This is a genomic window from Rheinheimera sp. F8, from assembly GCF_001518915.1.
Genome location: NZ_CP013656.1, coordinates 3,676,149 through 3,885,232, shown reverse-complemented (window position 1 = coordinate 3,885,232; position 209,084 = coordinate 3,676,149). Strand labels below are relative to the sequence as shown.

Here is a 209,084-nt window from a genome sequence, read left to right as displayed (position 1 = left end):
GGACCAGTTGGGCGCATTCCAGACGAAATTCAGGGCTGAATGTAGGTCTTGTCTTTTTGTTCATCATGTCACCTAATTGCTTACGAGGCGTAGCATAACACCTCTAATCAGGTGGCCAAATTCAGTGTGCCACTACAAGTGATGCATGCTGGCTGCGATGAAGGAGATCATCAATCCTGATGTTGTTATCGAGAGTGACATTGTCAGGAAAGAGCTATTACTAAAAGAAGACGGTGCTGACAGCAAAATTAAGAAGCTATATATAACCAATGTGCCTGAAAATGCATTTGCCTTTACTTTAGATTATCAGCCAGGTGGTCAAGCAAACCGATGGTTTAAACAGCTATCACCTTATGTCGACGTTGCTAATGCCCAGGGGGTGAATAAAGGTTGCGACCTGATTATCCTGTGGCAAGTGGGCGAAAGGCCATATGCATTAGTCTTTGATCTTAAATCGGATAAACCGAAACAGGAAGCGACACAAAAACAGCTTAATAATTCAGAGGTATTTCTGAAATATCTGTTGGCAATGGTAAATTTACATTATGGTATTGCAACTGATACATTACAGATAAAAAAAGCGATAGGCACAACAGATAATCGTGCAGTACGTAAAGGAGCTACTTATCGGCCCAACGCAACTGCGACGCATTTGGACGGTTATCACATTGAAGTGATTACCCCACGAGCTTACCAAACGGGGTATATTCCATTGCCTCAGTTGGCAAGATGATTGTATCGGAGGCTATCGACTCTGTTGGAATAATTTACGCAGAAAGCCTCGGGTAAGAGTGGGTTTAAATTTTAGCTAAATCAACTCAGCAGAACGGTAACAAAAAGCAGCTACGTCAGGTAGCCACTTTACATTCAAATACTTCAACGTCATGCCAGTAACTTATGAAATTCTGCTCCCACACTGGATAGATGTCTGATGCCTCCTCTATCCGGTAATACCCGTACTGGGTCTGAAACACGCCCGCCCCAAAATCAAAATCCAAGTCTTTGACCAGCTCGGCATAGGGTCCGATACCGGCAAAACAAAAGTCGGTGATGTAGAGGATGTGCCATTCATCGCCTTTGCGCTTTAGCATGATCTCCACCGGATGGTAACCGCCTTTCTCGGCGCTGTAGTCTTGGTCTCTGAAGTTCAGGGTGACGCTGGTCTTACCGGTGAGGTCTTTGCCCTTTAGCGCCTCTTTAAGCAGGTCGGTCAGTTTCTGGCTTACAGGTAATGGCAGATTGTCGGTTGTGATGTGCATGGTGGTACTCCTAAAAAGCAAAAGGCCTGCCGCATGGTGTTGATGCATGGACAGGCCTTGTTTGTTGATACAGGGTTGGTGTGGTGTTAGTCGGGTTTCTTGTTACGGTTTCTAAGCTTCGGCGCTTTGGCTGGCGATAGCGCCAGAATATGTGTATCCAGTTCACCTTTCTCCACCGCTTTAATGATGGTGCTGATAACTTCCAGCAAGTTCTCTTTAGGCCCGACATCAATGGCCGTTTTGCCTTTATCCAGCTCCATGGATTTCAGGCCGACCTTGATTTCAAAGTAGTAGTGGTTGTTGCTGTCGTAGTACCAAGGCCGGACGGCTTTGCGTTTACGAATGGTCTGGCGTTCACCGGTTTCAGGGTGCTTCACCACCTTTTCTTTAAAGGCTTCGAACACTTCACCCGCCAGCATGCACTGGGCCATGGCGAGTTGTTCGTCCAGCCGTTCAATCAGCTTCATGCGTTTGCCTAAAATCGGTGGTTTGGGCTCGATTTTTGGACGGTCGATTACCTTGAGCGTGCTCAATAATGTGGTCATAACATTCACCTTATAATGGAGTGTCAGGGCTTAGCGGATAAAGCCAATGCCTGACGAGGGTTGCTTGCGTTGGTTTTCGTCGCACAGCAGCGAAAGTGCCGATTGACGCGGGTTGGAATGAGTCGTAAAGGTCAGGCGTCTTGCGAGAATGGCAAAATCCCCTGGGGTTAAGTACTTGAGTGCAGTTAGTCTCTCGCGCTCGTCACTCGATAGCGTTTTAACGCTCAGCACGCGCTTGTACAGCGTCATCGCTTGCTCAGCGCTCAAGTAGTCACACTCAAGCTTGAAGTCAAAGCGGCGAAGCACAGCTCTGTCTAGCGACTGGTCAAAGTTTGTTGCTGCAAAGAGCGGCTGCGTGAAGCTCTCAAGCTGCGTCAGTAGCTCACTGACAAGCTGTAGCTCATGCTGATTGCGCAGCCGGTCCCGACTGGTTAGCAGGCTGTCCACTTCATCGAGGAGCAGTATTTGCCGCTCGTCATGCGCTTGCTGAAAAAGCTCAGCCACCTGTTTTTCACTTTCACCGACGTATTTACTCAGCACATCCGAGCATTTCACCCGTTTGATGGGGTAATCAAACTGCTCAGCCATGTGGTAGGCCAATGCTGTTTTGCCGGTGCCAGGCGGACCGCAGAGTAACACCCGTACCGAATGGCCTTTTTTCACGGCATGGCGGATTTGGGTTAAAGGCTCGGTGCCTTGTTTAATATTTAAAAGTGCTGGGTCAAAGTTCAGTTGCTGGCGGTACTCAAGGTTGTCTTCCCATAAGCGGCAGGCTTGCAGGGTGCTTTCTATCACCTCATCGACAATCCCCTTCGCCACCTCACCCTTCGCGGCCACAACTTTAGCCACATGACCGGCATTACCAATGATGGCAGGGGTGATGTTCGGGATAGCCGCCATTTCTTTAAAGGTCTTCTCGGATAGCTTTAAACCAGCAAAGCTTTGTTTTGCGATGCCCTTGAGGACTGAACTGTCAGGGGACGCAATCTCCTGCACCAGCTTAAACCGGCGAATGTAGCTATTCTCCAGTGAGTCCACATGGTTGGTTATCCAAATGGCCGGCACAGGGCAGGACTCAATCAGCCGATGCAGCGCTTCCTTGCTGTAATGGGTGTCTGCGTCGATAAACAAGCGCTCACATTCATCGACCAACAATACCGCATCCGGATTTCCGGCTAATATCGCCTGAAGTGCCGCAAAGTGCTGAATACGCTGTTTGGTGGCATACCGAGCATCCAGCTCTTGCGACAACCGGCCATCCTCTAACCTGACACTGCGTACTTCATACAGCACCTTGCCACACTCGGCTACCAGTGAACGGGCAAGCTCCGTTTTGCCAGAGCCCGGCTCGCCATACAGCAAGACACTGACCCCCAAGACCCGCTTGCGGCTGGCATTGTCTAAATACAGCGCCAGCAAATCCGTATTGGCCTGCGGGAATGCGTCCAAGCCAAATAAAGGCTCTGGGCTTTTGTTCAGAAGGCTACCGAGCAAATCATCCTTACTCTCGACAGGGCGGGACATCAGATGCGACAAGATAGGCCCAGGAATGGTCACGCTATGAAGCTCATCATCAAAAGACGCGACCATCACACCTTGTCCTGCCAGCTTTAACACTGCATCGAGCATGTCATAGCGGTTGAGGTCAAAGTGCTCGGCCACCATCTCGGCGTAATCCAGCTCCAGCTGATTCAGCTCCATCTGGTACAGCAGGTCTTTAAGCCCAGAGTTCAGGTTCAGCACCACAATAAACTCAAGGGCTGGCAGAAAGTCCTTTGGATAGCCGAACAGCTCGGCCACTCGTTTGATGTTTGCTTGCAGCAGTGCTGTGACTTTGGGGTAATCATCTGCCCCCAGAAACCCCTTAGCCAAAGAGTCTTTACTGACATTCCCTGAAGTTTTGAGGGCTTTGCCGGTGATTTTGAAGGCTAAGGACGGGGTGAGCAGCGCCTGCATATCTTCCAGACACACCTTGTCCAACAACACCCACGCATACTGAGAGGCTAACGCATAGTACTTGTACGCCAGCCCCCGAACTGGCGCGCTCATGGCTTGCTCCGGTAGTTAAGCGCAGCCGCCGCTTGTTTCATAAACTCATGGTCGCGCTTATCGTAAATGATGGTGGTACTGATACTGCTGTGACCGGCCATCTGACGCACAGTGTTGATATCTACACTCTGCGACAATAAACGGGTAATGAAGGTGCGGCGCATATCGTGAGGTGAGCCATTCTCCACCCCAATATCCTGCAATTTTTGCTTAATCAGCCGGTAGACGGTGGACGCATGCATCGGCTCCTGCACTTTGACCTTGCCATCGGCATAGACCGAGCACAGCAAATAGCCATCGACCATTGAACGGATTTTTAGCCACGCTTGCATGTACTCCAGACACCATTCCGGTAAATACAGCACCCGACTTTTATTGCCCTTGCCATGACGAACTAACAAGGTCTTATGGCTCTTGTCATAGTCCTTGAGATTCAATGCCACCAGTTCGCTGCGCCGAAGGCCGGTGCCTAACAGCAAGGCAAACACCAACAGGTTGCGATAGCCAATCGGCGTTAACTCAGCACGCAACTGGTAAAACAACTGCTCAACCTGCTTGGTGGTCAGGGCATTACCCTGATGTTCACCATGTTTAAGCTGAGCAATAGATTCGAGCTGAGCCAACTGCTGCTGATTGGCTAAGTTTTGCAGAACCGCCACTTTCACAATGCCGCGCACGGCAATCATGGCGCGATTAATAGAACGAGCCGACCAGCCAGCGGCAGTCAGCGTCTGACGAATGACCATGGCCTGTGCATAGTCCACCTGATAAAGCCGCTGCTCGCGCTCAGCGTCATCCCACTGCATCAGTTTGCACAGACTCAAGAGCTGCGATGCAATAGAACGACGACTGTTAGGCGAAAAGCGGCCGATATACAGCGCATAAGGGCTAGCTGTACTCATAGCTTACCTCAGTAGTATGTGATTGATAGTGATGTGTCGAGCGAAGGGATAAAGCTAGAAACGCAGTGCTACACCATGGTAGCACTGGCTTTGGTTGGATTTGAATGGCCTATTTTTGCTACGGATAGGCGGGGTGCGGGGCTTAGTCTTCTTTACTCAGAAGGTATTGAATGAAGTCGCTCTGGCTGACAAAGCCATGAGGTTTCTTCAGTTCTTTGTACTTCTCAAGGAACATTTTTTTCACAAAATCTTTAACTTCAATCTTCTTAACTTTCCGTTGCTGCTCCAGATATTCGGGCAGGAGGTCAGCAAGTTTGGCGATTTTGGGTTTGTCACTGCACTTGCTGAAAAACTCCTCCAAAGCTTTGTGTGCCTTTTTCTTCGCCTTATCGTCTTTGACATCAAGAGCTGATTGCAGAGCGCTCAGACGTTCTTCTAAGCGTTGCCATGTTTTAGGCATTTCATGTTTAGTGCAGTAAGCTTCAATTGGAGATTTCAGTTCTAACCAATCTTTTGCTTTAAAATTGTCATAAGGTAGGCCTACCCCAATATTGTATTTGGCCACGGTCTTGGTAACCGTAACAAGTTCAGTAATATCCTTTTGGCGGGATTTCTTTGGAACTTTTGACAACGACTTTTTGGCAGGTTTTTTCTTTGTAATTCGCATATTTACTACTCAGTTGTTTAACACCACAGCTGGTTATAGCCAAGTTAATGCGTCCGATCCTGGGAAATTTTCCGAGATCCGGACGCATTTGTATGGCTGTGTTCTCCGTCGCTAGAAGCCTGCTGTCAGCTTGGCCCATTCTTTATCAAAGCTGCGTTCCAGTTGTTTCTCGTCTGGCAGCTCCAACTTGGAAAAGTCATTGGTCAGTGCCGCCACCAGCCATGCTAAACGGCGGCGGGCCTTGGCTTGCACCCTCTTCGCTGAATAAACCTCCAGCTCGGCAGGCGACAGCATCTTTGCCAACTTCTTGCGTTCTTTAACGGGAAGTGTGCTCATTGCTGCTTTCAAGCCACTGGCGGTAATGAATGCTAACAGCCATGGTGCAAACTCACCTTTCTGCTCAGCCTTCACTTTGTCCATGTCATAGACTTTCAGCGCAGCAAAACTTGCTTGCCACCGGCTGTCTTCCAACAGCAGATGCAACTTCACCTTGTGCCGGAAGCGGAATTCAATCCGGGTTCGGTAGTCGTCATCGCGTTCATAGCAACAGATTTGCAGCGGGGATTTTTCAGTACCAATGTAAAATGTCGATTTAGCACCTACAGGGTCAAAAAATTTGCCCGAACTTAGGCTGGCAGGGTTGTCTATCGCCAGCTGGGATAAGGGTTGCAAAACATCCACAGCAATATCAAAGCGGGTCACCTTAAAGGCCGGATGGTCTAACCTGAATTCGCCTAAAAGTTGCTCCAGCCAGAACGGATGTTTGTGCATTTTCGAAACGAATCAAACATGTATAGTATTGTTTTTCGTACTGGCCAGCTCGATTGTCAAACAAGCTGATTTAAAAACGAACACTGACTCTCTCACCCTGATATATCCGGAGCCTTGTTTTAACCAAGAGCCATAGACACCGTTATACTATCAATCGGCGTCTATGGCTCACACAATTAAAAGCTGTATTTGACAGTAAGCAGTAACAAGTTCGTTTTTGCTTTTCTGGTATTGTAGCTATGAGCGGAAATACTTAAATCAAAGGCTTCATTCAGTTGATAATCCAAACCTACCCCCAGCGAAAAGTTCTGGTCATTGCCACTCTCTTTGTCTGATCTGCTTATCCAGTCAAGCGTGTTGCGCTCACGATTAAACAGTACACCAGCTCGCAGATAGGGTTTAAACGTGCTCTGTTCCATCAGATAGAAACGGGTGGCAACTTCTATACCTTTGCCTCTCTGAGGTTGTACCGCCAGTAATTGGCTGTTCTGTGTATTTTCCGGCAAATTGTCATAGGCAATAATTAAGTCTCCTAAATCTGCCCAACCGGCCTCTATGTACCATTTGGGCTGTAGCCTGTAGCCCAACACCAGACGATATCCAGGATCACTGTTTTGCCGCAGTGTTGCCACACTACCTGATAGCTGCGGATCAGCATTGATAAGAGCAAGCTGTTTATTCATTCCTTTTGATTCAGCCACACCATAAGAGGCTTCTATAAACCAGTCATTGCTAGCATGTGCCACTGCTGGCAATAACGCCAGCAGTACCATCGAAGTCACCCGCTTTATTCTGCGAACACAGGCTAACATAGCTAAACCTAACAACAATGAGACGTGCATACTTCCTCCGGTAGACGTTACTGCGACATTACTTTCATACCATTGTGCAGTGGCCTGGATATTTCTGGCAGGCATAGTCGCCGGTAATACCGGGTTCCATCCTTTAAAGGTATAGCCCTGGCGCACCGGTGTTGGTGGCGATATCGCACTGCCAAAAGCCAGGGTTAGAGGTGCCAATGCCTGGCCACCTGCAGTCTCAAATTGGATCTGATACTGATTCACCTGCCATTGTGCCGTTAATGTCATGTTTTCAGCAGGCATTGTTGCGGGTAGGGCCGGGGACCAGCCTAAGAAGGTATAACCTTCACGCACCGGATCCGGCACTATCAGTTCACTGCCAAATAACTGTGTGATCGGTGCAATAGTGCTACCGCCAGCACTGTCAAAAGTCAGCGAATAGCTATTGTATATCGCTAATACGCCAGGATCACGAATAATACCATTCGCTTGTGCATCATCATCGTTCGGACCGCCGTCTTCAATAATAAGGCGGATACAGCCATAGCCTTCAACCAAACCTGCTTCCCATACGTCAGAGGAGACAACCGGACACTGATTCAAAGCATCACGCTTTGCCGATTGCACGATATTGTTGTCATCCTCAACAAAGTTATGCCAGTGCATACTGGTAAATTTACGCCACACAGCATTAGCAGGGATAGTAGTACCAACCGGTAGCGGGATCATCACGGGGACAGACTCGCCTGGTACAGACAGCCCCAGAATATCCAGGTTGACGGTATAACCTACCTGCGTAAAACCGGCATCCTGTAAAGCTCCATCATTCAACGCCAGACCAAACTGATCGCTGTTCCAAGACATATCGCCTGAAAATAACCCCAGCGATAAGGTGTATAAGTTGGGGACTTCAGCAAAAACTACCCCCTGGTCCTGACAATTATCAACCCGGTTATCTCCCTCTTCGATAATAGGACACAAAGGCAGGCGATTTTTGAACTCCCTTAATGGATTGCGCTCATTCGGTATACCGTTACTTGTCGAGCAACTGGCATACGGGCAGTCATCAATGATCCGTAGTAATAACTGATACTGTCCGTTACGACGGCCATCTGTTGCTGTAATCAATACTGTGTAATTGCCAAGCTGTACATTCGTCGGATCAAAGGTGGCAACATCGCCTGACACTTGCAGCGGCAAATCATCTGCCGACCAGGCAAAGGTTACCTGCACTTGATTCAGCTCAACAGCATTGAGGTGTACCAAGCCATCACGCTTGCTAATCACATTAGTCTGTACACCAGATTGCAACGCCTTACCCTGCAATGAGAGAGGGGCTGGCTCATCTAACACCACCAGTTTATGCGTGTCCGGTGTGCCGGCCAGCGCATTCGTTATATCTACAGGGTTAATTCTGACCGTTGCATTATTCTGCAAAGCAGACACTGTATAAGCCTGACGTAAATCATCTTTTTCAGCTAGGCTAACCCGCTCAGCAGATAACTGTGCATCGGCCAGAATAAAGTCAGCAGTCACCGGATAATTGATTGCCTCATCACTCAGCCATACTGCTACAGATGATACCTGACCGGGTTCAATTTGTTGCTGGCTTGATGTGAAGGCTAAGTAAGGAAGAATATCAAAACTGATGTCGACAACTTCACCACTATTTTCATCAACAAAGCGGAAGGTATAGCGTCCGGTTCTGCTCGCCGTAAAGCGATAACTACCATCATCCAGACGCACCAGTACCGTTTGAACTTCTTCATCAGTCATTGACACCGTATGATCAGCACGAGTGCGATCCGCTTCTAACAAATGCTGGCTGCCACTGCCACCAAATACCCGGAAGTGGCGCAGTTGGTTAACAGGCCCGGCCGAGGTGTTGTCGGCTTCAATTTGTACGGGGTCATACACCGTCACCGAAATGGTACAGTTTGCCAGTATTCCGGCGGTTACCAACTGCCCCGTCGTATAGACTGCACCACAATTGCTGTGAACGACGACCACATCGTTTTCATTGACGAGCTGCAATGTAAACTCTGCAACCCGGCCATATAACACGGTTTGACTGGCAGGCATGACCTGGCCAGCACCTGTTACATTCACTGATACAAGGTAAGACAGCTCCTCATACATTGCTCTTACGTCTAAGTCCCCGGTAATTTCAGATAAATCCGCATTCCATCCGACAAAGCTGAAACCAACGCGCTCTGGTACCAGTGAGATCACTGCAGGCTGTCCATGCTCAACCTGTAGCGTTTGAAGCACTGAATCATCCCAATCCAGGAAGCGTACCGTATAGATATTTATTTCCCACTGTGCTGTCAGCGTCAGATTGCTGCTTGGCATGGTGGTCGGGAAGGCAGGGGTCCAGCCGGTAAAGGTATAGCCTTCACGGCTTGGAGCGGCCGGAGCGGTGAGCGCCGCTCCAAAGTTTGCGGTGATTGGCGTAATCGCCGAGCCGCCGTTGCTGTCAAAACTCACTGTGTATTGGTTAATGCTCCACTGTGCTGTCAGCGTCAGATTGCTGCTTGGCATGGTGGTCGGGAAGGCAGGGGTCCAGCCGGTAAAGGTATAGCCTTCACGGCTTGGAGCGGCCGGAGCGGTGAGCGCCGCTCCAAAGTTTGCGGTGATTGGCGTAATCGCCGAGCCGCCGTTGCTGTCAAAACTCACTGTGTATTGGTTAATGCTCCACTGTGCTGTCAGCGTCAGATTGCTGCTTGGCATGGTGGTCGGGAAGGCAGGGGTCCAGCCGGTAAAGGTATAGCCTTCACGGCTTGGAGCGGCCGGAGCGGTGAGCGCCGCTCCAAAGTTTGCGGTGATTGGCGTAATCGCCGAGCCGCCGTTGCTGTCAAAACTCACTGTGTATTGGTTAATACTCCACTGTGCTGTGACTGTTATATCATTATTTGGCATCTCGGTCGGTAAAGCAGGCTCCCAACCATTAAAGGTAAATCCTTCTCTTATTGGCGATTCAGGCACAGGAATAGCACTACCTACGCTGGCTGTAATCGGGTTTACCGGACTTCCTCCCGCACTATCAAAAGTTATAGTTCGTTGGCTTGTGATGGTCATTGACTGAACATTGCCACACGACAAACCAACAACAGTTTGTGCACAGACCTTGTAGTAGTATGTACCTGGAACCTGAGCTCCCCCTACCGTACCGCTAACGTTTTGCACATGATTGCCTGCAAGCAAGGTTTGATTTTCAGAGTTTCTTAATTGAATTGTTGAACTGCTGCTTTCAATGACCTGCTGCTGGTTGGTACCCAGATACAAAATCGGGTTAGTGGCAAAATGTTTAGGATTAACCGTGCCGGCAAAAAGAAAATTGTCATCCTGTACTGACACTGCGCCAGTAATGGCAACTGGCATTGCAGCAAGCACTGCAAAGCCATCTCCCTGATTCGTGCCTCTGGTATGTTGGATCATCGCTCCGGGCTGGCCCAGAATGTTGCCCACACCTTGCCTGGTGTAGTCCGGCCCGGAAATGGTCGCAAAAGATGAACCGCCACCTCCACCGTGGTTTGCTGCCCCGCCGTAGTAACCACCGCCGCCGCCTGCCCGGTTTTCATTGTCGCCACTACCGCCGGTCAACCACTGTCCGCTGGTTGCAGGCGAAGCCTCCGGATCTGGCTCACAGGTAATATGGCAGTTCAGAAGCAATTGGCCCCCCGAAGTCAGCAAGCCGCCCCGGCCATGAGGCTCCCAGCTATTCCGATGACTGGTTCCTCCTTCACCATTGGTTTCTGCACCGCCGGCAGCACCAAACCAGCCAAATTGAACAAAGAATCCATAGACGCCGCCACCGCCGCCCGCGACCACAATCCGATCATCCAGACTGTAAGGGGCAACACGTAAATCGCTGGCACCGCCACCGCCATAACCAGAGGAGTTTAATAACAGCGAATCACCGCCTCCGTTATAGCCTCCCTCGCCACCTGTAAGTACACCAGTTCCCATAGCCGGTGCGCGCTCAGTGCCACGGCCGCCCAATACCAATTCCAGCTGGATACCGGGTGTAACAGGTAAACGGCCAAACACTACATCACCCGCTGCCTGACCACGGGCACCAGCAATCATTACCGAGAGAGCTGTTACATCACTTTCAACAGTGTAAGTTTGTGGTGCACCAGTAAAAGCAAAGGATGCATTTGGGATCGCACTGGGGATATCGACAATAATTTTACCTTCGCCGGCATTTACGCTATCGGTAAATACCACATTACTCACCCCCGCACTAGCATCAGCGGCCCAAGATGAACCACCGCCACCACCTGAGGCGCCGGTATCGGTGGCGCCACCGCCACCACCGCCACCATAATAACCTCCGCCGCCACTGCCACCGGCATGATTGGGCTTCCAACCTAAAATCCCACCAGCACCCAAGGTTCCAGCAGTGGCAAACCCCTCCGCGCCACCACCACCGTTGGTACCAGGAGCCCCACCTGCACTGGCAGTACCGGGCTCACCTGGGGTAGAACCTGTACCAGCGCTTGTACCTGCTGTGGCTACAAGGCCGCCATCACCTCCATGACTACCATTAAAAGAACCAGCTGCCCCGCCAGCACCGGCAACAACAATACGGTGATTAAGCGCACAAGTGAGCGTATAGGCACAAGATGTCACTGTGCTGAATGCCGGACGACGGATATCTGTCGCGCCGCCACCTTTCACATTGCCGCCACCGCCACCATTAAAACCAAAGGTATCACCGACCATCAACTGTAATACTTCACCGGGTGTTACGGCGATAGTGGCCGTGACAACCCCACCTTTACCGGCATTAGCAATTACACCTTGCGGCACGGTGCCCTGCGAGCCATGCAGCTCAACATGAATGGATGTCACACCTTCGGGCACGACATAGATTTGAGGTCCGCCCGTATTTGTAAATACTTGTGAAGCGAAAACTAAGCTGATCGGAAACACGGATGTCACTAGCACTATTAACCATTTCATTAACGTGCGAAGGCGATGTGTGTACATAAGATAACCTCGTGTTTGTGTAAGGGAGACGTTCTCTGCAAAACAATCTTGTGAACATCCGTTTGGGGTTGCAACACAGGTGAAGAATTTACTTCGGGCCTTATAGACGTTGCCTAAAAGCTTACTTTTGGTTAAACATAACTAATAAATAATAGAAACTAGTGCAATGAGCAAGGAGAGTGTAAAAAGATCTGTGTAAGTGGCATTCTACCTATGTATTTGAAAGGACATAAGAATGCCAGTATCAGACCAGCTTATCGACCAGTTGTTAGCTGACTACAAATCCCCTGAAGACCTGCTGGGTGAACAAGGTCTACTCAAACAGCTCACCAAAAAGCTTGCCGAGCGAGCCCTTGAAGCCGAGATGGAGCAGCATCTTGGTTATGCCAAACATGATGCAGCCGGTAAAAACACCGGTAACTCCCGTAACGGTAAAAGCCGTAAAACGGTTCGTAGTATCCATGGCGACATCGATATTGAAACTCCGCGTGACCGCAACGGCAGCTTTGAGCCGCAGCTGATTAAAAAAGGTGAAAAACAGCTGGGAGGCTTTGATGAGCGCATTGTCTCGTTGTACGCCCGAGGCATGTCAACCCGCGACATTCAGGCCCATTTCGAAGACGTGTATGGTGTGGAGGTCTCACCGACGTTTATCTCTCAGGTCACCAATGCCGTACTGGACGAAGTCAAAGCCTGGCAGCAACGGCCGTTAGCGCCGGTTTATCCCATCGTGTATCTGGACTGTTTAGTGGTCCGCAGCCGTGAAACCGGCAGCGTACAGAACAAATCGGTTTACCTGGCTCTGGGGGTCAATTGCGACGGTGAAAAAGAGCTATTGGGCCTGTGGTTAGCGCAAACCGAAGGGGCCAAATTCTGGCTGTCGGTGATGAACGAGCTGAAAAACCGTGGGCTGGACGATATCTTTATCGCCTGTGTTGATGGCCTCAAAGGTTTCCCGGACGCCATTGAAGCGGTATATCCGAACACGCAGGTCCAACTGTGCATCGTGCATCAAATCCGCAACAGCCTGCGCTTTGTCAGTTGGAAAGAGCGCAAAGCGGTCGCGGCCGACCTGAAAACTATCTACGGCGCAGCCACCTTAAAGCAGGCAGAGCAAGCCCTGGAGCAGTTTGCTGAGGCTTGGGATAAGCAGCATCCAAGTATCAGTAAATCCTGGCGCGACAACTGGACGCAGCTGAGTGTGTTCTTCGATTATCCACCGTAAATCCGCAAAGTGATTTACACCACCAACGCGATTGAATCGCTCAATGCCAGCCTGCGTCAGGTCACCAAGACCAGGCGGTCATTCCCGAATGATGATTCAGTGCTGAAGTTGCTGTATCTGGCTTTACATCAAATCGCCAAAAAGTGGACAATGCCGCTGCGCGATTGGAAGCCTGCGATGACGCAGTTTATGATCATGTACGGTGACCGTATATCGTTATGATAAACAGCCACTTACATAGAAAAATTTATACTCTCACTTATATCAACGGCAACGCAACGGGCCTGTTGATTGAAGCTTGTGCCGGGCTGCTGGAACGTGACAATGCGGCTGACTGCATTGTCAGAGAAGCCCATGAAGAGACCGGCTATCGCATTGATAAACCGCAAAAAATATTCGAAGCCTATATGTCGCCGGGGTCGGTGACCGAACTGCTGCATTTTTTTATTGCTGAATACGCCGATGCTGACAAAACAGGCGAGGGTGGCGGCTTAGCCAGCGAGCAGGAGAATATTGAAGTGCTGGAACTGGATTTTGCGACGGCCTACGCGATGATTGCTGCGGGTGACATTGTGGATGGGAAAACCATTATGTTGTTGCAGTACGCCAAGATAAATGACCTCTTCCAGTAACTATCGCCATGGCTATTACCATGAATGTGGCCGCGTAAATCATTGGGTTTTGCGCAAGCACGCTGCCGGTGGCGCCGGCGATGTATGTGCTGCAAACAGAAACCGGGAACAACATAATCACTTTAACTGAAGGATATCAGTCAATGACACCGATGCGCATGAACTCTTCCGGCCCGCGAGCCTTGCAGCTGAGCGGGCCCTTGCTGCTGCCCCTGATGATCACAATGCTGCTAAGTGCCTGTAGTGCCGTGGCGCCCGATGCGGGTTCTGCCCACACTGCATCTGCCACAGCGCTGACGCCGGCGACAAAAGCGCTGACAGCGCAGCCCAATGCGAAGTGGTTCAAACTGAACACCGAAGCCTATCGTGGCAAGCAGGATGACATCGTGTTTGTTGACGCCAAGAGCGGATTTTACGTCAATGGCGCGGGCAAAATTTTCAAAACTGTTGATGGTGGCCAGAACTGGCAGCTCGTGCTGCACCAGCCTGGCACTTACTTCCGCACTATTGGTTTTGTTGATGCGAATACCGGTTTTGCCGGCAATATTGGCACCGATTATTTTCCCGGCGTGACAGATACCACGCCGTTGTATCAGACCAAAGATGGCGGCGTCAGCTGGGCGCCGGTGAAAAATCTGACTGGCGTTGCCGTGAAGGGGCTCTGTGCGATTGACGTCGTGCACAGCGCTTTTGTCAACGCAGGTGTGCTGGATCAGCGGACCATCGTCCATGCGGCCGGGCGGGTCGGCGGTCCGGCTTTTCTGCTGCGTTCGCTTGATGGCGGACACAGCTGGTTGTCCATCGATATGAATGCGCATATTGCCGCCATCACCGACGTTAAATTCTTTGATGAAATGAATGGCATTGTCGTCGGTGCGGATGATGCCAATATCGGTCGTTCTCATGCGGTGATCATTGCTACCCGCGACGGTGGACAGACCTGGCGGCGTGTCTATTCCTCGGCGCGCCCGCATGAAATAGCCTGGAAACAACCCTTCCCCAGCCGGCAGGTGGGCTATGTGACAGTACAAAATTATGATACCGATAAAACAGTGAGCCAGCGGGTTGTCGCCAAAACCCTGGATGGCGGCAACACCTGGCAGGAAGTGCCGCTGGTCGATGATTATGCGGTGCGGCAGTTTGGTATCGGCTTTGCCGACGAACAAACTGGCTGGGTTGGCACCAGTACCAGTGGTTTTGCCACACAGAACGGTGGCAAAAGCTGGACACGGGTCGAGATGGGTAAAGCCGTGAATAAAATCCGCATTGTGTCCGACGGTCAGCACTTTGTCGGTTTTGGCATTGGCGTGTCGGTCTATAAGTTCGGCACTCCACCGTCCGGCCTGGCGGTCACTACGCCATTGCCGGCGGGCAAAGCCGCTGCCGTTCAATGAAGTAGACACAATGTGGTACCTGTTCTTAACCAATCTGTGCAGTGCACTGGCTATCGGTGATGGCAAGGCCACTCAATCAATGATGGGCGCGGTGGCCACTTTTTGATGGAGTGTCCGACCTATTGTTGTTTGCATTGCGCTAGCGGTGGGGCATTTTCGGCAACAGCCATCCCATACCCATTCAACTGGTTACCAGCCGATTGCGACCTTGTTTTTTAGCCAGGTACAGCAGTTGGTCGGCCTGTTGAACGGCTTGGGTCAGATCGTGTTGGCCGACCGGGCACAGGCCAAAACTCGCGGTGATTTGCAGTGCAGTCCCATTAAAATTCAGCGCGGTGGCGGCGACCTGCCGGCACAGCCGTTCTGTGATCTGTTGTGCGGCACTGATGTCAGTCTGACGCAGCAGGATCAGAAACTCTTCGCCACCCATTCGGATCACGGCATCAGCAGGGCGTATTGCATGCTGCAGCAATACTGCAAATTGTTGGATCACATAATCACCGGCGTCGTGGCCATAGGTGTCGTTGATGCGTTTAAAGTGGTCGAGATCTGCCATCAGCACGCAGTCGGCAGCCTGTGGCTGCAGTTGCGGCAGAATTTTCCGGTTATACACACCGGTTAATGCATCCGTCTGGCCTTCGTGGCGGATCTTTTCGGTCAGGTCGTAGTGAAAAATTGAATTTATCGCGCTGGTCAACAGAATGCCGTTGAGTAAGATAAACATCAGCAGACGGGTCGAAGTTGGGATCCCAGGCGCTGTCAGAGGCACCATCAGCAGATTGGTCAGCAACAGATTTAGTAACAGCAGCAACAAACTAAGCCGCAGATATTGGTCGCCGCGGTGCCGGGGTTGGACTGTCGCTTTGGCGGGCAGATAACTCAGCCGTAGCGCCAACCCGAGCAACAGCGTACAAAGGGTAGGGATCAGCAGATTACGCAATAAAAAGTTATCAAGCAGTGCGAGAACCAGCATGCTGCACAAAGCCAGCAACGCGGCGTAATGCCAGGTACGGATGCCAATAGCACTGTACTGATAGCGGGTCGCGACAGCCACCAAAATGCAAAAGTAACTGCTGCAGTAGGTCAGGTTCGCGAACAAAATTGACACGGGTCGTAGTGCCGGCCAATTGGCACTGAACAACTGCAGCGAACCAATCGCAAATGCCAGCGCCCAGCCCACCAGTGCCAGACGAAAATAACGCAATGCCCGTTTTTGCTGCATAGTAGCCGGTGCAGGAAGTTGGAAGGCGCTATGGGCCAACAGCACAGTACAAGCGGTACCGATAGCGTTTAACATCAATAACAGATTGCTGTCCTGCATGCGTATTCCTTTACGTCTCGTCCGCTCCATGCGGTGAAGTAACCAGTGTTGCAAAGTAGTGGTGTTGTTGCAAGCCTGCATACCCGGCACCAGCGATGCTGGCGAAGTGGCAATAGCGAACATCAGAAAAGCGAGTGGTGGCATTATGTACGGCGTGTGACGCCCAGCGGGCTGACGCTTGCACGAACCTTGTATGTTGAACCTAGGTTCTAACCAGAACAGGTAGTGACCGGCATGCATGGCCTTGCCGCAAATAGTCAGAAGCAGCATCAGCGCCACAGTGGGGGCTGATGCTGCCGGAGTAGCAGTGGCTGTTACGGATTTAAATCCAGTTTTTCCATGATATACAAAGTATTACCGTCGATTTTACTGTTCGCCGGGTCCAGGTACTTTTGCTCCAGTTTGTTGTTATTGACCCAGGTGGTAAAGTCGTCGTCGTTAATCACGCCAAGGCGTTGCCCGTCAATACGCCACAGGCCTTCCATTTTGTCGTGTGGGTAGTTCACCGCAGCGACCATATCGACCAGCAGTTTTTTGCTGGCCGGCACAATACCGGCGGCAGTCAGGCCGTCCCAGCCTTTGCTGATCACCAGCTGCTCGAGGCTTTGGCCAGCGACAGTCAGACCCAGAGTGGCGTGCTGAACCAAATCGACAGTCGGCACGACTTGTTCAAGATCAGTCGCTTTGCTCAAATCTACTTTGTAGACATGTTTCATCGCGCCGGGTTTTTTCTCCTGAAATTCGCCGTCACGCTCGAGGATCAGCAGGCTGGTGGCGCTGAGCGCTATCACCGCTGAGTTCGAGTTTTGTTTAATTTCTTGCTTGTACAGATACTGTTTGATTTTGCCGCTGGCCAGTTCAATAAATACAATCCGCGTCAGGTCGCTGTTGTGCGTCGCGCTGCTTGGATTGCCCAGCGCCGATTGCATAATGCCAACCAGAAACTTCTCATCCGGCGTAATGCTTAAGCCTTCCATGCCGCGGTTGGCGCGACGTTTGGCAAATTCTGCCGGTAAGGTGTATTGGTTGCGGCTGTCGCTGGCAAACGGATTGATCCGGCCCAGCTCAATGCCTTGTGCCGAATAATGCACAATGTGCGGACCATATTCGTCGCTGACCCAAAAGCTGCCGTCTTTCATCGCCACCAGGCCTTCCGGATCGAGGCCATAAGTGTCGAGTAAAAACGGGTTGGTCTGCGCATCATAAGGTTTGCTGAGATCCTGCCGTGCGACAGAACCATCAGCCAGATATGGAATTTCATTGGTGGCGCCAAGGCCAGCCGGGTTTGGCAGACCAGTGATTAATTTGGCATCCGGCCGTTTTAATAAAATGCTTTGCAGCTGGCGGATGGCGCCGGATGGCAGAATTTCAAATAAGCCAATGCGGGGTGTGTAATCGGGAACCGGGAACATTTTGCCGGCGCCGAGGCTGCCGGTGTAGTCGGCATTGGGGCCACGGTCGGTCAGCGCATAAAACTGCAGCGGTTTGCTGGGGTGGCCGGTTAAGTCAGAGCCAAAACCGCCGTTGCGGATCTCAAAATTGCTGCCGGGTAAAGCGCCGTTGGCTAAATCGTTGCGCAGCACTGTATACGGTAAACGCTCGCCGGCGGTGGCGTAGTTGCTGGCCTGACACAAATAGCTGGTCTGCGTGATTTCACTGTCTTCCAGTACATTGTTATTGTTTTTATCAAGGCCGCTATCCAGCCGCTTCCCGCCCAGTAAACACTCGGCATGGGCCATTGGCACCGCACTTTGTTTCAGCAGACTGTTCAGGCCATTATTGCCATTGGCACCGTTACCGCCGTTTTGACCGTCTTTACCATTTTGGCCGTCATCACCATCCAGACTGCAACCACCAAGCAACAAAGCAACCGCCATGCCGCCGACCAGCGTACTGATTTTCATATCATTCCTTATTAAGCTGCCACTGAGAAAAGCAACAGGCTATTGAGCCAACATGACAGTTAACTGACGAAGGGATGACCACTGTGTGAAAGCCTGAATGGTGTTGAGGATTGTCAGTTCGGCAACGCCACTGGCTTAGAGTTGAAAAGTGGCGCTATTCACTCCAAATGACATGCTTTGATCACCTCAATCGTCGCCTGTGCCAGCGGCGATGCGCTGTTGCTTTTTGACGTGATCAGCATCACCGGGATTTGGTAGTGGTAGCGCTCGGGCAGGATGGCTTTAAACAGGCCTTTGTCGACCCAGTAGCTGGCGTAATGCTCGGGTAAATAGCCGATAAACTGGCCGGATAAAATCAGATGGGCAATCCCTTCGTCATGATAGGCGCTGGCGCTGTTCTGGTAGTTCAGGCCGTCGTTGCGGCTTTCTTTGTCACGCAGGTAGTTGCTGGTGACCACTTCGGCCTGCGCTAATAACTTGCTGATTTCTTTCGTGTCGCAGTCAAATAACGGATGGCCTTTGCCGCAATACAGGAAGTTGGTTTCATTGTGTAGCGGCACATAATCGAGGCCGCGAATATGGTGGCGGGAGACGCCGATACCAACCGGCGAGCGGCCGTTTGCCACTGAGGTTTCCACTTCACGCGCTTCACAGACATAAATATCAAACTGCAGATTATCGCTTTTGGCTTTGAGCTGGGCGATCGCCTGCGCTACACCGCAGCGCGGGTCGCTGACCAAGGTATCAATAATGGCGATAGTGACGCGGCCGGCCAGCTGATGTCTGGAGCCGGCGACGGTGCTGGCAAAAGTCTCGCATTGCTGCAGTAGTTCCAGTGACGCCTGATAGGTGATACGGCCGGCATCGGTCAGCTCAAAACCACTGCGGCCGCGTTTACACAGCTTCAAGCCCAGCCGGATCTCTAAGTCCGACAAATGCGTACTGATAGTCGAGCGACCGATATTTAACCGCGACTCGGCGGCAGACAATCCGCCGCATTCAACGATAGTGACAAATATACGCAACAAGCGTAAATCGACGTCTTGAACCTGCATCAGACAGTGGCCTTTTGGGGTTGGTTTTAGTTCGACAAAACCGGAATGAGTTACGATTATTATGTATTTATAAAACATCAGTGGCAAGCTAGCATGCGTTCATCAATCCTTTGTCAGGCCTTTAGATTTAGGTGCGCCTGACACAGCAGACAGACATGAATAAGGAGTCACAGATGGCGTTTAAATACGGGATAGACCGGTTGGATTTAGCGACGGTTAATGGCATTGCCGATGGCACTATCAAAGCTGAGCTGTGTGCTGAAGCGATCGCCCGCGTCCAGCAAAGCCGCAGCAATGTTGAAGTGATGGCGGCCTCCAACAAAGCCATCTATGGCATTAATACCGGTTTTGGCCCTTTGTGTGACACACAAATTTCCCCAGCCGAAACTGCACTGTTACAGAAGAATCTGCTGATCACCCATGCGGTCGGCGTCGGTGAAGCCATCGCCAAGCCAATTTCAAAATTAATGCTGATCACCAAAGTGCATGCGCTGTGTCAGGGTTACTCCGGCATTCGGCTCGAAGTGATCGAACGGATGCTGAAGTTTGTTGAGCTGGATTTGATCCCCGTCGTGCCGGAGCAAGGCTCGGTCGGTGCGTCTGGTGACTTAGCGCCGCTGTCGCATCTGTTTCTGCCACTGATTGGCGAAGGTGAATTCTGGCCGTCTGGTGTTACATCAGGCAAAGAGGCGATCCCGGCGATTGAAGCGTTGCGTCAGCATGGCTTAGAGCCGCTGGAACTGCAGGCAAAAGAAGGCCTGGCGCTGATTAACGGGACCCAGTTTATTCTGTCGCACGGCATCACTGCGCTGACCAAAATGCAGTATTTGCTCGACCTGGCCGATGTGGCCGGTGCAATGAGCATCGAAGGTATGCAGGGTAGTGGTTCACCGTTTCGACCGGAACTGCATGAGATCCGGCCTTTTGCCGGCAATATCGAAGTGGCCGCGCGGATGCGCCGTTTATTCAAAGACTCTCAGAATATGGCATCACACACGGGTTGCGCCCGCGTGCAGGACCCGTATTCGCTGCGTTGTATCCCGCAGGTGCACGGCGCGTCGCGCAACGCTTTTTACCATTTAAAAGAGCTGGTTGAGATTGAGATGAACTCAGTCACCGACAACCCGATCATCATCAGCGCGGAAGAAGCACTGTCCGGTGGTGGTTTCCACGGTCAGCCACTGGCGATGGTGCTGGACTACACCTCAATTGCCGCGGCTGAACTTGGCAATATCTCCGATCGCCGCTGTTATCTGCTGCTCGAAGGCCTGCATGGTTTACCACGCCTGCTGACCAAAGCCGGTGGCCTCAATTCCGGCCTGATGATCCCGCAATACACCACGGCGGCACTGGTCACCGAAAACAAATCGTTGTGTTTTCCGCCATCGGCCGACAGCGTGCCGACCTCGATGGGGCAGGAAGATCACGTGTCGATGGGCAGTATTTCCGGTCGCAAACTGAATCAAATCCTTGGCAATCTGGAGAAGATCCTGGCGATTGAACTGATGTATGCCGCTCAGGCCATTGAGTTCCGCCGGCCGAACACCTGTTCAGATTTAATTGAACAAAATCATGCGATTATCCGCGATAAAGTGACCAAGCTGGAAGAAGATCGCCTGTTAAAACCGGATATCGACGCGATGATCAAGCTGGTAAAAACCCAAGCGTTGACCGTCAACTTTTCGCTGAATTAAGCTGATTTTCTTAAAGGACAGCAGAATGAATTTTCAGGATCAGATTAAACAAGGTATTCCGGCCACGCTGCCGGCAGTGAAGCCGTACCCGTCGGATGCCAACCGGGCGCCGAAGCGCAAAGACATCTTAACCAAAGCGGAAAAACAGCTGGCGGTGCGTAATGCGCTGCGCTATTTCCCAAAGGCCTGGCACGCCGAGCTGGCGCTGGAATTTGCCCGCGAACTGAATGACTTCGGCCGGATTTATATGTACCGCTTTAAGCCGGACTATGCCATCAAAGCGCGGCCGATCAGCGATTACCCGGCGCAATGCCAACAAGCTGCCGCCATTATGCTGATGATCGATAACAACTTAGATCCAGCAGTAGCGCAGCATCCGGAAGAGCTGATCACCTACGGCGGCAATGGCGCTGTGTTTCAGAACTGGGCGCAATATCGCTTAACAATGAAATACTTAAGTGAAATGGCTGAAGACCAGACGCTGCATATGTACTCCGGCCACCCGATGGGGCTGTTCCCATCGTCGGTCGAAGCACCGCGCGTAGTCGTGACCAACGGCATGATGATCCCGAATTATTCCAAACCGGATGACTGGGAACGTTTTAATGCGTTAGGCGTGACGCAATACGGCCAGATGACCGCCGGCTCTTTTATGTACATTGGCCCACAGGGCATTGTGCATGGCACCACCATCACGGTGATGAACGCATTTCGTAAAGTGCTGCAAAAAGGCGATACACCACACGGCAAGATTTTCCTCACCGCTGGTTTAGGCGGCATGAGCGGCGCGCAGCCCAAAGCCGGCAATATCGCCAATTGCATCACAGTGTGCGCGGAAGTGAATCCAAAAGCGGCGACCAAACGGCATCAGCAGGGTTGGGTCGATGAACTGATCGACAACATGCCTGCACTGATCGCCCGCGTGAAACAAGCACAAGCGCAACAAGAAGTGGTGTCGATTGCCTATATTGGTAATGTGGTTGATGTGTGGGAAGCCTTTGATGCCGAAGATATTTTCGTGCACTTAGGTTCAGATCAGACGTCCTTGCATAACCCATGGTCGGGTGGTTATTACCCGGTTGGTATTTCGTATGACGAATCGAATCGTTTAATTCGCGAAGAGCCGGAATTATTCCACGCCAAGGTGCAGGACACGCTGAAACGCCACGCTGCCATCGTCAATAAACACACCGCCAAAGGCACTTATTTCTTTGACTATGGCAATGCGTTTTTGCTGGAAGCCTCGCGCGCCGGTGGTGACGTGATGGCGCAAAACGGCATCGATTTTAAATATCCGTCTTATGTGCAGGATATTTTGGGGCCGATGTGTTTTGACTATGGTTTTGGCCCGTTCCGCTGGGTCTGTGCCTCTGGCAAAGCGGAAGACTTGGATAAAACCGATGCGATTGCCGCAGAAGTGCTCAAGCGTTTGATGTTAGAAGCGCCGGAAGACATTCAGCAGCAGATGCAGGACAACATCACCTGGATTTTAGACGCCAAGCAAAACAAGCTGGTGGTTGGCTCGCAGGCGCGGATTTTATATGCCGACGCTGAAGGCCGCGCTGAAATCGCCGCCGCCTTTAACGCCGCCATTGCGCGTGGTGAGATTGGCCCTGTGGTATTAGGCCGTGACCATCACGACGTCAGCGGCACCGATTCGCCGTTCCGCGAAACCTCCAACATCTATGACGGCAGCCGTTTTACCGCCGACATGGCCATTCACAACGTGATTGGCGACAGCTTCCGTGGCGCGACCTGGGTGTCGATCCACAACGGTGGCGGCGTCGGTTGGGGCGAAGTGATGAACGGCGGTTTTGGCATGTTGCTGGACGGCTCGGCCGAAGCAGATCGCCGCCTGAAATCGATGTTGTTTTTTGACGTCAACAACGGCATCGCACGACGCAGCTGGGCGCGTAACAGCGAGGCCGATTTTGCCATCAAACGCGAAATGGCCCGCACGCCAAAGCTGCAGGTCACGCTGGCGAATCGCGTCGACGACGAGATTTTGGACCAGTTGCCGTTTTGAGGTGATAGTGTTGCCGATACTTGGTTGACGATGTACGGCGGCGCTTTGCTTGCCGGTACCTACGATCTTCTGTAACTGGTGGGTACGGCGGCGCTTTGCTTGCCGCTACCTACGATCTTCTGTAACTGGTGGGTACGGCGGCGCTTTGCTTGCCGCTACCCTCCGACCGTCGCGCCTTCCTGACAACCACTGCCTGCAACACGGCAGTGGTTTGTTTTCATCGTTCATAAAAGCTGAAGCCATTATCAACATTCACCCCTTTGTTTGATTTTTCCTGATCTCATATCTTGTGTTCACGGCAAGCGCCGGAAGAAATCAACCGGCTGTCAGTGCGCCATATCGCCGCTGTCAGCCAAGCCAAATCACAAGAGGAATGTTTTTATGAATCGTTTCACCAACAAAACAGTATTAGTCACCGGCGGTAACAGTGGTATTGGTCTGGCTACCGCAATTCAATATGCCAAAGAAGGGGCTCGGGTGGTGATCACCGGGCGCGATCAGGCCACATTAGATCAGGCGAAAGCGCTGATTGGCGCTGATACGATTGCGCTGCAAAATGACCAGGGTGACATCCGTGCTGCTGCGGAACTGGCGCGGATTTTAGCTGCGCAGGAGATCCGGCTGGACGCGATCTTTATCAATGCCGGTGTGGCGAAGTTTGCTGCCTTTGCTGATATCGACGAAGCTTTGTGGGACCAGACCTTTAACGTCAATGTTAAAGGTGCGTATTTTACTATCCAGGCGCTGACGCCATTGCTGAATCGTGGTGCGGCCATTGTGCTGAACGGTTCTATCAATGCGCATATCGGCATGCCGTCATCTTCGGTCTATGCCGCCAGCAAAGCGGCGCTGATCTCGCTGGCTAAAACCTTGTCGGCAGAATTATTGCCAGTGGGCGTGCGGGTCAATGTGGTGAGCCCAGGCCCGGTGACCACACCATTGTATGGTCGCCTTGGCATGGAAAGCGCGCAGCTGGAACAAATGGCGGCAGCCATTCAGGCGCAGATCCCGCTGCAACGTTTTGGTACGCCGGAAGAACTGGCCAGTGCGGTGTTGTTCCTGTCGTCGGCGGATTCTGCCTTTGTGGTCGGCACTGAGTTGATTGTTGATGGTGGCATGAGCCAGCTGTAACGCAGGCGTTTAACTGGTACAAAGCCTAAAACAGCACCGTTTAAAGTGCTGTTTTAGGCTTTTCCCATGGCGGCGTGCCGGCAAAGACTTCGACTAAATAATCAATCAGTACCCGCACTTTGACGCTCAGATGGCGGCGGCTCGGATACATCGCCAGCACATCAATATCCGGCAGTTCATAACCCGGTAACAGCGGCACTAAGGCGCCGGACGCGATATCAGGCCCAATCAAAAAACTGGGTTGCCAGATAATTCCGGCGCCGGCTAGCGCCATCGCTCTGGCGGTATCACCGTTATTCGTGTGAATTTTTCCCCTGACTTTGACCTGATGCGCTTTACCGGCGCTGTCGGTGAAATGCCATTCATCGCCGGAGTAGAGATAAGTAATACATTGATGCTCGCGCAAATCGGCCGGTGTTTGTGGCGTGCCGAATTGTTTCAGGTATGCCGCAGAGGCACAGAGGATATTGTGCGAGCTGGCTAGTTTGCGTGCGGCATGATTAACCGAGCCACTTCGTGAAATGCGGATCACCAAATCATAACCTTCTTCGACAATATCCACGACGCGGTCAATCAAGGTGATATCCAGCTCCAGTTCCGGATAACGCCGGCTGAACTCCGGCCACAATGGCGCCAGATGCAAAATGCCAAAGCTCAGCGGTGCATTGATGCGCAGACGCCCTCTGGGCTGCACTGCAGCAGACGACACCAGCGCTTCGGTTTCGGCCACTTCGGACAGAATGGTTTTACAGCGTTCGAATAACGCCTCGCCACTTTCAGTTAACGATAACTTACGTGAGCTGCGATTCAGCAGCCGACAGCCTAAATAGCTTTCCAAATCATTGATATAACGGGTGACATTGGCCGGTGAGGTGTCGAGCAAATCCGAAGCTTTGCTGAAGCTACCTTTGTTGACCACCGTCATAAATATCTCGTACGCCCTGAGCCTGTCCATCACCACTCCTGAGATTCATAAAAGCTGAATAATAGCTACATATTTGCCGTCTGTTTCACTGAATTGCAAATCAATATGATGTCCAGCAACGAAGCATCGGGCTTCGTCCAGCAAATTACGAGGATGCAATGATGAAAAAATTAACCGGTAAAGTCGCCATTGTCACAGGCGCCAGTTCTGGCATTGGCCGGGCCACGGCGTTGTTGTTCGCACAAGAAGGCGCACGCGTGGTGGTTGGTGCCCGGCGCCAGGTGGAGTTAGACAGTCTGGTCGCACAGATTAAAGCTGCTGGTGGTGACGCCATCGCGCTGGCGGGGGACGTTGTGTCAGAAGTCTATGCCAAAGCGCTGGTGGAGTTAGCGCTGCAGCAATATGGCCGGCTCGACATTGCTTTTAATAATGCCGGCATTTTAGGCGAAATGGGACCAAGCCCTGAAGTTTCGGCGCAGGGGTTCAACGATGCCTTACAAACCAATCTGACCAGCGCTTTTTTAGGTGCCAAATACCAGCTGCCAGTGATGGCACACCAAGGCGGCGGCTCGATTATTTTTACCTCGACTTTTGTCGGTTACAGTTTTGCTTTCCCCGGCGTGGCGGCCTATGCAGCCAGCAAAGCCGGACTGATTGGTTTAACTCAGGCATTGGCCACTGAATTTGGCCCGCAACAGGTCCGGGTCAATGCGATATTGCCAGGCGCTGTGGATACGCCGATGTATCGTCAGATGAATGACAGTGCCGAAGCCCAGGCTTATATCGCCAACCTGCACGCGTTAAAACGGGTCGCCACACCGGAAGAACTGGCGCGGTCGGTGTTGTATCTGGCATCTGACGATTCGTCGTTTGTCACCGGCACTGCCTCGCTGGTTGATGGTGGCGCGTCGATCAGCAGAAGTTGAGTGGTGTGGCAGGTCAGGGCACTTGCATTGGCGGTCGGGTTTCAACATCAACCTTGCTGATGAATTGGTTAAAAAAAAACGGCCGGGATATCCCGGCCGCTTGGCTTCCAGATCACTTTGCCATCACATTATCTGCTGCGGCGTAATAATCCTAATAACAGCAAGCTCCACCAGCCAAAGCTGCCGCCTGACGAGGATTTGGCAGGTTCCGGTGTCGTCGTCACCGGCGCCGCAGCGACCGTGACTGTGACTGTTGCTGTGCTTTGTGCTTTGCCATCAGACACTGTCACAGTGAACACATGACTGCCCGCACTCAGACCTGTCACTGTTGCTTTCGCAGCGTTGGCATTGGCAATAGTGCCCGGGCCACTCCAGCTGTACGTCAGTGTGTCGCCGTCTGCATCTTTCGAGCTGCTGGCATCCAGGGTTACAGCGTCCCCGGCCGTCGCTGACAAGGTGTTTTGCGCGACTGCTGCGACTGGTGCATCGTCAGCGGCCGTGACCGTCAGTTTAAAGCTGGTACTGACTTTGTCAGACGGATGCTCGTTATCAGTGACCGTGACTGTCACTGTTGTCGTTCCGCTGAAATCTTTCGCCGGTTTGACGTTGATCAGTGAACCTGAGGTATGACCTTGCACTGTGGCACTGATGTTGTCACCAGTGACACTGATGGTATTTGCCACATTGTTGTCATCAGAATAAACCACCTGCAGACCTTTCAGCTCGGTGTCTTCAGCGATGCTGAGATCACTCAGTTCACCCAGTTTCAGATTGCCACGGATATCGAGCGGCTGAACTAACGTGTCTGACGCCTGGCCATCACGGGTCACTTCCACTTGGACCGGTTGTACTGTGCCTGTGGCAGCATTATTCACCCGAACCTGGAAACTCAGCTGGAATGCCGAAGTCTCAGGACCCTGATAGTCGTAACAGGTGACCAGACCATCCGTTACTTTATCGCGCAGATCATCCAGCGCAAACTGAGTACCGAGGTAGCCGGCGGCCGGACCAAACGACGCGCGGAAACCCTCATAACCCTTCACACCAATGGAGCCGGCGCCCGCTTCGTTGCCAAACTCAATGTTGTCATAGGCCATGACTATTTCATATTGGCCTTCACCGTGGCGGTAATTCAGGTTGTAGATAATTTCAAAGTCATACATGTCGCCACGATCTTGCCAGCTCGACGTGCCGGTTTGTTCATCGTAGACACTATCTGAACTTCTGGCGTTATCCCATTCCATGACCATCTGGCCATCGGCCGTAAAGCCCATGCTCATCCCTGAGGTGTTTTGCGGGTTCCAGATATCGACATTCAGCGGCGTGCGTAACGTTCCCCAATCAATATTGCCATCGATCACTGTGACTCCGCGCCACAATGGTGCGACTAATTGATCAGGAAAACCATCAAACGGCAGGCTGGCATGTTGTGGGAAAAATAATGGCATCTGGTCCAGTTGCAGGTAACCCATCGGACTCAATGTCAGATTGCTGCTGCCGGCATGGTCCAGATTGTTATAAAGCGCAGTTTTGACATCGCCGCCGTAATACCAGCCTAAATCCAGCACTACGTTATCATTCCAGTCGCCGCCAGTTTGCGGATAAAAGCCAAATTGTGCCAGGTCGACATAACCACCTTTGTTGGCCTGACCTAAATCCGGCACCTTACACATGGCATCCGTTTTATTGGTCGTCAGCTTGTAGCTGCGTGGCCAATCCAGTGAGTTTGGTTGTGTGGTGTTCAGACTAAAACCATTCCCTTCCACTTTTAAGTCTTTCTGCAAGGCAGCCGGGACTTTCACTGAACCTGGGATCAACGTCAGATGGGCCGGTAATTTTGATTTCAAAGCCAGGCTGCGATCGTAACCATCCAGGTTTGCCATCACGTCCAGTTGCATGTCGATGATTTGACCTGCCCGGGCAGCCTGTTGCGAAGCGCTCAGCGCGATATCATCGTCACCACGCATCAGCTTTAATGGCACTTTGGCAATATTGGCTGGTTGCGTGCTGCTGGAGCCGATATTCAACATGCTGTAATACACTTCGCCGGTCGCAGATTGCGGCAGTTTCCAGTTCAGCAGTAAATCTGATTTTGTCAGGCCATCGGTCTGCGCCGGACCTGTCAGCGTCAGCGTATTGCCTGATGTGGCTGGTACTATGGCGGTCGCGACCTGATAGCTGTCGATTATGCGCTGGCTCGAATCGTGGATAAAGTTGTGCACCACGACCCAGTACTTGCCTGCAGCCGGATTATTGATATTGCAATAGTCGGTGACTTCTTCAGAAATTGACATACAAATAGCTTCAGTATCCCATTGCGGGATGCCGTCGCCGTTCAGGTCCATCCCGATAAAGACATCGGCGTCACCAGCGTTCCACAGCTGTTTTTTATCGGCAGTGGTGTCAGTCCGTTTCAGCACTTCAACAATTAAACGGGCAGTATTGGCCGGTACGTCCAGCAGGGTTACATCTTCGGCATCACTGATCACATGATCACAGGCAAAACCACAGAAATCAGTATCCTGCGGTAAGGTCACCTGACGTACTTCACCTTTGACCGGCGCCGCTGCGCTGTAAGTCGCGGATTTCAGCTCCGGCAGTGCCCAGTCGTTGACCTGATGGCGGCCTTCGCCCCGGTTCATCGTGACCTGCAGTTTTTCCGGCAGTACGCCATGGTTGTATTTCACGGCCACCGGCAAATACACGGCTGGCGTATTCGGTTGTTGCGGTACCAGGCGGACTGACCCATGGATTTCCTGCTCGGAATTGTGTGAATTTGACTGGCTGTCGAGGATCTTCGCTTCGAACATTACCGATATTTTCTGGCCTTTTTTCAGTGAAAAACGGGCCGGTGTGGCTTTCAGTTCAAAGGACACTTCACCGGTGGCGCTTTCAACCGACCAGTCACCATCCTGGGTCGCTTCAAAAGTACGGATCCAGCTGCAGGTTTCGCTGCAATTCATATTGACCAGTTCCGGCATATTCAGCTGGCGCACGGCACCACCATTTGCCGGATCTGCCGCGGCAAAGTTCTGCACGGTTTCGTGCATCAGCAAACCACTGTTGATGGCGCGTTGAACATCAATGCGGCCGGAACCTGCACGGTAAATACCCGCAGGCTCAGCGTCAGACCATTCAAATGGTTTATAACGTAAAGTCTGGACTGAAGTCATCTGCAGCGCATTTTGTACTTCAGAAGGCGACCAGTCCGGGTGGGCCTGACGGACCAGAGCCATGGCACCCGCCACATGCGGCGATGCCATTGATGTGCCGCTCATTGTGGTGAAATCGCTGGCGTTTGGTGCCGCTGTAAATGGTTGATCATCGGCGTTGGCGGCGAAAATATTGACACCAGGTGCAGCGATCATTGGGATCAAATGTTCAGTCACATAGGTGCTTGGACCGCGTGATGAAAAATTCGCCAGCATATCGGCATGCTGTGGATCTTGTTGTCTGGCAATGGTTGCGGCTGTAATTGTCGCCTTGTGGTCCGTGCCTGTGGCCAGCCAGGTCAGCAATTGCGAGCCGGCATTGGTATCAATATGGATACCTGGTAACGGGTAGACATCGTTAAAGGTCATGCCATCGGCAGAACTGCTGTCCCAGGATGTGTTGTACAGCACAAAACCAGCTGCACCACCAGCCAGCACATTGCCTGCTTTTGCCACGCGGGCATTTTCACCGCGCTCACAAACCACGATTTCGCCCTGGCTGAATGTTCCGGCCGGGAACGGTTCCAGACACTTCGCATCACCAAAATTAGCTGCCAGCACGACAGGTCCGCTGACTTCGCCGGAAATACTGGCGCCTGTGATGGTTTCTGGCAGTTGTTCACCACCGCTGAATCCAGTCAGGGTTTTACCGCTAATGGCGATGATCCGATCATGTGAGGACGCGGCAACGTTCATCAGCCACGGTGAGCTATGGTCAATCTGCCCCATGATTTCGCCATTGCCGTCTGTGCCGGAGTTACCTGCTGCGGCTGCCACAGTGACGCCTGCGTCATGAGCGGCCAGAAAAGCTTGTTCCAGCGCTGATTCCCAAGGTGAATCTTCAGAGCCGCCAATCGAGAAGTTAATGACATCGACGCCGGCTTTGACTGCATCTTCCACTGCGGCAATTAACACATCGCCCGGGCAACCGGCATAGGGGTCGCCTGAACTGCCTGGCCAGCAGACCTGAAATGCCACCACGTTGGCGTGCGGGGCTACGCCGGAGATCTGACTAAAACGGAAGCCGGTATCGACGCCGTCACCCACTGCGCCGGAGTTGCCCTGCAACGGTACATCGGTTAATACGTTGCCTGCAGCGGTACTGGCGACATGAGAGCCATGGCCGTTGTAGTCTTCACCAAAGGCGGGACGAATAGCGATATTCGGTTCGTAATGTGGCTTCGCCGGGTCCTGGAATTCAGTTGCTTTGTAGGCATCGGTAATTTGTTTATAGCTGAACACGCCGATTAATTTGTCATTACAGCGGTCGGCAAACTGATTGTTGGCACAATCCCCCAGATATTGACCTGCACCTAATGGGTTTATCACCTGATAACCATCGGCACCAACGGGCTGGAAGCTGGCATGATCGGTGTTAATACCGGTATCGAGGATGCCAACGACGACCCCTTCACCTTGCAACGCTTTGTTTGCAACCGTCTGGCCTGTCCAGACTTTATCCGCTTTAATCAGGGCCGGACCGGCGTCTGTCGCCAGCTGATACACTTTCACCCGGCTGATGCGTTTCACCGCGCCGAGCTCCGCCAGTTTCAGCGCTTCCTGCTGTGTCATGCGGGTACTGAAGCCGTTGATCACTGTTGTGTACTGCTGAGCAATATCTAAAGGACGCCCCAGCAATGCTGCACTTTGCTGGAACACATCGGCTTGCAGTTGTTCCACCTGGTAAGCCGCCGCAACAACTGCCGGCGCCTGCAGCTGACTGCCTTTCAGTGACTGTGTCTGTTCGCCCTGCGCGACTGCCTGGCGTTGGCTGCTGGCCAGGACAGTGTCACCAAACAGTTCGACTATATATTGCTGTTCGCCGGTTAATCCGGCCTCTGGCTGAAATTTATCGGCCGGCGTACGACGGGCGATGGTCAGGTTCTGACCGTTGTTCTGACGGACATCCAGTTGGCGGGCTTTCGCACCGCGTTGTAGTTGTGATCGCGCCTCGGCACTTGGAACGGCCATAGGTTGCAGCAGTGGACCCGCCGACGCAGCCTGTGCTGCGCTGAGGCCAATACTGGCGGACGATAATGCTGCGAGTACAGCGACTGAGACAGAATGTAGTTTCACAATTCCTCCGGGAACTTGGTGCTGGTTTTTTAGTTATGGTGACGCCCGGAAAGACTTGTTTATACAGCGCAGTACTGAGGTAAAACTGTACGAAAGTGTACAAATCTGTGGCTAATTGAGCTGAAAATCGGCAATAAGCAGTGAGTTGCAGCAACAGAAAAACCGGCAGGTCAGCCGGTCTGGAAAAAATAAACAGCAGAAATCTGATTGTAACCCGGGTCAGATCCAACTGCGCTGATCGTTGATTTTCCGGGCAATGATCAGCGCCGCCGAACGACAACATGGTCTTAACAGCTGCAGTGCGTACTGCAGGAACTGTTGTGTCCTAATCTAACTGGCGCCGAAGTGCAGGTTTTGGCAATTCACGCTGTTTTTTTGACAATTTGCGCAAATCATTGGCCTGTCCTGAGGGGAACGCTGCGGCAAGATGGCGGCTGAACTGCCCATGCAACATGTCCTGCGTCTGCTTCTGCGACTTGTGCCTGCGTCATGTGCCTGCGACCTTTGCCCCTGAGCTTTGCCTCTGACTTGGGCGGTGGCAGAAAGGCCGCTGTCAATTTGTATCATTCTGTACAATTTGACCGGGTTTGGTTGGGGATTGCGGGCTGTTCTGATATATAACCCGGCAAAAGTTACGCTGAAGTCTGACCTTATGAAAAGTATGTTGCCGGCTGTCTGTTTTTGCCTGGTTTTGCCTGGATCTTATGCTGCCCAGGCCAGTGATGCGGTCACAGCGACGCAATTCCGGTTATTGTTTGGCCTTGGCTATGGTCGCTATGAAAGTCTGTTGGCGCAGGATCCTGACCGCGGGTTTTATCTGTTGCCACGCTGGCAGCTGTACTATAAAAAATTCTATATCGAAAACCTCGATCTGGGGCTGAATCTTGTTTCGCACCAGGGTTGGTCCTTTGATCTGACAACAAAACAAAGTTTTGACGCCATGCTTTTACGTCGCCACGGCGACCAGTCGTCATTGCCTGCCGGCTTACAGGTCGGGGAGGGGAAAACGCCTGGATTGTTTGACGGCCTCGATCCGGCCGCCGCAGACGCTGGCGGACGGCATTATAGTTATCTCGGGGGATTTACTGTGCTTTATCAGCACGCGGGCTGGCAATTGCAGTCGGCGTTGCATCAGGATCTCAGTGGGGTGCATCAGGGACGGGAGTGGGCCAGTGAAATCAGTTACGCTGCTATTGCTCAGTCGCTTGCAGTACAAACCAGTCTGGGGATCCGCCAACTCGACTCTGCCTACAGCAACTATTATTTTTCGCACCCGCTGAATGGTGCGGCGCCGGACGCATTGCCGGTTATGCCGGGTGCGCAGACCCTCAGTTCATTTAAACTGGCAGCCAGCTGGGCGGTCAGTGCAAAGACCAGTCTGGTACTGAACTGGAAAAGGGAATATTTACCGCGGGAACTGCGGCGCAGTGGATTGTTGGATAAAAGGGAACACGATATCTGGTTTACCGGTGTACTGTTTCAGTATTGAGCTGTGAACTGGCCGGGCGACGGAACTGACTGGGGGTGATCCCAATGTACTTTTTAAAACTACGGGAAAATACGGCGACATCGGCAAAACCCACCTGCTCTGCAATCACTGACACCGGTTGCTCACTGTTATGTAATAAATCACAGGCCAACTCGTATCTTACTTGCGCCAGCAGTTGCTGAAATTTCAGTTGGTTTTGTTGCAGATAATACTGCACAGCTCTGACACTCATGTGCAGTTCCTGCGCCAGATCAGTTAACTGGCAGCGCTGATGCAGCATCAGTCCTGCGCGTATTGCCGCTTTGATTTTGCTGAGTTTGGAATCCGGTCGTTGCTGACCGGACAATTTCAGATAATCCTGGATAAACGTGAATACCTGCCGGTCTTTGTTGGTGATGGCCAGACCGAGTTGCGACCGGTCAAAGATAAAGCCATCAAAATCGGCATTAAACTGGATGGTCATATCAAACAGCTGCTTCAGGGCTGTTACCTGCGGCGGGGCTGACTGTTTCAGACAGAGCCGCTGCGGCCGCCATTGATTGGCGGTCAGGCGGCGCAACAGGGTGTAGCATTGGGTCAGGGTAAACAGCACGGCCTGCCGACAGCTGCCCTGATGCTGCAGATGCAGCAACAAATAACTGTACAGTGCTTCGCTGACGAGCTGATAGCTGACGCCACTGGCATTCAGATGGATATTGTCAATGATACTGTGTAGTGCCTGCTGCAAATTATCGGCACTGGCGCCATACAGCAGCATCAGACCAAGCGATTCATGGTTCTGCAACTGGGCGAGCACAGCACCAAAATGATCGCAGCGGGTGCGGACGGCACAATGCTCCAGCAGGTTTACCATCAGCTCCAGCGGACATAACAAATCAGGTTGTTGAAACAGCGCAAAATTGAAGCTGATTTCATTGCCAAACTGCTGCAGATCCACCGCATAACGCTGTTGCAGCAGCATTGGCAGTTTATCCATCACGCCGACACGGACATACTTCATAGCGGGCCTCGCCAACAGGATTATCAACAATACAGAACTGGAACTGTTCAGTTGGCATGTTAAGCGCCTGCTGGCTGCGATCTGTATCAAAGTGTACAAAATCCAGCATCGCCGGCGGATATGGCCGCTTTTGTCGTATGGTGCTGCAGTGCAGAAAGTTCAGCGCCTGGTGTATATCAGCAAAATGTTTCAACCAGGTTACCAGATTGACTATTGTCCGGAGGAAATTGCGGATGGCTTGCGGCGCTTTGTTCAAGTGTGTACATTTTTTACTTTCTGAGTTGCCGGTGGTCACGGCAACCTGCTGCGGAACGCATTATTTTCAGATGAACAAGCTTATCCGGTTACTTCGACGTCCTTTTCTGGTGCTGATGGCGCTGCTGGCGTTTGCTGTGCGGGCCGACAATGCCGGACCGACCAGCGATTTCCGTCTGTTGCTGGGGTTGGGATACGGCCAGTACAGCTCTGTGTTGCAGCAAGGAACAGACAGTCAGTTTTACCTGTTGCCGCGCTGGCAACTGTACTACCGTAAATTCTATGTCGAAAATCTGGATATCGGACTGAATCTGCTGGAAAACCAGCATTGGTCTGTCGATTTAACCGGCAAACAGAGTTTTGACGCACTGCTGACCCGACACAGCCAGATGCAGGATTCTTTCCTCAAAGGCCTGCTCACCAGCTCGGTGCCGGTGTTGATCCCGATTCAATTTGGCACCGAGCTCAGAGACTACATCACACCAACGCGGCGGCACCTGAGTTATCTGGCTGGTACCACCCTCTATTACCGCCAGCCAGACTGGCAGTTCAGCACCGCCTGGCATCGTGACATCAGCAATGTTCATCATGGCAGTGAGTGGTTGTCCGAACTGAATTATCAATGGCAACAACCGGATTATGGCCTGCAGCTCACCGCGACGGTGCGCCGGCTTGACGACAATTACAGCAATTATTATTTCGGCGTAAATCCGGCGGATCTGGTACAGAATGCCTATGTACACAGACCCGGTCAGCAGTGGCTGCCATCTGTCAGGCTAGCGGTTCGATACCGCCTGACCGATCAGATGGACTGGGTAGCGAACTGGCGGCGTGAGTATCTGCCATCCGTCTACCGGAAGAGCCTGTATTTCGACCGGCTGACGCATGATCTGTGGTTTACCGGAGTGCTGCTGCAATGGTAAAGGCGCTGCTGTGGCTCTTACTGCTGGTTTTAAGTGGTCACGCCCTGGCAAAACCCTATTTTTTTAGCGTCAGCCCGACCGTCTGTGTGACCGGAGCAGACGAACCCTGTGCGCTGGACTTGAATATCCGCTGGTCTCAGGCTGAAGAAGTGTGTTTATACCGGCTGGATACCGAAGAATTGTTAGTGTGTGGTCACGACGTGCGGCAACAGCTGACCCTGCATATTCATGGCAATCTGCCGTTGCAATTACGTTCGGCTGCAACGGCAGCAGTGTTACAGCAAAAAGTCATCCGGTATCTGCAGCAAGTGGAAGACAGCGATACGCTGTCCCCGAGACGACTCAGCTGGAGCTTGTTCTGATGGCGCACCATATCCTGCTATTGGAAGACGATCATGGGCTGGCCCGTCTGACCTCAGCCTTACTGACGCAGGAAGGTTACCATATTACCTGGTGCACCCATGCTCACCGCGCAGAACAGCTGCTGTGTGAACAGAAGTTTGACCTGCTGTTGTGTGATGTGTTGCTGCCCGGGTCCAGTGGTTTTGATTTTGTCAAAAGTATCCGCAGTCAGTACCAGGGACCTGTGCTGTTTATGACGGCGCAGACCCAGCTGAAGCATCAACTGTATGGTTTTGAACTCGGGGCGCAGGATTACCTGTTAAAGCCGCTGGAACCGCAATTATTACTGGCAAAACTTCGGGTGTTCCTGCCAGCACCGCAAGTGGAAGACCAAAGCGCCAGTTTTATTGATTTGTATAATCTGCAGTTGGATCTGCACAGCCGCACTGCGATCCTTGCCGGTGAACCGCTGGAGCTGACGTCTGCCGAATTTAAGCTGCTGGCCGCACTGGCGGGGCAGTTTGGAAAAGTAGTCAGTCGTAACTTATTGTTCCAACAACATTTAGGCCGTGCCTATGACGGGATTGACCGGACCATGGATGGCAGGGCATCCCGTCTGCGGAAAAAATTACAAAGCCGGGATCTGGCCTGGAATGTGGTGACGGCCTGGGGCGAAGGATATTACCTGTCGTACGACCAGGTCGAGAAGACATGAGCTTCAACTGGCGCGAGCAAATGCCGTTGTGGCGGTTTTATTTGCTGATTGTGCTGACAGTCCTGTTATTGGCACTGAGTCTGAATCAGTTATACCGCTTACTGAGCGCGACAGCACAACCGTCGGTGGATGCCCGGCTGGTGCTGGATGCGGTGCAGCAACTGCGCCAGCATGATAAGGCCCTGAGTTGTTTTGCTGATGATCAGACGGATTGCCGGGAAGCCTTATTCATTATTTATCCGCGTGAACACTGGCAGGGCCAGATGCAGCTGCAGACGGGGCAGGTGATCCCATTGCAGGACAGTGAAGGCCAAATCCAGTTGTGCAGTGTGGAGACGAGTCAGGAATTATTGTGTCTGAATCAGCTGAACTGGCCTCAGCAACAAGGGATCCGCCTGGAACTGGCTTACCTGTTTTATTTTTTGTTGCTGCTGAGTTTGTTTATGATCAGCCGGCATCTGTTCCGCGATGTGCAGATCCTGCGTACCAGTGCACTCACTGAAATACGCCATGGCCGTTTTCCGGCATTTATCCTCAGCCCGCGTTCCTACCTTGCGCCACTGGCACAGTCATTACGCAATATGACCCGCCGGATTGAAGAGCTGAATTCTTTTCAGGCAGAAATGGCGGAAACAGTCTGTCACGATATTAAAACGCCGCTGGCCAGACTGAAATTGATCAGCCATATGCTGACACCGGCGACGCTGCCTGCTGCGCGTCAGGAAATAGATGCGAATCTGCGCGAAATTGAACTGAATATTTATGACTATTTGCGACTGGCGCAGAATGATTATCTGCAGCAAGAACTGGAACTGGTGGAGATTAACCTGCCAAAGTTCTGCCAGGACATCATCGATCGTTTCCGTGGCCATACGGCTATGCAAATTCGTTTCGACATGCAGACCGGTACCAGTGAGACATACCAGGCCGATTTGTTATTACTGCAGCGGGCGCTCAGTAACCTGCTCAGCAATGCCCTGCGTTTTTGCCGCAGCGAGGTATGGGTGGAATTGAGCGGTAACGCCGGACAGCTCAGGCTCAGTGTCAGTGACGATGGGCCGGGCTGGCAGGCGGCTGGATCTGGCCATGATGACATGACCTGCCATCATGGCCTCGGCTTATCTATTGTCAGACGCGTGGCTGAACAACATGGTGGCAGTCTGCTACGTGATGCCTCAGTAACCGGAGGCGCACGTTGTACGTTACTGCTGCCGAACCCGCCTGAGATTGTGTTACTGGGCAAAGAGGAATGCCAATGATGAAAGTACGGCAAGGCCGGTTTTTACTCGGTCTGACGCACCAGGTGCGGGTAGAACATTTGCAGATCTTCGCCGGCCAGCACTGTGCGATTTTTGGCGCCAATGGCAGCGGGAAGTCCGCACTTGCTGCCGTGATTGCCGGTCAGGCGCAATTGCTGGAAGGCCGTGCTGAACTGCCGGCTCGGATCAGCTGGGTCAGTACGGCCCAGCAGCAAGCTTTGATTGAAGCCGAGAGGCGCAAAGGCGACGCCGATATTCTCGATGTGGAGGTTGACCCCAGCACTGCCCGCGACATCATCTGCCGCGACCACGACGATTGGTCCGCCGCGCAGGAACAGCAGTTACAGCAGCTGGCCGGTACACTACGATTGCAGCAGCGGCTCGATACGGCGTTTCTGGCGCTGTCGACTGGCGAGACCCGCAAGTTATTGTTAATCAAAGCTATCTTACAAAACCCCGAACTGCTGGTGCTGGACGAGCCCTTTAATGGCCTCGATGTGGACGCCTGCACTGCGCTGCACCTGCTGCTGGCGGAATTGCAGCAGCGCATGACGTTGGTGCTGGTGCTGAACCGGCTCGCCGAATTGCCGGTGTTTATGCAGAAAATTCTGTATCTGGCGCACGGCGAGATCCAGTGGCAATCGGCCGACAGCGGCATCAGTGCGCTGGAGCTGGCGGAACTGGCGCAATTGAATCAACTGCAACAGGAACCCGGCCCATTGCCGGCAAAAGATCGGGATCGCTTCACGCCGGCGCTGGCAGAGCAAGTGCTGGTCCGCCTGCGTCAGGGCAAAGTGCAGTATGGCGACCGGGTGATTTTTCAGCGGCTCGACTGGCAAATCAACCGCGGCGAACACTGGCAAATTACCGGGCCAAACGGCTCGGGCAAAACCTGTTTGCTGCAGATGTTAAGCGGCGACAACCCGCATTGTTATACCAACGATTTACAGGTGTTTGGTTATCAGCGTGGCAGCGGCGAAAGTATCTGGGATATCAAGCAACATCTGGGCTTGGTGTCGAACAGTCTGCAGCTGCAATATCGAGTGGGCTGCCCGGTGCTGCATGTGGTGTTGTCGGGTTTTTATGACAGCATTGGCCTGTATGACCAGCCGTCGGCGTTACAAATCAAACTGGCGCAGCAGTGGCTGGCGCTGATTGGGCTGGAGGCAAAAGCGAAAGACTCGTTTCAGTCGTTGTCTTTTGGCGACCAGCGGCTGGTACTGATTGTCCGCGCCATGGTGAAACATCCGACGCTGCTGATCTTAGACGAACCCTGCAACGGCCTGGACCAGCTGAACCGGCTTAAAGTGCTGGCGCTGTTAAGTGTATTGGCACGCAGTGGCGAATCGACGCTGTTGTACGTCAATCATCATCAGGAAGACAAAATAACCGGCATTAACCGGCTTTTGCAGATGACTGATTATCAGCCGGTCAATTCAGCCTGAAGCTGTTGTGTGCGCGTCAAGCCAATGGCTGGCCCGTTCCGGCCGGCCAAACAAATAGCCCTGAAATAACCGGCAGCCGAGTAGTTGCAAAGCCCGGCGATGTTGCTCAGTCTCAACGCCTTCGGCGATCACCTGTAAATTCAGGCCACTGGCCATCAACAGGATAGCGCTGACAATACTGCGGTCAGATTCGCTGCCGGGCAGGTCGCGTACAAAGGATTTGTCGATTTTCAGTTCGTGTAGCGGCAGTTGTTTCAGGTAGGCCATTGATGAATAACCGGTACCAAAATCATCCAGCGAAAAGGTGATGCCGGCCTGATTTAACTGCTGCATTTTCGCTACAACATCGTTCGGATTTTCCAATAACAGACGTTCAGTCAGCTCCAGATGCAGCCGCTGCGCCGGTATTTCCGCCGTATAAACGGCGGCCAGTACGTCGCCGGCAAAGTTCCTGCTGGCGAACTGTCTGGCGCTGATATTCACCGAGACTCTGCAATGCGCCAGTTGCGGTAACGCGGCAGTGGCACGGATAAAGTCGCAGGCCTGTGCCAATAGCCACTGACCCAGCTGATAAATGGACCCGTTACGTTCTGCCAACGGAATAAACAAATCGGGCGGAACCAGCTGCCCCTGATTCAGCCAGCGCATCAGCGCTTCGAAACCGACCAGTCGACCGGTCACATCATATTGCGGCTGATAAACCAGATAAAACCCGGCCAGGAGATCATGACTTTTCAGTGATTGGTCCAGCAATGCGGTCTGACGCAGGTGGTTATCAAGTTGATGGTCGTGAAACGCCAGTCCGCCTTTACCAGTCGATTTGGCATGGTTCAGTGCCAGCTCGGTGTTGCGTATCACATCGGAATAAGTCAGATCCGCCGTGGCGAAAATAAAAGCACCGGCGGTAAAACTACAGGCGATCGCAGCACCAAACACTTGCTGTGGTTTGCCAATACACTGCTGGATCTGAATCACTTTTTGTTCCAACACTGCCGGCTCCAGCGCCAGATCGAACAAAATGGCAAATTCGTCTTCGCCGGTCCGGGCCAGATACGCATCCGGCAGCTCACTTAGCACCAGCGCGATTTTGCGCAGAAACTCGTCGCCGTGCTCAAAGCCAAAGCCTTCATTGATCAGTTTAAAATCATCGGCATCGACGCATATCAGGCAAAACTGGCGTTGCTGCAGCACCAGTTCATCAATGCATTGGTTAATCCGCCGGTTCAACGCAGTACGGTTCGGCAAGCCGGTCAGCGGATCCTGTAAGGTCAGTTGATCAATGGCTTGTTGTTGCATCAGCTTGTGGCGTAAATCGCGCATCACGCCGAGGTAAGTGCGGCCTGAGTCGGAGTCCAGTTCACAGATCCGTAACTCGACCGGGATCGGGCTCTGGTCGCGGTGTTTAGCCTCAACCACCCGGTTTGCACCGATAATGCGTGTTTCCCGTGTGGTGGCAAAATGTTGCAAATAACCATCGTGTGCGCGGGCATGGTGAGCGCCCATCAGGCAACTGACATTGCGGCCCAGCAGTTCGTTTTGCTGGTAGCCAAATAAGGTTAAAGCCGTTTGATTGGCGTAAATAATGTGGCCTTTGTCATCGATATTGACGACTGAATCGAGCATATTGTCGAGAATAGTCCGCGCCAAATCAGAAGATTTAGCCAGTTGGCGCAGCGCTTGTTCGCGCGCCGATACATCGTAAACAAAGCCAGTCCAGATAATATCGCCGTTTGGCTGCGACTCTGGTGCCGAACGTGCTTCCAGCCAGACTGCACGGCCGTCCGGCATCTGCAGTTCCAGACAAAAACAAAATTCACTGAGTTGCCGGCCGGAATGCAGCAGCTGGTTGGTCAGGATCTCGCGTGAAGACTCCGGTACATACTGAAACAACGCATTGGCGTCGTGCAACAAGTCCTGGATCGGCACGCCGCACATTTGGGTGAAACGCTCACTGATTTGTAAAAAGCGGAACCGGCGATTTTTGGTCATCAACATCTGGTAAAACACACCGGGCGTATACTGAGCTAAGGTATCGAGCATCGCGCTAGTCCCTGTAGAAATGACCCGTTTGGGTGACTGGATGTGCCGGATCGGGAGGGTGTTGCCAACAAAAACAACAGGCAGAACAGTGGTCGTGTGTAACCCTGTGGGTCTCTACGGATTGCGCTGGTTTTCTGATCATCTAAAGATTAAATAAGTGCTGACGCTCTGCATGATTGGGACAACTGGCACGGCACCGCAGCAAAACAAATCACTTAGTTTTCGCCTGGTTCTTTTGCCTGAGCGACGGCAGGCGGACCAAGATCTGCAGAGCGCCGACAGGACGCTGCATTACTCCGCCCAGCGCGCTTTAATCTCCAGGATTTTCGGTAGTTGTTGTTCCAGTATGTCCACCAGCGCCGGGTCAAAATGCAGACCTTTTTGGCTGCGGATATGGCTCAGCGTGTCTTCCACCGACCAGGCTTGTTTATAGGGCCGTGTGCTGGTCAGTGCATCAAACACATCACAGAGCGCGACTATACGCGCTTCGATTGGGATCGCCTCAGCTTGCAGGCCGTGCGGATAACCGCTGCCGTCCCATTTTTCATGGTGATACAACGCAACCGTTCTGGCCATTTGCAACAGGCTGGAATCGCAGACGCCAAGGATCTCGGCGCCAATCAGCGGGTGGCGCTGCATCTCGCGGAATTCTTCCGGCGTCAGTTTGCCAGGCTTGAGCAGGATATGGTCGGCGATGCCGATTTTGCCGATATCGTGCATCGGCGCGGCATGCAGCAGCTCTTCGGCGTGGGCCTCACTAAAGCCAATGGCCAGCGCCAGAATTTGCGCATAATGACTCATCCGCAGAATGTGCAGGCCGGTTTCATTGTCTTTGTATTCAGCAGCGCGGCCAAGGCGCTGGATCACTTGCAGCCGGGTTTGTTTCAGCATGTCGGCCTGCACCAGCGACAGATGGGTTTTGACCCGTGCTTTGACTACAGCCGGGCTGATAGGTTTGGTGATGTAATCGACTGCACCGACCTCAAAACCGCGGGTTTCATCGATTTCATCGCGTAGTGCCGTGACAAAAATCACCGGAATATGGCAGCTGCCGGCGTCGGCTTTTAACGCCGTGCAGACGTCAAACCCGGTCATGCCGGGCATCATCACGTCGAGCAGAATCAAATCTGGCCGATGTTGCGCCACCAGCAACAAGGCTTCTTCACCACTTTTGGCAAATAACAGCCGGTACTGTTCGTGCAACACAGTGCGCAGCACCCTTAAGTTGGTCGGCTCATCGTCTACCAGTAAAATCACCGGAAGTTCAGTGCTCATTCGGTCTCTCCGTGTTGAAGGTCCTGCAGCAGAGCGCTTAACTGTTGTTGCGCCCGGGCGAATTCAAAATCATTGATAGTGTCGAGCAGTGCCAGGACCTGCGGCTGATAAGGCCCCTGATACTGACTCAGCTGCGCCAGCCGGTCATCATCAAATGCATGCTGACTGAGCGACTGCGCCAATACGGCTAATAATTGCTGCAGTGCAGCGCTGTTGTATTGGCCTTGTTGCTGCGGTTGCTCCTGCCGCCAACGTTCTGCCAGTCCGGCATATTCCTGCTCAAAGCGTGGCCAGCAATGCAGAATTTTTTGCAGCAAATCGCTGCAACGCGTTTGCTGTTGCTGGCGGGCGGCCTGTTCCAGTTCCGCGCAGACTTTACTCAGCGGGTCCAGTCCGAGGTTGCCACTGACGCCTTTGATGGCATGCGCCAGCTGCTGGATTTGTTCAAAGTCGTTGCTGTGCTCAAGGGCATGCAGCGCGTCACCCTGTTGGCTCAGAAACTGGCGTAAAGCCGGCAGGTAAATGGCCATGTTGCCCCACAGCTGCATGACTTTGGTTACGTTGACCAATGTCGCGGCGGCATGGCTGTTGTGCTCACTCAGTGGTGCTTCGACCGGGATTTGCAGTACCCGGGCGATCTCATAACAAAGTACCCGGAAGTCGATGGGTTTGCTGGCAAACCCCTGCATGCCGGCCTGACGCGCGGCATGTTTGTCATCATCGAGCACGCTGGCGGTTAGCGCGATCACCGGCACCGGTGTTTGGCCTTGTTGTTGCTCCCACTGGCGAATTTGCCGACAGGCACTTAAACCGTCCAGCCGGGGCATCTGAATATCCATCAGCACCAAATCAAAACGTTGTTGTTGCACCGCTTCAAATGCGGCAACACCGTCGCTGGCCGTGGTCACTGTATGGCCGGCACGTTGCAGCAGCAGGCTCAGCAGTTCCAGATTTTGCGGAATATCATCAGCAATTAACAGCTGTAACGGCGGCAGCTGAATATTGGCGCCGGCAGCCGGTTGGTCAGGCGCCTGACCGGCCGGCAGCGGCACGATAAAATGAAAACTGCTGCCAACGCCTGCGGCACTCTCAGCCCAGATCCGGCCACCCATCAGTTCGACCAGCTGTTTACTGATGGTGGTGCCAAGGCCGGTGCCACCAAAACGCCGGCTCATCGACGCGTCGGCCTGAGTAAAGGCTTCAAAGATTTGCTCAAGCCGCTCTGGCGCGATACCGATGCCGGTATCGCTGATACTGAATTGCACCTGCTGCTGCGGCAATGGGAAAACCCGGATGCTGACGCCGCCCTGTTCAGTAAACTTAATCGCGTTGCCAATCAGATTGGTCAGCACCTGCCGCAGCCGGTCCGGTGCGCCCTGAAAATATTCACCGAGCTGACTATCCAGTTGCAGTTCCAGCGTCAGTTGCTTTTTCCGCGCCTGGATCCACAAGGTCGATACCACCGCATCCAGCGTGGCCGGCAGCGAGAAATGCTGGATCTCCAGTTCCAGTTTGCCTTTTTCCAGCTTGGCACTGTCGAGAATATCGTTCAGTAAATGCAGCAGGGAATGGGCAGAACTGTGAATAGTGCCGAGATGCTTTTTCTGCTCGGTGTTCAAGTCTGAGGTCATCAGCAAATCGCTGAACCCAATGATCGCATTCATCGGCGTGCGGATCTCATGGCTCATATTGGCCATAAAAGCCGCGCGGGTTTCAGCGGCCAGCTCGGCTTTGTCTTTGGCCAGCCGCAGTTCAGTTTCCATCTGTTTGCGGGCGGTGATATCCATGATAAAACCGTCCAGCCAAAGGATCTGGCCCTGTGCATCGACATTCGGCTCGCCTTGTTCCAGCGCCCAGCGGATACTGCCATCGCGATGCACGATGCGGTATTCGACATGAAAGCCCTGACTGAAAGTCGCCGTATCCTGTAACAGCACCACATCATCCGGATGTACCACATCGACCCAGCTGCGCCTGGCCGTTGGCAGCATAAAATCTGTGGCCGGATAGCCGGAGATCCCTTCGATCGCATCGCTGATGAATAACATGTCCCATTTTTCGTTAAACAAACAGCGGTAAGCCGCGCCTGGAATATTGCCAATCAGCGAACGGAATTTTGCTTCATTGTCTTTCAGCGCTTGTTCCATCTTCAGGCGTTGGCGTAAATCGGTGATAAAGGCCACAAACAAATCTTCATCCGGCAAGCGTACATGGCCAATCGCCAGCCGCACCGGCAGCAATTCACCATTTTTATGTACGGCAGTGACGTCACGGCCGACGCCGATAATTTTGGCTGCGCCGGTTTGCAGGTAGTTGTGCAGATAAGAATCGTGTTCAGCGCGGATCGCGCCTGGCGTCAGAATATTCACATTCTGGCCAAGCAGTTCCTGTTGCCGCCAGCCGAGGATTTGCTCTGCGGCCTTATTCATACTGAGGATCAGACCCTGCGCGTTGATCGTGACAATCCCGTCGACCGCGGTATCCATCATCGCCATCAGCCGGCTTTCGTTGGTGCTGGCTTTGCTGCTGGCGTCGCGGTATTTCAGCAACAGATTAACCGCCACCACCAGCGCACAAATCATTACCGTGGTAAAGGTGATCGCCATCGCCAGCACCAGCGGCGTTTCGCCGGGCTGCTGGAGTGGCACAAAACCCGCTGGTGGCACAAAACGCGCGGCAGCCATGCCGGTGTAATGCATCCCTGTGATGGCGCCGCCCATCACCAGACTGCTCAGCAGGGTTAATAACCAGGGTTGGAGCCGGAGCCGGCGCAGGCCAAACCGCACCCACAACGCAACAATCGCGAGCACCACCGCGACCAGAATGGATAACAGAAACATCGGCAGATCGTAACGCAGCGCCACCGCCATCTGCATCGCCGCCATGCCGCTGTAATGCATAGTGCCGATGCCGGCGCCGACCAACAGGCCACCGAGCAGCAATTGCGGCAGGTTCAGCCGTTTTTTACTGATGAGATCCAAGGCGACCCAGGATGCCGCGATACTGGGTAACATCGACAAAAAGGTCAGGCCGGGTTGATAACTGACCTCGGTACAGAGCGCAAATGCCAGCATGCCGATAAAATGCATCGACCAGACACCACCGCCGAGCGCGACACTGCCGCTGCCAAGCATCATCAGCCGGTAAGCGCGGCGCTGCACGGTGACGGCCTGCACTGTGACCTGAATGGCCATCGCCGAAGCAAAAGCTGCAATCAAAAAAGACAACAGCACCAGGGCAGGGCTGTAGCTGCCGCTTAACAACAGCGGATCGGCCGGATAGACAAACCATTGGGATAACCAATCGAACAAAACAAACCTCCACTCCGGCGCAGCGACGATGCTGTCGTGGTGAGACACATCATCTGACAAATCCGGAACAGAAGCAAAGCCGGCTGCGCAGTTTTTGCGAAGCCGGCCGTTTTAACCGAACGCGTGGAAACCCCATTGATTAGTGGGCGATGGGCAACAGGTAGATATCCGGATAACCAGACAGCGCGCCGTGCACCTGCCGCGTCGCGTCATCGGCCAGCACCTGATGGGCGCCTTGTTCCAGACCGGCAAATGTGGCCTGTACCACGGTCTCAGGTGCGACTTTTGGCACATCCAGATCTTTGGTTAAATCGGTGTCGATAAAACCAACGTGCAGCCCGAGTACCTGGGTTTGCTGCGCCTGTAATTCGTGTCGCAGCGCATTGGTCACAGACCAGGCCGCTGATTTGGTCACTGAATAGGTTGCCAGTAATGGCCCGGTGATCCAGCTGGCAATCGACAACACATTAATAATACCGCCGCCGCCATTCGCGGCCAGCACCGGCGCCAAGGCCTGGCTCAGGCGCAGCGGGCCAAACACATTCACTTCCAGCTGGCGTTGCAGCATCTGGTCCGCTTCCGGCAGCAAAATACCACCGGTTTCAGCGACGCCGGCATTGTTAATCAGCAGCGTGATATCCGGAAAGTCCTGACCAATCCGGGCGATATCGGCCGGGTTGGTGACATCCAGTTGCACCGGGGTCACACCCGGGACAGTGATGCTGGCTGGGTTACGGGCGGCGGCGTACACTTTACGCGCTCCAGCGGCCAGCGCCTGTTTAGCAAATTCCTGACCTAAGCCCCGGTTTGCGCCTGTCACTAATACCACTGCATTTTCAAGTTTCATCGATTCTTCCTCAAATTTATATGATGTTTATCATATTTTAAAAGTTGGCAGCGGGCAGACAGTGTCCGCATGCGGTTTATCAGGTACTGCTGGTTACACAGCCTGCACCGGGTGTGCCGGTGAGACTTCGGTCAAAAACATTTCAAACAGCTGGCGACGGGTTCTGGCCAGTAAAGCCGGCGCTGCGGCGGCCGGTAAGGCTCTGGCGAGCTGTAAGGCGCCGACCATGGCACTGGCCAGTAAAAATGCCTGATCATCGTTGAGTCGCCCTGCGCCTAACCGGACCAGCCGGCGGATCAGGTCGGCGACAGTGTCTGCCGCTACGGCCTGACCACTGGCATCCAGCCGGTGGAATTCTGAACTTAGTGCCGCGACCGGGCAGCCCATGCCCTGTGGGCTGGCCGCCAGATGCTGCTCTGACAAATACAGGTCGATGAAGCGCTCTAATGCCTGGCCCTGATGGTTTGCTGCCGTCAGGTCACTGGCCGCCAGTGCATCGCGGCTTTCCTGCCGGGCATAATCCAGCGCTTCGGCCAACAAGGCGTCGCGGTTGGCAAAATGGGCATAAAAACCACCATGGGTCAGACCGGCTTGTTTCATCAGGTCTGCGACTGCCAGCGCTTCAAACCCATCTTTGCGGATCATCCGGGCGGCTGTGCTCAGGATGCGCTGATGCGTTTGTTCCTTTTTGCTTTTACCGCTGTCTTGCTGGCTGCTGGTCATGGTTTTTGCTGCTTGCTACTTAATATGATAAGCATCATATTTTAAGGTTGTGCAAAAAGCAAACAATTTTTTATTCGGCCGGATCAGTGGCCAGCACCACCTGATCGCGGCCCTGACGCTTGCCCTGATATAACGCCAGATCGGCCGCTTTTAACGCTTGCTCCAGCGCCACGGCGCCAGTGACAATTTTGTCGACCTGAGCAACCGGGCAGACACCAAAAGTGGCACTCAGTGGCAGCGTCAGTCCCGCGATGGTCAGCGTATGAATGCCGATGCGCAGCTCATCACTGAGGCTTTGCGCCTGTGCAATGGCCGTATTGGGCATCAACAGCAGAAATTCCTCACCGCCCCAGCGTGCGACCAGATCCTGACTGCGCAAGCGCTGACGCAGGTAAGCCGCGACTTGCCGCAGCACTTCGTCACCAACGTCGTGACCGTGTTCGTCATTGATCCGTTTAAAATGATCGATATCCAATAACACCAGCGTCAATGCTGCCGGTTGCCGGCTACGTTGCGCCTGGATCATTCCGGCAGCAAATTGCAGGGCGCGGCGATTCATCAGTCCGGTCAGGCTGTCGGTATGGGACAGATGTTGCAATTGCTGATTCGCAGTTTCCAGTTCCTGCGTGCGCTGAGCCACCAGAGCATCGAGCTGCTCCGCCCGTTGCTGCAGCCGGGCGACCCGGTAGCGGTAAGTCAGATACAACAGCAGCAAGCCGGTCAGGCTCAGTGCCAGTATCCCCAGCGGCTGGCGCCACCAGGGTACAGGGACTTCAAACAGGATCGGCGCCGCGTGGACATATTGGCCACCGGCCTGAGCCATCACTTGCAACTGATGTGGTCCTGGCGCCAGCTGGCTTAGTGTCAGCACCGCATCCGGACCCAATGCCGTCCAGTCAGACTGGCCTTGCCAGCGGAAAAAATAATTCACCCGCAAATGGTGCTGAAAACTCAGCAGTTTAAATTTCAGCTGCAGATTGTGGCTGCCGGCACTGAGCCGGATGATTTGGTTTGGCGCGCTGGAGGCAAACAATTGCTGGTCGAGCTGAAATTCCACCAGATGCAGTTGCATGCCAGCCGGCACTTTGCTCATCTGGGAGATATCCAGTTGCTGCAGGCCTTCGTTGGTCGCGATCACCACGCTGTCGTTCCCGGCGCTGCTGATGCCGCGACGCTGCACCGCATGCAGGTCGAGACCGGGTCTGGGGCTCAGCAGGTGGATATCACTGCCGTCCGGGCGCATCGCCAATACGCCGTTGCGGGTCAGCACCCAGATAAAGGTCGCAGTACGGGTGATACCAATGACGCGGACATCGGGTAAACCATGCTGCAGACCAAATAGTTCGCTCTGTTGCAGGTCTTTATTCAGTCTCAGCAGGCCTTGATCCGTACACAGCCAAAAAGCATCAGCCTGTGGCAGCAGGCAATGAAAATAACCGGGTGTTGTGGCGGGCTGCCAGACCGGCGCTACAGCACCTGCAGTGGCCTGATACAGTTTGCCGCTGCGGCTTAACAGCCAGAATTGTTGCGCCTCGCTCGCCATATCGACGATGTAATCCTGCGCTGGTAAGGGCGGTAGTTGTTCGGTAGCCACAGCTTGCTGATCTGACAGCGCTGAGCCGGGGGCGATCCGCAACAGGCCTTGCTGCCATAATGCCAGCCATAACGCGCCATCAGGGCTCACCGCCATTCGCTCTACATTCAGCTGCGGTAGCTGGCTTTGCACCGGAAAAGGCGCTGGTGCAGCTTGTTCTTCAACCCGGAACAGGCCCTGATCAGTGCCCACCAGCGTCCGCCCGGCAAATTCTACCACGTCACGGACATACGACACTTGTTGCTGCGGTGCAAAGTGGATCTGCCGCCACTCGCCTTGTGTCAGCTGCAGCAGTGATTGTTCCAGCGGTTGCCAGCGGGTATCCCGGGTTTGACTGGGCGGCCCTAACCGGTGTTTTTTCTGCGGGCTCAGATAGGCATCCACCGGCGGTTGTAACGGGGTTAATGCCGCAGCAGGCTGGCTGAACAAGCCGTTGTTGCGGCTGGCCAGCCAAACATTCTGGCGTTTATCGCGAAATAGCTGGCGGATATCAATCGCCGGTAACACCAGTTCGGTCTGCAACACACTGGCCTGTAATTCCAGCTGATACAAACCGTCGACGGTACCGGCCAGCCAGCGCCCGGCGCCATTTTCCAGCAGCATATTGCTGTTGCTGAGCGCTGCACTGTTTAACAAGTTGCCCCGGCTCAGATCAAACAAGTCGATCGCATTGCGCCGGCCGACCAGCAAATAGTGGTCTGTAACTGTGACGGCGCGGATCTCTGCATCGGTAATGTGGGGCGCCTGAAACCACTGGCCGGCCGCGGCCTGGTCCTGCGGTAACTGATACAGGCCTTTTGAAGTCGCCACCCAGATGGTGCCGGATGCCTGCTCAGCCAACTGCCAGATCCTGGTACCAGCCAGCGCCGGGCAGGGCTCGGGTGTCGCAGCGCCGGCACGCAGCACATATAAACCCTCGGTGCTGCCGATCCACAGCTGATGCCGGCTGTCGTAGAACAGGGTCTGGATCCGGGCCGATGCCGGTAATGCACTGGTGAATTGCTGCCAGGCTGAGCGTTCAGCATTCAGTTGCCACAGGCCATGTCCCCAGGTGCCTAGCCACAGCTGATTATGCTGGTCGGTAACGACCTGACTGAGGCTAAAAGCCGGTAAACCCGCAGGCGGACTAAACCGCAGATATTTCTCGCCATCAAACCGTTGCAGCCCTTCATATTCAGTGGCGAGCCAGAGGAAATCCTGTTGATCCTGCGCGATGCCGTACACAGTACCCGGGTCGTTTTGCGGCTGTTCAATCCGGGTGGTCAGCCGTTCGACAGCGGCGGACGGTAGCGGTATTGAGGCGGCCAGCAGAACCAGCCAGCACAGCAGTTGCCAAATCCGTTGCAATTCGGGTCTCCAGAGGCAGGACAACTGCCTCAATTTAACTGATGCATGCCGGATTGGCCAGTCGGGCAGCCGGTAATTAGCGCTTGCCAATACCGGTCTGACTTCCGACAATAAGTTTGTTTTCAGGCGCATACAGAACAAGGCGGACAAGATGGAGTGGGATGACAGTGCTGATTTTACCTGGTGTGAACAGCAGTTTACGGCGATCCAAAGTTATGTTCAGGCACAACAAATTCCGCATGGCCTGATCTGTGACTGGCCGGAGTGGTATACCGCTCCTTATGTCGGTTTATGGGTGGTCGAAGATCCACAAGATCCGGGTTATGCCGGCCATTGGATCCTGGCCGGCGACAGCACGGGTACGCAGCCACAACCGGTGCCTTTTGACCATTTGCCGGCTGAAGACCTGACAGAACCCCGCGAAGCCATGGCTGCATTTGCCAAACGCTGGGCGGCATTAGCGGCAAAAGCCAGCAAAGGCGAGGCCTGGCAAGGCAGCCCAGCCCTGACCGGCGATGTGGCGGCTCAGGCGAAACAACTGGCACGGCAGGCGCAATTACTGGCGATGTGGGCCAACGATGAAGAGTTATGGGCAGAGGACTGACACTCAGTCAAAACATGTCGCAAATCTACAAGGCAAGGTCCACTGCAGCTGCCACAATTGGGCAAACCAAATTGGAGACTGTCTGATGCTGAAATATATTGCCTTGTTGTTGCTCTGTTTATCCACGCTGTGCCGGCCGGCACTGGCGCAACAGCCAGTTGGGAAAGTGCTGGATCAGCTGCAATTGCAGCGTTTTCCGGCATTGCAGCCATTTACCGTCAAAGATCTGGACCCGGCCAAACCAACTTATCTGAAACTGTGGGCCAGCTGGTGCAAACCTTGCCTGGAACAAATGCCGCATTTTCAGCAGCTACAGCAAACCTATGGCGACAAAATCAATTTTGTTGCCGTTAATATCAACATCAATGAAAACCGCCAGGATATCCGCCAGGTCATTCAGCGGTTTGGCCTGACGATGCCGGTGGTGCTGGATCAACAAGGTCAGCTCGGTGTTGCTCTGGGCCTGGTGGGCACCCCGTACTCGGTGTTGCTGGACCCGCAGCAGCAAATGGTCTTCAGCAGTCATGAGTCGGATGCGGCGCTGGACGGATTTCTGCAACGACTGGCGCAAGGTCAGACATTGGCGCCGGCAGCGGCCACAGTGCTCAGCAGCGCACAGCAGCAACAACTGCTGGCACCTTTTGCTCAGGGCGAACATCTGCTGTTTTTCACTGCAACCTGGTGCGACTGGTATCTGGCCGACTCCCGGCCGGCGATGGCGGCACAATGTAAATCAGTACAAAGTGGCCTGAATGCGCTGACAGCGTTATTGCCGGATCAGCACTGGGTCGGTGTGGTCAATCATTTGTGGACCGACGAAAAAGCACTGGCCGATTTCCGCACTTTGTATCAGCTGAAGATCCCGTTGCAAATCGATAGCTACGGCGTGATGTTCCAGCATTTTAACGTACGGAATATTCCACTGTTGCTGAAAATCAAAGATGGCAAAATCGTCGCAGAGATCAGGGATTTCTCCGATCCGGCCGCTGTGATCCGTCAACTGAAATGACAGCTTAAATTGGACAACCCGGCGCAGCATTGGGCCTGATCTCACGGGGAGCAGCGCCCGGCGTTAACACCTGGATCCGTACAATCTGTAACAACGCCACATCCACCAGTTGCTGTGTTTGTTCGAGTTGCAGATATTCCTGCCCCTGGCGGGACACTGTGGTGTTGGCCCTGCCTGTCAGCGTGCTGCCGTCTTGCATATCCAACTGGATCTGGTAATTCCGCATACAGATAATTTCAATTAAATCGTGGATGTCACAGTTGATGATATGGGGTTGCATCTGTTGGTCCCGGTCAGATTGTCAGCTCCAATCAGCATAGTTGATGACGTGCCGTCATGGTTCCTGCAGTGGTCTTTGCGGTCCGCATGACGTCAGACAACAACGGCCTGACACCGGGCCGGCCGCAACTCCCTTCGCTTGTGCTTTGGTTTCTCAGCAACTAAAGTTTTTCAGCACAACCACGATGATGTTTTCTTTGGGCATAGCTCTATGCCGGCGTTGACGACCGCTGCTCTGGCCGTTGCGAGTGCCCCCCCACATTAGTTTATGTACCCGGAGAGCCTTATGTTTGGCAATCGAGCCTTAAAGCTGGAAAATCAGCAACTTCGCGAACGTCTGAATATGTTTTTACAAGTGCGTGACAGTCTGGGTCAGAAAATGATGCATCTGATGCTGGATGCACAGGGCCGGATTGTCACGGCGAATCACAATTTCCTCGCTGAACTACAGGCCGAAACCAGCGCCGTGACCGCTAAATCTTTGTTAGATCTGGTGCCGGTCCACCTGCGCCAGACCGACCATTGCCAGAAACTTCAGACTGCACTGCAGCAAGGGCAGGTTTATGTCGGCGCCTGGCAAATCGAAAACCAGCAAAGGCAGCAATTTTGGTTAAGAGCTGGTTTGTGCCCGGTGCGCAGCCACGATGGCAAGATCGATCATTTTGAACTCTATGCCAATAACCTGACCCGCACCATTGAGAACTCACAACAACATGATGCGCTGATCCGCGCGATGCAACGTTCTATGGCAGTGATTGAGTTTGATATGCAGGGCCATGTGCTGGCAGCCAATGAATTGTTCCTGCGGGCAATGGGTTATCAGTTGGCCGATATTCAGGGCAAACACCACCGGATGTTCTGTCCGCCCGAGATCACTCACAGCGCTGAGTATCAGCAGTTCTGGCAACAGTTACAGCAGGGCCAGTTTGTTGCAGCACGGTTTCGCCGGGTGGACCGCGCGGGTCGTGAGGTCTGGCTGGAGGCATCTTATAATCCAATCCAGAATGCGATGGGGCACTATGTCAAAGTGGTGAAGTTTGCCACTGTGATCACAGAACAAATCCGGCAAGAACAAGAGGTTGCAACGGCAGCGTCGGTGGCTTTTGACACGTCAAACCTGACTGACCAGAGCGCACGGCAAGGAATGCAAGTGATGAATGATACGGTCGCCGTGATGAATGCGCTGGAAACACAGATGGCGAAAGCAGTCGATAACATCAACGATTTAGCGAATCAGTCACAGTTGATTGGAGCCATTATTCAAAGCATCAGCAGCATTGCCGATCAAACCAACTTGCTGGCATTAAATGCTGCGATTGAAGCTGCCCGGGCCGGTGACCAAGGACGTGGCTTTGCAGTGGTGGCTGATGAAGTCCGGCAACTGGCGTCACGGACCAGTGCGGCCACTGTTGAAATTGCCGCTGTGGTGAATCGCAATCAGCAGCTCTCACAAAGTGCTGTGGCGATTATCGAGGGCAGTCAGCAGCAGGCAATGCAAGTGAACGGTCTGGTCAGTCAGGTCCGTACTGTGATCGATGATATTCAGCTGGCGGCAAAGAAAGTGGTAGATGCGGTGTCGCAATTTGCCAACCGGATCAATACGACACGGTAACGGGGCATGAAACAGGTTAAAACTTTGTAACAGCCTGTTGCCTGAATTCTGACGCCAACATCATCAGCCAGACCCGTTGTATAAACCGGATCTGGCTGTTGCCGTGACATCAGATCAATCGGATTAGATCGGCGCGCCCGGCGGCAGTTGTTTTGGTACAAAGACTGGTTGCCAGCTGCCGTGTTGCAGATACTGTTGCCATTGGCTATGCAGCAATTGTGCGGTGCCGTCGTCGCGTTTCTGCAGTTGTTTGCCAAGATCAGTCATGCGCTCACGCAGCGTGGCGCGGGCTTCTGGCGCTAACTCGGCATTCAGCAGATTTTGCATCAGCTGGTAGAAGACCACATGACTGACGCGTTGCTGGAGCAAACCTGCGGCATCGTCATTGCTGTCGGCCAAAATCGTCTGGTCTAGCACATTGCGTAGCAGTGGGTCCAGTTGCTGCTGACTGCTTAAGCGGTTCAGCCGCTGCGGATGTAATAACAGGCTCAGCGTATGGTTGGCCGACGCTTCGGCGGCCGACAGCGGGTCAAAGGCTAAGCCAACGCGGCCCTGAAAACTCTCGCGGCCGTCTGCATCGCCGTAGGCTTTGGGCGGGATCAGTGCCAGCAAAGGCGCCGGCAGTGCCAGAAATTCCGGCGTTAAGGTCGATAACAATGCGCTGACCGCCGCTTGTTGTTGGTCGCTACTGACCCATTGGAAGCCTTTGGGTTTGTCGTAATCGCCTTTTAATTCATATTCATAATGGGCGCCGCCAACCAGTTTACTGACCGCTTCGACCTGATAACGATGCAGCGCATAAATCGGCACTAAGGCTTCATGCAGCGCTGATAAAGGCCGGTTCGATGCGAGGTTATCGAGGCCAAACTGTTTGAGCGCCGCGGCCCGCACTTGGCTCAGCCGGTTCAGTTCCGCCACCGGATCGGCGCCGCTGTCCCACAAATGGCCAATGGCGCTGACGCCACCTTCCGGCCGCGCATCTTCATCGGCCATATATTGCAGGCCTTGTTGTTTGGCTTGTTGCACCAGAGCTGCGCGCGCGCTGTCGCTGTGGTCGCCGTAACCATAAGCGATGGCATACAGATCCCATTCGCCGAGACCTTCGCGATAAGCCTGGTCCAGCGCTAACTTGCCGTCCCTAAGGTCTACTTGCGGATGCGGATAATCCATCACTGTCGAGCGGCCATTGGCGCTGCCGGCAAAGTTATGAATTAGCCCGAGCGTATGACCGACCTCATGGGCTGCCAGCTGACGAATACGCGCCAGCGCCATAGTTTTCGCCGCTTCAGTGCTGCCATTTGGCTGATAAGGCGCGGTCAGGCCGGTGGCGATCAGGAAATCCTGCCGCACCCGCAGCGAGCCCAAGGTGACATGACCTTTGATAATTTCGCCAGTGCGCGGGTCGGTCACGCCATAGCCATAAGACCAGCCGCGTGTTGCCCGGTGCACCCACTGGATCACGTTGTAGCGTACATCCATCGGATCGGCATCTGAGGGTAAGTCTTTGACCTGAAATGCATCTTTATACCCAAGTTTTTGGTAGGCCTGATCCCACCAGCCCGCACCTTGTTTCAGTGCCGTGCGCACCGGCTCCGGCACACCGGGGTCGAGGTAATAGACAATAGGTTCAACCGCCTCGCTGATTACGGCGGCCGGGTCTTTTTTCTGTAAGCGATGGCGGGGCAATAAACGCTGCACGATCGGCGCATCAAAGGCGGTGGCGTAATCCATGTATTCCACTTTCCAGAAACCGGAATAGGGATGAAAGGCCCGCACTTGATAACCATCTTCCGGCAGCGCCACCAGTGAATGGTGCAGATATACTGTGATCGCCTCCGGTGCCGGCGTGACCTGTTTAACAAACTCACCAGCTTTAGTGCCGGTGTAAGTCACCAGAGCTTCCAGTTCGGTATTGCGCGGGAACGCCTTACTGCGTTTGAGATAGACCCCGCTACGGCTGGCATCCGGGCTGAAATTACCTTGCTGCTGCGCCTCTAACTTCACGCTGATTTGATGCATATCGCTGTGCAAAAACGCCGTGTAATCGACCAGCAGCTTGTTGCCGTCGCTGGCCACCACCGGCAAGCCGGCCAGCACCGAACTGGCAAAGGCTTCGTTGATGCTCTGGCGTTCGGCCGGATTAGCGGAATTGGCGCGGTAATAAGTATTGAGCTGTTTCAGCATCACTTTATTGCCGAATTGTTCAAACTGTACCAGCCGGGTTTCACCGAGCTGGCCGCGGTCCAGGCCAATATCGTTAGAACCGACGCCACGCGGCAACGAACTCTGGAAAATAAACGGTTGCTCTAATTTATCGACCTGCAGATAGACTTTGTCGGTTTTGGCATCGTAGTAGAAATCAAAATAACCCTGCTGCCGCACCATGCCTTTGGTAAAAGCGGCAATCGCAGATTTTTTGCTGGCGGCCTGTGTCACTGCTGCGGGCTCGGCAGCAGCGGTATTGGCCAGCGCGACAACAGGGCAAAGAGCAGGCAGCAGCCACAGCAAGTGGGTAAGTTTCAACGGCGTCATCGGGCGTCCTTGTAGTTGTATGGCAGGGCGGCGCCGCAAATCACGTCGCCTGAGATTGCAGTTAACATACAAGCTCAGTTGCAGAAAAAACAACCGCTAAATGAATGGCTTCGGTGAATGGTGGTTCAGTGGCGGTCAGTGTGGGGGGAAGGCCCCGATTACGGGGCCGCAAGTTGATTTGAATTATCCGCCCGATAGCTGCGACGGGCTATCCGCGTCATACCAGACGCCATATCTATCGCCGAGCCATAAATGCAGGCGAAACGTATAAGCGTTTGCCAGCAATAGCAGTCCACCGGCCAATGCCGGTTCACTCCAAATCCCGAGTAAACAAAACACAAAACCAAAACTGTGCGAGATGATTTCGACCCGGCAGGCCGCGCTGCGACTGGGTCTGAAGCTGAAGAAATTCAGCGCAAACAGCCATTTCAGGCCGGTCGGTAATTGCTGCCAATCGGTGGATTTTTTATCCATGGTAAAGTGCTCCTCAGTGAGTGTTAACACATCAACTTCCAGCACTGCTGCCAGGCACTTTAACGTCTCAGTGCTGGGTTTATGACCACTTTCTATGCGCTGAATAGTCCGGACATTTAACCCGGACATCTGCGCCAATTGTTCTTGCGACAACAAACGGCTCAAACGTAATTGTTTCAGAATCATGGACTCACCTTGCAAACAGTGCAGCAGCAACTTAGCGTTTTAGCATACCTGACGGTGACGACACATACCCGGCATTCACCTGACATCCGCCGGACAACGATCCGACAGTTACCCGACATGGGCTGTGGTGTTTATGAATTAGCGCTTAGACACCATGTTTACGCGACGGCTATCCAGTAAAATATCAACATCATGCTGGTCCAGTTTTGCTTCGAGCGCTTCAAGACTAGTGTTTAACTTTAAATCCATTTCGGCCTGATATAGCGGGACTAAGCCATAGAAACGGATGGTGTTGCCATCTTTGGTGCGAAGTTTATAAAACTCGTCGGGCAATAAAACCGAAGGCATCAGAATGACACCGGTAAACTGAGTATTCGCGATTGTTTGGACCGGATTACCGTTGGGGATGGTATGGCCCCAACCAATCCAGGTTTTGTTTTGATGCGGTAACCGGCCGATTTTTTTCAACCAACGCACCGGCCAGTAATGGTTTTCGTTTTCAAAAGCTTCCGCTGAAATAGGCCAATCTTTCGGCAGGGCAATCATCAACTCAACTCGGTTGTGATCCTCAAATCCTGCTTCCGGCATATTCATCGTTAAGTCACTGACGCCGCTGGTGACCAACAATTGGTAGGGGCGCTTTGCTGTCGCAGGGATCAGCAGCACATCAATATGTACCAAATCAGACACTTCTTCGTGCAGGACGGTTTTAATTTTTCCGGCATGTTTCTCGACATGCGCCTCAATTTCTTCGAGGTACTTTGCAGAGTGCTCAGGTTCAGTAAATGGCTTTTGTCGCGGTTTATGTTGAAAGATAGGTTGTTCCGAGCCTGAGAGTTTTTTGGGGCTGTCGCTCACTGTGATTCCTGGTTCATTTCCGGCAGCTTGCACAATATTGTGCGCAAAGACGTATCCAGCCAAAACTATGGTGAACACCACAGCTATTGCGGCAGTATTTACGCGGCGCATCATACAAAACCTGTTTTTGTTTACTGAAATTCAATATGTTTGCAGCAAAATAAGCCGAATGCTGTTGAAGCACAAGACCACCAGCCTACAGATTGACATGGAATCGCAGCACTTCACGGCTCATGACAGGGCAATCTATAGCGTGCTATCGCTCTATTGCGGATCAGATATGTACTGCGCGCTGACGCTTGCGCGTACCTTATATGGACTCCCTCGGGACTATCAACAGATCTTTGCATACGGGTATAGATGCGAGCTTATATTCGGGCTTTGTTGAGGAGCTACCTCTGCCACATCGATGTTGTCGCACCATCATGCCTATTCTACGAAGCGGTTTTTTCAACGCTGAGGTACGCGCAGGCTCTTGATGGTCGGTCTTACCTGTATGTGTCGCATCTGCTGACAGAACGCTTACGCCAACAATCCCGGCGCTTGGTACTCTTGTTGCCGGCTCAGCATTGCCCATGCTGTCCGCACTGTTTTATTGGCCAGCGCCACTGCCGCAATCCGTGTTCCTCTGCGTTGCACCAGCGCTTTTAACCATTGTTCTTTGGTATTTCTGGCCTCACGTTGTGCCAGATGCCGCAAAACGGCCATCGCGCCCTGGATGAGCACAGAGCGTAGTTTCTTATGGCCGCTGAGCTTACTGATGGAGCCGATGTTTTCTTTACCACCACTGCTGTGCTGCACCGGCGTAACCCCGATACAGGCTGCGGCCTGGCGGCCGTTTTTAAAATGCGCACCATTTCCAATCGCCAGCTTCAAACCCAAAGCGCCCACCGGGCCAACGCCTTCCAGCGCGCTCAACGCACGGCCCTGCTCATCCTGCAGGGTGAGCTGGTGCTGAAACTGGCTGAGCTTTTCAAGTTCCGAAATTATCGTTAAATACAAGGCCCATATCTGCGCCAGCGCGGTTCTGAATCCGCCCGGTAAACCATTTTCTGCATCTTCCAGAATTTCCGGCAGTGCTTTTTTAAGTGCTGCATCGGATTTGCTCATCACGATGCCAAACTCAAACAACAAGCCCCGCAACTGATTACTCAGCGCCGTTTTATGCGCCACCTGCAGCTCGCGCATCTTCTCAATACACTGTAAACCCTGCTCTTCCTCACTCAGGACCCGTGCTGGTTTTAAATGAGGCTGGCGCGCCGCGGTGGCAATCGCAACTGCATCATTGGCATCGGTTTTTTGTCCCTGCCGAAAAGGCTTCACCTGCCGGGCCGGCAACGCTTTGACCTGATGACCAAACGACTCTGCCAGGCGACACCAATAATGGCTGCCGCCGCAGGCTTCCATCACCACCGTCGCTTTGGGTTCGTTACATAACAGCTTTTTGAGCTCTGTACGGTTCATTTTTTTATTAAAAACCGCCTTGCCATACCCGGTGGTTTTGACCACCTGAAACACATGTTTTGCTAAATCAATCGCCAGAACTGTATAGTTTTGCATGTATGGACTCTCTTTTGGTTTGTTTGACGACTTCACCATATCCCTCTGGGGAAGAGGGAGTCCATACATCTACCAACCACCTTTGGAAAGTAGGTACGTGCCAGCGAAGCGCCGCCGTACGTGGTTAAAAGTCAGTGCGAGTCGGCTGCTGCAACAACGCAAATTCCTGCCACTCAACACTGTCTTCACTGGCATTCAGTTCGCCGTGAAAATAATCTGGTTGGAGTAAAAGGTCGTCTTGTTGAAAGCTGGTGTGAGATTCGACATAAAACGGCGAGGTGACTTGATCCGGCTGCGGCATAACAAAATCTCCGATGAATATGCAAAAGGACTTATTAAGCTATAGCGGATTTTGCCGAAAATGGAGATAAAAAAACGCCGGCTCAGCCGGCGTGGGGAAAAGCTGGCGGCCAACATTGCAGGGCGGGCGGCCAGCGAGGCTTAACAGGTGTTACAGCAACTTATTCAAACAAATAACGTGCGTGAAAACGCAGATGTTCTTCGATAAAGCTGCTGATGAAATAGTAGGAATGATCGTAGCCGCGCTGAAAACGGATATCGACTTTGGCGCCACTGCTGGCCGCCGCGTCGATCAGTGCTTCAGTGCGCAGCTGAGCCGGATAGAACTGGTCTTTATCGCCCTGATCCACCAGCATTGGCGGCACCATCGTTGCTTTACTGAGTAACGCGCTGGCGTCGTATTCCAGCCAATCTGTGACGGTATCGCCAAGGTAAGCACTGAAGGCTTTGCGGCCCCAGTCACATTGGCTGGGCTGACAAATCGGCGAAAAAGCGGAGACTGAGCGATATGCCGCCGGTTGGCGCAGTGCCAGTACTAAGGCGCCATGACCGCCCATCGAATGCCCGCTGATCGACTTCACCTGTGTCAGTGGCAGGGCCACCGGCAAAATGGCCGGCAATTCGCGGCTGATGTAATCGTACATCCGGTAGTGCGCAGTCCAGGGGGCTTCAGTGGCATTGACGTAAAAACCGGCGCCCTGACCCAAATCATAGGCCGGATCATTGGCCACCAATTCGCCACGCGGGCTGGTATCCGGAATAATCAGTGCAATGCCAAGCTCGGCGGCAACGCGCTGCGCACCGGCTTTGACCGAGAAGTTTTCGTCGGTGCAGGTGAGGCCGGATAGCCAATACAGCGCCGGCACTTTTTGCGTTTCAGCCTGCGGCGGCAAATACACCGAAAACTGCATTTTACAGCTCAGTGTATTGGCAAAGTGTTCAAACTTCAGCTGGCGGCCGTCAAACAGACGGGATTCGGCCAGTTGCGTCAGTGACATACTTTAATCCTTGTCAAACACCCGGCACCTGAAGGTGCCGGGTCAAAAAATCAGAAGTGAATTACAGTGCGGATTGATTTGCCTTCATGCATCAAATCAAAGGCTTCATTGATCCGCTCCAACGGCATGGTGTGCGTGATAAAAGTATCCAGCTCAAACTCACCATTAAGATAACGTTCAACGTAATCCGGCAGTTCACTGCGACCTTTGACACCACCAAAAGCGGTGCCGCGCCAGACCCGGCCTGTCACCAGCTGGAAGGGCCGGGTAGAAATTTCCGCGCCTGCCGGTGCCACGCCGATAATCACCGACTCGCCCCAGCCTTTGTGGCAGCACTCTAACGCTGAGCGCATCACATTGACGTTGCCGATACATTCAAAAGAGAAATCCACCCCGCCGTCAGTCATCTCGACTATGACTTCCTGAATCGGCTTGCTGAAGTTCTTCGGATTGACCACATCGGTCGCACCTAATTTCAGCGCGATATCAAACTTGGATTCGTTGATATCAATAGCGATGATGCGGCTGGCTTTGGCCATTACCGCACCGATCACCGCCGACAAACCAATGCCGCCGAGGCCAAAAATCGCCACTGTGTCACCTTCCTTCACTTTGGCGGTATTCATCACAGCGCCCATGCCGGTCGTCACGCCACAACCAAGCAAACAAACTTTTTCCAGTGGCGCGGCTTTATTGATTTTGGCCAAGGAAATTTCCGGCAGCACTGTGTATTCAGAGAAGGTTGACGTGCCCATGTAGTGGAAAATTGGCTGGCCGTCTTTGGAGAAACGCGTGGTGCCATCCGGCATCAGGCCCTGGCCTTGCGTGGCACGAATGGCCTGACACAAATTGGTTTTGCCGGATAAACAGAATTTGCATTGACCACATTCCGGCGTGTACAGCGGGATCACATGGTCGCCGACAGCGACGCTGGTGACGCCAGGGCCTACCGCTTCAACAATACCGCCACCTTCGTGGCCAAGGATACAAGGAAACTTGCCTTCTGAATCCTGGCCCGACAGCGTATAAGCGTCGGTATGACAGACGCCGGTAGCGATAATACGAACCAGTACTTCACATTGTTGTGGTGGCATTAAATCGACTTCTTCAATTGACAGTGGCTGGCCTGGGCCCCAGGCCACTGCGGCGCGGGTTTTAATCATTTGCATGGTTCGGTTCCTGTAAAGAGGGCGGGGTCATCACGATAGCCAATAATAGGCAACCCAGTAAAAGATGTCCCACTAAACGACGACAGAGTATGGTGCATTGTAATTATTTCTTAATCGAAGATAATCAGGCAAAAATGAAAATGAGTTTTGCATAAATGAAAGAATGGCAGGGTGTGTCCGAGTTTGTTGCAGTGGCGGAACTGGGCAGTTTTTCCGCGGCGGCGCGTCAGCTTGGGATGTCGGTCGCACAGGTCAGCCGCAATGTGCGCGAACTGGAGCAACGCCTGCAGGTGTTATTGCTGCAACGCACTACGCGGCAGGTGCATCTGACCGAACCCGGCACTTTGTATTTGCAGCAATGCCGGCCTTTGTTACATGGACTGGTGCAGGCGAATCAGCAACTGCTGGATTTACAGGGCCAGCCATCGGGCCTGATTAAACTGACCGCGCCGGTATTTTATGGCGAAACAGTGATTGCGCCGCTGCTGCATGACTTTTTGAAAAAGTACCCGCGCTTGCAGCTGGAGCTGGATTTAACCAATGCCCAGCTCGATTTGGTCAAAGGTGGATTTGACTGCGCCATCCGGCTTGGCCAGCTCAGCGACTCCGGCTTGCAGGCGCGAAAACTCGGCAGCCGGCGCGCTTATCTGGCGGCAAGTCCGGCCTATCTGGCGGAGCAGGGCATCCCGGCACAGCTCAGTGACCTCAGCCAGCATCGTTGTCTGGTCGGTTCGGTTGAGTACTGGCGCTTTGAGCAGCAGGGCCAGAAACTGCAGATCAGGCCCACGCCTTATATCAAATGTAACAGCGGTGTCGCGCTGACCGATGCAGTGCTGAAAGGCCTTGGCATCGCACAACTGCCGGATTATTACCTGGTTCCGCATCTGCAACAGGGCACTTTGGTTGAATTATTGCCGGAGCTGCAGCCCAAAGACGATGGTATCTGGGCTTTATACCCGCTCAATCAGCATTTGCCGCAAAAAGTGCGGTTATTGTTGGATTATTTGCAGCAGCAACTTAATTTCCTTTAATTGTAAATTTATCGTCTATTTTGTATTTTTAATTCCTTATTTGGAATTTAGTCATCAATTATCTCGTATAAGGTAAATGTATCTATTAAATTCTATATTTATTCCATTTATGGTATTTTTCTGTTTTTAATGCTTAAATACGAGTATTCTCCAGTCAAAATCGAGTTTTAATTTCTTATACGGGAATTGTTATGACTCAATTGTCACAGTTATTGATGCAACAACAACAGCTCAGCGCACAGTTAGCCGCTTTGAACCAACAAATCGCCCATGCGGCGGTGTCAGTGAACATGACGTCCGTACAACCCCTGGATCAGGATAGTCTGAACCGACTGCTCGACCAGCAGGTACAGCAGATGCCAGTCAGTGAACTGTGGTTATTAGCCGGGATAGCGCCCAGTACTTATTACCGGCTGAGAAACGAGCTGCACAGCAGCCGGCTGGGCACTGTGCAAGCGGTGTTGGATACATTGGGGTACCAGCTTTATGTCGGAGCCAAAGGCCTGGTAGCAAAATGAAGTTGAATCGGACTGGTTATGTCTATGTTAATCAACGCCTTGCTGGTCTGCTGCAGGAATGGCAGGCCAATGTCAGGCAATCATATGTGTTCAGTTATCATCAGGACTATCTAGATTTCAACGGTCCGCCTATCGGGGTCAATTTCCCGCTGACGCCGGTGCCATACAACTTTGACGTGTTTCCGCCCTTTTTTGCCAATCTGGTCAGTGAAGGCTGGGTTCGGCGTTATCAGGCGCAAAAAGCCGGCTTGGACCGGGACGATGCATTTGGTCTGTTGCTGGCTAATGGCGCCGAGCTGATCGGTGCTGTCAGTGTGCTAAATGATGAGTTAGTGGCGCAACTGCCGCTGAGCGGCCGGTCGTTTTTGCCCGTGAGCCTTTCAGGTGTCGGGTTGCCAGCCGATTTAAGTCGTTTTCGTATCGCTTTTCGCCGCGACGAATTTAATGACGTGGCAATGGCTTCATTTGGCCGGGCCTCTATTTCAGGTGTACAGCCGAAAATGTTCTTAACACCAGACCTGCAGAAGCCTTTAACCCTGCAAAGTTGCAGCGGTGCCGGTCCGTATATTGTTAAACCCTCACCACGGGATCTACCGGAGCTAGCTGAAAACGAATATATGATGATGCAGCTATGCAAAGCCGCTGGCTTTACCGTGGCGGAACATTATCTGCTGCCGTTTGCCTGTGGTGAGTTGGCCTATGTGACACGGCGCTTTGATTTGCCAAATGTGCCGGGGGGACAGCTGCCGCTGGTTGAAGATTTGGCATCTTGTCTGAATGTGGCGCCAGGGCGCAAAGATGACGAGCGCTTAAGTTATGCCATGGCGCTGCGACAGGCGTATCAGCTCTGTGGGCAAAAGGCCACAATATTGCAACAGGGCTTTCGTCAGGTGTTGATGGCTTATCTGATCGGCAATAACGATTTACACCTGAAAAACTTCGCTTTGCAACGTGATGCTGTGGGCACCGGCGTTATTATGCAGGGGTTTAGCAATATCTACGATATGGTGTCGGTGGCACCTTACCGTGCTTATGACGGCTTTGCGCTGAGTCTGTGGCTGACTGATTTGGAGCAACAGGATGTGTTCTCCAGCAGTTACCGGCAATACGGTTATTACACCCAACATGATTTTCTGTTATTCGGCGAAGCATTGGGGCTGAATGCAAAAGCAGTACAGGTGACTATCGATAAGTTGTTGGCTGCAGTGGAAAAACACTATCAGTCTGTGATTGGCCGCTGTATTGGATCTGCTTATTTAAAACAAGCATTGATCGACAGGATAGGGGAACGGCTGGCAGCTGTGCGCCGGCCTATCCTGCATTAGAGCACCATATCGTTTAATAAGCGAACAGCAGATCAGCCTGAAATTACCTCAGGCAAGGCGAAGGAATAGTTGTGCTCTTTCGAGCTCTGGCAACGCCGCATTAGGCAATTGCAGGCGCTTCCGGACGGGCGATAGCAGAATGGCCATATGCGGCGTTAAATTTTCTCGCTTTAGAACCACTAAAGCTTCAAAAATCTGCCTTGCCTGCGGCCATTCTGCTTATCGCTGCTGCCGCTTTTTTAAACTATATGGTGCTATAGGTTTTTGGCGCTGCGGTTTTGCCATCACAACGCCTGTGTCGAAGACCTTTAAGCCCGGCCGCGGGTTGCGGTGGCGGGGGAAATGCGGGCTGCTATCAAAGCCGGGTAACTGACGGCGAGCTGGCCGACCAGTAACAGCGCGGCGCAGCCGACGAGCAGCAGGCCCGGGGTCAGCGGTGTCATGGCAAAAGTGCTGACCAGCCAGATATTCAGGCCTACGGCGCCGCCAATGCCAAGCACCACACCGAGACTGCTAATCAGCAGGTTCTCCAGCATAAAAAACCGCATAATTTGCCACTGACTGGCGCCGAGTGCACGGCGGGTGCCGATTTGCCGGGTGCGGCGATTGATGCTGAACATGGCAAGGCCAACGATACCAAAACCGGTGATCAGCGTTAACACGATAATGACGGTCAACAGGATATTGTTGGTGGCCTGATGCTCACGGTAACTTTCATCACGGGTTTCACTCATCGTTTTGACATTACGGATAATCCGCTGTTTGTCGCTGTCCGCCAGCATCTTTTCAATGACCGGCATCAGCGCATCACGCCGGCCCGGCTCAGTGCGGATAAAAATTCGCGAGCCTTTATTTTCCAGCTGGCTTGGTACCAGAGACGCATGTTCAGTATTGTCCCAGCCATTCCAAGGTGATTGCAGGCTTTTGACGATACCAGTCACCTGCATCGGGTCATGGTTATTGATGTAGACCGTCTGGCCCAGCGCCTTTTTCCAGTCACCATCAAACAGCTTTTCGGCCAGTGTTTGCGTGATGATGATTTTCGGCGGCCATTTATTGCTCGAACGTTCGCGCCAGCCAATGTCGCTTTCGCTGAAGTTTTCACCAGCCAGCAGTTCAACGCCAAGGGCGGCAATACCCTGGGTATCGACAAAATAAATCGCCGTGCCGGTGCCGTCGACATCATCCCCCGGTTTGGTTTGCAGGCCCATTGACCAGCCGCCGCCACTCAGTGGAATCGCATTAATTTGCGTCGCAGCGACCACGCCCGGCGTTTTACGGATTTGGTCTAAATCCCGCGCCAAAGCACTTTGCAACGGATAGTTTTCACCAAACACAGTGTTACTCAGGTAAAACGTATTCTGTTCGTCCACCCCACTGGCTCTGGCCATCTGCCGGTTGCGTTCCTGCATCATAAAGATGGCGTTGACCATAATGGTCAGCGTCAGCGCGATTTGCAGCGCAATCAGCAAAGCACCAATTTTGTTGCGCATTAAGGCGCGGATCATCGGACCGAGTTCAAGCATGATAAGCTCCTTATTGCGCTTTTAATTGTTGGGATGGCTGCACCTGACAGGCGCGCCAGGTTGGATACAGGCCAGCCAGAATGCTGGACACAATGGCCAATAAAATCGCCAGCAACACCATGTTCAGGTCCAGTACCGCCAGTTCGGCCATCCAGTCCCCGTACATCGATTTGACGGCAGCAAGCCCCAGCCATGCCAGCACCAGGCCCAATAAACCACCGGCGAGGCCAATACAACCAGATTCCACCAGATGCTGCAGGAACAGGTCACGCCGGCTGGCGCCTAAGGCCTGACGCACACCGATCTCACTGGCTTTGCCAAGGAATTTTGCCAACAGCAGCCCCACTGTATTCAGCAGGCAGACCGCCAGAAACATCAGTGCCATCGCCATCATCATGCTGGCATCTTCCGACACCACTTCGCGTTGTTCCAGCCAGGTCATCACGTCGCTTAACTTGTTGTTGCGGGTGCGGGCAAAACGGCCAAACTTGTGCTGTTCGTCGGCATAAGCGTCGATATAACTCTGATATTGCTCAACATCGGCTTTGGTTGGCAGCTCTACCCATAACTGAGTCCAGATACATTCAGAATCGAGATAAGCTTTAAAACCGGATTCGGTCGGTTTCCAGCAATTGTTATTGCCGGACTGACTGAGGATCTGGTCTGCCATCAGACTGAAGGGTACAAAAAACTCTTCACTATCCTGAAAAGCGCCGGTGCTGATGTCATAAAAACGTGGTTGTGGCTGCCAGCGTTTGATGACGCCTGTGATGCGGAAATCTTTGCCGGCCAGGCGCAGCGTTTGCCCGGTGGAATCTTTGCCGCCAAATAAGCGGTCATTGATTTCCGAAGTGATCACCACAACAAATTGTTTATTTAAATCTGCCTGTTCATCCCAGCCGCTGCCGTATAAAAACGGCACATCAAACATCGGGAAAAAATCAGCGCTGTTGGCGCGGCCTTGTGCCATAAACGGCAGCGCTTCTTTGTCAGCCGGTTCAATCACGCCGGCCGCGCCGGTGGCGATACTCTGACGCGGTGCTTTTTTTGCCTGCCATAACGTGGTTGCGTCCCGGTAAGTTAACTGGTCCGGCGGGTCGCCGTTATCAAAATACGGGTCATTCGGGTCCCAACTGTCGAGCTGAACATAAAACAGCTGGTCGCTTTTTTGCGGAATCGGGTTGGCCGACATCAGGTAATTCACCGTGATGGTGGTCATGGCCGCGCCGATACCAAGCGCAATGGCGAGCACCATCAGCAGGCTCATGCCCCAGGTGCGTTTTGAGCTGAGCCAGGCCAGCTTCAGATAATAACTGAACATGTTGCCTCCTCAGACTGCAGCCAGATTATGAATGTTATGGTGCTGCTGGCCTTGCACCAGTTCCTGCGCATGGCCGTCTTTGATAAAGATCTGCCGCTTGGCACGTGCCGCCAGTCCGTTATCGTGCGTGACCATCAGAATGGTGGTGCCATTGGCATTGATGTCTTCGAGCAAGCTCATCACCGACTGCGCCATGCTGGAATCCAGGTTACCGGTTGGTTCGTCGGCCAGTAAAAAACGTGGCGAAGTAGCCAGCGCACGGGCAATCGCTACCCGTTGCTGCTGACCACCGGATAGCTGTGACGGCAGATGTTTCATTCTTGAAGCCAGGCCAACCTGATCCAGATGATACTCAATGCGTTTTTTCCGTTCGCTCGCATTAAAACCGCGATAACGCAGTGGCACGTCGACATTGTCGAACAGGTTTAAATCTGGAATTAAGTTAAAGCTCTGAAAGATAAAACCAATTTTCTGGTTACGCATCCGCGAACGGCCTTTGTCGTCCAGCTTGCTGATGTCCTCACCGTCCAGCCAGTATTCGCCCGAAGTGGAGCTTTCCAGCAAACCCGCGATATTTAAAAAGGTGGTTTTGCCGGAGCCGGACGGGCCTGTCACGCTGACAAAATCGCCTTCGCCAAGGTCCAGATTAATGTCGCGCAGTGCGTGCGTGACGACGTTGTCGGTGGCAAAAGATTTACAGATGTTTTTCATGCTGAGCATAGATTCTCCTGTGGGCGCTGCCCGGCTTGATGATTCGTTGTGGATTAGTTCAGTTGGACTGTGCTGGCGCCCTGAAAAATGTCAGTGCCAGAGGTAATGATTTGGTCGCCGGATTTCAGGCCGGACAGAATTTCAACGGCATTGATACTGCGGGCGCCGGTTTCGATTGGGGTTTTCACTGCCATACCGTCCCGTACCAGATAAGCAAAGCGGCCATTGCTGCTATCCAAAAACTGACCGCGTGCCACCTGCAACACGGCCGGGCGTTGCTCCAGCATAATGCGGCTGGCGAGACGTTGGTTTTGCCGTAACGATGTCGGCGCGTCTTTGGTGAAACGCACCCGGCCTTTCACCTGGTTTTCAAACACTTCCGGTGAAATGGTGACAAGCTTGCCGGCGTAGACCTGGCTTTCAACGGTGACTTCGACCGGCAGGCCAATGCTCAAATCATTGGCATAACTTTCCGGTACCGCGATCTCGACTTCGAACTGGCTCAAATCCACCACCGACAAAATCAGCTGGTTTTTGATGATGTAGGTTTTGTTTTCCACTGCGAGATTGCCGAGCAGACCATCGACCGGTGAACGCACGTTCAGGCTATCGACCTGACGCTGATAATCGCCGACCAGCAGCTGCTGACGTTGCAGTGCCTGCGCCAGGCTTTGCAGTTCAAATTCGAGGTTTTCTTTGTTCAGCACGGCGTCTTCCACCGCATGGCGATGCTGCACTTTGGCAGTGTCCAAATCATCGCGCGCTTTTTCATAGTCAATCTGACTGATGGCTTTGAGCGCATAACCTTGTTCGGCGCGGCGTTTTTCCCGATCGGCGGTGGTCAGCGTGACCTGTGCGATGTCGACGGCTTTCTGATCGGTCAGCTGCTGTTTTTTCGCCAGTATTTTCTGCCGGTCATAGCTGGTTTGCAGACTGAACAACGTGGCTTGTTCCTGCTGCAGCTTGTTGTTGAGCTCAGGACTGTCGAGCGTGGCGAGGACTTGGCCTTTTTTCACTTCAGTACCGGCATCGAGCAGCAGGGTCACAGTGCCTTCCGCCGGCGCGTAAAGTTTGGGACTGACTGCTGCCACCACCTGGCCTTGGGCGGAAATATCGCGGGTGAAATCGCTGGTTTTGACGGTGTCGATGCGCACACGCGAAAGCGGCACGGAGATATCTGACGCTGACCAGCTTTGGATTGCAGGCAACACCAGCCATAGCAACAAGCCAATACCGGTAACAGCAGTAAGCGGCAGCAGCCAGCGGAGTTTCGAGTGGGTGGGGCGCAGAACTTCATCTTGCGCGCTGGTATCGGCTATTTTCATCAGCAATTCCTTATATCAATGCCAATGAGTCACAGTGAGCGCCAAAATGGTTGGGATACCGGGAACAAAAACATGTAACAGAATGTGTCTGGGATCATTTCAACCGGCTAATCGCCGCGGGACTGTGCGTCGGCCGCTCAGTTGCGGTAGAATCCGCCGCCTTTGCTTCATCCGGCTTCAGGAGACCTTTCACGCCATGCTGCTGTTGATCGATAACTACGACTCTTTTACCTGGAATCTGGTGCAGTATTTTGCTGAGCTGGGGCAACAGGTCGTGGTGAAACGGCATGATGAGATTGATCTGGCCGGTATTGCGACGCTAAAGCCGGATTATCTGGTGATTTCGCCTGGCCCCTGCAGTCCGGATCAGGCCGGCATTTCGCTGGCTGCTATCACTGAGTTTGCCGGCAAGTTACCGATATTGGGCGTCTGTCTGGGCCATCAGGCATTAGCGCAGGCCTTTGGCGCAAAGATCGTCCGCGCGCGCCAGGTCGTGCATGGCAAAAACTCGCTGATCCGCCATGACAACAGTTCGGTGTTCAGCGGCCTGAACAATCCGCTTAGTGTCACGCGTTATCATTCGCTGATCGTCGACAAAACATCGTTACCAGCCGCTTTTCGCCTGACTGCCTGGACCGAAACCGCCGACGGTGACATCGATGAAATTATGGGCATTGCGCATCGTCATCTGCCACTGCATGGCGTGCAATTTCATCCCGAAGCCATTCTGACCGAACAAGGTCATCAGTTACTCGCTAATTTTTTGGCCGAACACCGCCGCTAAAGGCGCGCCAGCATTGACAGCGCAGGCTGTGCCACCGCACACTGCTTTAATCAGAATAAAAGTATTAAGCGGTTCCATGTCGTCAATTGCTCAAGTGCAACAACAGCGTTTTTTTGATTGCATCCTCGAAATAAAACCCGATCAGACGCGTTATGGTTACAAGCGCCAGGCGCAAAAAGCGGCGAATGCGGCGGCACGTCCTCAGCACACAACGGCTGGCCGCACTTTGCTCGATATTGAACAGCAGGCTGCTTTTAACCGCCAGGCCGGCGCGATTGCCAAACAACAATTTGTTGAATTTACCCAGGCGCATCTGCACGACCAGGTGGCCGAAGAACTGTTTCTGAAGCTCGGCAAATATGACACTATCGCCAGCACCGTATTTAACCTGGCCGATGGATTTCCGGCCGTGTTGGATGTGCTGAGTGCCCGGGCGCTGACGCTGAGTCAACTGGAAAATCTGATAAATCCGGTAGACTGGCTGAAAGAAGATTTACTGAAGCTGGTGAATCAGCCGCAATACCGCAATAAAACTCCGTCCGGAAATTTCATTAAAGAGATTAAGCCGGCATTAGGATTGCTGGGGCTTGAAGCCATGCAGCAAATTCTGCCGGTGTTTGCCCTGAAACGCTCCTTACCCCATGCCACCGATCCTTTTACTGGCTTTAAAGGGCAAATCTGGCAGTACAGTATTGCAGTTGCGTTGGCGGCTCAGCGTCTGGCCGAAGAAACCGGCGAAAATCCTTTTGTGGCTTATTGCGCTGGTTTGTTCCATTCATTGGGATACTTGGTGGTGGCGCGTACCTATTTGCGCACCTACCAGCAGGTGAAACAGGCTGCCATGCTGAAATCCCGTGACACCCGGGATACAGAGCTGACCGATGCTCTGGACAGCCTGGACGCGGATGCCAGTTTCCTCAATTCCTGTTTTCAGGAATTTTCCGCCAATATCAGCGCCGATCTGGTGGCAAAATGGGGCTTAAAACGGTTGCCACTCAGTCAGGTGCTGGATCAATTCGCTGAGGGCGTTGGTTTTAGCGGTGCCAGCCGCTTGACGCAGATTGTGCATCAGGCCGTGTATTTTGTGCAGGCGCAGACACTGCGCAAGTACAAGTTGCTGACCGACGCGGAAGAGTTGCAATGGATGCAGGATGTGCAGATCCGGCCGGAACATCGTCAGTTGTTGCAGCAAACCCGCTTAGATCGGCTGGAAATCGACTAAATCGCCGGCCTGATACAGATCAGACCAGATTATTTTCACCATATTCATGCAACAGCCGGCCCTACCGGCTGTTGTGCTTATGTAGCGCGCCAGCACTGAGCCGGCGCCTGCATACGGAAACAATGAGTTGCTTAGTTATTCACCTGAAGTGCAAATCTATCTGCAGCCCTTTATTTTCGGGCGTTTCAGCGTTTTTTACCCGAGACTTTGCGGTTTTTTTCTGTAATACTGCCAAATAATTCTGAATAAAAATCTGCCGTAATTTTGCATAATTGCATAAGCCAATCACGGCCTCCCGCACTCAGAGGAACTTATCATGTCAGCAGCTATACCCGTTACCCGCGCCTTGTTTGATGAAGTCATGGTGCCAAACTACGCACCGGCGCCAATTATTCCGGTGCGTGGCCAGGGCTCCCGCGTCTGGGACCAGGACGAACGCGAGTATGTCGATTTTGCTGGCGGTATCGCGGTGAGTTCGCTGGGTCACTGTCACCCGGCGCTGGTCAACGCGCTGACCGAACAAGCCGGCAAACTTTGGCATTTAAGTAACGTGATGACCAACGAACCGGCGCTGCGCCTCGCCAAGCAGCTGGTCGATAATACCTTCGCCGACAAAGTCTATTTCGCCAACTCTGGTGCTGAAGCCAACGAAGCCGCGCTGAAACTGGCGCGGCGCTGGGCACTGGAAAAATTCGGCGAGCACAAACAAGACATCATCTCTTTTGGCAAAAGTTTCCATGGCCGCACTTTCTTCACCGTGACAGTCGGTGGTCAGGCCGCTTATTCCGATGGTTTCGGACCAAAACCTGCAGCCATTATGCATGCGGAATACAACAATCTGGACAGCCTCAAAGCGCTGATTTCGGACAACACCTGCGCTGTGATTATGGAACCGGTACAAGGCGAAGGCGGTATTATTCCGGCGACCGCAGAATTCATTGCCGGTGTGCGTGAACTTTGTGATGCGCACAATGCGCTGCTGATTTTTGATGAAGTGCAAACCGGTGTCGGCCGCAGCGGCAAGCTGTACGCCTACATGCATACGCCGGTAGTGCCGGACATTCTGACCAGTGCCAAGTCGCTCGGCGGTGGTTTCCCAATCGGCGCCATGCTGACCACCACTGAAATTGCTGCGCACCTGAAAGTCGGTACCCACGGTTCTACATATGGCGGCAACCCGCTCGGTTGTGCTGTGGCTTATGCTGCGATCGACACCATCAACCAGCCTGCCGTGTTAGACGGTGTGTTAGCCAAAGAAGCACTGTTTCGCGCCGAACTGGCGAAAATCAATGATAAATACCAGGTATTCAGCGAAGTTCGCGGCCAGGGCCTGTTATTAGGCGCTGCGCTGAATGAGCAGTACAAAGGCAAATCACGTGAATTCCTGTTAGCCGCTGCTGCTGAAGGTTTATTCGTGCTGATGGCCGGTTATGACGTGGTGCGGTTTGCGCCCAGTCTGGTGATCCCGGATGCCGACATTATCGAAGGCATGGCGCGGTTTGATCGCGCTGTGGCAAAAGTGGTGCAGGGTTAAGCACCAACACCCCCGAATTTTCAGGGATGAAAGAAATTTACCCAAAAGCATTGAAGATTCGGGTAGGCGGCAACTGAGCGAAGCGCTAGGAACATAGATAGCTATGTGACTAGGTCGGACTGGCGCTCCAGTGAGTGAAGGCGGCCAACACCGCCGAATCTTCAAGGATGAAGGGTATTTACCCAAAAAGAGAGAGCAACGGCGGCTGCCAACAACAATAACAAGCCGCCGGATAAAGCAAAACACTGCGGGATTGAAGCCCCCGCACAACTCCGAGGAAGCGTCCTATGATGGTGATCCGTCCAATCCGCGCCGCAGATTTCCCGGTGCTCTATGAAATGGCGGTCGAATCCGGCCATGGATTCACCTCACTGCCGGTCAATGATGAGCTGCTGCAACGTAAAATTAAGCGTTCGGAGCAGAGTTTTCGCAAAGCCGTCAGTACTCCGTGCGATGAGGGATATCTGTTTGTACTGGAAGACACTGCAACCGGCGAAATTTGTGGCACCAGCGCCATTGAAGCCGCTGTTGGTCTGGATGATGCGTTCTATAACTATCATCTGGGCAAGGTGGTCCATACGTCCCGGGCGCTCGGCGTTTATAAAACCGTGGATATTCTGACGCTGTGTAACGATTACACCGGCGCCACTGAACTCTGTACTTTGTTTCTGCGCGAACACCGCCGCGAGAAAAACAGCGGCAAGATGCTGTCGCGGTTCCGTTTTCTGTTTATGGCGGAGTTTCGCGAGCGTTTTTCCGATCGCATCATCGCCGAAATGCGCGGTGTGTCGGACGACAACGGCAACTCCCCATTCTGGGAATGGCTGCAGGAACACTTCTTTTCGGTCGATTTCCCGACGGCAGATTACCTGACCGGCATTGGCCAGAAAGTCTTTATCGCTGAGCTGATGCCGAAATACCCGATTTACGTCAGCCTGCTCAGTAAGGAAGCGCAGGCCGTGATCGGCAAAGTGCATGAAAAAACCCGCCCGGCGCTACAATTACTGCAATCGGAAGGGTTTTCCACCACAGGGTATGTCGATATTTTTGATGCCGGCCCAACCGTTGAAGCCAAGCTCGAACACATCCGGACTGCACGCAACAGCCGCCGTCTGCAGGTGCGCATCGCGCCGGTCAGCGGCGGCCAGCCGTATCTGGTCTGCAATACCGACCGCGAAAATTTCCGCGCCAGCTGGACTCATCTGCATGTCGCGGAGACGGCGACTGAGGTGAATCTGCCGGCAGAGTTTGCCGAAGCGCTGCAGGTCAGCGATGGTGACTGGGTGCGTTTAGCCCGTTTATAAGCCCGTTTTGAAGGAACAATGTGATGACACAACAAGTGCAATTTATTAACGGTCAGTGGCTTGCGGGCGAGGGACTGGTTTTCAGTTCAATAGATCCGGCGAAAAACCAGCAGATCTGGCAAGGTCAGGCCGCCTCTGAACAACAGGTTGATCAAGCATTTCGGGCGGCTCGCGCAGCCTTTGATGCCTGGGCAGATCTGACTTTCCATCAACGTGCCGATTATATCCGCGCTTTTGGCCAACAACTGAACGAACACAAAGAAGCATTGGCGCTTTGTATTGCTGAAGATACCGGCAAGCCATTGTGGGAAACCCGCACTGAAGTGGCGGCGATGATCGGTAAAGTCGATATCTCAATCCGGGCTTATCAGGAACGCACTGGGGAAAAAGAAAACCCGATGCCACAAGGCCGTTCTGTGCTGCGACACAAGCCACATGGCGTGGTCGCGGTATTTGGTCCTTATAACTTCCCGGGTCATTTACCGAACGGTCATATTATTCCGGCGTTGTTGGCTGGCAATACCGTGGTGTTTAAACCCAGTGAAATGACACCAAAAGTTGCAGAAGCCACGGTAAAGTTATGGCAGGCGGCTGGTTTACCGGCCGGCGTGCTGAACTTATTACAGGGCGAAGTGGTGACCGGCAAGGCAATCGCCGCGCATCCTGAGCTGGACGGGCTGTTTTTCACCGGCAGTTCGCGCACCGGCCATTTTTTACATCAGCAATTTGCCGGCCGGCCGGACAAAATTCTGGCGCTGGAGATGGGCGGCAATAACCCGCTGATCGTGGCCGATGTCAGTGATATTGACGCTACTGTGCATGACATCATCCAGTCGGCGTTTATTTCCTCCGGTCAGCGCTGCACTTGTGCCCGCCGCCTCTATTTGCCAGCAGGTGAGGTCGGTGATGCGATCCTGACGCGGTTACTCGAAGTCACCGCCAATATCCGTGTCGGGTTATACGACGCTGCCGAGCAGCCGTTTATTGGTTCGATGATTTCCAATAAAGTTGCACTGGGTATGCTGGCCGTTCAGAACCAACTGAGCGCTTTGGATGCCAAAGTGCTGTTACCGATGCGATTGCTGACCGAGGGCACCGGTTTGCTGACGCCGGGCATTCTGGACTGCTCCAACGCCCGCGATTTACCGGATGAAGAGCACTTTGGTCCGTTGTTAAAAGTGTTCCGCTTCACTGATTTTGATGCAGCCATCACGGCCGCGAACCAGACCAGCTTTGGGTTATCGGCAGGTTTGTTATCGGACAATGAAGCGTTGTACCAACGTTTCTTCCGCCGCATCCGCGCCGGTATTGTGAACTGGAACCGGCCTATTACCGGTGCCAGCTCAGCTGCACCTTTTGGTGGCATCGGCGGCAGTGGTAATCACCGCGCCAGTGCTTATTACGCAGCAGATTATTGCGCCTACCCGGTCGCATCAGTGGAACTGGCACGCAGTGAGTTGCCGGTGCAGTTATCGCCAGGCTTACAGTTTTGATTCCGGCATAGCGTCTGATTAATAAAGAACCCGCTAACAGCGGGTTATTTTTTGCGAAAGCACAAACTTTATGCAACGAATCAGCCTGCTGGCTTGCCCTTCACCCATCGCAGATATATTTTTAAGCGCAGCGCTTTACGCTGAAATGCAATCTGTGGCAGATTGAAGTCCCTCATTAATTCCCGGTACGCAAAGCTATGGTCACGGACAAACCCGGTTATGAACATCTGATTCAGTTTTTAACCGAACATTTAGCGTTATTCGAGCAACAAGGCACGCCGACGTCGCATCGCAAAACGCTGGGCGTGATTATCGAAGAGCAAATTGCCGAGCAGATCATCCAGCTGTGTTTGCAGCATACCGAGCTTGAAACCATCCACCGTAGTCAAATTGTGCGTGAAGTTGATGGCATCATGTATGACTTTCAGGAAGTGCTGGCTTCAGTCATCGAAAAACCGGCTACCGCTGAGCAAATTGAACTGATCAATGAAGTTTCGTTGCTGATTAAAAATCTGTTTGATACCGCCATCGCTCATCTGATGGACTAAGTCCGTACGACATCCGCATAACTGCTGGCAGGCGAAGCACTTTTTTCGCTAGAATAGCCTTTTCCCCCGGACAGCAGGAGCCTTTCATGGCTGAGAATAATCAACTTCACGCCACCGTCAGTTGGGCAGGTGACAGCAATTTTATTGGCCGTTCTGGTTCAGGCCATGCCGTAGTATTTGACTCAAATAAAGACGATGGCGTCGCACCGACACCGATGGAAATGTTATTGATGTCGGCCGGTGCCTGCTCGTCAGTTGACGTGGTCAGCATCCTGCAAAAAGCCAAACAACAGGTCACACATTGCCGTGTGGTGTTAACTGGTGAGCGGGTTGATTCAGTGCCACGGGTGTTTGAAAAAATCCATCTGCATTTTGAAGTGACCGGCTTTAACGTCAGTGAAAAACATGTCGAGCGCGCGGTGAATCTGTCAGCTGAGAAATACTGCTCAGTATCGATCATGCTGCAAAAAGCCATGACAGTGACGCATTCTTTCGCCGTGATCCCAAGCGAGCTGCAGCCGCAGGGCTGACAGTTGCCAGTTCTGCAGTTGACTAACCTATACTGAGTGCACGTCACTCAGCGGAGAGCCGAATACCGTGGTAAAACCTTTTGAAAAATTGAAGCTGCATGGCTTTAACAATTTAACCAAAAGCCTGAGTTTCAGTATTTACGATATTTGCTACGCGCAAACCGAGCAACACCGGCAGGAATACATTTCCTATATCGATGAACAATATAACGCCGACCGGCTGACCGATATCCTGACCGAAGTGGTGCATATTATCGGCGCCAATATCCTCAATATTGCCCGGCAGGATTATGATCCGCAGGGTGCAAGCGTCACCATTCTGGTCTGTGAAGAGCCGATGGAAGAAAAAGCCGCAGGCCTGACACCAGATGCAATTGTCGCGCATCTGGATAAAAGCCATATCTGCGTGCACACCTACCCGGAACACCACCCGCACGACGGCATTTGTACGTTCCGTGCCGACATTGAAGTGTCGACCTGCGGCGTGATCTCCCCACTGAAAGCGCTGAATTTCCTGATCCACAGTTTTGAGTCGGACATTGTGACGATCGATTACCGCGTGCGGGGTTTTACCCGGGATGTCAGCGGTGTGAAGCATTACATCGATCACCCGATCCATTCGATCCAGAACTTTATGGATGACGCCACCAAAAACGCTTATCAGATGATCGATGTTAACGTTTATCAGGAAAACCTGTTCCACACCAAAATGATGTTAAAAGACTTCGAGCTGGATAATTACATCTTTGGCGCCGGGGTCGAATCAGTGGCAACTGACGAACAGCAGATCATCGCGAAGAAGGTCAAACGCGAAATGCGCGAGATTTTTTATGGCCGCAATCTGCCGGATTTGGGCTAAATCAGCCGGCACTTGCCGCACAGTAGTGACGGAACAAACAGCATAATGAGCTATTTCATTCGACCGGCCGAAGTGACGGACGCAGCGGCAATTGCAGCGATTTATAACCACTATGTTGAGCATACCGCCATCAGTTTTGAAGAGCAGCCGGTTCCGGTCGATGAGATGGCGGGTCGGATCACCACCGTGTTGCAACAAGGTTTGCCTTATCTGGTGGCAGTGCTTGATGATGACGTGGTGGGCTATTGTTATGCCACACCGTGGAAAGCCCGCGCTGCCTATCGGTATTCGGTGGAAGTCACTGTGTATTTAGCCGCAACCGCGCAAGGCCGCGGCTTAGGTTATGCCTTGTATCAGCAGTTGTTTGCCACGCTGAAAGCCGCCGGCTATCACGCCGCCCTTGGCGGCATCGTGCAGCCAAATCCCGGCAGCGTGGCTCTGCACGAGAAGTGTGGCATGACCCAGGTGGCGCTATTACCGGATATTGGTTTTAAGTTCGGCCAGTGGCACAGTGTCGGTTATTGGCAGTTGCTGCTGTAACGAACCGCCGTGCCGGCCTCATTTTCCGGTCACTTACTCCAACCGCTTATTCCAACCACTTACTCCAACCAGTTGACCTGACCACGCGCCTGCCGGCGTTTGACCATCAGCTCTTCAATCAGCGGCGTTAAAATCAGTTCCATCGCTAAGCCCATTTTGCCGCCCGGCACCACCAGTGTATTGACCCGCGACATAAAAGACCCCTGCAGCATCTGCAGGTAATACGGGAAATCGACATGTTTGATACCGCGAAAACGGATCACGACAAAACTTTCATCCAAAGACGGAATATCTTTGGCACTGAACGGGTTGGAAGTATCGACCGTCGGCACGCGCTGGAAGTTGATATGAGTGCGCGAGAACTGTGGTGTGATGTGGTTGATGTAATCATCCATGCTGCGCACGATACTGGACATCACCGCTTCGCGCGAGTGGCCGCGCTCGCTGGTGTCGCGCATGATTTTCTGGATCCATTCAAGGTTGATGATTGGCACCATGCCAATCAGCAAATCGACATGGCGCGCGACGTTGTTGTTGTCGGTGACTACACCGCCATGCAGGCCTTCATAAAACAATAAATCCGTCTCAGGCCGGATCTCCTGCCAGGGTGTAAAAGTGCCGGGCAGCTGATTAAACGGCACTGCTTCGTCAAAGGTATGCAGGTATTTGCGGATCTTGGTGCTGCCGTGATCGGCATAATGAGCAAAACACTGTTCCAGCGCGGCAAAGTCGTTGGCTTCAGCGCCAAAATAACTGATATGCCGGCCTTGTTCTTTGGCTTTGCGAACTTCAAGGTCCATTTCCGGTCTGCTGTAGCGATGGAAACAGTCGCCTTCAACAAAGGCCGCATCAATGCCCTGGGTGCGGAAAATATGGGAAAAGGCATTGGTCGTCGTGGTGGTGCCTGCTCCGGAGGAGCCGGTCACGGCAATAATCGGGTTTTTTTGTGACATCCGCGCACTCCGCTGTAAGTTGCTTTGGTCTTACCATAAAGGATAAAGTGAAGTCACAGCAAGCGGCAGCGGATGTCGTCTTCGACTTATTCAACAGGAATTTCATGAAAGTGTTCAGTCTTGCCGCGTTGTTTCTGGCTATGAGCGCCAGCGCGGACCCGCAGTACGTGATTCATTATGCCCAGTATCAAAGCGCCGAACGCGGCGTAGCAATCAGCAAATTACTCGGCTCTATTCAACAAAAAGGTTATCAGAATCAACCGGGATTCAGTCGAGATGGCAGCCGTTTATTGTGGACTGCGCAGGCCGGCACAGGCCCAATGGCCACCGATATTCATTGGCTGCTACTCAGTGAAGGCGGGGCCGGCAAAGCGCTGCGCACCACGCCATTTGGCGAGTTTTCCGCCACGCCAGTGCCGGGTTCAGACACTGATTATTCGGTGGTGCGGGTTGAAGCAGATGGCACCCAGCGCTTATGGCAAATTAACAGTCAGACCGAGCAGGTGCTATATCCTGAACTGAAAGGCGTGGGTTATCACGTCTGGGGATCCGATCAGGACTTGCTGTTGTTTTTACTGGAAGACAGTACCGGGCCAAATCGCGCCGTGTACCGCAATAAAGATGGCGAACTGACCACGCTGGCCGGGCATATCGGTCGGGCGCTGTTATATCAGGCCAATAGCGACCGCTTCTTCTTTACCGCACCAAGACCCGGTCAGCCGGCGGATAGCCCACTGTGGTTGTGGCGTTATCAGGCGGGTGGCAAAAAAGCGGAAGCGCTGTTACCAATGCCGGCCGATGGCCAGGATTTAGCCGTCACCAGTCAGGGCACTGTGCTGGTCAGTGCCGGCAAATATGTCTTTCAGCTGAGCGGTGACCATTGGTTACCCTGGGCCGATTTATCTAAACAGTGTGGCGGCAAAGTCAGCCGTTTTAAACTCAATCCGGTGCAGCCAGTGCTGGCCTTTGTCTGTGAACAGGAGGGGTAATGGCCGTTATTCTGTGGGCATTATTTGCCGTCGCTTTGTTGCCTTATCTGGCACGACTGCCGGTTGCGCGCGCGATGAATCAACTTGGTGGTTATGACAATCACCTGCCGCGGGCGCAACAAGCGCGCTTGGAAGGGATGGGCGCCCGCGCCAACGCAGCGCATTACAATAGTTTTGAAGCGTTGCAGCTGTTTCTGGCGGCCGTGCTTGGTTGTGTTGTCAGCGGTAATTACGATCTAACTATGCAGGTGCTGGCCTGGACTTATGTCGGTTGCCGGGTGGCGTTTATTTTGCTGTATCTGTGGGATTACGCTTTACTGCGTTCAACCGTCTGGGTGGTTGGCGTTGTTGCCGTATTTAGTATGATGGTTCGTGCAGCGCTCAGTGTCTGACAATAGCCTGTGCATTGCTTAAAACAAAGCCCCGCATGCGGGGCTTTGTGTTATTTAGAACTTAAAGTCCATATACAGCGGGTCATGATCCGACGAGCGGTAAGGCGTCGGCGCATACAATGATTGTTGCTGCGCTTTGGATTTAAACTCAGTGTTGTAATCCAGCACTGCCGGCTCGTCCGCGTTGATGCCCCAATGCTGGAATTGCTGCAGTTTGGCTTTCAGCTGCGGACTGGCCAGGGCATGGTCCAGTGTGCCGGAGCGGCCCCTGTAAACAAACGAAGAGTGCACGGCATCTTTTGGCGCCAGATGTTGCCAGCCGTTTTGCTCCAGATATTGCAGTGGTGCTTCCATCCGGTAGGCGTTCAGGTCGCCCATCATCAGCACGTAGTTTGTGTCGATGCCAGTGGGTTCAGTTTTCAGCCATTCGGTCAGCGCTTTGGCTGCAGCGACACGGGTCGGCGTCCAGCAACCCTGACCATCATTCAGATCTGAATCCGGTCCTGGTTGTTTCGGGCAACTGCCTTTGGATTTAAAGTGATTAATGCTGACAGTCAGCTGTTCTTTCGAATCCAGATGACGGAAGCTTTGCGCCAGTGGTGGCCGGCTGCCTTTATCAAATGGTGCTTTGGTGTAGACCGCTGTGGTGCCGACTGGCTCGACATTGGCTTTACGGTAAATCATCGCCACCATAATGTCGTCAGAGCCAGGTTTTTCCCCCGGCTGGACAAAAGCATACACGTCGCTACCGAGTTGCTGGTTCAGGCTTTGTACAATAGTTGCCAATGCACTGCCGGCGCCGAAGCCGTTATTTTCGACTTCTAATAAACCAATCACATCGGCGTCCATCGCCGCCAGTGCCGCCAGCATTTTGGCTTGCTGGCGCTGCAGTTCGTTCGCATCCGTTGCGCCGCGTTTGGTCGGGAATCTGGGGCTGTTGCCTTCGCCGGTAAAGAAATTCAGCACGTTAAAGCTGGCGACGCGCAGTTCACCGGTTTTTTTCGCCGCTGGCGCGGCCGGACGTGGGTTCGTTGCAACAAATTCCGGCTGTTGACTGACGACCAGCCGATAGCCGGCTTTGGTTTGCAGCAGATATCCTTGCAGCTTATTGACCGTATCACCAACCCGCACTGTATTACTGGCCGACAGATCTCCGGTCGGGAAGCGCACAGGCTGCGGGTTCTGTTTCATGCTGGCATCATCAATAGTGATTTCCTGCAACACCTGTTTGGCCATCAGAGCTTTTGAGGCGGCGCCTGGCAGTGCCACTTCGGTCGCGACGGGCAGCCGTTCATTGGCCAGCACCAGTTCGCCGTAGCGTGACAGGCCGTAGCTGTCGTTGACAATCAGCGGCTGCGAAAAGTGCACGAACATGCCTTCCAACGCTTCAAACCCTAATGATGAAGCCATTGGCAAAGTGACTGGTGTCGCAGCTGTTAACGGCTGCCGGCTGCAATATTCCGCTGCACTGATATTGGTCAGCGCGGTCATACCGGCCATTTCGCGCACAGTGCCGGTCAGTTGGATCACGTCACCGGCCTGGCGTTGTTTGGCTTGTTGACTATCGGTGACTAACAGGGCTTCGCTGGTCAGCGGGTTTTGATCCGGCGTCAGACTGCTCAGCAGTAACTGCGGACTTTTACTGTCGGCATATAACACCGCTAACACCACGCCACGGGTGGCCAGCGTCATGCCGGCTTTCGGGCTTTTGTCGCCGGGCCCCTGAATATCATGGATGGCCGTGAAAGGTGCGGTACATTCTGCGGCCAGCAGCGGGGCACTGAGACTGCTGACCAGCAGCGCAATTGGGGTCAAGGTCAAACGCATGGTGTTTATCCTGATTAGCAGCCGAAAAACCGGCCGGAAAAAAAGCCGGCATCAGCCGGCAGTTTATAAGGTCAATACGAATCGGAACCTTTACTTCTGTTGTTCCCGCGCCACGGCGCGATAGCCGATATCACGGCGACTGAACACGCCATCCCAGTGGATTTGGTCCACCAGCTGATAAGCGGCTTGTTGCGCGGCCGTCACGTTGGTACCTAAAGCCGTGGCACACAGCACCCGGCCACCGGCGGTCAGCACCTGGTCATCTTTGAGTACAGTCCCGGCATGGAACACTTTGGCTTCCAGATTATCGTCGGTCGGCAGACCAGAAATCACATCGCCTTTGCGATAGTCATCCGGGTAACCTCCGGCAGCTAGCACCACACCGACTGCGGCCCGCGGGTCGAACTGGATGTGCTGCGTATCAAGTTTACCTTCGCAGGCCGCTGCACAGAGTTCAACTAAATCCGACTGCAGACGCAACATGATAGGTTGCGTTTCCGGGTCACCAAAGCGGCAGTTAAATTCCAGCACTTTGGCGGTGCCGTCCGGCGCGATCATCAAGCCGGCATAGAGGAAACCAGTATAGATCTGGCCTTCTGCTGCCATTCCCTGCACTGTTGGATAGATCACTTGCTGCATTACCCAATCGTGCACGGCAGGGGTGACCACCGGCGCCGGTGAATAAGCGCCCATACCACCGGTGTTCGGGCCTTGGTCGGCGTCGTCGCGCGCTTTATGATCCTGTGAAGAGGCAAATGCCAGCGCGTGCTGACCATCTACCATGACGATAAACGATGCTTCTTCACCGATCAGAAACTCTTCCACGACGACACGGCTGCCGGCGCTGCCGAACTTGTTGCCGGCCAGCATATCTTCAATGGCAGCAAAAGCTTCGGCTTCGGTCTGGGCAATGATCACGCCTTTACCGGCGGCCAGGCCATCGGCTTTGATCACAATCGGCGTGCCCATCTCTACGACAAAAGCTTTGGCATCTGAGATATCGGTGAAAGTCTGGTAATTGGCCGTCGGGATTTGATGCCGGGCCAGGAAGTCTTTGGCAAAAGCCTTCGAACTTTCCAGCTGGGCTGCACCTTTGGTTGGGCCAAAGATCTTTAAGCCATCAGCCCGGAACGCATCGACCACGCCGCGCGCCAGTGGTGCTTCTGGACCAACGATGGTCAGGGCGATCTGTTCAGCTTTGGCAAACGCCAGTAAAGCCGGGACATCATCAGCCGCAATAGCGACGTTGGTTAAAGTGCTTTCCAGTGCAGTACCGGCATTACCCGGTGCTACAAACACCTGACTGACCTTTGGCGATTGTGCCGCTTTCCAGGCCAGCGCATGTTCACGGCCACCGCCGCCAATCACAAGAACTTTCATCGGTTTATCCACTTATTTAGTTGCAGGTTTACGGAATTTAAGAGTCATCCGGTCGCTTTCACCAATGGCCTGATATTTAGCTTTATCCTGCTCTTTATTGGTGTAAGTCGGCGGTAACGCCCAGACGCCGCCCGGATGGTCGGCAGTATCTTTTGGATTGGCATTCACTTCACTGCTGCCGTCTAAAACAAAACCAGCCTGTTCTGCCAGTTTGATCACCAGGCTTTGCGGCATATAACCGGATTTCTGCCAGGCAGTATTCAGTTTGCTCTCTGGCAAGCGATGTTCAACCACACCCAGCACGCCACCCGGTTTTAACGCGGTATGGAAGGATTTAAACGCGGTCAGCAGGCTTTCATCGCCTTTGGCCATGTACCAGTTGTGCAGGTTACGGAACGTCAGTACCACATCCGCGCTACCGGCCGGCGCGATTTGCTTGCCACCGGCGGCAGAAAATTCAGTCACTTCGACCTTGCTGTATACCGGATTGGCGGCGAGTTTTGCCAGATAATCAGCCCGGCCTTTTTTCGCATATTCAGAGGTGGCATCTTTTGGCTGATGCGCGGCGTAATATTTACCTTGCTGTTGCAGTAACGGCGCCAGAATTTCAGAGTACCAGCCACCGCCCGGAGAGATTTCTACCACAGTGCTTTGTGGCGTGACTCCGAAGAAACTCAGTGTTTCCACCGGATGGCGATATTGGTCACGGGCTTTATTGGTGGCACTGCGGACCGGGTTGTCGACTGCGGCCTGAATGGCAGCGGTATCAGCAGTAACATTAAAGGAAGAAAAGGCGAACAAACTGGAAATAACCACGAGCGAAGTCAGAGCTTTCATGCGATCTATCCTTATTGTGGGGGAAACGGGCGCTATTCTAGCAAAGCCATCAGGGCTTTGCAGTGGCAAATACGTCGAACTAACAGTTACAGACTTTGAATTTTAGATGGCCAGACATCTTTTTTTCCTGCCCAATGGCAAAAGCCTTATGCTAAAATGCCGCTCTTTTTTAAATCGCTATGCCTTTTCTCTGGGCATGGCGTCAGCCCGGGCTTTTTATTTATGTTTGCACAGATCCGCATCGTCCTGATTGAAACCACCCACAGCGGCAATATTGGCTCGGTGGCGCGGGCGATGAAAACTATGGGTCTGTCGCAGCTGGTACTGGTGTCGCCAAAAACCGAAGTCGACGGTCAGGCGTATGCATTGTCTGCCGGTGCCAGTGATGTGCTGGCCAATGCCCGTATTGTCGACAGTCTGAGCGCCGCTATCGCAGATTGTCCACTGGTGATTGGCACTAGTCACAAAGCCAAAAGCCTGGATACGGCCGTTTTAGATCCGCGTCAGTGCGGTCTGAAAGTCGCGGCCGAAGTGGCACAGGGCCCGGTGGCGATCGTGTTTGGCCGTGAAAGCAATGGCTTGTCGAATGATGAACTCAGACAGTGCAATTTTCATTTGTGCATACCGACCAACGCCGAGTACACCTCGCTGAATCTGGCGATGGCGGTACAAGTGGTCAGTTACGAGATCCGTATGGCGCTGCTCGGCGAACAGACACTGCCGCCAGCCGATGTACCGGAAAAATACCCGACGGCAGAGCAGCTGGAAGGTTTTTATCAGCATCTGGAAACCACATTGGATCAAACCGGATTTATTATCCGTCAGCATCCCGGCCATATCATGATCAAGCTGCGCCGGCTGTTTAGCCGGGCGCGGCCCGATGAAACTGAACTGAATATTCTGCGTGGCATTTTAACCTCAGTGCAGCGCTTTGGCCGGCAGGGCCGGCAAGACGATTAATACAAGGATCGGGCTATGTTTGCAGGCATCAAAGAAGATATTAAGAGTGTATTTGAACGCGACCCGGCAGCACGCAATTTTATTGAAGTTCTGACTAACTATCCGGGTTTGCATGCAATTTGGTGGCACCGGATGAACCACCGGTTGTGGCGCGCCAATTTTAAATGGCTGGCGCGGTTTTTAAGTACTATTGCGCGCTGGCTGACCGGCGTTGAGATCCATCCGGGTGCAAAAATTGGCCGGCGTTTTTTTATCGATCACGGTATGGGCGTGGTGATTGGTGAAACCGCGGAAATTGGAGACGACGTGACGCTTTACCATGGCGTAACCTTGGGCGGCACCAGCTGGAACCCGGGCAAACGACATCCGACGCTGGGCAACAACGTCGTCATTGGTGCCGGGGCAAAAATTCTCGGGCCTTTATATGTCGGCGAAAACGCCCGCATCGGCTCGAATGCCGTGGTGGTCAAAGACGTGCCACCGGGTGCCACAGTCGTCGGGATCCCGGGCCGTATTGTCGCCAAACAAGGCGCCGAAGTAACCGAGCAGCGTCAGCAAATGGCGAAAAAATTTGGTTTTGATGCGTACGCGGTCGCCAGCGACAACCCTGATCCGGTCGCGAATGCGATTGGCCGGATGCTGGATCATATCCACTGCCTGGATAACAAGGTTGCGGAGCTGTGTCAGAGCGTCAATCAGCTAGGCGGCAATGTCTGTACTGAGGTGCCGGTGATGAATATTGAAGATGAAGCGTTCCGCGAAGCTGAGCGGTTAGCGGCGGAGCAGCGCAAGCAGCAACTGGACGAGTTTGACCCGACGATTTAGTCCGTGAATGTCGCCAGAATAGCAATAATACCTGACTAATTTAGTAGGATTAATACTTGACTAAATCAGTCAGGAATGTAAAATCGGCGCCATCCCTCAACCGGACTCCGGAGTTCTGATGCGACTTACCTCGAAAGGGCGTTATGCCGTCACCGCCATGCTGGATGTGGCGCTGCATGCCAGCTCCGGCCCGGTGCCTCTGGCTGACATTTCGGTTCGTCAGGAAATTTCCTTATCTTATCTTGAACAATTGTTCGCCCGCTTACGTAAACATGGTCTGGTCAGCAGTGTGCGTGGTCCCGGCGGTGGTTATCAGCTGGGTAAACCGGCAGCACAAATCAGCGTCTCTGAAGTGATCAGTGCCGTTGACGAGTCAGTCGATGCGACACGTTGTCAGGGTAAATCCGATTGTCAGGGCGGCGCCAAATGCCTGACCCACAGTTTGTGGAGCGATCTAAGCGGTCGCATTGAAGATTTTCTGACCCAGATCACTCTGGGTGAATTGGTCAGCCAGCATGAAATTCAGCGCGTGGCCAAGCGGCAGGATAGCCGGCAGTTAAAACATCCTATCAGCGAAATTGAAGTCAATTGCCAGTTGTAGACTTCAGACGGAGCCAAGCATGAAATTACCGATTTATTTAGACTATGCTGCCACCACCCCGGTCGATCCGCGGGTTGCGGAAAAAATGATGCAATATCTGACGATGGATGGCGAGTTCGGTAATCCGGCCTCACGTTCACACCGGTTTGGCTGGCAGGCGGAAGAAGCGATTGAAGTCGCCCGTAGTCAAATCGCGGATTTAATCAATGCAGATCCACGCGAAATCGTGTTCACATCAGGCGCCACCGAGTCTAATAACCTCGCGATCAAAGGCGCAGCGCAGTTTTACCATAAAAAAGGTAAACACCTGATCACGCTGCGAACCGAACACAAAGCGGTGCTGGACACTATGCGTGCGCTGGAACGTGAAGGTTTTGAAGTAACTTATCTGGATGTCGAAGCGAACGGCTTATTAGATCTGGAAAAATTCAAAGCAGCTTTACGCCCTGACACGACAGTCGTCAGCGTGATGATGGTGAACAACGAAATCGGTGTGGTACAGGATGTAGCCGCAATTGGCGAGCTGTGCCGGGCCAATGGCACCATTTTTCATGTCGATTCAGCCCAAGCTGCCGGCAAAGTTGACATTGACCTGCAGGCACTGAAAATTGACCTGATGTCGTTTTCAGCCCACAAAATTTACGGTCCAAAAGGTATTGGTGCGTTGTACGTGCGTCGCAAACCACGCATTCGTTTAGAAGCGCAAACGCACGGCGGTGGTCATGAGCGCGGTATGCGTTCAGGTACTCTGCCGACGCATCAGATTGTGGCGATGGGCGAAGCCTTCCGGATTGCAAAACTGGAAATGGCCGAAGAAAATCAACGCTTTGCCACGCTGCGGCAGCGGCTGTGGGATGGCATCAAAGACATCGAACAGGTGTTCTTAAATGGTGATGCCACGCACCGTGTGGCGGGCATTACCAACATCAGCTTCAACTACGTCGAAGGTGAATCACTGATTATGGCGCTGAAAGATATCGCCGTGTCTTCAGGTTCAGCCTGTACGTCTGCCAGCCTGGAACCTTCGTACGTGTTGCGTGCATTGGGATTGTCCGATGAACTGGCACACAGCTCGATTCGCTTTAGTATCGGTCGTTTTACCACCGAAGCGCAGATCGATCACACGATCAAAATCGTGCACGAAGCAATCGCCAAATTACGTGAAATGTCGCCGTTGTGGGACATGTACAAAGACGGTATTGATTTAAATACAGTGGCCTGGGTGGCTCACTAAGCACAGGTGGGGCGCAAACCCAGCCTGAATTGAGGTAAAGATCATGGCATACAGCAACAAAGTTATCGATCACTACGAAAACCCACGCAACGTCGGCGCTTTTGCCAAAGACGACCCGACGGTCGCCACTGGCATGGTCGGCGCACCGGCATGTGGTGACGTGATGAAACTGCAAATCAAAGTGAACGAGCAAGGCATTATCGAAGATGCCAAGTTCAAAACATACGGCTGTGGCAGCGCTATTGCTTCCAGTAGCCTGGTCACTGAATGGGTCAAAGGCAAAAGCCTGGACGAAGCGGCGTTAATCAAAAACACCGATATCGCGCAGGAATTGGCACTGCCACCAGTGAAGATTCACTGCTCTATTCTGGCGGAAGACGCGATCAAAGCGGCGATTGCGGATTACAAGCAACGTCACGGGAGTTAATTGCGATGGCGATCACAATGACAAGCGCAGCTGCAGATCGGGTGCGTAGTTTTCTGACTAACCGCGGCAAAGGCCTGGGCCTGCGCGTCGGCGTTAAGACCACTGGTTGTTCTGGCCTGGCTTATGTGCTTGAATTTGTTGATGACCTCAATGAGGATGATCAGGTTTTTGAGCAAGACGATTTGAAAATCATCGTCGACGGCAAAAGCCTGGTCTATATCGACGGCACGCAGTTGGATTTTGTCAAAGAAGGCTTAAACGAAGGTTTTCAGTTCAACAATCCAAACGTCAATGGCGAATGCGGTTGTGGTGAGAGCTTTACCGTTTAGACAGGTATATCGATGAATTATTACCAGCTGTTTCAGCTTCCTGCGCAGTTTGATGTGGATCTGACCGAGCTGGGCACGCGTTATCTGGCGCTGCAGAAGCAATTCCATCCGGATAACTTCGCCAGCGCCTCTGAACGTGATCGTTTATTGGCCGTGCAACAAGCAGCCAATATTAATGACGGTTACCACAGTCTGAAACAGCCCCTGCTGCGTGCTGAGCATTTATTAGCGCTACGCGGTGTCAAAATCAGTGCTGAACAACGCAGCTTTACCGACACCGTCTTTCTGCTGCAGCAAATGGAATTGCGTGAGTTGCTCGCTGAGATCGCCGACTCGCCGGATCCAGATGCATTGATTGACGACGCGGAACGGCAAATCGGCGTGCAGAAAAAGCAGCTGTTGGCCACGTTAAGTGCCGCTCTCGGCCAAAACACACATGAGCAGGATTTAGCTGCGGCTGATATAATCCGCAAACTCAAATTTTTCTTTAAACTCGAGCAAGAGCTTGAGTTTATTGCACAGCAGACACAAGACTAAATTCCATGGCCTTATTACAAATTGCTGAACCCGGCCAAAGTGCCGCGCCACATCATCACAAACTCGCTGCCGGTATCGATCTTGGCACCACCAATTCTTTAGTTGCCACCGTGCGTAGTGGTGAAGCCAGAACGCTGCAAAATAAGCAGGGTGATGACATGGTGCCATCCGTCGTGCGTTATACCGCCGACAAAGTGATAGTGGGCAAAGCTGCGCAGGCGGAGGCGGCACTGGATCCGCACAATACCATTGTGTCGGTCAAACGGCTGATGGGGCGTGGTTTTCAGGAAACGCTGGCACTTGCGGCGGATTTGCCTTATCAGCTGGTCGATCAACAAGGTTTGGTGGCGCTGGAGACTATCGCTGGCGTGAAAAACCCGGTTGAAGTGTCGGCGGAAATTCTCGCCACACTGGCAGATACAGCCAGTCAGACCCTGGGGGGCGAACTGACCGGCGTGGTCATTACTGTGCCGGCTTATTTTGACGATGCCCAGCGTCAGGCCACTAAAGACGCGGCTCGCTTGGCCGGTCTTAATGTCTTGCGGTTATTAAACGAACCGACAGCTGCTGCTTTGGCGTATGGCCTGGATTCCGGTCAGGAAGGCGTGATCGCCGTGTATGACCTCGGCGGCGGCACTTTTGACATCTCTGTCCTGCGCCTGAGCCGTGGTGTATTTGAAGTGCTGGCCACCGGCGGTGATTCTGCATTGGGCGGCGATGATTTTGATCACCTGGTACTGAGTCATTTGAAACAGCAGGCTGGCCTGACTGAACTGAGCCATCAACAATTGCGCCAGTTCCTGCAGTTATCCCGCCAAATCAAAGAAGCTTTAAGCAGCGCCGACAGTTACAGTTATCAGCTGGATGTGGCAGGTATTGCCACGACATTCAGCCTGAGCCGGGCTGAGTTTGAAGCATTGGTACAACCGTTAGTGCGCCGCACGCTGCGGGCCTGCAAACAAACCTTGCGGGATGCTGGCCTCGATGTGGCCGATGTTGCCAAAGTGGTGATGGTCGGTGGCTCCACTCGCGTACCTTTGGTACGTCAGGCGGTGGCTGAATTATTTGAAACAGAACCACTGACATCAATCGATCCGGATAAAGTGGTTGCCATCGGCGCGGCCATCCAGGCTAACGTGCTGGTGGGCAATAAATCGGACAGCGATACGCTGCTGCTGGACGTGATCCCGCTGTCGCTCGGTATTGAAACCATGGGCGGTCTGGTGGAGAAAATTATTCCACGCAATACCGTGATCCCGGTCGCGCGGGCGCAGGAATTTACCACCTTTAAAGACGGTCAGACCGCGATGGCAATCCATGTGCTGCAAGGCGAGCGCGAAGGCGTTAGTGATTGCCGTTCGCTGGCTCGTTTTGATTTAACCGGGATCCCGCCAATGGCTGCCGGGGGCGCGCATATCCGCGTCACGTTCCAGGTTGATGCTGATGGTCTGCTCAGTGTCATTGCGCAGGAAAAATCCAGTGGCGTCAGTGCGTCCATTGAAGTAAAGCCATCATATGGTCTGAGCAATGACCAGGTGGCGCAGATGATCCAAAATTCGATGCTGTACGCCAAGCAGGATATGCAACTGCGGTTATTGCGTGAACAGCAGGTAGAAGCGAACCGGGTGCATGAAGCGGTCAGTGCCGCGTTAAGTGCCGATGCGCATTTGTTGTCTTCAGCCGAACTGCAGCACATTGAACAAGCATTACATCAGTTGCAGCAATTGACCGCCGGTGACGACACTGCTGCGATCAAAGCAGCGATTGAACATACCAATCATTTAACTGATGATTTTGCGGCGCGGCGAATGGATATGTCTATCCGGATGGCGTTGCAGGGTCATAAGGTCGACGAGGTCTGATATGCCCCAAATTATTTTTTTACCTCACCCGGAATTATGTCCCGATGGTGCCGCATTAGAAGCCACTTCCGGTGAGACAATTCTGGATGTCGCCTTAAAAAATGGCATTTCCATTGAGCATGCCTGCGAAAAGTCCTGTGCCTGCACTACTTGCCATGTGGTGGTGCGTGAAGGTTTTTATTCGCTGAATGAATCCGATGAACTGGAAGAGGACATGCTGGATAAAGCCTGGGGGCTTGAACCTGAGTCTCGTCTTGGTTGTCAGGCGCGGGTCAGTGATGTTGATCTGGTTGTTGAAATTCCGAAGTATACAATCAATATGGTTAGTGAAGGTCATTGATTTATAAATGTATTTAAGAGTTTCGAAACCAAAAAAGCCTGCAGCAGCAGGCTTTTTTTATCCATCTGAGACATTTCTTGTAAGTAGCTGAAATCTAATATAAAGTCCGCTCCAATTTTTTTTCGGCGTTACGGAACTTAAATTTATAGTTCTGAATTTTCTGGTTTTTTTACTTCGGTGGACTAAGCTGGTTGAAAAATGTCGTGGTAAGTCTGGAGCGTGTGTGAATGAAAAAGACTCTGATTGGATTGGTGGTGGCTGCAGCCTGTGTGATGTCAAATACGGCATTGGCTGAAGTGAAAATCAATGGTTTTGCCTCAATTAAAGGCGGTATGACCACAGGCAAAGATGACACTTTATATGGTTATACCAATGACCTTGAATTTAAAGAAGAATCGCTATTTGCAGTGCAACTTTCATCGGATCTCGGGGAAAAGTTATCAGTCACAGCCCAACTGATGGCAAAAGGTGCCAATGACTACGATGCCAAGTTTGCCTGGGCATTTCTGAGTTATCAGCTCGATGATAACTGGCGGTTAAACGCCGGCCGCATCCGGATCCCATTTTATAAGTATTCCGATTATCTGGATGTGGGTTACGCCTACGACTGGATACGTACCCCGCGCGCAGTGTATGACCTGCAATTTGATACGATGGATGGTTTATCGCTGTATTATTCCGGCACTATCGCCGACATGTCATCCAATGTGCAGTTAATTTTCGGCTCCTACGAAGGTGAGTTGTCTGTCAACGGCGCGCTGTCAGACAGTAAAATTCAGGATGCGACCGGCATCACCTGGGAGTTGAGCAATGACTGGCTGAGCGCACGACTGGCTTATGTTATGGCTGATGTCACCATTAATGCGACCGCATTAAATCCGCTGCTTTCCGCTTTGACCCAGTTTGGTTTTGGCTCGGTTGCACGGGAAATTGACTTTAATGAAGATGAAGGCAGTTTTTTCGGCTTTGGGCTGAGTTATGACCGCAATAACTGGGTAGCAGTGTCGGAATACACGCACGTCCGGGTGAAGAACTCTTATTTTGCCAACAAAGATGCCTATTACCTGTCGGTGGGCCGGCGTTTTGACAGCATCACACCTTATATTTCTTATGAAAAAGACGATGATGAAAGTAAGTCAGCTATCTACCAACCAATTCCGGCACAGGTTCCGCTGAAAAAAACGGTCGCGGCTGTGGTTGAAAGCCAGCTGGCTGACCGCGATACCTGGAGTTTTGGCATGCGCTATGACTTCCACCCATCCGCAGCATTTAAAGTGCAATTGAGCTCAGTCAAAGACAACTACAGCTTGCAAAAAGACCGCCTGCTGAGCATGGGTGTTGATCTGGTATTTTAATGAAACCCCGGCAGGGGAGCAGCAGAAAGAATGAGAGGAGTTTTGCGATGAAAACGTCCCTGATTGCAGCCGCACTGGCTGCAGGTGTGGTCAGCGGCAGTGTGTGTGCCGATGTTGATATCTCCGGTTTTGCCTCAGTGGTTGGCGGTAAGGTGATCAGCGGGGAAGGCGTACCTGAGTTTGGCCTTGAGCCCACTTTTCTGGCCAATTATCCAATTGTTGGTTTTTACGAAGAAGACTGGAGTTTTAAACCAGATTCGAAATACGGCCTGCAAATCAGCGCAGATTTGACTGAAGGTCTGACGGCGACGGCTCAAGTCGTTGGCCGCGGCGCGGATGATTTTAATGCCGAATTCGAATGGGCTTATTTGTCTTACACGCTGAATGAACACTGGACCCTGCAAGCCGGTAAAAAGCGTCTGCCACTGTATTATTATTCTGATTTTTTTGATGTCAGCTATGCCTATCTGTGGATCCGCCCGGCGGCGGATAACTACACCTGGCAGATCTTTAACTACAACGGCGTGAATGCGCAGTTTAACTATCAGGTCAATGACTGGACGGTCAGCGGCAATATTTATACCGGCCGCGAAGATGACACGGAAAACAAACTGTTGTCCGAGTTTTTTGGTTCGCAGCCAATCCGTGAAATTTGGAAAAATATTGTCGGTGGTGTGCTGAGTCTGAATCGCGATTGGTTGGATTTACGCTTCACCTACATGACCTATCAGAATGAACGGTATCGCAATGGCGTGAAAGTCACCTGGGACGGTGATGATTCCCGTCGCGGTAAGTTTGCCGGTGTGTCGGCAAACGTCGATTACAACAATTGGGTGGTGTTGACCGAATTTAACCGTCTGACACTCGATGGCGGCGATTTTGATACCTATTTACTGTCTGCGGGCTATCGCGTGGGGCAGTGGACACCTTATGTGTCGTTTGCTGATTTTGACTCGGAATCTGAGATGCATAGCACCAGCAGCATCGGTGCACGCTGGGATTTTCATAGTTCTGCAGCGTTTAAAGTGCAATACGACGATGTCACCGATGACGGCATAAATGGCCAAATGGTTGCGGGTGACAGTAAAGCCATTACGTTTGGCATTGATTTAGTATTCTAAGTGTGGAGAAAACCATGAACTGGTTGAAATTTGTAGCTATTCCATTGGTTTTAACATCGGCTGTAGTCTCTGCGGAGGTCGCCGTCGTGGTGCACCCGTCTAATGCAGCCAGCCTGGACCAGGCTGAGATTAGCCGGTTATTTACCGGGCGTGGCACCGCTTTTAATAATGGCAGCAAAGCCACGCCATTCAATCTGGCGGAAGCGGCACCGGCCCGGGCTGAATTTGACACAAAAGTGTTAGGCAAGTCGTCCAGTCAAATGAAAGCGTATTGGTCAAAGCTGGTCTTCACCGGCAAAGGCACGCCGCCAAAAGAGCTGGCAACAGATGCTGACGTGAAAGCGGCAGTAGCGGCGGACCCTGCGGCAATCGGCTATATTGATGCAGCTGCAGTGGATGCGACCGTCAAAGTGGTTGGCAAGTTCTGAAGGCTGTTGTTGTGAAAAACCCGGCATTTGCCGGGTTTTTTTATGGGGATGTCATCAGCCTGTCAGCTCAAACAGAAAACATAGGCAAGCAATGCACGATAGCGTATAATTCGCGACCGCTAAATTTTCAACCATTCTTTTAAAGGGAGTCTGACATGGCTTTAGAACGTACTTTTTCCATCATCAAACCAGATGCAGTTGCCAAAAACGTGATTGGCGCTATCTACAACCGTTTTGAATCAGCAGGTCTGCGTATCGTTGCAGCGAAAATGCTGCACCTGAGCCGTGAACAGGCTGAAGGTTTCTACGGCGAACACAAAGAGCGTCCATTCTTCAATGCACTGGTTTCTTTCATGACTTCAGGCCCGGTGATGATCCAGGTACTGGAAGGTGAAGACGCCGTACGTAAAAACCGCGAAATCATGGGTGCTACCAATCCAAAAGACGCAACAGCCGGCACTTTACGTGCTGACTACGCGGCCAGCATCGATGAAAACGCAGTACACGGTTCTGACGCTGCTGCATCAGCTGCCCGTGAAATTGCTTTCTTCTTCAGCGACGCTGAACTGTGTGGCCGTACCCGTTAATCCGGTACAGATGAAGGGTTGGCTTTAATGCCAGCCACATCGTCAGGACACGGACAGAAAGGGGCCTAGGCCCCTTTCTTGTCTTGAACCCGGGACGATTTTTTCTGTCATATCTGTCACCCGATGCATCACGATGCCGGGCCGATATACCAGACAAAATCGCCGCACCAATCCAGCAAGTTAGATTGCAGCCACGCTGCCATCGGAGTGAATCATGACCACCAGCCCTGAACAGAAAATCAACTTACTTGATCTGACCCGTGAGCAGATGAAAGAATTTTTGGTGTCGCTTGGCGAAAAAGCCTTCCGGGCTGATCAGCTGATGAAATGGATTTATCACTTCTGCGTCGATGATTTCGATAAAATGACTAATATCAACAAAGTGTTGCGCGAAAAACTGAAACGCCATGCTGTCATTGACGCACCTGTGGTGGTGACCCGGCAGGACAGTGCGGATGGCACTATCAAATTTGTGATGGGGCTCAAAGGCGGCCAGGAAGTCGAAACAGTCTGGATCCCGGAAAAAGACCGCCGTACTTTATGCGTGTCCTCACAGGTTGGTTGTGCGCTGGATTGCACTTTTTGTTCGACAGCCCAACAAGGTTTTAACCGCAATCTGACAGTATCGGAAATCATTGGTCAGGTCTGGCGGGTCGGTCAAATCATCGGCAGTTATGGTGATACCGGTGAAAAACCGGTTACCAACGTCGTGATGATGGGCATGGGCGAGCCTTTGCTTAACCTCAATAACGTCGTGCCGGCGATGGAACTGATGATGGAAGACTATGGTTTTGGCCTGTCCAAGCGCCGTGTCACATTATCTACATCCGGCGTAGTACCGGCGCTGGATCTGCTCAAAGGCAAAATCGATGTGGCGTTAGCCATTTCCCTGCACGCGCCAAATAATGCCCTGCGCGATGTATTAGTGCCGGTGAATAAAAAATACCCGATGGAAGAATTCCTCGCGGCAGCTAAACGTTATGTCGCCGATTCCCGCGCCAATGATAAAGTGACCGTGGAATATGTCATGTTGGAAGGGGTCAACGACAGTACCGATCAAGCGCATGAGCTGGCCGAAGCACTGAAAAATACCCCATCGAAGATCAATTTGATCCCATTTAACCCTTATCCGGGGTCGCCATATAAAAGATCAAGCAATTCACGTATCGATCGTTTTAATAAAGTTCTGCAGGAATATGGCTTTACTGTCATAGTGCGCAAGACCCGCGGTGATGATATTGATGCCGCCTGCGGTCAGCTGGTCGGTGATGTGATCGACCGCACCAAACGTCTGGTAAAAAAACAGATGAAAGGTGAGGAAATTTCAGTAAAAATGGTCTGAAAAGACAAGGACAGGCAATCAGTTATGCGTTTGAGTTGGCTTGCTGGCGTTGGGCTTTGCAGTGCGCTGCTAATCGGTTGCGTATCCGAGTCGACTATTGTCGACAGTAAGCGGCAGGGTGAACGTCAGACGGATAACAAACAGATCGCGCGGACCCGCCTGTCGCTGGGGCTGAATTATCTGCAACGCGGTGAAACGTCACAGGCCAGGTTTAATCTGGAAAAAGCCCGCGAACTGGCGCCGGATCTGCCGGAAGTTTCCAACGCCATGGCCTATTACTATCAACAGGTTGGCGAGCTGGATCAGGCTGAAAACGCCTACCGCGATGCCCTGCGCAAAGACAATGATAACGCCGATACCTACAATAACTTCGGTGCTTTTCTGTGCCAAATCAATAAATTCGACGAAGCTGAACAATTGCTGCAGGCTGCGGTGAAACGCCCGGGTTACATTCGGGTGGCCGAGAGCTACGAAAATTTGGCTTTTTGTGCCTTAGGCCGCAAAGATTTTGACAAATATCAACAACATCTGGAACAAGCACTGCGCCATAACGGTGTGAAACATTCCATCGTATATAACCTGTCGGTACTGAATTACGCCAAAGGTGACATGGAAAAAGCCCGGATCTGGCAAAAGCGTCTGCAAGAATTGGGGCAAGTGTCACCCCAAGCGATTTTATTACGCTACATGATCGCCTATCAGCTCGATGACAAAACCGAGCAGCAAACCGCAGAAAAATTTATGTTGTCGGTCTATCCGACCAGTCCGGAAACCGCCTGGATGCTGTCAGCGGATTTCAGCGCTTCTGAACCAGAAAAATTGCGACAGCAATATAAAGCCAGTCTGCTTGGTGTCGATCCGTCAGTATTGGCAGCAACCCCTAACAGCAACCCGAAAATCAAAATCGTTAAACGCAAAACCGGGATTGAACCTGAATCGCAGGCTTATGGCTTAACCACAGATCGCAGTCTGCCACGGATGGAAACAACCGCCATAGAAAACCCTGCTACGCCACAGGCTTTGCCAACTCCGGCTGATGAGTCCGCTGTTACTACAACAACGCCTGGCAGCAGCGAGTCGTCTGCAGATCCCCTGAAAACCGTGACCGCCAAACCTTCCCCTTCGCAGCCAGGCACTCATAAGGTGCTATATGGCGAAACCTTGTTTCGCATCGCCAGCAAATACCGACTGAGTGTGTCGGAATTACAGCGGCTGAATCAGCTGACAGATCCCGCCGCTCTGAGAGCAGGGCAGGTGCTGAAGTTGTCTGAAGCGTCTGCGTTGCCGCGGGAGTATCAGGTGCAGGACGGCGATACGCTGTTCAGCATCGCATATAAATTTAATCTGGCACTGGCGCAACTGGCAGCCTGGAATCAGCTGGCGACTGACACCGCACTCAGTCAAGGTCAGACGATTCTGTTGCATGATCCGGCGGAGCCAGCGCTATGACGATGTCGGTAGCCACCTCCGGGCCTGGTGCCCTGCTGAAACAGCGGCGCGAAACGCTCGGCATGAGTCTTGAGCAGGCCGCCGCGCAACTGAATCTGAAAGCCGCCGTCATCGATCAGCTTGAATCGCAGCAATGGGACGTCCGCGTGGCGCCGACTTTTATTCGTGGCTATTTGCGCCATTATGCCCGTTTGCTCAAACTTGATGAGACCGACGTTCTGGCACAATTTGATCAGCTGCTGAGCGCGATGCCGCAACCGACACCAATGCACAGCTTTTCGAAAAAGACCAGCCGGGACGCCGCAGAAAGCCGTTTTATGCTGGCAACGTATTTTTTACTGGTATTGCTGATTGGTTTGTTTCTGGTTTGGTTCTGGCAAACGCACATGTTAAATGACCAGCCGGTTTCGATGCTGCCGGAGCTGGAAACGGCGACCTCGCCTGCAGTGAAAACGCCGGCAGAAGCGACGACTCCGGTATTGACAGTAGTTGCAGAACCCAGCGCTGACCCTGCCAGTGTTACAGCCGGTGGACCTGAAATAGTTCCGGAAGTGGCGGCAGACCGTGCAACTACTGGGACAGAATCTGCGGTTGCCGTCACTGTGCCGGCCGCAGAAAATAACACTGAAGTGACTGCGGTAGCGCCTGCCGAAACCGTCGTTACCAGCACCGACACAGCACAGACGCCTGAATCAAATGCTGCCACTGACACAGCACAGACGCCTGTGTCAGATGCTGCTACAGCGATTGCGGCCACAACATCAGCTCCGGCAACAACAGACGCCACATCACCGGGTGCCGCCGAGTTACAACTGCAATTGCAGTTTAGTGCACAGTGCTGGGTGTCGGTGTTTGACGCCAACGGCAAACGGCTGGCGTATAACATGCAAAACAGTGGTCAGACGCTGACGTTAACCGGCATCGGACCATTGAAGGTCACGCTGGGCGATCCCGCGGCAGTGACCGCCAGTCTTGCTGGCAAACCCATTGATTTATCAGGCTATAAGCAAGGTCAGGTCGCGCGCCTGACATTAACCGGGTCCGAATAAGATGTACGCTGAAAATCCAATTATCCGTCGTGTTTCCAAACAAATTCGTGTTGGTTCTGTACTGATCGGCGGCGATGCGCCGATTGCGGTGCAGTCGATGACCAACACCAGAACTACTGATGTTGACGCCACAGTGGCGCAAATTCGTGCTATTGCAGCGGCCGGAGCTGATTTAGTCCGGGTGTCAGTACCAACGATGGACGCCGCTGAAGCGTTTAAGCTGATTAAACAACAATCGCCGATCCCGCTGGTCGCTGATATTCATTTTGACTACCGCATTGCGTTGCAAGTTGCTGAATACGGTGCGGATTGTTTGCGGATTAACCCGGGCAATATCGGTCGGGAAGATCGGATCCGCGCTGTGGTGGATGCCGCCCGGTTTCACAATATTCCAATCCGCATCGGCGTCAACGGCGGTTCACTGGAAGCGGACATTCAGGAAAAATATGGCGAGCCCAATCCGGCCGCGTTAGTTGAATCGGCAATGCGCCATGTCGACATTCTGGATCGACTGAACTTTGATCAGTTTAAGGTCAGCGTCAAAGCATCGGACGTGTTTCTGGCCGTCGGCGCTTATCGTTTATTGGCGAAACAAATTGAGCAGCCATTGCATTTAGGTATCACCGAAGCCGGTGGCGCCCGGGCCGGAGCGGTAAAATCTGCCATTGGTCTTGGCATGTTGCTGGCTGAGGGCATCGGTGACACGCTGCGTATTTCCTTAGCGGCCGATCCGGTGGAAGAAGTCAAAGTGGGTTTTGATATCCTGAAGTCACTGCGCATTCGTTCCCGTGGTATCAACTTCATTGCCTGCCCAAGTTGTTCGCGGCAGGAATTTGATGTGATCAAGACGATGAACGAGCTGGAACAACGGCTGGAAGATGTGGTCGACCCATTGACCGTATCTGTGATAGGGTGCGTGGTCAATGGGCCTGGTGAGGCACTGATCTCTGATCTGGGCGTGGCCGGCGCCAGCAAAAAAAGCGGTTTTTATCTCAAAGGCGAGCGGCAAAAACTGCGCATCGACAATGAATCTGTCGCCGAACAGCTGGAGCAGCAGGTCCGTATGTACCTGGCCGCACAACAGCAGCTGATCGATGTGAAAAACGTAGAATAAATTTAAGCTATTCAGGTATTTAAGTGTCTAAAGAAATTCAAGCTATCCGCGGAATGAACGATTGTCTGCCGCAGGATACCCCGGTGTGGCAATACGTTGAGCAGATGATCCGGCAGACCGTCAACAGTTACGGTTACGATGAGATCCGTTTTCCGATCGTCGAAATGACTGAGCTGTTTAAGCGCTCGATTGGTGAAGTCACTGACATCGTTGAAAAAGAGATGTACACCTTTGCCGATCGCAACGGCGACAGTCTGACCCTGCGGCCAGAAGGCACGGCTTGCTGTGTGCGCGCCGGGATCCAGAATGGGTTGTTATATAATCAGGAACAACGGCTGTGGTATATGGGCCCGATGTTCCGTCATGAACGGCCGCAAAAGGGCCGCTACCGCCAGTTCCACCAGTTTGGTCTGGAAGTGTTTGGCATGCAGGGCCCGGATATTGATGCTGAGGTTATTCTGCTGTCGGCACGGCTGTGGCAGCAACTGGGCCTGACACCTTATGTGCGGCTGGAGCTGAACTCGCTCGGTTCGAATGAAGCCCGCGCGGCGTATCGCGACAAACTGGTGGCCTATCTGGAGCAGCATAAAGAGCTGCTGGATGAAGACAGCCAACGCCGTTTGTACAGCAACCCGCTGCGCGTGCTCGACAGTAAAAATCCGGCGATGGCCGACATGCTGGCCGGTGCACCACAACTGCTCGATCACTTAGATGAAGATTCAAAACTGCATTTTGCCGGGCTGCAGGCACGTCTGCAGGCGGCTGGGATTGAGTTCACCATCAATCCGCGGTTAGTGCGCGGCCTGGATTATTACAACAAAACCGTGTTTGAGTGGGTGACCACCAATCTGGGCTCACAAGGTACTGTCTGTGCCGGTGGCCGTTACGATGGTCTGGTCGAACAGCTGGGCGGTAAAGCCACGCCGGCAGTGGGTTTTGGCCTGGGGCTGGAACGACTGGTGCTGCTACTGCAAAGCCTGCCGTTATTACCACAAGTCAGCAATGCAGCAGATTTTTATCTGATGCCACTCGGTGACGCTGCGGAACTTGCTGCAGTCTCTGTTGCCGAACAGCTGCGTTTGGCCCTGCCGGGTAAACGGATCATGTTGCACTGTGGTGGTGGCAATCTGAAGAAACAATTAAAACGTGCGGATAAATCTGGTGCTGCGATCGGTCTGTTGCTTGGCGACAGCGAACTGGCAGCCGGGCAGGTCACTGTCAAATGGTTACGCGCCGATCAACCACAACAAACTGTCCTTATTGCAGATCTGGCCGCAGTACTGGCCCAGGTTTAACGGAGTCCCTGATGGAAATTTACAACACCGAAGAACAACAAGTCGAAGCGATTAAACGCTTTTTCCGCGAACATGGCCTGTCGATGGTGGCCGGTATTGTCATTGGCCTGGGTGGCTTATATGGCTTCCGCTTTTATCAGGCTAAGCAATTAGAAGCACAGCAGGCACAATCTGCAGCCTATGCCGTGCTGGTGGATAAAGCCGCGGCTGAAGGTGCGGATAAAAAAGCCTGGCTGGTCGATGCACAGAAATTCATTGCCGATCACAAAGATTCTAACTACAGCCACCTGGCAGCCCTGATGGCGGCCAAAGAAGCGGTCGTATTAAAAGATTATGCTGCGGCCGAACTGCAGTTGTCTGCTGTTGTGGCATCAAGCAAAGTGCCGGAAGTCGTTGCCGTCGCGCAATTACGACTGGCGCGCGTCCAGGCAGAACAAGCCAAATATAAAGAAGCATTAGCCACGCTCGGTGCAACCATGCCGGCGGCTTTTGCTGCACAGCAAAACGAACTGAAAGGTGATGTGTTGCTGAAGTCCGGTGATGAAACTGCTGCACTGTCTGCATACAAAGCGGCACAAGCCGTGACTGAAGTCGGCAAAAATCCGTTATTAGATGTCAAATTGAACGAACTGGCCCACGTTGCCGGCTAAGAGGTTGCTGTGAAGTTATCTGTGCGCACCATGCTGGTGCCGGCGCTGCTGGCCTTTGTGCTGGTTGGTTGCTCGTCAAAAGATGAAGAAGAACTGGTTTTACCGGAGATCGACAATAAAGTAGCGCCAGACTATGTCTGGAGCAGCTCGGTTGGCGACGGTATCGAACATTACGATTCTAAAATCAAGCCTGCGGTATTGGGTGACAAAGTGTTTGTCGCCAGTCGTTCCGGCGAAATTGTCGCGTTTAATCTGCAAAATGGCGACAAGTTGTGGAGCTACGATTTACGTAATGGCGACGATGCACCGCTGTTTGGTGGCGTCAGTCACTGGTGGAATAACCGCAACGCCAAACTGGCTGGCGGTGTCGCGGTTGGCTTTGACAAAGTGCTGGTCGGCACCGAAGACGGTGATGTGCTGGCGCTGAACCCGGAAACCGGTGAAAAAGTCTGGCATGTTAAAGTCAAAGGTGAAGTGCTAGCGGCCCCTGTGGCCGGTGAAGGCCTGATCCTGGTGAATACCGGTGGTGGCCGCATTTTTGCGCTGCAACCGGATACCGGTGAGCAACGTTGGATGCATGAAACTGAAAACGCCTTGCTGACGCTGCGTGGTATTTCCTCGGTTGCCACTGCTGCCGGCGGTGTGGTTTATGGCACCGGTAACGGTAAAGTCGGTGTGTTGATCTCCGAGCAAGGTGCGCCGGCCTGGGAAGAAGCCGTTGCGGTGGCTAAAGGCTCAACCGACCTGGCGCGGATTATTGACGTGGATGCGACACCGATAGTGCAAAATGGTACAATCTACGCCATTGCCTATAACGGTCAGCTCGTTGCGATGGAATTGCGCAGTGGCCGGGTGCTGTGGAAACGCGATTACGCCAGTTTCCGCGATATGCAGATTGTTGACAATATCATTTATCTGGTTGATTCAACGGGTAAATTGTATGCAGTCGATACCCGTAATGGCCTGGAGATCTGGTCGCAGCAAACCTTGCACAAGCATTTTGTCACAGGTCCGGCGGTGTATAAGAATTATCTGGTCGTCGGTGATAACGAGGGCAATCTGCACTGGTTCAGCCGCGACAAAGGCGAATATCTGGCGCGGCACGAGTTTGACAGTTCAGGTTTTTATGCCGAAGCTGTCAGCACATCGGATTATTTAATCCTGCAGACACGTAACGGCGAAATCGACGTATTGCGTACTGCTGACTAAAGGCTGCCCAGCGAGTTTCTCCAAAGCAGGCCTGTTCGCAGGCCTGTTTTTTTTATGTACAGGATGTACGGTATGCCGAAAATGCAGGAGCAATTTTTCGGCGATGTACAGGGTGTACAGAAAAGACGGTCCGTTGTTCTTGCAACAGCCGTCATCGGCGGGCTCAGCAGGAGCTTGTCACAAATAAAGTCCATCGTCAGTGCTGACGATGATTTGATTGCAGAAGCTGACTCCAACAGGTGCGTGTCAGCTCAGTTGAGGTGAAACATGTTACCGGTAGTTGCTCTGGTTGGCCGTCCCAATGTCGGAAAATCCACGTTATTTAACCGTCTGACCCGCACGCGCGATGCGCTGGTCGCCGATTTTCCTGGCCTGACCCGCGACCGCAAATATGGCTCTGTCGATTATGAAGGCCTGGAATTTATCGTAGTGGATACCGGCGGTATTGACGGCAGCGAAGAAGGCATTGAGCTGGAAATGGCCGAACAGTCATTAAAAGCTATCGATGAAGCCGACGTCGTGCTGTTTCTGGTTGATGCCCGTGCTGGCGCAACCGTTGCCGATGAAGCCATCGCCAATCACATCCGTCGCGTCAACAAAACTGTGTTTCTGGTCGCCAATAAAACTGATGGCCTGGATGCTGACACAGCGATTGCTGATTTCTACAGTTTAGGTATCGGCGAAGTTTACCCGATCGCCGCGGCGCATGGCCGCGGCGTCACATCATTATTACAGCAGGCATTAGTGCCGCTGCTGACTGAACAGCAGGCGCAGCGTCTGGCGGCTTTTGAGGCCGGTGAAGATCTGAAAGCTATTGATCCGGAAGATGATCAGGAACAACGCGACAAACATATCAAACTCGCGATTATCGGCCGCCCGAACGTCGGCAAATCGACGCTGACTAACCGGATCCTCGGTGAAGAACGGGTCATCGTTTACGACATGCCGGGCACCACCCGTGATGCGATTTATATCCCGATGCAACGTGGTGATCGTGAGTACACGCTGATCGATACCGCCGGTGTACGCCGTCGCGGCCGTATCGATGATGTGGTGGAAAAATTCTCGGTGATCAAGACGTTACAGGCAATTGAAGATGCCAACGTCGTGATCCTGGTGTTAGATGCACGCTTAGGTATTTCCGAGCAGGATTTAAGTATTCTCGGTTTTGTACTCAATGCCGGCCGCTCGATGGTCATTGCGGTGAACAAGTGGGACGGTCTGGATGACGGCGTCAAAGATGAAGTGAAACGTGAGCTGGATCGCCGGCTTGGTTTTATCGACTTCGCCCGTCTGCATTTTATTTCAGCGCTGCACGGCTCTGGTGTTGGCAATCTGTTTGAATCAGTTGAAGAAGCATTTGATTCGGCGACCCGTCGGGTGAATACCGCTTTACTGACCAAAATCATGAATATGGCGCAGGAAGATCACCAGCCGCCATTGGTGAAAGGCCGTCGGGTGAAACTGAAATATGCCCACGCAGGTGGTTATAACCCGCCGCTGATCGTGATCCACGGCACCCAGGTGGAAGATTTACCGGATTCGTATAAACGCTATCTGATGAACTATTTCCGCAAATCACTGCAACTGATGGGCACGCCGGTGCGGGTCGAATTCCGCGGCACTGAAAACCCGTATGCGGAGAAGCGCAATACACTGACGCCAAACCAGCAATACAAACGTGATCGACTGATCAAAGCGAAAGCCAATCTGGCGAACAAGAAAAAAATCGGCCACAACCAGGGCTGAGTCTGGTGCCAAAGCCGCCTACGCATAGTATTGTGGGTGGCGTTGGGGTCAACAATAGAAACACAAAGCCGGCATCAAGCCGGTTTTGTGTTTTGCAGTGGCAGACAAATCAAAAAGCTGGCGCCAGCTGGTGCTGTGGTTTCCAGACTGATCCGGGCCTGATGCCAGTCCAGCACTTTACGCACAATCGCGAGGCCCAAACCGAATTGTGGCGCAATACTCGATTGTGTCTCCAGCCGGACAAAAGGCAAAAAGATCCGCTCTGCATCGGCTGGTGCGATGCCGGCGCCATCATCACTGATGCGGATGCATACCTGCTGGTCTTGTTGCCAGAGCCGCAGTTGTACCTGGCTTTGGGCATGGCGACAGGCATTTTGCAGCAGATTCAGCAGCACCCGGTATAACCAGTGTGGATGGCCACAAACATCGGGCACGTCGGCTGAACAGGTCAATTGCAGCTGCAACTGTCTGGCGGCTGCCAGCGGTTCACAGCTGTGCATGGCTTGCTGGCAAGTCTGCTGCAGGTCGACCAGACTCAGCTGCCAATGCTGATGTTGCCGATCCAGACTGGCATATTCGAGAAAGGCATTGACCATCGCTTCCATCCGATCCAAATCCTGTTCCAGTCGTTGCAGATAATGATCTTTACGCTGTGGATCCGGCTCTTCTAACGCGGCATCCAGTCCGAAACGGAAACAGGCAATCGGCGTGCGCAGGTCATGCGATAAGCTGGAGGCCAATAACTGGTTGTCGGCCAGCAATTGTTCAATCTGCTGTGCCATCTGGTTAAAGCTCTGTTCCAGCGAACTGATATAGGACCAGCGACTGGGTGGCAGCCGCGCCTGTAAATCACCGTCACCGAAACGACCGGCGGTCTGGCTCAGCAACCAGAGTCGGCGTGCCAGCGGCGCCAGCCATAACAACATGATCAGACTGAGCCCGCCGTACAGCGCTAAGGTCAGCCATAAATCGCCCGGCTGATGACCGGCCGCTTGAGGCAGTTGCAGCTGTATCAACCAGCGTGGATGGGTGGGTAATGCTTTGAGATAAGACATGCCGTCAGTACCAGCCAGCGCCAGGCCGCCGGTGGCATGCAGCTGACCTTCCAGTTCTGGTGGCAACGCCAGACTGTCGCGTGGCAACAAATGTAATGCTAATTGCCATTGCTGTTGTTGTGCCGTGATAAAAGCACTGAGCTGTGCCGGTGGCTGCTGGTCGGCCTGCTGGCTGATCGTATCCAGCACTGTGCTATACAACTGTAACTGGTCAGGTGCGGGTTGGCTGTCGTCATTGGCGAGCTGGTCGAGGACAGCACCGAGCATAAACAGTGCACAAATGGCCGACAGCAACAGGCTCAGTGACAGTTTAAACATCAGAGCGTCCAGTGCTCGGTGACAAACAAATAGCCTTGGCCCCACACCGTCTTTATACGTTTGGGTTCTTTGGCATCATCGCCGAGTTTTTTCCGCAGTACCGATACCATCACATCAAAACGCCGGTCCAGTCCGTCGTGTTCACGACCTTTTAACGCCTGAAACACCTGATCGCGGCTGCAGACCTGACCGGCCCGGCTGGCCAGATACCACAATAAGGCAAACTCAGCGCTGGTCAGTAAAATGTCGGTCTCGCCGAGTAAGACCCGGCGCGAACTGGCACAAATCGTCAGGCCGCCAAACACCAGCTGCTGACTGGGGGTCGCATCTGCGCTCTGACGCAGCGCTGCCTGAATGCGCGCCAGCAAGATGCGCGGCCGCACTGGCTTCACCAGATAATCGGTGGCGCCAACACCAAGACCAATCACTTCGTCGACCTCTTCGCCCTGGGCAGTCAGCATCAGCACTGGCACAGTATAGTCGCGGCGGATCTGCCGGCAGACGTCGAGCCCGTTCAGACCGGGCAACATCAGATCTAGCAGGATTAAGTCAACATGCTGGCGTCGCAGCAACGGCAACACAGTATCACCACGCTGTTCCAGCAATACCTGATAACCTTTTTGCTGTAAAAACTCCTGCACCCAGCTGGCGAGCGACAGGTCATCTTCGACCAGCAAAATGGTGCCATAGGCGGCGTTTGTCATGTCAGAATAATCTCCAATGGCGTTTTACCCGTGGGTTCTTTTGCACCCAATTGACGCTGATGGTGGCCTGCGCCTGGATGCCGTCCGGGCTGACCAGCTGCAACTGCTGGCTGTCATATTCGGCAAATTCATAGCGCCAGTGGCCTTCCCGACCGGTTGGCCAACAGTATAATTTTTGTGTGCCAGCCTGCAGGCACAAGTCCTGCGGTGTGGCGCTCTGCCAATGTACATGGACGGTTGCGTAACAGAGCCGGCCTTGTTGCAACGCCACGCACGTGGCTGGCGTTAATGCCAGTTTGGTGCCGCCGGTTGGGTCAGCAGCGGCCAGCGGGCTACTCAGCAAAGCGCAGCACAGCACGGTGAACAGAGTAGGGCGATACCGTTGGTCAGAACACATAACGGAATTTCACCAGACTGCGGAACTCGGTGTCCCGGCTGACCAACGGGCTGTTTGTATAAGCACTGCTAAAGCCATTCACGGCAAGGCCAAGTTCCAGCAACCAGTCGGTGCTGAGCGGATACAAAGCGCTGACTCCCAGATGCAACTGCTGACCGGCGCCGGCGTTGTATGTGGGTCGTCCACTCTGGCTTTCAGCGGCACTGACACCGTAATAATAATTCACCAGCCTGGCCGCAGAAAACGACACGCCGACGTTGTAATATAAATCCCAGTTCCGCAGCGGCTGGCGATAGCTGTACAGCAAGCGTAGTTGCTGACTGTAATGCGACTCAATGTCCTGACCAATTTCTACTGCAACATAATGTTGTTGCCAGAAGCGCTGATAGCGCAGGCCGAGCAGAAAATCGGAATCACGCAGTTGCAACCCATCCAGTTCAGGTAGATGCGCCCGGCCAGAGCCCGTGTACAGATAAGGTCCGATGGCGTCATGATAATTGGTGCCAATCAGCGACAGGGTACTGTCTTCCTGTTGCTGCAAATAATAACCCAGCAGGCCACTGCCATAACGCAGTACATTACGCCGGTCATCAGATTCGATAAAAAAGTTATGGTATTGCACATCGGCGGACAAGTTCAGCAGCAGTTTTTCATTCACTGTCCGGTCCAGCGGGCCGACCAGCGCGCGCTGGAAACCGGTGCCTACCGCCAGGTAACCGGTAAACTCCAGTTCATCCCAGCTGGCGTGACAGCGGGTACTGCTCAACATCAGAAAAAAAAGGCACCACCACGGTCGCATGCTTTGCTCCACATAAAAACGGCCCCATGATAACTGTTGGAGCCGCAAATGGAATGTTTAAAAAGTGTAAGCAGGTGTCGCACCGTCAGGAATGAGTGCAGCCGTCAGAACTGCACTTTGATCCCCACCGACGGGAACATGCCGAGATTTTCTTCCGCCTCAATGTGATACTCAGGCGTTTCGCCGGCTTTGCCTTTTTGCAGGAAGTACCCTGACACATTTTTGCGGTTTAACACATTCAGAATAGCGTAGGTGTAAGTGACTGGCAGGCCAAATAACGTGCCTTGTTGTTCAGCCTGTAAATCCAGCCGGTGATACACAGGCAAGGTCGCCGAATTCAGCTCGCCATACACTGCCACGCGGTAACCCGGGTAATAAGGGTTGGGTTTGTCGCCAATGATCGGCGTATATTTAGCTCCGGAGCGTACCGTCAGGCGGGCGCTGAAATCCCAGTTCTCATTGTACGGATAAGCCACGACCATATTCGCCACCAGCGGCGTGTCCAGATAATACTCCGACGTCAGGTTTTTGCGCAGGTCAGTACGCTCGGCTTTCGACCAGCTCAGCGACGCCCAGCCATACCAGTCGCCGGGACTACGTTGTTTTTTCAGCAGTAATTCTGCGCCATAGGCCTGCCCCTCACTGTCGTTACTGTAATGCAGGGCCTGATCGGCGTCTTTGTCAGTCAGACCCAGTGGCAGCTTTTGCAGTTTTTTCAAATAAAGTTCAGTACTGAAATTCCAGTTGTCGGCAAATTGCCAGTCCTGCCCCAGCACATAATGGGTCGCCGTTGGTTGTTTTAACTGGCGGTTACCCAGCAGCGGCAGACTTTTTTCTAAATCGGCCAGCCGGCTGTAGCGCCCGGCCCGGATAAACCAGCGCTGCTGTGGTGTCAGCTGCAGACTCAATTCAGCGCGCGGTTGTAAAAAGCTTTCATCGGTATAGTCCTGCTGGTCGTAACGCAGGCCGACTGACGAGCTCAGATATTGATTCCAGATCCAATGATGCTGCAGAAAGGCGCTGTCGGTGTTGTATCGCAGCTGGTCTTTGGCCTTGATCCGATCGCCACGCTGGGCAAAGCAATCGGCCTGATGGTCGGTACAAAAATACGGGATCACGTCGAAGCGGTAGTCTGCATCGCGCTGACTGCGCTCAACACCGGCTTCCAGTCGCTGGGCGTTGCTCATCTGCCAGCGCGACTGTAACTGCAAATACTGCCGGTCATCTTCATAACTGACAAACTGGTCACCGCCATATTGATTGTCTTCGCTGTTGCTGCTGTGCTGATAACGCAGCTGCAACTGATGGCCGGCCGGATGCTGATACTGGTAACTCAGCTGCTGGTTGGCAAAAGCGCTGTCGATACGTACATCACCCACCGATTCCGGATCGGTGCGGCCTTGTTCTGATGCCTGACTGATGTTGGCCCGCGCACTGTCGCTGGCGCCGGTCAGTGTCATCGTGAGTTTTTGCTCCGGAGACAGCTGAAACAAATAACGCGCCTGATAGTCGTTACTTTTTGGCGGCTGGTAGATTTTCACGCCATCGTCCAGTTCATCGCCGGATTTGATAAAAAACTGGACTGTACTCTGTCTGGCCGCCAGATAAAACGCCTGATCATCAGTCACTGCACCTTCGACCAGTGCACTCATCTGCAGCAAACTCAGTTCGGCTTCACCGCCAATGGCCTGTTGTTTCGGGTCGCGTAGGGTCGCCGAAAATACGCCGCCGGTGGCATTACCGTATTGCGCGCCGAAACCACCGCTGTCGAGGTGGAAATCATGCAACAGGGCTTCATTAAACACGCTGTTGCCGAACATGTGGAACAAATAACCGGCCGGCAAACCATCGATTAAAAACGCATTGTCGTCGGGGCTTGACCCCCGTACCGCCGGCATGCCACCAAAATCGCCACCGGCGTACACTACGCCTGGCAAGCTGAATACTGCCGCCAGCGGGTCATTCATAATGCCAGCCACTTTCAACAGCTGCTCAGTCTCGTCATTGGTCTGACTGGCATCGGGCAGGGCGCTGCCATTGACCTGAATGCGTTCAATGGCTGACGCCGGGTCCGGTTTAGCGGTTTCAGCAGCACTCAGCAGTAAAGGGCTACAAAGCCCCAGACACAGAGTAAGTCGGGAGAAGGCAAATCGCATGATACACTCGCTTGATAAAGAAATAGATGGCGGGCAGTTTGCCAAAGCGTGGCGCGGATAACTGTCGGCCAATTGCTGTGCATCTGTAAGAAAGTGTCAGGGAGTTGCAGAGATGTCAGACAAATTTCAGCAAGCGCTGGCGCTGCTTGCACCGTTGGCGCCGGTGCCGGATTGGAGTATCGGTGGCAGTTTGTTATTGGTTGAACGCCAGTTGCAGGAAGACTTTCGCGATATCGATTTAGTTTGCAGCGAAGCCATTGCACCTGCTTTGGCGGCGCGTCTGCAGCAGTTCAGCACTGAGTTGCCGGTGGCGGCGCATCCGCAATATTGCAGCCGGTTTTTCCGCCGCTATCAGCATGATTCTGGTCTGGTGATTGAACTGATGGCCGGTATTCAGGTCCGGCAGCACGACAGATTGGCGCAATGGCCATTTGAACCAAGCCGCTGTGAACAACGTCATGGGGTCAGCTGGATGGCACTTACCGACTGGCTGGAGTTATATCAGTTGTTTAATCGGCCGGCAAAAGTCGCCTTGATCCGCACAGCGCTGGCGTCAGCCAACTAATTTGCTTGGATCTGTTTTACTTCAGTGACGACATGACCGTCGGCAAATCGTACCGTCAGCGCGTCGCCACTTTTCAGCTGCTGCACCGATTTCACCAAAGTATTTTCTGCCGTGAAAGTTAAGCTGTACCCGCGATTGAGTGTGGCCAGCGGGCTGACCTGATGCAATAAAGCGCTGTGTTGTTGCCACTGCTGCGTCAGCGTCTGCAGTTGTTGTTGCATCGCGCGTTGCAGCCGTTCCTGCAGCGCAGTAGCGTGCTGCTGCAACACTGCTGCGCGTGGCGCATGCTGCAATAACCGTTGCTGGTGTTGCTCAAGCTGGCGCTCTTTGCGCTCCAGCTGTTGCTGGCCGGCACGTTGCAGCCGCAGTTGTAACTCATCGAGGCGCTGTTGTTGTTGCTCCAGCCGCCGTTTTGGATGCAGCAGCTGTAATTTGCTGTGTTGCTGTAAAAACCACTGCGCCTGTTGGCCCAGTTGCAGGCGGATCCCACGCTGCAAGCGCTGTTGCAGCTGGATCAGTTGCGTCAGCTGATGTTGTTGATCGGGAGACACCAGTTCGGCTGCGGCCGACGGCGTTGCTGCCCGCACATCTGCGACAAAATCCGCGATAGTAAAATCAATTTCATGGCCAACAGCACTGACAATCGGTAACGGACAGTGCGCGATTTGCCGCGCCAGTTGCTCATCATTAAAACAATACAAATCTTCCAGTGAACCGCCGCCACGGCCAATGATCAGCACGTCGACTTCATTGCGCCGGATCGCATGCGCCAGCGCGGCCTGTAAATCCTGCGCGGCCTGAGCGCCTTGTACCAACGCCGGATAAATAATGACTTCCAACGCCGGTGCGCGCCGCGCCAATACTGTCAGGATATCGCGCACTGCGGCGCCGGTCGGCGAGGTGATCACGCCAATCCGCTGCACTTGTGATGGCAGCTGTTTCTTCCGTTCTGGCGCAAATAAGCCTTCAGCGGTCAGCTTGGCTTTGAGCATTTCGTACTGCTGACGCAGCAAGCCATCGCCGGCCGGTTCGATAAAATCGACCAGCAACTGATACTCACCCCTCGGTTCATACACACTGATGCGGGCGCGGATCAGTACTTGCTGACCGTTGCGCGGCACAAAGGCGGCATTGCGGTTCGCCTGCTTAAACATCGCCACTTTGACCTGTGCTGCCGCGTCTTTGAGCGAGAAATACCAATGACCGGAACTGGCGGCAACAAAATTTGAAATCTCACCACAGAGCCAAAGCTGGCGGAATTGCAGCTCTAATGTCAGGCGAACTTCGGCATTTAGCCGCGAAACGGTATAGATCTCCGGGTTTGTGCTGGGATTTTGCGTGTGATTCATGGCAGGCAGGCATAACAAGTGATCTGGCTAAGCTAGCACAAATACAGTCACAAAAACAAAAAATGCGTTGTTTGAAACGCGCTTTGCGGATAAAATTGCGCCGCAACATTCCCCGATTTTTAACCACCACAGCGAGATTGTTGCAATGCTCAGGATAGTCAAAGAAGCCCTTACATTTGACGACGTGTTACTTGTACCGGCGCACTCCACCGTACTACCTCATACCGCAGATCTGCGGACTCAACTGACCAGCAAAATCAGCCTGAATATCCCGATGGTTTCCGCGTCAATGGACACCGTCACTGAAGCTCGCCTCGCCATCGCGCTGGCGCAGGAAGGTGGTTTAGGATTTATCCACAAGAACATGACCATTGAAGAGCAGGCCGCCAACGTTCGTAAAGTGAAAAAATACGAAAGTGGTGTGGTGTCTGATCCGGTGACAGTTCGTGCTGAACAAACCGTGCGTGACGTGCAGCTGCTGTCGCAACAACATGGTTTCTCCGGTTTCCCGGTGGTTGATGCTGAATGCAATCTGCTCGGTATCGTCACCGGCCGCGACTTAAACGTCGAAACCAACCCACAAGCGCCAATTTCTTCAGTCATGACCCCGCGTGAACGCCTGGTTACTGTGCATGAAGACTCACCGCGTCAGAATGCCTTAGCGCTGATGCACAAACACCGCATCGAAAAAGTGCTGGTCGTCGACAACGCCTTTAAACTCAAAGGCCTGATCACAGTGCGTGACTACTACAAAGCCGCCAGCAAACCAAACGCCTGTAAAGACGAATTTGGCCGGTTACGCGTCGGTGCCGCTGTGGGCGTCGGTCCTGGTACCGATGAGCGCATCGCTGCTTTAGTTGAAGCCGGTGTCGATATTCTGTTGATCGACACCTCGCACGGTCACTCACAGGGCGTCATTGACCGGGTCAAACAAACCCGCGCTATGTACCCGGATTTACAAATCGTTGCCGGTAACGTCGCCACCGCTGAAGGCGCGAAAGCGCTGGCCGAAGCCGGTGCCAACGCCGTCAAAGTCGGTATTGGCCCTGGTTCTATCTGTACCACCCGTATTGTCACTGGTTGTGGTGTGCCACAAATCACTGCCATTGCTGATGCCGTGGACGGCGTGAAAGGGCTGGACGTTTGTATCATCGCCGACGGCGGTATCCGCTTCTCCGGTGATGTGTCCAAAGCTTTAGTAGCGGGCGCGCATTGTGTGATGGTCGGTTCTATGTTTGCCGGTACCGAAGAAGCACCGGGCGAAGTAGAACTGTATCAGGGCCGTTATTACAAATCGTATCGTGGTATGGGCTCATTGGGTGCCATGGCACAGCGCAATGGCTCGTCAGATCGTTATTTCCAGGGCAGCAACAGCGCGGAAAAACTGGTACCAGAAGGTATTGAAGGCCGCGTCGCGTACAAAGGCCCGATTGAAAACATCATTCACCAGCAAATGGGCGGCCTGCGCTCATCAATGGGTCTGACCGGTTGTGCCGACATCGGCGAGCTGCGCACCAAGCCAGTGTTTGTCAAAGTGACTGCGGCCGGCATGGGCGAATCGCACGTCCATGACGTGCAGATCACCAAAGAAGCACCAAACTACCGCGTCAGTTAAAAAATTCCAGCGCCGGCCTCAGACCTCCTGACGCCGGCGCTGTATTTTCCGGGCCGGCATGGCCCCGTACCTTAAAAAAGGTTGATATGAGCAAAAATATTCATTTCCATAAAATCCTGATCCTCGATTTCGGTTCGCAATACACTCAACTGATCGCGCGTCGCGTCCGCGAAATTGGTGTTTATTGTGAACTCTGGGCCTGGGACGTCACGGCCGAGCAAATCGCTGAATTTAATCCAACCGGTATTATCCTGTCCGGCGGCCCGGAAAGTGTGACTGAAGCCGGTTCCCCACGTGCACCGCAATATGTATTTGAAGCCAATGTGCCGGTGCTGGGCGTCTGTTACGGCATGCAAACGATGGCGGAGCAGCTGGGCGGTAAAGTTGCCAGTTCTGACAAACGTGAATTTGGTTATGCCCAGGTTGAAGTGGTCAGCCCAAGCGCGTTGTTTAACGGCATCGAAGATCATCTGAACGAACAGGGTCATGGTTTACTCGACGTCTGGATGAGCCATGGCGATAAAGTAGTGACTATTCCGGAAGGTTTTGTCACCACCGCGCTGACGCCAACCTGCCCGCATGCAGCGATGGCGAACGAAACCAAACAATTCTACGGCGTGCAGTTCCACCCGGAAGTAACGCATACCCGCCAGGGTCTGCGCATGCTGGAGCAGTTTGTCGTCGACATCTGTGGCTGTGAAAAGCTGTGGACACCAGCGTCGATCATTGATGACGCCATCGTGAATCTGAAAAAACAAATTGGCGATGATCAGGTGATTTTAGGCCTGTCCGGCGGTGTTGATTCATCGGTTGTGGCGATGTTGCTGCACCGCGCCATCGGTAAAAACCTGACTTGTGTGTTTGTCGATAACGGTTTGCTGCGCTTAAACGAGGGCGCGCAGGTGATGGAAATGTTTGGCGACCACTTTGGCCTGAACATCATCCATGTCAAAGCTGAACAACGCTTCCTCGAAGCACTGCAAGGCGAAGCCGAGCCGGAAGCCAAACGCAAAATCATTGGCCGGGTGTTCGTTGAAGTGTTCGACGAAGAAGCGAAAAAACTGCAAAACGCCAAGTGGCTGGCGCAAGGCACCATTTATCCGGATGTGATTGAATCTGCCGCCTCTAAAACCGGCAAAGCCCATGTGATTAAATCGCACCATAACGTCGGCGGTTTGCCAGCGGATATGAAAATGGGTCTGGTCGAGCCGCTGCGTGAGCTGTTTAAAGACGAAGTGCGCAAAGTCGGTCTGGCGCTCGGTCTGCCATACGACATGCTGTACCGTCACCCGTTCCCGGGACCAGGCCTCGGTGTGCGGGTGCTGGGTGAAGTGAAAAAAGAATATTGCGATATCCTGCGCCGCGCCGATGCGATTTTCATCGAAGAGCTGCGTAACAGCGGTTGGTACGACCAGGTCAGCCAGGCCTTTGTCGTATTCCTGCCGGTGAAATCAGTTGGTGTGATGGGCGATGGCCGTAAATACGATTGGGTCGTGTCGTTACGTGCCGTACAGACGATCGACTTTATGACCGCGCACTGGGCACATCTGCCCTACGAATTGCTGGGTCATGTGTCGAACCGTATCATCAATGAAATCAACGGCATCAGCCGCGTGGTTTATGATGTTTCAGGTAAACCGCCAGCGACGATCGAGTGGGAATAGTTCTTCTCGTTTAAAACAAAACAGCAGCCCCGGCTGCTGTTTTTGTTTCCGTGTCAGACCGTTTACAACCGGTTGATTTGGTCTTTTAATGTATAGGATTTGTCGGTGACGATGGCCTCTAAGGTGGCTACCCGCTGTTTTAGCTGTTCGAGCTGAGCGCGCACATCGTCGGTATTCTGGTTGGCGCCGGCCAGTTTTACTTTGGTCTTGGTGTGCTGTTCATAAAAGGCATAAGCAAATGCACCTACAACCGCGATAAAACCAATATCAAATACACCCATCTGAATTCCCCTTTGATTTTTTGACTGAACAGAAGTCGTCTCGCAACTGTTATGCCATAAATATTTCGCTTATAAAACAACGAACTTGTTACAGCATGCAACTATGAATAGTTTGTTTTCGCCAATTTCTGGTGATTTTCACCGCTGCAGCTGGCGCTTGCCATGATAAAATCGGTCGCGATGATGACAGGAGAACCTTCGTGAACAGCAGCGATACCGATCAGCACTGGATGTTACATGCGATGCAATTGGCTGCCAAAGCCGAAGCCGCCGGTGAAGTGCCGGTCGGCGCTGTGCTGGTCAAAGACGGTCAGGTGCTGGGTGAAGGTTGGAATTTATCGATTTGCCGGCATGATCCGACCGCGCATGCGGAAATGCAGGCGATCCGCCAGGCCGGTCTGGCGCTGAAAAACTACCGGATGCTGGATTGTACTTTGTATGTGACGTTGGAGCCTTGTGCCATGTGCGCCGGAGCTTTGGTTCACAGCAGAGTGCAGCGGCTGGTGTTTGGGGCGACCGATCTCAAAGCCGGCGCTTGTGGTTCGGTGTTTGATATTGTGCGGCATCCGCAGCTGAACCATCAGTTGGAAGTAAGCAGCGGGATATTGGCAGAAGACTGTGCCCGGCAATTATCAGATTTTTTTAAGAAACGCCGCGCTGAGCAAAAAGCGCTGAAATTGCAGAAAAACGCTGAACAAACGGGGATGACTCAGCCGCAGATCTCAGCAACTGCTGACACTGGGGATGCAGCGAGCTGATTATATTCGCGCTGGCGGCGAAACAGTTTTAACACCGACATATTGCGTTTGACCCGGCGGCGGCTGGCGCCTACATCCATCAACCGGCGTTTGCGTAACATCTTTGGTCTTTTTCTTCTTAACATGTCCACTTCCTTTCACTGAATACCGCCACTATAGGGAAATCGTCCCGCGCCATCAAGCACGCTGCAGCGAGCGCTGCGGCGCAGGGGAGACGGTTTGAGTCATTCAGTTGCGTTTTGGTTCAGATTTATTGCCTATGGCATTCGATTTCTGTGCTGGTTTTTGTGTTGTTTTGGTTTTAGTTGTCGCTGGTGCTGTCACTGCTGCTGTTGGTTTCGCTTGTTTTTGCGTGGTTTGTTTTTGTGCAGCCTGTTGCTGTTCCGCTTGTTTGCGTTCATCCACCCACAACAAGGTGTCGTAATAACGGCGGATATTCTCCACGTAATACACCGCCATATCGCCACGCGCATAGCCGGTGCGGGTTTGCCGGTAGTATTTGCGCTGGCGTAACAGCGGCAGCCGTTGTTTCACTTCGGCCCAGTTATCGGCATTGGCGCCATCTTTTTCCGTCAGCAAGCGCGCGCTTTCAACATGGCTTAAGCCCAGATTGTAAGCAGCCAGCGCAAACCAGAGCCGGTCTGGCATCGGGATCCGCTCAGGTAAACGGTCCAGCATCCGCTGCAGATAACGGCTGCCGCCTCTGATACTTTGCGACGCATCGACACGGCTTGATACTTTCATCAGATTGGCAGTATCGACGGTCAGCATCATCATGCCCACAACACCTTGCGGGCTGCGTGCTTTTGGATCCCAGCGCGATTCCTGATAAGCCAGTGCAGCCAGCAGACGCCAGTCCAACGAGCCGGCATGTTGCTCAAACATGTTTTTGTAGCGCGGCAGGGTTCTGTCGATCGCTTCGATATAATCCAGCGTGTCGGCATAATTAAAGCGCCGCACATGGCCAAAATACTTATCTTCCAGTGTCAGCAAATCCGCGCCTTCGTAACTGCGGCCAAAAAACTCAATCAGCACCGAATAGAGCGAATCGTCATTATTTTTTGGCAGCAGCCATGCAACCGGTTGCTGGCGTTTTAACGTTAAAGCCACACCGAGGTTCGGGTAAAAACGCTGATTAATCGCCAGCATATGCGAATCGGCCAGCGTATAGGCGATTTTGCCTTCGGCGACTTTTTGCAGCAGTTCGGTTGGATCGTCGGTGTCGTTTAATTCGATTTGCAGCTGTGGCTCTGTAGTTTTCAGTGCCAGCAATGTTTCCGCCTGGCTGGAGCCTTTTAACACGACAATAGGGCCGGACAGATCCTGCAACGTCTTCGGCCGGCGTTTTTGCTGGCCAAATACCAGCACTTCATCCGCTAGCTGATAAGCCGGTGCCAGGCGATATTTTTGTTGCAGCGCTTCGGAGATGGTGGAACCACTGGCGATTAAATCAATATCGCCATTACTGAGTTTCACTAAAAGCTCATCGATAAAAAAAGCACTGACCAGCTCGAGTTTCACGCCTAGTTTATCTGCCAAAGCCTGCGCCAGCTCATATTCATAACCGGTGGCGCCATCCGGGCCGACAAAATAACTGGTAGGACCATTTAAGATGCCGACGCGAATGCTATCTCTTTGATAAATCTGATGTAAATGCATAGGTGCCGGCGCCGGGCTACAGCCGGTTAGCAGGACAATCCACAGCAATACAGACAGAAAAATACGCATTCACACCAAGCCTTTGGCCACAGAAGCCGGTATTTATATCAAATTTTGTGCAATTCGTCAGGCTTTGCCGCGTTAGCTGGTGGTTTTCACGACAGAGACAAAGTGACAGAGCCGCGGTAAATCCACGGTCAAACGGCTTTATTGATACCCAAGGGCGGCTTTTTTCTTTATAATGCGGCGCCGATTTCAAGGTTCCGTCTACGACCAACCCACGGGAAAAAAATCTATGTTAATCCTGCGTGGTGCAGCTGCACTGTCCGAGTTCCGAGTTCAGAAAATCATCGATCTGTGTGCCGAGGCCCAACTGCCTGTCAGCGATGTTTACGCCGAATTTATGCATTTTGCCGATGTGACCGACAGCCTCAGTGCTGCTGAGCACAACACGCTGGAAAAACTGCTGACCTACGGACCAACGCTGGCATCGCACCAGCCGGCTGGCCAGTTATTACTGGTGACGCCTCGCCCTGGCACTATTTCTCCATGGTCGTCTAAAGCGACCGATATCGCGCATAACTGTGGCCTTACCAAAGTACTGCGTCTAGAGCGCGGTGTGGCGTATTACCTGACCACCACGCGCGCACTGACAGCGACAGAGCAGCAACAAGTCGCCGCATTGCTGCACGACCGTATGATGGAAGTGGTATTCACAGAACTGCAGCAAGCGCAGGCTTTATTCCGTAAAGCTGAACCTGCGCCATTGTCATCGGTGGATATTCTGGCCGGTGGCCGCGCAGCGCTGGTCGAAGCCAACATCCGCATGGGTCTGGCGCTGGCCGATGACGAAATCGATTATCTGTTCAGTAACTTCACCGCACTTGGCCGTAACCCAAACGATATCGAACTCTATATGTTTGCGCAGGCCAACTCTGAGCACTGCCGCCACAAAATTTTTAACGCCGATTGGACCATCGACGGCGAAAAACAGCCGAAATCGCTGTTTAAAATGATTAAAAACACCATGGAAAAGACGCCTGACCATGTGTTGTCTGCATACAAAGACAACGCAGCGGTGATGGAAGGCTCAAAAGCAGGGCGTTTCTTCCCAACGCCGGATACGCAGGAATATCAGTACCATCACGAAGATATTCATGTACTGATGAAAGTGGAAACCCACAACCACCCAACGGCGATTTCGCCATTCCCGGGCGCAGCCACAGGTTCAGGTGGTGAAATTCGTGACGAAGGCGCGACGGGTGTGGGCTCCAAACCAAAAGCCGGTCTGGTGGGTTTCTCTGTGTCGAATTTACGTATTCCGGGCTTTGAACAGCCGTGGGAAACTGACTTTGGCAAACCGGGCCGTATCGTATCCGCGCTCGACATCATGACCGAAGGCCCACTCGGCGGCGCTGCGTTTAACAACGAATTCGGCCGGCCAAACATTCTCGGTTATTTCCGCACTTACGAAGAACAGGTACCAAGCCACAACGGGGAAGAAGTTCGCGGTTACCACAAACCGATTATGATCGCCGGTGGTCTTGGCAATATCCGCGCAGAACACGTACAAAAAGGTGATTTACCGGTTGGCGCCAAGTTAGTCGTACTCGGCGGCCCGGCAATGAATATTGGCCTCGGTGGTGGTGCTGCATCTTCAATGGCATCAGGTCAGTCGGCTGAAGACCTGGATTTTGCTTCAGTCCAGCGCGAAAACCCGGAAATTGAACGCCGTTGTCAGGAAGTGATCGACCGCTGCTGGCAGTTGGGCGCGGAAAACCCGATTGTGTTTATCCACGACGTCGGTGCCGGTGGTTTATCCAACGCCTTCCCGGAACTGGTGAACGACGGTGGCGTTGGCGGCAAGTTTGAACTGCGCAACGTACCAAACGATGAACCTGGCATGTCACCGTTAGAAATTTGGTGTAACGAGTCGCAGGAACGCTATGTGATGGCGATCCCGGCCGACAAAATGCCGGTATTCGAGCAAATCTGTAAACGCGAGCGCGCACCTTATGCCGTCGTCGGTGAAGCCACTGCAGAACAGCACCTGACGCTGTCGGACACCCATTTCGGCAATACGCCAATCGACCTGCCACTGTCGGTATTACTTGGCAAAGCACCAAAAATGCACCGTGACGTTGCATCAAAACAAAGCAGCGGTAAAGCGCTGGACTTAGCCGGTGTCAGTATCAAAGATGCCACCGAGCGCTTGTTGCGTTTACCAACTATTGCGGAAAAGACCTTCCTGATCAGCATCGGCGACCGTTCGGTCACCGGCATGGTGGCGCGTGACCAGATGGTTGGCCCCTGGCAGGTACCGGTCGCGAACTGCGCTGTCACAACAGCTGCGCTGGATACTTATCACGGCGAAGCGATGTCAATGGGCGAGCGCACGCCGGTCGCGCTGTTAGACTTCGGCGCCTCTGCGCGCTTGGCAGTGGCGGAAGCCATCACCAACATCGCTGCGACTGACATTGGCGATTTAAAACGCATCAAGTTATCGGCCAACTGGATGGCCGCTGCCGGTCACCCGGGTGAAGACGCTGGCTTGTATCAGGCGGTCAAAGCGATCGGTGAAGAACTGTGTCCGGCACTGGGCATCACCATCCCGGTCGGTAAAGACTCGATGTCGATGAAAACCAAGTGGCAGGACAACGGCGAAGACAAAGCCGTGACTGCGCCAATGTCACTGGTGATCACCGCTTTTGCCCGCGTCGAAGACGTGCGTAAAACAGTGACGCCACAGCTGCGAACTGACAAAGGCGCCAGCTCGCTGTTGCTGATTGATTTAGGACAGGGCGAAAACCGCTTAGGCGCTTCTTGTCTGGCACAAGTGTATAAACAGCTGGGTCAAACCACGCCAGATCTGGCATCGCCTGAGTTGCTGGCGAATTTCTTCCATGCCATTCAGCAGCTGACTCATGAACAAAAACTGCTGGCGTACCATGACCGTTCAGACGGTGGTTTACTGGTCACGCTGGCGGAAATGGCCTTCGCCGGTAAAGCGGGCTGGAATGTGGATGTCAACGCCCTGGGTGGTGACGACCTGGCGGTATTGTTCAGTGAAGAGCTCGGTGCAGTGATCCAGGTGGCTGACAGCGAGTTGGCTTATGTCCAGCAAGTACTGGCGAAGCATGGTCTGGCCGCGAACAGCTTTGTGCTGGGCGCCGTCAGCAACACCGATGAATTAACTGTTCGTCGTGGCAACTCAGTGATTTTCAGCGACAGCCGTACTCGTCTGCGTTGTATCTGGGCGGAAACGACTTACCAAATGCAGGCGCGACGTGATAATCCGGCATGCGCGGCACAAGAACATGCAGCCAAGGCCGATCAGCAAGATCCTGGTCTGAACGTCAAACTGAGTTTTGACCTGAACGAAGACGTCGCTGCACCTTATATCCTCAAAGGTGCTAAACCAAAAGTGGCTGTGCTGCGTGAGCAGGGCGTCAACTCGCATGTCGAAATGGCGGCGGCGTTTAACCGCGCTGGATTTACTGCGGTCGACGTGCATATGAGCGACATTCTGAGTGGTCGCCGTAAGCTGGAAGAGTTTAATGGTCTGGTCGCTTGTGGTGGATTCAGCTACGGTGACGTGTTAGGCGCCGGTGAAGGCTGGGCCAAATCTATTCTGTTTAACGAGCAGGCGCGGCGTGAATTCAGCCAGTTCTTCGAGCGTGAGTCGACGTTCACACTTGGCGTTTGTAACGGCTGTCAGATGGTGTCGAACCTGAAATCGCTGATCCCGGGCGCTGATTTGTGGCCACGTTTTGTCCGCAATAAATCTGAACGCTTTGAAGCACGCTTTAGCCTGGTCGAAGTGCAACAAAACCCGTCATTGCTGTTCGCTGGCATGGCCGGTTCACGGATGCCAATCGCAGTGTCACACGGTGAAGGTCATACTGAGTTTGTTAGCAGCGCAGCCTTAGCGGCTGCCGAGCAAAGTGGCACTATCGCGCTGCGCTTTGTCGATAACTATGGTCAGGTGACGACCCAATATCCGGCCAACCCGAACGGTTCTGCCAACGGCATCACAGCACTGACCACCACCGATGGCCGCGTCACTATTATGATGCCGCACCCGGAACGTGTGTTCCGTGCCGTCAGCAACAGCTGGCACCCGGACGAGTGGTTGGAAGACAGTCCATGGCTGCGCATGTTCCGCAACGCGCGGGTTTGGTTGGGTTAATCTGCTGACCTCAGTCTGTTAAAAAACCAGCTTCGGCTGGTTTTTTATTTGGTGTCCGCTACAGATACTTCGTCGGCTTGTAGGCATGGTACTGCACCGCCATTTATTGCCGGTTGCACTCTGGCTGCTGTTCGATTTAAGCTGAACCCCACGCAGTGACGCGCTATAACAATTCCAACAGAAGCGACCCGATGTCTTCAATTTTCCGCCCCGAAGTGCTGGCCAGGCAGCAACAGCGCCTGCAAGGCCAAATCAACCTGACCCGACCGCCGCAGCTGGTATGGCTGAGCCTGCTGTTATTGGTTATTGCGGTGCTCAGCATCAGTTTTCTGCTTAGCGCCGACTATACCCGCAAAGAAACCGTACAAGGACTGCTGCAGCCGGTGCAGGGCCAGGTGCGGGTGCAGGCGCAAAACAGTGGTGTGGTCAGCAAACTCAATGTGCAGGAAGGTCAGCTGGTCAAAGCCGGCACGCCATTGCTACAACTACGCAGCAGTAAAATTGGTGCCGGTCAGACCGATTTAAGCCAAAGCCTGCAAACCGAAATGAACCGGATGCTGGATAACAAAATTGCCGAGCAGCTACAGTTGCAACAGCGCCATCAGTTGGAACAACAAGCGCTGCAGAATCAAATCACTAATGACAAAGCCCGCTTGCAGGAACTGGCGCAGCAGCTGGTGACCTTTCGTGAACGTCTGACGATTAATCAGCAGCAGCTGACACAGTTACAGAAGTTATCCGGCAGCGGTTATATCTCTGGCCTTGAAATCAATAAACAAAAAGACGCGTTGTTGGCCCTGCAACAGCAGGAAAAAAGCCTGCAGTCTGAGCAGCTGAAATTACAGCAACAGCTGCAGCAAAATCAGGATTTACTCAGCCAATTGCCGCTGCGTCAGCAAACTGAATTGGCGCAGCTGGCGAATGAGCTGTCCGCACTGAAAAACCAACGCACCGAACTACAGCAGCAGCAGGAGATCTGGCTGACTGCACCGGTGGATGGGCAGGTCAGTGCGCTTCGGGTCAGCGCCGGTCAAACCTTAGACGCCGGTGCTGTGGCGCTGACGCTGTTGCCGGTCAATGCCGAGCTGGAAGCCATCCTGTACGTACCAACCCGGGCTATTGCTTTTGTCAGTGCCGGTCAGCCGGTACGCATTCGCTACGATGCCTTCCCGTTTCAGCGCTTTGGGGTGTTCAGCGGTGTTGTGCATGAACTGAGTAACACCGTGTTATTGCCATCCGAAGTAGCAGAAGTCGCACTGCAGCAGCCCAGCTACCGGCTGAAAGTGCGCCTCAATGGTCAATCCATTCAGGCCTATCAACGGGAATTGCCGCTCAAAGCCGGCATGACTTTGCAGGCAGATTTAATCACCGAACAACGCAATTTATGGCAGTGGTTGTTTGACCCGATCCTGGCCTTACGGGGACAATTCTGATGAGTCAGCTCGCAAGCCAACTGAAGTTATGGCCCGCCCAGCGGCTACCGGTGTTATTGCAGTCCGAAGCGGCGGAGTGCGGTATTGCCTGCCTCGGCATGGTGGCCGGATTTTACGGTCATCATCTCAATATCCAGCAACTACGCGCTGAGTTTGGCAGTTCGATTGCTGGCTGCACCATGAAAGATTTGGTCGAATTTGCCAGTCGTCTGGCACTAAGTGGCCGCGCACTGAAACTGCAGCCGGAGGCTCTTAGCAAGTTACAACTGCCGGCAATTTTGCATTGGGATATGAATCATTTTGTCGTGCTGAAATCAGTGCGCCGCGGCAAGCTGGTGATCCACGATCCGGCGCGGGGCGAGCGCACACTGAGCCTCGCCGAAGTGTCAGAGCATTTCACTGGCGTTGCGCTCGAGTTGTTACCGACACAGGATTTCAGCCAAAGACCGGCTGAAGCCGGCCTGCGTCTGCGGGATTTCTGGTCCAATATCAGCGGGTTGAAGCGCTCAGTGGCGCTGATCCTGAGTCTGTCGCTGTTATTACAGCTGTTTACGCTGGTCGCGCCTTATTATCTGCAACTGGTGGTCGATGATGTGCTGCTCAGTGCCGACCGCAGTTTGTTACTGGTGCTGGCACTCGGGTTTGGCTTGTTGCTGCTGTTTGAAATCAGCACCTCCGTGCTGCGTGCTTTTGTGTTACTCCACTTTAACAGTGCGATGAATATCCAGATGGCAGCGAATCTGCTGCATCATTTAATCCGCTTGCCGCTCAGTTACTTCGAAAAACGCCAGATTGGCGATGTGTTGTCGCGTTTTGGCTCGCTGCAACAAGTACGGGAATTACTGACCAGCGGCGTGATGGAGGCGGTGATTGATGGCCTGATGGCGGTCGCGATCCTGGCGGTGCTGCTGTGGTATAGCCCGTTATTGTGTCTGATCGTGCTGATGGCACTGCTGTGTTACGGCATCGTACAACTGTTGATGTATCACCAGTACCGCAAAGTGTCGGAACAGCAAATTGTGGCGCAGGCGCAGGTGCAAAGCCATCAGATTGAAACGGTCCGCGCCATGCAGACGTTAAAACTCTTTAGTGCCGAAGCCAAACGCGAAGCCAGCTGGCAGCATTTATATGTGGTGGCGGCAAACCGGGGCATTCAGCTTGGTGTGTTTAATTTAAGTTTTCAGCACATCAATAAGTTATTGACTGGCATTGAACATGTGCTGGTGATTTATTTTGGTGCTTTGCTGGTGCTGGATGGTGGTTTCAGTACCGGCATGCTGTTTGCTTTTATTGCCTATAAAAGCCAGTTTATGGAACGGATGTCGCGGTTGATTGACAAAGGGCTGGCGCTGAAAATGCTGAATCTGCATTTTGCCCGGCTGGCGGATATTGTCGCCACACCGCGCGAAGACAAGCAGGGCGGTGTAGCCCAGCGTGAGATTGTCCTAAGCGGTCAGATCAGCGTCGATAATCTGAGTTTTGCTTATAGCAGCACTGGCGCACTGGTGTTGCAGCAGATCAGCCTGGACGTCGCGGCGGGTGAATCTGTCGCCGTGGTCGGGCCTTCCGGCTGTGGCAAAACCACGTTGCTAAAGTTGATGCTGGGGCTTTTTACACCACAACAAGGTGAAGTACGGGTCGACGGTGTGCCGCTCAGTCAGCTCAGTCTGGCGTGTTATCGTAATCAGATCGCCGCAGTGATGCAGGATGATCAGCTGCTGTCGGGCTCTATCCGCGACAATATCTGTTTTTTTGCGGACGAGCCTGATGATGACTGGGCACAACAGTGTGCCAAACTGGCTGCAGTGCATGATGATATCAGCCGGATGCCGATGGCGTATCACAGTCTGATTGGTGATATGGGCTCAGCCCTTTCCGGTGGACAGAAACAACGGATATTATTAGCGCGAGCTTTGTACCGGCGACCGAAAATTCTGTTTTTAGATGAAGCCACCAGTCATCTGGATATGGCAACAGAAGCTGTGGTCAGCAGCGCCTTACAGCAGCTGCAAATTACCCGCATCATCATCGCACATCGCCCTGAGACTATTGCCTCGGCCGATCGGGTGCTGACGTTACCGGCGCTGCAGCAGGGGGTTGGCCGATAAAGTAGCCCTGCTTTCCTGTCCATCTTCGACATCACCGAAGGCTCTGGGTACCACGCACTGGGTACCACGTACCGTGCACCACGTGCCTGCATTTACCATTCGCAGAGCTCATGGTGTTCACAGGCAAAACGCCAACAGCTTGGCGTTTTGAGATCCCTGATTCTCCATACCGTCCATCCTGGATATAAAAACAGCGGCAAAGCCGCTGTTTTGTTCCCCCTTATTCTGCACCGTCCGTGCTGCTACACTGGCTGCCTGCCTGTGTTTTATCCCGTTTGCCGCAGGATAAATTCTTAATTACATGCTCCAGCGCACGCCAACCATGTAAACCATTGGGTCGATTTGTACGTCGACGCTTTGGATCACGTTGTTATTGACGCGGACTTCACCTGTAGTGTCGATATCCATTTTTGTGGCGACAAAGTGCAGACCCCAGTTGTCGCTCAGTTTGTAGTTAAAACCAGCTTGCAGCGCCAGGCCCCAGCTCGCTTTTAACTTCAGGTCGACGTCATCAGTCGCGGTGGTGACCTTCAGCGCTTGTAATGTTGTTTTTAAAGCACCTGAAGCAGACTCGTCGAAGAATTTGGTGTAGTTCAGACCAGCGCCAACGAATGGGTCAAAGTTGCTGTTGCCCAGATCAAAGTGGTACTGCCCTAATAAAGTCGGTGGCAGCTGTTTGGTGTTGCCAATCGCCAGACCATCAATGGCTGAGCCTTTGACGGCGATATCATGGCTGAATGGCGTGGCTGCAATCAGTTCAGCGGTCCAGTTTTTATCAATTTTGTAATCGAATGTCAGGCCCAGTTGGGTGTTGTTGTCGACTGAGACTGCCGTTGATCCTGTTGGTAAACCGGCAACTTTTTCCACCACGTTTAATGAGCTGCTGCTGTCATTTGGTGCCACAGTGATGGCGCCGACGTTCACAGAAATATTGGCAGATGCCGCAGCAGTGAAACCAGCAAGGGCCAGTACACACAGATTCAGTTTGGTGTTCATGTTATTTTCCTTCAGAGACACAGGTCTTGTTTAACTGCGGCCATTGTGCGCCTCTGCACCGGCAAAACTTTGGGCTGGATCAAGCTTTTGCCGCAACAAGCCCCTTTGCAGCGCCAAAGTTTGATGTAAAACAAACTTTGCTGTTTCGTAGGTTTTGGCGTATTAAAAGGAACAAAACGGCTGAAATGTTGAAAACTTACATACGTATGGCGGAGTTGGGGTGTTTGCAAGCCGGATATTGATGCGTATAGTACAAATAGCTAAATCTGGCTGCGGGCTTCGTCAGTTCTGACTGACAGAGGGGAGAGACCGCGTTGGCCGCTTTAGTCACGCACAGGATAGACTTTTCCATAACAAGAGAAATTGTATGTCAGTAACCACACCATCCGGCGAGGCCTATAAAAGCAACGCCAGCGGGCAGAATCATGGTTTTGCCCTGACCAGCCTGACGTTTTTGTTTTTTATCTGGGGTTTTATCACTTGTCTGAATGACATTTTGATCCCGCATCTGAAAAATGTGTTTGACCTGAGTTACACCCAGGCCTCGTTAATTCAGTTCTGTTTCTTTGGCGCTTATTTTCTGGTGTCGCTGCCAGCAGGTTTGCTGGTGCGTCGCGCCGGTTATCAGCGTGGTATTGTGATTGGTTTGTTGATTGCAGCCAGCGGTTGCGTGTTGTTTTATCCGGCGGCCGCAACGCAGACCTATGCGTTGTTTCTGGGTGCTTTATTTGTACTGGCAGCCGGTATCACTATTTTACAAGTCGCGGCAAACCCATATGTCACAGCGCTTGGCCGGGCAGAAACTGCTTCCAGCCGCTTGTCGATGACACAGGCGTTTAACTCGCTCGGTACCACGATTGCCCCTTGGTTTGGTGGCCTGATGATTATGGGCGCAGTGACCGCAGCAGCCGGTACTGCGGAACATAAATTACAGGAAGCCGAAGCGGTACAAATTCCTTATCTGATGCTGGCTGGCGCATTGCTGGTGCTCGCAGCCGTGTTTGCCAAATTAAATCTGCCAACAGTCTCAGAACACCATGTCGATGAAAAAGTAAATGCTGATCCGGGTTCAGCCTGGCAATACAGCCATCTGGTGTTGGGTGCACTGGGGATTTTTGTTTATGTCGGTGGTGAAGTGTCGATTGGCAGTTACCTGGTGAACTTTATGGGTGAGCCGCATATTGCCGGCATGCCGGAAGCGCAAGCCGCCGCTTACCTCAGCTATTACTGGGGCGGTGCTATGGTTGGCCGTTTTATCGGCGCAGCGGTGATGCAAAAAGTCTCAGCCGGTAAAGTGCTGGCATTTACTGCAGTGGTCGCTGCCGCTCTGGTTATCATTGCAATTGTGAGCAGTGGTGCTTTGGCGATGTGGTCTTTACTGGCAGTTGGCTTGTTCAACTCTATTATGTTCCCGACTATTTTCAGTCTGGCGGTGACGGGCCTTGGCCGTTTCACCAGTAACGGCAGCGGTGTACTCTGTGCCGCCATTGTCGGTGGTGCCTTGGTGCCGGTGTTACAGGCGGTGCTGGCGGATAGTATCGGCTTACAGCTGAGCTTTATCGTGCCGGTATTCTGTTACGTCTATATCTGCTATTACGGTCTGGTTGGCTCGAAGATTAAACAGCCACAGATTTAACCTGTTGTAGTTAAAGAAAACGCCGGCATTTGCCGGCGTTTTTTTATTCGTCGCCCAGATACCGGGCCCGTTTTGCCGCTTTGATCTTACTGATATCCACCAGTACCAGGCCGTCGATACAGTCGGCGAATTCAGGGTCGACGCCAAAAGATAAAAACTGTACGCCGCCGGGTTCAGTCAGTTCGCTGTATTGTTTATATAAGGTCGGCACAGCCAGCCCCATATTGGCCAGCAGGTGTTTGAGCTGAACAAAGTCTTCGGTGTAATTGTCGCCGCTAAAATGCTGCTGCAGTTGCTGCATAGTGGTGATGTCGAGCGCATATGGCCGGTTTGGCAAGGCGCTGTCATCTTCACTGCTGAAATACAACGTATAGAAATACACCAGCAAATCACGTGCTGCTTTTGGATAGCTGTTTGACAGGCTAACGCCGCCAAACAGATAGCGGATCTGCGGTCGTTGTTTTAAATAAGCGCCGATGCCGTACCACAGGTAATCCAGGCTGCGTTTGCCCCAGTACTTCGGCTGGACAAAGCTGCGACCCAGTTCCAGTCCCTGCGCCAGTACCGGTTGCAGTTGTTCGCTGAACTGAAACAGTGATGCAGTGTATAAGCCTTGTTGACCATGTTCAGCCATCACAGACGCCACTTCGGCAAAACGATAAGCGCCGACAATTTCCAGCTCTTCGTTGTCCCACAAAATCAGCTGCTGATAATAACTGTCGTATTTGTCGGTATCACGGCGTTTGCCGCTGCCTTCACCGACGGCGCGAAAGGCAATTTCGCGCAGCCGGCCGATTTCGCGCAGCAGCACCGAACTGGGTTCCGGCTGGTATAAATAAATCTGTTTGCCGTCTGCCGTTTCGCCCAGGCGTTGACACTGGCCAATCGCTTTTTTCAACACCTGCCGGTCTTCCGGATGGGCGATGGCCGATTGAGTTTTCAGCAATGGAGCTTTGTCTTTCGCCAGTCGGTATAAATGCTTTTTAAACACCTTGACCATAGTTTTATGGTCAAGCAGCGGCTGGGCAAAGCTGTCGTACGGGATCATATCGCCAATGCGCAGGCCCATATGTTTATGCTTTTGCTTAAACATTTCCTGCACCAGCAGCATGGTCGACAGCGGCTTGTACAACATCGAGGCACCATAAAACAGCAGTGAGTTGCGTGCATCGAGATAAATCGGCAGGATTGGAGCTTTGGCGGCACGGGCAAAGCGTAAAAAGCCACCTTGCCATTTACCGTCGCGCACGCCATTGGGTTTGAGCCTGGACACTTCGCCAGCCGGGAACATAATCACAGCGCCTTCGGCGGCGAGGTGCGCGCCGATATTGTCCAGCAAACGACGATCAGTTCCGCCTTGCATGTTATTGACCGGTAACAACAAATCACGTAGTGGACCAATACTGCCGAGCAGTTGGTTGGCGACCACTTTCACATCAGGCCGGATATCGCTGACTAATTTAATCAGCGCCAGTCCATCCAGCGAACCTATCGGATGATTGGCGATAATGACGACGCGGCCAGCAGCCGGAATGCGCTCCAGTTCGTTATCCCGTACCTGGCAGCGAAAAGAAAAATAATCGAGTACCTGTTCGACAAAATCGAGACCGTACAGATGCGGATACTGCGCGGCAAAACGCTGAAACTCATCTTCGTGTAACAGATGTTTCAGCGCGCCTTTGACCGGTTTGGCCAGCCAGCTGTTATTGTTCAGTTGCGGCAAATGCCGCTCGACCACTTGTTCCACATTTAACATGCCATGCTCCCGGCGCCCGTTCAGATATTCGCCTTTTATGTGGGCTTAGGCTAAGCAGGCTGTATGACAGTCCGGTCACAGAATTATGGCAATTTGCGGAAATTTCCACCGGCTGTGACAACAGCAGGCTGGTCAGGCGGTGACGGGGCTGTTTAGAATGAGCGTCTGTATCTTTCTGTTGAGTCCTTCATGAGCATCGCGCTGATTATTCCGGACCGAAAACTTGATACTGTTGTTGCCGCACTACAACAACAGCTGCCTGAAGTGACAATCGAAGTCTGGCCGCATATCAGCCAGCCGGAGTCTATCGAATTTGCCGTGGTGTGGAAGCAACCTGCTGGTGCTGTCGCGTCGCTGCCAAAGCTTAAAGCGTTACAATCTTTTGGCGCCGGGGTCGATAGCATCTTATCAGACACGACTTTGCCTGCGTCTTTACCTTTGGCACGGATCGTCGACCCGCATCTGACCGCGTCCATGTTGGAATATCTCGATACTGTGCTGAATTATTACCGGCTACGCTTTGATGAATTTGGCAACAACCAGCAACAGCAGTTATGGAAACCGCGTTCACCGCGTAAGATTCGCTACATCACGGTATTGGGCTTAGGGGAACTCGGCAGTGCGGCGGCACGTCATTTTGCAGGCCTCGGTTATCGTGTCAGCGGCTGGTCTGGCAGTTTGCGTCAGATCGACGGTGTTCAGTGTTTTGCAGGTGATGATCAGTTCGCTGACGCAGTGGTGCAAGCTGACTTGCTGATTTGTTTGTTGCCGCTCACTATGGCCACCGAAAATCTGTTGGATGAGACACGCCTTGCGCAGCTGAAAACCGGTGCCATTCTGGTCAATGTCGCGCGCGGCGCTATTGTTGATGACGAGGCACTGTTGGCCGCATTGCAAACGGGTCAGCTGGCTGCGGCTTGTCTCGATGTGTTTCGGGTTGAACCGTTGCCGGCGGGGCACCCGTACTGGACCACACCCGGTATCCTGCTGACACCGCATATTTCAGCGGTCACCAATGCGGAAACTGCAGTGGCACAAATTGCTGAAAATTACCGCCGTGTGCAGGCTGGCCTGCCACTGCTGAATCAGGTCGACCGTACAAGAGGCTACTGATGGCTGCATATACGTTAGAAATCATCGATCATCTGGCTGTACTGACTTTGGTCAGCAGCGAAAAACGCAATCTGTTAACCCCAGCTTCTGCAGTTGAAATTGCTCAGGCAGTTGAAGGTTTATTGGATAATCCGGCGATCAAAGCCTTAGCGGTGACCGGCCAGGCGGGAGCCTTTTGTTCCGGTGCAGATCTGACTGCATTGCAGTTGGCGGCACAGGGCGATGGCACCGAGCTGCAACAAATTTATTCAGCCTTCACCTCGGTAGCCCAGAGTCCACTCTTTACCATCGCTTTAGTTAATGGTCCGGCGTTAGGCGCCGGTATGAATCTGGCGATGGCCTGTGATATCCGGTTGGCCAGCCCAGAAGCCTGGTTTGAAAGCCGGTTCTTTAATCTGGCGATCCACCCTGGTGGCGGCCACAGCTGGTTATTGCCGCAGTTGGTAGGCTGGCAGCAGGCGGCAGCGATGATTTTCTCCGGTGAGCGCTTGTCGGCGCAACAAGCGCTGGCACAAGGTTTTGTCAAAGAACTGGTCGACGAGGAAATTCTGTTGACGCGGGCTAAACAGCTGTGCGCGCACTTGTCGACACTCCCGACAGCGCTGGTGCGACAAACCAAGACCTCGATGTTGCAGTTACGCAGTTGTTACCGTCAGGATGATGCCGTCGCCTTTGAATTCCGCCAGCAATTTCAGTCGTTGCAAACCGAAGCCGCACAACAACATATCGCAGCACTATTGCAGCGGATCCAAACTAAATAAGTTGATTTCAAAGGAATTAAATATGTCACAAGGCCTGAATGCCGATGCGATCGTGACAACCTGGTACCTGGATTATCAGGGGGAAGTACAACAGTTACCAGAATGGCCTGCAGGTTTCAGTCTGGTCGAAGCAGAACTGCCAAGTCCGGAACTGAGTCAGTTCCTGTTCAGTGCGGTGGGGACCCCTTGGGGCTGGTTCAGCCGGTTGAGCTGGACCTATCAGGACTGGCTGGATTATCTCTGTAGCGGACAGGTGCGGACCTGGGTACTTTACAAACAAGGTACACCGGCGGGATTTATCGAGTTGTGGCGCCATCCGGAGGATGGCGACAGCGTAGAGTTGAAATTTTTTGGCATCATGCCGGCGTTTATTGGCCAGAGACTCGGGCCTGTGATGGCACAAGCCGCGATTGCTCTGGCACAGCAATGGAGTCAGGGCCGGGTTTGGGTGCATACCTGTAGCGACGATCATCCGGCAGCACTGAAAACCTATCAACAGGCTGGTTTTGTCGTGGTTGGTGAGGAGCAGGAAGTTGCTGCACTACCGGCAGATTATGACCGCATTGCGTTATGTGCGCCTTATATTCAAAGCCGGCTGACGCGTTTTAAACAGAACTGAATAAAGTGTCGGATCAAATGGTTAGAACTGTTGTGATCCGACAGCAAAATCTTTACACTGACAGCGATCCCAGTATTGGAACAGTTGATCATCTTGATCAATGCAGGCCACATGGCCAGGACACCAACTGGGTGCAGATATTTTTCACCCTGATAACAATTACAGTAAAGGGTCCTTCTATGCGTAAAGCATCCAGCCGTGGTTTTGGTTTCACCGCAATTGCCGTTCTTGTAATCCTGATGGCTTGTTCAGCGTTATTTACCCGGGCAGAAGCTGCAATCATCTGCTTGTTCTGACCGGATTTATTACTGCAGTACGATCAACGTTTCTGATGCAACTCGCGATTTTCGCGTTTTTGTTCCGCATTTTTCTGTAACAGCACATAAGTCGCAGCGTAACCACCTTGTGCTTTTAATGCGGTATGACAGGCCAGCACTTCAGGGATCTGTTGCAGCCACTTAAAAGTGTAACTGCGTAAAATAGCCGGATGTGGTTTGCTGTCGCGTCCCATGCCATGATGAATCAACAAGGTGCGAATACCGCGCTGATGGCAATCACGGATGAACTGCGATAGCGCTGAGCGCGCTTCCACCAGCGATTTACCGAGCAGCATTAGCGTGGCGTCGGTCTGATATTTACCGAGCCGTAGATTCTTATAAACCCCTTCCTGCACCCCATCTTTTTTATATGCCAACACATCATCCGGTTTGACCAAATCGACATATTCCATACTCAGGTAATTTGGGTCATATTCTGCTTCGAGTTCAGCCGCCTTGCGCCGGGCCAGTTGTGCCAACGTCGGTGCGCCGGCACCATTTTCATCAGCCAGTACGTCAGCGTCCAGTCGTTTCACACCAGACATTTCCTGTAAAAACAAGTCTAAATCTTCATTTGCCATCTTGGATACTTCAAATCACCAATGCGGGTAAGGGTTGATTATACGCGGGCCGACCCGGCTGGACCATGCGGTTGAAACAATTCATGCTGCTGTCGGCAGTGAAACTCGGTTACTGGCAGCTGCCAAGCTTTCAGCTAGACTGCAAAGATAGACCTTTGAGCGTCAATGGAGGCTGCCGATGGTGCCGCAACGGATATACGAAAGTTTACCTTATATGTATATGGGACTGGGGCTGGCCATTTTATGTTCAGTGAAAAATCCGTATGCTTTTTCTTCAGCGTTGTTGTTTGTGCTGGCTGGCGCTGTGGTGTGGGTGGTGCGTTCCGAGCACCGCCGGACCCGACACCGCTTATCAATACAAGTCCATGGCATGTTGCCATTCTGGTGTTATGAGTTATTGCCATTCAGTTATCTGACCCTGGGGTTGTCACTGCTGGCTTACAGTGAAAACACGCTGATGTATCCCTCCGCGGTCATTCTGACAGTGCTGGGTCTGCAAGTCTGGACTTTACGTGCGTTGCAGCGCCGGCCGGCGGCAAACGCCACAGCAAAACGGGTTTCTGGTTAACCGCATAAAAAAACACCCGGAGATTGCCGGGTGTTTTCTGCATGACAGCTGTAATGGGCTGCCAATTATTTGCGAAAATCGATAGTGCTGTTGGCGACCTTGCTGGTCATTCGGATCCAGGCTTGCAGGTTTTGCTGCAGTGCCGCCGGGTCAATTTTATCCAGTGTGTCGTTTGGCGTGTGGTGATAGTCGAAGTAATCGGAACCATCTTGTTCCAGACTGACAACCGGGACACCCAGCGCTTTTAGCACAGACACGTCAGGACCACCAAAAGCGTCATTGTTGCCTGCCTGGATCTGAAGCGGGGTCAGTTCCTGTTGAATTTCGGCGGCAAATGGCAAAGATTTCGGGCCAAATTTCGTCGAGAATTGCCAGATCCGTCCAGCGCCGAAATCAGATTCAGATGCCAGCACATGTTTATCCAGTTCTTTGGCGTGTTTTGCGGCATAAGCGCGGGCGCCAACCAGGCCGCCTTCTTCATTGCCGTACAGCACGACGCGGATCGTCCGCTTTGGCTGGCCTTGTTGTTTGATCAACGCCGCAGTTGCCATCACCAGACCCACACCAGCACCATCATCCAGCGCGCCTGTGCCCTGATCCCATGAATCCAGGTGCGCGCCAATCAGCACGATTTCATCCGGACGTTCAGAACCGGTGATTTCAGCAATCACGTTATGGCTGATGGCATCTTCGGTTTGTTGGGTGTCGAGCTGCAATTTGAGCTTCGCTTCAGGGGCTTTTGTCAGGATCCTGGCTAATTGTTGCGCGTCCGGTGCAGAAATAGCCACTGCCGGAATTTTTGTGACTGCCGGGTCGTAGGTCATTTTGCCGGTATGGGCAAAACGATTACTGCTGGTGCCGACAGAGCGGATAATCAGTGCTTTGGCGCCTAGTCTGGCAGCTTCAACTGCCCCTTTGGCGCGAGCACCGACGACTTTGCCATATTGTGAGCCGGATTTATCTTTGGTCATGGCTTTATTAATGAACACGATTTTATCTTTGACTTGTTCAGGCTTGGCAACCAGCAGCGATTCCAGACTGTCAAACATCACTATACTGGCATCGATACCATTGGCTGGTGTTCCTACCGAACCGCCCAGTGCGGTCAGTACCAAGGCCTGTGGATATGGCGACAGTATTTCCAGCCGGGCCTGACCACGTTGCCAGTAAGGCGTGACAAATTCTTCAGTCCAGACCTTGTCAAAGCCAAGCGCCTGCAGGTTTTTGGTGGCCCAGGCCACTGATGCGCGATCGCCAGGACTGCCGGCCAGTCGTGGTCCCACTTCAGTGGTCAGGCTTTCGGTCAATTGGTAAGCCAACTGTTCGTTTAACGGTTTGGTATTTGCCTGACTCAGCAATGGGCTGAGCAGCAGGCTCAATAACAGCGGTTTGAGTGAATTCATCATATTCCTGGATTTTTATAGTTGAATGATAACAGTGCCAATCTAACACAGAGCGCTTTTGCCGCAGAAGGGCAGGGTAACTCATTTGCCATGGGATTAGTCGCAGCCTCTGCCAAGCGAAAATATACAAAAGTTAACAATTTGTTGGTGTGCAATTGCTTAATTAGCACGGTATAATTTTCGCTCTGGTGCGCTGATGCCGCGCCATGATTGGGTTACAAGCCTGTGCAGGATAGTTTTTATTGCGCTGGTTTAGGTGAATGAGAGTGAAATAAAATACTTTGAAAGTTAAATAATTAGAAAAAAAAAGCAACTATTTCACAAAAATCTATTGTAAGCCGCAACCCGGCTGTTAGATAATGAGACGTCTAGACATGCACGGTGCAAACAACATGAACTTACAAGATATGGTGAACAATTCAGCTAAAGCGGTAAGACTGCTGAAAGCTGTATCGAATGAACGTCGGCTGTTAATCCTGTGCCATCTCCTCAGTGGTGAATTATCAGTTGGCGAGATGAATGAAAAGCTGGGTTTAAGCCAGTCTGCTTTATCTCAACACCTGGCGCTGCTACGCCGCAACAAGCTGGTGAAAACCCGCAAAGAAGCGCAAACAGTGTTTTACAGTATGAATAGTAAAGAAGCGGAAGCTGTGATCGGTTTGATGCATTCATTGTATTGCGCTAAAACCGCCTGATTATTGTTGGACTGAGGCAGACATGGAGTTACCTCAGGCCCGCAGTTAGTCAGGGGAAATAAAAAAACCAGCCACAAGGCTGGTTTTTTGTTTCTGACAAAGGCCGGAAAGAGTGGTAGAAACCAAAAATCCCGAAATTCTTCGTTAGCGCCGGCCCTGCAGACAGGACGCAGCAGATACAAAAAAACGCCTTTCGGCGTTTCTTTGTGAGCTGGTCAATTAAGCAGCAGTTACCAATGCCTTAACGTGGGCATTTAAACGTGACTTATGACGAGCTGCTTTGTTTTTATGGATCAGACCTTTGTCTGCCATACGGTCCAGAATTGGAACCATTTTCTTAAACGCTTCTTGTGCGGCTACTGCATCAGTAGTTAACACTGCTGCGTAGGTTTTCTTAATGAAAGTACGCATCATTGAGCGCTGACTTGCGTTTTGCTGACGACGCTTTTCTGATTGAATAGCGCGTTTCTTAGCAGACTTAATGTTAGCCAAGGTAACACTCCTAAAAACTAAACCGGGACTCTTTAAAGGCCGCATAATATGCCTATTTTATCGCCCTGTGTCAAATCATTTTACGGCTGTTTTCAGGGAATTTGACCGGAATAAAATCACAGGAAGCTGGCATTCAGCAGAGGCTTTAGTGACAATAGCGTCACAGCTAAAACATGGAGTTTACCTTGTCTGCGAAGTTATTGAAATCCGGTATGATCGTCAGCGTGATGACGCTTATTTCCCGCGTTCTCGGCCTGGTCCGTGATGTTGTCACTGCCAATGTGCTCGGCGCCGGTGCAGCTGCCGACGTCTTTTTGATGGTTAACCGCATTCCGAATTTTTTGCGGCGCCTGTTTGCTGAAGGCGCATTTTCGCAGGCGTTTGTGCCGGTGTTATCCGAAGTCAAAGCCAAGCATGGTGATGACGCGGTCCGCGAGCTGATGGCAAAGGCCGCAGGCACACTGGGGATGATTGTCACAGTGGTGACGTTATTGGCAATGCTCGGCTCACCGGTGCTGATGGCGCTGTTTGGTATGGGCTGGTTTGAAGATTATCTGCGTGGTGGACCTGATGCCGCCAAATACGAGCAAGCCAGTGTGTTGCTGAAAATAACCTTTCCATATTTATGGTTCATCACTTTTGTCGCCTTGTCAGGCGCAGTGCTGAATGTTTATAACAAGTTTGCCGTGGCGGCGTTCAGCCCGGTTTTTCTGAATATTGCGATGATCGGTGCAGCGCTGTGGCTGACACCTTATACCGAAGATCCTGCGGCGGCACTGGCCTGGGGCGTGTTTCTCGGTGGTTTGTTTCAGTTTTTATTCCAGTTGCCATTTTTGGCCAAAGCAGGTTTGTTGGTATGGCCGCGCTGGGCCTGGCACGACGAATATATCGTGCGGATCCGTAAGCTGATGCTGCCGGCGTTGTTTGGCGTATCTGTCAGTCAAATCAATCTGTTACTTGATGCTATTATCGCGTCTTTCTTGCAAACCGGCTCGGTCAGCTGGCTGTACTACTCGGATCGTCTGCTGGAATTTCCGCTTGGCATGTTTGGCATTGCCATTGCGACGGTGATCCTGCCCAGTCTGTCACGCCTGCATGCGCTGGATAATCAGAAAGATTTTCGCGCCACCCTCGACTGGTCCATCAGCCTGATTTGTTTGTTGGGTATCCCGTCGATGTTTGGCCTGATTGCACTGGCAGAACCGATCCTGCTGACAGTATTTGCGCACGGTAAATTTACTGCTTTTGACGCCACCCAGGCCAGTTGGAGCCTGATTGCCTATTGCATCGGCCTGGTGCCTTTGATGTTGATTAAAGTGCTGGCGCCAGCGTTTTATGCGCGGCAGGACATTAAAACGCCGGTGCGGATTGGCATTATTGCGATGGTCGCCAACATGGTATTTAACCTGATGCTGGCGCCTTTTATCAGTTATGTTGGCCTCGCACTTGCGACCACGATGTCAGGGGCGCTGAATGCCTGGTTGTTATATCAGGGCCTTAAAAAAGCCGATATTTACCAGGTATCACGCCACACTCTATTGACGATAGGCCGCGCTTTATTGGCTGCAACTACGATGGCTGCATTGATTTGGTATCTGTTGCCAGACATGGCAATGCTGCGTGATAGCAGTTTTGCCGTGCGGGCAAAAACCGTCGGACTGGTTATTCTGGCGGCGGTTCCGCTGTATTTTGTTGCGCTGGGGCTGTTAGGTGTCCGATTGCGCGACCTGAAACGGCAATCTGTTGCTGAAAGTCACGACTGATGTCGTTATAATCGGCCGTTTAGACAGCAAGACAGAGAAGCGCAAACGGATGGAGTTGATTCGTGGCCTGCAGAATATTCTGCCGCAGCACCGGGGTTGTGTGCTGACCATTGGCAACTTCGATGGCGTCCATCTGGGGCATCAGGCGGTGTTGGCGCAGGTCAGGCAAATTGCCCGGCAACTGCAATTGCCGGCAGTGGTGATGGTGTTTGAACCTCAACCGCTGGAGCTGTTTAAGCCAGAGGTGGCGCCGGCACGTCTGACGCGGTTTCGGGAAAAATATCACTGGCTGGCGCAGCAGGGATTAGACCGTTTGCTTTGTGTCAAATTTGACCGGGCTTTTGCCGGCCAGGAACCCGATTTTTTCATCCGGCAGTTATTGCTGGAAAAACTCGATGTACGGCATCTGATCGTCGGTGACGATTTCTGTTTTGGTAAAAACCGGGCCGGGAATTTTGCTTTGTTGCAACAAGCCGCCACTGAGCATGGGTTTGGTTTAACGCCGACCGCCAGCCTGAAACTGGCACAGCACCGGGTCAGTAGTACGCTGATCCGCGAAGCACTTGCGGCTGACGAACTCGACAGCGCCGCAGCAATGCTGGGGCGGCCATTCTCGCTGATGGGACGGGTCCGGCATGGTCAGAAGCTTGGACGGCAGCTGGGTTTCCCCACTGCAAACGTCTGGTTGTACCGGAAAAAGCTGCCGTTGCATGGGGTATATGCAATCGAAGCACATTGCGCACTAGGCCATTTTCGCGGCGTCGCCAATATCGGCTTACGCCCGACAGTCCAGGGCCGTGTCGAACAATTAGAAGCTCACTTCTTTGATTTTAAAGGCGATTTATATGGCCAACAAATTGAAGTGGTGCTGAGGAAAAAAATCCGCGCTGAACAGAAGTTCAGCTCGATTGATGAATTACAGCAGCAAATTCAGCACGATGCCGACGCGGCCCGGGCTTTTTTTGCCGCGCAGATTTAACGTCCGCACCGCTTGCTGCGGTTTGCGACAGCCAACACGGGATTGATCGGATGAGTGATTACAAACATACCCTGAACCTGCCAGATACGGCCTTTGCGATGCGCGCCAACCTGGCGCAGCGTGAACCGCAAATGTTAGCGAACTGGACTGCCGCCGATTTATATGGCCAGATCCGTGCCGCGAAAAAGGGCAAAAAAACATTTATCCTGCATGACGGCCCGCCGTACGCCAACGGCAACATTCACATTGGCCATGCCGTCAATAAAATCCTGAAAGACTTCATTGTTAAATCCCGTACTCTGGCCGATTTTGACGCGCCTTATGTGCCGGGCTGGGATTGTCATGGTCTGCCGATTGAGCTGGTTGTCGAGAAGAAATACGGCAAACCGGGCGTGAAGTTAACTGCTGCCGAATTTCGCGAAAAATGCCGTGAATATGCGCTGACACAAATCGAAGCGCAAAAAACTGACTTTATCCGCTTAGGCGTACTCGGCGACTGGAACAATCCATACCGCACCATGGATTTTGCTTTTGAAGCCAATATCATCCGTTCTTTGTCACGCATCATTGAAAATGGCCATTTACATCAAGGCTTTAAGCCGGTGCATTGGTGTACTGACTGTGGTTCTGCTTTAGCCGAAGCCGAAGTGGAATATCAGGATAAAGTCTCGCCGGCTATCGACGTACGTTTTCGCGTGGTCGACGAGACGGTTGCCGACAAATTCGATCACCCGGCTGGTCATGCTGGTACAGGCCCAGTTTCTGTAGTGATCTGGACCACCACGCCATGGACCATCCCGGCTAACCGCGCTGTAGCGCTGAATGCCGTGTTAAGTTACAGCCTGGTGCAGGTCGAAGAAGGCCCGAATGGCGCTGAGCGTCTGGTGCTGGCCACAGATTTAGTCAAAGACGTGATGGCCCGCGCCGGCATTGAAAAATACCATGCGCTCGGTTTTGCCAAAGGCGAAGCACTGGAACTGGTGCAACTGCAGCATCCGTTATATGACTTCACAGTACCGGTCGTACTGGGTGAGCATGTTACGACCGATTCAGGTACCGGTGCTGTGCATACGGCGCCTGGCCATGGTCAGGAAGACTTTGTGGTTGGTCAGAAGTATGGTCTGGAAGTTGCGAACCCGGTCGGTGGCAACGGTGTTTACCTGCCGGATACGCCGCTGTTTGCCGGTCAGCATGTGTTTAAAGCCAATGATTCTGTGGTCGAAGCATTACAAGCCGCCGGCGCCTTGCTGGTACATAAAGCCTACAAACACAGCTACCCGCATTGCTGGCGTCACAAAACGCCGATCATTTTCCGCGCAACGCCACAATGGTTTGTCAGCATGGATCAGGCCGGTCTGCGCGCGACGTCGTTAAAAGAAATCGACAACACCCGCTGGATCCCGGACTGGGGTCAGCAACGGATTGAAAATATGGTGGCTGGTCGTCCTGACTGGTGTATCTCACGTCAACGCACCTGGGGTGTGCCTATTGCGCTGTTCGTGCATAAAGACACCGGTGCATTGCATCCACAAACTAAAACCCTGATGGAACAAGTTGCTGTCAAAGTAGAGCAGGCCGGTATTCAGGCCTGGTTTGATTTAGAAGCAACAGAACTGCTGGGCGCAGAAGCGGCTGATTATGTCAAAGTCACCGACACGCTGGACGTCTGGTTTGATTCTGGCGTGACCCACGCCTGCGTGATTGATCCACGCCCTGAATTTGGCGGCGCCACTCAGGCCGACATGTATCTGGAAGGCTCGGATCAGCACCGCGGCTGGTTTATGTCGTCCTTGATGACTGGTGTTGCGATCAAAGGTCACGCGCCGTACAAACAAGTATTGACGCATGGTTTCACTGTCGACGGTGAAGGCCGCAAGATGTCGAAATCGCTCGGCAATGTCGTATCGCCGCAGGATGTGATGAACAAGCTGGGTGCCGATATTCTGCGTTTATGGGTGGCGACCACCGACTACACCTCAGAAATGACAGTGTCGGATGAGATCTTAAACCGCGCTGCCGACAAATACCGCCGCATCCGCAACACCGCCCGTTTTATCCTGGCGAATTTGAACGGTTTTAACCCGGCTACCGATTTAGTGCCACTGGATGAACTGGTCGAGCTGGACCTGTGGATGGTGCAACGTGCGGCTGAATTGCAAAAAGAAATCGAAGCCGATTACCTCGATTATCAGTTCCACCTGGTCAGCCAGAAGCTGATGAACTTCTGTACTGTGGAACTGGGCAGTTTCTATTTAGACGTGATTAAAGACCGTCAGTACACCGCCAAAACCGATGGTCTGGCGCGCCGTTCTTGTCAGACCGCGCTCTACCACATCATTGAAGCCATGGTGCGCTGGATGGCGCCAATCATGAGCTTCACCGCGCAGGAAATTTGGGAAGCGTTACCGGCGCGTACGGAGCCATTTGTCTTTACCGGTGTTTGGTACGATGGTTTTGCGGCAGTGCCAACTGGCAAGCTGTCGGACGCGTTCTGGCGCCAGTTGCTGGCGGTGCGGGATGAAGTGAATAAAGTCATCGAAGTCACACGCAAGGACGGAAAAATTGGTGCGTCATTGCAAGCGGAAGTCACGCTGTATGCAGAAGGTGAGCTGGGCACGCAATTGCTGCAACTCGGTGATGAACTGCGTTTTGTGCTGATGACGTCGACCGCGGCGGTCAAAGTCGAAACAGCGCCTGCGGATGCGGTGGCGACGGGATTGGCCGGACTGTCTGTGCAGGTGCAAACCTCGACGGCTGCCAAGTGCGACCGTTGCTGGCATCATCGCCATGATGTGGGGGCAAACCCTGCGCATCCGCTGATTTGCCTGCGTTGTGTCGACAATGTCGAAGGCGCCGGCGAACACAGGACTTTTGCCTGATGCGTTTATTCAATGCAACAGGCTGGCGCTTCTGGTGGATAGCGCTGTTGGTGCTGGTCGCTGACCAGCTCAGCAAAATCTGGGTAGTGCAGAATTTCACGCTGGGCGAGTCAATTCAGTTATTGCCGGTGTTTAATTTTACCTATGCGCGCAATTACGGTGCGGCCTTTTCGTTCCTCGGTGATGCCGGTGGCTGGCAACGTTGGTTGTTTACAGCGATCGCGATTGTCGTGACTTGCGTACTCAGTGTCTGGCTGAGCCGGTTGCAGCGCTCGCAGCTGAAACTGAGCCTGGCGCTGGTGCTGATTATTGCCGGCGCTGTCGGGAATTTAATTGACCGTAGCCTGTATGGCTTTGTGGTTGATTTTCTTCATGTGTATTACCAGCAGTGGCACTATCCGGTATTTAACATCGCCGATTGTGCCATTACGCTTGGTGCCGGTTTACTGATCTGGGATAGCTTTTCGTCCGATAGTGAACCGGCGCAAACGAGGACAAATTGATGATTGCTGCAGGCAGTACCGTCATTTTTCACTTTGATATCAAACTTTCTGACGGCAGTGCCGCTGAAAGTACCCGCGTCCATAATAAACCGGCCAAGCTGCAAATGGGTGATGGTTCTTTGTCACCGGCCTTTGAAGCAGAGCTGAGCGGTATGCAGGCTGGTGATAAAAAGACCTTCACGCTGGCACCGCAGGATGCTTATGGCATGCCAAATCCAGACAATATTTATTATGTTGATCGCAGTAAGTTTTCGCTGGATGCGCCGGCGCAGGTCGGTATGATCATCGGTTTTGCGATGCCGGATGGCTCTGAACTGCCAGGACTGGTGCGTGAAGTGGTCGGTGATTCAGTCACCATTGATTTTAATCATCCGCTCGCCGGGCAGACTCTGACTTTTAACGTCGAAATTGTGCAGGTAATCAACTGATTATGGATATTTTTCTTGCCAACCCACGTGGTTTTTGTGCCGGTGTTGACCGTGCGATCAGCATAGTATCCCGTGCGCTGGAACTGTATGAGCCGCCGATTTATGTGCGTCACGAAGTGGTGCACAACAAGTTTGTTGTTGACGGCCTGCGCCGTAGTGGCGCGGTGTTTGTTGATGAACTGAACGAAGTGCCGGACGGTAATATCGTGATTTTCTCGGCGCATGGTGTGTCACAGGCGGTGCGGGAAAATGCGAAACAACGGGGTCTGAAAGTCTTTGATGCGACTTGTCCGCTGGTGACCAAAGTCCATATGGAAGTGACCCGCGCCAGCCGCAAAGGCGTGGAGTGTATTCTGATTGGCCACGCCGGTCACCCGGAAGTCGAAGGTACGATGGGCCAATACGACAATCCGGAAGGCGGCATTTATCTGGTTGAATCCGTGGAAGATGTTGAAAGACTGCAGGTGAAAAACCCGGCTGAGCTGTGCTTCTCCAGTCAGACGACGTTATCGGTCGATGATACAGCCGATGTGATTGACGCGCTGCGGCAAAAATTCCCGGATATCGAAGGGCCGCGTAAAGACGATATTTGCTACGCCACACAAAACCGCCAGGACGCCGTGCGCGAACTGGCTGCAAAAGTGCAGTTATTGCTGGTGGTTGGCGCGAAAAACTCCAGTAACTCCAATCGGTTGCGTGAACTGGCAGAAAAAATGGGCTGCTGTGCTTATCTGATTGATACTGCTGAAGATATTCAGCAAGACTGGCTAAAAGACGTGAAAGCCGTCGGCGTTACGGCCGGTGCTTCAGCGCCTGAGGTGCTGGTGCAGCAAGTAGTACAGCAATTGACGGCCTGGGGTGGCAAACAAGTGATTGAGCACCCGGGCCGCGAAGAGAACGTAGTCTTTGCCGTGCCGGCGGAGCTGCGCTGAGTGAGCCGCCGGCAGCGTGGTGCTGATCTGCAACGTAATGCAGTGGCACCTCGCATGCCGGTCGAACAATTACTGCCGGAGTTTTGCCGCAGCGGCACTGTTCTTCGCATCATCATCCTCGCCCAGGCGTTGGCAATTCTGCTGGCGCTGGTGCCGGGTGTGACCACTGAGTTCTGGTCGCGCCTGGGGCTGATTTCCTTATTTGTGCATTGGGTAACGCTGCCGCTATTGGCAATGCTTTGTGTATTTCAGCGCTATTGGCGGCAGTTCAATCCGCCGGCGCTGGCCTGGTTTTTCCTTTTGTTATTATTGCTGATCAGTCTGGTGGTCGGCACTTTTGCCCATCAGTTTTTACAAAGTACCGGCTGGCCGGGCGCCGGCGACTACCACAGTTTTTTGCTGCAAGTGCTGCTGATGAGCCTGCTGGTCGGCGTGATCGGTATTCAGCTGGGGATTTTGTATGTGCAGCAACGGTTGCGGCTGGACGCGCAGGCGCGTGCTGAACTCGATGCACTGCAGGCCAGGATCCGGCCACATTTTTTATTTAACAGCCTCAATACTGCGGCGGAGCTGACCCACAGCCAACCCGATCTGGCAGAGCAGGCGCTGCTGGACCTCGCCAGTTTATTCCGTGCCGCACTGCATTCTGATACGGCGGTCACTCTTGAAGAAGACCTGTTGCTGGCACGGCGTTATCTGGCATTGGAACAATTAAGGTTGCAACATCGATTGCAGTTGCAGTGGCTGGTGCCGGCACAGCTGCCGTTGCTGAAAATTCCATGTCTGACACTCCAGCCGCTGCTGGAAAATGCCGTTCGCCACGGCATTGAAACCCGGTCTGAACCAGGCTTGATCCGACTGGAACTGAGCGTTGGCGAAGGTGCTGTCAGTTTGCTGATTGAAAATCCGCGTGGCGATGTGCGGCCGCATTCCGGTGGCAACGGCATTGCGCTGAGCAATATCCGCCGCCGGCTGGAATTGATGTATGGTGATCAGGCCCGGCTCGTCGCTGTCATGAGTCCGGACAGTTACGGCTTAAAATTAACCTTACCGCTACCGGGGGACATTACCGATGCGCGTGCTGATCGTTGATGATGAACCTTTGGCCCGCAGCCGGCTTAGTCGCTTGCTGGCCCAGATCCCGGGCTATCAAGTAGTTGCGGAGGCAGAAAATGGCGCTCAGGCACTGCAGCTGTGTGCCGATTTGACCCCAGATCTGGTCTTTCTGGACATCGAGATGCCAGGGGCGAACGGGTTGAGCGTTGCCGCTGCTCTTGCGCGTAACCAGCCACCGCCGGCGGTGATTTTTGTCACCGCGCATCCGCAACATGCACTGGCTGCGTATCAGGTAGCCCCAGCCGGTTATTTGCTCAAACCAATCGGCCTTGAGTCGTTACAACAATGTCTGGAACGCCTTGGTGTCAGCACGCGGGTGCATCTGGAAAAACAAAAACAACAGGCACCCCGTCTGAGTTTTCGGGTCGGTCTGGAACAACGCAGTATTTTGCTTAGTGAGCTGTTTTATCTGCAGGCAGATGATAAATATGTGCGGCTGGTATATCAGGGCGGGGAAGCGCTGACAGAAACCAGCCTCAAACAGTTGCAGGAAAAGTATCCGCAGCAACTGGTGCGGATCCACCGCAATACGCTGGTGCTCGCTGAACGTATCTGTGGCATTAGTCGCTCCGCCGACGGGCAGCATTTGTTACAGTTGCGGGATTGCCCTGTGCAGCCGGAGATCAGCCGCCGTGAACTGGCACAGATCCGGTTATTACTGCAGCCTGATTAACGTAGCAGCATTCAGCAAAACCGCTGTCCTTGACCAACGGTCAGAATTTCCCGATATACGGTTCGAAATTTCAGTTCCGTTGCGGCATGATATTGACACTGCCCTTCTCTTTTTCTTTGCACAGGATTGAACTTATGAAGTCTGCGCATCAGATCCAAGGCGTCACATTGATTGAATTGTTGGTGGCTATCGTAGTCCTCAGCATCGGCATTATCGTGGCCGGACCTGGTTTTTCCACCATTGGTGGCAGCAGTAAACTGGAGTCGCAAAGCCGTGAGATCCAAAATGCCTTGGTATTTGCCCGCACTGAAGCCATTCGGCTGAATCAAAATGTGTTGTTCTGTCATAGCAGCGATGGTCTGGTGTGTTCGGCTCCGCCGTCATCCGGCTGGAGTGGCTGGCTGATCCGCGCTGCCGGTGCCTCGATCGGCGCAGAAATCGGTCCGGTGTTACGGGCGCAGCAATTTAGTGACAGCTCGGTAACCATCAGTTCTGGCAGTGCGCTTGCCGGTGCGCAGCACGCCATGCGTTTTAATTCTCAGGGGTTAATCCGGGTGTTTGGCAACAATACGCCGCTCAGCGACTCCATCCGGATCTGTATAGCGCAAAGTGCGCTGAAGCCAAATTTGTACGAAGTGCGCTTTAACTCAGGTGGTCGGCTGCGACAAGTGACACAAAACACCAACGGGAGTTGTTTATGAATCCTGTGTCAACACTCAAAACTCAGCAAGGTATCTCGCTGCTGGAGACCATGATTGCAGTATTAGTACTGGCGATTGGTTTGTTAGGCGTGGCAGGTTTGCAGACGATGAATCTGAAAAATAGCCAGAGTGCCCATCAACGTACTATGGCAGTGATGCTGGCTGGCAGCATGGCAGAGCGCATCCGCGCCAATGCCTTGCTGGCTCGGACTGGTGTCTATATCCTGGCGAAAACCTGCAATACCATTAGTCTCAACGGTTCGATTCAGAATGTGGAACGCACACAATGGATGAATGAGCTGAAACTGGCATTGGGCGCGGCCGCCACCAGTTGCGGTGAAGTGTCCTACGACGGTGCGAACCGGATTTATACCATCGTCGTCAGTTGGGATGATTCGCGGGCACTCGGTGGACTTGCAGTGATGACACTACGGCAGCAGGTAAGGATTTGATGATGAAGCGACAAACTTACCGGGCCAACATTGGTTTTACTCTGACCGAGCTGATGATTGCATTATTACTGGGCAGTTTTCTGGTCGCCGGCGTTGTCGGGGTATACGTGTCCAATATTCAGACCGCCCAGGTGCAACAACGGCTGATGCAATCACAACAATCCAGCCAGGTGAGTTTTCAGCTACTCAGCCGGGATGCGATGCATGCCGGCTTTTCCGGTTGCGGCAATATGATCACGCAGCGGGTGGTGAATGTACTGAATCCACCGCTGGCCTGGTGGGCGGTCTGGACCGCCGGCATCCAGGGTCATGAACAAGGGGCTGTGCCGCAGTTTGCCGGCGCCGGTATTCCGCCGGTCGCGGGCACCGATGGGGTACAACTGATGTATGGTCGCGGTACCAGCGCATCGATTGTCTCCCACAACGTAACCGCTGTCCCGCCGCTGGTGATCAATCAGAATGTGGCAGGCATCGTCGCCAATGACATTGTGCTGGCCTGTGATTCTAAAATGGCCGTGATTTTTCAGGTGACTGCTATTGCTGGCAACAATATCAGCCACGCAGTTGGCGCCGGTGGGCCGGGCAATGCATCGCTGAACTTTGGTTTTGGTGCCAACGGGGTCAACTTCCAGCAGAGTTTGGCAGCGGACGCCGGGACCGTGATGCCGCTGGAAACAGTAGGCTGGTTTGTCGGTACCAATGCCGATGGTAATTCACTGTATCGCGTGGCATTAGTCGCCGGGCAGATGCGTGCTGAAGAAATTTTGCCGGGTGTAGAAAATTTACAGGTGCAGTATTTGTCGCGGGATACCGCTAATTATGTCGATGCCAATGCTGTGCCTGACTGGGAACAAGTCGTGGCGCTGCGGGCGACACTGACGCTGGCAAACGATGCAAAAATGCCGGTAGCGGCAGGCTTGCGCACCTTCACGCAGGTGATCAACCTGCGTAATCATTGAGGCCGGAACTATGATGCAACAACAACGCGGTATCGCTTTAGTGTTGAGTATGCTGATGCTGGTTGCGATCACACTGCTGGCGGTCAGCGCGATGCGGGGCACCACCCTGCAAGAGAAAATGGCGTCCAATCTGAACGATCGGGAAGTCGCCAAACAAGTGACTGAAGCTACTTTGCGTCAGGTGAGCACTTTGCTGCCGCCGGCGGCTGGCAGTGCCTGGTTTAATGCGCCAATTCCGGTACCGGCGCAGGGCACGGCAGATCGCTGGAACAATGCGGCGATCTGGGCTAATGCTGGCGTTGTGGCGGTGGCCGTCAATGGGGTCAATTACAATGGTCAGTTTTTGGTTGAAAACATGGGATCATGGACCAGCCGGCAAGACCCTACCTGTAAACCGAAAGAAAACCCTTTATGTGAACGGCAGACCTACCGCATTACCGTGCGCAATCAGCCACAGGCTGGGCGGGCGGCCGTGGTGGTGCAAGTCGTGTGGCGTATTTAACGTCTTGTCGACAGGAGAAGCATGATGGAAAAGCACAAATGGCACTGGCAATCGCTGCTGTGTGGCGCCTTGCTGGCAAGTGGCACGGTGCAGGCGGCGATAGATATTGCATCTGCGCCTTTGGAAACCGGTTCGACAGTCGACCCTAATATTTTCTTTGTGATCGATGACTCTGGTTCGATGTTGCAAGGCATGATGCCGGAAAACCTGGAAGACAATGCCAACGTCAATGACAGCTGCTCCAAAAACACTCATGCCGGCATGAGCATGTGTTATTACAGCACCAATGGCCGGGCCTTTCTGGCATCCTCTCATTTAAATAAACTGTATTACAATCCAGCGGTTACCTATCCGGTACCCATGAAAGCGGATGGCACAACATTTGGCCCGGCGACATTTACTGCCGCTAAAGTGGATGGTTATGTTACCGGTTCGAGTACAGTCAATCTCAGCAGTGGATACCGCGCTATTATGGCGTCCGGTAGTGTCGGCACCGGCGCGAAAACAGTCTTTGCCATCAGCCCGGGCGGGACAGCTGGCGCGGCCTTTTATTACACCTACACGACAGGTTGTATCAATAGCGTTTACAGTGATTCCTGTTACACACAGAAATCGCTGAGTGGTGCGACTGAACAACAAAATTTTGCCAACTGGTACTCTTATTACCGCACCCGTCTGTTGGCAGCCAAAGCTGGGATCGGCGCGGCTTTCCATCAGCAAAGTACCGCCATGCGTGTCGGTTATGGTTCCATCAATGAAATGTCGTCAAAAGTGGGCGTTCGTCAGTTTAGTGGCACCAGTCGCACGGCGTTTTTTAACTGGCTTTATACCTTGCCGCCAGATTCTGGTGGTACCCCGCTGCGCACGGCACTGACGTCTGCCGGCAACTACTTTAAAACCGAAGAGCCATGGCGGGTGGACCCGACTAATTCTTCGTCGGCTTTGTTGGAATGCCGCCAAAGCTTCACCATTCTGATGACTGATGGCTATTACAACGATAGCGCCAGCGGCGGCGAACACGATAACGTAGCCAGCTCGACCATTACCGGGCCAAAAGGCCGGACTTACACCTATACACCGAAAAATCCTTTTGCTTACTCTACCAAAGATACGCTGGCGGATATCGCGATGAACTTCTGGAAAAACGATCTGGATGCAGGCTGGGCTGCGAACCGGAAGATGGAAAATACGGTGCCAACCTCGGCCGCGAACCCGGCATTCTGGCAGCATATGGTCACTTTTGGTGTTGGGTTTGGTGTGCAGGGATCAGTCAATCCGACCACTGCCTTTAATGCGATTAATTCCGGCGCCAGTGTGCCTTGGGCCAGTCCATCGACCGATCCAGGCAAAATTGATGATCTGCTACATGCATCGGTAAATGGCCGCGGTGGTTTCTTTACGGCCAGTGACCCCAATGCATTTTCTGCCGGCCTTGCCGACACATTAAGCGCGATTGCTGAGCGGATAGGCACCTCGTCGAATATTGCCGCCACGGCGATTAACTCGCTGCAATCTGAATCGAATCTGTATCAGGCGCGTTATGTCGCCGGCGAATGGACCGGAGACTTGTGGGCCTATGATACGGAAGACACAGTGACACCGATCTGGAAAGCGACTGATGTGATGCCGGCTCATGGCAGCCGCAATTTGCTATATGGTGCAGATAGCGGCACCGCCAAAACTTTTACCTGGAGTAATTTGTCAACGGCCGAAAAAACTGCGTTGGGTAATGTCAGCACAGTGCTGGATTATCTGCGCGGAGATACTACGCTGGAAAAACGCAATCCAGGCGGCATTTATCGTAATCGCGGGAAGATCCTCGGCGATTTAGTGAATTCATCGCCAGAGCTGGTCGAAGGCCCTTATGATTTAAGCTACCACCGTTACAACTGGACTGGTGCCAGCACCTATCGGACCTTTATCGAAGGCGCCGCCAAAACCCGCACACCAATGCTGTATGTCGGAGCCAATGACGGTATGTTGCATGGTTTTAACGCCAATAACGGGGTCGAAGTCATGGCCTATATCCCTAAAGCGGTGATGGCACCGTTGCCATCTGATACGGTCAATGTGCTGAAGAAATATTCTGAACCGACCTATAGTCACAAATTTTCCGTGGATGGTTCACCGGTGGTGGCTGACGTTTACATCGGCGGCGAATGGCGCAGCGTGTTGATTGGTTCTATGGGGCGCGGCGGCAATGGTTTGTTTGCCATCGATGTAACAGATCCAGGTAGTATCACCGCCAGCAAAGTCCTGTGGGATAAAACCTTTTCTGAGCTTGGTTCGTATCTGGGCACGCCTCAGGTGACCCGCACGAAGTCAGGGCAATGGGTGGTAGTTGCAGGTTACGGCTACAACAACAGTACTAACCAATCTGGCTTACTGGTGATTGATATCGCCACAGGCAATATTGTCAAACAACTGGCGACAGGCCAGGGTACCGCCGGCGATCCAAATGGCATGGCCGAGGTGAATCTGCTGGACGTCGACGCGGATGGCAATACCGAATGGGTATATGGCGCCGATTTGCATGGCAATGTCTGGAAGTTTGACATCTCTTCAACATCGACGTCGGCGTGGAATATTGCATATAGCGGCCAGCCGTTGTTTCAGGCGAAAAATGGCAGCGGTGCCCGCCAGATGGTCACCGGCGGTGTACTGGCCAGTGTGCAGCCGACTACGGGCAAAGTCTGGTTGTTTTTTGGTACTGGCCGCTACCTGAATGTCAACGATCCAAGTAATTCAGACCAGCAAACCTGGTATGGCATTATGGATGGCGCCGCAATCAGTGGCCGGACCGAACTGGACAGCCGGACAATTACCAATGTCGGAACTGAGCGGGTGATCACTGCTGCCAACAGCCTGACTGCCGGTAAAAAAGGCTGGTATATGGACCTGATTGATACGCGTGAACGGATTGTCGACATGCCGCTAATGGTTGGACCTGAGCTGGTGATGAATACCACAATCCCGGACACCAATGTCTGTAACCCCAGTGGATCCGGCTATTTGATGGCGGTGTCGCCGTATACTGGGGCGCGGCTGAAAAAATCCTTTTTTGATCTCGACGGTAATGACAATTTTGACGAAGACGACGAGGTCACAGTGTCTGGTAATCCAACCATCGTCAGTGGGATCAAGGTCAGCAGTCTGAATTCGGTAACCCGGTTGGCGAAAATTGGCGATATTATTAAGAGTTTTAATAACTGCGAAGGTGGCTGTATCGAGTCCAGAACCATTGATCCGACACGTAATGTTGGCATGCAATCATGGCGCGAACTGACCAATTAACAGGGGAATGATAATGAAAAAACAGCGTGGTTTTAGTCTGATGGAGCTGATGATTGCCGTTGTGGTGGCTGGCATTTTGCTGGCCGTGGCAGTACCGACCTATCAGGGTTATCTGAACAGTAACCGGCGGGCGGTGGCAGGCGCTTGTCTGGCTGAACTGTCTCAATTTATGGAACGAGTATATACCTCCAGCATGACCTATAACGTCAATAACGGCGTGCCGACAGTTTTGCCTGACAGCAACTGCCAACAGACATTGATGGGGACTTATGCGTTCACTCTGAACGCCGGTGCTCAGACCTATACTTTGACCGCAGAACCAAAAGGCGCTCAGAGCGGTGACAGTAGCTGTGGCACGCTCTCGGTTAATCAGGCCGGCGTGCGATCTGCGAACGGAGACAGCAGTGCAGATCAAATCAAAAAATGCTTTGGTTAGTTGCTAAATTGAAAATTTGAGTTAAATTAAATGTAAATTTCAGGTGTAAGGATATACCTGTGTTTACGAAAGGATTTGGCCTCATCGAGGCCTTGCTGGCGTTGCTGCTGAGTAGCCTGATGCTGACTGCAGCACTGACCTGTCAATGGTTTGCCCGCAGCGCCATGCAAGTTGCACTGGAGCAGATGACGGCCACGCATTTGCTGATCGATATTAGCCACAGTACAAATTTTTCAGTGCTGCCGGCAGCTGAACCCATTCTGATCGCACCGTCTTGTGCGACTTGTCCACCAGAAACTTCGCTACAAAACCGCGCTGTACAGCAATTATTGCAACAGCCACTGGCGGCTGTATTGGTTGAACCGCAGCTTTGTATTGACGCGGGCGCCAGTGGCATCCGGTATGTCCTGAGCTGGCGCAGCAATGTGCCACCGTCGCCATCTGCTTCGCAGGATTGTGGCAGCGGTGTTGGCCGGCGTCAGATCGTATTGGAAAGTGCGCCATGACAAGGCCAGGCCTGTGCAGCCCAATCCTCGGATTTTTATTGCTGCAGCAGATGATGGTGTTGCTGCTGTCGGCGTTGTTAATGCTGATGCTCAGTAGTGCTTTTGTTGTGCAATGGCAGGCGTTTCAGCAACAGAGTCAGATGACCTTTTTACATCAGACGGCTGTTCAGAGCCATACACTACTGCAACGTGAACTGAGCCAGAGTGGTTTTTGGGCCGGGCTTGGTTTGGCGCAGATCAAGCCGCCATCACCGGCAACCACAGTACAGGGCGATTGTCACAGTACGGGCGTTGACAGTGGCAGTTTTCCGCTGGCGGGCCAGATCTGGCTGACCTTGTATGCCGGTACTGTAGGTGCGGTAAATACACCCGCCTGCCTGACCAACGCGGTGAAACAATCCGATTTTATTCAGGTAAAACACCTGGCAGGGGATCCGCTGCGACTGGCCGATTTGCGCACCAATCGCAGCTACCTGCAACAAAGTGGCTTGTCTGGCCGCTTTATCCGCAGCGGCGATGCCGGTCTGAACGCACAGTTTTGGTACTGGCCATACCGGCATGAACTTTATTACGTGGCGAAGCAGACTTTGGCAGGACAATCTGTGCCGGTGCTGATGCGCAAGCGGTTAGTACGCAATCAACAAGGCAACCTGACGATGGATACTGCGGCGGTACTAGACGGTGTCGAGATGATCGCGGTTGAAATCGGTCTGGATTTGGATGCTGATGGCCAGGCTGAGCAATTTATACCGGCCAGTCAGGTGGCAGGGGCCAACTGGGGGCAACGCCAGACGATCCGTCAAATCCGTTATTTTGTTCTGTTGCGGGCGTTACAGGCCGAAACCGGCTATCGCAACCACTTGGTTTACCAGCTCGGTCAACGCCAGTTTCAGGCGCGGGGCGACCCTTACCGGCGTTTGTTGATTAGCAGTTCGGTGAAAGTGGCGCCCGCGGAATAAGGAGGAAATTGCATGCAAACAAAAGGATTCGTGCTGGTGCTATGCCTGCTATTTGGTTTGTTGATCAGTGCACTGGCACTCGCTGCCTTGGTATTAAGTGAGCTGAGCAGCCGATTTAATCAGGCTGGACTGCAGCAAAAACGCCAGGCGATGAGCGTCGAAACGAATGTACAAAACCCGGTTGAGCCAGCTGGCCGCGCTGTATCTTTACCGCAGTGTCCTGCTCAGTTTCAGGTGTGGCCGGCCCAATGGCAACAATGCCGGCTGCTGCGGGCAGAGCAGGCTGATCTGAGCCAAAACAGTGTTGGCCAGATCCAGCTGATCTGGCAGGTCGATCCACATACCCATGGAGGGGAACTATGAGACATATACCGTTTTACATCGTGTTTGCATTGCAGCCTGTGACCGTGTCGGCACAGCCCACTGGTGTGCAAGACAGTTTTTGGCAGGAAACTGCCGCCGGAACCCTGGTCGCATTGGACGCCGTGTCGGCAGGGCAATCCTGTGACCCAATTCCACACATGGCAACGTACCACAGTCGCCCGCTGACTGGTCCCGGCAATTATTCCCGGTTGCAGTTCAGTCCATGTGGTTTTGTTTTCTCGGGACACAATGACGCAGCATCGGTATTACAAATCAGACCGCGATCTCCCGATGCGTCCGCGCATGCACAGCCGTCGTCCGATGGTGGCCAGCCGCTATGGGGTTGGCATGTCACAACGGGCAGCAGGGCTGACTATCAGCTGTATTGGTTGGAACCCAGCATCGCCGAATTACGTTCGGTACAATTGACGATGCCGGCATTAACGTCGCAGCCACCGCACTGGCGGTCTTTGTGGACTGCAACCGTTTCACCTGCGGAACAGCCCTGGTTGTCCGCAGAGATTAGTGCACAGCGGCTGGCTGACGACCCGACAGCTGACTGGCTGCTGCTGCCGGGCAATGCGCAGGTGCCGATCAGGTTGTTCAACGCCAGAACCGGTGTGCCACGTCAATTGTCGGTGCCAGCGGTTAATACGAGTTTTGCGTTGATGCCACTGGCGGACGATCCTGATCAGGATGGCCTGGCGGAACGCTTGTATCTGCTGAGTACTGAGGGACTTTTGTTGCAATATGACTGGCAGTCCGGTTCGGGTTGGCAGGTTTCCACCGTGGCTGATTTTCGCCGGAGCGGCTGGTTATTTGACGGTAGCTGGCAACGGATCAGTGCACGCTGGCCGGTTACACAAGGCTGGCAACAGGGTGATGTCTTTATTCTGCAGGGGCGTGACGCCCACGGCTACCGCTTGATGGTGTTGCGTCGGCCTACTGGTTTACAGCGGGTTTTTGACCTGACCGATATTGCCGACAATGTTGACCTGAATAAAGCCGGCTGGCAGCGGCCATTAGCGGGACGTCCCGTTACGGCGGCAAAGATTCTTGCCGGCATTATGTATCTGCCGCTAAGCCGTGACCCTGATTCGCAGGGATACGACCAGCTCGAAGTGCTGCAGTTGTTTAGTGGCACCCCGCTGTATGCAACTGCCACGCTGACGTTGCCAGCAGCACAACAAGCCCCGCTGAGGTTAGTGCCTGCTAACGGTAAATACCAGCTGTGGTCGGCTGAACAACTCATTGTGCCGGAAGTGCAGCGACTGGATCCGTCCTGTTTATTCTGTGTTGAAACATTGGCTCCCGAGCATTTGCAACAACAACAGCAGCTGGCGCAGTTCCGCTATGAGCAGGTGTACTGATGAAGTCGCCGCAGCGGGGTTTTGTCTTAATTGAAATGATGTTGGTTGTCGCGCTGTTTGGCATTCTGCTGGCTATGTTGGTGCCTGGGTATCAACAACAACTACTGAGCAGTTACCGGCTGGAAGCGACTCAGGAATTACAACGACTGGCGATCTTGCAGCAGCAGTATTATCTGGAACAGCAGCAATATACCGCGGCATTGTCGCGGCTTCCTGCGCCGGACGATAGCTATCTGACTGCCAGTGGTCGTTTTCGCATCTCAGCGGTTTTAAACGCACAAGGTTACCTGCTACAGGCGGAAGCCGTCGGACCGCAGCGCAAAGATCTGGCTTGTCGTTGGTTCCGGCTTGATCAGGCCGGGCGACAAATCAGCAGCCCTGAAACGGACTGCTGGCGGCATTAACGCGACAGAGGTCACTGCGGACAGGGTTGTTCATGCCATTCCAGCTGGCTGCGTCCGCTTTGACTGACACTGAGACTGGCATACCAGGAATACTGTGCAACACAATAAACAAAAGTGCCGTTTTGCAGCGCATTCAGACTGCCATCTGCACGAAACTCCAGTAACTCGCGATTGTAATACAACCGGTGTTTTGGTTTTAACGTGTCAATTTGTTTCAGTACAGTGGCGGTCGGGTCGGTATTAAAAATCTGCACGGGTGTGTCGGTCCAGCGTCCATCACATTGCTGCGCCTGCCGTGGACAGACTGTAATAACATCGCCAAGGCTGACTGCCTGGACACGGGCATAGCTCAGTTGTTGGCGAAACTGCTGCATAAACCGTTCAGCATCTTGCCGGGCGAAGAGTTCGGTCAGGCTTGGAATAGCCAATAATACCAAGATTGCAAAGATAGCCAGACAAACGGCGACTTCAGTGAGGGTAAAAGCTGGATCGGCTGCTGCCGAAGATGCTGGGTGTGATGGGTATGCCATGATGTTTCCTGTGTTTCTGTTCCGTGAATACACCCATTTACCTTAGCTGGCGGACCCGGCGGACGCAAGTCAGTGCAAAAACAGCACGAAACAACAGCCGGCGGCGGACAAGGCGGTTTGAGAAAACAGCGAAAAATCGCTACCATAGCGCCCAAGTTGTTGTACAGGCGCTTTGATATGTCGCATTCCATTTCCGTCAGTTTGATCCAGCAGCGTTTTACCGTCGGTGCTGTGCAGCAAAACTGTGATCAGATCCTGCAACTGGCGGTTGACGCCGGCACTGATCTGGTGGTTTTTCCTGAGTTGACGCTGACCGGTTATCCGCCGGAAGACTTGTTATTCCGTGCCGATTTAATGCAGTACGTGCACACTGCACTGGACCGGATCCAGGCTGCCGCATTGCCATGTACTCTGCTGATTGGTCATCCATGGCAGCAAGACGGCAAGCTGTATAACACCGCTTCAGTGATCCGCGGTGGTGAGCTGATTGGTCGTTATTTCAAACAGTGCCTGCCCAATTACGGCGTGTTTGATGAAGAACGGTATTTCAGCGCCGGCACTGATACATTGGTGTTTGAGTTGCACCAGCAAAAATTCGCCGTGCTGATTTGTGAGGATGTCTGGCATGGTGAGCCTGCAGCTGCGGCAAAAGCGGCCGGTGCGGACTGGGCGCTGGTACTGAATGCCTCACCTTATGAAATCGGCAAAAAAGCCCAGCGCGAACATTTGCTGACTTCGCTGGCGAAACGCTTACAGCTGGGATTTATTTACGTCAATCAAATGCAGGGCCAGGATGAACTGGTGTTTGATGGCAGTTCGCTGATTGTCAGCCCAAGTGGCGAGGTTGTGTTGGCGGCACCAGCTTTCGAAACCGGCATTTATTCCGCAGCGCTGCGCCATCAGCAACAGGGCTGGCAGGTCTCGCACCAACACGCCCGCCACGCTGAGCAATCGGTGGAAGCAGAAGTGTATCAGGCCTTAGTGGTCGCCACCCGCGACTACATCACACAAAATGGTTTTCCCGGCGCGGTACTTGGGCTTTCCGGCGGCATTGATTCAGCGCTGACCTTGGCTATCGCCGCCGACGCGATTGGTGCTGACAAAGTACAGGCATTGATGTTGCCGTTCCGGTATACCTCAGGCATGAGTGTCGACGATGCCACAGAACAGGCCCGCACTATGGGCATTGAATTTGACGTCGTGTCGATTGAGCCAATGTACGATGCTTATATGACGCAACTTACACCATTATTCGCTGGCCGTAAGGCGGATACGACGGAAGAAAATCTGCAGGCACGTCTACGCGGTGTGCTGTTAATGGCGCTGTCGAACAAGACCGGCCGTATTTTGCTGACTACGGGCAACAAAAGTGAAGTCGCCGTCGGCTACTGTACTTTGTACGGTGACATGTGTGGCGGTTTTGCCGTGATTAAAGATATTCCGAAAACCTTGGTGTACCGCCTCGCTGCCTATCGCAATACCATTTCAGCGGTGATCCCGCAGCGCGTGATCGACCGGCCGCCGTCAGCCGAGCTGGCGCCGGGTCAAACCGATCAGGACAATTTACCGCCTTATGATGAGCTTGACGCTATTATCGCGGCTTATGTGGAGCAGGATAAATCGCTGTCCGACATCATGGCGATGGGCTATGCTGAAGCCACTGTGCGTCGCATCCTGAATCTGATTGATTTTAATGAATATAAACGCCGTCAGTCGGCGGTAGGGCCAAAAATTACCGCGCGTAATTTTGGCAAAGACCGCCGGTATCCCATCACTTCAGCCCTGCGTAAACAAAGGTAGAGTGTCACATGAAAAAGATTGAAGCGATTATCAAACCTTTTAAACTCGACGACGTGCGCGAAGCACTGGCTGATATCAATGTCACAGGCATGACCGTCACTGAAGTGAAAGGTTTTGGCCGGCAAAAAGGCCACACTGAGTTATATCGCGGTGCTGAGTATATGGTCGATTTTCTGCCCAAAGTGAAACTCGATATTGTCGTCGCAGATGATCAGGTTGATCGCTGTGTCGACGCCATTATGAAAACCGCGCAGACCGGTCGCATCGGCGACGGCAAGATCTTTGTGTTTGACGTCGAGCGCGTGATCCGCATTCGCACCGGCGAAGAAGACGAAGAGGCGATCTGAGTCGCGTGCCAGACATGGTATCAGCGCCTGCATCTGAGCGGGCCGCTGACACACCTACACCGCTGAAAACCGACACCGCGCCGGAGCTGGTGCTGTGTCGCTATTGCGATTTATTGCAGCATTTACCGGCACTCCAGGATGGCGAAGAAGCGCATTGCAGCCGCTGTGGCCATGAGCTTGATGCGCGGCAACGTGAATCTGCCCTAAGACCTATTCTGTATGCGATGTCGGCACTGTTTATGTTGGTGCTGACCAATCTGTTCCCGTTTGTCGGCATGGATGCGGCCGGCAGCCACCGTGAGATGACCTTCCTCGATACCTCGGCGGTGCTGCTGGATGAAGATTATCCCTGGTTGGCGGTCTTGGTCTGGCTGTTTATTCAGGCCATTCCGGCTATTTGCATGATCGCGATTATCTATTTAAAACTCGGCATGTTTTATCGCTTGCCAGCTTTGGTGCAGGTGGCGCGGCTGCTGTATGCATTAAAGCCCTGGAGTATGGTCGACATTTTCCTGATGGGGCTGCTGGTTAGTTTCGTCAAATTGCTGACCCATTTTGAATTAAGCCTTGGTATGAGTTTTTGGGCCTTTTGTGGTTTTTGTCTGCTGCACCTGCGCACATTTCAGGTGGTGGACCGCCACGAACTCTGGTCACGCATTGCTCCGCCACCGCAACCGGTGGATGCTGCGGTAGCGGGTGAGACCGGCCTCAGTCAGCAGTTAAAAGTTTGTCAGTGTTGTACTGCGCTGGTGCCGCTGGCGGAAATTCGTTGCAGTCGCTGTGGCAGTAAGGTTCGGGCCCGTATTCCGTCCAGCGTGCAGAAAACGCTGGCACTGCTGGTGACCGCCAGCATTTTATATATTCCGGCCAACTTGCTGACAATGATGGAGACGGTGTCGCTCGGCGACAGTATTGAGTCGACCATTATCAGTGGCATTGTGCTGATGTGGGCGGATGGCGCCTATCCGGTCGCCATCGTGGTATTGCTGGCCAGTGTCGTGGTGCCTATAGTCAAAATTCTGGTGATGTTCTGGTTATGTTATCTGACGACGTTGCCGCTGAGTGAGCGCAGCAAACACGGTACCTGGATTTATCCGTTGGTGGACTGGATTGGCCGCTGGTCGATGGTGGACGTGCTGGTCGTCGCAATTCTGGCAGCTTTGGTGCGTTTTGACAGTTTAGTTGGCGTCTATCCCGGCGCCGCAACTTTGGTATTTGCTGCGGTAGTGATTGTCACTATGCTGGCGGCAATGAGTTTTGACCCGCGGTTATTATGGGATCCGGGTCCTGCAGAAATGGAGCAACAACGTGACGAGCAGCGCGGTACAGGCGAATATTCGTAAAATCAGCCAGTGGTCACCGATCTGGATAGTGCCGGTCGCCGCTGTCTTGATCGGCAGCTGGATGCTGTACCACACCTTTAAAAATCAGGGGCCAACGGTGACGCTGCTGGCCAGCAATGCTGAAGGCATCATCTCGGGCAAAACTCAGATCAAAAGCCGCAGTGTCGATGTCGGTAAAGTGGTCTCAGTTGAGTTGTCACAGGACCTGAAACAAGTGGTGATCCGCGCGCGGATGAACCCGGGCACGGCCAATCTGCTGAACGATGAGTCCCAGCTGTGGGTGGTAAAACCGACCATTGGCCGCGGCGGTGTCAGTGGTCTTAATACGTTGTTGTCCGGTGCCTATATCGAACTGCAGCCCGGCAAGAGCGATAGTGGCAAATATTTCTTTGAACTGTTAGAAACCCCGCCCATTGCACCGCCGGATGCACCAGGCGTTCGGATCTTTTTAAGCAGCAGTGACGCGGCCGCGCTGGCGGTTGGTGACCCGATTTTATACCGCGGTTATGACGTCGGGACTGTCGAGCGCAGTGAGTTCGATATGACTAAACGTAACATGCGCTATCAGTTGTTTATTCGTGCACCTTATGATGCGCTGGTCACCGAAAATGTGCGCTTCTGGAAAGCGTCGGGCATGGCGCTGGATATGTCGGCCGAAGGGGTACGGATCGAGATGGCATCTATGGCCACGTTGTTGGGTGGCGGTGTGACTTTTGATGTGCTCGATGGTTGGCCGGCCGGTAACAAAGTGGCTAATGATGCCGATTTCCAGCTGTTCGAAAATCGTAAGAGCATTCAGGATGGTCTGTACAACGAATATCTGGAATATCTGTTGTTTTTTGATGAATCCATCCGTGGCCTGACGGCTGGCGCGCCGGTCGAATACCGCGGCGTGCGGATTGGCACTGTCGCTTCGGTTCCTTATTTCTTTAACATGAAAAATCCGCTGCAGGTCGCCTTTAATAAAGGTATTCCGGTACTCATTCGTATCGAAACCGGCCGGCTCTACGACAATCTGACACTACCGCAGTTACGGCTGGAACTGGATCAGGCGGTCAGTAAGGGCCTGCGTGCTGTGCTGAAAACCGGCAATCTGCTGACTGGTGGTTTGTATATCGATCTGAATCAACTGGAAGCGGACAGTCAACGACAAACCCAAGCGGCAGACACAGTGTCAGCGCCTGTGGCCGCATCTGCTGCGCTAGACGCCGGCGCAGACAACACCATAGTCGCAACTGAGACTCCGGCAATAGTGGCGACGCCTTTGTTGCCAGAGCCATTGCCAGAATTTGCCGGTTATAAAATTCTGCCAACCAGCCGCAGCGGCCTTGGTCATATCGAACAGAAGGTGCTGCAGGCGCTGGATAAAATCAATAATTTGCCGGTAGAACAAGTGTTGGCGGACAGCTCGGCCACGCTGAACGCGACCCGGGATTTGATGCAACAAAGTCAGCAACTGGTACAAAGTCTCGATGCGTTAGTCAAAGCCGATGCGACGCAGCAATTGCCGGCTGAAGTGAACAGAAGTCTGGCCGACCTGCGCAAAACCCTGGCCGGCTTAAGCCCCGGCTCACCGGTGTATGAGCGCATCAACAGTAATCTGCAGGCGATGGACAAAGTACTGCGTGACTTGCAGCCGGTGGTGCAAACGCTGAACCAACAAAGCAATGCCTTAATCCTGAGTGCCGATCCAAAAGCAGATCCAGAACCTGAGCAAGGAAACCAACCATGAAAGCAGGAATTTTTCTGAGCGGGCTGACTGCCTTGACGTTATTAGCTGCCTGCAGTTCGTCGGTGGACCTGCGCTACTATCAGTTGCCACAGCCTGCAGTGGTCTCAGTGCAGCCGAATGCCGCTGCACCAGTGTTATATGCAGAACCTGTGATGGTCGCGTCTTATCTGAACAGTAATGCCTTGATTTTACAGACATCAGCCGTAGAGCTGCAGAAAACCACTCAGCATCAGTGGGCTGATCCGCTGGATCAGCAACTGCAACGTTTGTTGGTGAACGGTTTGCAACAGGCATTGCCGGCGTATCGGGTGACCGGCCAACAGCCAGGCGGCGATGCTGTGCGTTTATTAGTGCAAGTCGAGCAGTTCCATGGCCAGCAACAGGGCATAGTCCTGGTCAGTGGTCGCTTTCATTTATTAAAGGGTGACAAAGTACAGAGCCAGAGCTTTCAGCTGCAGCTACCACAGCCAGATGAGGGTTATCCGGCACTGGTTGATACGTTAGGGCAGGGCTGGCAACAGGCGATTAGCCAGTTTGCCGCAGCTGTCAGCACTTTTGCACCGGCAGCAAATCCACAGTAAGCAGTTGGCTCAGGGCGTGTAACGCACGCCCAATACCAGCGGCTGGCAGGCGCCAGTCACCGCTGGCACGTTGCCGGGGATTTGCTGTTCAAAAGCATAAGCCAGCCAGGCGAAAGCCATCGCTTCCACCCAGTCCGGGTGTACGCCTAAGGCTTCAGTGGTTTTGATCTGACACTGCGGCAGCAATTCAGCCAAATCCTGTAACAGCACAGCGTTATGAACGCCGCCACCACAGACATAAATTTCAGACACGACAAAACGGCTGACTGCCAGCGCAATAGTCCCGGCGGTAAATCGGCTTAATGTGCGTTGTACATCTGCTGGCGCGGGCATATTGCCTGTCGCTGCCTGCAGTTGCTTGAGCTGTTGTTGTAACCAATTGAGCTGAAAGTATTCGCGACCAGTGCTTTTAGGCCCGGTCTGGTGGAAATATGCATCGCTGAGTAGCAGGCCAAGTAAAGCAGCATCCAGCTGACCGCTGGCGGCATAAGCGCCGTTGGCATCATAGGCTTTGCCTTGGTGCAGCTCCATCCAGTTATCCAGCAGACAGTTGCCGGGGCCGGTATCAAAACCTTGTATGGGCTGATGCGGCAACAACAATGTGATGTTGGCGATGCCACCAATATTCAGAATACAGCGGCCTTGTTCCTGAGATGCGAAGATCGCCTGATGAAAGGCCGGTACTAAAGGCGCACCTTGTCCGCCATAGGCGATGTCTTTGCGGCGAAAATCGGCGATCACCGGGATCTGCGTCAACATCGCCAGCCGGTGCTGATCACCTATCTGATAACTGAATGGCTGACGGGCGTTAGGTCTGTGCCGGATCGTTTGACCATGGCAGCCGATCGCGCGGATCCTGCTGCGATCAATGTCGCTTTGTTGCAACAGTAGCTGGACTGCATCGGCGTAACAATGGGCCAGGTCGGCTTCTGCCAAACCCAAACGTTCAATTTCGTTGCTGCCGGGCTGTGCCAAAAGCGCCAATTCCGCTTTTAATTCAGCAGGGTAGGGCAGGCATAAGCTGTGAATAAGGGTTGGATAAGCTGGGGAGAAATCGACCAGCACCACATCGACACCATCCAGGCTGGTGCCTGACATGATGCCGATATACAGTGCTTCAGCAGCGGGTTCTGCAGTCACAACAAATTATTGGTTGGCAGCCAACACAACACGTTCGTGCGCTTTCAGCTGCGCGATCTGTTGTTTAGCATTTTTGGTGAACTCAACGCGGGCAACGCCTTGCAGTGGTTCAGCCTGTGGCAGTTTCACTGTACGTGGGTTCCGGTGCACACCACCAACCATGAATTCATAGTGCAGGTGCGCGCCGGTGACACGACCAGTCGCGCCTAAGCGTCCGACGATGTCGCCTTGTTTAACTTTCTCACCACGTTTGACGTCGCGTTTGGATAAGTGCAGGTACTTGGTGACGATACCGTTGGAATGCTGGATCACCACATAGTTACCGTTCGCGCCTTTCATCGACGATTCAATCACTTTACCATCACCGGCCGCCATAATTGGCGTGCCCATTGGCGCAACATAATCGACACCATTGTGTGCTTTGATTTTACCAAGGACTGGATGTAAACGACGTGGATTAAAATTGGAGCTGACATAGCGGAAGTTAACAGGTGCACGCAGGAAGGCCTGTCGCATCGAACCACCATCCGGCTTGTAGAAGTTACCGTCGGTGTGACGTACGGCCTGATACAGTTGACCCTGGTTCTGGAATTGTGCAGCGACGATGGCGCCGTTACCGATAAACTGGCCTTCCGCATACTGGCGTTCAAACATCACGCTGAAAGAATCACCAGAGCGAATATCTAAGGCAAAGTCGATGTCATAACCAAATACGTTGGCCAGGTCGATGATTTGTGCTTCAGACAAACCAGCGTTCATCGCTGAACCCCAGAAGCTGCCGCTGATAATACCGGCGACTACTTCGGTGCGTACTTCAATTTCTTTTTGCAATTGCTTGGCGACAAACTGGCCGTCATCGCTGCGGGTAACGCGTAAAGTTTTCAGATTGCTGAGGTTGTAGCGCAGTTCCTGCAATTGTCCTTGCGCGTTCAAACCAAATTCTAATTGCGCGCCCGGGAATAAACGGGTCAGGTTTTTCGCTTCTTTACCGGCATCCAGTACCGCTTGCATCGTTTGCGCATCGATTTTCGCGCGTTTGAATACAGAGCCTAAAATGTCGCCTTTTTTCACTTCCACCGAAATCCACTCTAATGAGTTGTCTTCGGTCGGAATGGTGCTTTCGGTAGTTTGCGGTAAGGATTCGGTGACAACAGGGACAGCAAGGCTATAACGCTTGCCGACTTCTAAACTGTTTTTTTCGTTGTCTTTGGACGCTTCAGCCTTTTCTGAAGGCAGAAGCAGCGTCACAGACAGAATGGTGGCCAATGTGGCTATCAGAACACGGTGCGGAGTGGGCAAAGATGAAATCATTGAAGGCGCATCTCTTATTATTATGGTTCTTTCCACGTAAAAAATGAGCATATAACGATTTTTTGCAAGATCCAAGACTTTTGTGCGTTTAATCGGGAGTAATGTTGCAGTAGAATGCGGACTTAGATTTTTAGCTGAAAAATTATCCGGAGAACTGGCGCATGACGCAGTGGCAACAGGCCCTGGCCGAGATCAAGCGGGGCTTAGAAGAGATCCTGCTGGAAGACGAACTGATCGAAAAATTGAAGCAGGGTAAACCGCTGAAAGTAAAAGCCGGTTTTGATCCAACAGCACCAGATTTGCACTTAGGCCACACGGTCCTGATCAATAAATTACGCACTTTCCAGCAACTCGGACATGAAGTCATTTTCCTGATCGGAGACTTCACCGGGATGATTGGCGATCCAACCGGCAAAAACGTCACCCGCAAGCCACTGACGCGGGAAGATGTACTGGCCAATGCGAAGACTTATCAGGATCAGGTATTTAAGATCCTGGATCCGGCGAAAACCCGCATTGCGTTTAACTCAGAGTGGATGGAAAAACTCGGTGCCGCCGGCATGATCAAACTGGCCGCGCGCCAGACCGTCGCCCGCATGCTGGAACGGGATGACTTCAAAAAGCGTTACGCCAATAATCAGTCAATTGCAATCCATGAATTTTTGTACCCGCTGGTGCAAGGCTGGGATTCAGTTGCGTTGGAAGCCGACATCGAAATGGGCGGCACCGATCAGCGCTTTAACCTGCTGATGGGCCGTGAGCTGCAAAAGGACGAAGGTCAGCGTCCGCAAACTGTATTGATGGTGCCGCTGCTGGAAGGTCTGGATGGCGTGCAGAAGATGTCGAAATCACTCGGCAACTACATCGGCATCACCGACAGTCCAACGGAAATGTTCGGCAAAGTGATGTCGATCTCAGACGACCTGATGTGGCGTTATTATGATCTGCTGAGTTTCCGCGCCATTGAAGACATCGCCGCGCTGAAACAACAAGCAGCGGAAGGCCGTAATCCACGTGATATCAAAATCGAACTGGCGAAAGAAATCATTGCCCGTTTCCACTCGGATGCAGACGCCGAGGCCGCGCACCAGGACTTTATCCAGCGTTTTTCTAAAAACGCCTTACCAGACGAGATCCCGGAACTGACGCTGACGCTTGAAGGCGACAATCTGCCGATCGCTCAGCTGTTAAAAGAAGCCGGTCTGGTGGAAAGCACCTCAGAAGCGCTGCGGATGATCAAACAAGGCGCCGTCAAGCTAAACGGCGATAGCAAAGTGGAAGACAGTAAACTGGTGTTCGAAAAGGGCTCCAGCACGATTTTCCAGGTCGGTAAACGCAAGTTCGCCAAAGTCACCTTGGTATGATCTAACAAGGATCCTGCGATCCTTTCGACACATAAAAAGCCGCTTCCGGGCGGTTTTTTTATGTCCGCGCTTTAGTCAGATAGTCCATATTCAGCTGCAGTTTGAAGCGCCTGGAACTCCAGACGATTTAAACTCGCGTAAAATAAATGTTATTGTCATAACGCGTTGGGATTCCAGTATCGAAAAGGACACTATGCGAAACTCACTGTATAACCTGGTTGTAATGTTTCTGCTTGCTCTGTCACTGACGGTTCCCATCCGGGCATCAGAGCAGGTTCTGCAGACATTTAAATGCAGTACTGCAGCATTGTGTGAGCAAAGTATGCGGGAGCTGACAAAACAGTTATTGGCTTCTTCTGCACGGCACCAACTGATTAAGTCTGTTACAGAGCGGCCCGCAGATTGGCTAAGTCCTTTGTTGCTTAGACTGAGTGATGATCCTGATTCAAATGTTCAACAGTTGGCCCTGCTATTTCTGCAAGAGATGCCCGGCTTAAGCGATCGTTATTGGCAACAGATTGAAGTGAAGTTAAACCGCGACCCGCTGCAATGGATTGAGGTTGCTCTGAGGATGCGTCATCCCGCGATAGTCCCTGCTGTGTTACAACTGATTCTGCAGCATAAGCTGGATGCTCGTTTACTGTTTCTAAAATGGCCTGAAAGCCAACAGCAAGTCAGAGTTTTCCTGCAAAGTGAATTAGAACGTTTGTCCGTCGCTGAACACCCGATGAGCTGTAATAGTGCTGAGAACTTCCAACATACGATGTGTTACATACTCTCTCAGATGTTTCGCTCCCTGCCTTTGGAGCATCGTATACAAATATGGCAAGTGTGGAGCGGACGGTTGGCAGATAGCAAATTACCGGAAGACTTTGTGCTATTACTTTTGACGCTGACCAACAAAGATTTTTTTCGGCAGTTGCCGCCAGGAGTTGCCAGGCAAACTGAAACTCAGTTAATTCGGTTAAAAGCGAATAATCCCAACTTACGTTACAATGCCCGACACAGTTTAATCGACTTGGGACGCCCGTCAGCTGCTATCGAAGTTACAGAGAATTTAAAAGAGTTTCTCGCGACAAAATCCCGCTCAGACTCTAACTACTTAAATCCTATGTTCGTAGTTGCTAAGTTTGCGCCTCTAATTCAACCAAAAGCATTCAGTAATTTTCAAAAGCCTGAGGCTTCCGATCCTGATTACGCCGAATGGGTCATCCTGCTCGGTATGACCCGTCAATCGGGAGCTGAGGCTGATATTTTGCGTGCATGGCAAAAACAGCATGCTCCGGTTGAAAATGCGGCCGCTTTGGTATCCGCCGCATATTACTCAGCATCGCTATTACAGCAATTACAGGCTCAAGCCAAGCGTCATTGGTATCCACCAATCCGCGCGTTAGCAGAATCTCTGTTAAACCATACCGCAGTGTCTCTGGGCATGACTGAAGATGAGCGTTCAGAGCGAAGTAAAATGCTCAGAGTTCGCGAAAAATTACAGATGTCTGCTTGCCACGATCTGCGTGAGCCACCAGCAAGTCCTGAGCAAAAGAAATGGTATAACCAGGAGCAGTTGGAAAGTCTGACATTCCGTTTCCCTGATATAAGTGTCGATGGTTTCAGTGTGGCAAATATTGTCGCCGCCTGGCGCGCGACCACGACAGGGACAGAGTTTTTACCTCTTCTTGCACAGTGGGGTGTTGATCAGAGTTTAGCCCGGCAGGAAGCAACAGCTCAGCCTTCGGAAAATAAGGCATTTCATTTTGAGCCAAGAGCCGCTTTGCAACTTGAGAATGGTTGGATCAGCGTTGCTGATCGTGGCGAATGGAGCGGCGAACTCCGCTATGTTAATAAGACGAACAGCATTCAAATTGCAAAAGGTAATTTTCAGGACGTATTTTTAGTTGGCACCGATGTCGTCGTGGTTAAAGCGAGCGCTCACTCCCACGATGGGCGAATCTACAAATTGCGACAGAACGATAAAGAGCAATGGGCGCTGGAGTTGTGGCGCGAAATTCCGGCAACAGCAGAGGCTGTCTGGCAACTGGCAGATGGTCGTTTAGTGCTGCAAAGCAGTGCAGGTACTTTTCTGTTGAGCCCGACTGGAACCTTACAAATGGCCGAATGTTTAAGTATTGAAAAGTGAGTACTGGCGGCAAGTTATGGAAGATAACTTATTGATATCAATTTATTAGTCTATCGAAATACGTCAAAATCTACAGGTATCCAAGCCGCCTCCGGGCGGTTTTTTCGTATTAAGCGCTGGAAAATTCAACAATCTGCTTGCACTGAGATCCAATGCGATCTAATGTGATATTAAATTGATATCGCATTGAGGTGAGTTATGTTGAAAGAGACCCCAGCCAAAGCTCAATCCGGTTTTGGTACTTTGTTTATGTTATTGGTACTGCAGCTTGCGACTGTCGCGTTGATTCTGACCATGCCGCCGCTGCTTAAAATATTGGCACTGCTGGCTGGTATTGCGGTGTTTATTTGCTGGTTCGGCTTTTATATGGTGGAGCCGAATCAGTCGGCGGTGTTGCAGTTATTTGGCCGTTATGTCGGCACTGATTTTGAAAATGGCTTGCGCTGGGCTAACCCGTTTTACAGCAAACAAAAAGTCAGTTTGCGGGTACGCAACTTCGAAAGCAGCAAATTAAAGGTCAATGACCATGCCGGCAATCCGGTCGACATCGCCGCGGTGGTGGTGTGGAAAGTCGTCGACAGTGCTGAAGCGGTATTTGAAGTGGAAGACTATGAAAACTTCGTCAATATCCAGAGTGAAGCTGCGCTGCGTTATCTGGCGTCGAGTTACCCGTACGAAGCGGAAAAAGAATCCGAAATCAGCCTGCGCAGCAGCGGCAGTGACATTACCGATTTGCTGCGCACTGAGATCCAGAATCGCTTACATAAAGCCGGTGTTGAAGTGATTGAAGCGCGCATCAGTCACCTGGCCTATGCGCAGGAGATCGCCAGTGCCATGTTACAGCGCCAGCAAGCGCGGGCAGTCGTGATGGCGCGCCAGCAAATCGTCGAGGGCGCAGTTGGTATGGTCGAAATGGCCCTGCAGCGTCTGTCAGAAAAAGATGTCGTGCAGCTGGATGAAGAACGCAAAGCCGCGATGGTCAGCAATCTGTTGGTGGTGTTGTGCGGCGATCACAGCGTGTCTCCGGTGATTAATACCGGCACTATTTATTAACACGAACAGGTGAGTTGTGGCTAAAAAAGCTTTTGCCCTGCGCATCGACGAGCAGATGCTGCAGGCGCTGCAGCACTGGGCGGACGATGAGTTTCGCAGTGTGAATGGTCAGATTGAGTTTTTGCTGCGTGATGCACTGATCAAAACAGGCCGGGTGAAGCGGGTGGCGCCTCAGCCGGCTGATTTATCAGCAGAAGCGCCGGCGGATCCAGATCCTTTGTCTAGCGATAACCACTGACGCCATTGCCACAGACCATAAGCAGCATTGAACCAATACAGCGTATAAAACGCCGCGGTCAGTTCCAGACCGCGGTGATAATACAGCGGGATCGCAATACTGTTCACCAGTAACCAGCACCACCAGTTCTGCAGATAACGCCGGATCAACAGCAGCTGCGCCAGCACGCTGAGTGTCAGCACCAGACTATCCCAAAAGGGCGCATAAGCGTCAGTCCAGGCATGTAATAAAGCGCCATAGAGCAATGCAACGAGCAGTGCAGCGGCCAGATAAGGTAGCAGATACTTGCCGGGTAATTGCCCGATCGGCAATGCATTTGCAGCCTGCCAGCTGAACAGGCCCCAGATTCCGGCTGCGATGAAAAACAATTGCAGCACGACGTCAGCATAAAGCTGATGCTGATAACACAACACACCAAACAATGAGCAGCCAGCTATGGTCGCCCACCAGGTCAGCGCCGAGTTGCGGGCTGCCAGCCAGATGGAGCCTGCGACCAGCAGGTTGGCGCAAAGCTCCAATACCGATGGCATCAGACTTCCAGATTATCTATCAAGCGGGTGTTACCAAGGTAGGCAGCAAGCAAAATGACTAATGGCCTGCTGTTGCTGTCGGCTAGTTCCAGCGTCTGCCGGTCACAGATATGAACATAATCCGGCCGGAAGCCTGCCAGGCTCAGTGTCTCGGCAACTTGCTGTTCCAGCGCACGGAAATCAGCAAAACCGCCACTGATTTGCTGACGCAGCCATTGCAATTGCTGATAAATCAGCGGCGCTGTGGCGCGGGCTTCAGTGGATAAATAACCATTGCGCGAACTCAGTGCCAGCCCATCGGCGGCCCGTTCAGTGTCGATGCCAATGATTTCAATCGGAAACGACAGGTCCGTTGTGAGCTGCCGGATCACCGCCAGTTGCTGATAGTCTTTTTTGCCAAACAGCGCCAAATCAGGCTGGACCAGATTAAACAGTTTGCTGACGATAGTGGCGACACCACGGAAATGACCAGGACGGCTGGCACCACAATGCTGATCACCCACTTTGGGCACTTCAACCGCGGTTTGTGCTTCCAGGCCACGCGGATAAATCAATTCAGGCGTTGGGGTAAATACCGCATCCGCCTGATGTTCGGTCAAACCAGCGCAGTCTTCGGTCAAAGTGCGCGGATATTTGGCTAAATCTTCATTGGCGCCAAATTGCATCGGGTTGACAAAAATCGATACGACCACGCGGTCGGCGCGCTGCCGCGCTTCATCGACCAATTTAAAATGGCCGGAATGCAAATTGCCCATCGTTGGCACAAAAGCGACCGTCTGGCCGGCCTGACGCCAGGCGCGAACTGTGGCGCGTAAAACTTTGATGTCAGAAATTACCAGCATTCGCCGACTCCCGTATCAGAAACTATGTTCAGGGCCAGGAAAGGCCGCACTTTTTACATCAGCGACAAACATGCTGATGGCTTTTTTGATATCACCGGTTTCCTGCAGGAAGTTCTTCGAGAATTTCGGGATATAGCCACTGCTGATACCCAATAAGTCGTGCATCACTAGCACCTGACCGTCTGTGACTACACCAGCACCGATGCCAATCACCGGGATGCGCAGCGCTTTGCTGATGCGTTCGGCTAATAAGGTCGGAATACATTCGACCACCAGCAGCTGACAACCAGCCTGCTCCAGCGCAATGGCCTGTTGCAGAATATGTTCAGCGGCCGCATCGTCGCGGCCCTGTACTTTAAAACCGCCAAACACGTGGACAGATTGTGGCGTCAGACCGATATGACCACAAACCGGTACACCACGCTCGGTTAATGCTTTGATGGTCGGTAACAGGAATTCACCGCCTTCCATTTTCACCATATTGGCACCAGCCTGCATCATCGGCGTGACGTTGGCGAAAGCCTGTTCCATCGTCGCATAACTCATAAATGGCATGTCAGCGATGATAAAAGCCTGTGGGGCGCCCGCACGGACGCAACGGGTGTGATAAGCGATTTGTTCGACGGTCACGGGCAGTGTATCGGGCTGACCCTGCAGCACCATGCCGAGCGAGTCGCCGACTAATAAAGTCTCGACGCCACTGTCAGCGAACAATTTGGCAAAGCTGGCGTCGTAGGCCGTTAGCATAGTGATTTTTTCGCCTTGCTGTTTCATTTTCAGCAAAGTTGCAGTGGTAATTTTTGCCATGATGCTCTCATCCGACCATTAGAAAATCCGCGCGCAAGATGGCATATCCGGCAGCAGGCTGCAAGCATCCGGCGGTACAAAATCCGGCCGCTTCAGCGCTGCGGCGCAGCCAGGCCTGATGCCAGATCTGACGTCAACATAGTCAGGCCGTTGCGCGGCACCTGTAAAGCAATCTCTGCCAGTGCGCCGAGGCCCGGGATCTGTAGCAAAGGCGCAAGTTCCAGCAAAGGGTAGACGACAAATTCGCGTTGGTGCAGGCCATAATGCGGCACTGTCAGCCGCGCTGTGGCGAGGACTTCTTCACCATACAGCAGGATATCCAAATCCAACGTACGCGGTCCCCAGCGATCATCTTTACGCTGCCGGCCCTGTTCGAGCTCAATGTGCTGTAATGCATCCAGTAAAGTTTCTGCCGCAAGTGTGGTATCGAGGGCCGCCACGGCATTAACATAATCCGGCTGGTCCTGTGGCCCCATTGGTTTAGAGCCATAAAAATGACTGACTGCAGCAAGTTGACTCTGCGGCAATTGCGATAATGCCTTTACCGCTTGCTGCAGTTGCTGCAGCGGCGCGTCGAGATTGGCGCCGAGGCCCAGGTAAACCCGAATCATGCCTGATCAGCGGCCGGTTTGCGGCGTACTGGTTTGCGTTTGCGCCGTGGTCTTTTCACGTCGACGCCTTCTTTGCCTAAATCCAGCACCAGCTCTTCCCGCTCGGCGTCACCGGCATTGACAAATTGTTGCCACCACAAGGCCAGCTCTGCCAGTTGCCCGCCCTCGGCCTTGGCGCGTAGCTGCATAAAATCAAAGGCGCCGCGGAATTTTGGCAATTCCATCAGTTTAAAAGCACGACGGCCGGCTCTTTTACTCAGGCGGCCCTGCAGCGACCACAGATCACGCACCACCAGCGTAAAGCGTTTTGGAATTCCGATAGTACGTACCAGGTCATCCAGGACTTCGGTCATGGCGATATTCAGCGCGTCAATGTCATTGAGGCCACTTTCAATCAACAGCGTCTGCATCCGCAGTTCGACCGGATACCACAACAAGGCGGCGTAGATAAAGGCCGGAGTCACTGGTTTATCCTGTGCCACCCGCTCGTCGGTGTCTTGCAGTGCGTTGGTGATCAGGCTAAACATTTTGCCTTCACTGTCTTGCTTCAGTACTTTATGCACTTGTGGCAGCAGCTGTTTCAGGATGCCAAGGTCACGCATCATCACGAAGTTGTCGAAGGCTTTACCAGCCATCAGCAATTTCAGTGATTCATCAAATAAACGTGCTGCCGGAATATTTTTCAGCAGGATCGCAAGCTCAGGGATCAGCGCTTTGGTTGCCGGCGCCAAATCCATATTCAGTTTGGTGGCAAAACGGATCGCGCGCAGAATGCGCACCGGATCTTCACGGTAGCGGGTTTCCGGATCGCCGATCAGTTCAATTTTGCGCTGTTGGATAGCTTCAACACCATTGGCAAAATCGTAGATGGCGAAATCACGCACTGAGTAATACAGCGCATTGATGCTGAAATCGCGGCGTTCAGCGTCTTCTTCAATCGTGCCGTAGACGTTGTCGCGCAGGATCTGGCCATGGTCAGAGCGCACGCCGGCCGGAATGTTCTCTTCTTCTTCGCCACCGCTGTGGTGGCCGCGGAAAGTCGCGACTTCGATCACTTCACGGCCAAACACTACATGTGCCAGACGGAAGCGGCGGCCAATCAGCCGGCAGTTTTTAAACACTGCACGCACTTCATCAGGTGTAGCGTTGGTCACCACATCAAAATCTTTTGGGATCAGGCCGAGTAATAAATCGCGGATACAACCGCCGACCAGATAAGCTTCAAAACCGGCGTCATTGAGGCGGTACAGCACTTTGAGTGCGTTCGGGCTGATGTCTTTGCGTGAAATGCTGTGCTGATCGCGGGAAATGACGCGCAGCGCAGGTAAAACATCAGATTGATGATCCGGATTTAATTTCGGTCCCAGATTGCTGGTGTCGCGGCGCGGTCTTGGAGAATCATAACGCGGGCGATCTGTACTGGTTGCCGCGCGGGAGCCATCCTGGCGCTGATTGTCGTAGCGATCGCGTGGCGGACGACCTGGCCGGGCAGAGTCGTTGCGGCTGTATTCTGCATTGGTGCGGCGTGGACGGCGCTCTGGAACCGCGGCGGCAGGTTCCGGCTGCGTTTCAGTTTGTTCCACCACGGCTTCGGTGATGGCCTTGGCTTTTTTGCCTGTCAGCTTGCGACAAAAATCTAACACTCTGGAAATAATGGCCTTTCTCCTTGAAAGAACGGTATTGGCTTGGTGAGTTGCAGCGGCAGATCCCGGCAGTAAATTCCGGCGAAAATTGAACATCAATGCAGCCGGTAGCCGGTTACCCGACAGGCGAAAAAAAATTGGCGTTATGATAACGCAGGCTGGTGAAAAAATGAATGAAAATACCGGGCTGAGCGTGAATCTGCTGCGGCTTGTCAGTTAAAACTCTGGATCTGGATTTCGCCCTGCTGCGGTACTAAAGCGTTTTGCCAGTGTGCTAAGGCAAATTGCAGCAATTCAGCGACAGGTAAGCGTGTTGCATCCGGTGGCACGGGCTGGCCTAAAAACAACAAAGCCGCGGTTAAAGACTGCGCCGGCGCGAAGCGGCGAATGTCAGTGGCATGATTTTGTTTACTGAGTTTTTGTCCCGGCGCTGTCACAGCAAGCGGCAAATGACCGTAAACCGGCACCGCTGCGCCAAATGCGCGGCATAACGCCTGTTGACGCGGTGTCATCTGTAACAGGTCCGCACCACGGACCACTTCGCTGATGCGCTGCTCAATGTCGTCAATCACCACTACCCACTGATAGGCAAACAGGCCGTCCCGGCGTTTGATAATGTAATCTTCGGCTGCCAGCGCACTGGGGATTTGTTGAGCTCCGGCGAATAAATCAGTAAATTCAGTCGCTACATCAACGGTTTGCAGTCGCCAGGCCAGAGGCCCATCCTGTCCGCTGCGGAGCTGTAAAGTCCGGCAATGACCATCATAAATGCCGCCTAAACCAGCAATGCGGGCGCGATTGCACTGACAGCCATAGAGCTGATGCTGCTGTTGAAATTGGTCAAAATAATGTTGATACAGATCCAGCCGCTGGCTTTGCCAGACGACGCTGTCGTCCCAGTGCAGACCAAATTGTTCCAGCGTGCGCAGGATCTCGCTGTCAGCGTTGGGAACTGTACGGGGCGTGTCGATATCTTCGATGCGGACCAGCCACTGCCCACCCTGGGATTTGGCATGCAGATAACTGCCAACAGCGGCCACTAATGAGCCGAAATGCAAAGGGCCGGATGGCGATGGCGCAAACCGGCCCCTGATACAGGAGAATTCAGCGGTCATCATTAACCGCCGAGTTGTTTTTCCTTGATCTCTGCCAGCGTCTTACAATCGATACACTGATCAGCCGTTGGACGGGCTTCCAGACGTTTAATACCGATTTCGATGCCACAGGTATCACAGAAACCGAAATCTTCGTCTTCGATTTTCTGTAAGGTTTTCTCAATCTTTTTCAGAAGCTTACGTTCGCGATCCCGTGCACGCAGCTCGAGACTGAATTCTTCTTCCTGCGCCGCGCGGTCCACTGGATCCGGGAAGTTTGCAGCTTCATCGGCCATATGGTTTTTCGTGCGGTCTACTTCTTCACGCAGCTGCTGACGCCAGGCGTCGAGAATTTTGCGGAAATGTTCCAGCTGCTTCGGGTTCATGTACTCTTCGCCCGGCGCTTCCTGATAAGGCAGCACGCCAGCCATGGCCAACAGGCCGAGAGATTTGGTAGTTTTGCCTTCTGGCATGGTAGTCTCCTGTATAACAGTGCCAAGCAAAAAGATGGCGGCTATTGATAGCAGAATATCGGCACCATCGCAATCACATTAAAAAAGCCGCGGAAGTATACAGACAGACCTTGGCTTCGTCACCCGGTTCTGCTGTTTTTGCAGCAATAGCTGCAGAAATTTCCGCCATTTCCCGGCGTGAAACCGCAAAATGGGGCGGCACAATAACAGAAAATTGGAGACAGTATGGAGATTTGGTGGGCTTTTTTAATTCTGGGTGCAGTGGTTGGCTTTGTTGCCGGCTTACTGGGGGTGGGGGGCGGCGCGATTATGGTGCCGGTTTTGACCAGTTTATTTGTCACACTGAATTTTTTACCTGAGCATTTGTTACATATGGCGCTGGCGACGTCGATGGCATCCATCATCCTGACCAGCATTGCCAGCGCACGCACTCACCAGCAACATCAGGCGGTGTTATGGCCGGTGGTAAGGTTGATGAGTGCGGGGATTGTGCTTGGAACCTTTGGTGCAACTTTTATTGCATCTTTGCTGCCTACGTTGCCGCTGGCGATTTTTTTCAGCTGTTTTATGGCCTATGTCGCGCTGCAACTGTTGCTTAATATCAAACCTAAACCCAGCCGTGGCTTGCCGGGCGCGCTGGGGATGACAGCAACTGGCGTGGGTATCGGCGGCATTTCTGCGCTGGTGGCGATTGGCGGTGGTTCTCTGACCGTGCCGTTTCTGACCTGGTGTAATGTGCGGGTGCAGCAAGCCATTGGCACTTCTGCTGCCATTGGCCTGCCGATCGCGCTCAGTGGCAGTATTGGTTACGCGATCGCCGGCTGGGAGCAAGTGGGCTTGCCACAGTTCAGTCTTGGTTATATTTACCTGCCTGCGGTGTTATTGATCTCTGCCGTCAGCTTTTTTACCGCGCCACTTGGTGCGAGCCTGGCGCACAAGCTGCCGGTGCCAACGTTAAAGAAGATTTTTGCCCTGTTATTACTGGGTCTGAGTGCAAAAATGTTGCATACGATACTGGGCAGCTGAATGCGGTGACAGTTGAGCGCAGCCGCTATGTTGCCTGCTGTTTTGTCAGCATGACGCTGTGATACACTCGGCGCATAGCAGTGTTTGTTCCGAATTAGAGGTTTTGTTATGTCTGAACTGTTACAAATTCAATTAAGCAGTGTCACTGCTGACCCCCGTTTTGGTAAAAATCCATTGTTAACACCGACCGCTGATGGCTATCAAATCCATCAGAGCGGCAACGAACAATTGCGGCAAATTCAAAAAGCCGGCCGTACGCTGGACGGTTTGGGCGTGCAAACTGCGCAGTTAGCCGGTGAAGGCTGGACGCTGGATAAACAGTGGGCGTTTTATCAGGGTTTTTGCAGCGCGAAAAAACTCGGTGGCCTGCACTGGACTGGTGACGAAGCCACCGTCGCGCAACTGGTCGCTTTGCAACAGTGTTTTGCCTGGGCAAAAAAACAGACCAATGCTGCGCCAGAAGATCTCTATCCGGAAAAACTTTGTCATGAAGCAGTCGAGTTTATCAGTGCCGTCGCTGGCAGCGGTAAAGTCAGTCATCGCATCATCAGCGGTGATGCTTTGCTCAGCGAAGGCTGGATTGGTGTGCATGCTGTGGGCCGCGGCAGCGACCGCGCGCCAGCGATTTTAGTGCTGGATTTTAATCCATCTGGCGACAGCAATGCGCCTGTGGCGGCCGCACTGGTCGGCAAGGGCATTACTTTTGACAGCGGCGGTTATTCGATTAAAGCCTCTGAAGGCATGCTGACGATGAAATGTGATATGGGCGGCGCAGCCACCGTCACTGCGGCGCTGGCATTGGCCATTACGCAAGGTCTGAACAGTCGCGTACAGCTGATTTTGTGCTGCGCCGAGAACCTGATCAACGGCCGCGCCTTTAAACTCGGCGATATCCTGACTTACAAAAACGGTGTGACGGTCGAAATCGTCAACACTGACGCCGAAGGCCGCTTAGTACTGGCTGATGGTCTGCAAATTGCTGCAGCTTCTGGTGCGGGCCTGGTCATTGATGCTGCTACGTTAACCGGTGCGGCGATGATGGCAGTCGGGACTGAATATAATGCGATTTTTGGCCTGGACAAGGCATTACAACAGCGCGTGCTGGGCTATGCCAATACCGTTGCAGAACCAGCCTGGCCTTTGCCGCTGGAGCGCTGGCATCAACAACAATGTCCGTCAGCCTATGCCGATACCGCCAACAGCCGTCCGGTGAAAGGTGGCGGCACTGGTGGCGCCAGCAACGCTGCTGGTTTCCTCAGCCGTTTTGTTGGGAATGATGGGGCTGGTTGGTTACATGTCGATTTGGCCGCAGCATTTCAGGGCAATGCCAATGGCTTCTGGGGCGCTGGCGCCACTGGCACTGGTATCCGCTTGATCGCTGAAACGCTGCTGCGCGAAACCGCTTGATGCAATTGGCTGCGAAGCTGCCCGCGCAGCATCGCAGCCCACGTTTTTTCTCCTGACACGGACTGCCATGACGTCGCTCTCTACCGCAGCCTTGCCGGTTGCCGATATTTTGCCCGAGCTGTTGCTACAGCTGGAACAGCAGCCTGTCGTGGTCCTGACCGCGCCACCCGGTGCCGGCAAATCAACTTATCTGCCACTGTTTCTGCTGCAACATCCTGCTTTTGCCAATAAAAAAATCATCATGCTGGAGCCGCGCCGGCTCGCTGCCAAAAGTATCGCCGCTTATCTGGCGCAGCAGCTCGGTGAAGCGGTTGGTCAGACAGTGGGTTATCAAATCCGGCTCGAGCAGAAACAGTGTGCTGCAACCCGTTTGCTGGTGGTGACCGAAGGCGTCCTGATCCGCAAAATGCTGACAGATCCGCTGCTCGACGGTGTTGATCTGTTGATTTTTGATGAGTTCCATGAACGCAGTCTGCAAACCGATCTGGCGTTGGCACTGGCGCTGGAAGTACAGCAGCTGAACGACAACCTGAAACTGTTGTTGATGTCGGCCACGCTCGACACCGGCAAACTTTGTCAGCAACTGCAGGCGCCACTGTTAGAAAGCCATGGCCGTAGTTTTCCGGTGGAAGTCTGTTATCAGACGCCGGGTAACGAGCCGGTAGCACTGCAATGCGCGGCGCTGGTACTGCAGGCTTTGGCCAAGCATGGCGGTAATCTGCTGGTATTTTTACCGGGCCAGCGCGAAATCGATCAGTGTGCCGAATATCTGCGTGACAAATTACCAGACGCTACTGTGAAGGTGCATGCGCTGATTGGCAGTCTGACGCTGGCAGAACAACAGGCTGCAATCGCGGCACCGGCTGCGGGTCAGCGCAAAGTGGTACTGGCAACCAACATCGCCGAGACCAGTCTGACCATTGACGGTATCAGTGTTGTGATCGACTCAGGACAAGCCCGGGCGGCGGTATTTGAAACCAGGCTGGGTTTTAGCAAACTGGAAACTATTCAAATCAGTCAGGCGGCAGCGACGCAACGCGCCGGCCGCGCCGGGCGTTTAATGCCGGGCGTCTGTTACCGGCTGGATACTTTGGAAAAATGGCAGCGCCGTCGCGCCCAGACTATTCCGGATATATTACAGGCCGATTTGTTGGCATTGCGGCTGGATATCGCCGGCTGGGGCGCCAAAGTCAGCGATTTATTCTGGCTGGACCCGCCGCCGGAAAAACAACTGCGCGCGGCAGAGCAATGTCTGCAACTGCTCGGCGCGTTGGACGACAAAGGTGCATTGACCAGCAAAGGCAAACAGATGCTGGCACTGCCGGTCGAGCCTCGGCTGGCAGCAATGTTGTTGTATGCCAACACGCTGGAGCAACAAGGCCACGCAGGTGCTGTGAGTCTGGCTGCGACCATTGCGGCACAGCTGGAACAGACCCGGCGCTTTATGCAAACCGAGCTGAGCAGTCAGCTGCGGCTGCAGTCAGAGCTGGCGCGGCAACAATATCAACAATTGCTGCAGCTGATGCACAGCCGCCATAGCAATAATCAGCCGGTGGAGCTGACCGCCGAATTATTAAGCCGCGCTTATCCGGATCGGATCGCCCAGCTACGCGGCCAGGGTTATCTGCTGGCCAATGGGACTGGCGCCAGTCTGCCAGCGGATGATGCGTTGCAAGGTTCGGCAGTACTGGTGGTGGCAGATTTGCGGTTGTGGCAACAGCAGGCCGTGATCAGTGTGGCAGCCCGCTGGTCATTGGACGCGTTGCTGCACAGCTGGCAAGCCGATTTACATTGGCAGACCCGGCTTGAATTTGATGAACAAAGCGGTCGTTTCAGCGCGGAAAAACAACTGCGCCTCGGCGCTTTAGTGTTAAAACGGCAGAACAGCAGTCAGCAAATCAGCGGTGAAGACCGGCGGGGTGCCTGGCTGGACTATCTGCAGAAAAAAGGCCTTGCTTGCCTGCCGTGGAGCGAAGCAGCCCGGCAACTGCAACATCGGCTGACTTTGGCGCGGCAGTTACAACCCGCCGCCGGTTGGCCTGAGCTGTCCGACGAGACGCTTGCAGACACTATCAGTGAGTGGCTCGGGCCTTATCTCACGGATGTGCGCAGCCTGGCGCAACTACAGCAGCTGGACCTTGCGCAGATCCTGCGTCATCAGCTGGATTATACCCGTCAGCAGCAGCTCGATGCGTTGCTGCCAGCCAGCTGGCGTTCAGTGTTAGGCACTTATGTTGCGCTGTTTTATCAGGCCGACGGTGAAGTGCAGCTGGCGATCCGGTTACAGGAAATGTTTGGCCAACTGACCACGCCGACCGTCGGACAAGGCGCGGTCGCAGTGACCATTACCTTATTATCCCCGGCGAAACAGCCGTTACAGGTGACCCGCGATCTGGCCAGTTTCTGGCAAAATGCCTATCAGGATGTGAAAAAGGAAATGCGGGGTCGGTATCCGAAACATTATTGGCCAGACGACCCGGCTGACGCAGAACCGACCAACAAAACCAAAAAAGCGATGGCTAACAAAGCGACAGACCGATGACAGCAAAACGTAAACCCGCAAAAAAAACACCGATGAACCCGCTGCTGCGCAGTGTGCTGCTGTTTGGCCTGAAGGTCAGTTTATTGTTACTGGCGGCCATCTCGATTTATCTGATTTACCTCGACAGTAAAATAACCACGTTATTTTCCGGACATAAATGGCAGGTACCGGCCCAGTTGTATGGTCGCACGCTGGAACTGGCGCCTGGCAGTCATCTGAATCAGGCCCAGTTTCTGGATGAACTGTCCAGGCTGCAATATAGTGCTGACCCGCGCTTAAATGGCCCGGGGCAATATCATGTCAGTGGTGCGACCGTCACTGTGGTACGGCGCGCTTTTGAATTTCCGGACGGCGCCGATGGCGTGCGTACGTTCAGCGTTGAATTTGCCGGTAACTTTGTCCAGCGCTTGTTCTCGGGCGATAAACCACTGCAAAAAGCCAGACTGGAACCGCAGCTGTTGCAACATCTGGTCGCGGCTGAGCAGGAAGATCGCGAGCTGATCCGCCTCGCTGATGTGCCGGTGCCGCTGCGCGAAACCTTGTTATTGGTCGAAGACCGCGAATTTTATAACCATCATGGCGTATCGCCGTTATCGATTATCCGCGCTTTCTGGCAAAACCTGCTGGCCGGACGCACAGTGCAGGGCGGCTCGACGCTGACCCAGCAGCTGGCGAAAAATATGTATACCAATCAGCAGCGGACTTATTTGCGCAAAGTAAATGAAGCGCTGATCGCGTTGGTACTGGATTTTCGCTATAGCAAAGACCAAATCCTTGAAGCCTATTTAAATGAAATCTTTATCGGTCAGTTTAAAGACAATCCAGTGCATGGGCTGGGCTTAGGCAGCCGGTTGTACTTTGGTAAACCCTTGGCGGAATTAAAACCACACGAATACGCCATGTTAGTCGGAATTATCAAAGGCCCTTCGGTGTACGACCCCAGACGTTATGCTGACCGCGCATTGAGCCGGCGCGATTTGATCCTGGACCTAATGGCCGAACACGGCATCCTGAATCACGACCAGCATAACGCCGCCAAGCAACAACCATTAGATGTGATCCCGCTCGGCCAGCATCTAAAAGGCCGTTTCCCGGCCTATATCGACAAAGTCCGGCAGGAGCTGCGCCAACTGGTGCCTGATACGTCCAAGTTGCAACAAGGGCTGCGGGTATTTACTTATCTGGACCCGATGGCTCAGCAAGCGGCGGAGCAGGCGATGTCAGCGCGCTTAAGTCAGCTGAACGACAAAATCGAAGGCGCCATGCTGGTGACCGACTACCAGCGCGGTGCACTGAAAGCCATTATCGGCGGCCGCCAGATGCAATATGCCGGTTACAACCGCGCGCTGTCCGCGCGCCGCCAAATCGGCAGTATTGTCAAACCAGTGGTTTATCTTGGCGCCTTGCAACAACCTCAGCAGTTTCATCTGGGGTCGGTATTGCAGGATTCGCCGATGAACCTGCGCAGCGGCAGCCGCAGCTGGCAACCACAAAACTACGACAAAAAATTCCGCGGTCCTGTACCAGTCGTCGCGGCGCTTAGTCAGTCATTGAATATCCCGACGGTGCGGCTGGGTATGCAGGTGGGTTTGCCGGCGCTGGCCGGCAACTTGCGTAAGTTAGGGCTGGAACGGGACGTACAGTTACAACCCTCGTCACTGCTGGGTGCGGTCGAATTGAGCCCGTATGAAGTGGCACAGTTGTATCAGACGATGGCGAACAAAGGTCAATATCTGCCGCTGGCTGCGGTCAGTGCTATCACGACGCAGGATGGTCAGCTATTACATCAGCGCCTAGCGCAGCCAGAACAACGTGTCGCGCAGGAACCTTTGTATCTGTTGCAGTATGCATTAAATCAGGCGACGCAAAATGGTACCGCTGGCGCATTAGCGCAACAATTTCCACGCGTGCGTTTTGCCGGGAAAACCGGTACATCCAGTGATTATCGGGACAGTTGGTTTAGCGGTTTTGATCATGAAACGGCAATTGTGGTCTGGTTAGGCCGCGACGATAACCAGGCGATTGGTCTGACCGGGGGCAGCGGTGCTTTACCGGTATTCAGTGGCTATTTTGCCAGGATGCCGCCAAATTCGCTGTTCCGCGCGGTCCCAGACAAAATCCGTAAACAATTTATTTCAAAATTATCAGGTCGGGTAGTGGCAGAATCATGCGTTAATGTATTGTTATTACCGGTTATTTCAGTTGAAATGCCGCTTAGCAATACCTGCGATTAATTGTTAACAGGAAATGAGCAGCATATGTCAGCCAAACCAGAACAACACCTAAAAGTCGGTGATTGGTGGTATCTGCCCCAACAGGACAAATTAGTCAAAATAGATGACGCGGGCGAAATCAGTGAAACTGCCAGTCTCGACAACTTATGTCAGAAAGCGCTGAATTATTTTCTGGTCAACGCCGGCCGACTGGTCACCCGCGACGAATTGCTCAGTGACGTTTGGGGAGTACGGGATGTATCTGATGGCCGTATCTCCCGCGTGATCCGCGTATTGCGCGTGGCGCTTGGCGATGACAGCCGCGAGCCGCGTTATATCGAGACTATCCCCAAGCGTGGTTTTCGGTTTATCGCTCCGGTCGCGGAAGTGATTTTAACCTCTGGCAATGACGAACCTGCCAACAACCACATCGAAGAACAGCATGCTATCCAGCAACAGGAACGTAAGCATCACCGTCACTGGTGGCTGCTGGCCGGTACATTTTTATGCTGCGTGCTCGCTATCAGCGGCTGGCAATACTGGCAACAAAGCCAGCTGGATCCGCAAGTGCCTTTTGGCCGCTTTGAACCTTTATCCAGTATGGATGGGTTGGAACTATATCCGGATGTGTCGAAAGATGGCCGGTATTTGGTGTTTACTCATCTAAAAGACGCAGCACAAAATTCGGAACTTGTCGTACAAGATCTCGTTTCTTTGGAAAAAAAGGTGATCAAGTCGGTCGACTCAGGGAATTTGAATGGCGCCGTCTGGTCACCTGATGGTCGTTCGATAATCTATCAACATCTTAGAAGAAAGATTTCTTGCGAATTAAGGCACCTTACCTTTGCAGATGATTCGTTTGCCGTTAAGTCTGATGTAAGTTTGCGACCCTGTGGTATCAATAGTATGGGGGCCCGGATGGCGTGGTCACCAGACGGCAAGTATTTGGTCTATCCGGATTGGCGAGAAGACTCGGACAAAATCGTTTTGATGTTGTATCCACTGGATGGTGGAAAAGCGGAACAATTGACCACACCTCCTCAAAGTAGCTTGGGTGATTTTGCCGTGCGATATTCGCCAGATGGTACCAAACTAGTATTTCTTAGAGACATAGCCGGCTCTGCCGGCCAAATCTGGATTTTCAATATTGCAGACCGGTCTACAAAGCTGTTACATCAGCCCAAAAACAGCTATCCAGGAAATGTAGCTTGGACAAGCGATAGTAATGAGATTCTATTTCCTTCAGATACAAATACTTTATCAGCTTACAACCTAAAAACAGAGGCTGTGCGCGTGTTTGCATATACAGATGCTACTGCACTTGAGGTACTTACGGTTCCTGGTGGGCGAGTCTATGCAAGCGTTGGAAAATATTGGCAAACCAGTATTCGTAAAGTAAACAACGTGTTGGAAAATGAAATGTCTTCCACTGAGATCCTCGACTACGCGACCCGCACAGAAGGGTTGGTAGAACTCAACCCGCAAGACAATGGTCCGGTTGCGGTGCTGTCAAATCGTTCTGGCAGTCAACAGGTCTGGTTGTATTATCCCGACGGTAAACAACAACAGATTAGTCAGTTCAGAGGTGACTTTAACCCGAAGGTATTAGAATTTTCTCCTGACGGTAAAAAGCTGTTAGTTCAAGTCAAAACGGGGATCTGGTTATTGCAGGCTGATAAAGAGCCGATGTTGTTAACAGAGGATGATCAACAGTGCCGAGAACCAAGTTGGGGCGCCGATAGTAATACAGTGTATTACCTGTTATCCAAACAAGGTCGATGGATTTTAATGCAACGTAGACTTGGTGAATCGAGTCCCACGGAATATTCAGTAGACATCGATTTTTTCTTGGAAAGCCCCGATGGGAGTTACCAAGTGCGCAGTCTGAATGGCAATAACAAATTTGAAATGGTGAAACTTGCAACAGGTGAAATAGTGCCGCTGACATTCTTACCAGATCAGGATTTTCTGGGGCCACGTTTGGTTTTACGTAGCAAAGCGATCTATTTTTTGAACCCGGATGAAGAAAAAAATTATGAGATTCATCGGTATAGCCTATTAACCGGACAAATAAACAAAACTGGGATTGAGCAACAAGTGCCTAGCAGACGTTATTCTGTAAGTTTGAATGAGATGTACATATTTCAGGATGACGGTAAAAAAGGTGATGTCGATGTCGCCGAATTTAAGTTGCTCGATTCAACTTTATAAAGTTTTTATCAGGTATTCATAAAGTAAATTGGCAGTAAAAGGTTCTGTATAGCACAGCGTTCTTGCACTCCATTAAGGGAATACAGATGAAAACTTCTAACGAGATCAAAGCATTAATAGTTGTAGCAGTTTTAGCATGTCAGCCAGCGTATGCTGCACAAGTATGGGATGCTCAAGTGACGAGTACTACTCAGTTTTCAATATCACATCAGGATCCTGAGCCGGATCAGCCAACGGAAGACTCTGATGAATCAACAACGTCAGCGCCAACAGAATGTGATTTCTGGCCAAAGTGTGTCATTGAACGCTAGTCAGGAAATCATTGATCTGTAGACAGAAACAGCTTTCTGGCGGTCGAAGCGTAAGCTGTTTTTCTATAGAACTCATGTATACTCCCCGCTATCTGATGGCGGGGGGTGTTGCATGCAGTTGGCGGATACCACTTTATGTTTTGGTTGCTGGAAGTACAGTCCGGGGACGGGAACGCTGTGGCGTATCGCGGATCTGGCTGATTCCTCAGTTTCTTCTTCAGACATTATTTCCACAGACAACGTACACACCATTGTGCTTGAGCCTCGTTTACACGAGTTACTGAATTATTTCCTGCAGCGTCCCGACCTGATCCATGCCAAATCTGACTTGTTGGACGCCGTTTGGGGGGATGCTGAAGGCACTGATGCCGCCCTGATGCGTGCTATCGGTGTGCTGCGTAAACTCCTGCAAGACACGTCAAAACCAGCGACTTATATCGAGACCCTATCTAAACGCGGTTATCGCTGGGTCGCACCACTGCAGATTGCACCACCGGTGGTCACTGATAAAGTGGCCCTGAAAATGAAGACGCCTGTTGCAGCCAGTCTGGTAAGTGAGCAGCCGGATAGCAGTGTCACCGCGGACGCAGTAGCCAGCGCTCAGCTGCGCCGGCGCCGGGAAAAACAACGGCGACTGGGATTGCTGTCAGCTTTTTTTGTCTGTGCAGTCAGCGCACTGGTGATTAGTCTGCTGTTGTTTTTTGGCAAAACTAATTTTATCCCCAGCTTTACCCAGCAAGTCACCATCAGTGCAATGGCCGGACGCGAGCAAAAACCGCTGTTGAGCCTTGATCAGCAGACGGTCTATTATCAGCAGCAAACGGTTGAGCGGCAGTGGCGCTGGATAGCTCATCACCTCAGTAATCATCGTAAGCAGCTGCAGGTTCAGCAGTTCAGCAGTTTAGGGGCTGCACAATGGTTTGATGGCCAGCTGGTGTTTCAGGCGAAACAACAGAATAAATGCAGTATTTTCCGCATATTACCCGAGCGTCTTGACGTCGAAGCAGAAGCCTGGCTGCCGTGCCGGCAGTTCATGCTGCAGGGCTTAGCGGCGCAGGGCGATGAGCTGGTCTGGCTGGATCAGCATAGCGAAAGCGGCGCGCCGCAGCTATGGCGTTTTAATGGCCAAAAAGCAGAGTTGCAACAAACTTTTTCGCCGGCGTACCGGCGCCCCGTTGCCGCATTGTTAGATCGCAAACAAGTATGGGTGTTGTTGCAGCAAGACGATTTTAATACCAGTCTGTTCCGGTTTAATCTCAATACCGCAGCGTTGCAAAAAGTGGCCGATTTTCCTTATGCGTTTCACACTTTGTCAGCTTGGGATGACAAACGACTGTTGTTATCCAGTCCCGCCGGATCTTTTATTTTTTCCACCGAACAATCGCAGTTAATTCCGCTGCAACTGGCCAGTGGCGCTTTTGTTGATCAACAACGGGTCACCGATCGATTGTTAGCGACGCAGATCCCACGCGACAGTGCCGACTTGCTGCCATTGCAACCAGCGACCAGTGGTCGCAGCTCCACGTTATTGTCGGCATCACCCTGGTTAAGCAGTAATAAAACCGATCAGCTACTAAGCTGGAACGCTGCTCAGGCTGCGTTGGCATCGGAGCGTTCCGGTCTGCCACAGATTTGGTGGTTTGACGGCACCAAAGTCAGCCAGCTCACCCGTTTTAGTCAGTGGCGGCAAATTACCCAGCTGCTATGGGCCGGGTCGGAATTGCACGCTGTGATTGACCAGCAGCTCTTTGTCGTATCACTCAGTGACGGCGCACTGACACCGGTGCTGTTTCAGGATCGCCAGCTCCGTCATTTTGCTGTCTGTAACAACCAATGGTTTTGGGCAGAGTTCGGTCACCAGCAGTGGCAACTCAAAACGATGAATCAGCAACAGATACCCATTGAACTGTTAGCCGACAGCATTGATGTGCGCTGTGCGCCGGACCAGAGTTTACTGGTGTTACAACAGGATGGCCGTATATTGCGTGTCTGGCCAGACAGTGGCAAACAGCAGCTATTACCATGGCGGTTGAACTGGCGTCAGCTGAATGGCAACAGCTGGACGACGACCAGCAATGGCTTGTACTGGCTCGATACCGAGGGACAGCTCTGGCTGGCGCGTTGGGGGCAGATGCAAAGCGAACGGCTGCAGTCACCGGAATTGTTGCAGGTGACCGGATTATATGGCCAGTTGGATCATGAACAGCTATTCCTGCAACTGACGCGTGACCCTGAAACGGATGTGGTTTGGTTACAACCACAACCGTTGCAGTGAGTTCAATTACAGCGCAGCGAAACTGCGTTTGGCGGCGTCGATAGTGGCGGCCAAATCGCTGTCAGAGTGCGCCAGCGACAAAAAGCCTGCTTCGTAAGCCGATGGTGCCAGATAAATTCCTTGCTGCAGCATCAGATGGAAAAAGCGCTTAAACGCATCGATGTTACATTTTGTGGCTTGCTGGTAACTGCTGACTTCAGCCTGGTCAGTGAAGAACAGGCCAAACATTCCGCCGACCTGATTGGTGCAAAATGGCACACCGGCCGCATTGGCAGCTTGCTGCAGACCTTGCAGCAACGTGGTTGTTTTCGCGGTTAATGCGTCATAAACCCCTGGCTGGCTGATGGCCGTCAGTGCCGCGAGGCCTGCCGCCATGGCGATCGGATTGCCGGATAAAGTCCCGGCCTGATAGACCGGGCCTAATGGTGCAATGTGCTGCATAATGGCTTTTTTTCCGCCAAAAGCACCAACTGGCATGCCACCGCCAATGATTTTTCCCAACGTCGTTAAATCAGGCTGGACGCCATAATATGCCTGGGCTCCGCCCAGTGCGACGCGAAACCCAGTCATCACTTCATCAAAAATCAGCACGCTGCCATTTTGGTCGCAGAGTTCACGCAGACCCTGCAAAAACCCAGGTTGTGGCGGGATGCAGTTCATATTGCCGGCCACAGGTTCGACGATAATGCACGCGATATCGCTGCCATGTTCTGCAAATAAAGCCTGTAATTGCGCAAGATTATTGAATTCTGAAGTCAGCGTATATTTGGCAAAATCGGCCGGTACACCCGGCGAATTTGGCACGCCCAGGGTCAGAGCACCAGAACCTGCTTTGACCAGCAGCGAGTCGGCATGGCCATGGTAACAACCTTCAAATTTGACAATGGTATTGCGGCCGGTATAGCCACGCGCCAGCCGGATTGCACTCATCGTCGCTTCGGTACCAGAGCTGACCATCCGCAGCATTTCCATCGACGGCACCAACTTGCTGACCAACTCGGCCATATCAATTTCGGCCGGGCAGGGTGCGCCAAAACTCAGGCCTTTCTCGGCTGCTGTGATCACCGCTGAGCGGATTGCCGGGTGGTTATGGCCCAGCAGCATTGGCCCCCAGGAGCCGACGTAGTCGATATAACGCTTGCCATCGACATCATACAGATATGCGCCATCGGCGCGGTCGATAAATACCGGCGTGCCGCCAACGCTTTTAAAAGCGCGGACCGGCGAGTTGACGCCGCCGGGGATGGTCTGTTGCGCGCGTTCGAACAGTTGTTCAGATAAAGTCATTGCAGATTTCCAGAGCTGTTATTTGTGTTTGGCGCTGTACCACGGCACTTCGCATTCGTATTTGTGGATCAGATCTTCGACGCCGAGTGTCAGCGCAAACAACGCCATCCGTACCAGCACGCCGTTATCGGCCTGGCGGAAGATGGCCAGATTCGGGTTCATATTCAGGTCGTTGTCCAGCTCATTGGCTTCCAGCCGCGAGTCGCGCGGCAGTGGATGCATAATGACCGTGTTGGACTTACAGTGTTTGGTGTAAATTTCCTGGTTCAGGCGGAATTTGCCACGGTATTTGTTGGCTTCTTCCTGTGATGGGAAACGTTCTTCCTGTATACGGGTCTGGTACACAATATCGGCGTCAATATTGCCAGCCAGTTGGTCGGTGATACGGACTTTATGCCCGGCATTTTCAATGGCTGAGACAATTTCATCTGGCATCGCCAGTTCATTTGGTGCGATCAGCGTGAACTGAATGTTTTTGTACAGACACAGCAGTTTTGATAAGGAATGCACAGTCCGGCCGAACTTCAGGTCGCCGATCATCGCGATATGCATGCCTTCGACACATTGCTGCGAAGCCGCTAACTCCCGCTCAATGGTGAATAAGTCTAATAAGGCCTGAGTCGGATGTTCGTTGGCGCCGTCACCACCATTTAATACCGGCACCCGACTGCCTTCGGCAAATTCGGCCACGCTGCCGGCTTGCGGATGACGCATCGCGATGACGTCACTGTAACTGCTGATCATCCGTGCCGTATCAAATAAAGATTCGCCTTTTGACAGGGCAGAAGACTGAATACCGGTGGTTTCGCGGACTTCGCCACCGAGCAGGTTAAAAGCGCAACCAAAACTGACCCGGGTACGGGTGCTCGGTTCAAAAAACAGATTGCCGAGGATGGCGCCGTCCAGCACGCGGGTTCGTTTCTGCCGCAGGGCATAAGGTTCCATCGAACGGGCGATACGAAAGACGTGCGAAATACTGTCGCGATCAAATTGCTTGACCGACAGAATATGTTGACCTTTGAAGTTCATGCTCGGGGCCTATTGCTGGGAGTGACAGACGGCGGCCCGGTGCAAGCAAATCCGGTCCGCAAACTGCACGACATTATAATCAAAGCGACGTGACAAACCCAGTACTAAAACGGTTTGGCCACGGCCAGTATGACCACAGCAAACAGGAACAGTACCGGCATTTCATTGAAGATACGATAAAAACGGCTGCTGCGACGGTTTCGATTATGCTTAAAATCGGCCAGCAGCTTAAAGCAATACCCATGGTAGCCGTACAAAAAAGCCACCAACAGCAGTTTCAGATGTAACCAGTGGCTGGCGGCAAACCAGGCACTGCCATAGCTATGGATCAGCAGCAGGCCAAATACGGCGGTTAACACAGCAAATGGCGTGACGAAATATAATAACCGCCGCTCCATCACCTTAAATTGTGCGTCCACTTCAGGCGACGTCGTTTGTGCGTGATATACGAATAGTCGCGGCAGATAAAAAATGCCGGCAAACCAGGCCACCATAAAGGCGATATGCAATGCTTTACAGATTAATAACCAGCTCATCAAGGCCTCTTTTTTTCGTCGGCATTATGCACGTTTTTTGCCGTTTAGTTTTGATTTATAACAAATTATTCTGCCGCATCAACAAGGCCCGCACTTGCTCCCAGCTGACGAGCCCGAGTGGCTGCTCAGGGGCATCATCATCGTAGACCAGCACTGCGCCTTCACGTTGATCACCGATTTCTGCAAAAACTTCAGCCATCGTCGCCTGATGACTGACTGCTCCCACCGGGATAAAACGCAGCGCGCTTTCACCGGACATCGACAAGCTGACATCATACGCCGCCAGTTCAAATTGCTGATCGACGGCATATTGGCGACGGACTAACACCGGCTGTTGCGGCTCTGCATTGTCTAATGCCTGGATCACCTGCGCGTCGGACGGATTATCCAGTAGCAGATAATGTTGTTGCAGCATGGCCAGCACGCCGACTTTTTGCAGCACATCGTCCGCCGGCGCCAGTTTGTAGGGCAGTTGCAGGAAATCGAGTTGTTGCAGAAAAATCGATTTAGTATGGAAAAACTGTACGGCAGTGACATAAGACGCGGTGATCACCAGAATTGACGGTACCACCAACTGCGGATTGGACGCCAACTCCATCACAGCGACCAGTGCGGCCAGCGGCGCGTGCAAGGTTGCAGCCATCATGCCGGCCATGCCAAGTAACGCATAGGTACCGACCGCACTGTGGTCGCCACTGAACAACGACGGCACAAATGCCAGAATAGTCCCCATCACGATGCCAATACCAAATACCGGGCCGACAATACCGCCGGGCACACCAAGACCTAAGGCGATCACCGTCAACAGAATTTTGCCAATAAAAATGGCAAACAGCAGCAATAGTTCATTCGGCGCGGACACGGCATAGTGGATAGCGCCTGTCTCAGCACCCAGAGCCTGTGGGATCAGGCTGCCGACGGCCGCAGTCAATAATGCTGCCAGCAACAGACGAAAACCAAGATGCCAGCGCTGAAAGGTTTTCATCGTCAGCATCAGACTTTGATTAAAAAATGTCGCGACCACGCCCATCGCGACGCCGGCCAGCAGCAAATACGGCAAATGCCAGTTGCTCAGTGTGGCCATGGTCAAAGTGTGCAAATCGTTGCCAGTGCCAAAAAAGGCCTGGGTGACCAGAGCGCCCATCGTCGACGCGAGCATGATGGGGACAAAGACATGGATACGGTATTCCCGTAGCACCACTTCCATGACAAAAATGACCGCCGCCAGTGGGGTGTTAAATGACGCAGAGATCCCGGCGGCAATACCACAGCCGGCCAAAATGCGGATACTGTTATACGGCAGCCGCAGATATTTACCAAACATGCTGGCGCCAAAAGCGCCCAGATGAACCGATGGTCCTTCCCGTCCAACCGAAAAACCGGCACTAAGTGCGGCAACACCACCAAAAAACTGTTGCAGGGTGTTTTTCCAAGGCATCAGGCCATATTTCAGTTTAATTCTGTGGATCACAAAAGGAATACCGAGTCGGTAATGCTTCAGGCCAATGACCAGCCCAAGCAGCGTGATCACCACGGCAGCTATGAATGGCAATGCAGCCCGATGTTGCAGACTCAGGCTGGTAAAGTCGTCACTGTGGGTCAGGTACATGCTTTGAATCGCCATAATTGCCAGACGAAACAATACGATGAGCAACGCGGCAACCAGGCCGCCGAGTGCGCCAAGCAGGCATAGTTGTATTGAAGTCACAGGCAATGCCAGGCGGCGGCGCAGTGGTGGTAACCACTGTTTCACGCGATTCATGGTAAAGTACCAGGCTAAGAAGCTGAAAGTCGAAAGATAACATGTTGAGTCTGCTGATGAAACTTCGATTCAATCAAGTTGCTGTTCTTTGGTTACGCCAACATTGGTGGCTGGTGCCGGCGATCCTGCTGGCATTGCTGCTCGGTTGGGGTTTGGGGAACTGGCATTTACTGCAAACGCAGGCACAACAAAGCCTTGCGTTGCAACAACAAAGTCTGCAATTGCAACAGATTGACACCGCGCGGGCTGATGCTTTGCGTCAGCGTGATTTTCTCAGCACTGAGCTGGCGGTCGAGAAAAATACCAATCTGTTATTGCAGCAAGACATCAAAGATCAGCAGCAAAAACTGTTTGATTTGAAAAAAGAACTGGCTGTGTATCAAAAAATTGTTGCTCCGGTGCCTGAGAGTGGCACGCTGGTGATCGACAGTTTCCGCTTGCAACAAGGTAGTGCTGTCGGCCGTTATCAGTTCAGTTTGCTGTTGATTGAGCAGAATAAGCAGAAAAAGCAAAGTCGTGCTCAAATCGAAATTAAGCTCAAAGGCAAGCGCAAGAAGAAGTCGGTAGAAGTTGATGTATTAAAACTGGCCGGTTTTAATACCAAAGCGAAACGATTGTTGATTAAGAACTTTCGGGCAGTTGAAGGTGACTTTGTGCTGCCAGCAGGCTTTACCGCGGAGAAACTTGAGATCCGGCTGAGCAGCAACTCTGGACAGGGTGGTTCGACTGTGTTGCTGAAAAAAGAGCTGGCCTGGGATGGTCAAAGTGAAATACTTGATTAAAACGCTCGGGTATTAGATAATCCGTCACCATTTTCTGTCCCGTCAGGAGTCGTTATGTCAGAAATCCAGATGCCAATTCAGTTTACCGACGCTGCCGCCAATAAGGTGCTGGCATTAATTACCGACGAAGAAAATCCGGCGTTAAAACTGCGGGTTTATGTCACAGGTGGTGGTTGCTCTGGTTTCCAATACGGGTTCACTTTTGATGAAAAAGTAAATGACGGTGATTTAACAATCGACAAAAATGGCGTGACCATGGTGGTTGATCCAATGAGCCTGCAGTATCTGATGGGTGGAGTGGTTGATTATACCGACGGCTTACAAGGCAGCCGCTTCACCGTGCAAAACCCAAATGCCACCACAACTTGTGGCTGCGGCTCCAGTTTCTCCGTCTGATGTTCCTGAATACCAGCCGGCACATCGCTGGCTGGTCTGTCCTCCCTGTTTTTTCCGCTGATTTTTTCACCACACGTTACATCTGCCGGCAACTTATAATAGAATGCTGGTGGTTTGATAACAAAAATATTACTAATTACTGATATTTCCCATATGGAATATGTGGCTTTATAGCGCTTAAAATTGGTCGGAATTGTGTTAACTATTTGATTGTTAACAATAACTCACATTGTTTTCATCATGAGTCGACCCACCTGACAAATTTTAACTGTTGTAACTGTACGCTCGTCGCATCCTATGGTTTAATGAACCGATTTTTATTGCTTATTGGGACACCAATAAGGTTTGGATTTTTATTCGGCAGGAAGTGTTTTACATAAAAAAAGCGTTAAACGCTGGGAGACTATTTAGTTATGAAAGGTACCAAAAGCGTCATTTCTGACGAGAATAAAAGATTGTGCTTGTGGCTGAAACGCCAGCGCCAGGATAAGGGACACACCATGCGCAGCCTGTCTGAAGTACTGGGCACACCACATTCTTTTATTGGTAAGGTAGAGAATCAGGAACGTCGTTTAGATGTCGTGGAATTTGTCCGGTATTGCCAGGCATTGGAAGTGGACCCAGCGGAAGGATTACGGCAGGTGACTCAACCTTAAAGGCTGAGCCGCCTCGAAAAAAAAGAAAGCCGCAGATTGCGGCTTTCTTTTTATAAGCAGAATGTGCAATAACCCGGCACTTTTCAGTGCTCAGATTTGTTGTCCGCGCTGCCGTAATAAATACATGATGTACCAGAGTAGCCCCAGTGCCGGGAGCACCATCAGCGACGTTAGCAAGAAAAACATCGACCAGTCGCCATCCAGCCAATCAACCAGACTGCCACCAAATGCCGCCATCGAGGTGCGGCCGAAATTACCGACAGAGGCCAAAAGCGCATATTGGCTGGCGGAAAAGGCCACACCGGTAAAGGCGGATAAAAATGATACAAAAGCGACAATCGAAAATGCGGTGGTGAAGTTATCCAGAATAATAGTCCAAAACAGGATCTGTTCATCCGGGCCGACTTTCGCCAGCCACGCGAACATCAGATTACTGGCTGCCATGGCGATCCCACCAATCACCAGCCCTTTAAATACGCCGAAACGCGTATTCAGTAAGCTGCCAAGCAGTGTAAAAAATACCGTTGCGCCCCAACCAATCAGTTTGGAATACTCTGCGATCTGCTCGTTGCTGAAACCCACTTCACGGTAAAACTGGATCGACATCCGGCCGAGAAAGGATTCGCCGAGCTTAAATGTCAGAATAAACAAAATCAGCAGTACAGATACTTTGAGACCATTGCGGCGGATAAACTCTGCGAAGGGTTCAAGCACAGTGACTTGTAGCCAAAGCACGGCCGGATGCGACCGGCTGTTTTGATAGCGTTCTGCCGCTTTTTGTTGTAGTAAATCGCGGTTAGATTGAGGCTCACGCACCCACAACGTGCCAAGGGCGAGCATGGTCAGTAACAATGCCAGTCCCAGATAAATCACTGACCAGCCAAAGCGGTCAGCGTAATGAAAGGCGAGATAGCCCGGTAAAGAATATCCTGTCCACCAACCGGCCACACCCATCGCCGCAGCAGTCGGTAATTTCAATGGGTCATGACCAATAATATCAATCCGGTAACCATCAATCGCCACGTCCATACTGGCCGCTGCAGCAGCGATAGCCAGAGCGAGCAACGAAGTCCACATCAAGCTGGCGGCAGGATTAGTCAGCGCTATCCCGACAGTAAACAGCACAATCCACAGCTGCAACAGCAATATCCAACTTCGGCGCTGACCAAGACGCTGATACAGATAAGGGATACGCACCCGGTCGAGCAGCGGTGCCCAAAGAAAATTGATCGCATACACGACGGTGACAGAGCCAAAGTAACTAATAGCTGCGCGTGACAAATTAGCGTCTTTCAGCCAGCCGGTCATTGCGCTGCTAATCAGCACCCAAGGGTATCCGGACGAACAACCTAATAAGAAAATAAACCAAAGACGGGGGTCACGATAGACGCGGATGGCGGTTAACCAGCCCGGCGCGGTGCTCACTACTTCAGACATCCGGCATTGCTCCAGCGCGGTACAGTCACAAAGCCGCCACCTTAACAAAGCAGGCCGGTCAAAGCCAAGTGCTGTTTAAGGCCTGATGCCGACAAAATCGGCGGGTACCTGAGTTTTTCCCAACAAATACCCCATACACTGATGTAGTTCCCGGCGCAGGCGCCGGTCGGTTTTTAAGTCTGATTCGGAGCAGAGTTCCAGCTGGTAGACCAAATGCCAAAACACCATTTCACGGAAGGATTGCGGGGTTTTATTGCTGATTTTCAGCTGAGCCCATTCTTCGAGTGTGTCCCAGATAAATAAATGCATCTCCTGGTGTGGCAGCTGACCGCGCAGATAACGCGCCAGATAGAACACCAGCTGTTTAGATTTTTGCTCCAGAAATGCATCTAACATAACGACACCCTGTTTAACAAAGGTGGCAGGGCCACTTTGGTTAACCACGACAAGCCCGCGGTGGGCTTATCAGCACAGTGCTGCCGCAGCAGCACTGTGTCTTGGGCAAGTATAGACGGAATTATTTAGCAGGAAGTAATATTGCGCGGGCGATGACAACTGGCTTTTTCGGTACATTTTCCCAGCCGAGCTTCTCGTTCAGACCGGTTTCCAGTTGTTTGATTTTTTCCAACGTCTCAAAGCCTTCGACGACGTTGCCAAATACAGCGTAACCCCAGGTTTTACCCGGATTTAAGCTGGTATTCTCATTCAGATTAATAAAAAACTGATTGGAACCGGTATGGGGGCCTTTTTCCTGATGCGCCATCGCGACACTGTACTGAATGTTTTTCAGGCCATTGCCCGATTCGTTCGGGATCTCTTTCAGGCTTTTGATCGCCACATACTCGCGATCATAACCACCGCCCTGCAGCACAAAATTCGGTTCCAGCCGGTGAAAGACGGTGCCGTCGTACATTTTTTTGTCGACATAAGTCAGGAAGTTATTCACCGTCAACGCCGCTTTCATCCGGTCCAGTTCAATGACGATATCGCCTTCAGTCGTCACCAGCTTGACTCGTGGAAACACGTTGTCTTTTTGCAGATATTCACCGGTGGCAAACACCGGAGCGCTGATGAGCAGCAGTAAGGCCGCAAAAAAAAGCTTCATCTGTTAGTTCCTCAGGAAATCCTGCCAGCTCGGATCGCGCAGCATATTGCCAAGCACTTGTTCGGTCAGTACGCGTAACTCGCGTTCCGCCACGGCGGTATCGAGCTTAAACGGACCAGAGAAACTGCTTTTGCCACTGTAGCTTTTGTTAAATGATCCGGCATCACGTTCGATCAGCAGCGTCAGTTCTACACTGTTTTTCACCACGTGTTCGACGGTTTTTAACTCAGCATTGGCTTCCAGCTGATTAATTTGTAAGGTGACAATGACTGGTTCGGCCCCGGAGATACGGGCACCCTGTTGGGTTAAGGCGCTGCTCAGAGTTTGCTGCAGTTGGCCGGTTAAATCATTGGTGGTCGGGTAAGACTTGACGGAATCGCCGTCGCGCATCACCAGAGTGCCATTGGTTGGTCTGTTGTCCTGTACATTCAGGGCAAAAGCGGTGTTGGTCAGTTGGTTGGACTGATTCCAGAAAATTTGTGGCGCCACAATAAAAGACGGGACCGGGTTGCTGCAACCGGCAACTCCAACCGCAAACACGGCGGCAAGCAGGATTGAACGCATAACTATTTCCTTCTGATAGCTTCAAAGACGCTGAATTTTGCATTACTGGCTACATGAATACAACCGCCGAACAATCGGGTCAGCTTTTCGCCGTAACCCAAATGACGATTGCAGACAATACGTAGTCGACCACCAATTTTCAGCACACGCCGTGCGTCAGCGAACATCTGCCAGGCAATATGATCAGTGACGGCCTGCTGCTGGTGAAACGGCGGATTGCATAAAATGTAGTCTGCGGATAAGTCTGGTTGTTGACTCATGCTGTCGTCGACCAGAAATTCACAGTGGCTTGCCGTGGGAAAAAGTCTGCTGACGTTTTCGCGCGATGATTGCACAGCCATATATGATTCGTCGCAAAACAAAATTTGCGCTTGCGGCTCTGCCGCGAGTAATGCCAGACCAATCACACCGTTGCCACAACCTAAATCAATTACCCGCTGTTCGGGTTGCACGATCGGCAAATGCTGCAGAAAAAACCTTGCGCCAATATCGAGCTGCTCACGGGCAAACACATTGGCGTGGTTGACGATATCTAATGTCAGCGTCTGGTCTTGTAGTGGCAACTCAACAGGCCACACCAATGGGAATTCCGGTTTTTTCGGTACAGCCTGATTTTTATCGCACACGGCGGTGATCAGCCGGCATTTCTTTTCCGTTAAAGAAGCGCTGACCGGACCGATTTCTTCAGCAAAAATTTGCAACAGGTTGGCGTGAATGTCTTTTGCTTTAGCTGCGGCAACGATTGACGCGCCGTCTGGTAGTTGTTGTTTAATCTGCCGCAACTGATATCGCAGAAAACTGTGATTGCCTGGTAATTTCAGCAATACGGCTGCAAAGGCAGGACAAGCTTCGGTACTGGCGATTTGTGATACGGCTGACAGGCCATTTTGCTGCAGATTGTGTTGGGTGGCGAGCTGGCTTAAATAAGAATCGGTCCATTGCACCGGTTGCCAGGCATGCAATGCACACGCCAGCGTGCCGAATAAATCGTTCACCAGCAGCAGGGGCGTCTGATCATTTGACAGTTGCTGCTGCGCGTAGCGGATCAACAACTCGTCAGCAGCATCCCAGGCCTGCAGACTGCGGGTTTTCTGCTCAGGTGGATAACGATCCAGCTGCAGTTGGATCTGGTCTAAGGTAAATTGGCTGGACATAAGCAGGTTCGGCAGAAATAAAGGGCAGCTATTTTGACAGAAGCGCAGACAAGTCACAACGAGAGTCCGGCCATTGTGCTGCAAAGCAATTTGTTACAGCGCTATTTTCTGCCTGATGCAGAGGTCTGGTTGCTTCCCGGGTTTTTATCTGCAACAGAGTCGACGCAGTTACAGCAGCAGCTGCGCGGGCTCAGCTGGCAGCAACCGGAGATTAAGTTGTATGGTCGGGCGGTGGCTATCCCGCGCCGGCAGATCTGGATGGGCGATGCGCATTGCAGTTACCGCTATTCCGGAGTGACATTTTACCCGCAAGCCTGGCAAGCGGGGCTTGATGCTTTGTGTCAGCGCCTGATCCGTCAGACCGGCCATCCACTGAATGCTGTGCTATTGAATCATTATCAGCATGGTGAGCATCACATGGGGTGGCACAGTGATGATGAACCTGAGTTAGGTGCGGACCCGGTGATTTTATCGCTGAGTCTTGGCCAGACGCGCCGCTTTGATTTGCGCCACAAGCGGCTGAATAGCCAGCTGTCGATTGAACTAAATGATGGCGATTTGCTGGTGATGGCGGGCGCATGTCAGCGTCACTGGCAACACCGGGTGCCCAAGCAAACCAGGCTGGAAGCTGAACGGTTTAATCTGACTTTCCGTTATTTGCCACAGCGTTGATGCAGTGAAGCTGGAATAAGCAAGGTGGATTCTTTATCTTTTTTTGCAGCTGTTTATGTGCAGACAAGGCAAAATGCACTGGCTAAAGTGAGTTATGAGTATTAATGCTGAAAGAAGGAGCAGACAATCATGTTGATCCATACGTCTATCGAACAGAAATTGTTGCATGCCTTCCAGCCAGTATTTCTGGATGTCGTCAATGAAAGCCACATGCATAGCGTGGCGCCTGGCTCTGAGTCCCATTTTAAGGTCGTGATTGTCACGCCGTTATTTGATGGCATGCGGCTGTTACAGCGGCATCGGGCGGTCAATGCCATAGTGGCAGAGGAACTTGCGGAGAAAATCCATGCGCTGGCTCTGCACACCTATACACCCAGTGAATGGTATGAGTATTACGCTGAAAAGCCACCGGCTTCGCCGAAATGTTTTGGCGGCTCTAAAAAAACCGAGAAGTCCGCTGGCTGAGTGATGCTGCCGCGGGCTATTCGGACGATCGTTGGCATGAGCCGCTTTATTTAAGCTGATCAGACCTGTTACGGCGGTGAGTGTTTTACACTAACCGCGGTTTCTGTCATCACACAGGTTAATTTTTTATGGTTATTCAACCGAAAATCCGTGGTTTTATCTGTACCAATGCGCATCCGGTGGGCTGTGCTGAACATGTTCATGAGCAAATCGCATACGTCAAACAACAAGGTACCGTCGCTAACGGTCCAAAAAATGTATTGGTGATTGGCGCTTCGACGGGTTATGGCCTGGCCTCGCGCATCACTGCGGCATTTGGTTCTGGCGCTAAGACTTTGGGTATTTTCTTTGAAAAAGAAGCGACAGAAGGCAAGACCGGATCTGCCGGCTGGTATAACACTGCCGCTTTTGAAGCTGCAGCGAATGCTGAAGGTTTATGGAACAAACATCTGAACGGTGATGCATTTACCGATGAGATGAAATCCCAGGCTATTTCGTTGATCCGTGCCGAAATGGGCAAAATCGACCTGGTCGTATACAGTCTGGCTGCCCCGCGGCGTAAAGATCCGGTGACCGGAGAGATATACAGCTCGGTATTAAAACCGATTAATCATGCATACACCGCCAAAACACTCAATACCAGCAAACGCGAAATTGAAGAAGTGTCAGTAGAACCGGCCAATGACGAAGAGATTTTTAATACTGTCAAAGTGATGGGTGGCGAAGACTGGGAACGTTGGTTAGATCAGTTGCATGCAGCCGGTGTATTGGCTGAAAACGTTCAAACGGTCGCTTATACCTACATTGGTAAAGAACTGACCTGGCCGATTTATGGTAAAGCGACTATTGGTCGCGCCAAAGAAGATCTGGATCGGGCGGCGTCTGCAATCAGCAGTAAGCTGGCAGGGCAGGGTGGTCATGCATATGTTGCGTCTCTCAAAGCACTGGTTACGCAGGCAAGTTCAGCCATTCCAATCATGCCACTGTATATATCATTGCTGTATCGCGTCATGAAAGCGGAAGGCACCCATGAAGGTTGCATCGAACAAATTTACGGCCTGTTCCGCCAGTGTCTTTACAATCCGGCGCGTGAACTGGACGAGGGCGGTCGTCTGCGAATGGACGGTAAAGAACTGTCTGACCATGTCCAGGCCGAAGTGACGGCATTGTGGCAACAGGTCGAAACATCGAATATTGATGAGCTGACCGATTACAAAGGTTACCACCAGGAGTTTCTGCGCCTGTTCGGCTTTGGCTATAGCCATGTCGACTATGAAGCTGATGTTTCTCCGATGGTGACACTGGCAAATTTAGCTTAAGATAATAAAGCCGCCGTTCTGGCGGCTTTTGTTTGAACGTAGGACGAAGGGGACAGCCTCCAAGGCAACAACAGGAAAACCGCTGAATTTCAGCGAATTTGTGCAGATTATGCGCAATATATTCAAAGTTGACTACACTTGCCCACAGTCGCTGTCCTGGCTGCATAAAAGTGTTATTTATCATAGCTGGTCTGTGGGTTTAGTGCTAAAATCCGCCGCTATGTACGTGTACCTGTTGAAATCTGGTTAAAAATCAGCCAGCTTTCGCCAGGTGCGCTGCGAGGCGAGCAGCCGTAAAAACCAGGCCCTGTTTCTTCCCGTTAAAGTAGTGCAAGTACGTATGATTAAAATTAAAAAAGGATTGGACATTCCCCTGTCGGGCAGTCCTAAACAAGTGATCCATGACGGTCCTGCCGTCAAAACGGTCGCGTTGCTGGGTGAAGAGTATGTCGGTATGCGTCCTACAATGCTGGTTGAGGTTGGGGACAAAGTAAAAAAAGGTCAGGGTCTTTTTGAAGACAAGAAAAATCCTGGCGTGAAATTTACTGCCGCTATCTCCGGGACCGTAACTGCGATTAACCGTGGTGCCAAACGTGTGCTGCAATCCGTGGTGATTGAAGCTGACGGCTCAGACGAAGCGGTACAATTCCAGAAATTTGATGCTGCGGCATTAAACAGCCTTGATGCTGGTGTTGTGAAACAGCAGATCCTGGATTCTGGTTTGTGGACAGCGTTTCGTACTCGGCCTTTCAGCGCCATCCCGGCGATTGACAGTACACCACGGGCAATCTTTGTCACGGCAATCGACACCAACCCGTTAGCAGCTGATCCTGCCGTCGTCATCGCTGCAGCTGCAGCAGATTTCCAGCATGGTCTGACAGTGCTGAGCAAACTGACCACGAGTAAGGTTTACGTTTGTAAAGCGGCTGGCGCCAATGTGCCGGCAACTGGCCAGGTTCAGGTTGAAGAATTCGCCGGTCCGCATCCGGCAGGTCTGCCAGGCACACACATCCATTTCCTTGAGCCGGTTTCACTGACCAAAGTGGTCTGGCATATCAATTATCAGGACGTGATTGCACTCGGCAAGTTGTTCACTACCGGTGAATATCATGCTGAACGTGTTATTTCACTGGCTGGTCCTGTCGTGAAAAATCCACGTTTGATCAAAACTGTGCTGGGTGTATCAATCCCAACATTGATCGAAGGTGAGCTGAACGACGGTTCGAATCGTATCATTTCAGGCTCAGTGCTTGCTGGCAGAACTGCTGTTGGTGTGCATGCCTATCTGGGGCGATTCCATAATCAAATTTCAGTCCTTGCTGAAGGGTTTGAAAAAGAATTCCTTGGTTGGCTGGTGCCTGGGGCGAGTAAATTCTCGGTCACCCGCGCCTACCTGTCTCATCTGAGCCCTAAACGTCTGTTCAACATGACAACTACAACCAACGGTTCTGACCGTGCCATGGTGCCGATTGGTAACTATGAACGCGTGATGCCATTGGATATTCTGCCAACGCTGTTACTGCGTGACTTGTTGGTGGGCGATTCCGATGGTGCTGTGACGTTAGGTTGTTTAGAACTGGATGAAGAAGATCTGGCGCTTTGTACCTTTGTTTGCCCTGGTAAATACGACTATGGCGTGGCACTGCGTAATGCGCTGACGACCATCCAGAAGGAAGGTTAAGATGAGTTTGAAGCATTATATTGAAAACCTAGAGCCGCATTTTGAAAAAGGCGGCAAGCATGAAAAGTGGTACGCGCTGTACGAAGCAGTTGCCACGATTCTGTACACTCCAGGCAAAGTAACCAAATCTGCAACTCACGTACGCGACAGTATCGATCTGAAACGTATCATGATTTTTGTTTGGTTAATGCTGTTCCCGGCGATGTTCTTCGGTATGTTCAATATCGGCCATCAGGCAGCATCGGTATTATCTGAAACTATTAAACTGCCTGACACCTGGCAGGTTGGTCTGTTCCATGCCTTTGGCGGTGAACTGACAGCTGACTCAGGCTGGGGCGCGAAGATGTGGTATGGCGCCTGTTGGTTCCTGCCGATTTATGCGGTTGTGTTTTTAGTCGGTGGTTTCTGGGAAGTGCTGTTTGCTTCTGTACGCAAACATGAAATCAACGAAGGTTTCTTCGTCTCTTCGATTCTGTTCGCATTGATCCTGCCTGCGACAATTCCACTTTGGCAGGCTGCGCTCGGTATTTCTTTTGGTATCGTTGTGGCCAAAGAAGTGTTTGGCGGTACTGGCCGTAACTTCCTGAATCCGGCTCTGGCTGGACGTGCTTTCCTGTTCTTTGCTTACCCGGCACAAATTTCCGGTGACAAAGTATGGACCGTCGCGGATGGTTATGCTGGAGCTACCTGGTTATCCAAAGCCGCCAATGGCGAAGTGACCGACTGGTCGATGAATCAGCAGTGGTGGGATGCTTTCTACGGCTTTATCCCTGGTTCTATCGGCGAAACTTCTACGCTGGCCTTGCTGGTTGGTGGTCTTGCACTGATTTATCTGCGCATCGCCTCATGGCGTATCGTGACTGGTGTGTTGGTTGGCACTATCGTATTCGCCACCCTGTTTAACATGATCGGCTCTGAAACCAATTCAATGTTCGCGATGCCTTGGTACTGGCACGTGGTCCTGGGTGGTTTTGCCATTGGTCTGTTTTTTATGGCAACTGATCCGGTATCTGCTTCGTTTACCGACGCTGGTAAATGGGCTTACGGTATTCTGATTGGCTTCATGGTGATCATGATTCGTGTGGTGAACCCGGCTTATCCGGAAGGCATGATGCTGGCAATTCTGTTCGCCAATCTGTTTGCGCCTTTGTTTGACTATATGGTCGCGCAATCAAACATCAAGCGGAGGCTGGCTCGTAATGTCTAATACTAATGAAAGCATCGGCAAAACGTTTTTTGTCGTGATTGGCCTGTGTTTGATCTGCGCTATTTTTGTCGCAGCATCAGCAGTAGGTTTACGTCCAAAACAAACTGAAAATAAACTACTCGACGCGCAGAAGAATATTTTGCTTGCCGTTGGCATGTTACAGGGTGAGGACATCAAAACTCAGTTTGATAAGCATGTCCAGATCCGACTGGTTGATTTGGAAACCGGCGAGTTTGTCGAGCAGGACCCGCTGACTTATGATTACCGTAAGATGATGAAAGATCCATCTGGCAGTATCGCTTTGGATGAGCAGGATGATAAAGCCAAAATTAAAACCCGTGCCAAAATCGCACCGGTTTATTTGGCTTACGCCGATGGGGTTGAGTCAAAAAATATCTCCTTTGTTGTGTTACCGATCCATGGTTACGGCCTGTGGTCCACGATGCACGGTTTTCTGGCGCTGGATAAAGACGGCAATACCATCAAAGGTCTGAATTACTACGAGCATGGCGAGACGCCTGGTCTGGGTGGTGAAATTCAGAACCCGCAATGGGTTGCTCAGTTTGTCGGCAAAAAGTTGCTGGATGATGCTGGTCAGCCTGCAATCAAGATTCTGAAACCTGGCAATGCCAATGCAACGGCGGCATCTGAAGTTGATGGTTTATCTGGCGCTACGCTGACCAGTAATGGTGTGCAGAACACCTTTACATTCTGGTCTGGTGCGAAAGGTTTTGCCCCATTCCTGGCTAAAGTCCGTCAAGGAGCATTAAACAATGGCTAGTGCAAAAGAAATGAAGTCACTGGTATTTGGACCAGTGTTTGCAAACAACCCGATTGCGTTGCAGGTATTAGGGATTTGTTCTGCTTTAGCTGTGACAACGAAACTGGAAAAAGCCTTGGTAATGGGCGTTGCCCTGACCCTGGTAACGGCGTTCTCCAGCATGTTTATTTCGATGATCCGTAATCACATTCCTTCAAGTGTGCGGATTATCGTACAAATGACCATTATTGCTTCTTTGGTTATTGTGACGGATCAGGTACTGAAAGCTTATGCCTATAACGTGGCAAAAGAGCTGTCGGTATTTGTGGGTCTGATCATTACCAACTGTATCGTTATGGGACGTGCTGAAGCATATGCGATGAAAAGTCCACCATTGATGTCATTCCTTGATGGGATTGGTAACGGCTTAGGCTACACAGTACTGCTGGTGATTGTCGCTGTGATCCGTGAGTTGTTTGGCTCAGGTACTTTGATGGGACTGGAAATTCTGCCAGTGGTCAGTGCCGGTGGATGGTATGTACCAAACGGCCTGTTGTTAATGCCACCTAGTGCATTCTTCATTATTGGTCTGCTGATCTGGGCTCTGCGCACCTGGCGCCCAGAGCAGCAAGAAAAGCACTAAGGAGTAGCAGATGGAACATTATTTAAGTTTATTTGTTCGTGCAGTTTTCGTCGAAAACATGGCACTGTCGTTTTTCCTTGGTATGTGTACTTTCATCGCAATTTCCAAACAAGTGAAAACGGCATTCAGCCTGGGTGTGGCTGTGACTGTTGTGTTGGGGTTGTCAGTTCCGCTGAACAACATCGTTTTTAAGCAGTTTCTGGCGCCGGGCGCCTTAGATTGGGCTGGTTTTCCGGATACTGATCTGAGTTTCCTTGGTTTTATTGCGTATATCGGGGTTATCGCCGGCCTGGTTCAAATCCTGGAAATGTTCCTGGATAAGTATGTACCGGCCCTGTACAACGCCTTAGGTATCTTCCTGCCGTTGATCACTGTGAACTGTGCAATCTTTGGTGCGGTAGCCTTTATGGTTGAACGTGATTATACGCTGGCTGAAAGTACAGTGTTTGGTCTGGGAAGTGGTATCGGCTGGACAATGGCGATCACTGTTATGGCTGCTGTCAGTGAAAAACTGAAATACGCCGACGTGCCGCTGGCTTTACGTGGTCTGGGTTCACGCTTTTTCATGGTGGGTCTGATGAGTCTGGGTTTCCTGTCGTTCTCAGGCGTATCCCTGTAAGCATCGGTAGTAGAAGGAAAAAACAATGCAATATACTGAGATTTATCTTGGTGTTGGTATGTTCACCTTGCTGGTGGTCGCACTGGTCATCATGATCCTGGCAGCAAAAGCCAAACTGGTGTCTGCCGGCGAAGTAACGATCAATATTAATGGCGATGCCTCCAAGTCATTGAAAGTGAATGCTGGTGGCAAACTGCTCAGCGTGCTGGCTGATCGGGGTATCTTCCTGTCATCCGCTTGTGGTGGTGGTGGTTCATGTGGTCAATGCCGGGTTCACGTTCACGCCGGTGGTGGGGATGTGTTACCAGTTGAATTCGGTCACCTGACGAAAGGCGAACGCCGGGAAGGTTGTCGTCTGGCTTGCCAGGTCAGCGTGAAAACTGACATGGATATCGAAGTTGAGCCAGAGATCTTTGGTATCAAAAAATGGGCTTGTACTGTTATCTCTAATGACAACAAAGCCACTTTTATCAAAGAATTGAAGCTGCAAATCCCCGATGGTGAATCAGTGCCGTTCCGTGCTGGTGGTTACATTCAGATTGAAGCGCCTGCGCACCACGTAAAATACGCAGATTTTGATATTCCTGCAGAGTACCGCGGTGACTGGGAACGCTTTAAATTCTTCACGCTGGAGTCCAAAGTAGATGAGCCAACGATTCGGGCTTATTCAATGGCGAACTATCCGGAAGAAGAAGGCATTATCATGCTGAACGTGCGGATCGCTTCACCACCACCAAATAACCTGACTTTACCTTGCGGTAAAATGTCATCGTATATCTGGAGCCTGAAAGGTGGCGAGAAAGTCACAATTTCTGGTCCTTTTGGTGAGTTCTTCGCCAAAGATACCGATGCAGAGATGGTGTTTATCGGCGGTGGCGCAGGTATGGCGCCAATGCGTTCGCATATTTTCGACCAGCTGCGCCGGTTGAAATCAAAACGCAAAATGTCGTTCTGGTATGGGGCCCGTTCAAAACGCGAAATGTTTTATGTTGAAGATTTCGACATGTTACAGGCTGAGAACGAGAACTTTAAGTGGCATGTCGCGCTGTCTGATCCGCAACCGGAAGACAACTGGACTGGCTACACCGGCTTTATCCACAACGTGATTTTTGAGAATTATCTGAAAAACCACAAAGCACCGGAAGATTGTGAGTTCTATATGTGTGGTCCACCGATGATGAATAAAGCGGTGATCAACATGCTCAAAGACTTAGGTGTAGAAGACGACAACATTCTGTTGGATGACTTCGGCGGTTAAGCTTAGTGAGTTTGAAAAAACCAACCTGCGGGTTGGTTTTTTTATGGGCAAAGACAAGGGCTGTATTCAGTGCAGCAGGTGCGACACGCCATCTGTATCGATTGGCGTGCAGGCATGTCCGGCAACGGCAGACAGGAAAGTGCATCTGTCGTAGTCGGCAGAACAAAAATACTGGTAAAATATCAGTTCCTATGTTGGTATCCGGCCGACTTGTTGTTTCAGTTCAATGCCTAAAGAGGTTGTCATGGAAGTATTTCTGTTGACGTTTGCTGTGTTGTTAATCGTTGTGCTGGCTATGGCAATTGGTTATATCGTGCAACGTAAAACTATTGCCGGCAGCTGTGGCGGTCTTGATGCGCTTGGCATCGAAAAAGCCTGTGACTGTGAGAATCCGTGTGAAAAACGCCAGGAGCGGATGCGCAAAGAAAAACTCTGGCAAGAAAATAAAATTATCTGATCTCTGCTGGTCTGGCAGCAATTCCAAGGACTTATCAATGGCTTTTCCTACTCCTGTCGCTGTGTCTTCCCTACAGGCTGCTTCTGCTGCTGACTGGGATGCGCTAATTTGTATCGCTGAACACTTTACCGGGTTGCCTGATACCGGGTTGACTGAATTTGTTGCCAGCCACCAGGCTATCGACCAGCGTATTGGTCGTGAAACGGTCACGCTGATTTGTCCGCTCGTTGCCGGCAAACGTTTGATTCTGGCACCGACGGGACCATTACTGCGTGACTATGATGATGTGCGTTGTTTTGCTGATGTGGCAAAAGTCGCGATCCAACAAGCCAAGGCGGCCGGGGCAGTGCGCCCGCTGATTTGGCTACAGGCGCCGACAGATGCACGTTATGCACAGGCGCTGGAAGTTGCATATCTGGCCGCCGCACAAGCACTGTGGCAACCACTGGAAGGCCGTGAAGCTCGTGGCGAACAAAGCGTAGAGCCAGTGCAGCAGATTGGTCTGCTGGGTCTCAATGACGCACAGGCGGCGTTTTTGGCTGCTACCGAGGCAGGCCGGCGTTTGGCCCGTGACTTGTGTGGTACCGAGCCAGAACGGATGACGCCACTGCGTTTTGCAGATTATTGTGTCGATGCATTTCAGCATACCGACGTGAAAGTTAAAGTAGAAACGAATACCGAACAACTGCTTGCCGACTATCCATTACTGATGGCTGTCGCCCGCAGCTCATTAGCTGTAACCCGGCATAGACCAGCCGTGATCCGGCTGGAGTATCGTCCGGCAGGTGAAATTACCGAAACGTTGTTGTTCGCCGGTAAAGGTTTGGTTTATGACACCGGCGGCGCTGACCTGAAGATAAACGGTGGCATGGCCGGCATGAGTCGTGACAAAGGCGGCGCCGCTGCGGTCGCCGGTTTTATGAAAACTGTCGCGATGTTAAAACCGGCGGGTTTGCATGTGATTGCGGAAATCGGCGCAGTCCGTAACAGTATTGGTTCAGATGCTTTTGTTGCCGATGAAATTATTACCAGTCATGCCGGTGTGCGGGTCAGAATTGGCAATACCGATGCCGAAGGCCGTTTGGTATTAGCTGATCTGATGTCGCATTTACGCTTGCAGGCGCAACATGCCGTGAACCCAACACTATTTTCAGTGGCAACTCTGACTGGCCATGCGGCACGAGCGGTCGGCCCGTACACTGCACTGGTTGAAAACGGTGCAGCCCGTCAGGCCGGTGTGTCAGCGGCCATCGCGGGCGCCGGTGAATTGTGGGGAGATCCGTCTGAGTTGTCGTCCAGCCGGCGTGAAGACTTCGCCTTTATCAAAGCGCGCAGCTGTGCCGATGATGTGTTGAGCTGCAATAATGCAGCGTCGTCAGTCACCGCGCGTGGTCATCAGTTCCCGATGGCATTTTTAGTTGTCGCTGCCGGGCTGGAGCAAAACTCCGCGTTATCAAAAGG

At 52.6% G+C, this 209,084-nt stretch carries 182 protein-coding genes and 1 pseudogene (1 of these 183 only partly in view); 115 read left to right on the top strand and 68 right to left on the bottom strand.

Annotated features, from left to right (window positions below; translation table 11 throughout):
- Positions 1–157: 157 nt before the first annotated feature.
- Positions 158–733, top strand: a complete 576-nt coding sequence (locus ATY27_RS17275; RefSeq protein ID WP_208931837.1) for a hypothetical protein — start codon at positions 158–160, stop codon at positions 731–733.
- Between the two features lie 115 nt (positions 734–848).
- On the opposite strand, the gene ATY27_RS17270 is transcribed toward ATY27_RS17275, so the two are convergent.
- The 7 genes from ATY27_RS17270 to ATY27_RS17240 all read right to left on the bottom strand — a co-directional run bounded on the left by ATY27_RS17270 (position 849) and on the right by ATY27_RS17240 (position 11,931).
- Positions 849–1,259, bottom strand: coding sequence for a DUF2787 family protein (locus ATY27_RS17270; RefSeq protein WP_208931836.1), 411 nt, complete (start codon positions 1,257–1,259; stop codon positions 849–851).
- A gap of 86 nt (positions 1,260–1,345) precedes the next feature.
- Positions 1,346–1,804 carry a DUF6641 family protein gene (locus ATY27_RS17265; protein ID WP_208931835.1) on the bottom strand — a complete coding sequence of 153 codons (459 nt, stop codon included), beginning with the start codon at positions 1,802–1,804 and terminating at the stop codon, positions 1,346–1,348.
- A gap of 30 nt (positions 1,805–1,834) precedes the next feature.
- A complete protein-coding gene (locus tag ATY27_RS17260; protein ID WP_208931834.1) occupies positions 1,835–3,853 on the bottom strand; it encodes an AAA family ATPase in 2,019 nt (672 codons plus the stop codon).
- Entirely contained in the window at positions 3,850–4,755 is a 906-nt protein-coding gene (locus ATY27_RS17255) for a tyrosine-type recombinase/integrase (RefSeq protein WP_208931833.1), read from the bottom strand. Before ATY27_RS17255 ends, ATY27_RS17260 begins: the two co-directional genes overlap by 4 nt.
- A 142-nt stretch (positions 4,756–4,897) precedes the next feature.
- A complete protein-coding gene (locus ATY27_RS17250; protein ID WP_208931832.1) occupies positions 4,898–5,422 on the bottom strand; it encodes a hypothetical protein in 525 nt (174 codons plus the stop codon).
- Between the two features lie 111 nt (positions 5,423–5,533).
- On the bottom strand, positions 5,534–6,193 hold the full coding sequence (locus ATY27_RS17245; protein WP_208931831.1) for a hypothetical protein: 660 nt from the start codon (positions 6,191–6,193) through the stop codon (positions 5,534–5,536).
- A 176-nt stretch (positions 6,194–6,369) separates the two neighbouring features.
- Positions 6,370–11,931: an InlB B-repeat-containing protein gene (locus ATY27_RS17240; RefSeq protein ID WP_208931830.1), complete on the bottom strand. Its 5,562-nt coding sequence runs from the start codon at positions 11,929–11,931 to the stop codon at positions 6,370–6,372.
- 292 nt (positions 11,932–12,223) lie between these two features.
- On the opposite strand from ATY27_RS17240, the pseudogene ATY27_RS17235 reads away from it, so the two are divergent.
- From ATY27_RS17235 to ATY27_RS17225, 3 genes and pseudogenes are all read left to right on the top strand, one after another.
- Positions 12,224–13,435: pseudogene (locus ATY27_RS17235) on the top strand (IS256 family transposase).
- Positions 13,432–13,845 carry an NUDIX domain-containing protein gene (locus ATY27_RS17230; RefSeq protein WP_208931829.1) on the top strand — a complete coding sequence of 138 codons (414 nt, stop codon included), beginning with the start codon at positions 13,432–13,434 and terminating at the stop codon, positions 13,843–13,845. The pseudogene ATY27_RS17235 and the gene ATY27_RS17230 overlap by 4 nt, the downstream one beginning before the upstream one ends.
- A gap of 143 nt (positions 13,846–13,988) precedes the next feature.
- A complete protein-coding gene (locus tag ATY27_RS17225) occupies positions 13,989–15,239 on the top strand; it encodes a hypothetical protein (RefSeq protein ID WP_208931828.1) in 1,251 nt (416 codons plus the stop codon).
- A gap of 181 nt (positions 15,240–15,420) precedes the next feature.
- On the opposite strand, the gene ATY27_RS17220 is transcribed toward ATY27_RS17225, so the two are convergent.
- The 3 genes from ATY27_RS17220 to ATY27_RS17210 form a co-directional block, all read right to left on the bottom strand.
- Positions 15,421–16,560 (bottom strand): GGDEF domain-containing protein, encoded by a 1,140-nt coding sequence (locus ATY27_RS17220; RefSeq protein ID WP_208931827.1) that lies wholly within the window; start codon positions 16,558–16,560, stop codon positions 15,421–15,423.
- Positions 16,561–16,874: 314 nt separating this feature from the next.
- Positions 16,875–18,464 (bottom strand): esterase-like activity of phytase family protein, encoded by a 1,590-nt coding sequence (locus tag ATY27_RS17215; protein ID WP_208931826.1) that lies wholly within the window; start codon positions 18,462–18,464, stop codon positions 16,875–16,877.
- A 158-nt stretch (positions 18,465–18,622) separates the two neighbouring features.
- Complete coding sequence (locus tag ATY27_RS17210; RefSeq protein WP_208931825.1) at positions 18,623–19,519, bottom strand: LysR family transcriptional regulator; 897 nt, start codon at positions 19,517–19,519, stop codon at positions 18,623–18,625.
- A gap of 173 nt (positions 19,520–19,692) precedes the next feature.
- Here ATY27_RS17210 and hutH point away from each other — a divergent pair, with 173 nt between their 5' ends.
- The 3 genes from hutH to ATY27_RS17195 all read left to right on the top strand — a co-directional run bounded on the left by hutH (position 19,693) and on the right by ATY27_RS17195 (position 24,370).
- The gene (gene hutH, locus ATY27_RS17205; protein ID WP_208931824.1) at positions 19,693–21,213 is read left to right on the top strand and encodes a histidine ammonia-lyase; all 1,521 of its coding nucleotides are present in this window, start codon (positions 19,693–19,695) and stop codon (positions 21,211–21,213) included.
- A 25-nt stretch (positions 21,214–21,238) separates the two neighbouring features.
- A complete protein-coding gene (locus tag ATY27_RS17200; RefSeq protein ID WP_208931823.1) occupies positions 21,239–23,239 on the top strand; it encodes a urocanate hydratase in 2,001 nt (666 codons plus the stop codon).
- 381 nt (positions 23,240–23,620) lie between these two features.
- Complete coding sequence (locus ATY27_RS17195) at positions 23,621–24,370, top strand: SDR family oxidoreductase (RefSeq protein ID WP_208931822.1); 750 nt, start codon at positions 23,621–23,623, stop codon at positions 24,368–24,370.
- Between the two features lie 40 nt (positions 24,371–24,410).
- Here ATY27_RS17195 and ATY27_RS17190 read toward each other — a convergent pair whose 3' ends face one another.
- Positions 24,411–25,325, bottom strand: a complete 915-nt coding sequence (locus tag ATY27_RS17190) for a LysR family transcriptional regulator (RefSeq protein ID WP_208931821.1) — start codon at positions 25,323–25,325, stop codon at positions 24,411–24,413.
- Between the two features lie 128 nt (positions 25,326–25,453).
- Here ATY27_RS17190 and ATY27_RS17185 point away from each other — a divergent pair, with 128 nt between their 5' ends.
- On the top strand, positions 25,454–26,221 hold the full coding sequence (locus ATY27_RS17185; protein ID WP_208931820.1) for an SDR family oxidoreductase: 768 nt from the start codon (positions 25,454–25,456) through the stop codon (positions 26,219–26,221).
- Positions 26,222–26,349: 128 nt separating this feature from the next.
- Here ATY27_RS17185 and ATY27_RS20030 read toward each other — a convergent pair whose 3' ends face one another.
- Positions 26,350–31,509: a S8 family serine peptidase gene (locus tag ATY27_RS20030; RefSeq protein ID WP_279614566.1), complete on the bottom strand. Its 5,160-nt coding sequence runs from the start codon at positions 31,507–31,509 to the stop codon at positions 26,350–26,352.
- A 652-nt stretch (positions 31,510–32,161) separates the two neighbouring features.
- On the opposite strand from ATY27_RS20030, the gene ATY27_RS17175 reads away from it, so the two are divergent.
- Complete coding sequence (locus ATY27_RS17175) at positions 32,162–32,998, top strand: MipA/OmpV family protein (RefSeq protein ID WP_208931819.1); 837 nt, start codon at positions 32,162–32,164, stop codon at positions 32,996–32,998.
- On the opposite strand, the gene ATY27_RS17170 is transcribed toward ATY27_RS17175, so the two are convergent.
- The gene (locus ATY27_RS17170) at positions 32,973–33,998 is read right to left on the bottom strand and encodes an AraC family transcriptional regulator (RefSeq protein WP_208931818.1); all 1,026 of its coding nucleotides are present in this window, start codon (positions 33,996–33,998) and stop codon (positions 32,973–32,975) included. The genes ATY27_RS17175 and ATY27_RS17170 overlap by 26 nt on opposite strands.
- Positions 33,967–34,293 carry a hypothetical protein gene (locus ATY27_RS17165; protein WP_208931817.1) on the bottom strand — a complete coding sequence of 109 codons (327 nt, stop codon included), beginning with the start codon at positions 34,291–34,293 and terminating at the stop codon, positions 33,967–33,969. Before ATY27_RS17165 ends, ATY27_RS17170 begins: the two co-directional genes overlap by 32 nt.
- Positions 34,294–34,324: 31 nt before the next feature.
- Here ATY27_RS17165 and ATY27_RS17160 point away from each other — a divergent pair, with 31 nt between their 5' ends.
- The 5 genes from ATY27_RS17160 to modF are packed head-to-tail and all read left to right on the top strand — an operon-like array spanning position 34,325 to position 38,937.
- Positions 34,325–35,176: a MipA/OmpV family protein gene (locus ATY27_RS17160; RefSeq protein WP_208931816.1), complete on the top strand. Its 852-nt coding sequence runs from the start codon at positions 34,325–34,327 to the stop codon at positions 35,174–35,176.
- Entirely contained in the window at positions 35,170–35,538 is a 369-nt protein-coding gene (locus ATY27_RS17155) for a DUF3019 domain-containing protein (RefSeq protein WP_208931815.1), read from the top strand. Before ATY27_RS17160 ends, ATY27_RS17155 begins: the two co-directional genes overlap by 7 nt.
- Positions 35,538–36,233, top strand: coding sequence for a response regulator transcription factor (locus tag ATY27_RS17150; RefSeq protein ID WP_208931814.1), 696 nt, complete (start codon positions 35,538–35,540; stop codon positions 36,231–36,233). The genes ATY27_RS17155 and ATY27_RS17150 overlap by 1 nt, the downstream gene beginning before the upstream one ends.
- Positions 36,230–37,492, top strand: a complete 1,263-nt coding sequence (locus ATY27_RS17145) for an ATP-binding protein (protein ID WP_208931813.1) — start codon at positions 36,230–36,232, stop codon at positions 37,490–37,492. The genes ATY27_RS17150 and ATY27_RS17145 overlap by 4 nt, the downstream gene beginning before the upstream one ends.
- The gene (gene modF / locus ATY27_RS17140) at positions 37,489–38,937 is read left to right on the top strand and encodes a molybdate ABC transporter ATP-binding protein ModF (protein WP_208931812.1); all 1,449 of its coding nucleotides are present in this window, start codon (positions 37,489–37,491) and stop codon (positions 38,935–38,937) included. Before ATY27_RS17145 ends, modF begins: the two co-directional genes overlap by 4 nt.
- Here modF and ATY27_RS17135 read toward each other — a convergent pair.
- From ATY27_RS17135 to ATY27_RS17110, 6 genes are all read right to left on the bottom strand, one after another.
- On the bottom strand, positions 38,929–40,977 hold the full coding sequence (locus tag ATY27_RS17135) for an EAL domain-containing protein (RefSeq protein ID WP_208931811.1): 2,049 nt from the start codon (positions 40,975–40,977) through the stop codon (positions 38,929–38,931). The two genes, modF and ATY27_RS17135, sit on opposite strands and share 9 nt — an antisense overlap.
- A 291-nt stretch (positions 40,978–41,268) precedes the next feature.
- Positions 41,269–42,252: an HD domain-containing phosphohydrolase gene (locus tag ATY27_RS17130; protein ID WP_208931810.1), complete on the bottom strand. Its 984-nt coding sequence runs from the start codon at positions 42,250–42,252 to the stop codon at positions 41,269–41,271.
- A complete protein-coding gene (locus ATY27_RS17125) occupies positions 42,249–45,563 on the bottom strand; it encodes an MHYT domain-containing protein (protein WP_208931809.1) in 3,315 nt (1,104 codons plus the stop codon). Before ATY27_RS17125 ends, ATY27_RS17130 begins: the two co-directional genes overlap by 4 nt.
- A 139-nt stretch (positions 45,564–45,702) precedes the next feature.
- On the bottom strand, positions 45,703–46,410 hold the full coding sequence (locus ATY27_RS17120; RefSeq protein WP_208931808.1) for an SDR family oxidoreductase: 708 nt from the start codon (positions 46,408–46,410) through the stop codon (positions 45,703–45,705).
- A gap of 93 nt (positions 46,411–46,503) precedes the next feature.
- The gene (locus ATY27_RS17115; RefSeq protein WP_208931807.1) at positions 46,504–47,133 is read right to left on the bottom strand and encodes a TetR/AcrR family transcriptional regulator; all 630 of its coding nucleotides are present in this window, start codon (positions 47,131–47,133) and stop codon (positions 46,504–46,506) included.
- 70 nt (positions 47,134–47,203) lie between these two features.
- Positions 47,204–50,074: a diguanylate cyclase gene (locus ATY27_RS17110; RefSeq protein WP_208931806.1), complete on the bottom strand. Its 2,871-nt coding sequence runs from the start codon at positions 50,072–50,074 to the stop codon at positions 47,204–47,206.
- 151 nt (positions 50,075–50,225) lie between these two features.
- Between ATY27_RS17110 and ATY27_RS17105 the strand changes: the two genes are divergently transcribed.
- Together ATY27_RS17105 and ATY27_RS17100 are read left to right on the top strand one after the other, a co-directional pair.
- Positions 50,226–50,678: a DUF4826 family protein gene (locus ATY27_RS17105; protein ID WP_208931805.1), complete on the top strand. Its 453-nt coding sequence runs from the start codon at positions 50,226–50,228 to the stop codon at positions 50,676–50,678.
- 85 nt (positions 50,679–50,763) lie between these two features.
- A complete protein-coding gene (locus ATY27_RS17100) occupies positions 50,764–51,687 on the top strand; it encodes a redoxin family protein (RefSeq protein WP_208931804.1) in 924 nt (307 codons plus the stop codon).
- A gap of 4 nt (positions 51,688–51,691) precedes the next feature.
- Here the strand turns inward: ATY27_RS17100 and ATY27_RS17095 are convergent, their stop codons facing one another.
- Positions 51,692–51,967 carry a Rho-binding antiterminator gene (locus ATY27_RS17095; protein WP_208931803.1) on the bottom strand — a complete coding sequence of 92 codons (276 nt, stop codon included), beginning with the start codon at positions 51,965–51,967 and terminating at the stop codon, positions 51,692–51,694.
- Between the two features lie 285 nt (positions 51,968–52,252).
- On the opposite strand from ATY27_RS17095, the gene ATY27_RS20025 reads away from it, so the two are divergent.
- Positions 52,253–53,578: a methyl-accepting chemotaxis protein gene (locus ATY27_RS20025; RefSeq protein WP_208931802.1), complete on the top strand. Its 1,326-nt coding sequence runs from the start codon at positions 52,253–52,255 to the stop codon at positions 53,576–53,578.
- A 123-nt stretch (positions 53,579–53,701) separates the two neighbouring features.
- On the opposite strand, the gene ATY27_RS17085 is transcribed toward ATY27_RS20025, so the two are convergent.
- The 7 genes from ATY27_RS17085 to ATY27_RS17055 all read right to left on the bottom strand — a co-directional run bounded on the left by ATY27_RS17085 (position 53,702) and on the right by ATY27_RS17055 (position 61,649).
- Entirely contained in the window at positions 53,702–56,110 is a 2,409-nt protein-coding gene (locus ATY27_RS17085; protein WP_208931801.1) for a zinc-dependent metalloprotease, read from the bottom strand.
- 183 nt (positions 56,111–56,293) lie between these two features.
- Complete coding sequence (locus ATY27_RS17080) at positions 56,294–56,770, bottom strand: helix-turn-helix transcriptional regulator (protein ID WP_208931800.1); 477 nt, start codon at positions 56,768–56,770, stop codon at positions 56,294–56,296.
- Positions 56,771–56,908: 138 nt separating this feature from the next.
- Entirely contained in the window at positions 56,909–57,742 is an 834-nt protein-coding gene (locus ATY27_RS17075; RefSeq protein WP_208931799.1) for a suppressor of fused domain protein, read from the bottom strand.
- Between the two features lie 408 nt (positions 57,743–58,150).
- On the bottom strand, positions 58,151–59,188 hold the full coding sequence (locus ATY27_RS17070) for an IS110 family transposase (RefSeq protein ID WP_208931798.1): 1,038 nt from the start codon (positions 59,186–59,188) through the stop codon (positions 58,151–58,153).
- A 124-nt stretch (positions 59,189–59,312) separates the two neighbouring features.
- Positions 59,313–59,489, bottom strand: coding sequence for a hypothetical protein (locus tag ATY27_RS17065; protein WP_208931797.1), 177 nt, complete (start codon positions 59,487–59,489; stop codon positions 59,313–59,315).
- 160 nt (positions 59,490–59,649) lie between these two features.
- Positions 59,650–60,486 (bottom strand): S-formylglutathione hydrolase, encoded by an 837-nt coding sequence (fghA, locus tag ATY27_RS17060; RefSeq protein WP_347876413.1) that lies wholly within the window; start codon positions 60,484–60,486, stop codon positions 59,650–59,652.
- A gap of 50 nt (positions 60,487–60,536) precedes the next feature.
- Entirely contained in the window at positions 60,537–61,649 is a 1,113-nt protein-coding gene (locus ATY27_RS17055) for an S-(hydroxymethyl)glutathione dehydrogenase/class III alcohol dehydrogenase (protein WP_208933537.1), read from the bottom strand.
- A gap of 161 nt (positions 61,650–61,810) precedes the next feature.
- Between ATY27_RS17055 and ATY27_RS17050 the strand changes: the two genes are divergently transcribed.
- From ATY27_RS17050 to ATY27_RS17040, 3 genes are all read left to right on the top strand, one after another.
- Positions 61,811–62,686, top strand: coding sequence for a LysR family transcriptional regulator (locus tag ATY27_RS17050; protein ID WP_208931796.1), 876 nt, complete (start codon positions 61,811–61,813; stop codon positions 62,684–62,686).
- 191 nt (positions 62,687–62,877) lie between these two features.
- The gene (locus ATY27_RS17045; protein ID WP_208931795.1) at positions 62,878–63,204 is read left to right on the top strand and encodes a hypothetical protein; all 327 of its coding nucleotides are present in this window, start codon (positions 62,878–62,880) and stop codon (positions 63,202–63,204) included.
- Positions 63,201–64,529, top strand: a complete 1,329-nt coding sequence (locus tag ATY27_RS17040; RefSeq protein ID WP_208931794.1) for a type II toxin-antitoxin system HipA family toxin — start codon at positions 63,201–63,203, stop codon at positions 64,527–64,529. Before ATY27_RS17045 ends, ATY27_RS17040 begins: the two co-directional genes overlap by 4 nt.
- 308 nt (positions 64,530–64,837) lie before the next feature.
- Here the strand turns inward: ATY27_RS17040 and ATY27_RS17035 are convergent, their stop codons facing one another.
- The 4 genes from ATY27_RS17035 to ATY27_RS17020 are packed head-to-tail and all read right to left on the bottom strand — an operon-like array spanning position 64,838 to position 69,412.
- Entirely contained in the window at positions 64,838–66,055 is a 1,218-nt protein-coding gene (locus tag ATY27_RS17035) for an FtsX-like permease family protein (protein WP_208931793.1), read from the bottom strand.
- Positions 66,056–66,065: 10 nt separating this feature from the next.
- Positions 66,066–67,376: an ABC transporter permease gene (locus ATY27_RS17030; protein ID WP_208931792.1), complete on the bottom strand. Its 1,311-nt coding sequence runs from the start codon at positions 67,374–67,376 to the stop codon at positions 66,066–66,068.
- Between the two features lie 9 nt (positions 67,377–67,385).
- On the bottom strand, positions 67,386–68,096 hold the full coding sequence (locus ATY27_RS17025; protein ID WP_208931791.1) for an ABC transporter ATP-binding protein: 711 nt from the start codon (positions 68,094–68,096) through the stop codon (positions 67,386–67,388).
- Positions 68,097–68,140: 44 nt separating this feature from the next.
- A complete protein-coding gene (locus ATY27_RS17020; protein WP_208931790.1) occupies positions 68,141–69,412 on the bottom strand; it encodes an HlyD family efflux transporter periplasmic adaptor subunit in 1,272 nt (423 codons plus the stop codon).
- Positions 69,413–69,608: 196 nt separating this feature from the next.
- On the opposite strand from ATY27_RS17020, the gene ATY27_RS17015 reads away from it, so the two are divergent.
- The 9 genes from ATY27_RS17015 (at position 69,609) to ATY27_RS16975 (ending at position 78,226) form a co-directional block, all read left to right on the top strand.
- Positions 69,609–70,196, top strand: coding sequence for an aminodeoxychorismate/anthranilate synthase component II (locus ATY27_RS17015; protein WP_208931789.1), 588 nt, complete (start codon positions 69,609–69,611; stop codon positions 70,194–70,196).
- A 76-nt stretch (positions 70,197–70,272) separates the two neighbouring features.
- Positions 70,273–71,418, top strand: a complete 1,146-nt coding sequence (locus ATY27_RS17010) for an HDOD domain-containing protein (RefSeq protein WP_208931788.1) — start codon at positions 70,273–70,275, stop codon at positions 71,416–71,418.
- 316 nt (positions 71,419–71,734) lie between these two features.
- A complete protein-coding gene (locus tag ATY27_RS17005) occupies positions 71,735–72,952 on the top strand; it encodes an aspartate aminotransferase family protein (RefSeq protein WP_208931787.1) in 1,218 nt (405 codons plus the stop codon).
- Between the two features lie 287 nt (positions 72,953–73,239).
- Complete coding sequence (astA, locus tag ATY27_RS17000) at positions 73,240–74,256, top strand: arginine N-succinyltransferase (protein ID WP_208931786.1); 1,017 nt, start codon at positions 73,240–73,242, stop codon at positions 74,254–74,256.
- Positions 74,257–74,279: 23 nt separating this feature from the next.
- Complete coding sequence (gene astD / locus ATY27_RS16995) at positions 74,280–75,749, top strand: succinylglutamate-semialdehyde dehydrogenase (protein WP_208931785.1); 1,470 nt, start codon at positions 74,280–74,282, stop codon at positions 75,747–75,749.
- Between the two features lie 197 nt (positions 75,750–75,946).
- Entirely contained in the window at positions 75,947–76,297 is a 351-nt protein-coding gene (locus ATY27_RS16990; protein WP_208931784.1) for a DUF3802 family protein, read from the top strand.
- Between the two features lie 86 nt (positions 76,298–76,383).
- Positions 76,384–76,827: an OsmC family protein gene (locus ATY27_RS16985; protein WP_208931783.1), complete on the top strand. Its 444-nt coding sequence runs from the start codon at positions 76,384–76,386 to the stop codon at positions 76,825–76,827.
- A 67-nt stretch (positions 76,828–76,894) separates the two neighbouring features.
- Positions 76,895–77,686 (top strand): adenosylmethionine decarboxylase, encoded by a 792-nt coding sequence (gene speD, locus ATY27_RS16980; protein WP_208931782.1) that lies wholly within the window; start codon positions 76,895–76,897, stop codon positions 77,684–77,686.
- 45 nt (positions 77,687–77,731) lie between these two features.
- Positions 77,732–78,226: an arsinothricin resistance N-acetyltransferase ArsN1 family B gene (locus tag ATY27_RS16975; RefSeq protein ID WP_208931781.1), complete on the top strand. Its 495-nt coding sequence runs from the start codon at positions 77,732–77,734 to the stop codon at positions 78,224–78,226.
- A 59-nt stretch (positions 78,227–78,285) separates the two neighbouring features.
- Here the strand turns inward: ATY27_RS16975 and ATY27_RS16970 are convergent, their stop codons facing one another.
- Positions 78,286–79,179: a phosphoribulokinase gene (locus ATY27_RS16970; protein WP_208931780.1), complete on the bottom strand. Its 894-nt coding sequence runs from the start codon at positions 79,177–79,179 to the stop codon at positions 78,286–78,288.
- 104 nt (positions 79,180–79,283) lie between these two features.
- Here ATY27_RS16970 and ATY27_RS16965 point away from each other — a divergent pair, with 104 nt between their 5' ends.
- Positions 79,284–80,168: a hypothetical protein gene (locus ATY27_RS16965; protein ID WP_208931779.1), complete on the top strand. Its 885-nt coding sequence runs from the start codon at positions 79,284–79,286 to the stop codon at positions 80,166–80,168.
- A complete protein-coding gene (locus ATY27_RS16960) occupies positions 80,168–80,560 on the top strand; it encodes an MAPEG family protein (RefSeq protein ID WP_208931778.1) in 393 nt (130 codons plus the stop codon). The genes ATY27_RS16965 and ATY27_RS16960 overlap by 1 nt, the downstream gene beginning before the upstream one ends.
- 54 nt (positions 80,561–80,614) lie before the next feature.
- On the opposite strand, the gene ATY27_RS16955 is transcribed toward ATY27_RS16960, so the two are convergent.
- The 3 genes from ATY27_RS16955 to ATY27_RS16945 form a co-directional block, all read right to left on the bottom strand.
- Positions 80,615–82,387 (bottom strand): ExeM/NucH family extracellular endonuclease, encoded by a 1,773-nt coding sequence (locus ATY27_RS16955; protein WP_208931777.1) that lies wholly within the window; start codon positions 82,385–82,387, stop codon positions 80,615–80,617.
- Between the two features lie 90 nt (positions 82,388–82,477).
- Positions 82,478–83,767 (bottom strand): phosphoribosylamine--glycine ligase, encoded by a 1,290-nt coding sequence (gene purD, locus ATY27_RS16950; RefSeq protein ID WP_208931776.1) that lies wholly within the window; start codon positions 83,765–83,767, stop codon positions 82,478–82,480.
- A gap of 12 nt (positions 83,768–83,779) precedes the next feature.
- Positions 83,780–84,604 (bottom strand): class I SAM-dependent methyltransferase, encoded by an 825-nt coding sequence (locus ATY27_RS16945; protein WP_208931775.1) that lies wholly within the window; start codon positions 84,602–84,604, stop codon positions 83,780–83,782.
- A 222-nt stretch (positions 84,605–84,826) separates the two neighbouring features.
- Between ATY27_RS16945 and trmJ the strand changes: the two genes are divergently transcribed.
- The 21 genes from trmJ to der all read left to right on the top strand — a co-directional run bounded on the left by trmJ (position 84,827) and on the right by der (position 105,067).
- On the top strand, positions 84,827–85,564 hold the full coding sequence (gene trmJ, locus ATY27_RS16940) for a tRNA (cytosine(32)/uridine(32)-2'-O)-methyltransferase TrmJ (protein WP_208931774.1): 738 nt from the start codon (positions 84,827–84,829) through the stop codon (positions 85,562–85,564).
- 15 nt (positions 85,565–85,579) lie between these two features.
- The gene (gene cysE, locus ATY27_RS16935; protein ID WP_208931773.1) at positions 85,580–86,389 is read left to right on the top strand and encodes a serine O-acetyltransferase; all 810 of its coding nucleotides are present in this window, start codon (positions 85,580–85,582) and stop codon (positions 86,387–86,389) included.
- 118 nt (positions 86,390–86,507) lie between these two features.
- Positions 86,508–86,990: a Fe-S cluster assembly transcriptional regulator IscR gene (gene iscR, locus ATY27_RS16930; RefSeq protein WP_208931772.1), complete on the top strand. Its 483-nt coding sequence runs from the start codon at positions 86,508–86,510 to the stop codon at positions 86,988–86,990.
- 19 nt (positions 86,991–87,009) lie between these two features.
- Entirely contained in the window at positions 87,010–88,224 is a 1,215-nt protein-coding gene (locus ATY27_RS16925) for an IscS subfamily cysteine desulfurase (RefSeq protein ID WP_208931771.1), read from the top strand.
- A gap of 43 nt (positions 88,225–88,267) precedes the next feature.
- Positions 88,268–88,651 carry a Fe-S cluster assembly scaffold IscU gene (gene iscU / locus ATY27_RS16920; protein WP_208931770.1) on the top strand — a complete coding sequence of 128 codons (384 nt, stop codon included), beginning with the start codon at positions 88,268–88,270 and terminating at the stop codon, positions 88,649–88,651.
- A 5-nt stretch (positions 88,652–88,656) separates the two neighbouring features.
- A complete protein-coding gene (gene iscA, locus ATY27_RS16915) occupies positions 88,657–88,980 on the top strand; it encodes an iron-sulfur cluster assembly protein IscA (protein ID WP_208931769.1) in 324 nt (107 codons plus the stop codon).
- Positions 88,981–88,992: 12 nt separating this feature from the next.
- Positions 88,993–89,517, top strand: coding sequence for a co-chaperone HscB (hscB, locus tag ATY27_RS16910; RefSeq protein WP_208931768.1), 525 nt, complete (start codon positions 88,993–88,995; stop codon positions 89,515–89,517).
- Positions 89,518–89,522: 5 nt separating this feature from the next.
- A complete protein-coding gene (hscA, locus tag ATY27_RS16905) occupies positions 89,523–91,379 on the top strand; it encodes a Fe-S protein assembly chaperone HscA (protein ID WP_208931767.1) in 1,857 nt (618 codons plus the stop codon).
- Position 91,380: 1 nt separating this feature from the next.
- Positions 91,381–91,719 carry an ISC system 2Fe-2S type ferredoxin gene (gene fdx / locus ATY27_RS16900; protein WP_208931766.1) on the top strand — a complete coding sequence of 113 codons (339 nt, stop codon included), beginning with the start codon at positions 91,381–91,383 and terminating at the stop codon, positions 91,717–91,719.
- A 227-nt stretch (positions 91,720–91,946) separates the two neighbouring features.
- Positions 91,947–93,074, top strand: a complete 1,128-nt coding sequence (locus ATY27_RS16895) for a porin (RefSeq protein ID WP_208931765.1) — start codon at positions 91,947–91,949, stop codon at positions 93,072–93,074.
- Between the two features lie 47 nt (positions 93,075–93,121).
- On the top strand, positions 93,122–94,195 hold the full coding sequence (locus tag ATY27_RS16890; protein ID WP_208931764.1) for a hypothetical protein: 1,074 nt from the start codon (positions 93,122–93,124) through the stop codon (positions 94,193–94,195).
- 14 nt (positions 94,196–94,209) lie between these two features.
- Positions 94,210–94,623 (top strand): phosphate ABC transporter substrate-binding protein, encoded by a 414-nt coding sequence (locus tag ATY27_RS16885; RefSeq protein ID WP_208931763.1) that lies wholly within the window; start codon positions 94,210–94,212, stop codon positions 94,621–94,623.
- A gap of 155 nt (positions 94,624–94,778) precedes the next feature.
- Complete coding sequence (gene ndk / locus ATY27_RS16880; RefSeq protein ID WP_208931762.1) at positions 94,779–95,210, top strand: nucleoside-diphosphate kinase; 432 nt, start codon at positions 94,779–94,781, stop codon at positions 95,208–95,210.
- Positions 95,211–95,424: 214 nt separating this feature from the next.
- Positions 95,425–96,552, top strand: a complete 1,128-nt coding sequence (locus tag ATY27_RS16875) for a bifunctional tRNA (adenosine(37)-C2)-methyltransferase TrmG/ribosomal RNA large subunit methyltransferase RlmN (RefSeq protein ID WP_208931761.1) — start codon at positions 95,425–95,427, stop codon at positions 96,550–96,552.
- Positions 96,553–96,576: 24 nt separating this feature from the next.
- On the top strand, positions 96,577–98,001 hold the full coding sequence (pilW, locus tag ATY27_RS16870; RefSeq protein ID WP_208931760.1) for a type IV pilus biogenesis/stability protein PilW: 1,425 nt from the start codon (positions 96,577–96,579) through the stop codon (positions 97,999–98,001).
- Positions 97,998–99,050, top strand: a complete 1,053-nt coding sequence (locus tag ATY27_RS16865; protein WP_208931759.1) for a RodZ domain-containing protein — start codon at positions 97,998–98,000, stop codon at positions 99,048–99,050. Before pilW ends, ATY27_RS16865 begins: the two co-directional genes overlap by 4 nt.
- 1 nt (position 99,051) lies before the next feature.
- Positions 99,052–100,164 (top strand): flavodoxin-dependent (E)-4-hydroxy-3-methylbut-2-enyl-diphosphate synthase, encoded by a 1,113-nt coding sequence (gene ispG / locus ATY27_RS16860; protein WP_208931758.1) that lies wholly within the window; start codon positions 99,052–99,054, stop codon positions 100,162–100,164.
- A 23-nt stretch (positions 100,165–100,187) separates the two neighbouring features.
- Positions 100,188–101,459 (top strand): histidine--tRNA ligase, encoded by a 1,272-nt coding sequence (gene hisS / locus ATY27_RS16855; protein WP_208931757.1) that lies wholly within the window; start codon positions 100,188–100,190, stop codon positions 101,457–101,459.
- 11 nt (positions 101,460–101,470) lie between these two features.
- Complete coding sequence (locus ATY27_RS16850; RefSeq protein ID WP_208931756.1) at positions 101,471–102,109, top strand: tetratricopeptide repeat protein; 639 nt, start codon at positions 101,471–101,473, stop codon at positions 102,107–102,109.
- A 9-nt stretch (positions 102,110–102,118) separates the two neighbouring features.
- A complete protein-coding gene (gene bamB, locus ATY27_RS16845; RefSeq protein ID WP_244151351.1) occupies positions 102,119–103,318 on the top strand; it encodes an outer membrane protein assembly factor BamB in 1,200 nt (399 codons plus the stop codon).
- Positions 103,319–103,585: 267 nt separating this feature from the next.
- The gene (gene der, locus ATY27_RS16840) at positions 103,586–105,067 is read left to right on the top strand and encodes a ribosome biogenesis GTPase Der (RefSeq protein WP_208931755.1); all 1,482 of its coding nucleotides are present in this window, start codon (positions 103,586–103,588) and stop codon (positions 105,065–105,067) included.
- 74 nt (positions 105,068–105,141) lie between these two features.
- On the opposite strand, the gene ATY27_RS16835 is transcribed toward der, so the two are convergent.
- From ATY27_RS16835 to ATY27_RS16815, 5 genes are all read right to left on the bottom strand, one after another.
- Positions 105,142–106,440, bottom strand: a complete 1,299-nt coding sequence (locus ATY27_RS16835; RefSeq protein ID WP_208931754.1) for an ATP-binding protein — start codon at positions 106,438–106,440, stop codon at positions 105,142–105,144.
- Positions 106,440–107,144: a response regulator transcription factor gene (locus ATY27_RS16830; RefSeq protein ID WP_208931753.1), complete on the bottom strand. Its 705-nt coding sequence runs from the start codon at positions 107,142–107,144 to the stop codon at positions 106,440–106,442. Before ATY27_RS16830 ends, ATY27_RS16835 begins: the two co-directional genes overlap by 1 nt.
- A 1-nt stretch (position 107,145) precedes the next feature.
- The gene (locus tag ATY27_RS16825; protein WP_208931752.1) at positions 107,146–107,541 is read right to left on the bottom strand and encodes a DUF3019 domain-containing protein; all 396 of its coding nucleotides are present in this window, start codon (positions 107,539–107,541) and stop codon (positions 107,146–107,148) included.
- Positions 107,531–108,340, bottom strand: a complete 810-nt coding sequence (locus ATY27_RS16820; RefSeq protein WP_208931751.1) for a MipA/OmpV family protein — start codon at positions 108,338–108,340, stop codon at positions 107,531–107,533. The genes ATY27_RS16825 and ATY27_RS16820 overlap by 11 nt, the downstream gene beginning before the upstream one ends.
- 104 nt (positions 108,341–108,444) lie before the next feature.
- Positions 108,445–110,496: a TonB-dependent receptor plug domain-containing protein gene (locus tag ATY27_RS16815; protein ID WP_208931750.1), complete on the bottom strand. Its 2,052-nt coding sequence runs from the start codon at positions 110,494–110,496 to the stop codon at positions 108,445–108,447.
- A 112-nt stretch (positions 110,497–110,608) separates the two neighbouring features.
- Here ATY27_RS16815 and ATY27_RS16810 point away from each other — a divergent pair, with 112 nt between their 5' ends.
- The gene (locus tag ATY27_RS16810) at positions 110,609–111,061 is read left to right on the top strand and encodes a hypothetical protein (protein ID WP_208931749.1); all 453 of its coding nucleotides are present in this window, start codon (positions 110,609–110,611) and stop codon (positions 111,059–111,061) included.
- Here the strand turns inward: ATY27_RS16810 and xseA are convergent.
- Positions 111,058–112,410 (bottom strand): exodeoxyribonuclease VII large subunit, encoded by a 1,353-nt coding sequence (xseA, locus tag ATY27_RS16805; protein WP_208931748.1) that lies wholly within the window; start codon positions 112,408–112,410, stop codon positions 111,058–111,060. The genes ATY27_RS16810 and xseA overlap by 4 nt on opposite strands.
- Positions 112,411–112,555: 145 nt before the next feature.
- On the opposite strand from xseA, the gene guaB reads away from it, so the two are divergent.
- Together guaB and guaA are read left to right on the top strand one after the other, a co-directional pair.
- Positions 112,556–114,025 (top strand): IMP dehydrogenase, encoded by a 1,470-nt coding sequence (gene guaB, locus ATY27_RS16800; protein WP_208931747.1) that lies wholly within the window; start codon positions 112,556–112,558, stop codon positions 114,023–114,025.
- Between the two features lie 86 nt (positions 114,026–114,111).
- Positions 114,112–115,689, top strand: coding sequence for a glutamine-hydrolyzing GMP synthase (gene guaA, locus ATY27_RS16795; protein ID WP_208931746.1), 1,578 nt, complete (start codon positions 114,112–114,114; stop codon positions 115,687–115,689).
- A 62-nt stretch (positions 115,690–115,751) separates the two neighbouring features.
- Here guaA and ATY27_RS16790 read toward each other — a convergent pair whose 3' ends face one another.
- A complete protein-coding gene (locus ATY27_RS16790; RefSeq protein WP_208931745.1) occupies positions 115,752–115,970 on the bottom strand; it encodes a hypothetical protein in 219 nt (72 codons plus the stop codon).
- 200 nt (positions 115,971–116,170) lie between these two features.
- Between ATY27_RS16790 and tadA the strand changes: the two genes are divergently transcribed.
- Complete coding sequence (gene tadA, locus ATY27_RS16785; RefSeq protein ID WP_279614565.1) at positions 116,171–116,728, top strand: tRNA adenosine(34) deaminase TadA; 558 nt, start codon at positions 116,171–116,173, stop codon at positions 116,726–116,728.
- 228 nt (positions 116,729–116,956) lie between these two features.
- On the opposite strand, the gene mltF is transcribed toward tadA, so the two are convergent.
- Positions 116,957–118,456: a membrane-bound lytic murein transglycosylase MltF gene (gene mltF, locus ATY27_RS16780; RefSeq protein ID WP_208931744.1), complete on the bottom strand. Its 1,500-nt coding sequence runs from the start codon at positions 118,454–118,456 to the stop codon at positions 116,957–116,959.
- 226 nt (positions 118,457–118,682) lie between these two features.
- Between mltF and purL the strand changes: the two genes are divergently transcribed.
- The 3 genes from purL to ATY27_RS16765 all read left to right on the top strand — a co-directional run bounded on the left by purL (position 118,683) and on the right by ATY27_RS16765 (position 126,117).
- Positions 118,683–122,576: a phosphoribosylformylglycinamidine synthase gene (purL, locus tag ATY27_RS16775; protein WP_208931743.1), complete on the top strand. Its 3,894-nt coding sequence runs from the start codon at positions 118,683–118,685 to the stop codon at positions 122,574–122,576.
- Between the two features lie 191 nt (positions 122,577–122,767).
- Positions 122,768–124,009: an HlyD family efflux transporter periplasmic adaptor subunit gene (locus tag ATY27_RS16770; RefSeq protein WP_208931742.1), complete on the top strand. Its 1,242-nt coding sequence runs from the start codon at positions 122,768–122,770 to the stop codon at positions 124,007–124,009.
- A complete protein-coding gene (locus tag ATY27_RS16765) occupies positions 124,009–126,117 on the top strand; it encodes a peptidase domain-containing ABC transporter (RefSeq protein WP_244151350.1) in 2,109 nt (702 codons plus the stop codon). Before ATY27_RS16770 ends, ATY27_RS16765 begins: the two co-directional genes overlap by 1 nt.
- A 297-nt stretch (positions 126,118–126,414) precedes the next feature.
- Here ATY27_RS16765 and ATY27_RS16760 read toward each other — a convergent pair whose 3' ends face one another.
- The gene (locus ATY27_RS16760) at positions 126,415–127,113 is read right to left on the bottom strand and encodes an OmpW family outer membrane protein (RefSeq protein WP_208931741.1); all 699 of its coding nucleotides are present in this window, start codon (positions 127,111–127,113) and stop codon (positions 126,415–126,417) included.
- A gap of 367 nt (positions 127,114–127,480) precedes the next feature.
- Here ATY27_RS16760 and ATY27_RS16755 point away from each other — a divergent pair, with 367 nt between their 5' ends.
- Positions 127,481–128,749 carry a sugar MFS transporter gene (locus ATY27_RS16755; RefSeq protein ID WP_208931740.1) on the top strand — a complete coding sequence of 423 codons (1,269 nt, stop codon included), beginning with the start codon at positions 127,481–127,483 and terminating at the stop codon, positions 128,747–128,749.
- A 43-nt stretch (positions 128,750–128,792) separates the two neighbouring features.
- On the opposite strand, the gene ATY27_RS16750 is transcribed toward ATY27_RS16755, so the two are convergent.
- A complete protein-coding gene (locus ATY27_RS16750; RefSeq protein ID WP_208931739.1) occupies positions 128,793–130,505 on the bottom strand; it encodes a lysophospholipid acyltransferase family protein in 1,713 nt (570 codons plus the stop codon).
- A gap of 189 nt (positions 130,506–130,694) precedes the next feature.
- Here ATY27_RS16750 and ATY27_RS16745 point away from each other — a divergent pair, with 189 nt between their 5' ends.
- From ATY27_RS16745 to ATY27_RS16730, 4 genes are read left to right on the top strand one after another with little or no spacing between them, the layout of a single operon-like run.
- Complete coding sequence (locus ATY27_RS16745) at positions 130,695–131,618, top strand: glyoxylate/hydroxypyruvate reductase A (protein WP_208931738.1); 924 nt, start codon at positions 130,695–130,697, stop codon at positions 131,616–131,618.
- Positions 131,618–132,379 carry an enoyl-CoA hydratase-related protein gene (locus tag ATY27_RS16740; RefSeq protein WP_208931737.1) on the top strand — a complete coding sequence of 254 codons (762 nt, stop codon included), beginning with the start codon at positions 131,618–131,620 and terminating at the stop codon, positions 132,377–132,379. Before ATY27_RS16745 ends, ATY27_RS16740 begins: the two co-directional genes overlap by 1 nt.
- 22 nt (positions 132,380–132,401) lie before the next feature.
- Entirely contained in the window at positions 132,402–132,998 is a 597-nt protein-coding gene (locus ATY27_RS16735; protein ID WP_208931736.1) for a GNAT family N-acetyltransferase, read from the top strand.
- A gap of 17 nt (positions 132,999–133,015) precedes the next feature.
- The gene (locus ATY27_RS16730) at positions 133,016–133,294 is read left to right on the top strand and encodes a hypothetical protein (RefSeq protein ID WP_208931735.1); all 279 of its coding nucleotides are present in this window, start codon (positions 133,016–133,018) and stop codon (positions 133,292–133,294) included.
- 23 nt (positions 133,295–133,317) lie between these two features.
- Here ATY27_RS16730 and smrA read toward each other — a convergent pair whose 3' ends face one another.
- Positions 133,318–133,896 (bottom strand): DNA endonuclease SmrA, encoded by a 579-nt coding sequence (gene smrA, locus ATY27_RS16725; RefSeq protein ID WP_208931734.1) that lies wholly within the window; start codon positions 133,894–133,896, stop codon positions 133,318–133,320.
- 178 nt (positions 133,897–134,074) lie between these two features.
- Here smrA and ATY27_RS16720 point away from each other — a divergent pair, with 178 nt between their 5' ends.
- Positions 134,075–134,464 carry a hypothetical protein gene (locus tag ATY27_RS16720; protein ID WP_208931733.1) on the top strand — a complete coding sequence of 130 codons (390 nt, stop codon included), beginning with the start codon at positions 134,075–134,077 and terminating at the stop codon, positions 134,462–134,464.
- Positions 134,465–134,529: 65 nt separating this feature from the next.
- Here the strand turns inward: ATY27_RS16720 and ATY27_RS16715 are convergent, their stop codons facing one another.
- A complete protein-coding gene (locus tag ATY27_RS16715; protein ID WP_244151349.1) occupies positions 134,530–135,870 on the bottom strand; it encodes a M20/M25/M40 family metallo-hydrolase in 1,341 nt (446 codons plus the stop codon).
- Positions 135,871–136,259: 389 nt separating this feature from the next.
- On the opposite strand from ATY27_RS16715, the gene ATY27_RS16710 reads away from it, so the two are divergent.
- Entirely contained in the window at positions 136,260–136,562 is a 303-nt protein-coding gene (locus ATY27_RS16710) for a metalloregulator ArsR/SmtB family transcription factor (protein WP_031567555.1), read from the top strand.
- 219 nt (positions 136,563–136,781) lie between these two features.
- Here ATY27_RS16710 and rpsT read toward each other — a convergent pair whose 3' ends face one another.
- On the bottom strand, positions 136,782–137,054 hold the full coding sequence (gene rpsT / locus ATY27_RS16705; RefSeq protein WP_208931732.1) for a 30S ribosomal protein S20: 273 nt from the start codon (positions 137,052–137,054) through the stop codon (positions 136,782–136,784).
- Between the two features lie 185 nt (positions 137,055–137,239).
- On the opposite strand from rpsT, the gene murJ reads away from it, so the two are divergent.
- The 19 genes from murJ to ATY27_RS16610 all read left to right on the top strand — a co-directional run bounded on the left by murJ (position 137,240) and on the right by ATY27_RS16610 (position 156,273).
- The gene (murJ, locus tag ATY27_RS16700; protein ID WP_208931731.1) at positions 137,240–138,817 is read left to right on the top strand and encodes a murein biosynthesis integral membrane protein MurJ; all 1,578 of its coding nucleotides are present in this window, start codon (positions 137,240–137,242) and stop codon (positions 138,815–138,817) included.
- Between the two features lie 49 nt (positions 138,818–138,866).
- A complete protein-coding gene (ribF, locus tag ATY27_RS16695; protein WP_208931730.1) occupies positions 138,867–139,796 on the top strand; it encodes a bifunctional riboflavin kinase/FAD synthetase in 930 nt (309 codons plus the stop codon).
- A gap of 50 nt (positions 139,797–139,846) precedes the next feature.
- Entirely contained in the window at positions 139,847–142,675 is a 2,829-nt protein-coding gene (ileS, locus tag ATY27_RS16690; protein ID WP_208931729.1) for an isoleucine--tRNA ligase, read from the top strand.
- Positions 142,675–143,178, top strand: a complete 504-nt coding sequence (gene lspA, locus ATY27_RS16685) for a signal peptidase II (protein WP_208931728.1) — start codon at positions 142,675–142,677, stop codon at positions 143,176–143,178. The genes ileS and lspA overlap by 1 nt, the downstream gene beginning before the upstream one ends.
- On the top strand, positions 143,178–143,606 hold the full coding sequence (gene fkpB, locus ATY27_RS16680; RefSeq protein ID WP_208931727.1) for an FKBP-type peptidyl-prolyl cis-trans isomerase: 429 nt from the start codon (positions 143,178–143,180) through the stop codon (positions 143,604–143,606). The genes lspA and fkpB overlap by 1 nt, the downstream gene beginning before the upstream one ends.
- A gap of 2 nt (positions 143,607–143,608) precedes the next feature.
- Entirely contained in the window at positions 143,609–144,538 is a 930-nt protein-coding gene (ispH, locus tag ATY27_RS16675) for a 4-hydroxy-3-methylbut-2-enyl diphosphate reductase (protein WP_208931726.1), read from the top strand.
- Positions 144,539–145,630 (top strand): histidine kinase, encoded by a 1,092-nt coding sequence (locus ATY27_RS16670; RefSeq protein ID WP_208931725.1) that lies wholly within the window; start codon positions 144,539–144,541, stop codon positions 145,628–145,630.
- The gene (locus ATY27_RS16665) at positions 145,611–146,327 is read left to right on the top strand and encodes a LytTR family DNA-binding domain-containing protein (RefSeq protein WP_208931724.1); all 717 of its coding nucleotides are present in this window, start codon (positions 145,611–145,613) and stop codon (positions 146,325–146,327) included. Before ATY27_RS16670 ends, ATY27_RS16665 begins: the two co-directional genes overlap by 20 nt.
- A 134-nt stretch (positions 146,328–146,461) precedes the next feature.
- Positions 146,462–147,028, top strand: a complete 567-nt coding sequence (locus tag ATY27_RS16660) for a GspH/FimT family pseudopilin (protein ID WP_208933532.1) — start codon at positions 146,462–146,464, stop codon at positions 147,026–147,028.
- Positions 147,025–147,480 carry a type IV pilus modification protein PilV gene (gene pilV, locus ATY27_RS16655; protein WP_208931723.1) on the top strand — a complete coding sequence of 152 codons (456 nt, stop codon included), beginning with the start codon at positions 147,025–147,027 and terminating at the stop codon, positions 147,478–147,480. Before ATY27_RS16660 ends, pilV begins: the two co-directional genes overlap by 4 nt.
- The gene (locus ATY27_RS16650; protein WP_208933531.1) at positions 147,480–148,439 is read left to right on the top strand and encodes a PilW family protein; all 960 of its coding nucleotides are present in this window, start codon (positions 147,480–147,482) and stop codon (positions 148,437–148,439) included. The genes pilV and ATY27_RS16650 overlap by 1 nt, the downstream gene beginning before the upstream one ends.
- Positions 148,440–148,449: 10 nt before the next feature.
- Positions 148,450–148,941, top strand: coding sequence for a PilX N-terminal domain-containing pilus assembly protein (locus ATY27_RS16645; protein ID WP_208931722.1), 492 nt, complete (start codon positions 148,450–148,452; stop codon positions 148,939–148,941).
- A gap of 21 nt (positions 148,942–148,962) precedes the next feature.
- The gene (locus ATY27_RS16640) at positions 148,963–152,235 is read left to right on the top strand and encodes a PilC/PilY family type IV pilus protein (RefSeq protein WP_208931721.1); all 3,273 of its coding nucleotides are present in this window, start codon (positions 148,963–148,965) and stop codon (positions 152,233–152,235) included.
- Between the two features lie 13 nt (positions 152,236–152,248).
- Positions 152,249–152,671: a type IV pilin protein gene (locus ATY27_RS16635; RefSeq protein ID WP_208931720.1), complete on the top strand. Its 423-nt coding sequence runs from the start codon at positions 152,249–152,251 to the stop codon at positions 152,669–152,671.
- 59 nt (positions 152,672–152,730) lie between these two features.
- Positions 152,731–153,177, top strand: coding sequence for a hypothetical protein (locus ATY27_RS16630; RefSeq protein ID WP_208931719.1), 447 nt, complete (start codon positions 152,731–152,733; stop codon positions 153,175–153,177).
- Positions 153,174–154,136, top strand: coding sequence for a PilW family protein (locus ATY27_RS16625; RefSeq protein WP_208931718.1), 963 nt, complete (start codon positions 153,174–153,176; stop codon positions 154,134–154,136). The genes ATY27_RS16630 and ATY27_RS16625 overlap by 4 nt, the downstream gene beginning before the upstream one ends.
- Before the next feature lie 12 nt (positions 154,137–154,148).
- Positions 154,149–154,499, top strand: a complete 351-nt coding sequence (locus ATY27_RS16620; RefSeq protein WP_208931717.1) for a hypothetical protein — start codon at positions 154,149–154,151, stop codon at positions 154,497–154,499.
- Positions 154,496–155,869: a hypothetical protein gene (locus ATY27_RS16615; RefSeq protein ID WP_208931716.1), complete on the top strand. Its 1,374-nt coding sequence runs from the start codon at positions 154,496–154,498 to the stop codon at positions 155,867–155,869. Before ATY27_RS16620 ends, ATY27_RS16615 begins: the two co-directional genes overlap by 4 nt.
- Positions 155,869–156,273 (top strand): type IV pilin protein, encoded by a 405-nt coding sequence (locus ATY27_RS16610; protein ID WP_208933530.1) that lies wholly within the window; start codon positions 155,869–155,871, stop codon positions 156,271–156,273. Before ATY27_RS16615 ends, ATY27_RS16610 begins: the two co-directional genes overlap by 1 nt.
- Positions 156,274–156,284: 11 nt before the next feature.
- Here the strand turns inward: ATY27_RS16610 and ATY27_RS16605 are convergent, their stop codons facing one another.
- The gene (locus ATY27_RS16605) at positions 156,285–156,803 is read right to left on the bottom strand and encodes a GspH/FimT family pseudopilin (RefSeq protein ID WP_208931715.1); all 519 of its coding nucleotides are present in this window, start codon (positions 156,801–156,803) and stop codon (positions 156,285–156,287) included.
- A gap of 177 nt (positions 156,804–156,980) precedes the next feature.
- Here ATY27_RS16605 and ATY27_RS16600 point away from each other — a divergent pair, with 177 nt between their 5' ends.
- The 5 genes from ATY27_RS16600 to ATY27_RS16580 are packed head-to-tail and all read left to right on the top strand — an operon-like array spanning position 156,981 to position 162,606.
- Positions 156,981–158,603, top strand: a complete 1,623-nt coding sequence (locus ATY27_RS16600; RefSeq protein WP_208931714.1) for an NAD+ synthase — start codon at positions 156,981–156,983, stop codon at positions 158,601–158,603.
- 8 nt (positions 158,604–158,611) lie between these two features.
- On the top strand, positions 158,612–158,950 hold the full coding sequence (gene glnB / locus ATY27_RS16595) for a nitrogen regulatory protein P-II (RefSeq protein WP_208931713.1): 339 nt from the start codon (positions 158,612–158,614) through the stop codon (positions 158,948–158,950).
- Between the two features lie 14 nt (positions 158,951–158,964).
- Positions 158,965–160,293 (top strand): PqiA/YebS family transporter subunit, encoded by a 1,329-nt coding sequence (locus tag ATY27_RS16590; protein ID WP_208933529.1) that lies wholly within the window; start codon positions 158,965–158,967, stop codon positions 160,291–160,293.
- Positions 160,259–162,025: an intermembrane transport protein PqiB gene (pqiB, locus tag ATY27_RS16585; protein ID WP_208931712.1), complete on the top strand. Its 1,767-nt coding sequence runs from the start codon at positions 160,259–160,261 to the stop codon at positions 162,023–162,025. The genes ATY27_RS16590 and pqiB overlap by 35 nt, the downstream gene beginning before the upstream one ends.
- A complete protein-coding gene (locus ATY27_RS16580) occupies positions 162,022–162,606 on the top strand; it encodes an ABC-type transport auxiliary lipoprotein family protein (RefSeq protein ID WP_208931711.1) in 585 nt (194 codons plus the stop codon). Before pqiB ends, ATY27_RS16580 begins: the two co-directional genes overlap by 4 nt.
- Before the next feature lie 9 nt (positions 162,607–162,615).
- Here ATY27_RS16580 and ATY27_RS16575 read toward each other — a convergent pair whose 3' ends face one another.
- Complete coding sequence (locus tag ATY27_RS16575; protein WP_244151348.1) at positions 162,616–163,746, bottom strand: anhydro-N-acetylmuramic acid kinase; 1,131 nt, start codon at positions 163,744–163,746, stop codon at positions 162,616–162,618.
- Between the two features lie 6 nt (positions 163,747–163,752).
- A complete protein-coding gene (locus ATY27_RS16570) occupies positions 163,753–165,045 on the bottom strand; it encodes a peptidoglycan DD-metalloendopeptidase family protein (RefSeq protein WP_244151347.1) in 1,293 nt (430 codons plus the stop codon).
- Positions 165,046–165,218: 173 nt separating this feature from the next.
- Between ATY27_RS16570 and tyrS the strand changes: the two genes are divergently transcribed.
- The 4 genes from tyrS to ATY27_RS16550 all read left to right on the top strand — a co-directional run bounded on the left by tyrS (position 165,219) and on the right by ATY27_RS16550 (position 169,849).
- Positions 165,219–166,421 carry a tyrosine--tRNA ligase gene (tyrS, locus tag ATY27_RS16565; RefSeq protein ID WP_208931709.1) on the top strand — a complete coding sequence of 401 codons (1,203 nt, stop codon included), beginning with the start codon at positions 165,219–165,221 and terminating at the stop codon, positions 166,419–166,421.
- A gap of 193 nt (positions 166,422–166,614) precedes the next feature.
- Positions 166,615–168,558, top strand: coding sequence for a hypothetical protein (locus ATY27_RS16560; RefSeq protein WP_208931708.1), 1,944 nt, complete (start codon positions 166,615–166,617; stop codon positions 168,556–168,558).
- A gap of 198 nt (positions 168,559–168,756) precedes the next feature.
- On the top strand, positions 168,757–169,611 hold the full coding sequence (locus tag ATY27_RS16555; RefSeq protein WP_208931707.1) for an SPFH domain-containing protein: 855 nt from the start codon (positions 168,757–168,759) through the stop codon (positions 169,609–169,611).
- A gap of 16 nt (positions 169,612–169,627) precedes the next feature.
- Positions 169,628–169,849 carry an Arc family DNA-binding protein gene (locus ATY27_RS16550; RefSeq protein WP_244151346.1) on the top strand — a complete coding sequence of 74 codons (222 nt, stop codon included), beginning with the start codon at positions 169,628–169,630 and terminating at the stop codon, positions 169,847–169,849.
- Here the strand turns inward: ATY27_RS16550 and pnuC are convergent.
- From pnuC to dksA, 7 genes are all read right to left on the bottom strand, one after another.
- On the bottom strand, positions 169,783–170,379 hold the full coding sequence (pnuC, locus tag ATY27_RS16545; protein ID WP_208931706.1) for a nicotinamide riboside transporter PnuC: 597 nt from the start codon (positions 170,377–170,379) through the stop codon (positions 169,783–169,785). The two genes, ATY27_RS16550 and pnuC, sit on opposite strands and share 67 nt — an antisense overlap.
- Positions 170,379–171,221, bottom strand: coding sequence for a pantoate--beta-alanine ligase (gene panC / locus ATY27_RS16540; protein WP_208931705.1), 843 nt, complete (start codon positions 171,219–171,221; stop codon positions 170,379–170,381). The genes pnuC and panC overlap by 1 nt, the downstream gene beginning before the upstream one ends.
- A 15-nt stretch (positions 171,222–171,236) precedes the next feature.
- Complete coding sequence (gene panB, locus ATY27_RS16535; protein WP_208931704.1) at positions 171,237–172,028, bottom strand: 3-methyl-2-oxobutanoate hydroxymethyltransferase; 792 nt, start codon at positions 172,026–172,028, stop codon at positions 171,237–171,239.
- A gap of 92 nt (positions 172,029–172,120) precedes the next feature.
- Complete coding sequence (folK, locus tag ATY27_RS16530) at positions 172,121–172,639, bottom strand: 2-amino-4-hydroxy-6-hydroxymethyldihydropteridine diphosphokinase (RefSeq protein WP_208931703.1); 519 nt, start codon at positions 172,637–172,639, stop codon at positions 172,121–172,123.
- Positions 172,636–174,282, bottom strand: a complete 1,647-nt coding sequence (gene pcnB / locus ATY27_RS16525; protein ID WP_244151345.1) for a polynucleotide adenylyltransferase PcnB — start codon at positions 174,280–174,282, stop codon at positions 172,636–172,638. The genes folK and pcnB overlap by 4 nt, the downstream gene beginning before the upstream one ends.
- A 212-nt stretch (positions 174,283–174,494) precedes the next feature.
- On the bottom strand, positions 174,495–175,400 hold the full coding sequence (gene gluQRS / locus ATY27_RS16520) for a tRNA glutamyl-Q(34) synthetase GluQRS (RefSeq protein WP_208931701.1): 906 nt from the start codon (positions 175,398–175,400) through the stop codon (positions 174,495–174,497).
- Positions 175,400–175,849 (bottom strand): RNA polymerase-binding protein DksA, encoded by a 450-nt coding sequence (gene dksA, locus ATY27_RS16515; protein WP_208931700.1) that lies wholly within the window; start codon positions 175,847–175,849, stop codon positions 175,400–175,402. Before dksA ends, gluQRS begins: the two co-directional genes overlap by 1 nt.
- Positions 175,850–176,074: 225 nt before the next feature.
- Between dksA and ATY27_RS16510 the strand changes: the two genes are divergently transcribed.
- The 7 genes from ATY27_RS16510 to ATY27_RS16480 all read left to right on the top strand — a co-directional run bounded on the left by ATY27_RS16510 (position 176,075) and on the right by ATY27_RS16480 (position 187,834).
- Positions 176,075–176,875 (top strand): sulfite exporter TauE/SafE family protein, encoded by an 801-nt coding sequence (locus ATY27_RS16510; RefSeq protein WP_208931699.1) that lies wholly within the window; start codon positions 176,075–176,077, stop codon positions 176,873–176,875.
- A 108-nt stretch (positions 176,876–176,983) separates the two neighbouring features.
- Entirely contained in the window at positions 176,984–178,282 is a 1,299-nt protein-coding gene (gene pepB / locus ATY27_RS16505; protein ID WP_208931698.1) for an aminopeptidase PepB, read from the top strand.
- Positions 178,283–178,349: 67 nt separating this feature from the next.
- Positions 178,350–180,824 carry an ATP-dependent helicase HrpB gene (hrpB, locus tag ATY27_RS16500; protein WP_208931697.1) on the top strand — a complete coding sequence of 825 codons (2,475 nt, stop codon included), beginning with the start codon at positions 178,350–178,352 and terminating at the stop codon, positions 180,822–180,824.
- Positions 180,821–183,058, top strand: a complete 2,238-nt coding sequence (gene mrcB, locus ATY27_RS16495; protein WP_208931696.1) for a penicillin-binding protein 1B — start codon at positions 180,821–180,823, stop codon at positions 183,056–183,058. The genes hrpB and mrcB overlap by 4 nt, the downstream gene beginning before the upstream one ends.
- Before the next feature lie 24 nt (positions 183,059–183,082).
- Complete coding sequence (locus tag ATY27_RS16490) at positions 183,083–185,248, top strand: winged helix-turn-helix domain-containing protein (RefSeq protein WP_208931695.1); 2,166 nt, start codon at positions 183,083–183,085, stop codon at positions 185,246–185,248.
- A gap of 86 nt (positions 185,249–185,334) precedes the next feature.
- Positions 185,335–185,559 carry a hypothetical protein gene (locus ATY27_RS16485; RefSeq protein ID WP_208931694.1) on the top strand — a complete coding sequence of 75 codons (225 nt, stop codon included), beginning with the start codon at positions 185,335–185,337 and terminating at the stop codon, positions 185,557–185,559.
- Positions 185,560–185,671: 112 nt separating this feature from the next.
- Positions 185,672–187,834: a winged helix-turn-helix domain-containing protein gene (locus tag ATY27_RS16480; protein WP_208931693.1), complete on the top strand. Its 2,163-nt coding sequence runs from the start codon at positions 185,672–185,674 to the stop codon at positions 187,832–187,834.
- Between the two features lie 6 nt (positions 187,835–187,840).
- On the opposite strand, the gene hemL is transcribed toward ATY27_RS16480, so the two are convergent.
- The 4 genes from hemL to ATY27_RS16460 form a co-directional block, all read right to left on the bottom strand.
- Complete coding sequence (gene hemL, locus ATY27_RS16475; RefSeq protein WP_208931692.1) at positions 187,841–189,121, bottom strand: glutamate-1-semialdehyde 2,1-aminomutase; 1,281 nt, start codon at positions 189,119–189,121, stop codon at positions 187,841–187,843.
- A gap of 18 nt (positions 189,122–189,139) precedes the next feature.
- A complete protein-coding gene (locus ATY27_RS16470; protein ID WP_208931691.1) occupies positions 189,140–190,150 on the bottom strand; it encodes an aspartate carbamoyltransferase in 1,011 nt (336 codons plus the stop codon).
- A gap of 104 nt (positions 190,151–190,254) precedes the next feature.
- Positions 190,255–190,686 carry a CopD family protein gene (locus ATY27_RS16465; protein WP_208931690.1) on the bottom strand — a complete coding sequence of 144 codons (432 nt, stop codon included), beginning with the start codon at positions 190,684–190,686 and terminating at the stop codon, positions 190,255–190,257.
- 55 nt (positions 190,687–190,741) lie between these two features.
- Entirely contained in the window at positions 190,742–192,448 is a 1,707-nt protein-coding gene (locus tag ATY27_RS16460) for a chloride channel protein (RefSeq protein WP_208931689.1), read from the bottom strand.
- Between the two features lie 56 nt (positions 192,449–192,504).
- Here ATY27_RS16460 and ATY27_RS16455 point away from each other — a divergent pair, with 56 nt between their 5' ends.
- The 3 genes from ATY27_RS16455 (at position 192,505) to ATY27_RS16445 (ending at position 194,282) form a co-directional block, all read left to right on the top strand.
- A complete protein-coding gene (locus tag ATY27_RS16455; protein WP_208931688.1) occupies positions 192,505–193,230 on the top strand; it encodes a DUF6776 family protein in 726 nt (241 codons plus the stop codon).
- A 54-nt stretch (positions 193,231–193,284) separates the two neighbouring features.
- Entirely contained in the window at positions 193,285–193,626 is a 342-nt protein-coding gene (gene erpA / locus ATY27_RS16450; protein WP_208931687.1) for an iron-sulfur cluster insertion protein ErpA, read from the top strand.
- A gap of 413 nt (positions 193,627–194,039) precedes the next feature.
- Entirely contained in the window at positions 194,040–194,282 is a 243-nt protein-coding gene (locus tag ATY27_RS16445) for a helix-turn-helix transcriptional regulator (protein WP_031567660.1), read from the top strand.
- A 90-nt stretch (positions 194,283–194,372) separates the two neighbouring features.
- Here the strand turns inward: ATY27_RS16445 and ATY27_RS16440 are convergent, their stop codons facing one another.
- From ATY27_RS16440 to ATY27_RS16420, 5 genes are all read right to left on the bottom strand, one after another.
- Positions 194,373–195,719, bottom strand: a complete 1,347-nt coding sequence (locus ATY27_RS16440) for an MFS transporter permease (protein ID WP_208931686.1) — start codon at positions 195,717–195,719, stop codon at positions 194,373–194,375.
- Between the two features lie 75 nt (positions 195,720–195,794).
- Positions 195,795–196,115 carry a hypothetical protein gene (locus tag ATY27_RS16435; RefSeq protein ID WP_208931685.1) on the bottom strand — a complete coding sequence of 107 codons (321 nt, stop codon included), beginning with the start codon at positions 196,113–196,115 and terminating at the stop codon, positions 195,795–195,797.
- Positions 196,116–196,236: 121 nt separating this feature from the next.
- Complete coding sequence (locus ATY27_RS16430) at positions 196,237–196,824, bottom strand: peptidylprolyl isomerase (protein ID WP_208931684.1); 588 nt, start codon at positions 196,822–196,824, stop codon at positions 196,237–196,239.
- Positions 196,825–196,827: 3 nt separating this feature from the next.
- A complete protein-coding gene (locus ATY27_RS16425) occupies positions 196,828–197,388 on the bottom strand; it encodes a YajG family lipoprotein (protein WP_208931683.1) in 561 nt (186 codons plus the stop codon).
- Between the two features lie 2 nt (positions 197,389–197,390).
- A complete protein-coding gene (locus ATY27_RS16420) occupies positions 197,391–198,542 on the bottom strand; it encodes a methyltransferase (protein WP_208931682.1) in 1,152 nt (383 codons plus the stop codon).
- A gap of 33 nt (positions 198,543–198,575) precedes the next feature.
- Here ATY27_RS16420 and ATY27_RS16415 point away from each other — a divergent pair, with 33 nt between their 5' ends.
- The 11 genes from ATY27_RS16415 to ATY27_RS16365 form a co-directional block, all read left to right on the top strand.
- A complete protein-coding gene (locus tag ATY27_RS16415) occupies positions 198,576–199,214 on the top strand; it encodes an alpha-ketoglutarate-dependent dioxygenase AlkB (RefSeq protein ID WP_244151344.1) in 639 nt (212 codons plus the stop codon).
- Between the two features lie 129 nt (positions 199,215–199,343).
- Positions 199,344–199,679, top strand: coding sequence for a BolA/IbaG family iron-sulfur metabolism protein (locus ATY27_RS16410; RefSeq protein ID WP_208931681.1), 336 nt, complete (start codon positions 199,344–199,346; stop codon positions 199,677–199,679).
- A gap of 128 nt (positions 199,680–199,807) precedes the next feature.
- On the top strand, positions 199,808–200,998 hold the full coding sequence (gene fabV / locus ATY27_RS16405) for an enoyl-ACP reductase FabV (RefSeq protein ID WP_208931680.1): 1,191 nt from the start codon (positions 199,808–199,810) through the stop codon (positions 200,996–200,998).
- A gap of 340 nt (positions 200,999–201,338) precedes the next feature.
- A complete protein-coding gene (locus ATY27_RS16400) occupies positions 201,339–202,679 on the top strand; it encodes a Na(+)-translocating NADH-quinone reductase subunit A (RefSeq protein ID WP_208931679.1) in 1,341 nt (446 codons plus the stop codon).
- 1 nt (position 202,680) lies between these two features.
- Positions 202,681–203,886 (top strand): NADH:ubiquinone reductase (Na(+)-transporting) subunit B, encoded by a 1,206-nt coding sequence (locus ATY27_RS16395; RefSeq protein WP_208931678.1) that lies wholly within the window; start codon positions 202,681–202,683, stop codon positions 203,884–203,886.
- Positions 203,879–204,667 carry a Na(+)-translocating NADH-quinone reductase subunit C gene (locus ATY27_RS16390; RefSeq protein WP_208931677.1) on the top strand — a complete coding sequence of 263 codons (789 nt, stop codon included), beginning with the start codon at positions 203,879–203,881 and terminating at the stop codon, positions 204,665–204,667. The genes ATY27_RS16395 and ATY27_RS16390 overlap by 8 nt, the downstream gene beginning before the upstream one ends.
- Positions 204,660–205,289 (top strand): NADH:ubiquinone reductase (Na(+)-transporting) subunit D, encoded by a 630-nt coding sequence (locus ATY27_RS16385; RefSeq protein ID WP_208931676.1) that lies wholly within the window; start codon positions 204,660–204,662, stop codon positions 205,287–205,289. Before ATY27_RS16390 ends, ATY27_RS16385 begins: the two co-directional genes overlap by 8 nt.
- A gap of 10 nt (positions 205,290–205,299) precedes the next feature.
- Positions 205,300–205,908, top strand: a complete 609-nt coding sequence (gene nqrE, locus ATY27_RS16380; protein ID WP_208931675.1) for an NADH:ubiquinone reductase (Na(+)-transporting) subunit E — start codon at positions 205,300–205,302, stop codon at positions 205,906–205,908.
- A gap of 25 nt (positions 205,909–205,933) precedes the next feature.
- Positions 205,934–207,166, top strand: a complete 1,233-nt coding sequence (nqrF, locus tag ATY27_RS16375) for an NADH:ubiquinone reductase (Na(+)-transporting) subunit F (RefSeq protein WP_208931674.1) — start codon at positions 205,934–205,936, stop codon at positions 207,164–207,166.
- A 244-nt stretch (positions 207,167–207,410) separates the two neighbouring features.
- Positions 207,411–207,623 (top strand): (Na+)-NQR maturation NqrM, encoded by a 213-nt coding sequence (nqrM, locus tag ATY27_RS16370; RefSeq protein WP_208931673.1) that lies wholly within the window; start codon positions 207,411–207,413, stop codon positions 207,621–207,623.
- A 37-nt stretch (positions 207,624–207,660) separates the two neighbouring features.
- Positions 207,661–209,084, top strand: partial view of a leucyl aminopeptidase family protein gene (locus ATY27_RS16365; RefSeq protein ID WP_208931672.1) — the 5' portion only. The gene runs 115 nt beyond the window's last position; only the first 1,424 of its 1,539 coding nucleotides appear in the window; it begins with the start codon at positions 207,661–207,663; its stop codon lies beyond the right edge, outside the window.

Coding starts and splice junctions, on each gene's coding strand:
- ATY27_RS17275 (WP_208931837.1), top strand. CDS start 158: ATGAAGGAGATCATCAATCCTGATGTTGTTATCGAGAGTGACATTGTC.
- ATY27_RS17270 (WP_208931836.1), bottom strand. CDS start 1,259: ATGCACATCACAACCGACAATCTGCCATTACCTGTAAGCCAGAAACTG.
- ATY27_RS17265 (WP_208931835.1), bottom strand. CDS start 1,804: ATGACCACATTATTGAGCACGCTCAAGGTAATCGACCGTCCAAAAATC.
- ATY27_RS17260 (WP_208931834.1), bottom strand. CDS start 3,853: ATGAGCGCGCCAGTTCGGGGGCTGGCGTACAAGTACTATGCGTTAGCC.
- ATY27_RS17255 (WP_208931833.1), bottom strand. CDS start 4,755: ATGAGTACAGCTAGCCCTTATGCGCTGTATATCGGCCGCTTTTCGCCT.
- ATY27_RS17250 (WP_208931832.1), bottom strand. CDS start 5,422: ATGCGAATTACAAAGAAAAAACCTGCCAAAAAGTCGTTGTCAAAAGTT.
- ATY27_RS17245 (WP_208931831.1), bottom strand. CDS start 6,193: ATGCACAAACATCCGTTCTGGCTGGAGCAACTTTTAGGCGAATTCAGG.
- ATY27_RS17230 (WP_208931829.1), top strand. CDS start 13,432: ATGATAAACAGCCACTTACATAGAAAAATTTATACTCTCACTTATATC.
- ATY27_RS17225 (WP_208931828.1), top strand. CDS start 13,989: ATGACACCGATGCGCATGAACTCTTCCGGCCCGCGAGCCTTGCAGCTG.
- ATY27_RS17220 (WP_208931827.1), bottom strand. CDS start 16,560: ATGCAGGACAGCAATCTGTTATTGATGTTAAACGCTATCGGTACCGCT.
- ATY27_RS17215 (WP_208931826.1), bottom strand. CDS start 18,464: ATGAAAATCAGTACGCTGGTCGGCGGCATGGCGGTTGCTTTGTTGCTT.
- ATY27_RS17210 (WP_208931825.1), bottom strand. CDS start 19,519: ATGCAGGTTCAAGACGTCGATTTACGCTTGTTGCGTATATTTGTCACT.
- hutH (WP_208931824.1), top strand. CDS start 19,693: ATGGCGTTTAAATACGGGATAGACCGGTTGGATTTAGCGACGGTTAAT.
- ATY27_RS17200 (WP_208931823.1), top strand. CDS start 21,239: ATGAATTTTCAGGATCAGATTAAACAAGGTATTCCGGCCACGCTGCCG.
- ATY27_RS17195 (WP_208931822.1), top strand. CDS start 23,621: ATGAATCGTTTCACCAACAAAACAGTATTAGTCACCGGCGGTAACAGT.
- ATY27_RS17190 (WP_208931821.1), bottom strand. CDS start 25,325: ATGGACAGGCTCAGGGCGTACGAGATATTTATGACGGTGGTCAACAAA.
- ATY27_RS17185 (WP_208931820.1), top strand. CDS start 25,454: ATGATGAAAAAATTAACCGGTAAAGTCGCCATTGTCACAGGCGCCAGT.
- ATY27_RS17175 (WP_208931819.1), top strand. CDS start 32,162: ATGAAAAGTATGTTGCCGGCTGTCTGTTTTTGCCTGGTTTTGCCTGGA.
- ATY27_RS17170 (WP_208931818.1), bottom strand. CDS start 33,998: ATGAAGTATGTCCGTGTCGGCGTGATGGATAAACTGCCAATGCTGCTG.
- ATY27_RS17160 (WP_208931816.1), top strand. CDS start 34,325: ATGAACAAGCTTATCCGGTTACTTCGACGTCCTTTTCTGGTGCTGATG.
- ATY27_RS17155 (WP_208931815.1), top strand. CDS start 35,170: ATGGTAAAGGCGCTGCTGTGGCTCTTACTGCTGGTTTTAAGTGGTCAC.
- ATY27_RS17150 (WP_208931814.1), top strand. CDS start 35,538: ATGGCGCACCATATCCTGCTATTGGAAGACGATCATGGGCTGGCCCGT.
- ATY27_RS17145 (WP_208931813.1), top strand. CDS start 36,230: ATGAGCTTCAACTGGCGCGAGCAAATGCCGTTGTGGCGGTTTTATTTG.
- modF (WP_208931812.1), top strand. CDS start 37,489: ATGATGAAAGTACGGCAAGGCCGGTTTTTACTCGGTCTGACGCACCAG.
- ATY27_RS17135 (WP_208931811.1), bottom strand. CDS start 40,977: ATGCTCGATACCTTAGCTCAGTATACGCCCGGTGTGTTTTACCAGATG.
- ATY27_RS17130 (WP_208931810.1), bottom strand. CDS start 42,252: ATGAGCACTGAACTTCCGGTGATTTTACTGGTAGACGATGAGCCGACC.
- ATY27_RS17120 (WP_208931808.1), bottom strand. CDS start 46,410: ATGAAACTTGAAAATGCAGTGGTATTAGTGACAGGCGCAAACCGGGGC.
- ATY27_RS17115 (WP_208931807.1), bottom strand. CDS start 47,133: ATGACCAGCAGCCAGCAAGACAGCGGTAAAAGCAAAAAGGAACAAACG.
- ATY27_RS17105 (WP_208931805.1), top strand. CDS start 50,226: ATGGAGTGGGATGACAGTGCTGATTTTACCTGGTGTGAACAGCAGTTT.
- ATY27_RS17100 (WP_208931804.1), top strand. CDS start 50,764: ATGCTGAAATATATTGCCTTGTTGTTGCTCTGTTTATCCACGCTGTGC.
- ATY27_RS17095 (WP_208931803.1), bottom strand. CDS start 51,967: ATGCAACCCCATATCATCAACTGTGACATCCACGATTTAATTGAAATT.
- ATY27_RS20025 (WP_208931802.1), top strand. CDS start 52,253: ATGTTTGGCAATCGAGCCTTAAAGCTGGAAAATCAGCAACTTCGCGAA.
- ATY27_RS17085 (WP_208931801.1), bottom strand. CDS start 56,110: ATGACGCCGTTGAAACTTACCCACTTGCTGTGGCTGCTGCCTGCTCTT.
- ATY27_RS17080 (WP_208931800.1), bottom strand. CDS start 56,770: ATGATTCTGAAACAATTACGTTTGAGCCGTTTGTTGTCGCAAGAACAA.
- ATY27_RS17075 (WP_208931799.1), bottom strand. CDS start 57,742: ATGATGCGCCGCGTAAATACTGCCGCAATAGCTGTGGTGTTCACCATA.
- ATY27_RS17070 (WP_208931798.1), bottom strand. CDS start 59,188: ATGCAAAACTATACAGTTCTGGCGATTGATTTAGCAAAACATGTGTTT.
- ATY27_RS17065 (WP_208931797.1), bottom strand. CDS start 59,489: ATGCCGCAGCCGGATCAAGTCACCTCGCCGTTTTATGTCGAATCTCAC.
- fghA (WP_347876413.1), bottom strand. CDS start 60,486: ATGTCACTGACGCAACTGGCCGAATCCCGTCTGTTTGACGGCCGCCAG.
- ATY27_RS17055 (WP_208933537.1), bottom strand. CDS start 61,649: ATGATTAAAACCCGCGCCGCAGTGGCCTGGGGCCCAGGCCAGCCACTG.
- ATY27_RS17050 (WP_208931796.1), top strand. CDS start 61,811: ATGAAAGAATGGCAGGGTGTGTCCGAGTTTGTTGCAGTGGCGGAACTG.
- ATY27_RS17045 (WP_208931795.1), top strand. CDS start 62,878: ATGACTCAATTGTCACAGTTATTGATGCAACAACAACAGCTCAGCGCA.
- ATY27_RS17040 (WP_208931794.1), top strand. CDS start 63,201: ATGAAGTTGAATCGGACTGGTTATGTCTATGTTAATCAACGCCTTGCT.
- ATY27_RS17035 (WP_208931793.1), bottom strand. CDS start 66,055: ATGCTTGAACTCGGTCCGATGATCCGCGCCTTAATGCGCAACAAAATT.
- ATY27_RS17030 (WP_208931792.1), bottom strand. CDS start 67,376: ATGTTCAGTTATTATCTGAAGCTGGCCTGGCTCAGCTCAAAACGCACC.
- ATY27_RS17025 (WP_208931791.1), bottom strand. CDS start 68,096: ATGCTCAGCATGAAAAACATCTGTAAATCTTTTGCCACCGACAACGTC.
- ATY27_RS17020 (WP_208931790.1), bottom strand. CDS start 69,412: ATGAAAATAGCCGATACCAGCGCGCAAGATGAAGTTCTGCGCCCCACC.
- ATY27_RS17015 (WP_208931789.1), top strand. CDS start 69,609: ATGCTGCTGTTGATCGATAACTACGACTCTTTTACCTGGAATCTGGTG.
- ATY27_RS17010 (WP_208931788.1), top strand. CDS start 70,273: ATGTCGTCAATTGCTCAAGTGCAACAACAGCGTTTTTTTGATTGCATC.
- ATY27_RS17005 (WP_208931787.1), top strand. CDS start 71,735: ATGTCAGCAGCTATACCCGTTACCCGCGCCTTGTTTGATGAAGTCATG.
- astA (WP_208931786.1), top strand. CDS start 73,240: ATGATGGTGATCCGTCCAATCCGCGCCGCAGATTTCCCGGTGCTCTAT.
- astD (WP_208931785.1), top strand. CDS start 74,280: ATGACACAACAAGTGCAATTTATTAACGGTCAGTGGCTTGCGGGCGAG.
- ATY27_RS16990 (WP_208931784.1), top strand. CDS start 75,947: ATGGTCACGGACAAACCCGGTTATGAACATCTGATTCAGTTTTTAACC.
- ATY27_RS16985 (WP_208931783.1), top strand. CDS start 76,384: ATGGCTGAGAATAATCAACTTCACGCCACCGTCAGTTGGGCAGGTGAC.
- ATY27_RS16975 (WP_208931781.1), top strand. CDS start 77,732: ATGAGCTATTTCATTCGACCGGCCGAAGTGACGGACGCAGCGGCAATT.
- ATY27_RS16970 (WP_208931780.1), bottom strand. CDS start 79,179: ATGTCACAAAAAAACCCGATTATTGCCGTGACCGGCTCCTCCGGAGCA.
- ATY27_RS16965 (WP_208931779.1), top strand. CDS start 79,284: ATGAAAGTGTTCAGTCTTGCCGCGTTGTTTCTGGCTATGAGCGCCAGC.
- ATY27_RS16960 (WP_208931778.1), top strand. CDS start 80,168: ATGGCCGTTATTCTGTGGGCATTATTTGCCGTCGCTTTGTTGCCTTAT.
- ATY27_RS16955 (WP_208931777.1), bottom strand. CDS start 82,387: ATGCGTTTGACCTTGACCCCAATTGCGCTGCTGGTCAGCAGTCTCAGT.
- purD (WP_208931776.1), bottom strand. CDS start 83,767: ATGAAAGTTCTTGTGATTGGCGGCGGTGGCCGTGAACATGCGCTGGCC.
- ATY27_RS16945 (WP_208931775.1), bottom strand. CDS start 84,604: ATGAAAGCTCTGACTTCGCTCGTGGTTATTTCCAGTTTGTTCGCCTTT.
- trmJ (WP_208931774.1), top strand. CDS start 84,827: ATGTTTGCACAGATCCGCATCGTCCTGATTGAAACCACCCACAGCGGC.
- cysE (WP_208931773.1), top strand. CDS start 85,580: ATGTTTGCAGGCATCAAAGAAGATATTAAGAGTGTATTTGAACGCGAC.
- iscR (WP_208931772.1), top strand. CDS start 86,508: ATGCGACTTACCTCGAAAGGGCGTTATGCCGTCACCGCCATGCTGGAT.
- ATY27_RS16925 (WP_208931771.1), top strand. CDS start 87,010: ATGAAATTACCGATTTATTTAGACTATGCTGCCACCACCCCGGTCGAT.
- iscU (WP_208931770.1), top strand. CDS start 88,268: ATGGCATACAGCAACAAAGTTATCGATCACTACGAAAACCCACGCAAC.
- iscA (WP_208931769.1), top strand. CDS start 88,657: ATGGCGATCACAATGACAAGCGCAGCTGCAGATCGGGTGCGTAGTTTT.
- hscB (WP_208931768.1), top strand. CDS start 88,993: ATGAATTATTACCAGCTGTTTCAGCTTCCTGCGCAGTTTGATGTGGAT.
- hscA (WP_208931767.1), top strand. CDS start 89,523: ATGGCCTTATTACAAATTGCTGAACCCGGCCAAAGTGCCGCGCCACAT.
- fdx (WP_208931766.1), top strand. CDS start 91,381: ATGCCCCAAATTATTTTTTTACCTCACCCGGAATTATGTCCCGATGGT.
- ATY27_RS16895 (WP_208931765.1), top strand. CDS start 91,947: ATGAAAAAGACTCTGATTGGATTGGTGGTGGCTGCAGCCTGTGTGATG.
- ATY27_RS16890 (WP_208931764.1), top strand. CDS start 93,122: ATGAAAACGTCCCTGATTGCAGCCGCACTGGCTGCAGGTGTGGTCAGC.
- ATY27_RS16885 (WP_208931763.1), top strand. CDS start 94,210: ATGAACTGGTTGAAATTTGTAGCTATTCCATTGGTTTTAACATCGGCT.
- ndk (WP_208931762.1), top strand. CDS start 94,779: ATGGCTTTAGAACGTACTTTTTCCATCATCAAACCAGATGCAGTTGCC.
- ATY27_RS16875 (WP_208931761.1), top strand. CDS start 95,425: ATGACCACCAGCCCTGAACAGAAAATCAACTTACTTGATCTGACCCGT.
- pilW (WP_208931760.1), top strand. CDS start 96,577: ATGCGTTTGAGTTGGCTTGCTGGCGTTGGGCTTTGCAGTGCGCTGCTA.
- ATY27_RS16865 (WP_208931759.1), top strand. CDS start 97,998: ATGACGATGTCGGTAGCCACCTCCGGGCCTGGTGCCCTGCTGAAACAG.
- ispG (WP_208931758.1), top strand. CDS start 99,052: ATGTACGCTGAAAATCCAATTATCCGTCGTGTTTCCAAACAAATTCGT.
- ATY27_RS16850 (WP_208931756.1), top strand. CDS start 101,471: ATGGAAATTTACAACACCGAAGAACAACAAGTCGAAGCGATTAAACGC.
- der (WP_208931755.1), top strand. CDS start 103,586: ATGTTACCGGTAGTTGCTCTGGTTGGCCGTCCCAATGTCGGAAAATCC.
- ATY27_RS16835 (WP_208931754.1), bottom strand. CDS start 106,440: ATGTTTAAACTGTCACTGAGCCTGTTGCTGTCGGCCATTTGTGCACTG.
- ATY27_RS16830 (WP_208931753.1), bottom strand. CDS start 107,144: ATGACAAACGCCGCCTATGGCACCATTTTGCTGGTCGAAGATGACCTG.
- ATY27_RS16825 (WP_208931752.1), bottom strand. CDS start 107,541: ATGTGTTCTGACCAACGGTATCGCCCTACTCTGTTCACCGTGCTGTGC.
- ATY27_RS16820 (WP_208931751.1), bottom strand. CDS start 108,340: ATGCGACCGTGGTGGTGCCTTTTTTTTCTGATGTTGAGCAGTACCCGC.
- ATY27_RS16815 (WP_208931750.1), bottom strand. CDS start 110,496: ATGCGATTTGCCTTCTCCCGACTTACTCTGTGTCTGGGGCTTTGTAGC.
- ATY27_RS16810 (WP_208931749.1), top strand. CDS start 110,609: ATGTCAGACAAATTTCAGCAAGCGCTGGCGCTGCTTGCACCGTTGGCG.
- xseA (WP_208931748.1), bottom strand. CDS start 112,410: ATGAATCACACGCAAAATCCCAGCACAAACCCGGAGATCTATACCGTT.
- guaB (WP_208931747.1), top strand. CDS start 112,556: ATGCTCAGGATAGTCAAAGAAGCCCTTACATTTGACGACGTGTTACTT.
- guaA (WP_208931746.1), top strand. CDS start 114,112: ATGAGCAAAAATATTCATTTCCATAAAATCCTGATCCTCGATTTCGGT.
- ATY27_RS16790 (WP_208931745.1), bottom strand. CDS start 115,970: ATGGGTGTATTTGATATTGGTTTTATCGCGGTTGTAGGTGCATTTGCT.
- mltF (WP_208931744.1), bottom strand. CDS start 118,456: ATGCGTATTTTTCTGTCTGTATTGCTGTGGATTGTCCTGCTAACCGGC.
- purL (WP_208931743.1), top strand. CDS start 118,683: ATGTTAATCCTGCGTGGTGCAGCTGCACTGTCCGAGTTCCGAGTTCAG.
- ATY27_RS16770 (WP_208931742.1), top strand. CDS start 122,768: ATGTCTTCAATTTTCCGCCCCGAAGTGCTGGCCAGGCAGCAACAGCGC.
- ATY27_RS16765 (WP_244151350.1), top strand. CDS start 124,009: ATGAGTCAGCTCGCAAGCCAACTGAAGTTATGGCCCGCCCAGCGGCTA.
- ATY27_RS16760 (WP_208931741.1), bottom strand. CDS start 127,113: ATGAACACCAAACTGAATCTGTGTGTACTGGCCCTTGCTGGTTTCACT.
- ATY27_RS16755 (WP_208931740.1), top strand. CDS start 127,481: ATGTCAGTAACCACACCATCCGGCGAGGCCTATAAAAGCAACGCCAGC.
- ATY27_RS16750 (WP_208931739.1), bottom strand. CDS start 130,505: ATGTTAAATGTGGAACAAGTGGTCGAGCGGCATTTGCCGCAACTGAAC.
- ATY27_RS16745 (WP_208931738.1), top strand. CDS start 130,695: ATGAGCATCGCGCTGATTATTCCGGACCGAAAACTTGATACTGTTGTT.
- ATY27_RS16740 (WP_208931737.1), top strand. CDS start 131,618: ATGGCTGCATATACGTTAGAAATCATCGATCATCTGGCTGTACTGACT.
- ATY27_RS16735 (WP_208931736.1), top strand. CDS start 132,402: ATGTCACAAGGCCTGAATGCCGATGCGATCGTGACAACCTGGTACCTG.
- ATY27_RS16730 (WP_208931735.1), top strand. CDS start 133,016: ATGGTTAGAACTGTTGTGATCCGACAGCAAAATCTTTACACTGACAGC.
- smrA (WP_208931734.1), bottom strand. CDS start 133,896: ATGGCAAATGAAGATTTAGACTTGTTTTTACAGGAAATGTCTGGTGTG.
- ATY27_RS16720 (WP_208931733.1), top strand. CDS start 134,075: ATGGTGCCGCAACGGATATACGAAAGTTTACCTTATATGTATATGGGA.
- ATY27_RS16715 (WP_244151349.1), bottom strand. CDS start 135,870: ATGATGAATTCACTCAAACCGCTGTTATTGAGCCTGCTGCTCAGCCCA.
- ATY27_RS16710 (WP_031567555.1), top strand. CDS start 136,260: ATGAACTTACAAGATATGGTGAACAATTCAGCTAAAGCGGTAAGACTG.
- ribF (WP_208931730.1), top strand. CDS start 138,867: ATGGAGTTGATTCGTGGCCTGCAGAATATTCTGCCGCAGCACCGGGGT.
- ileS (WP_208931729.1), top strand. CDS start 139,847: ATGAGTGATTACAAACATACCCTGAACCTGCCAGATACGGCCTTTGCG.
- lspA (WP_208931728.1), top strand. CDS start 142,675: ATGCGTTTATTCAATGCAACAGGCTGGCGCTTCTGGTGGATAGCGCTG.
- fkpB (WP_208931727.1), top strand. CDS start 143,178: ATGATTGCTGCAGGCAGTACCGTCATTTTTCACTTTGATATCAAACTT.
- ispH (WP_208931726.1), top strand. CDS start 143,609: ATGGATATTTTTCTTGCCAACCCACGTGGTTTTTGTGCCGGTGTTGAC.
- ATY27_RS16665 (WP_208931724.1), top strand. CDS start 145,611: ATGCGCGTGCTGATCGTTGATGATGAACCTTTGGCCCGCAGCCGGCTT.
- ATY27_RS16660 (WP_208933532.1), top strand. CDS start 146,462: ATGAAGTCTGCGCATCAGATCCAAGGCGTCACATTGATTGAATTGTTG.
- pilV (WP_208931723.1), top strand. CDS start 147,025: ATGAATCCTGTGTCAACACTCAAAACTCAGCAAGGTATCTCGCTGCTG.
- ATY27_RS16650 (WP_208933531.1), top strand. CDS start 147,480: ATGATGAAGCGACAAACTTACCGGGCCAACATTGGTTTTACTCTGACC.
- ATY27_RS16645 (WP_208931722.1), top strand. CDS start 148,450: ATGATGCAACAACAACGCGGTATCGCTTTAGTGTTGAGTATGCTGATG.
- ATY27_RS16640 (WP_208931721.1), top strand. CDS start 148,963: ATGATGGAAAAGCACAAATGGCACTGGCAATCGCTGCTGTGTGGCGCC.
- ATY27_RS16635 (WP_208931720.1), top strand. CDS start 152,249: ATGAAAAAACAGCGTGGTTTTAGTCTGATGGAGCTGATGATTGCCGTT.
- ATY27_RS16625 (WP_208931718.1), top strand. CDS start 153,174: ATGACAAGGCCAGGCCTGTGCAGCCCAATCCTCGGATTTTTATTGCTG.
- ATY27_RS16620 (WP_208931717.1), top strand. CDS start 154,149: ATGCAAACAAAAGGATTCGTGCTGGTGCTATGCCTGCTATTTGGTTTG.
- ATY27_RS16615 (WP_208931716.1), top strand. CDS start 154,496: ATGAGACATATACCGTTTTACATCGTGTTTGCATTGCAGCCTGTGACC.
- ATY27_RS16610 (WP_208933530.1), top strand. CDS start 155,869: ATGAAGTCGCCGCAGCGGGGTTTTGTCTTAATTGAAATGATGTTGGTT.
- ATY27_RS16605 (WP_208931715.1), bottom strand. CDS start 156,803: ATGGCATACCCATCACACCCAGCATCTTCGGCAGCAGCCGATCCAGCT.
- ATY27_RS16600 (WP_208931714.1), top strand. CDS start 156,981: ATGTCGCATTCCATTTCCGTCAGTTTGATCCAGCAGCGTTTTACCGTC.
- glnB (WP_208931713.1), top strand. CDS start 158,612: ATGAAAAAGATTGAAGCGATTATCAAACCTTTTAAACTCGACGACGTG.
- ATY27_RS16590 (WP_208933529.1), top strand. CDS start 158,965: ATGGTATCAGCGCCTGCATCTGAGCGGGCCGCTGACACACCTACACCG.
- ATY27_RS16580 (WP_208931711.1), top strand. CDS start 162,022: ATGAAAGCAGGAATTTTTCTGAGCGGGCTGACTGCCTTGACGTTATTA.
- tyrS (WP_208931709.1), top strand. CDS start 165,219: ATGACGCAGTGGCAACAGGCCCTGGCCGAGATCAAGCGGGGCTTAGAA.
- ATY27_RS16560 (WP_208931708.1), top strand. CDS start 166,615: ATGCGAAACTCACTGTATAACCTGGTTGTAATGTTTCTGCTTGCTCTG.
- ATY27_RS16555 (WP_208931707.1), top strand. CDS start 168,757: ATGTTGAAAGAGACCCCAGCCAAAGCTCAATCCGGTTTTGGTACTTTG.
- pnuC (WP_208931706.1), bottom strand. CDS start 170,379: ATGCCATCGGTATTGGAGCTTTGCGCCAACCTGCTGGTCGCAGGCTCC.
- panC (WP_208931705.1), bottom strand. CDS start 171,221: ATGCTGGTAATTTCTGACATCAAAGTTTTACGCGCCACAGTTCGCGCC.
- panB (WP_208931704.1), bottom strand. CDS start 172,028: ATGGCAAAAATTACCACTGCAACTTTGCTGAAAATGAAACAGCAAGGC.
- folK (WP_208931703.1), bottom strand. CDS start 172,639: ATGATTCGGGTTTACCTGGGCCTCGGCGCCAATCTCGACGCGCCGCTG.
- gluQRS (WP_208931701.1), bottom strand. CDS start 175,400: ATGATGACCGCTGAATTCTCCTGTATCAGGGGCCGGTTTGCGCCATCG.
- dksA (WP_208931700.1), bottom strand. CDS start 175,849: ATGCCAGAAGGCAAAACTACCAAATCTCTCGGCCTGTTGGCCATGGCT.
- ATY27_RS16510 (WP_208931699.1), top strand. CDS start 176,075: ATGGAGATTTGGTGGGCTTTTTTAATTCTGGGTGCAGTGGTTGGCTTT.
- pepB (WP_208931698.1), top strand. CDS start 176,984: ATGTCTGAACTGTTACAAATTCAATTAAGCAGTGTCACTGCTGACCCC.
- hrpB (WP_208931697.1), top strand. CDS start 178,350: ATGACGTCGCTCTCTACCGCAGCCTTGCCGGTTGCCGATATTTTGCCC.
- mrcB (WP_208931696.1), top strand. CDS start 180,821: ATGACAGCAAAACGTAAACCCGCAAAAAAAACACCGATGAACCCGCTG.
- ATY27_RS16490 (WP_208931695.1), top strand. CDS start 183,083: ATGTCAGCCAAACCAGAACAACACCTAAAAGTCGGTGATTGGTGGTAT.
- ATY27_RS16485 (WP_208931694.1), top strand. CDS start 185,335: ATGAAAACTTCTAACGAGATCAAAGCATTAATAGTTGTAGCAGTTTTA.
- ATY27_RS16480 (WP_208931693.1), top strand. CDS start 185,672: ATGCAGTTGGCGGATACCACTTTATGTTTTGGTTGCTGGAAGTACAGT.
- hemL (WP_208931692.1), bottom strand. CDS start 189,121: ATGACTTTATCTGAACAACTGTTCGAACGCGCGCAACAGACCATCCCC.
- ATY27_RS16470 (WP_208931691.1), bottom strand. CDS start 190,150: ATGAACTTCAAAGGTCAACATATTCTGTCGGTCAAGCAATTTGATCGC.
- ATY27_RS16465 (WP_208931690.1), bottom strand. CDS start 190,686: ATGAGCTGGTTATTAATCTGTAAAGCATTGCATATCGCCTTTATGGTG.
- ATY27_RS16460 (WP_208931689.1), bottom strand. CDS start 192,448: ATGAATCGCGTGAAACAGTGGTTACCACCACTGCGCCGCCGCCTGGCA.
- ATY27_RS16455 (WP_208931688.1), top strand. CDS start 192,505: ATGAAACTTCGATTCAATCAAGTTGCTGTTCTTTGGTTACGCCAACAT.
- erpA (WP_208931687.1), top strand. CDS start 193,285: ATGTCAGAAATCCAGATGCCAATTCAGTTTACCGACGCTGCCGCCAAT.
- ATY27_RS16445 (WP_031567660.1), top strand. CDS start 194,040: ATGAAAGGTACCAAAAGCGTCATTTCTGACGAGAATAAAAGATTGTGC.
- ATY27_RS16440 (WP_208931686.1), bottom strand. CDS start 195,719: ATGTCTGAAGTAGTGAGCACCGCGCCGGGCTGGTTAACCGCCATCCGC.
- ATY27_RS16435 (WP_208931685.1), bottom strand. CDS start 196,115: ATGTTAGATGCATTTCTGGAGCAAAAATCTAAACAGCTGGTGTTCTAT.
- ATY27_RS16430 (WP_208931684.1), bottom strand. CDS start 196,824: ATGAAGCTTTTTTTTGCGGCCTTACTGCTGCTCATCAGCGCTCCGGTG.
- ATY27_RS16425 (WP_208931683.1), bottom strand. CDS start 197,388: ATGCGTTCAATCCTGCTTGCCGCCGTGTTTGCGGTTGGAGTTGCCGGT.
- ATY27_RS16420 (WP_208931682.1), bottom strand. CDS start 198,542: ATGTCCAGCCAATTTACCTTAGACCAGATCCAACTGCAGCTGGATCGT.
- ATY27_RS16410 (WP_208931681.1), top strand. CDS start 199,344: ATGTTGATCCATACGTCTATCGAACAGAAATTGTTGCATGCCTTCCAG.
- fabV (WP_208931680.1), top strand. CDS start 199,808: ATGGTTATTCAACCGAAAATCCGTGGTTTTATCTGTACCAATGCGCAT.
- ATY27_RS16400 (WP_208931679.1), top strand. CDS start 201,339: ATGATTAAAATTAAAAAAGGATTGGACATTCCCCTGTCGGGCAGTCCT.
- ATY27_RS16395 (WP_208931678.1), top strand. CDS start 202,681: ATGAGTTTGAAGCATTATATTGAAAACCTAGAGCCGCATTTTGAAAAA.
- ATY27_RS16390 (WP_208931677.1), top strand. CDS start 203,879: ATGTCTAATACTAATGAAAGCATCGGCAAAACGTTTTTTGTCGTGATT.
- ATY27_RS16385 (WP_208931676.1), top strand. CDS start 204,660: ATGGCTAGTGCAAAAGAAATGAAGTCACTGGTATTTGGACCAGTGTTT.
- nqrE (WP_208931675.1), top strand. CDS start 205,300: ATGGAACATTATTTAAGTTTATTTGTTCGTGCAGTTTTCGTCGAAAAC.
- nqrF (WP_208931674.1), top strand. CDS start 205,934: ATGCAATATACTGAGATTTATCTTGGTGTTGGTATGTTCACCTTGCTG.
- nqrM (WP_208931673.1), top strand. CDS start 207,411: ATGGAAGTATTTCTGTTGACGTTTGCTGTGTTGTTAATCGTTGTGCTG.